Annotated in this window: 210 protein-coding genes, 1 tRNA gene, 1 other RNA gene, 1 pseudogene and 1 riboswitch (2 of these 214 running past the window's edge); of the genes and pseudogenes, 113 read left to right on the top strand and 100 right to left on the bottom strand. The window is 34.5% G+C overall.

The annotated features are described in order from the left end of the window. From ABVM53_RS14820 to ABVM53_RS14810, 3 genes are all read right to left on the bottom strand, one after another. On the bottom strand, positions 1-2,232 hold the 5' portion of the coding sequence (locus ABVM53_RS14820; RefSeq protein ID WP_405327608.1) for a PEP/pyruvate-binding domain-containing protein. Its footprint begins 675 nt before the window's first position; only the first 2,232 of its 2,907 coding nucleotides appear in the window; it begins with the start codon at positions 2,230-2,232; its stop codon lies off the left edge, out of view. 169 nt (positions 2,233-2,401) lie between these two features. Beyond that, complete coding sequence (locus ABVM53_RS14815) at positions 2,402-3,043, bottom strand: hypothetical protein (RefSeq protein ID WP_405327605.1); 642 nt, start codon at positions 3,041-3,043, stop codon at positions 2,402-2,404. 6 nt (positions 3,044-3,049) lie between these two features. Continuing rightward, positions 3,050-3,544 (bottom strand): RNA polymerase sigma factor, encoded by a 495-nt coding sequence (locus ABVM53_RS14810; protein WP_128756902.1) that lies wholly within the window; start codon positions 3,542-3,544, stop codon positions 3,050-3,052. A gap of 123 nt (positions 3,545-3,667) precedes the next feature. Between ABVM53_RS14810 and ABVM53_RS14805 the strand changes: the two genes are divergently transcribed. Next, positions 3,668-4,963 (top strand): NAD(P)/FAD-dependent oxidoreductase, encoded by a 1,296-nt coding sequence (locus ABVM53_RS14805; RefSeq protein WP_371456647.1) that lies wholly within the window; start codon positions 3,668-3,670, stop codon positions 4,961-4,963. Here ABVM53_RS14805 and ABVM53_RS14800 read toward each other — a convergent pair. The 5 genes from ABVM53_RS14800 to ABVM53_RS14780 form a co-directional block, all read right to left on the bottom strand. Then, on the bottom strand, positions 4,960-5,790 hold the full coding sequence (locus ABVM53_RS14800; RefSeq protein WP_405327602.1) for an alpha/beta hydrolase: 831 nt from the start codon (positions 5,788-5,790) through the stop codon (positions 4,960-4,962). The two genes, ABVM53_RS14805 and ABVM53_RS14800, sit on opposite strands and share 4 nt — an antisense overlap. Before the next feature lie 35 nt (positions 5,791-5,825). Further along, positions 5,826-6,248: a DUF1801 domain-containing protein gene (locus ABVM53_RS14795; protein WP_405327599.1), complete on the bottom strand. Its 423-nt coding sequence runs from the start codon at positions 6,246-6,248 to the stop codon at positions 5,826-5,828. Positions 6,249-6,250: 2 nt separating this feature from the next. Then, positions 6,251-6,841: a YdeI family protein gene (locus ABVM53_RS14790; protein ID WP_405327596.1), complete on the bottom strand. Its 591-nt coding sequence runs from the start codon at positions 6,839-6,841 to the stop codon at positions 6,251-6,253. A 31-nt stretch (positions 6,842-6,872) separates the two neighbouring features. Further along, the gene (locus ABVM53_RS14785) at positions 6,873-8,186 is read right to left on the bottom strand and encodes an MFS transporter (RefSeq protein ID WP_405327593.1); all 1,314 of its coding nucleotides are present in this window, start codon (positions 8,184-8,186) and stop codon (positions 6,873-6,875) included. A gap of 186 nt (positions 8,187-8,372) precedes the next feature. After that, on the bottom strand, positions 8,373-9,077 hold the full coding sequence (locus ABVM53_RS14780) for an arylesterase (RefSeq protein WP_405327591.1): 705 nt from the start codon (positions 9,075-9,077) through the stop codon (positions 8,373-8,375). 136 nt (positions 9,078-9,213) lie between these two features. Here ABVM53_RS14780 and ABVM53_RS14775 point away from each other — a divergent pair, with 136 nt between their 5' ends. Together ABVM53_RS14775 and ABVM53_RS14770 are read left to right on the top strand one after the other, a co-directional pair. Next, positions 9,214-9,903 (top strand): ABC transporter ATP-binding protein, encoded by a 690-nt coding sequence (locus ABVM53_RS14775; protein WP_405327588.1) that lies wholly within the window; start codon positions 9,214-9,216, stop codon positions 9,901-9,903. Continuing rightward, positions 9,896-12,439 carry an ABC transporter permease gene (locus tag ABVM53_RS14770; protein ID WP_405327585.1) on the top strand — a complete coding sequence of 848 codons (2,544 nt, stop codon included), beginning with the start codon at positions 9,896-9,898 and terminating at the stop codon, positions 12,437-12,439. Before ABVM53_RS14775 ends, ABVM53_RS14770 begins: the two co-directional genes overlap by 8 nt. 73 nt (positions 12,440-12,512) lie before the next feature. Here ABVM53_RS14770 and ABVM53_RS14765 read toward each other — a convergent pair whose 3' ends face one another. The 5 genes from ABVM53_RS14765 to ABVM53_RS14745 form a co-directional block, all read right to left on the bottom strand. After that, positions 12,513-13,058: a hypothetical protein gene (locus ABVM53_RS14765; RefSeq protein WP_405327582.1), complete on the bottom strand. Its 546-nt coding sequence runs from the start codon at positions 13,056-13,058 to the stop codon at positions 12,513-12,515. Between the two features lie 4 nt (positions 13,059-13,062). Beyond that, on the bottom strand, positions 13,063-13,320 hold the full coding sequence (locus ABVM53_RS14760) for a SemiSWEET family sugar transporter (RefSeq protein WP_405327580.1): 258 nt from the start codon (positions 13,318-13,320) through the stop codon (positions 13,063-13,065). A gap of 39 nt (positions 13,321-13,359) precedes the next feature. Beyond that, positions 13,360-13,947 (bottom strand): DUF1989 domain-containing protein, encoded by a 588-nt coding sequence (locus tag ABVM53_RS14755; RefSeq protein WP_405327577.1) that lies wholly within the window; start codon positions 13,945-13,947, stop codon positions 13,360-13,362. Positions 13,948-13,950: 3 nt separating this feature from the next. Beyond that, on the bottom strand, positions 13,951-14,619 hold the full coding sequence (gene gntA, locus ABVM53_RS14750; RefSeq protein WP_405327574.1) for a guanitoxin biosynthesis heme-dependent pre-guanitoxin N-hydroxylase GntA: 669 nt from the start codon (positions 14,617-14,619) through the stop codon (positions 13,951-13,953). A 150-nt stretch (positions 14,620-14,769) separates the two neighbouring features. Beyond that, the gene (locus tag ABVM53_RS14745; protein WP_405327571.1) at positions 14,770-16,833 is read right to left on the bottom strand and encodes an ATP-dependent helicase; all 2,064 of its coding nucleotides are present in this window, start codon (positions 16,831-16,833) and stop codon (positions 14,770-14,772) included. Positions 16,834-16,888: 55 nt separating this feature from the next. On the opposite strand from ABVM53_RS14745, the gene ABVM53_RS14740 reads away from it, so the two are divergent. Further along, positions 16,889-18,214, top strand: a complete 1,326-nt coding sequence (locus ABVM53_RS14740) for a GIY-YIG nuclease family protein (protein WP_405327568.1) — start codon at positions 16,889-16,891, stop codon at positions 18,212-18,214. Between the two features lie 64 nt (positions 18,215-18,278). Then, positions 18,279-18,476 (top strand): FAD-binding domain-containing protein, encoded by a 198-nt coding sequence (locus tag ABVM53_RS14735; protein WP_405327566.1) that lies wholly within the window; start codon positions 18,279-18,281, stop codon positions 18,474-18,476. Between the two features lie 135 nt (positions 18,477-18,611). Here the strand turns inward: ABVM53_RS14735 and ABVM53_RS14730 are convergent. Next, a tRNA-Pro gene (locus ABVM53_RS14730) sits at positions 18,612-18,686 on the bottom strand. A 221-nt stretch (positions 18,687-18,907) separates the two neighbouring features. Here ABVM53_RS14730 and ABVM53_RS14725 point away from each other — a divergent pair. Continuing rightward, positions 18,908-19,354 (top strand): hypothetical protein, encoded by a 447-nt coding sequence (locus ABVM53_RS14725; protein ID WP_405327563.1) that lies wholly within the window; start codon positions 18,908-18,910, stop codon positions 19,352-19,354. Positions 19,355-19,356: 2 nt separating this feature from the next. Here ABVM53_RS14725 and ABVM53_RS14720 read toward each other — a convergent pair whose 3' ends face one another. Then, positions 19,357-19,803 (bottom strand): c-type cytochrome, encoded by a 447-nt coding sequence (locus tag ABVM53_RS14720; RefSeq protein ID WP_405327560.1) that lies wholly within the window; start codon positions 19,801-19,803, stop codon positions 19,357-19,359. Next, a complete protein-coding gene (locus ABVM53_RS14715; protein WP_405327557.1) occupies positions 19,800-20,927 on the bottom strand; it encodes a PQQ-dependent sugar dehydrogenase in 1,128 nt (375 codons plus the stop codon). The genes ABVM53_RS14720 and ABVM53_RS14715 overlap by 4 nt, the downstream gene beginning before the upstream one ends. A gap of 163 nt (positions 20,928-21,090) precedes the next feature. Here ABVM53_RS14715 and trxB point away from each other — a divergent pair, with 163 nt between their 5' ends. Further along, positions 21,091-22,047, top strand: coding sequence for a thioredoxin-disulfide reductase (gene trxB, locus ABVM53_RS14710; protein ID WP_405327554.1), 957 nt, complete (start codon positions 21,091-21,093; stop codon positions 22,045-22,047). An 86-nt stretch (positions 22,048-22,133) separates the two neighbouring features. Here the strand turns inward: trxB and ABVM53_RS14705 are convergent, their stop codons facing one another. Beyond that, the gene (locus ABVM53_RS14705; protein ID WP_405327551.1) at positions 22,134-22,478 is read right to left on the bottom strand and encodes a hypothetical protein; all 345 of its coding nucleotides are present in this window, start codon (positions 22,476-22,478) and stop codon (positions 22,134-22,136) included. A 75-nt stretch (positions 22,479-22,553) separates the two neighbouring features. Then, a complete protein-coding gene (gene aroB, locus ABVM53_RS14700) occupies positions 22,554-23,633 on the bottom strand; it encodes a 3-dehydroquinate synthase (RefSeq protein ID WP_371456591.1) in 1,080 nt (359 codons plus the stop codon). Positions 23,634-23,722: 89 nt separating this feature from the next. On the opposite strand from aroB, the gene ABVM53_RS14695 reads away from it, so the two are divergent. Then, positions 23,723-24,895 carry a proline dehydrogenase family protein gene (locus ABVM53_RS14695; RefSeq protein WP_405327548.1) on the top strand — a complete coding sequence of 391 codons (1,173 nt, stop codon included), beginning with the start codon at positions 23,723-23,725 and terminating at the stop codon, positions 24,893-24,895. Positions 24,896-24,922: 27 nt separating this feature from the next. Here ABVM53_RS14695 and ABVM53_RS14690 read toward each other — a convergent pair whose 3' ends face one another. From ABVM53_RS14690 to ABVM53_RS14665, 6 genes are all read right to left on the bottom strand, one after another. Further along, positions 24,923-25,306, bottom strand: coding sequence for a hypothetical protein (locus tag ABVM53_RS14690; RefSeq protein WP_405327546.1), 384 nt, complete (start codon positions 25,304-25,306; stop codon positions 24,923-24,925). Between the two features lie 17 nt (positions 25,307-25,323). Further along, positions 25,324-26,520, bottom strand: a complete 1,197-nt coding sequence (locus ABVM53_RS14685; RefSeq protein WP_405327543.1) for an alanine dehydrogenase — start codon at positions 26,518-26,520, stop codon at positions 25,324-25,326. Between the two features lie 85 nt (positions 26,521-26,605). Beyond that, positions 26,606-27,151: a hypothetical protein gene (locus tag ABVM53_RS14680; protein ID WP_371456587.1), complete on the bottom strand. Its 546-nt coding sequence runs from the start codon at positions 27,149-27,151 to the stop codon at positions 26,606-26,608. Continuing rightward, positions 27,114-27,251: a hypothetical protein gene (locus ABVM53_RS14675; RefSeq protein ID WP_371456586.1), complete on the bottom strand. Its 138-nt coding sequence runs from the start codon at positions 27,249-27,251 to the stop codon at positions 27,114-27,116. Before ABVM53_RS14675 ends, ABVM53_RS14680 begins: the two co-directional genes overlap by 38 nt. Positions 27,252-27,506: 255 nt before the next feature. After that, the gene (gene tsaE / locus ABVM53_RS14670) at positions 27,507-27,914 is read right to left on the bottom strand and encodes a tRNA (adenosine(37)-N6)-threonylcarbamoyltransferase complex ATPase subunit type 1 TsaE (protein WP_405327539.1); all 408 of its coding nucleotides are present in this window, start codon (positions 27,912-27,914) and stop codon (positions 27,507-27,509) included. A gap of 26 nt (positions 27,915-27,940) precedes the next feature. After that, positions 27,941-29,491, bottom strand: a complete 1,551-nt coding sequence (locus ABVM53_RS14665) for a PglZ domain-containing protein (protein ID WP_371456584.1) — start codon at positions 29,489-29,491, stop codon at positions 27,941-27,943. A 78-nt stretch (positions 29,492-29,569) separates the two neighbouring features. Between ABVM53_RS14665 and ABVM53_RS14660 the strand changes: the two genes are divergently transcribed. The 11 genes from ABVM53_RS14660 to ABVM53_RS14610 all read left to right on the top strand — a co-directional run bounded on the left by ABVM53_RS14660 (position 29,570) and on the right by ABVM53_RS14610 (position 40,682). Continuing rightward, entirely contained in the window at positions 29,570-30,799 is a 1,230-nt protein-coding gene (locus ABVM53_RS14660) for an HD domain-containing protein (protein WP_405327535.1), read from the top strand. A gap of 24 nt (positions 30,800-30,823) precedes the next feature. Further along, the gene (gene lpxD / locus ABVM53_RS14655) at positions 30,824-31,852 is read left to right on the top strand and encodes a UDP-3-O-(3-hydroxymyristoyl)glucosamine N-acyltransferase (RefSeq protein ID WP_405327532.1); all 1,029 of its coding nucleotides are present in this window, start codon (positions 30,824-30,826) and stop codon (positions 31,850-31,852) included. Then, positions 31,842-33,245 (top strand): bifunctional UDP-3-O-[3-hydroxymyristoyl] N-acetylglucosamine deacetylase/3-hydroxyacyl-ACP dehydratase, encoded by a 1,404-nt coding sequence (locus ABVM53_RS14650; RefSeq protein WP_371456581.1) that lies wholly within the window; start codon positions 31,842-31,844, stop codon positions 33,243-33,245. Before lpxD (ABVM53_RS14655) ends, ABVM53_RS14650 begins: the two co-directional genes overlap by 11 nt. Positions 33,246-33,260: 15 nt before the next feature. After that, positions 33,261-34,046, top strand: a complete 786-nt coding sequence (gene lpxA, locus ABVM53_RS14645; protein ID WP_128756929.1) for an acyl-ACP--UDP-N-acetylglucosamine O-acyltransferase — start codon at positions 33,261-33,263, stop codon at positions 34,044-34,046. 35 nt (positions 34,047-34,081) lie between these two features. Next, positions 34,082-34,648, top strand: a complete 567-nt coding sequence (gene efp, locus ABVM53_RS14640) for an elongation factor P (RefSeq protein ID WP_371456580.1) — start codon at positions 34,082-34,084, stop codon at positions 34,646-34,648. A 1-nt stretch (position 34,649) separates the two neighbouring features. Further along, positions 34,650-35,582 carry a UDP-3-O-(3-hydroxymyristoyl)glucosamine N-acyltransferase gene (locus tag ABVM53_RS14635; protein ID WP_405327527.1) on the top strand — a complete coding sequence of 311 codons (933 nt, stop codon included), beginning with the start codon at positions 34,650-34,652 and terminating at the stop codon, positions 35,580-35,582. Position 35,583: 1 nt separating this feature from the next. Continuing rightward, on the top strand, positions 35,584-35,997 hold the full coding sequence (locus ABVM53_RS14630; RefSeq protein ID WP_128756932.1) for a nuclear transport factor 2 family protein: 414 nt from the start codon (positions 35,584-35,586) through the stop codon (positions 35,995-35,997). Positions 35,998-36,056: 59 nt separating this feature from the next. Next, entirely contained in the window at positions 36,057-36,929 is an 873-nt protein-coding gene (gene sucD, locus ABVM53_RS14625) for a succinate--CoA ligase subunit alpha (protein ID WP_405327523.1), read from the top strand. Between the two features lie 119 nt (positions 36,930-37,048). Next, positions 37,049-37,795 carry a 3-oxoacyl-[acyl-carrier-protein] reductase gene (gene fabG, locus ABVM53_RS14620; protein WP_405327520.1) on the top strand — a complete coding sequence of 249 codons (747 nt, stop codon included), beginning with the start codon at positions 37,049-37,051 and terminating at the stop codon, positions 37,793-37,795. A 22-nt stretch (positions 37,796-37,817) separates the two neighbouring features. Continuing rightward, positions 37,818-39,851, top strand: a complete 2,034-nt coding sequence (locus ABVM53_RS14615) for a vWA domain-containing protein (RefSeq protein WP_405327517.1) — start codon at positions 37,818-37,820, stop codon at positions 39,849-39,851. A 15-nt stretch (positions 39,852-39,866) separates the two neighbouring features. After that, complete coding sequence (locus ABVM53_RS14610; RefSeq protein ID WP_128756936.1) at positions 39,867-40,682, top strand: prohibitin family protein; 816 nt, start codon at positions 39,867-39,869, stop codon at positions 40,680-40,682. Positions 40,683-40,730: 48 nt separating this feature from the next. Here the strand turns inward: ABVM53_RS14610 and ABVM53_RS14605 are convergent, their stop codons facing one another. Both ABVM53_RS14605 and ABVM53_RS14600 read right to left on the bottom strand, forming a co-directional pair. After that, complete coding sequence (locus tag ABVM53_RS14605; RefSeq protein ID WP_371456577.1) at positions 40,731-41,306, bottom strand: hypothetical protein; 576 nt, start codon at positions 41,304-41,306, stop codon at positions 40,731-40,733. A gap of 35 nt (positions 41,307-41,341) precedes the next feature. Then, a complete protein-coding gene (locus tag ABVM53_RS14600) occupies positions 41,342-42,052 on the bottom strand; it encodes an OmpA family protein (protein ID WP_405327513.1) in 711 nt (236 codons plus the stop codon). A gap of 268 nt (positions 42,053-42,320) precedes the next feature. Between ABVM53_RS14600 and hisG the strand changes: the two genes are divergently transcribed. The 8 genes from hisG (at position 42,321) to hisIE (ending at position 49,749) form a co-directional block, all read left to right on the top strand. Further along, complete coding sequence (hisG, locus tag ABVM53_RS14595) at positions 42,321-43,181, top strand: ATP phosphoribosyltransferase (protein ID WP_405327510.1); 861 nt, start codon at positions 42,321-42,323, stop codon at positions 43,179-43,181. Between the two features lie 24 nt (positions 43,182-43,205). After that, complete coding sequence (gene hisD, locus ABVM53_RS14590) at positions 43,206-44,504, top strand: histidinol dehydrogenase (RefSeq protein WP_405327507.1); 1,299 nt, start codon at positions 43,206-43,208, stop codon at positions 44,502-44,504. Further along, a complete protein-coding gene (gene hisC, locus ABVM53_RS14585; RefSeq protein ID WP_405327504.1) occupies positions 44,497-45,549 on the top strand; it encodes a histidinol-phosphate transaminase in 1,053 nt (350 codons plus the stop codon). The genes hisD and hisC overlap by 8 nt, the downstream gene beginning before the upstream one ends. A 9-nt stretch (positions 45,550-45,558) precedes the next feature. Further along, positions 45,559-46,716, top strand: a complete 1,158-nt coding sequence (hisB, locus tag ABVM53_RS14580) for a bifunctional histidinol-phosphatase/imidazoleglycerol-phosphate dehydratase HisB (protein WP_405327501.1) — start codon at positions 45,559-45,561, stop codon at positions 46,714-46,716. Between the two features lie 35 nt (positions 46,717-46,751). Next, entirely contained in the window at positions 46,752-47,333 is a 582-nt protein-coding gene (hisH, locus tag ABVM53_RS14575; protein ID WP_405327498.1) for an imidazole glycerol phosphate synthase subunit HisH, read from the top strand. 222 nt (positions 47,334-47,555) lie between these two features. Next, positions 47,556-48,299, top strand: coding sequence for a 1-(5-phosphoribosyl)-5-[(5-phosphoribosylamino)methylideneamino]imidazole-4-carboxamide isomerase (gene hisA / locus ABVM53_RS14570; protein ID WP_405327496.1), 744 nt, complete (start codon positions 47,556-47,558; stop codon positions 48,297-48,299). Positions 48,300-48,353: 54 nt separating this feature from the next. After that, positions 48,354-49,109: an imidazole glycerol phosphate synthase subunit HisF gene (gene hisF / locus ABVM53_RS14565; protein ID WP_405327493.1), complete on the top strand. Its 756-nt coding sequence runs from the start codon at positions 48,354-48,356 to the stop codon at positions 49,107-49,109. 46 nt (positions 49,110-49,155) lie between these two features. Further along, entirely contained in the window at positions 49,156-49,749 is a 594-nt protein-coding gene (hisIE, locus tag ABVM53_RS14560; RefSeq protein ID WP_405327490.1) for a bifunctional phosphoribosyl-AMP cyclohydrolase/phosphoribosyl-ATP diphosphatase HisIE, read from the top strand. Between the two features lie 45 nt (positions 49,750-49,794). Here hisIE and ABVM53_RS14555 read toward each other — a convergent pair whose 3' ends face one another. Beyond that, the gene (locus tag ABVM53_RS14555; RefSeq protein WP_405327488.1) at positions 49,795-50,304 is read right to left on the bottom strand and encodes a peroxiredoxin-like family protein; all 510 of its coding nucleotides are present in this window, start codon (positions 50,302-50,304) and stop codon (positions 49,795-49,797) included. A gap of 439 nt (positions 50,305-50,743) precedes the next feature. Between ABVM53_RS14555 and ABVM53_RS14550 the strand changes: the two genes are divergently transcribed. After that, entirely contained in the window at positions 50,744-51,415 is a 672-nt protein-coding gene (locus tag ABVM53_RS14550; protein WP_405327486.1) for a C1q-like domain-containing protein, read from the top strand. Here the strand turns inward: ABVM53_RS14550 and recQ are convergent. Then, positions 51,412-53,529, bottom strand: coding sequence for a DNA helicase RecQ (recQ, locus tag ABVM53_RS14545; RefSeq protein WP_405330876.1), 2,118 nt, complete (start codon positions 53,527-53,529; stop codon positions 51,412-51,414). The genes ABVM53_RS14550 and recQ overlap by 4 nt on opposite strands. 321 nt (positions 53,530-53,850) lie before the next feature. Here recQ and ABVM53_RS14540 point away from each other — a divergent pair, with 321 nt between their 5' ends. Further along, entirely contained in the window at positions 53,851-55,197 is a 1,347-nt protein-coding gene (locus ABVM53_RS14540) for a DEAD/DEAH box helicase (RefSeq protein ID WP_405327483.1), read from the top strand. A 73-nt stretch (positions 55,198-55,270) separates the two neighbouring features. Here the strand turns inward: ABVM53_RS14540 and ABVM53_RS14535 are convergent, their stop codons facing one another. Both ABVM53_RS14535 and ABVM53_RS14530 read right to left on the bottom strand, forming a co-directional pair. Next, positions 55,271-55,624, bottom strand: coding sequence for a DoxX family protein (locus ABVM53_RS14535; protein ID WP_405327480.1), 354 nt, complete (start codon positions 55,622-55,624; stop codon positions 55,271-55,273). Positions 55,625-55,629: 5 nt separating this feature from the next. After that, positions 55,630-55,977, bottom strand: a complete 348-nt coding sequence (locus ABVM53_RS14530; RefSeq protein WP_405327478.1) for a DoxX family protein — start codon at positions 55,975-55,977, stop codon at positions 55,630-55,632. Positions 55,978-56,172: 195 nt separating this feature from the next. Between ABVM53_RS14530 and ABVM53_RS14525 the strand changes: the two genes are divergently transcribed. Further along, entirely contained in the window at positions 56,173-57,432 is a 1,260-nt protein-coding gene (locus ABVM53_RS14525) for an NAD(P)/FAD-dependent oxidoreductase (RefSeq protein WP_405327475.1), read from the top strand. A 5-nt stretch (positions 57,433-57,437) separates the two neighbouring features. Here the strand turns inward: ABVM53_RS14525 and ABVM53_RS14520 are convergent, their stop codons facing one another. Then, positions 57,438-58,016 carry a pseudouridine synthase gene (locus ABVM53_RS14520; protein WP_371456564.1) on the bottom strand — a complete coding sequence of 193 codons (579 nt, stop codon included), beginning with the start codon at positions 58,014-58,016 and terminating at the stop codon, positions 57,438-57,440. A 135-nt stretch (positions 58,017-58,151) separates the two neighbouring features. On the opposite strand from ABVM53_RS14520, the gene ABVM53_RS14515 reads away from it, so the two are divergent. The 5 genes from ABVM53_RS14515 (at position 58,152) to ABVM53_RS14495 (ending at position 62,432) form a co-directional block, all read left to right on the top strand. Then, complete coding sequence (locus ABVM53_RS14515) at positions 58,152-58,721, top strand: PepSY domain-containing protein (protein ID WP_405327471.1); 570 nt, start codon at positions 58,152-58,154, stop codon at positions 58,719-58,721. A gap of 19 nt (positions 58,722-58,740) precedes the next feature. Next, the gene (locus tag ABVM53_RS14510) at positions 58,741-59,781 is read left to right on the top strand and encodes an MBL fold metallo-hydrolase (RefSeq protein WP_405327468.1); all 1,041 of its coding nucleotides are present in this window, start codon (positions 58,741-58,743) and stop codon (positions 59,779-59,781) included. A gap of 153 nt (positions 59,782-59,934) precedes the next feature. After that, the gene (locus ABVM53_RS14505; RefSeq protein ID WP_405327466.1) at positions 59,935-60,384 is read left to right on the top strand and encodes a KTSC domain-containing protein; all 450 of its coding nucleotides are present in this window, start codon (positions 59,935-59,937) and stop codon (positions 60,382-60,384) included. A gap of 20 nt (positions 60,385-60,404) precedes the next feature. After that, the gene (locus tag ABVM53_RS14500; protein WP_405327463.1) at positions 60,405-61,256 is read left to right on the top strand and encodes a DMT family transporter; all 852 of its coding nucleotides are present in this window, start codon (positions 60,405-60,407) and stop codon (positions 61,254-61,256) included. Between the two features lie 123 nt (positions 61,257-61,379). After that, positions 61,380-62,432, top strand: a complete 1,053-nt coding sequence (locus ABVM53_RS14495; protein ID WP_405327459.1) for an NAD(P)-dependent alcohol dehydrogenase — start codon at positions 61,380-61,382, stop codon at positions 62,430-62,432. A 72-nt stretch (positions 62,433-62,504) separates the two neighbouring features. Here the strand turns inward: ABVM53_RS14495 and treS are convergent, their stop codons facing one another. Next, complete coding sequence (treS, locus tag ABVM53_RS14490) at positions 62,505-65,807, bottom strand: maltose alpha-D-glucosyltransferase (RefSeq protein WP_405327456.1); 3,303 nt, start codon at positions 65,805-65,807, stop codon at positions 62,505-62,507. A gap of 507 nt (positions 65,808-66,314) precedes the next feature. Here treS and ABVM53_RS14485 point away from each other — a divergent pair. From ABVM53_RS14485 to lpxD (ABVM53_RS14470), 4 genes are all read left to right on the top strand, one after another. Continuing rightward, positions 66,315-66,509 (top strand): cold-shock protein, encoded by a 195-nt coding sequence (locus tag ABVM53_RS14485; RefSeq protein ID WP_028375283.1) that lies wholly within the window; start codon positions 66,315-66,317, stop codon positions 66,507-66,509. 120 nt (positions 66,510-66,629) lie between these two features. Then, positions 66,630-68,180 carry an SDR family NAD(P)-dependent oxidoreductase gene (locus ABVM53_RS14480; protein ID WP_371456558.1) on the top strand — a complete coding sequence of 517 codons (1,551 nt, stop codon included), beginning with the start codon at positions 66,630-66,632 and terminating at the stop codon, positions 68,178-68,180. A 2-nt stretch (positions 68,181-68,182) separates the two neighbouring features. Next, complete coding sequence (locus ABVM53_RS14475) at positions 68,183-68,407, top strand: VF530 family DNA-binding protein (RefSeq protein WP_405327452.1); 225 nt, start codon at positions 68,183-68,185, stop codon at positions 68,405-68,407. A gap of 219 nt (positions 68,408-68,626) precedes the next feature. Then, positions 68,627-69,616 (top strand): UDP-3-O-(3-hydroxymyristoyl)glucosamine N-acyltransferase, encoded by a 990-nt coding sequence (gene lpxD, locus ABVM53_RS14470; protein WP_405327450.1) that lies wholly within the window; start codon positions 68,627-68,629, stop codon positions 69,614-69,616. Here lpxD (ABVM53_RS14470) and ABVM53_RS14465 read toward each other — a convergent pair. Continuing rightward, positions 69,613-70,512 carry a DUF6268 family outer membrane beta-barrel protein gene (locus ABVM53_RS14465; protein WP_405327447.1) on the bottom strand — a complete coding sequence of 300 codons (900 nt, stop codon included), beginning with the start codon at positions 70,510-70,512 and terminating at the stop codon, positions 69,613-69,615. The genes lpxD (ABVM53_RS14470) and ABVM53_RS14465 overlap by 4 nt on opposite strands. A 124-nt stretch (positions 70,513-70,636) precedes the next feature. Beyond that, positions 70,637-70,909, bottom strand: a complete 273-nt coding sequence (locus tag ABVM53_RS14460; RefSeq protein WP_371456554.1) for a YtxH domain-containing protein — start codon at positions 70,907-70,909, stop codon at positions 70,637-70,639. Between the two features lie 262 nt (positions 70,910-71,171). On the opposite strand from ABVM53_RS14460, the gene ABVM53_RS14455 reads away from it, so the two are divergent. The 8 genes from ABVM53_RS14455 to ABVM53_RS14420 all read left to right on the top strand — a co-directional run bounded on the left by ABVM53_RS14455 (position 71,172) and on the right by ABVM53_RS14420 (position 79,353). After that, a complete protein-coding gene (locus ABVM53_RS14455; RefSeq protein WP_405327445.1) occupies positions 71,172-73,238 on the top strand; it encodes a hypothetical protein in 2,067 nt (688 codons plus the stop codon). 106 nt (positions 73,239-73,344) lie between these two features. Further along, positions 73,345-74,907, top strand: coding sequence for a protein adenylyltransferase SelO (locus ABVM53_RS14450; protein ID WP_405327442.1), 1,563 nt, complete (start codon positions 73,345-73,347; stop codon positions 74,905-74,907). Beyond that, positions 74,907-75,173, top strand: coding sequence for a peptide methionine sulfoxide reductase (locus ABVM53_RS14445; RefSeq protein WP_405327440.1), 267 nt, complete (start codon positions 74,907-74,909; stop codon positions 75,171-75,173). Before ABVM53_RS14450 ends, ABVM53_RS14445 begins: the two co-directional genes overlap by 1 nt. Before the next feature lie 2 nt (positions 75,174-75,175). Further along, complete coding sequence (locus tag ABVM53_RS14440) at positions 75,176-75,664, top strand: peptide-methionine (S)-S-oxide reductase (protein WP_405327437.1); 489 nt, start codon at positions 75,176-75,178, stop codon at positions 75,662-75,664. Positions 75,665-75,758: 94 nt separating this feature from the next. Continuing rightward, a complete protein-coding gene (locus ABVM53_RS14435; protein ID WP_405327435.1) occupies positions 75,759-76,655 on the top strand; it encodes a LysR substrate-binding domain-containing protein in 897 nt (298 codons plus the stop codon). Positions 76,656-76,739: 84 nt separating this feature from the next. Next, positions 76,740-77,684, top strand: a complete 945-nt coding sequence (locus tag ABVM53_RS14430; protein ID WP_405327433.1) for a YeiH family protein — start codon at positions 76,740-76,742, stop codon at positions 77,682-77,684. A 111-nt stretch (positions 77,685-77,795) separates the two neighbouring features. Beyond that, on the top strand, positions 77,796-78,332 hold the full coding sequence (locus ABVM53_RS14425) for a hypothetical protein (protein ID WP_405327430.1): 537 nt from the start codon (positions 77,796-77,798) through the stop codon (positions 78,330-78,332). A 94-nt stretch (positions 78,333-78,426) separates the two neighbouring features. Continuing rightward, a complete protein-coding gene (locus tag ABVM53_RS14420) occupies positions 78,427-79,353 on the top strand; it encodes an EamA family transporter (protein WP_405327428.1) in 927 nt (308 codons plus the stop codon). A 21-nt stretch (positions 79,354-79,374) separates the two neighbouring features. On the opposite strand, the pseudogene ABVM53_RS14415 reads toward ABVM53_RS14420, so the two are convergent. Next, a pseudogene (locus ABVM53_RS14415) lies at positions 79,375-80,270 on the bottom strand (EamA family transporter). Between the two features lie 165 nt (positions 80,271-80,435). On the opposite strand from ABVM53_RS14415, the gene ABVM53_RS14410 reads away from it, so the two are divergent. After that, complete coding sequence (locus ABVM53_RS14410; protein ID WP_128756973.1) at positions 80,436-80,627, top strand: cold-shock protein; 192 nt, start codon at positions 80,436-80,438, stop codon at positions 80,625-80,627. Between the two features lie 64 nt (positions 80,628-80,691). On the opposite strand, the gene ABVM53_RS14405 is transcribed toward ABVM53_RS14410, so the two are convergent. Next, on the bottom strand, positions 80,692-81,333 hold the full coding sequence (locus ABVM53_RS14405) for a thiamine phosphate synthase (RefSeq protein WP_405327426.1): 642 nt from the start codon (positions 81,331-81,333) through the stop codon (positions 80,692-80,694). Positions 81,334-81,506: 173 nt separating this feature from the next. Beyond that, a complete protein-coding gene (locus ABVM53_RS14400; RefSeq protein WP_405327423.1) occupies positions 81,507-82,067 on the bottom strand; it encodes a DUF4494 domain-containing protein in 561 nt (186 codons plus the stop codon). A gap of 266 nt (positions 82,068-82,333) precedes the next feature. On the opposite strand from ABVM53_RS14400, the gene ABVM53_RS14395 reads away from it, so the two are divergent. Continuing rightward, positions 82,334-82,933: a DUF6642 family protein gene (locus tag ABVM53_RS14395; protein WP_405327421.1), complete on the top strand. Its 600-nt coding sequence runs from the start codon at positions 82,334-82,336 to the stop codon at positions 82,931-82,933. A gap of 26 nt (positions 82,934-82,959) precedes the next feature. On the opposite strand, the gene ABVM53_RS14390 is transcribed toward ABVM53_RS14395, so the two are convergent. Then, positions 82,960-84,273 (bottom strand): Na+/H+ antiporter NhaC family protein, encoded by a 1,314-nt coding sequence (locus ABVM53_RS14390; RefSeq protein ID WP_405327419.1) that lies wholly within the window; start codon positions 84,271-84,273, stop codon positions 82,960-82,962. A gap of 49 nt (positions 84,274-84,322) precedes the next feature. Beyond that, positions 84,323-84,420: riboswitch (SAM-I-IV-variant riboswitch) on the bottom strand. 157 nt (positions 84,421-84,577) lie between these two features. Between ABVM53_RS14390 and ABVM53_RS14385 the strand changes: the two genes are divergently transcribed. From ABVM53_RS14385 to ABVM53_RS14370, 4 genes are all read left to right on the top strand, one after another. Continuing rightward, positions 84,578-85,048: a nucleoside deaminase gene (locus ABVM53_RS14385; protein ID WP_405327417.1), complete on the top strand. Its 471-nt coding sequence runs from the start codon at positions 84,578-84,580 to the stop codon at positions 85,046-85,048. A gap of 1,012 nt (positions 85,049-86,060) precedes the next feature. Further along, complete coding sequence (locus ABVM53_RS14380; protein WP_405327414.1) at positions 86,061-88,142, top strand: ATP-dependent nuclease; 2,082 nt, start codon at positions 86,061-86,063, stop codon at positions 88,140-88,142. Then, positions 88,130-90,031: a UvrD-helicase domain-containing protein gene (locus ABVM53_RS14375; protein WP_405327412.1), complete on the top strand. Its 1,902-nt coding sequence runs from the start codon at positions 88,130-88,132 to the stop codon at positions 90,029-90,031. The genes ABVM53_RS14380 and ABVM53_RS14375 overlap by 13 nt, the downstream gene beginning before the upstream one ends. A gap of 13 nt (positions 90,032-90,044) precedes the next feature. Further along, positions 90,045-90,263 carry a hypothetical protein gene (locus ABVM53_RS14370; protein ID WP_405327409.1) on the top strand — a complete coding sequence of 73 codons (219 nt, stop codon included), beginning with the start codon at positions 90,045-90,047 and terminating at the stop codon, positions 90,261-90,263. Positions 90,264-91,320: 1,057 nt separating this feature from the next. On the opposite strand, the gene ABVM53_RS14365 is transcribed toward ABVM53_RS14370, so the two are convergent. From ABVM53_RS14365 to ABVM53_RS14355, 3 genes are read right to left on the bottom strand one after another with little or no spacing between them, the layout of a single operon-like run. Further along, a complete protein-coding gene (locus ABVM53_RS14365) occupies positions 91,321-91,869 on the bottom strand; it encodes a DUF4251 domain-containing protein (protein WP_405327406.1) in 549 nt (182 codons plus the stop codon). A 29-nt stretch (positions 91,870-91,898) separates the two neighbouring features. Then, on the bottom strand, positions 91,899-92,762 hold the full coding sequence (locus tag ABVM53_RS14360; protein ID WP_405327403.1) for a formate/nitrite transporter family protein: 864 nt from the start codon (positions 92,760-92,762) through the stop codon (positions 91,899-91,901). Next, complete coding sequence (locus tag ABVM53_RS14355) at positions 92,744-93,199, bottom strand: nucleoside deaminase (RefSeq protein ID WP_405327400.1); 456 nt, start codon at positions 93,197-93,199, stop codon at positions 92,744-92,746. The genes ABVM53_RS14360 and ABVM53_RS14355 overlap by 19 nt, the downstream gene beginning before the upstream one ends. 320 nt (positions 93,200-93,519) lie before the next feature. On the opposite strand from ABVM53_RS14355, the gene ABVM53_RS14350 reads away from it, so the two are divergent. From ABVM53_RS14350 to ABVM53_RS14340, 3 genes are all read left to right on the top strand, one after another. After that, positions 93,520-94,479 (top strand): TerC family protein, encoded by a 960-nt coding sequence (locus ABVM53_RS14350; protein ID WP_405327398.1) that lies wholly within the window; start codon positions 93,520-93,522, stop codon positions 94,477-94,479. A gap of 115 nt (positions 94,480-94,594) precedes the next feature. Next, the gene (hpf, locus tag ABVM53_RS14345) at positions 94,595-94,897 is read left to right on the top strand and encodes a ribosome hibernation-promoting factor, HPF/YfiA family (protein ID WP_405327395.1); all 303 of its coding nucleotides are present in this window, start codon (positions 94,595-94,597) and stop codon (positions 94,895-94,897) included. 11 nt (positions 94,898-94,908) lie between these two features. Then, the gene (locus ABVM53_RS14340; RefSeq protein WP_405327392.1) at positions 94,909-95,391 is read left to right on the top strand and encodes an arsenate reductase family protein; all 483 of its coding nucleotides are present in this window, start codon (positions 94,909-94,911) and stop codon (positions 95,389-95,391) included. Positions 95,392-95,443: 52 nt separating this feature from the next. On the opposite strand, the gene ABVM53_RS14335 is transcribed toward ABVM53_RS14340, so the two are convergent. From ABVM53_RS14335 to ABVM53_RS14315, 5 genes are all read right to left on the bottom strand, one after another. Then, positions 95,444-96,049: a nitroreductase family protein gene (locus tag ABVM53_RS14335; protein WP_405327390.1), complete on the bottom strand. Its 606-nt coding sequence runs from the start codon at positions 96,047-96,049 to the stop codon at positions 95,444-95,446. An 80-nt stretch (positions 96,050-96,129) separates the two neighbouring features. Continuing rightward, complete coding sequence (locus ABVM53_RS14330; RefSeq protein WP_371456535.1) at positions 96,130-96,381, bottom strand: acyl carrier protein; 252 nt, start codon at positions 96,379-96,381, stop codon at positions 96,130-96,132. 28 nt (positions 96,382-96,409) lie between these two features. Continuing rightward, positions 96,410-97,678, bottom strand: a complete 1,269-nt coding sequence (locus ABVM53_RS14325; RefSeq protein ID WP_405327387.1) for a beta-ketoacyl-[acyl-carrier-protein] synthase family protein — start codon at positions 97,676-97,678, stop codon at positions 96,410-96,412. Next, positions 97,678-98,121 carry a 3-hydroxyacyl-ACP dehydratase FabZ family protein gene (locus ABVM53_RS14320; RefSeq protein ID WP_405327384.1) on the bottom strand — a complete coding sequence of 148 codons (444 nt, stop codon included), beginning with the start codon at positions 98,119-98,121 and terminating at the stop codon, positions 97,678-97,680. The genes ABVM53_RS14325 and ABVM53_RS14320 overlap by 1 nt, the downstream gene beginning before the upstream one ends. 4 nt (positions 98,122-98,125) lie before the next feature. Beyond that, complete coding sequence (locus ABVM53_RS14315) at positions 98,126-100,528, bottom strand: zinc-dependent metalloprotease (RefSeq protein ID WP_405327381.1); 2,403 nt, start codon at positions 100,526-100,528, stop codon at positions 98,126-98,128. 192 nt (positions 100,529-100,720) lie between these two features. Here ABVM53_RS14315 and ABVM53_RS14310 point away from each other — a divergent pair, with 192 nt between their 5' ends. The 10 genes from ABVM53_RS14310 to ABVM53_RS14265 all read left to right on the top strand — a co-directional run bounded on the left by ABVM53_RS14310 (position 100,721) and on the right by ABVM53_RS14265 (position 113,499). Continuing rightward, a complete protein-coding gene (locus ABVM53_RS14310) occupies positions 100,721-102,184 on the top strand; it encodes a circularly permuted type 2 ATP-grasp protein (RefSeq protein WP_405327378.1) in 1,464 nt (487 codons plus the stop codon). A 34-nt stretch (positions 102,185-102,218) separates the two neighbouring features. Next, positions 102,219-103,163, top strand: a complete 945-nt coding sequence (locus ABVM53_RS14305) for an alpha-E domain-containing protein (protein WP_371456530.1) — start codon at positions 102,219-102,221, stop codon at positions 103,161-103,163. Positions 103,164-103,220: 57 nt separating this feature from the next. Beyond that, entirely contained in the window at positions 103,221-104,210 is a 990-nt protein-coding gene (locus tag ABVM53_RS14300; RefSeq protein WP_405327375.1) for a transglutaminase family protein, read from the top strand. Positions 104,211-104,266: 56 nt separating this feature from the next. Further along, a complete protein-coding gene (gene prfB, locus ABVM53_RS14295; protein ID WP_405327373.1) occupies positions 104,267-105,373 on the top strand; it encodes a peptide chain release factor 2 in 1,107 nt (368 codons plus the stop codon). Position 105,374: 1 nt separating this feature from the next. Beyond that, positions 105,375-105,719 carry an arsenate reductase (glutaredoxin) gene (arsC, locus tag ABVM53_RS14290; protein ID WP_405327370.1) on the top strand — a complete coding sequence of 115 codons (345 nt, stop codon included), beginning with the start codon at positions 105,375-105,377 and terminating at the stop codon, positions 105,717-105,719. Positions 105,720-105,806: 87 nt separating this feature from the next. Then, the gene (locus ABVM53_RS14285) at positions 105,807-108,314 is read left to right on the top strand and encodes an outer membrane beta-barrel protein (protein ID WP_405327368.1); all 2,508 of its coding nucleotides are present in this window, start codon (positions 105,807-105,809) and stop codon (positions 108,312-108,314) included. 242 nt (positions 108,315-108,556) lie between these two features. Beyond that, positions 108,557-110,278: a purine-cytosine permease family protein gene (locus ABVM53_RS14280; protein WP_405327367.1), complete on the top strand. Its 1,722-nt coding sequence runs from the start codon at positions 108,557-108,559 to the stop codon at positions 110,276-110,278. After that, on the top strand, positions 110,278-111,762 hold the full coding sequence (locus ABVM53_RS14275; protein WP_405327364.1) for a mannitol dehydrogenase family protein: 1,485 nt from the start codon (positions 110,278-110,280) through the stop codon (positions 111,760-111,762). Before ABVM53_RS14280 ends, ABVM53_RS14275 begins: the two co-directional genes overlap by 1 nt. 152 nt (positions 111,763-111,914) lie before the next feature. Then, positions 111,915-112,640 (top strand): flavodoxin family protein, encoded by a 726-nt coding sequence (locus ABVM53_RS14270; RefSeq protein ID WP_371456524.1) that lies wholly within the window; start codon positions 111,915-111,917, stop codon positions 112,638-112,640. Next, the gene (locus tag ABVM53_RS14265) at positions 112,573-113,499 is read left to right on the top strand and encodes a hypothetical protein (protein WP_405327361.1); all 927 of its coding nucleotides are present in this window, start codon (positions 112,573-112,575) and stop codon (positions 113,497-113,499) included. The genes ABVM53_RS14270 and ABVM53_RS14265 overlap by 68 nt, the downstream gene beginning before the upstream one ends. Positions 113,500-113,577: 78 nt before the next feature. On the opposite strand, the gene ABVM53_RS14260 is transcribed toward ABVM53_RS14265, so the two are convergent. Beyond that, the gene (locus tag ABVM53_RS14260) at positions 113,578-113,751 is read right to left on the bottom strand and encodes a hypothetical protein (protein ID WP_164916300.1); all 174 of its coding nucleotides are present in this window, start codon (positions 113,749-113,751) and stop codon (positions 113,578-113,580) included. A 148-nt stretch (positions 113,752-113,899) separates the two neighbouring features. On the opposite strand from ABVM53_RS14260, the gene fumC reads away from it, so the two are divergent. Continuing rightward, positions 113,900-115,294 (top strand): class II fumarate hydratase, encoded by a 1,395-nt coding sequence (gene fumC / locus ABVM53_RS14255; protein WP_405327358.1) that lies wholly within the window; start codon positions 113,900-113,902, stop codon positions 115,292-115,294. 81 nt (positions 115,295-115,375) lie between these two features. On the opposite strand, the gene ccsA is transcribed toward fumC, so the two are convergent. Next, positions 115,376-118,618, bottom strand: a complete 3,243-nt coding sequence (gene ccsA, locus ABVM53_RS14250; RefSeq protein ID WP_405330875.1) for a cytochrome c biogenesis protein CcsA — start codon at positions 118,616-118,618, stop codon at positions 115,376-115,378. Between the two features lie 113 nt (positions 118,619-118,731). Here ccsA and ABVM53_RS14245 point away from each other — a divergent pair, with 113 nt between their 5' ends. Next, positions 118,732-119,487 carry a Rossmann-like and DUF2520 domain-containing protein gene (locus tag ABVM53_RS14245; protein ID WP_405327355.1) on the top strand — a complete coding sequence of 252 codons (756 nt, stop codon included), beginning with the start codon at positions 118,732-118,734 and terminating at the stop codon, positions 119,485-119,487. Continuing rightward, entirely contained in the window at positions 119,477-120,010 is a 534-nt protein-coding gene (locus ABVM53_RS14240; protein WP_405327353.1) for a KdsC family phosphatase, read from the top strand. The genes ABVM53_RS14245 and ABVM53_RS14240 overlap by 11 nt, the downstream gene beginning before the upstream one ends. Positions 120,011-120,026: 16 nt before the next feature. Here the strand turns inward: ABVM53_RS14240 and ABVM53_RS14235 are convergent, their stop codons facing one another. From ABVM53_RS14235 to ABVM53_RS14210, 6 genes are all read right to left on the bottom strand, one after another. Next, positions 120,027-120,695, bottom strand: a complete 669-nt coding sequence (locus ABVM53_RS14235) for an inorganic diphosphatase (protein WP_405327350.1) — start codon at positions 120,693-120,695, stop codon at positions 120,027-120,029. After that, positions 120,692-121,327, bottom strand: coding sequence for a YdeI/OmpD-associated family protein (locus tag ABVM53_RS14230; RefSeq protein WP_405327347.1), 636 nt, complete (start codon positions 121,325-121,327; stop codon positions 120,692-120,694). Before ABVM53_RS14230 ends, ABVM53_RS14235 begins: the two co-directional genes overlap by 4 nt. Before the next feature lie 175 nt (positions 121,328-121,502). After that, positions 121,503-122,024: a DinB family protein gene (locus ABVM53_RS14225; protein ID WP_405327344.1), complete on the bottom strand. Its 522-nt coding sequence runs from the start codon at positions 122,022-122,024 to the stop codon at positions 121,503-121,505. 2 nt (positions 122,025-122,026) lie between these two features. Then, positions 122,027-124,612, bottom strand: coding sequence for a phosphoenolpyruvate carboxylase (locus ABVM53_RS14220; protein ID WP_405327341.1), 2,586 nt, complete (start codon positions 124,610-124,612; stop codon positions 122,027-122,029). A gap of 79 nt (positions 124,613-124,691) precedes the next feature. Beyond that, on the bottom strand, positions 124,692-125,171 hold the full coding sequence (locus ABVM53_RS14215) for an Lrp/AsnC family transcriptional regulator (RefSeq protein ID WP_028375239.1): 480 nt from the start codon (positions 125,169-125,171) through the stop codon (positions 124,692-124,694). Positions 125,172-125,226: 55 nt separating this feature from the next. Next, positions 125,227-126,402: a M14 family zinc carboxypeptidase gene (locus ABVM53_RS14210; RefSeq protein ID WP_405327339.1), complete on the bottom strand. Its 1,176-nt coding sequence runs from the start codon at positions 126,400-126,402 to the stop codon at positions 125,227-125,229. Positions 126,403-126,693: 291 nt separating this feature from the next. On the opposite strand from ABVM53_RS14210, the gene ABVM53_RS14205 reads away from it, so the two are divergent. The 3 genes from ABVM53_RS14205 to ABVM53_RS14195 all read left to right on the top strand — a co-directional run bounded on the left by ABVM53_RS14205 (position 126,694) and on the right by ABVM53_RS14195 (position 129,580). Continuing rightward, complete coding sequence (locus ABVM53_RS14205) at positions 126,694-127,119, top strand: helix-turn-helix domain-containing protein (RefSeq protein WP_405327336.1); 426 nt, start codon at positions 126,694-126,696, stop codon at positions 127,117-127,119. 41 nt (positions 127,120-127,160) lie between these two features. Further along, a complete protein-coding gene (locus tag ABVM53_RS14200) occupies positions 127,161-127,535 on the top strand; it encodes a DNA topoisomerase IV (RefSeq protein ID WP_371456511.1) in 375 nt (124 codons plus the stop codon). 110 nt (positions 127,536-127,645) lie between these two features. Continuing rightward, a complete protein-coding gene (locus ABVM53_RS14195; RefSeq protein WP_405327332.1) occupies positions 127,646-129,580 on the top strand; it encodes a tetratricopeptide repeat protein in 1,935 nt (644 codons plus the stop codon). Here ABVM53_RS14195 and ABVM53_RS14190 read toward each other — a convergent pair. The 8 genes from ABVM53_RS14190 to ABVM53_RS14155 all read right to left on the bottom strand — a co-directional run bounded on the left by ABVM53_RS14190 (position 129,577) and on the right by ABVM53_RS14155 (position 138,697). Continuing rightward, positions 129,577-129,975, bottom strand: coding sequence for a response regulator (locus tag ABVM53_RS14190; protein ID WP_405327329.1), 399 nt, complete (start codon positions 129,973-129,975; stop codon positions 129,577-129,579). The genes ABVM53_RS14195 and ABVM53_RS14190 overlap by 4 nt on opposite strands. A 176-nt stretch (positions 129,976-130,151) precedes the next feature. Then, on the bottom strand, positions 130,152-130,604 hold the full coding sequence (gene mscL, locus ABVM53_RS14185; protein WP_405327326.1) for a large conductance mechanosensitive channel protein MscL: 453 nt from the start codon (positions 130,602-130,604) through the stop codon (positions 130,152-130,154). 2 nt (positions 130,605-130,606) lie between these two features. Continuing rightward, positions 130,607-133,234: a DNA gyrase/topoisomerase IV subunit A gene (locus tag ABVM53_RS14180; RefSeq protein WP_405327323.1), complete on the bottom strand. Its 2,628-nt coding sequence runs from the start codon at positions 133,232-133,234 to the stop codon at positions 130,607-130,609. A gap of 48 nt (positions 133,235-133,282) precedes the next feature. Beyond that, positions 133,283-135,139 carry a DNA topoisomerase IV subunit B gene (locus ABVM53_RS14175; RefSeq protein ID WP_405327320.1) on the bottom strand — a complete coding sequence of 619 codons (1,857 nt, stop codon included), beginning with the start codon at positions 135,137-135,139 and terminating at the stop codon, positions 133,283-133,285. A gap of 115 nt (positions 135,140-135,254) precedes the next feature. Then, on the bottom strand, positions 135,255-135,932 hold the full coding sequence (locus tag ABVM53_RS14170; protein ID WP_405327317.1) for a DUF2461 domain-containing protein: 678 nt from the start codon (positions 135,930-135,932) through the stop codon (positions 135,255-135,257). 105 nt (positions 135,933-136,037) lie between these two features. Beyond that, entirely contained in the window at positions 136,038-137,144 is a 1,107-nt protein-coding gene (gene corA / locus ABVM53_RS14165) for a magnesium/cobalt transporter CorA (protein WP_371456505.1), read from the bottom strand. Between the two features lie 78 nt (positions 137,145-137,222). Next, positions 137,223-137,768, bottom strand: coding sequence for a type 1 glutamine amidotransferase domain-containing protein (locus ABVM53_RS14160; RefSeq protein WP_405327313.1), 546 nt, complete (start codon positions 137,766-137,768; stop codon positions 137,223-137,225). Between the two features lie 146 nt (positions 137,769-137,914). Next, complete coding sequence (locus tag ABVM53_RS14155; protein WP_405327310.1) at positions 137,915-138,697, bottom strand: tRNA pseudouridine(38-40) synthase TruA; 783 nt, start codon at positions 138,695-138,697, stop codon at positions 137,915-137,917. Between the two features lie 119 nt (positions 138,698-138,816). On the opposite strand from ABVM53_RS14155, the gene epsC reads away from it, so the two are divergent. From epsC to ABVM53_RS14140, 3 genes are read left to right on the top strand one after another with little or no spacing between them, the layout of a single operon-like run. After that, the gene (gene epsC / locus ABVM53_RS14150; protein WP_405327307.1) at positions 138,817-139,611 is read left to right on the top strand and encodes a serine O-acetyltransferase EpsC; all 795 of its coding nucleotides are present in this window, start codon (positions 138,817-138,819) and stop codon (positions 139,609-139,611) included. 24 nt (positions 139,612-139,635) lie between these two features. After that, the gene (cysM, locus tag ABVM53_RS14145) at positions 139,636-140,520 is read left to right on the top strand and encodes a cysteine synthase CysM (protein WP_128757019.1); all 885 of its coding nucleotides are present in this window, start codon (positions 139,636-139,638) and stop codon (positions 140,518-140,520) included. Then, a complete protein-coding gene (locus tag ABVM53_RS14140) occupies positions 140,517-141,347 on the top strand; it encodes a DUF1853 family protein (protein ID WP_405327304.1) in 831 nt (276 codons plus the stop codon). The genes cysM and ABVM53_RS14140 overlap by 4 nt, the downstream gene beginning before the upstream one ends. On the opposite strand, the gene ABVM53_RS14135 is transcribed toward ABVM53_RS14140, so the two are convergent. Beyond that, positions 141,348-141,812, bottom strand: a complete 465-nt coding sequence (locus tag ABVM53_RS14135; RefSeq protein ID WP_128757021.1) for a cold-shock protein — start codon at positions 141,810-141,812, stop codon at positions 141,348-141,350. Between the two features lie 376 nt (positions 141,813-142,188). Here ABVM53_RS14135 and ABVM53_RS14130 point away from each other — a divergent pair, with 376 nt between their 5' ends. From ABVM53_RS14130 to ABVM53_RS14120, 3 genes are read left to right on the top strand one after another with little or no spacing between them, the layout of a single operon-like run. Then, the gene (locus ABVM53_RS14130) at positions 142,189-142,806 is read left to right on the top strand and encodes a hypothetical protein (protein ID WP_405327300.1); all 618 of its coding nucleotides are present in this window, start codon (positions 142,189-142,191) and stop codon (positions 142,804-142,806) included. A 2-nt stretch (positions 142,807-142,808) separates the two neighbouring features. Then, positions 142,809-143,444 carry a hypothetical protein gene (locus ABVM53_RS14125; protein ID WP_405327298.1) on the top strand — a complete coding sequence of 212 codons (636 nt, stop codon included), beginning with the start codon at positions 142,809-142,811 and terminating at the stop codon, positions 143,442-143,444. Then, positions 143,445-144,104 (top strand): hypothetical protein, encoded by a 660-nt coding sequence (locus tag ABVM53_RS14120; RefSeq protein WP_405327295.1) that lies wholly within the window; start codon positions 143,445-143,447, stop codon positions 144,102-144,104. Here the strand turns inward: ABVM53_RS14120 and ABVM53_RS14115 are convergent. Both ABVM53_RS14115 and ABVM53_RS14110 read right to left on the bottom strand, forming a co-directional pair. Next, positions 144,101-145,372 (bottom strand): MFS transporter, encoded by a 1,272-nt coding sequence (locus tag ABVM53_RS14115; RefSeq protein WP_405327292.1) that lies wholly within the window; start codon positions 145,370-145,372, stop codon positions 144,101-144,103. The two genes, ABVM53_RS14120 and ABVM53_RS14115, sit on opposite strands and share 4 nt — an antisense overlap. 104 nt (positions 145,373-145,476) lie before the next feature. Then, positions 145,477-145,857, bottom strand: coding sequence for a DUF6428 family protein (locus ABVM53_RS14110; RefSeq protein WP_405330874.1), 381 nt, complete (start codon positions 145,855-145,857; stop codon positions 145,477-145,479). Between the two features lie 215 nt (positions 145,858-146,072). Between ABVM53_RS14110 and ABVM53_RS14105 the strand changes: the two genes are divergently transcribed. Further along, positions 146,073-146,543: a PA2169 family four-helix-bundle protein gene (locus tag ABVM53_RS14105; RefSeq protein WP_371456494.1), complete on the top strand. Its 471-nt coding sequence runs from the start codon at positions 146,073-146,075 to the stop codon at positions 146,541-146,543. Between the two features lie 65 nt (positions 146,544-146,608). Here ABVM53_RS14105 and ABVM53_RS14100 read toward each other — a convergent pair whose 3' ends face one another. Then, on the bottom strand, positions 146,609-149,071 hold the full coding sequence (locus tag ABVM53_RS14100; RefSeq protein WP_405327288.1) for a zinc-dependent metalloprotease: 2,463 nt from the start codon (positions 149,069-149,071) through the stop codon (positions 146,609-146,611). 188 nt (positions 149,072-149,259) lie between these two features. Next, positions 149,260-150,207 (bottom strand): aldo/keto reductase, encoded by a 948-nt coding sequence (locus tag ABVM53_RS14095; RefSeq protein WP_405327285.1) that lies wholly within the window; start codon positions 150,205-150,207, stop codon positions 149,260-149,262. A 578-nt stretch (positions 150,208-150,785) separates the two neighbouring features. Here ABVM53_RS14095 and ABVM53_RS14090 point away from each other — a divergent pair. Continuing rightward, positions 150,786-152,927 (top strand): cation:proton antiporter, encoded by a 2,142-nt coding sequence (locus ABVM53_RS14090; RefSeq protein WP_405327282.1) that lies wholly within the window; start codon positions 150,786-150,788, stop codon positions 152,925-152,927. A gap of 168 nt (positions 152,928-153,095) precedes the next feature. Next, positions 153,096-153,824: a phosphatase PAP2 family protein gene (locus ABVM53_RS14085; RefSeq protein ID WP_405327279.1), complete on the top strand. Its 729-nt coding sequence runs from the start codon at positions 153,096-153,098 to the stop codon at positions 153,822-153,824. A gap of 20 nt (positions 153,825-153,844) precedes the next feature. Here the strand turns inward: ABVM53_RS14085 and ABVM53_RS14080 are convergent, their stop codons facing one another. Both ABVM53_RS14080 and ABVM53_RS14075 read right to left on the bottom strand, forming a co-directional pair. Continuing rightward, positions 153,845-156,142 (bottom strand): BamA/TamA family outer membrane protein, encoded by a 2,298-nt coding sequence (locus ABVM53_RS14080; protein ID WP_405327276.1) that lies wholly within the window; start codon positions 156,140-156,142, stop codon positions 153,845-153,847. Beyond that, positions 156,135-161,117 carry a translocation/assembly module TamB domain-containing protein gene (locus ABVM53_RS14075; RefSeq protein ID WP_405327273.1) on the bottom strand — a complete coding sequence of 1,661 codons (4,983 nt, stop codon included), beginning with the start codon at positions 161,115-161,117 and terminating at the stop codon, positions 156,135-156,137. Before ABVM53_RS14075 ends, ABVM53_RS14080 begins: the two co-directional genes overlap by 8 nt. Positions 161,118-161,292: 175 nt before the next feature. On the opposite strand from ABVM53_RS14075, the gene ABVM53_RS14070 reads away from it, so the two are divergent. Continuing rightward, positions 161,293-161,571, top strand: coding sequence for a hypothetical protein (locus tag ABVM53_RS14070; protein WP_405327270.1), 279 nt, complete (start codon positions 161,293-161,295; stop codon positions 161,569-161,571). A gap of 48 nt (positions 161,572-161,619) precedes the next feature. Here the strand turns inward: ABVM53_RS14070 and ABVM53_RS14065 are convergent, their stop codons facing one another. After that, the gene (locus tag ABVM53_RS14065) at positions 161,620-162,333 is read right to left on the bottom strand and encodes a hypothetical protein (RefSeq protein ID WP_405327267.1); all 714 of its coding nucleotides are present in this window, start codon (positions 162,331-162,333) and stop codon (positions 161,620-161,622) included. A gap of 176 nt (positions 162,334-162,509) precedes the next feature. On the opposite strand from ABVM53_RS14065, the gene ABVM53_RS14060 reads away from it, so the two are divergent. After that, complete coding sequence (locus ABVM53_RS14060) at positions 162,510-163,793, top strand: carboxypeptidase-like regulatory domain-containing protein (protein ID WP_405327260.1); 1,284 nt, start codon at positions 162,510-162,512, stop codon at positions 163,791-163,793. Here ABVM53_RS14060 and ABVM53_RS14055 read toward each other — a convergent pair. Then, positions 163,790-165,997 (bottom strand): response regulator, encoded by a 2,208-nt coding sequence (locus tag ABVM53_RS14055; protein WP_405327252.1) that lies wholly within the window; start codon positions 165,995-165,997, stop codon positions 163,790-163,792. The two genes, ABVM53_RS14060 and ABVM53_RS14055, sit on opposite strands and share 4 nt — an antisense overlap. 296 nt (positions 165,998-166,293) lie before the next feature. Between ABVM53_RS14055 and ABVM53_RS14050 the strand changes: the two genes are divergently transcribed. Then, positions 166,294-166,917 (top strand): WbqC family protein, encoded by a 624-nt coding sequence (locus ABVM53_RS14050; protein ID WP_405327249.1) that lies wholly within the window; start codon positions 166,294-166,296, stop codon positions 166,915-166,917. A 3-nt stretch (positions 166,918-166,920) separates the two neighbouring features. On the opposite strand, the gene ABVM53_RS14045 is transcribed toward ABVM53_RS14050, so the two are convergent. The 7 genes from ABVM53_RS14045 to ABVM53_RS14015 form a co-directional block, all read right to left on the bottom strand. Continuing rightward, on the bottom strand, positions 166,921-167,952 hold the full coding sequence (locus ABVM53_RS14045; protein WP_405327246.1) for an endonuclease/exonuclease/phosphatase family protein: 1,032 nt from the start codon (positions 167,950-167,952) through the stop codon (positions 166,921-166,923). Further along, positions 167,952-168,845, bottom strand: a complete 894-nt coding sequence (locus ABVM53_RS14040; RefSeq protein WP_405327243.1) for a rhomboid family intramembrane serine protease — start codon at positions 168,843-168,845, stop codon at positions 167,952-167,954. The genes ABVM53_RS14045 and ABVM53_RS14040 overlap by 1 nt, the downstream gene beginning before the upstream one ends. A 2-nt stretch (positions 168,846-168,847) precedes the next feature. Next, positions 168,848-169,615 (bottom strand): rhomboid family intramembrane serine protease, encoded by a 768-nt coding sequence (locus ABVM53_RS14035; RefSeq protein ID WP_405327240.1) that lies wholly within the window; start codon positions 169,613-169,615, stop codon positions 168,848-168,850. 43 nt (positions 169,616-169,658) lie between these two features. After that, positions 169,659-171,539 (bottom strand): DNA mismatch repair endonuclease MutL, encoded by a 1,881-nt coding sequence (gene mutL / locus ABVM53_RS14030; protein ID WP_405327237.1) that lies wholly within the window; start codon positions 171,537-171,539, stop codon positions 169,659-169,661. A 3-nt stretch (positions 171,540-171,542) separates the two neighbouring features. Continuing rightward, positions 171,543-171,824, bottom strand: coding sequence for a riboflavin synthase subunit beta (locus ABVM53_RS14025; RefSeq protein ID WP_371456477.1), 282 nt, complete (start codon positions 171,822-171,824; stop codon positions 171,543-171,545). Between the two features lie 172 nt (positions 171,825-171,996). Beyond that, positions 171,997-172,488, bottom strand: coding sequence for a 6,7-dimethyl-8-ribityllumazine synthase (ribH, locus tag ABVM53_RS14020; RefSeq protein WP_371456476.1), 492 nt, complete (start codon positions 172,486-172,488; stop codon positions 171,997-171,999). A gap of 13 nt (positions 172,489-172,501) precedes the next feature. Next, positions 172,502-173,266: a tetratricopeptide repeat protein gene (locus ABVM53_RS14015; protein ID WP_405327232.1), complete on the bottom strand. Its 765-nt coding sequence runs from the start codon at positions 173,264-173,266 to the stop codon at positions 172,502-172,504. 151 nt (positions 173,267-173,417) lie between these two features. Between ABVM53_RS14015 and recF the strand changes: the two genes are divergently transcribed. Genes recF through ABVM53_RS14000 form a run of 3 tightly spaced genes read left to right on the top strand, consistent with a single transcriptional unit; the run spans position 173,418 to position 175,209 of the window. Beyond that, a complete protein-coding gene (recF, locus tag ABVM53_RS14010) occupies positions 173,418-174,497 on the top strand; it encodes a DNA replication/repair protein RecF (RefSeq protein ID WP_405327229.1) in 1,080 nt (359 codons plus the stop codon). Then, positions 174,494-174,913, top strand: coding sequence for a lipocalin family protein (locus tag ABVM53_RS14005; RefSeq protein WP_405327226.1), 420 nt, complete (start codon positions 174,494-174,496; stop codon positions 174,911-174,913). The genes recF and ABVM53_RS14005 overlap by 4 nt, the downstream gene beginning before the upstream one ends. Then, positions 174,913-175,209 (top strand): DUF721 domain-containing protein, encoded by a 297-nt coding sequence (locus ABVM53_RS14000; protein WP_405327223.1) that lies wholly within the window; start codon positions 174,913-174,915, stop codon positions 175,207-175,209. Before ABVM53_RS14005 ends, ABVM53_RS14000 begins: the two co-directional genes overlap by 1 nt. A gap of 57 nt (positions 175,210-175,266) precedes the next feature. On the opposite strand, the gene ABVM53_RS13995 is transcribed toward ABVM53_RS14000, so the two are convergent. After that, the gene (locus tag ABVM53_RS13995; RefSeq protein ID WP_128757049.1) at positions 175,267-175,686 is read right to left on the bottom strand and encodes a nucleoside-diphosphate kinase; all 420 of its coding nucleotides are present in this window, start codon (positions 175,684-175,686) and stop codon (positions 175,267-175,269) included. Positions 175,687-175,798: 112 nt separating this feature from the next. Then, positions 175,799-176,824 carry an alkaline phosphatase D family protein gene (locus ABVM53_RS13990; RefSeq protein WP_405327219.1) on the bottom strand — a complete coding sequence of 342 codons (1,026 nt, stop codon included), beginning with the start codon at positions 176,822-176,824 and terminating at the stop codon, positions 175,799-175,801. A 76-nt stretch (positions 176,825-176,900) separates the two neighbouring features. On the opposite strand from ABVM53_RS13990, the gene ABVM53_RS13985 reads away from it, so the two are divergent. The 4 genes from ABVM53_RS13985 (at position 176,901) to ABVM53_RS13970 (ending at position 180,291) form a co-directional block, all read left to right on the top strand. Beyond that, positions 176,901-177,917 carry a bifunctional oligoribonuclease/PAP phosphatase NrnA gene (locus ABVM53_RS13985; RefSeq protein WP_405327216.1) on the top strand — a complete coding sequence of 339 codons (1,017 nt, stop codon included), beginning with the start codon at positions 176,901-176,903 and terminating at the stop codon, positions 177,915-177,917. Further along, positions 177,910-178,464, top strand: a complete 555-nt coding sequence (gldI, locus tag ABVM53_RS13980) for a gliding motility-associated peptidyl-prolyl isomerase GldI (RefSeq protein ID WP_371456469.1) — start codon at positions 177,910-177,912, stop codon at positions 178,462-178,464. The genes ABVM53_RS13985 and gldI overlap by 8 nt, the downstream gene beginning before the upstream one ends. 2 nt (positions 178,465-178,466) lie before the next feature. After that, positions 178,467-179,639, top strand: coding sequence for a peptidylprolyl isomerase (locus ABVM53_RS13975; protein ID WP_405327213.1), 1,173 nt, complete (start codon positions 178,467-178,469; stop codon positions 179,637-179,639). Positions 179,640-179,790: 151 nt separating this feature from the next. After that, positions 179,791-180,291, top strand: a complete 501-nt coding sequence (locus ABVM53_RS13970) for a DUF4168 domain-containing protein (protein WP_405327211.1) — start codon at positions 179,791-179,793, stop codon at positions 180,289-180,291. Between the two features lie 72 nt (positions 180,292-180,363). Here ABVM53_RS13970 and ABVM53_RS13965 read toward each other — a convergent pair whose 3' ends face one another. After that, a complete protein-coding gene (locus tag ABVM53_RS13965; RefSeq protein ID WP_405327208.1) occupies positions 180,364-181,827 on the bottom strand; it encodes an aminoacyl-histidine dipeptidase in 1,464 nt (487 codons plus the stop codon). A 126-nt stretch (positions 181,828-181,953) separates the two neighbouring features. Here ABVM53_RS13965 and ABVM53_RS13960 point away from each other — a divergent pair, with 126 nt between their 5' ends. Together ABVM53_RS13960 and ABVM53_RS13955 are read left to right on the top strand one after the other, a co-directional pair. Beyond that, positions 181,954-182,238: a 4a-hydroxytetrahydrobiopterin dehydratase gene (locus ABVM53_RS13960; RefSeq protein ID WP_371456465.1), complete on the top strand. Its 285-nt coding sequence runs from the start codon at positions 181,954-181,956 to the stop codon at positions 182,236-182,238. A 100-nt stretch (positions 182,239-182,338) separates the two neighbouring features. After that, positions 182,339-183,070: a YebC/PmpR family DNA-binding transcriptional regulator gene (locus tag ABVM53_RS13955; protein ID WP_405327205.1), complete on the top strand. Its 732-nt coding sequence runs from the start codon at positions 182,339-182,341 to the stop codon at positions 183,068-183,070. A gap of 124 nt (positions 183,071-183,194) precedes the next feature. On the opposite strand, the gene rny is transcribed toward ABVM53_RS13955, so the two are convergent. The 4 genes from rny to ABVM53_RS13935 all read right to left on the bottom strand — a co-directional run bounded on the left by rny (position 183,195) and on the right by ABVM53_RS13935 (position 185,561). After that, on the bottom strand, positions 183,195-184,763 hold the full coding sequence (gene rny, locus ABVM53_RS13950; protein WP_128757058.1) for a ribonuclease Y: 1,569 nt from the start codon (positions 184,761-184,763) through the stop codon (positions 183,195-183,197). A 48-nt stretch (positions 184,764-184,811) separates the two neighbouring features. Beyond that, positions 184,812-184,919, bottom strand: a non-coding RNA gene (gene ssrS, locus ABVM53_RS13945) — 6S RNA. Positions 184,920-184,971: 52 nt separating this feature from the next. Beyond that, complete coding sequence (locus ABVM53_RS13940) at positions 184,972-185,262, bottom strand: cell division protein ZapA (RefSeq protein WP_128757059.1); 291 nt, start codon at positions 185,260-185,262, stop codon at positions 184,972-184,974. An 8-nt stretch (positions 185,263-185,270) separates the two neighbouring features. Beyond that, positions 185,271-185,561, bottom strand: coding sequence for a hypothetical protein (locus ABVM53_RS13935; protein ID WP_128757060.1), 291 nt, complete (start codon positions 185,559-185,561; stop codon positions 185,271-185,273). 277 nt (positions 185,562-185,838) lie between these two features. Here ABVM53_RS13935 and ABVM53_RS13930 point away from each other — a divergent pair, with 277 nt between their 5' ends. Together ABVM53_RS13930 and ABVM53_RS13925 are read left to right on the top strand one after the other, a co-directional pair. Then, positions 185,839-187,530, top strand: coding sequence for a M23 family metallopeptidase (locus ABVM53_RS13930; RefSeq protein WP_405327200.1), 1,692 nt, complete (start codon positions 185,839-185,841; stop codon positions 187,528-187,530). Positions 187,531-187,540: 10 nt separating this feature from the next. After that, complete coding sequence (locus tag ABVM53_RS13925) at positions 187,541-189,967, top strand: TonB-dependent receptor (RefSeq protein ID WP_405330873.1); 2,427 nt, start codon at positions 187,541-187,543, stop codon at positions 189,965-189,967. Here the strand turns inward: ABVM53_RS13925 and ABVM53_RS13920 are convergent, their stop codons facing one another. Continuing rightward, on the bottom strand, positions 189,968-191,113 hold the full coding sequence (locus ABVM53_RS13920) for a cysteine desulfurase family protein (protein ID WP_405327197.1): 1,146 nt from the start codon (positions 191,111-191,113) through the stop codon (positions 189,968-189,970). It abuts the gene before it with no gap. A gap of 105 nt (positions 191,114-191,218) precedes the next feature. Here ABVM53_RS13920 and ABVM53_RS13915 point away from each other — a divergent pair, with 105 nt between their 5' ends. Continuing rightward, positions 191,219-192,175 (top strand): hypothetical protein, encoded by a 957-nt coding sequence (locus ABVM53_RS13915; protein ID WP_405327194.1) that lies wholly within the window; start codon positions 191,219-191,221, stop codon positions 192,173-192,175. A 9-nt stretch (positions 192,176-192,184) separates the two neighbouring features. On the opposite strand, the gene ABVM53_RS13910 is transcribed toward ABVM53_RS13915, so the two are convergent. Next, complete coding sequence (locus ABVM53_RS13910) at positions 192,185-192,727, bottom strand: Smr/MutS family protein (RefSeq protein ID WP_405327191.1); 543 nt, start codon at positions 192,725-192,727, stop codon at positions 192,185-192,187. Positions 192,728-192,822: 95 nt separating this feature from the next. Here ABVM53_RS13910 and ABVM53_RS13905 point away from each other — a divergent pair, with 95 nt between their 5' ends. The 4 genes from ABVM53_RS13905 (at position 192,823) to ABVM53_RS13890 (ending at position 198,368) form a co-directional block, all read left to right on the top strand. After that, positions 192,823-194,808 carry a T9SS sorting signal type C domain-containing protein gene (locus ABVM53_RS13905; RefSeq protein WP_405327188.1) on the top strand — a complete coding sequence of 662 codons (1,986 nt, stop codon included), beginning with the start codon at positions 192,823-192,825 and terminating at the stop codon, positions 194,806-194,808. A gap of 172 nt (positions 194,809-194,980) precedes the next feature. Beyond that, the gene (locus ABVM53_RS13900) at positions 194,981-196,267 is read left to right on the top strand and encodes a mechanosensitive ion channel family protein (protein WP_128757067.1); all 1,287 of its coding nucleotides are present in this window, start codon (positions 194,981-194,983) and stop codon (positions 196,265-196,267) included. Positions 196,268-196,293: 26 nt separating this feature from the next. After that, positions 196,294-197,379 (top strand): endonuclease/exonuclease/phosphatase family protein, encoded by a 1,086-nt coding sequence (locus ABVM53_RS13895; RefSeq protein ID WP_405327184.1) that lies wholly within the window; start codon positions 196,294-196,296, stop codon positions 197,377-197,379. A gap of 20 nt (positions 197,380-197,399) precedes the next feature. Beyond that, on the top strand, positions 197,400-198,368 hold the full coding sequence (locus tag ABVM53_RS13890) for a mechanosensitive ion channel family protein (protein ID WP_405327182.1): 969 nt from the start codon (positions 197,400-197,402) through the stop codon (positions 198,366-198,368). Here ABVM53_RS13890 and ABVM53_RS13885 read toward each other — a convergent pair. Genes ABVM53_RS13885 through ABVM53_RS13875 form a run of 3 tightly spaced genes read right to left on the bottom strand, consistent with a single transcriptional unit; the run spans position 198,346 to position 201,068 of the window. After that, positions 198,346-199,692: a GntP family permease gene (locus ABVM53_RS13885; RefSeq protein WP_405327179.1), complete on the bottom strand. Its 1,347-nt coding sequence runs from the start codon at positions 199,690-199,692 to the stop codon at positions 198,346-198,348. The genes ABVM53_RS13890 and ABVM53_RS13885 overlap by 23 nt on opposite strands. After that, positions 199,693-200,178 (bottom strand): gluconokinase, encoded by a 486-nt coding sequence (locus tag ABVM53_RS13880; protein WP_371456454.1) that lies wholly within the window; start codon positions 200,176-200,178, stop codon positions 199,693-199,695. It lies immediately after the preceding gene. Next, positions 200,175-201,068 (bottom strand): DUF72 domain-containing protein, encoded by an 894-nt coding sequence (locus ABVM53_RS13875; RefSeq protein ID WP_405327176.1) that lies wholly within the window; start codon positions 201,066-201,068, stop codon positions 200,175-200,177. The genes ABVM53_RS13880 and ABVM53_RS13875 overlap by 4 nt, the downstream gene beginning before the upstream one ends. A gap of 194 nt (positions 201,069-201,262) precedes the next feature. Between ABVM53_RS13875 and ABVM53_RS13870 the strand changes: the two genes are divergently transcribed. From ABVM53_RS13870 to ABVM53_RS13860, 3 genes are all read left to right on the top strand, one after another. Beyond that, positions 201,263-201,982 (top strand): outer membrane lipoprotein-sorting protein, encoded by a 720-nt coding sequence (locus ABVM53_RS13870; protein ID WP_405327174.1) that lies wholly within the window; start codon positions 201,263-201,265, stop codon positions 201,980-201,982. A gap of 91 nt (positions 201,983-202,073) precedes the next feature. Beyond that, a complete protein-coding gene (locus tag ABVM53_RS13865) occupies positions 202,074-205,118 on the top strand; it encodes a WD40/YVTN/BNR-like repeat-containing protein (RefSeq protein WP_405327171.1) in 3,045 nt (1,014 codons plus the stop codon). Between the two features lie 132 nt (positions 205,119-205,250). Then, complete coding sequence (locus ABVM53_RS13860) at positions 205,251-205,484, top strand: hypothetical protein (RefSeq protein ID WP_405327168.1); 234 nt, start codon at positions 205,251-205,253, stop codon at positions 205,482-205,484. On the opposite strand, the gene ABVM53_RS13855 is transcribed toward ABVM53_RS13860, so the two are convergent. Further along, a complete protein-coding gene (locus ABVM53_RS13855; protein WP_371456449.1) occupies positions 205,481-206,122 on the bottom strand; it encodes a protein-L-isoaspartate(D-aspartate) O-methyltransferase in 642 nt (213 codons plus the stop codon). The genes ABVM53_RS13860 and ABVM53_RS13855 overlap by 4 nt on opposite strands. A 120-nt stretch (positions 206,123-206,242) precedes the next feature. Here ABVM53_RS13855 and ABVM53_RS13850 point away from each other — a divergent pair, with 120 nt between their 5' ends. The 4 genes from ABVM53_RS13850 (at position 206,243) to dnaN (ending at position 210,878) form a co-directional block, all read left to right on the top strand. Continuing rightward, complete coding sequence (locus ABVM53_RS13850) at positions 206,243-207,202, top strand: Gfo/Idh/MocA family oxidoreductase (protein WP_371456827.1); 960 nt, start codon at positions 206,243-206,245, stop codon at positions 207,200-207,202. Positions 207,203-207,229: 27 nt separating this feature from the next. After that, positions 207,230-207,946: a gliding motility-associated ABC transporter permease subunit GldF gene (gldF, locus tag ABVM53_RS13845; RefSeq protein WP_405327164.1), complete on the top strand. Its 717-nt coding sequence runs from the start codon at positions 207,230-207,232 to the stop codon at positions 207,944-207,946. A gap of 1 nt (position 207,947) precedes the next feature. Then, complete coding sequence (gene gldG, locus ABVM53_RS13840) at positions 207,948-209,618, top strand: gliding motility-associated ABC transporter substrate-binding protein GldG (RefSeq protein WP_405327162.1); 1,671 nt, start codon at positions 207,948-207,950, stop codon at positions 209,616-209,618. Between the two features lie 141 nt (positions 209,619-209,759). Then, entirely contained in the window at positions 209,760-210,878 is a 1,119-nt protein-coding gene (dnaN, locus tag ABVM53_RS13835) for a DNA polymerase III subunit beta (protein ID WP_128757078.1), read from the top strand. 105 nt (positions 210,879-210,983) lie between these two features. Here dnaN and ABVM53_RS13830 read toward each other — a convergent pair whose 3' ends face one another. The 3 genes from ABVM53_RS13830 to gltB form a co-directional block, all read right to left on the bottom strand. Next, positions 210,984-211,421, bottom strand: coding sequence for a hypothetical protein (locus ABVM53_RS13830; protein ID WP_405327158.1), 438 nt, complete (start codon positions 211,419-211,421; stop codon positions 210,984-210,986). A 107-nt stretch (positions 211,422-211,528) separates the two neighbouring features. Continuing rightward, a complete protein-coding gene (locus ABVM53_RS13825; protein WP_405327155.1) occupies positions 211,529-212,995 on the bottom strand; it encodes a glutamate synthase subunit beta in 1,467 nt (488 codons plus the stop codon). 7 nt (positions 212,996-213,002) lie between these two features. After that, on the bottom strand, positions 213,003-217,511 hold the full coding sequence (gltB, locus tag ABVM53_RS13820) for a glutamate synthase large subunit (protein ID WP_405327152.1): 4,509 nt from the start codon (positions 217,509-217,511) through the stop codon (positions 213,003-213,005). Positions 217,512-217,983: 472 nt separating this feature from the next. Between gltB and ABVM53_RS13815 the strand changes: the two genes are divergently transcribed. From ABVM53_RS13815 to ABVM53_RS13805, 3 genes are read left to right on the top strand one after another with little or no spacing between them, the layout of a single operon-like run. Then, complete coding sequence (locus ABVM53_RS13815; protein ID WP_405327149.1) at positions 217,984-219,108, top strand: porin; 1,125 nt, start codon at positions 217,984-217,986, stop codon at positions 219,106-219,108. A gap of 19 nt (positions 219,109-219,127) precedes the next feature. Next, positions 219,128-219,466, top strand: a complete 339-nt coding sequence (locus ABVM53_RS13810) for a P-II family nitrogen regulator (RefSeq protein WP_405327146.1) — start codon at positions 219,128-219,130, stop codon at positions 219,464-219,466. Between the two features lie 32 nt (positions 219,467-219,498). Further along, positions 219,499-220,737, top strand: a complete 1,239-nt coding sequence (locus ABVM53_RS13805) for an ammonium transporter (RefSeq protein WP_128757083.1) — start codon at positions 219,499-219,501, stop codon at positions 220,735-220,737. A gap of 63 nt (positions 220,738-220,800) precedes the next feature. On the opposite strand, the gene ABVM53_RS13800 is transcribed toward ABVM53_RS13805, so the two are convergent. Beyond that, the gene (locus ABVM53_RS13800) at positions 220,801-221,163 is read right to left on the bottom strand and encodes a DUF4870 domain-containing protein (protein ID WP_405327143.1); all 363 of its coding nucleotides are present in this window, start codon (positions 221,161-221,163) and stop codon (positions 220,801-220,803) included. A 136-nt stretch (positions 221,164-221,299) separates the two neighbouring features. Between ABVM53_RS13800 and ABVM53_RS13795 the strand changes: the two genes are divergently transcribed. Next, on the top strand, positions 221,300-222,526 hold the full coding sequence (locus tag ABVM53_RS13795) for a hypothetical protein (RefSeq protein ID WP_405327140.1): 1,227 nt from the start codon (positions 221,300-221,302) through the stop codon (positions 222,524-222,526). A 36-nt stretch (positions 222,527-222,562) separates the two neighbouring features. On the opposite strand, the gene ABVM53_RS13790 is transcribed toward ABVM53_RS13795, so the two are convergent. The 4 genes from ABVM53_RS13790 to ABVM53_RS13775 are packed head-to-tail and all read right to left on the bottom strand — an operon-like array spanning position 222,563 to position 228,088. Next, positions 222,563-224,032, bottom strand: coding sequence for a polysaccharide biosynthesis C-terminal domain-containing protein (locus tag ABVM53_RS13790; protein ID WP_405327137.1), 1,470 nt, complete (start codon positions 224,030-224,032; stop codon positions 222,563-222,565). Between the two features lie 9 nt (positions 224,033-224,041). Beyond that, positions 224,042-225,325, bottom strand: a complete 1,284-nt coding sequence (locus tag ABVM53_RS13785; protein ID WP_405327134.1) for a glycosyltransferase family 4 protein — start codon at positions 225,323-225,325, stop codon at positions 224,042-224,044. A gap of 28 nt (positions 225,326-225,353) precedes the next feature. Further along, positions 225,354-227,798, bottom strand: a complete 2,445-nt coding sequence (locus tag ABVM53_RS13780; protein WP_405327131.1) for a YfhO family protein — start codon at positions 227,796-227,798, stop codon at positions 225,354-225,356. Positions 227,799-227,827: 29 nt separating this feature from the next. Continuing rightward, entirely contained in the window at positions 227,828-228,088 is a 261-nt protein-coding gene (locus ABVM53_RS13775) for a DUF4834 family protein (RefSeq protein ID WP_371456436.1), read from the bottom strand. A 175-nt stretch (positions 228,089-228,263) separates the two neighbouring features. Between ABVM53_RS13775 and ABVM53_RS13770 the strand changes: the two genes are divergently transcribed. Together ABVM53_RS13770 and ABVM53_RS13765 are read left to right on the top strand one after the other, a co-directional pair. Further along, positions 228,264-229,154 (top strand): transporter, encoded by an 891-nt coding sequence (locus ABVM53_RS13770; protein WP_405327127.1) that lies wholly within the window; start codon positions 228,264-228,266, stop codon positions 229,152-229,154. 37 nt (positions 229,155-229,191) lie between these two features. Beyond that, positions 229,192-230,310 (top strand): GNAT family N-acetyltransferase, encoded by a 1,119-nt coding sequence (locus ABVM53_RS13765; protein WP_128757091.1) that lies wholly within the window; start codon positions 229,192-229,194, stop codon positions 230,308-230,310. Positions 230,311-230,348: 38 nt separating this feature from the next. Here ABVM53_RS13765 and ABVM53_RS13760 read toward each other — a convergent pair whose 3' ends face one another. Continuing rightward, positions 230,349-230,686 carry the 3' portion of an SIMPL domain-containing protein gene (locus tag ABVM53_RS13760; RefSeq protein ID WP_405327124.1) on the bottom strand. The gene runs 343 nt beyond the window's last position, so only the last 338 of its 681 coding nucleotides appear in the window; its start codon lies off the right edge, out of view; it ends in the stop codon at positions 230,349-230,351.

Genomic DNA, 230,686 nt, shown 5'->3' with positions numbered 1-230,686 from the left:
CTCCATGTTGGTATCACTTCTAAGAAATACTGGGGTTTGACCTATAGGTTTGTCAAAATTTGTGATAAAAGACGCACGCAATTCACTTACAAATGCAGGCTTTAATTTCATTTCTGCAATTGCAGCTCTTAATGTTGCAAGTTTATTTAATTGAAATGCTTCGATTTGCCCTGCAGAAGTCCCTGCTTTTCTCATCTTATCAGCACTAGCAAACATATCAGTCAAAAATTGCCAATAACTCACCGATTGACCCGGCATCGGTAAATCCATATGATCTCTAAATATCCCAAACGGAATAACTAAGCCTTCTACAACGTGCTCCGGAAACATTTTCTTTAACTGACCTAAATTTGCTGCTTTTGGTCCTGCTAATTTTCCGCTGGCTGAAGCATCAATATCTCTCATATTGAGAATATTTTTCAAATCAAGTCTTATTTTTTCAATAGGTACCGCTATTTTAGTTTGTTTCCGTTCCTCTTGTGAAAAAAGTTGCTTTTCTTCTTTCGACATATCTTCGGCTAGTTTTAATATAACCGTTCCCTTATTAGAGACTGCATAGAAAACTTCTTTCCCATTAAACTCTTGAAGCGCTTCAAGATTTGAATCGATTAAAGCAGCATTAGGAATTCCTAGATTGCGGGCTAGTAACTGCACGTGGGATACAAGGTTACCTTCGTCAACAGTAGCTATACCAGCCACCGGTTTTAAATCTGAAGGTGGTCTTTTAAAAACATATATTTTATTGCTAGAAACTTCAACCGCATCGGGATTACCAGGTACTACCACTAATTCTCCCATTGCGTATCCCGGATTCAAACCGTGAATTGCGCTTTGATTTGAAATACTCATTACCTTATTTTCGAGGTTGAGTTTTTCTGAAACAAGATCTCCTAATTCGCTCACCGCTTTTCCTAAAGGTAGTGCGGCAGATGATCTAACGCGATCATCAATAAAACCAGCTGACAGCGCCTCAAACTCAGTATATTTTTCAACATCTGCATCGTAAGTAGCTTTTACCATCGCAGCACTCCATTGTACTACATTGCGCGAGGTTGTAAGCATACTATTTAATTCATCTAAAGATACATTTGTATACTTTATAGGAGCTAGGGTAGCGGCGATTTGCTCCCATTCCCAAACTTCGGTAAGACCTGTGCCTGCTGTAGCATAAGATAGGTGATACACTTTATCTAGAAGCTCCCGCAAGTCTTTTGGCTCCCAGGAGGCTGCTTTTTTAAGTAACATTTCTTCTAGTTTTAGAGAAATATCTAAAATAGCCAGACGATCTGTAGGTTTTTGTAGTTGCGTAATTTGCGTACGTATATTACAGAGTAAATCACTTATAGCAGGAATTACTACACTAGCCGGAGTATCATTGTTAATTGTGGTTGTGAACTTTAATAATTGTTCTTTTACAGCTGCATCGCTCTTTAAACTTGCTACTTTATTTTTGAGACCTTGTAAGTTAATAGGAGCGTAGTACTCGTTTAGGGTTACAAGGAGGTTATCAAATTCTGTATTTAATTTCGGACTCAGCTGATCTTGATATTTCTGCTGAAATTGTTGTACTAAAGCGATGTCACTTACATCTGGCTGACCGTGAATTTTTACCCGGGCATCCATAAATTTTGGAAATAATTCTGCTATAACTTTAGACTCACTACGCATACGCTGTGCGATATTATCATCACCAGCATGCGGAATATCTTTTAGCGACTGTCTTATCAAATAATAATTAGCCTCTAGAATATTATCTTGTTTAAGTAAATCTTTATAAAAATCGATTCCCCAGGCTTCTTCGTCTTCAGATTGTATTGCACCTCGATAATATTGAGCGCGTTGCAAAATCCAACCATCATCAACACTTTGTAGATATTTGTTTATTTGATATTGCTTAATTCTACTATTGTTATTTGAAGCATCCCAGAATTTTTTAGGATTAGCTGCCGCCAGAATCTCTGCAAAATACAACTGATTTTTATCTGCAATGTTTTTTGTAATTTCTTTGTAGCTAGCGTGCTGTACACCGTCAACTCCTTCAGGACAAGGATCTTTAGGTTCTCGCATAGTACCATCTTCGCAAAACCATCTTATACGCAGATAAGGACCGCGAGCATCATTTTTAAATTCTTGAATTGTATTTTTAATAGTGGCTGTCGAATATTCTTGGGCTGTGGTTTGTAATCCTGTAAAAAGGAGTAAAGCAAGGCTATAGCGTATTATTACGGGCATATAATGTTGTTTGTCACAAAAATAGAAGATATAGTCAATTACCCCTTAAAATTAACTATGATTTATATAAATAGAGAATTTCTCGAGCTTACAAATTATGAGGGGAAGCTCTAAACAAATAAATCCCATCGTGAAGATGGGATTTATTTAAAAAGAAAATGGGTATGAATTAATTTCTTAACTCTAATTTATTAAGTTCTTTATAATTGCGCTGTAATCTACGCAGTAGAATACCATACAATAGTTTGTAGAATAACCAAAATATCCCTATCATAAATAAAAACATCGCTAGAAATGTTATTATAAAAGTTAGAGGTAAACTCGTAGAGCCGTCTTTACTTACAATATAAAGTTTCTGAATTTTTGGGCTATACAATGCTGAAGCTATGAACACAATCATTCCAATCACAAATGCCATTACCAAATTGTAAATCACATAATAATTTACCGTCTTGCGTACTTTTAAAATACGCTTCATAAGTATACTGGTATTCTCTGTCGTTTGTACTTCTTTATAGTTTTTATAGAAAATGTAGATAAAATAGATTAGCAGACAATAGTGAATAAATGTCGCAACTATTTCAAATTCATATAAGTGCAATTCTTTGAGAGAGTTTAAGCTTTTAGTATTAATAGTAAATGCATTTAGTATAGTCCAAAATAAAAATTCGATTATTGATATGTATAAAATCCACTTCATTATAGAAGATGATCTTTTATGAATCATTTTATATAGGGAGTCTATGCTCACCTTAGGGAGATCGGCTTCCTGCCGTTTCCAGTCTTTTTTTAAAAATTCGAGTTCATCCATCTGCTGCTACACATTTAATAAGTCTTTCAACTTTCCTTTAACACGATTCATCTTTACACGAGCATTAACCTCAGAGATACCTAATGTTTCAGAAATCTCACTATAAGGTTTATCTTCCAAATACAAAAAAACAAGTGCTTTATCTATATCACTAAGTTGGCGAATTGCCGAGTACATCAATTTTAGTTGTTCTTCAACCGTGTTATCATACTCTGTACTGGCAATTTTAAACATCACACTATCATAATCCTGTGTGCGTATACTGCGCTTTGATTTTCTATAAAGTGTTATTGAGGTATTAAGTCCCACCCGATACATCCAGGTACTAAATTTTGAGTCGCCTCTAAACTTAGGGTATGCCTTAAATAATTGAATTGTAATTTCCTGAAACAAATCGTTATGTGATTCTTGATCGTGAGTATATAACCTACAGATCTTATGCACAATATTCTGGTTCGCTTCAAGCTGGGTTACAAATTGTTTTTCAAGTTGCGGATCCAAGAGCTAATTGATTAGTTATCTATTTGTATCTCCTGCGGGAACTATGTTACAGATAAAGCTAAATTAATAATAAAGATTTATAGGTTTATCTTCTGTTGAGTAACTTTGTTAAAACTAGCAGCTATGAATATTCCTAAAACTCAAAAACCTCGTATTGTTATAATTGGTGGAGGTTTTGGAGGAATTAATTTGATTAAAAATTTAAAGAAAACAGATTATCAAATAGTACTTCTTGATAAGCGTAATTTTCACACATTCCAACCTTTATTATATCAGGTTTCTACATCTGGATTAGAACCCGAGTCTATAGCTTACCCGCTGCGAAAATTAATACGTAATCAAAAAAATATGCATTTCCGCCTTGCGGAAGTAGATCATATAGATACTAATCTCAAAAAAGTACGTACAGATATAGGTGATCTTTCTTATGATTATCTCGTAATTGCTACAGGAACCCGCACAAATTTCTTCGGAAATAAAACAATAGAAGATAATGCAGTATGGATGAAAAGTCTTCCCCAGGCTTTAAACATTCGTAGTTTAATGTTTGAAAATCTTGAGCGTGCAAATCGTACCGAAGATCCTGTAAAGCGAAAAGAATTATTACGTTTTGTCATTGCTGGAGCAGGTCCTACTGGCGTAGAACTTAGTGGAGCATTTGCAGAATTACGATCCAATGTATTACAAGCAGATTATCCTGATATGGATATAAGTGAGATTGAAATACACCTTGTCGAAGGAGCTGACCGCGTTTTGCCCCCATTTAGTGAATATTCATCCAAGAAAGCTCAGAAGTTTTTGGAAGATATGGGAGTCACCATACATCTAAAAACTTTCGTTGATAATTACGAAGATAACCGAATGACGACAAAGGGCGATCTTATTTTAGATACAGCAACTTTCATCTGGTCTGCAGGTGTTACTGGCGCTGCTATTTCTGGTTTTGAAGAAACTTCACTATTGCCTAAAATTAATAGGTATAAAGTTGATCGTTATAATAAGGTAGCCGGTTTTCAAGATATTTATGCAATAGGAGATATTGCTTTAATGCAAACCGAAGATTTTCCGAAAGGTCACCCTCAGGTTGCACAACCCGCTATTCAGCAAGGAAAAAATTTAGCCATAAATTTTAAAAATAAACTGAAAAATAAAGAATTGAAACCCTTTAGTTACTTCGATAAAGGTTCAATGGCAACCATAGGTAGAAATAAAGCGGTTGTTGATATAGGTAAAGTTCGTTTTGCAGGATTCTTTGCGTGGTTTATTTGGATGTTTATACATCTTTGGTTCTTAGTAGGTTTTAGAAACCGGGTGGTTACTTTCTTTAATTGGACGTATAGCTACATCAACTTTGACAAAGCTGCACGTTTAATAATTAGACCGTTTAAGCAAAATAAAATAATAGCAGAAGAAGATTAATTTATTCCTTCGGTAAATGCTTTAATTTCCTTGAAACGCGTACTTAATGGCCAGAAAAATTGAGTAATCATGGGTACGTGTTTTTTATTTAAAATAATCAATTCAGCATCAGGTTGTACTTCTATAAGTTTCTGATGAAACAAATCGTTGTAATAATATAATGATGGAATTGTTTTAGTACCTAAATAAGTTAAAATGGGTGGTGTGTTTTCATCTATAAAATAATAAGGTGATGCATCTCGCCAGGCTTCAGGATCCTTCGTCCAGGTAATATTATAATAGTCCTCTTCTGTAGGAGGATTTTCCTGTAGATATTTATATTGATCAAGTGCTGCAGCATCATCTAGGATTAGCCCTTTCACTAGTGTGGGATCATTTAAGTACTTAGGATTCATAGTAGCAAGCGCAATTAGGTGTCCGCCGGCGGAATGGCCCATTAAAAATATTCTATCAGGGTTCCCACCATATGATGCGATGTTTTCTTTTGTCCATAAGATAGCTTGCGTTATTTGCTGAGTCATCATATCATAATTAGCAAACGGACTTAAAGTATAACCAGGTATTACCGTTACAAAATCTTTTTTAGCAAAATTACGACCTAATATAGAGTAGGTTCCTTTAGAGCCACTATCCCAATTTCCTCCGTGAACAAAAATTAAAACATCGTGCTGTTGAGTAGAATCTTTAGGTTGAAAAATATTTAGCGTAGGCTTTGTCGCAGAAAGTTCGTAAGAGCTGTTTAAATAATCTAAATCTGCATGTTTGATTGATGAACAACTGGTAACTACAAATATGGCTATAGAACTTAATATAAATAGTAATCTCATAATTTAAGGAATAGTAATTTTAAATTGGTGTCTACTTATACAGCATTATATTTAGTCCTCATATAATCCGCCGACTCTTTGATAAGTTGTCTAAGAATAGTGATGTCAATATCTTCTATTTTATTGATATATAAGCATGATGCTCCTGCTTTATGCTTGCCTAGTTTAGTTAACAAATGGGTATACTTTCTAAAGCCGGGCATTATGTATATAGATAAATTTTGTTTGCGTGGAGAAAATCCTGTGAGAAAGAAATCCCCTTCTCGGCCACTTTCATATTTGTAATGATATTCTCCATAGCCTATAAGCGACTCACCCCATAAAACCGCTTTTTCAGACATAATATTGTCAAAGAGATCAAGCAATACAAAAGCATCTTCACGTCGTTTATTGTTGTCGACAGTATTAAGATAATCTATTACTGAATTTGACGTAGGTTGTGTTTTATTAGCAGCCATAATCAACAATTTTTATATTTATCATACAATCCCACTCCGTCTCGTATAAGCGGAAGTATTTTATTTAATCTTCTAAGACGCGTTTTTTCTTGCTTTGCTTCTAAAATATGTTTTGCAAACTCTTTTTGTCTTCCAGAAGTTAGATTTTCAAAGCATTTTTTCAATTTTTGATCTTTTTCTAATGCAGTCTCTAGTTCCTTTGGTATGTCTAGTTTAGATGTTGTTCTCTCGGATTTAATTTCTAATCCGTTTTTTTGATTCGCTATAGCCTCTTTCAGAAAACCTAATACTGTAGCCTCTACAATATCCTCTTCTTTATAAAACCGTAGTTGTCTCAAGGCTTTTGTTTTACCTTCCTGAGCATTGTGTAATTGAGATTTAGGATCATTAAGTAGCGCACCCTGAAAAAACCAAATACCAAAATGATTTTTAAATCGACCTAACCCAACGACATTTTTACCATTAATGGTGTAAACAGGAGCATTCCATTTATAAGTTTCTTTCAGCTCAGTTTTTAATAGGAGATCCCTTAACTTAGAAATAGCATCTTTAAACTGATCTGTAGTATTAAAATAATTTTCCAATGCATCCATAATTATTCTTATCTAATTATTCTGAAGAAATTTATTCTACTTCAGGAAGTGTGGTACTCTTAATAGCCCCAAAAATCCCTAAAATAGAGAGAACAGCAATTATACCTTCCACAGAAATTAAAGAAGCCAATGCGCTAACGCCACCTGTTATCAATAATATAATACCTATTACCGTGTTACTAACCGCGACATAATCTGTACGCTGGTTACCCTCAGCCATATCTACAATATAAGTCTTTCTTCCAAGTCGTACCCCTTGATGAGCGATTCCTAATATAAAAAATGCAACAGGATATAGCCAAATCTTATCCTTAAAAGCGGGTAAAAAAATAATGATAGCTATAACTAGAAGTCCAAGTCCAGATGTAATAAGGGCAGAATAAGTCATTACTTTTCTACTTGATTTATCTGCCATTTTACCCCAAACAGGAGCACTTATAATAGAAGCTATTCCATTAGCAATAACAAAAAAGCCTAATAAATAAGCCTCTTTGCCTACATAACGTTGAGCAAGCAGAACATAATAGGGAGCTGTAAGTGCAGAACATAATAAAAGTGATCTTGTAGTTACAAAGTTTCTAAATTGCTTATCGGTTTTTAAAATTCCTATTTTCTTCCAAGCTTCTGCCAGACCATTATTTCCACCTTCGGTTTCACCGGGAAATTCTTTAATATTAGCGTAAACAAGTGCAGCGATGAGCCATAAACTTGCTGCAAAAAAGATGAGATAGCTATAAAATTCTATACCTACATCGTCTTGGGATTTATAAAGAATATATAACCCCGCAAGTAAGACCAAAACACCACTTATTGAAGCTGTATACCCTTTTAACTTTCCTCGTTTTTGCTTGGGAATAGTTTTTCCTAATACATCTTTAAAAGCTATAGAACAGAGACCTCTTGCCAAACTAAATAGAATTAAACAGCCTATAATTAACCATCCTGCCGCCAGATCTTCAAAGAAAAGTGCCACCAATCCTATGCCTGCAACGGCTAAAAACTGAATCAGAGATCCCAACACCCATACATATTTACGCACTGGTTTTTTACGTATGTAATGCGCAATAAATAACTGGGGTAACATGGAGCCGGATTCTCTTATAGGCACTATAAAACTTATAAGCATGACAGGGGCATTAACAAAACTCATTATCCACGTTAGAACGGTTTTTGGATTACTTAATGTATCGCCCAATGAGGTAAGCATATTGCTTACTAGCAGTAAGAAATAATTATCAGGGGTTTCTTTGCAAGCTTCTTCGTCAATGGCTTTGCATGTTCTGGCATCTTCTTCATCATTAAGGTAATCATAAAGCTGCTCCAGATTTGTATTCTTTGAAGTCATTAAATTTATTTAACCTACTTTTTTTTTAGTTTTCTTAATGCAATATAGCTACTAATGCCTGTGCACAGAAAACTCGTTAAAATGAGCAGAAATGTTAAGTCATAACTTTCATAATACCCTAAAAAAATTGAAGCAATACTAAATAGCGTACATACAGCAATCATAAATTTAAAAAATCGTGGATCTTCAATCATTTGAATACATTAAAGGCTTTAAGATAGGGAAAATGTTTTTTGCAATAATCTTGTGGCCATCTGCAGTAGGATGAATTCCGTCAGATTGATTAAGTTTTGCAATTCCACCTACATCTTCTAATAAAAAGGGGATTAAAGTAAGATCATTTTTTTTGGCCAAATCGTAGAATGTTTGTTTAAAGTCCTGTGTATATTGAGTTCCTAGATTGGGCGGGAGTTGCATACCGGCAAGAACTATTTGTACATCAGGAATCTTAGATTGAACACGATCTATTATATCCTGAAGGTTGTTTTTTGTTTCTGAAACTGGCAATCCTCGCAATCCATCATTTGCTCCCAGCTCTAAAACAAAAATATCGATGTCTGTTTCTAAAATCCAATCTAATCTATTTTTTCCACCAGAAGTAGTTTCTCCACTAATTCCGGCATTTACAACCGTATAGTTTAACTGAATACTATCAATCATTTTCTGAATCAAACCCGGAAAAGCATTTTCAGGATTATCAAGGCCGTAACCAGCAGTAAGGCTATCCCCGAAAAAAAGAATTGTATTATTAATTGTGTCTGAAGGCTCAGTGATTTCAGAAGTTTCAGAATCTACTTGGGTAGATGTGGTTGTAGTTTTTGATGTTTTATTATTACAAGATCCAAGACTTATAGAAATTAAAAAACAGCATACTAGTAAAAAGGTTCTCAAGGTGATCTAATTTTAATTAATTGTAATTACTTATTTTTCCGCAGAACGGGTTAACAGTGAAATGATAATCACTATTTTCTGTAAGGTACTACCTCAATACTCCGTCAAATTAAACATTTGAACAAATATTCCCACAATGACTTCCATACTAAAGATTTCAAATTTAGAAAAAACCTATACTAGTGGATCTAAAAAGCTTACTGTACTTGAAGATATTAACTTTAGTATAACAAAAAACGAAACTTTTTCTATTGTAGGACCTTCGGGAAGTGGTAAAACTACATTGCTAGGAATTTGTGCAGGTTTAGACAAACCAGATTCTGGTACGGTTACCTTGAATGGTATTGTTATGAATTCGCTTTCTGAAGATGAGCGAGCTGCTTTACGTAACGAACACGTAGGATTTGTATTTCAGGATTTTCAGCTTTTAGCTACATTAACAGCTATTGAAAATGTAGCAATTCCTTTAGAATTAAGAGGCGCAAAAAATGCAATGGATCGTGCTAAAGGGCTTCTTGAAAAAGTAGGATTAGGAAATCGAGGCAATCACTATCCTTCTCAATTATCTGGAGGTGAACAACAACGCGTAGCATTAGCTCGGGCATTTGCTAACGAACCAAAAATATTATTTGCTGATGAACCAACTGGAAATCTAGATGCAGAAACAGGTGAGAGAGTTGTTGAATTGTTATTTGAATTGAATAAAGAGTTGGGAACAACACTTGTTCTAGTTACTCACGATATGGAACTGGCAAAAAAGACACAGAATATTCTTACTATAAAAGGCGGTAAAATCGCTAGCCTAACTCGTTCTACTCATGTCTAAGAATTTAAAAAACAGTGCAGGAATAAGTTGGTTGTTTAATATGGCCTGGAGAGATTTTAAAGCCAGTGCTGGTAAGCTAAGCTTATTTATGCTCTCCATAGTTTTAGGTATTGCAGCAATTGTTTCAATACAATCTTTTGGAGAAACGCTGAAAACAAACATAGCTCTACAATCAAAGAGTTTAATGGGAGCTGATTTTAAAATTGATAGCGACAATGAGTTAACACAAGATGCTCAACAAATAGTAGACTCTTTGGGTGGTGCAGATGCTCGGGAGATTGCTTTCTCATCGATGGCGCTATTCACAAAAAATCAAGCTACTAAACTGATGCAGGTACGTGGAATTTCTAACGGATTTCCATTTTACGGTAAAATTGAAACGACTCCAGCAGAGGCAGCCACCGTTTTTAATGTAAAAAAAGGAGCTCTCGTAGATGCAACTGTATTATTGCAGTTAAATATAACACCAGGAGACAGTATAAAAATTGGAGCGGTAACTCTCCCTGTTTTAGGTGCTTTAAATGCACTGCCAGGTAGTAATGCCGTTTTTAGTGCAATTGCTCCGCCTGTCATAATTCCTTATGAAGCCATAGAAGAAACGGGTCTTGTACAAGTAGGAAGTCGTATAAAATATGAATATTATTTTAATGCGCCGGGAACTGACTTAACAAAGCTTGAAGACGCAGTGTCTGATCGTTTAGATGCTGTTGAGGCAGATTTAGATACACATCTTGCTACCAGTGAGCGACTAGGGCGGCGTTATGAGAATTTTGGAAAGTTTCTAAACCTTGTGGGTTTTATTGCATTGCTTTTAGGATGTGTAGGAATAGCTAGTGCTACCACAATTTATATTCGTGAAAAATTAAAGTCTGTTGCTATACTTAAATGTTTAGGTGCGTCCAGCAATCAGGCTTTTCAAATTTATTTAATTCAAATAGGTAGTCTAGGTTTAGTAGGTGGAATAATTGGAACATTTGCCGGTTTAATTCTTCAACAGCTTTTTCCATTATTACTTAAAGATTTATTGCCCGTAGATGTTACGATAACAATTTCTTGGACTGTAGTTTTAATGGGAATTGTAACAGGTATATTTATGTCTGTACTGTTTGCGTTATATCCATTATTAAATACCTTAAAAATATCACCACTTCAGGCGCTTCGTACTATAGAATCTGAAATGCAATCACGTAGAATAGCGGTTGCAGTGACACTTGCGATACTATCCTTTATATTTTTATATGCATTCTGGCTATTACAAGATTATAGATATGCTCTAGGTTTTTTAGCAGGTATTCTGGTTACATTCAGTATTCTGGCTGGTATCGCTCGAGGTTTTATGCGACTGATACGGCATTACTTTCCATCTACCTGGAGTTTTACATCACGGCAAAGTTTACGCAATCTCTTTAGACCAAAGAATCAAACTGTTGTTCTTATTTTGGCCATTGGAGTAGGGACATTTCTTATAAGTACACTTTATTTCACTAAAGATATCCTATTATCACAAGCAGCTTTGGATGGCAAAACGGAGAATGCAAATATGATTCTTCTAGATGTACAAAAAGATGAAATGCAACATATCGTCGCTACATTAGAAGAAAATAACTTAAACGCACTTGAGCAAATTCCTATTGTTACAATGCGTGTTCACAGTATTAATGGTCGTACAAATACAGATTTAAAAATTGACAGTACTAGCCAGATTAATAGGTGGATTCTTAATCACGAATTTAGAACTACCTATAGAGATTCGTTAATTGCTTCAGAGACATTGCAAGCTGGTTCATTTACAAAATCGGTGGAATCTAATGCTGGAATAATACCTATTTCAGTAAGTGATAATTTTGCAACTGATGCGCAGGTAGAATTAGGAGACGAAGTAGTTTTTAATGTGCAGGGCAAATTAATTACCACGCAAATAGGGAGTATACGCCTGGTGGACTGGAGCAGAATGCAATTAAACTTTTCCATTGTATTTCCAAAAGGGGTTTTAGAAACAGCACCTCAGTTTGGAATTGTAACTACCAAGGTTATAGATGATCAAACATCTGCAGATATACAACGTATTCTTGTAACTCAATATCCTACACTTTCAATTCTAGATTTGCGTCAGGTACTTACAGTTATTGAAAAGCTTCTTACAAAAATTAGCTATATCATAAACTTCATGGCATTCTTTAGTATTTTAATTGGTGTAATAGTATTGCTTGGCGCTGTGCGTACCAGCAAATATCAGCGTATTAGAGAAAGTGTTTTGCTAAGGACAATGGGAGCTAAGAGCAAGGACATTTTAAAGATTCAAGGCCTGGAATATTTATATTTAGGACTTTTAGGTGCATTATCGGGGATATTACTTTCTTTAATAGGAAGTCTGGCACTTGCTTATTTCGTTTTTGAAACAACATTTATTCCATCCATAATACCATTTGCAGTTTTATTACCAGGTATTACATTATTAGTACTTATAATAGGTCTGAGTAATAGTAGAAGTGTTATCAAAAGTACACCGCTCGAAGTTTTGAGAACTACCAGATAATTGGTTTACTTTTATAAAAGTATTTGCGGTGTAATAACGAGGTGGTAAAGTGGAGTTATAATAACAAATAGGATTAGTCCTTTTCTTCTTCCTCTTCAATTTCATCTTCAGAAATTAAGTAATGATCTTTTTCTAAACCTACAATGGTTATAATATTGGTGACCGTTGTATATAATAATAGTATCACGGTTACCATCATACCACTTATCAAGGATGAAAAAAATAAGGTTATCCAGTATAAATACTTGAACCATTCCGTATGCATATCTTCAGACTCTGTAAGTGGAATATTGAACATCTGAAACATAATAAGCGCCGAGATAAAAAGGATTGTATCTAATTTAGCGATATTTAATACCTGGATGTAATGTGCCTTTTTAAGCTTAGAGTTTGATCCCGTACTTATACCCAATAGCGTAAGTAATAAAGCTAAAATCGTTGCAGATCCTAGTACAATTGTGTTGCAGAGCATATTGAGGCCAGAAAGAGAAACTTCTATTAATTCTTTTGCCTTGTAGCCACTAATATCACCTAAAAAGAAGACTGCGATACCTAAAAAGACAAACGTAATTAAGCCTCCATATATTGAAAGCTTATTCTTAGTAAAGAAATTATCCATAGAATTAGTTTTTAGAATACTTCAATTTCACATAAACCATTGTTCCATTAAATATAAACGAAAGTCCATTAGTAATAATAATAGGCCAATCTTCTTTTGCTATACCATAAAGCGTCCACGATCCAACACCAACTAGTAAACAGACAAACATCCACATCGAAATATCTTCGGCAGATTTTGTTTTAATAACTTTAAAAACCTGAGGAAGCACAGCAATTGTTGTGAAAACACCGGCAATAATCCCTAGTATGGTTATGAGCATATTATCTATAGCGCGTAAACGAATTAAGTAATAAGATAGTTAAAGTGAATCTAAAACTTCAAAATGAATAGGTTTAAAAGATCCTCCATTGCTATCACTTGCCGAACAAGCAGTGAGTGCTCCAACCAAATCACGCTCAGCTTGAAAAATAACATAATCTCCAGCCTTAGAAGTAGGAGGTAAGACCGATAGTTTTCCGTTCTGATCAAATTGTACATTCATAAATACATTAAATGCAGTAGGAATGTCGTAATGCGGAATATCAAAACGTTTTAAGGCATTTTGAAGATTGTTGAAACAACTTGGGTGAAAATCCTTTATGCCATACATAATTTCAAACGTCTCCTGAGAACAAGGTGCTAATAAAAAATCATTTCTACCATTTGTATCTTCTATTATTTTAAGTAATTTATTTCCTAAATTACTCCAAAGATAATTTCCTGTAGTAAGTAAAATAGACTCCTCGAAATCCATACTTTTTCCTGCGGAAAGTTTCTCGTGATGGTTTTCTGCATCAAAGACAACAAGATCACTTACTTGTTCTCCTTTAATATCTATTACTTTTAAATATTGACCTTTTTTAAGGGTAAATGAATCTCCAGATTGTTTTGGAATTGTTTTTAGCATAGTTTAATGTTTAAATGGGCATTCCCATTTTTCAGTAATATTACGACCACTGTACTGAAGGGCTTCAGAACTTTTTCCAAAATCTGCAAGCATTGGATTTATTGAACCGTTTTTTTCCTCGTCTCTTTTACGTATGCGATCACGTACATTTGTATAAACCCCCATTTGTCTAAGAATTTCAAACTGGTGGTGTAGATTAAATACTAATGTTACATTTTCTGTACTTCGTGCATTGCGAGAGCTGTTAGGGTGCATTCCTATTATATAGAAAGCATTTCCTAAAAGGCTATAACTATAATTAGTATCATACACATCTGAACTCACCGAAGGATCCCATTCACATTTATCGTGTTTTTTTAAACGCTCTAAAAATGCCCAAAGGTCTTTTTCAAATTCAAGCTCAGATTTTGAATAAGAGTCTGTAAACTCTACTATAAAAGTCTGAAATTTTTTAGAATTGAAATCATATGATTCTATATAGTTCTTAAGTCTATGAATTATAGCGAGGTCATTTGAAGGATTTTCAATAGTATCAAATTTATAATGACTAACTGCTTTTGTTTTAAAAACGGTTTGAGCCATCACGCATGGATGATCATTTTCAACAATAAAATCGTTTAAATTTTCGCCCTCAGATAAACTATTATGACTTGAATTCTTAAGTGATTTCATGGATTCTTGATTTTATAAATCTTAGAGAATTTGAATACTCAATAAGATTTTATAAAAGTAGAATTATGATTCCGCTGTATGTGATAAGGAAATACTAAATAGTTTTAAATAATACTTAATATTCAGCTTATGAAAAAATCATTTGACTTTTTAGCTAAAATCCATTCCTAAATCAAGATCTATAGTGTTTGCCTTCTTTGCATCTGTAACAGGGGCAGTAAAGCTTTTTGGAGAAGTTTGCAGCGCTAAATGTTCGGGTAAACCCTCTAAAAAATAAGCACTATCTGATGTATCATCTTCATCCTTGTCTGTTTGATGATGGTAAGCATTAATAGATTCTTTTGAGCGGGTTATGATCAAATCATTTTTTGCTCTGGTAAGAGCCACATATAACACTCTTCGATCTTCTTCAACTTCATCTATATTTCCTAAACTATATGCAGAGGGGTAAGTTTTAGGGGAAACATTTAATACAAAACATACATCTGCTTCTAATCCTTTTGCAGAATGTACGGTAGAGATTGTGACGTGGTCTTTTAATTCTGCGGTGTTAATTTTAGAACCGCCTAAGGTATTACTTCCGGCTACATTTGCAGAATTATCTAATATACCTTCAGATATAAATTCACCTAGGGTTGCATAATTTTCAGACAAAATCTCAAGCACAGGAAAATCTCCCTTTCGTTTTTCGTACCAATCTTTACTGTATTTCATCGCCAGATCAAACTCCATCGTTTTGTATAAATCTTTGATAGCCATCTTGACGTTTCCACGGTTTTGGTAAGCGGCATCATAATAACTTTTAGCTTTAATGCCTTCTTTGCCGGGAATTATTGATGTAAGATCCAGACCGTGCACATTTTCTGGTTCTATTCGCATAACTTCAGACATATAATTGGTGGCTCGCACGGCTCCAATTCCGTGAATAAACGTAAAAAACCGAATCCAGGCAATCTCATCCATAGGATTATTTATCACCCTTAAAACTGAAACTAAATCTTTTATATGCGCGGCCTCCAGAAATTTTCTACCGCCAAAGGTCTGATACGGTATTTTCTTTTGTAAAAAAACCGCTTGCAAAGGGCGTGTATAATATTGAGATCTGCTGAGTATTAGAAAATCTGTAAAAGAATTGCCTCCTTCAGAAAAACTTTCTAAAATATGATTCGCAATATAATTTGCCTCCTCAAATTGATTGGCCACATTTACAATTGTAGGTTGTTTTCCCGCACCTCGACTAGCCGTTAATCGTTTATTATAATTAATAGGTGAAGTCTCCAGCAGCCAGTTTGAAAGGTCTAAAATTTCTTGAGTAGATCTGTAATTTTTATCTAGTACTTTAATTTCAGAATTAGCAACTCGTTCTTGAAACAGATGAACGTTCTTAAAATCGGCGCCTCTAAAACTATATATTGATTGTGCATCATCACCTACGCAAAATAGGTGACATATATTTTCAAATGGTTTCAACAAATACCATTGTAAGGGATTTGTATCCTGCATTTCATCAATTAAAATATGATCATATGCCTTAGCTAGTATTTCTCGAGCTTCCGCATCTTTATTTAATCGGTTTGCAACAACTAACAATAAATCATCATAATCAAGATACTGTTGTCGCAATTTTTGGCTTTGATATTCCTTTATTAATAACTCAACTTGAGGTTTTAAAGCATTGATATCTTCGGTAGTTTGTAAATCATCTTTGCCCTTAAATAGTAGTTTGCGTAAAGTTTCAGTTAGATTTATACGGGTATTTCTAGCAAAAGAGAAAAGATCTAAAAGTTGTTGCGGCTTAAGACGTGTTTTGCCATAATCTTCACTGGCCGCTCCACAAGCCATTTTCATTATGCTTAATTGATCATCAGGATCAATAACGGTATAATTTGCAGCTCCAAAAAGATTAGGAAATTTTATAATAAGTTGATTGCACCAGCTGTGAAATGTAGATCCATTAAGCGATCGAACATCTTGATCTGAAATACCTGCTTTAACACGCTCGACAATCTCACTGGCAGCACGTTTTGTAAAAGTGAGAATTTGAATTTTTTCTGGTCTGTATCCTTGATTAATTAGATACTCTGCTCTACCAACAATTGTTTTTGTTTTACCGGTGCCGGCTCCTGCTAATAACAACAAATGTTTTCCCGAAAAAGCAATAGCCTCTCGCTGTTTCTCATTATAACTCTCTGAAATAGTATTTTTATCAATCACATCGCAAATGTAGGAATAAATTCATAATTTTGGAATTTTTCCAACAATCCCTTTGATGATTGCTTTTTTAGATATTCAAACTACTTCTAATAATTATAAGTTAGCATCCATTGTAGCTTTTTCAGTGGTCGTAATAGATGATGAACGTATTATTCATAGCATAGAGCGAACGGTAAAACCTCTTAACGTATTATCGTCTAAGGAGGAACGCTATTCGGGATATTCAAATAGCGAATTAAGATCACAAAATTGTTTTGCCGATTATTTTGCGGAGCTTGTAGAAATTTTAGGAGATGCCGTGGTAATCTTTTTTGATAAATTTTCTGAGATGATATGGAGAAAATCCTTACGAGAAATAGGTTTTCCTGTAAACAAATCTCAACAGATTATTCAAGAACTGTTAATACGCAAAGGCATTTTAGATCAAAAGACAAGTCTTGATTCTTTATGTAATTTATTGAAAAAAGATACGAGTCTTAACCGTTTAGGATTGAATGCAAATGTGCTGGCTGCTATTTACACAGAATATGTTTTAGCTGACAACGGGAGTGAAGCTATTAATCAACCGGTTGCTGATTATAAAGTGGTTACCGACTTTGATAATTTACCTAAAAACCCTGGAGTATATTATTTTTTTGATAGTGAGAAGGCGGTAATATATGTTGGAAAGGCAATTAATCTGAAAGAGCGTATAAAAGCGCACTTTTCAAGTAAAATACCATTTGAATTAACTCTTACTGAGTCAACTTTCTCTATTGAATATAAAGAGACTGGAAATGAACTAATATCATTGCTTCTGGAATCTGCCGAAATAGCGCGGTTAAAACCAATTTATAATACGCAGCAAATAGAAGATATTCTACCATGGACTATAGAATCCAGAATCGATAAAAAAGGAATATTTAGAATTTTTCCGAAGGAAAAAAGCTATTCAGACAACCACCATAGTATTTCATTCAATCGTGATTCTGTTATTACAAAACTTAAAAATCTCGCTTTGCAATTTTCCTTGTGTTATCGATTTTTAGGTATAGAAAGAACTTCAGGTTCTTGCTCTAGTCCGCTATGTAAAGGAGTATGTAAAGGTATAGAATCACGTGAAGCATATAATCAAAGAGCACAAAAAGCATTTGATTCCCTACAATCTAAAAAAGAATCTTATTTTTTAAAATTACCGGGAAGAGTCAAGTCCGAAGAAGCGTTTGTACTTGTAAAGGATGGTGTTTATGAAGGCTTTGGATTCATTCCTTTAGAATATCCGGTGCGATCTATAGCAGATTTTGAAGCCTTTATTGAACCTTATGATAATACTTATTTTACAAATAGAAGTATTCATCAATACATGAATAAGAAAGGAATCGTCAAATACAATCTTCCCTAACAAAGTGTTTCTATTTTGAAGGTGCTAACATCTTGAAGCTTATGAAACTTGGTATACCAACCCGGTGAATCAATCTATAAAATATGATGCTACAGATTTTTTGAAAAAATGGATTCCAGAGCTTAGGAAGGTTAAAGATGAACTTATACATATTCCCTGGAAAATTAAATCAACGAAAATCGAATACATAAAACCAATAGAAGTTTACGATAAATGGAATAGGGCAGAGAATAAAATTTTGAAACTCGTAAATGGAAAATAGATTTTGAAACTTCTACAGTCTTAAGCAGTAGAATAGCATTTTGTCACATCTTAACCATTCATTTAAATTACTTCAATAAATAAAAAAATCCTGACAATTTCAAATTGTCAGGATTTTCAAGTAATAAAAGAAGTGTCGGGATGAGAGGATTCGAACCTCCGCTCTCGCGCCCCCCAGACGCGCACTTTAACCGGACTAAGCTACATCCCGTGTTGCAAGCGGTTTTTTTGCAAGATTGCAAATATAAATAAATGCGTCAGACTGCAAACTGAAATTCTTAAAGAATAAAGTGTATTACAAAAACTTATATTGATTGTTATATTATTACTGAATTATACTTGATGTTATCAAATAAATTTATATGCTATAATTTTATTATTGAATGTTTAATTTTTGTAACTTAATAGTGCTAATAATTAAATAGTTATATCATGAAATTACAAATACTAAGTATTGCAACATTTATAGCATTTATGGCGCTTCCATTTGTTCAGGTAAATGAGACTCCAGTCGAAACTTCCATTCAAGGCACCTGGGAGCTTAAAGATTTTTATTATTATGATGATAATAAAATTATTGATACCGTAGGAGCTACAGATGGTTATCGACAAATTAAAATGTATACAAATGATCGTGTGATGTGGACACGTTATGTGCCTAAGGATTCTGTGGAATGGTTCGGATATGGAAAATATTCAGTAAGTAAGGATCAATTAATAGAAACTCTCGAATATGGATCGGAGAGCATGATGGAAGTTATAGATACCTTACGTATTTTCACCTTTGAACTGGAATATACTGATAATTCATACAGCCAAATAAGCACAGATGCAGAAGGAAACCGTATTTTTTCTGAAAACTATATACGTATTGAGTGAAGTTAGTTGTTAATCAATTGTACATCCTTTTCTGTAACTAGTTTACTCGTATTTCCCCAGCTGTTAGATATGTAATTCATAACATCTGCTACTTCGTCATCATAGAGACCTAGTGGTGGCATTATACTATTATATATTGCACCATTTACTGTGATTTTACCTTTAAGACCATATTTAATTGCTCTTATGGATTCCTGCTTATTAGTTAACAAAAAATCTGCCTTGGCAAGTGGAGGATATGTGTTTCTAACTCCATCTCCATTTTCCATATGACATTGTACACAAAAATCTGCGTATATAATAGCACCTCTTTTTATACTTTTTGTCAAAGTGGTATCAGTAATTGTTCTTCCTGCCGATAGATAGTTTTTACTATCTCTTGTTGAATATGGGTTTTGCGAGAATGAAAAGTATTCAACAATAAGTAATACAATTAAATATAGTCTCATTTTTTTACAAGCTTTATAACTCCTACACCTTCAACACCTGCATAGATATACCCATCTGGTCCCTGAACTATACTTCGTACCCGACCAATACCGTCTAACAATTTTTCCCGCTTTACTACTTGGTTATTATCTAAGTGAAGAGCTTCAAGATAAACGAACTTCAGAGAGCCTACTAATAAACTTCCTTTGAGATCAGGATAACGAGAGCTTGTAACCAGAGCCATGCCGCTTGGTGCAATTGATGGAATCCAATAATAAAGAGGTTGTTCCATTCCTTCTTGTTCTGTTTTATCGGTTATATCTGTGCCGCTGTAATTCACACCATACGTAATTACCGGCCATCCATAATTTGCACCTTTTTTGATAATATTAATTTCATCGCCACCCTGTGGACCGTGTTCGTGAACCCAAATTTCATTAGTGGTTGAATTAAAGATCATTCCTTGAGGATTGCGATGACCGTAAGACCATATAGCTGGTTTAGCACTTGGTTGATTAATAAACGGGTTATCTTTTGGAATGCTTCCATCTAAATTTAAACGATAAATCTTACCATTATCTCGAGTGAGATCCTGCGGATTTATGTCACGCTCTCCACGCTCACCTGCACTAAAGAATACGTGACCTTCTGTATCAAAAGCAATTCTACTCCCAAAATGTTGTCCCTTTGTAGTGTTTGGTGATGCTTTATACAGCACCTTCTGAGAAATTAACTGATTACCTTCTAATTGTGCGCTCATTAACGCTGTGTTACCACCCTTGCCTTCACCTTCACTAGAAGAGTAGGTAATATATAGAAAGCGATCTTCAGAATAATTGGGGCTTAACTGAATATCTAATAATCCGCCTTGACCTCGGTTATAAACCTCAGGCACTCCAGAGACTTCAATTTTTTCACCTTTGCTGAAATGAATGAGTTTTCCTTCTTTTTCGGTTATGAGCATACTACCATCTGGGAGAAAAACCATTCCCCAAGGATTTATTAGATCAGGAACGATAACTTCGTGGTCGTAAGAATTAGAAGTTGTAATAGGTATATCATTATCTTTTTGCTCATTAGGACTCTGTCCACACGCAGAAATGGCAAGAAAAAAAGGTAGGACTAAGATACTTATACGTTTCATCTATATATTTTTAATAAATATAATTAAGTAAAATTCTTTATAAAGTCTAATTAGCAATTAATTGTAAATTTTTACTGTTGATAACGACTTATAAATGGAGTGACTTACCTTTTTCCTAAGTCTTTTTAAAAAGGTATTTTTGTCTAAGATTAAAAAACAAAAAATGGCAGTAGAACGAATTAAATGTTTAATTATAGGCTCTGGCCCCGCTGGATATACAGCGGCAATATATGCCTCAAGAGCAGATTTAAAACCTATAATGTACACAGGTATGGAGCCTGGCGGACAATTAACTACAACTACTGAAGTTGATAATTTTCCGGGATATCCAGATGGTATTGATGGTCCTACAATGATGATGCAGCTGCAGAAGCAGGCAGAACGTTTTGGTACTGAAGTACGTATAGGAATGATCACAAAAATAGATTTAGCTCAAGATGCAGGCGGTATTCATAAAGCTGTTGTAGATAATACAACTGAAATTGAAGCAGAAACTGTGATTATTTCTACAGGTGCTACTGCACGCTATTTAGGGTTACCTAGTGAACAACGTCTACGTGGTGGTGGTGTTTCTGCTTGTGCTGTTTGTGATGGTTTCTTTTATAAAAATCAACGTGTAGCAATCGTAGGTGGTGGTGATACAGCAGCAGAAGAAGCAACTTACCTTGCAAATATTTGTGAGCATGTAACGATGCTTGTGCGTAAAGATGAAATGCGAGCTTCAAAAGCTATGCAACATCGCGTTACTTCTCGTAAAAATATTACTGTTTTATATAATACTGAAGTTGAAGAAGTATTAGGTGAGCAGGTAGTAGAAGGTCTTAAAATGATAAATAATGAGACTAAAGAGGTTACAGAAATTGATATTACCGGTCTTTTCATTGCAATAGGGCATAAGCCAAATACTGATATTTTTAAAGGTCAGTTAGAAATGGATGATACAGGTTATATTATTACAGAACCAAAATCTACAAAAACTGGAAAACCTGGTGTTTTTGCTAGTGGCGATGTTCAAGACAAAGATTATAGACAAGCAATAACTGCTGCAGGAAGTGGTTGTATGGCAGCTTTAGATGCAGAACGTTACTTATCTGAAATAGAAAAGCCGGTTGAAGCTTAGTCTTCAAAGTATAGAAAAAATATTTTTCAAAATAAAAAAAGCTCCTAATAAGTATTAGGAGCTTTTTTTATTTATAACTTAAAGATTTAGTCAATATCATCTTCCTCATCGACATCGTCGATAGGTTCATCTACAATATCATCATCATCTTCATTGATAATTTTTTCTGGTAAGTCAACGATAGGTTCATTAAGATCATCAACATCATAATCATCTACGTCATAATTTTCCATAGATGTTTCTAGTTTTTTACTAACCTTAACGAGATAAATTGTATCTGCCGTACGAACTTCAACACATTCGATCAATTCGTTCTTAGCATTTTTAAATGAAATGATTTGATCATCATCATATCCATATGGATACTTATCAACTAAGAGAGCAAGTATTTCTGGTGTAAGTTTTTTATAATCAACGATAACGCGTCGCATATATAGTTTTTAAGAGTTATTCCTATTTGAGGTTAAATGTAAAAAAAAACGTTTTGCATAGACAACACAAATGTCTTATTTATTCCATAAATTTTTATAAAAATCAAAAGCGCTAAAAATCAACTCGTTAGAAACGGTTTGATTTAATTTTACTTTGCCTATATCTTCTAGAAGAACAAAATAAATAGATCCGTGGCTATTCTTTTTGTCATATTTAAGTAAAGTTATGATGGCTTCAATATCAGAATCGTCAAACTGCACAAAGGGGTATATCTTAGTAATTGCTTTAGCGCTATCTAAAGCTTCTTGAGCATTTAAACCTGTAAGTTGTGTTGAAATAAAATTTGCTAAGATCATACCTATAGCAATTGCTTCTCCGTGTAAAAGACGCGTTTTAGATGGAGACTCCATAAAATAGGATTCTATAGCGTGTCCTAAAGTATGTCCATAATTGAGGCTTTTACGAATTCCCTTTTCAAAAGGATCTTCTAAAACCACTTCATTTTTTATAAGAATAGATTTATGAATCAAATCTCCCAATTCTTTTAATGCGGAATACGAAGAGGAGGTAACATCATCCCAGTAACTCTTAGAATGAATTAAACCGTGTTTGAGCATTTCTGCATAACCACTACGTAATTCTTCTTCAGGTAGGGTTTCTAAAAATACAGGATCTACAAGTACTAATTGTGGATTGCTAATTACACCTATTTGATTTTTTAAGGGTCCTAAATCTACACCTGTTTTACCACCTACAGATGCATCTACCATTGCAAGTAATGTTGTGGGAATATTAATGAAATCTATTCCTCTTTTAAAACAACAAGCGACAAAGCCTCCGAGGTCTGTTACTACACCGCCCCCCAAATTAATAAGTAAGCTTTGACGATCTGCGTTTAGCTCAGATAATGCAGACCACACACCCTCACAAGTTTCTAAATTTTTAAATTCTTCTCCGGGTTCTATTTCAATTATTTCGATTGTTTGTGTAGTAACGACATTCTGTAAAAACTGCGCTAAGCAATTTTCATGAGTATTACTATCTACAAGTACAAAGAGAATACTGTAGTCCTTTTGTTTTAAAATAGAGTTGAGTTTTTCGTATCCAGTTTCAGTAAAAACTATATCGTAGTTTTTTGCGTGTATGGCTTGCATGTTAAAGTGCTTTAAGAAGTGTGAAATTAGTATCTTTTTGTAAAACTACCTTTGCGATTGTGATTATATTTGGCGCCTAAAGTTGAATTATGTTAGAACAAAAGATATTTGATAATACAAAAAATGCATTTTCTTTAAAAACAGACAGTGAACTCGAGCGTGCGTATTTTCTATTCAAGATGATTTCAAAACAACCTCTAGTAAAAATCGGAACTACGGTAACCCGTTTTGCATTAAATGCCAATCTTCCGGTTGAGGGTCTTATCAGAGCTACAGTATTTGACCACTTTTGTGGAGGTATTAGCGAAAAGGATTGCGTATCTACGATCGAGAAGATGTATGAGAAAGGAGTGCATTCTGTATTGGATTTTTCAGTAGAAGGTAAAGAAACTGAAAATCTTTTTGATGAAGCTTTAGAACGTGTTATAAGTCTTGTTCAGTTTGCAAAGGATAAACCGGGTATGCCTTTTTCAGTATTTAAACCTACTGGCTTTGGAAGATTTGAATTATTCAGAAAGGTGACTGAAAAGGAAACACTTACTCCAGCTGAAGAAGATGAGTGGGATCGCATAGTTCAAAGATTTGATAAAGTTTGTAAGATAGCCAAGGAATGCGATATTAAATTATTAGTTGATTCTGAAGAAAGTTGGATGCAAGGAGCTGCAGATGATCTGGTGCTGAGTATGATGCGTAAGTATAATACTGAAAAACCTATTGTGTTTAATACATTACAATGTTATCGTTGGGATAGGTTAGCTTATTTAAAAGAATTGCATCAGGATTCTATGGAAAAAGGCTACAAGCTGGGAATGAAAATCGTTCGTGGAGCTTATATGGAAAAAGAAAGAGCTCGAGCAAAAGAAAAGGGATATGATTCACCAATTTGTAAAGATAAACCAGAAACAGATGCGCATTTTAATGCAATGCTTGTATATGTTCTAGACAATTTAAGTGATATCTGGGCTTTTGTAGGTTCTCATAACGAAGAAAGCAATTATTTAGCTATCGAAATTATGGAACAAAAAGAAATTCCTCGTAATGATCCACGTATTTGGTTTGGACAGCTTTACGGGATGAGCGATCATATAAGCTTTAATCTTGCTGAAAATGGCTATAATGTTGCAAAGTATGTTCCCTTTGGTCCTGTTAAGGATGTAATGCCTTACTTAATACGTAGAGCAGAAGAAAATACTTCGGTTGCCGGTCAAACAAATAGAGAATTGACGCTTTTAAAACAAGAAAGAGAACGAAGAGATATTTAAATAGAAAAAATAGGCAGTTTTAACTGCCTATTTTTTTTCAATATTTAGAACTGTAAATTTTTCATCACAATTCTCTAAGCTAGCAATGATAGGTAATTCTACTGATTCTTGAGAATATATACTGTAAAAACCACAGGGCTCTCTACGCGTATCACTTTTATTAAAATCAACCTCACCTTCTAGGAAAAGAATATTTAAATCTGTTGTGTCTAGTTGAAGAGCTTTTAATTGTTGTTCTGCATTTTCAGAAAGGGTATAGCCATTGTTACGTATGGTTTTTAAAACTCGTGCATTTGGCATATAATCGCAGGAAGGCAGTTCAACACCACTTCCCTTAACAAAAAAGGCTAATAAAACGAGGCCTATAGAAAAACCTCCTAGGTAATAGCCGGTTCTGTGTAATACTCTCATAAGTAGTTATATAAAGATTAAAAAAACAAGAGATTTATATCTCTAAAAGGTAGGTCAAACCAATCTGCAACAGATTTACTGGTAAGAATTCCGCGGTAAAAATACAATCCATTTTTTAAACCTTTATTCATACGTAAGCTATTTTCCAATCCGCCGTGTTCGCCTATTTCTAAAAGGTAAGGAGTGAAAATGTTACTAATTGATATTGAGGAGGTACGTGCATATCTGGAAGGAATATTAGGCACACAATAATGAATAACTCCGTGTTTCACGAATGTAGGTTTATCGTGAGTGGTTACTTCGCTGGTTTCAAAACAGCCACCCATATCAATACTTACATCTATGATAATAGAACCCGGCTTCATAAACTCGATCATAGCCTCGGTGACAATAACCGGTGAACGATCTTTACCACGTACGGCTCCTATAGCAACGTCACAACGTCTAAGTGCTTTCAATAAATTTTTTGGCTGAATGGTAGAAGTATAAATGGGTCGACCCACATTTACTTGTAGTGTACGTAATTTTGTAAGCGAGTTATCAAAAACTTTGACGTTTGCTCCAAGACCTAAAGCAGATCGTGTAGCAAATTCACCAACGGTTCCTGCACCTACAATTACAACTTCTGTAGGAGGAACACCGCTAATATTTCCAAACATCAGTCCGTTGCCTTGATTTTGTCTGGACATTAATTCTGACGCTAATAAAATAGAGGCGGTACCGGCAATTTCACTTAAAGCACGAACAGCAGGGTAGGTGCCATCTGCATCTTTTATAAATTCAAAAGCAAGTGCAGTAATACGTTTTGTAGCTAAAACTTTAAAATATTCCTTTTTTTGGGTTTTAAGTTGAAGTGCAGATATTATTACGGTTTGCGGATTTATTAAATCTAATTCTTCCAGGGATGGGGGTTCTACTTTAAGAACCATAGGACATCCAAAAACTTTAGCCTTATCGGCTGTGATTTCTGCACCAGCTTCAGAATAATCGTGATCAGAAAACCGAGCATCTTCGCCGGCATTTGTTTCCATAAGCACGCGATGACCGTGAGCTACTAAAGCTCCTACAGCATCTGGAGTAAGACAAACCCGCTTTTCTTGAAAATGATTTTCTTTAGGAATACCTATAAACAACGAACCTTTTCGCTGTTCAATTTCCAGTTTTTCTTCTTGAGGAAGTAGTTCTTCCCGGGTAAACGGACTATTTGAAATCATCTGAATGTTTATCGTATTCTAGTTATCAAAATACGTAAAATATAATAAGGAAAAAAGATGTAGAATTTTGATTGTCGAAATTGGATTAACCCATAAATAATGGCTCATCATCTTCATCATCATCTTCATATTGATTAGATAATCCATCTTCATCTTTAATATCACCTTTTAAAGAAACACGTTCTAACTCAGTAAGATCTATATTATGAATACGATCAAAAATTTTCATTCTTATAGTATAAAGAAATATTAGTGAGAATAAAACAATAGGAGCTAAATAAAATATTTCTTTACTATCCATAAAAGTTAAATCATCTTCTAAAGTCCCATATATCTGAAAAACATACATTATAATTGGAACAAGTATAGAGTGATACCACCAATGCTTACAAGTGAAAAACCAAATTATTAAAAAAGATAATGGTATAAATTTTCCAAAAAGTATCCAGCCCACAACATTGACATTCTCATAATAAGAGCTTTCATATTTAAAATCTATACCAAAAAAAGAGGTTTCCCATACTTTAACAGCAGGGAAACCTTCATATAAGTAAAAAAAATAGGGTGAAGCTGCAATAAACGCAGCAATAAGACTACCCGCGAGTAGGGACTTTGATTGCCGCTTTTTCAACCATTTTTGTTGCATAATCTGCATTGTCATTTTGTACTGAATAAGTAATTGCTGTTGCGCCTGCAATTAAAAGACCTAGGAGTAAAGCTTTGATTTTCATAATGTAATGTGTTTGAGTGTTAATGATTTGTTGATACAAAGATGCTCAACACAGAACACAATACATAATTCAAAATAATACCTACTTTCGCAGGCCGTTAAATCCTATGAAGAAATTAAATTCTTCTATTAATTTAGAACTAAGTTAACAATTATAACTTTATCTGAAAATAAAATCATTCTATCATTGTGGAATGAAAGCTAGTAAGAAAAAACTTACTTATAGTATTTTTCAGAAATTTATAATTTTAACATTTCAATTAAATTTTAATCTGCGCAAATTTTCATTCACCGAAATAATTGTCGCCGAATGAACGGCAAATGTATTAAAAATGTTAATTCTTTCTGGCCATTCAATAAATTTCCAGCAGTCACGTTCCAAATACTCTTCAATTCCAATATCGTAAGCCTCTTCTTCACTATTTAATCTGTACAAATCAAAATGAAGAATTACGTTATTATCTGTTGTTGCATATTCATTAACGATAGAAAATGTAGGACTTGATACAGTATCTTCAGATCCTAACTTAGATACTAAGCTTTTTATTAAGGTAGTCTTACCCGCACCAAGATCTCCATGAAAGAGAATGATCTTATGTTCTACATACTTTAGTATTGAATCTGCAACATCATCAACTTGGGTTAAATCATACGTTAGTTCCATTCTTACAAATATTTGTGCAGTTTTAGCTATCTCGGATTTAATACAACAAAAGGGATTACCATTTCTTCGAGAGAAACACCTCCGTGTTGGTATGAATTTCTATAATAGCTCACATAATGATTATAGTTATTAGGATATGCAAAAAACAGATCTCCCTTTGCAAATATGAATGAGCTACTCATATTAATAGATGGAAGATGAATAGCTTTAGGATCTTTAGCAGCTAAAACGTCTTTATCTTCATAAGTAAGACTACGACCTGTTTTGTACCTTAGGTTAAGGCTTGTGTTTTTATCTCCTATTACTTTTGAAGGATTTTTTACATTAATAGTTCCGTGGTCTGTAGTAAGTATAATCTTAAATCCTAATTGTTGAGATTTTTGAATCATCTCTAAAAGGGGAGAGTTTTTAAACCAACTTTCAGTAAGTGATCTATAAGACTTATCATTTGATGCAAGTTCTTTTATAACCTCCATTTCAGTTTTACTGTGACTTAACATGTCTACAAAATTGTAAACCAGAACGGTGAGATCATTATTTTTTAGTGAATTGAAGTTTTCAACTAACTTCTTACCACTTTTTAAGTTCGTGATTTTATGGTATTCCCATTTTAAGTTTAAACCGAGACGTTTTAGCTGTGCTTCTAAAAACTTATCCTCATTCATATTTTTACCACCATCTTCGGTATCATTCAACCAGAGATCTGGATGTCTCTTTTCCATATCACTTGGCATCAAACCTGAGAAAATAGCATTACGTGCATACTGCGTAGCTGTAGGTAGAATGCTGTAATACGTGCTTTCACTCTCCTTTTTGTAATAATTATTTATGATAGGCTCAAATGATTTCCATTGATCGTATCTAAGGTTGTCTATTACAATAAGTAAGACTGGAGCGTCGCTATCTGTTAGATGAGGCGCAATTCTTTCTTTAAATAAGGTATGAGACATTGTCGGTTTTTCTTCTTCTGAAAACCAATCCTCATAATTACGCTCTATAAATTTAAAAAACTGATTATTAGCTTCAGTCTTTTGAGATTCAAGTATTTCTTGCATACTTTGATCCTCTATACTTTCTAACTCTAATTCCCAATAAATCAATTTTTGATACAGCTCTGCCCAAGACTCAAATGAGTTAACTTGTGCCATATCCATCGCAATTTTTCTAAACTCTTGTTGGTAGTTGAGAGTTGTCTTTTCAGAAACTAATCTACTTGTATCTAGATTTTTCTTTAAACTCAATAAAATCTGGTTAGGATTAACCGGTTTAATAAGGTAATCAGCAATTTTTGATCCTATTGCTTCTTCCATTATATATTCTTCCTCACTTTTGGTTATCATAATAACCGGTAAGGTGTCTCGCTTGGCTTTAATTTCGCTAAGCGTCTCTAAACCTGTTAATCCCGGCATGTTTTCATCGAGAAAAACAATATCAAAATTTTCTTCTTCTACAAGTTCAATAGCTTCAGTACCACTTTGACAGGTAGAAACGTGGTAATTTTTCTTTTCTAAAAAAAGTATATGTGGTTTGAGTAAATCGATTTCATCATCTACCCAAAGTATCTTTATAGTATTCATAATAGTATATTTGTTATATAATTGGTTTAAACTCCAATTGCAACACGCGAAGTTTTATTCAACTAAAAGGATTTCTGTTTGAAGACCAGCCACAAACTTACGATAATTAACGACCCTATATATGGGTTTATTACTATACCCAAAGGACTCATATTTGACCTAATACAGCATAAATATTTTCAGCGATTGAGGCGCATCTCACAAATGGGTTTATCATATCTAGTTTATCCAGGTGCACATCACACACGTTTTCATCATGCGATAGGATGTTTGCACATTATGCAAAAAGCTCTTGAAAAGCTTGTTGAGAAAGGTGTTATGATTTCTGCTGAGGAAAAAGAAGCAACTATGATCGCTATATTATTACATGATATAGGTCACGGTCCTTTTTCTCATGCTATGGAAAATAGTATCGTAGAAGAGGTACATCATGAGCAAATATCCCTTCAGTTTATGGAAACTCTGAATGCGGAGTTTAACGGAAGTTTAACCCTTGCCTTAACGATCTTCAAAGGAGATTATCACAGACCATTTTTGCATCAGCTTGTTTCAGGACAATTAGATATGGACCGTACCGACTATTTAAAAAGAGATAGCTTCTATACTGGTATGGCAGAAGGTAACATTAACACAGATCGCATTCTAGCTATGCTGAATGTAAAAGATGATGTGTTGATGATTGAGGAAAAAGGAATTTATACTATCGAAAAATTTCTAGTAGCCCGTAGATTAATGTACTGGCAGGTTTATTTGCATAAAACAAGCCTGGTTGCAGAGCAAGTATTAGTTCGTGTTTTAAAACGTGCAAAAGAGCTTACCAGTAAGGGTGTAGCATTAGAAGCTAGTAAACCTTTATCCTTTTTTTTAAAGAAAAAAAATGCAGAAGGTGTTTTTGATACCCAAGCGCTTGATATATTTTCAGCTCTTGATGATTATGACATTATTTCTGCAATGAAAACGTGGTGCGATCATGAGGACTACGTTTTAAGCAGGTTGTCTCAAATAATTATATACAGAAACCTTCCTAGAATTAAAATTAAAAAGAAACCTTTTGCAAAAGATTTCATAGAAGCAGAAAGACTGCGTGCAAAAAAAATGTTTAAACTAAGTGACCACGAAGTAGACTTTTTTGTTTTTACGGGTACAATCTCAAATCAAGCTTATACTCTTAAAAAAGAAGCAATAAACATATTAACCAGAAAAGGAAAGGTCATAGATGTTGTAGCTGCAAGCGATCAACTTAGTCTCAAAGCCTTGTCCAAGGTAATTACAAAAAACTATATATGCTACCCTAAGCAATTAAATTAAGGCTTTTTTTCTATTTTTGTCAAGATGAAATTTACCGCCGAACAGATTGCAGGGATTTTAGAAGGCTCAGTTGATGGAGACCCAAATGCAGAAGTTTCTAAACTTTCTAAGATAGAGGAAGGAACTGAAGGGTCGCTAACATTTTTAGCCAATCTTAAATACACGCCTTATATATATAAGACTAAAGCAACTATAGCTATAGTCGATCACGATTTTCACCCGGAACACGATATTTCAATAACATTAATTCGTGTAGAGAATGCCTATAAAGCATTTTCTAAATTACTAGAATATTACAATCAGGTTAAATTAAATAAAACAGGAATTGAAAGTCCGGTTTATATTTCTGAGAGTGCTCAATACGGGGCTAATATTTACCTTGGTGCTTTCAGTCATATTGGAGATAACGTTAAAATAGGAGACAACGTTAAAATTTACCCTAATGTCTATATTGGGGACAATTGTGTAATAGGAGATAATTGCGTTCTATTTTCTGGTGTAAAAATTTATTCAGATTGCATCCTTGGGGATACGGTTTATGCACATAGTGGTGTGGTTATAGGAGCAGATGGTTTTGGATTTTCTCCTGATGAATCTGGAGTATTTAGCCGAGTTCCGCAGATAGGAAACGTTATTATTGAAGACCATGTGGATATAGGAGCAGGAACATCAATTGACAGGGCTACATTAGGTTCTACGATAATAAGAAAAGGTGTAAAACTCGATAATCAAATACAAATTGCCCATAACGTAGAAATAGGAGAGCATACAGCAATTGCTGCTCAAACAGGAATTGCAGGTTCAACTAAAATTGGCAAGTTTTGCCGAATAGGCGGTCAGGTAGGAATAGTGGGTCATCTTACTATAGGAGATCGTGTAAAAATTCAAGCGCAATCAGGAATAGGCCGTAATTTAAAAGATGATGAGACCGTACAAGGTTCTCCAGCTTTAGCCTATAGTGATTACAATAAATCATACGTTCATTTTAAAAATTTACCAAGTCTGGTTCAACAAATAAATAATTTGGAAAAACAAAAGTCCAATGATAAGTAAAGCTGAAGGAAAGCAGAAAACAATCGCCGGTGAGGTTTCCCTGACCGGCGTTGGTTTACATACAGGTAAAAATGTTACACTAACATTTAAGCCATCAGAAGAAAATACAGGAATGTATTTTAAGCGTATAGATATTGAAGGTCAACCTATAATTGAGGCAAACGCAGATTACGTTGTAAATACCCAACGTGGTACTAACCTAGAAAAGCTTGGTGTTCATATTCAAACAAGTGAACACGTTCTTGCTGCTTGTGTAGGGTTAGGAATAGACAATATTTGCTTAGAAATGGATTCTCCTGAGCCACCTATTATGGATGGTTCTTCTAAGTTTTTTGTAGAAGCTCTTGAGAAAGTAGGGCTTGTGGAGCAAGAAGCTTGTAGAGAAGAATTTGTTGTAACAGAGGTTATAAGCTATCTTGATGAGAAGACAGGAAGCGAAATTATCTTGATGCCTGCAGATGAATACCAACTTACAACAATGGTTGATTTTGGTACAAAAATTCTTGGTACTCAAAATGCCAGTATTAAGAGTATAACCGAATTTAAAGATCAAATTTCAGATTCAAGAACTTTCAGTTTTTTACATGAAATTGAAATGTTATTGGAGCATGGGTTGATAAAAGGAGGAGATCTTAATAATGCCATAGTTTATGTAGATAAAGAATTGTCTGAGGAAACGATGGCAAAACTTAGAAAGGCTTTTAATAAAGATTCTATTTCGGTTAAGTCTAATGGTATTTTAGATAATCTCACTCTTAATCATCCTAATGAAGCAGCACGACATAAATTGCTGGATGTTATTGGAGATTTAGCTTTAGTTGGTATGCCTATTAAAGGCAAAGTTATTGCCAATAAACCAGGACATCACGTTAATACACAGTTTGCAAAAAAACTGAAGAAAATAATAAAGACAGAAAAACGAAATAATATACCCGTTTTTGATTTAACAAAACCACCGGTTAAAGATGTGAATGACATCATGGCGATGTTACCCCATAGGCCTCCTTTCTTGCTGGTTGACAAAATTTTAGAGATTTCTGATAACCATGTTATCGGATTGAAAAATGTGACTATGAACGAACCATTCTTTGTAGGTCACTTTCCGGGAGCCCCAGTTATGCCTGGTGTACTGCAAGTAGAAGCAATGGCTCAAACAGGTGGGATTTTGGTACTTAGTACGGTTCCTGATCCTGAAAATTACCTTACTTATTTTATGAAAATAGATAATGTGAGGTTTAAACAGCAAGTTCTACCGGGAGATACACTTATTTTTAAATTAGTTTTACTATCTCCAATACGTCGTGGTATCTGTCATATGCAGGGTAATGCCTATGTTAATGGAAAATTAGTATCTGAAGCAGAACTAATGGCTCAGATTGTTAAAGTCAAGTAAAGAAAGAAAAGATTTATGAATCAACCCTTAGCATACGTACATCCTGGAGCTAAAATCGCTAAAAATGTAGTGATTGAGCCGTTTACAACAATTAACAACAATGTTGTAATCGGTGAAGGTAGCTGGATAGGATCTAATGTTACCATAATGGAAGGTGCCAGAATAGGCAAAAATGTAAATATATTTCCAGGAGCGGTTATATCTGCTGTTCCTCAAGATAAGAAGTTTGAAGATGAAGATACTGTTACAATAATTGGTGATAACACAACAATTAGAGAGTGTGTTACAATCAACAGAGGTACTTCAGACAGAATGAAAACGCAGATTGGGAATAACTGCTGGATTATGGCTTATTGTCATATAGCCCACGATTGTATTGTAGGTGATAATTGCATATTTTCAAATAACAGTACGTTAGCCGGTCATATTACAGTAGGTGATCACGTAGTTTTAGCAGGAATGGCAGCAGTTCAACAATTTTGTACTATAGGTAACCATGCTTTTGTAACAGGTGGTTCATTAGTGCGTAAAGATGTTCCTCCTTATGTAAAAGCGGGTAGAGAGCCGTTATCATATGTAGGTATCAACTCTATAGGATTGCGAAGAAGAGGATTTACAACCGAAAAAATAAGAGAGATACAAGATATTTACAGAATCTTATATCAAAAAAATTATAATAATACTCAAGCTGTTAATATTATTGAAGTAGAAATGGAAGCAACTCCTGAGCGTGATGAGATACTTCAGTTTATACGTAATTCACAGCGAGGTATTATGAAAGGTTATTTTACAACTAATTAAAAGTTCCTTATTAAAAGGAATAAGAACTAAAATTTATGGCAAATACATCAGATATACGTAATGGAATGTGTATTCATTACAATCACGATATTTATAAAATAATTGAATTTTTACACGTTAAACCTGGAAAAGGACCTGCGTTTGTAAGAACGAAATTAAAAAGTGTTACGAACGGAAAAGTACTAGATAACACATTTTCTGCAGGTCACAAGATTGACGAAGTACGTGTAGAAACTAAAGGTTTTCAATTTTTATATCACGATGGTGAGTGGTATCACTTCATGAATACCGAAGATTTCACACAAATCCGTTTATTAGAAGCTTCTCTTGATCAGCCTGGTTTACTTAAAGAAGGTGAGATTGTATCTATAGCTATAAATACGGAAGACAACTTACCACTTTCAGTAGATATGCCAGCTCACGTAATTCTAACTGTTGTTTCTACAGAACCAGGATTAAAAGGTAATACGGCTACTAATGCGACAAAACCTGCAACTGTTGAAACAGGAGCAGAAGTTTCTGTACCTTTATTTATAAATGAAGGAGATAAAATTAAAGTAGAGACCGAAAAAGGTACTTATAAAGAGCGAATCAAAGAATAACGTGAAATTTCCTCAGAAACATACTTTGGAGCAAATTGCTACTATTCTCAATGTAGAATATGTAGGAGCTGCTGATTTTCCTGTAACTGGCATCAATGAAATTCATGTTGTTGAACCGGGTGATATTGTTTTTGTAGATCATCCTAAATATTATGATAAGGCTCTTGAATCTGCAGCTACAATTGTATTAATAAATAAAAAAGTTGAGTGCCCGGCAGGTAAAGCATTGCTAATTTCTGATGATCCTTTTAGAGATTTTAATAAATTAACTAAATACTTTAAGCCGTTTCAGAAAGCGACTAGTGCAATTTCAGATTCAGCTAGAATCGGTGTCAATACTGTAATTCAGCCTAATTGTTTCATTGGTAATAATGTGGAGATAGGAGATAATTGTATGCTTCACGCAGGGGTCACTATCTATGACAATACAATTATTGGGAATAATGTGACTATACACTCGGGAACTATATTGGGAGCTGATGCTTTTTATTATAAAAAGAGAGATACAGGTTTTGATAAATTACTTTCCGGAGGTCGTGTAATTATTAAAGATTTTGTTGATGTTGGTGCCGCATGTACTATAGACAAAGGTGTATCTGGAGATACAATTATAGGTCGAGGATCTAAATTAGATAATCAGGTACATATAGGTCACGATACACAAATAGGAGAGCAGGTGCTTATCGCTGCTCAAACCGGGATAGCAGGTTGTGTTGTGGTTGAAAATGATGTCGTAATCTGGGGTCAGGTAGGTATAGCTAGTGGTGTGACAATTAAAGAAAAAGCCGTTATATTTGGGCAGAGTGGAGTAGGCAGAACTTTAGATGGAGGTAAATCTTATTTGGGCTCACCTGCAGAGGATAGCAAGAAAAAATTCAGGGAATTGGCTTCTATTCGTCAAATACCCTATATTCTAGAACAAATAAAAAAGTAAAATGAGTAAATCAGCTAAAGATCTCGTAAGAGGTTTATATGAGTCAGACTTTTTTAATGATTCAAGTGTTTTAAAAAAATATTTACATAAGGATGCAGAATTATACTGGAATGCATCTACTGGTTTTTCAAAGATGACCTATAAGGACATTTCTGATATGTCATCAGAAATGGGCAAATCATTTGTGTCTTTACGATCTTCTATTACCCATTTAATGGCAGAAGACAATCAGGTATCTATACGATTAACCTACTACATTAGAACTGTAGAAAATCCTGAAGAAGAGGTGGGGATTATTCATTTTATGGCAATCTGGGAACTTAAAGATGGTTTGCTTTATAAGGGATATCAAATAAGTCAACCTAGTGATCAGGATCCTCAAAATTTAGATGCACACATACGTATAAAGTCTTAAAATTCCTTTAGGGTTCTCCCATAAAAAATTACTTTTGTACCACAAAATTCAAACAACTCATGAGCGTTTTAGTAAATAAAGATTCCAAAATTATTGTACAAGGTTTTACCGGTAGTGAAGGTACATTTCACGCAGGTCAGATGATAGATTACGGCACTAATGTAGTTGGTGGTGTAACACCTGGGAAAGGTGGTCAAATGCACCTTGACAAGCCTGTATTTAATACAGTTTCTGAAGCTGTAAAAGAAACAGGAGCAGATGTGTCTATTATCTTTGTACCACCTGCATTTGCTGCAGATGCAATTATGGAGTCTGCTGACGCTGGGATTAAGGTAATTATTACAATTACTGAAGGTATTCCTGTATCAGATATGATAAAGGCTTCAAACTATATTAAAAATATTGACTGTAGGTTAATAGGTCCTAACTGTCCTGGTGTGATTACTCCGGGTGAAGCTAAAGTGGGAATTATGCCTGGTTTTGTATTTAAAAAAGGAAAAGTAGGTATTGTTTCAAAATCAGGAACGCTTACATACGAAGCTGCTGATCAGGTAGTGAAGCAAGGTTTAGGTATTACAACCGCAATAGGTATTGGTGGAGATCCGATAATAGGAACGACAACTAAAGAAGCAGTTGAGTTATTAATTAATGACCCTGATACGGATGCAGTGGTTATGATTGGTGAAATAGGTGGACAATTAGAGGCAGAGGCTGCACGCTGGATAAAGGCTAGTGGTACAACAAAGCCAGTAATTGGTTTTATAGCAGGTGAAACTGCTCCTGCTGGAAGAACAATGGGTCACGCAGGTGCAATTGTTTCGGGTGAAGGTGAGTCTGCTGCAGACAAGAAAAAAATATTAAGAGAATGTGGAGTTCACGTTGTAGATTCTCCAGCTGAAATAGGAAAAAAGGTTGCTGAACTTTTAGCTTAATCTAATTTTCAAGATACTTGAAAACCGACACGCAATGTGTCGGTTTTTTTATGTGCAAACACCTCAAGTTTGCTATATTTACTAACATTCGTAGAAAATAACCATTCAATAAAATTAGAATGAAACTTTTAGAAGGAAAAAATACAATTATAACAGGTGCCAGCCGTGGAATAGGAAATGGTATCGCTAAAGTTTTTGCTCAAAATGGAGCTAATGTTGCTTTTACTTACAGCTCATCTGCCGGTCCTGCAGAAGACCTAGAAAAAGAACTTATCGCATTAGGAGTAAAGGCGAAGGCTTATAAATCAAATGCGGCTTCATTTGAAGATTGTCAAGAGTTAATCAAGCTAATAAGTGAAGATTTTGAAAGTATTGACATACTCGTAAATAATGCTGGTATTACAAAAGATAATTTGCTTATGCGTATGAGTGAAGCAGATTTTGATCAGGTTATTGAGGTTAACCTAAAGTCTATTTTTAATATGACCAAAGCAGTACAACGTACCATGCTTAAACAACGCTATGGTAGTATTATTAATATGAGTTCTGTAGTAGGTGTTAAAGGCAATGCAGGACAAGCTAATTATGCGGCTTCTAAAGCCGGTATAATAGGTTTCTCAAAGTCTATGGCTTTAGAGTTAGGTTCTCGTAACATACGAACAAATGTTGTAGCTCCTGGTTTTATAGAAACTGAAATGACTGCAAAACTGGATGAGAAAACAGTTGCTGGATGGCGAGATGCTATTCCTCTTAAAAGAGGTGGATCTACAGAAGACATTGCAAATGCTTGCGTTTTCTTAGGAAGCGATATGAGTGCTTATATTACCGGCCAGGTTTTACAAGTAGATGGAGGTATGCTTACCTAAATTTTAGATAGATATTATATATATGGCAGTATCAACAATTTTATATATTATCCTCATTGGGATAATAGCGTTGATTACTGCCATTTTTTTTTATTTCTATAAACCTGAACGTTCCAGAAATTTAAGATATATCTTAAGTGGTCTTAGATTTTTATCAATTTTTACAATTCTACTTCTTCTATTAAATCCTGAAATTAAACAGATAACGTACACGACAATAAAACCAAAACTTGCTCTTGCTGTAGATAATTCAGAATCTATAGAATACTTAAGAGCTAAAAGTGGAGTTAAGTCGTTGGTCAACAAACTTATTAATGACAAGCGTTTAAATAAGCGTTTTGATATTGATACGTACAAATTTGGTGGCGAGTTACAAGTTCTTGATAGTTTAGATTTTTTAGAGAATACAACAGATGTAGCTAATGCTATTTCGGGATTATCAAAAATCTACAAAGATGATTCCTATATTCCTATTTTAATTACAGATGGCAATTCAAATTTGGGTGCTAACTACCGTTATAGCAATACTTCCTTAAAAAAGAAACCTCTCAATTTTGTCGTTGTTGGCGATACAACTCAATATGAAGATTTAAGTATTCTACGTACAAACGTAAATAAGTACGCCTATCTCAAAAATGAATTTCCAGTCGAAATTACAACCAGTTATCAAGGTGTGCAACAGGTAAATGCGATTTTGACTGTAAAGCATAAAGGCTCTGTGGTTTATAAAGAAAGGTACTTATATTCTGAAAGTTCAAACTCGAAAAAATTTAATTTTCATTTAAGAGCATCAGAAATAGGTGTTCAAAATTATACAGCTACTATTACTGGTCTGAGTAACGAAAAAAATACAGTTAATAACACTATGAATTTTGCTGTTGAAGTTATAGATCAGCGCTCTAAGATTTTAATTACTTATTCTGTATTACATCCTGACCTGGGTACTTTGAAAAAAAGTATTGAGCAAAATCAGTTGAGATCAGCAGATATAAAAAATATTAACTCCGTTAAATCTACAGACATAAACGCCTACGATTTAATTATCTTATTTGAACCTGATTCGCAATTTGAAAATATATATAACGAATTAAATAAGCTTAATAAAAACAGATTTATAATAGCTGGCAAAGCAACTAATCGGCGCTTCTTTAATACCATTCAAAAGGTTGTTTCTTTACCATTAAATAATCAAACTGAAGAGGTTCATCCGCTAATCAATAAAGATTTCTCAACATTTCAACTTGAGGATTTAGACCTTAAAAATTATCCACCTATTCAAGCTCAGTTCGGAACTGTAAAAATTTCGGGTCAAAGCGATATATTAGCGTATCAAAGAATAAATGGCGTAGCGACTAAAAATCCGTTATTAGGAGTAACAACTCTAGCGGGTAGAAAAGAGGTCTATTTATTTGGAACAGGTATTCATCAATGGAGAATGCAGAACTTTATCGCTGAAGCTAATTTTAAAGAATTTGATAAGCTATTTGATAAATTAGTTCAATTTGCAGCTTCAGACGATCGTAAAGATCGCTTACTGGTAGATTTTGAACGTTTTTATTATGGCGGTAATTCAATTAAATTGAGTGCCAGATTTTTTGATCAAAATTATATTTTTGATCCTAATGCGCAATTAACTATAAAAATTAGTGGTAGCGACTCAACTTATGAATCCCCGCTAGCTTTTAAGGGAACAGCATTTGAAGCTACATTATCCAATTTAACTCCAGATACGTATACATTTTCAGTGATAGAGAAGAGAAGTGGCTTATCCTATTCTGGAGGATTTACTATTATTCCTTATAATCTGGAACATCAGAATATAAATGCAGATTATAATAAAATGAAACTTGTGGCTAAAGAATCTGAAGGTATCATTGTTACCTCTACGCATTTAGACGATCTAATTAATCAACTTTTAAACGATGATAGATATACTCCCGTGCAGCGAGCCACCGAAAGAAATGTCTCTGCAATAAATTACATTATATTATTAATTATTATCGCTTCGAGTTTATCTTGTGAGTGGTTTATTAGAAAATACAACGGACTTATATAAATTGAATATTACATTATGGATAAATTACCGAAGTTAGGAATACCGATAATTATCGGAGCAATCGTTATTATCATTTTGATAGCAAAATCTGCTGTTACAATCGACTCTGGTGAAGCCGGAGTGCTTTATCAACCATTTAATGGGGGAGTTGTTACAGATAAACCACCGCTGGGAGAAGGATTTCATATTGTCGCTCCTTGGAATAAAGTTTTCATTTATGAAGTTAGAAGACAAGAACTTAAAGAAATAATGAATGTTTTATCTTCTAATGGTTTAGATATTAAATTAGAAGCCTCTGTATGGTATCAACCGGAAGCTAAAAATCTGGGGAAATTACATCAGGAGATAGGAGGTGATTATCTCAATAGAATTTTACTTCCTACCATACGATCTGCAGCTCGATCTGTCGTAGGGCGTTATACACCAGAACAGTTATATTCATCAAAACGAGATGCTATTCAAGCTGAGATTTTTGACGAAACTAAGAAAATAATCAAAAATCAGTATATACAACTTGATGAAGTTCTTGTGCGTGATGTGACACTTCCTGCGACTATTAAAGAAGCTATAGAGCGAAAGCTTAAGCAGGAACAAGAGTCTTTAGAATATGAGTTTAGGTTAATCTCTGCACAAAAAGAAGCAGAGCGTCAAGTAATTGAAGCGCAAGGTAAATCTGACGCAAACCGAATTTTAAGTCAGTCCCTTAATGATCAAATCTTAAAAGATAAAGGTATTGAAGCAACCTTAATGTTAGCCAAATCGACTAATGCGAAAGTAGTTGTAATTGGGTCGGGGAAAGATGGAATGCCTCTAATACTTGGAAATAATTAATCTTCACAGTACAACACAAAAAAGCTCCGATGAAAATCGGAGCTTTTTTTATGCTTTTTTCATTCGTATAGGATGCGCTTTAAACGCTTTGCGTTTACTTTCGGCAAGCATTTTGGCTTTAGAAACCCAGTGATCATTAAGAATTCGATCTGGAAAAAATTGAATAAGTTCTGTAACGATTTCGATATCCCTTGAATTGAATTTGCTTATTTGATCAAAAGTAAAAATGCCAATATCATTTAATTTTTCTTCAGTATAAGGTCCTATACCTGTAATTTTTTGAAGATTATCAGCATCGCTTTCATCTGCATGACCCAGTCGGTCAAAATCAAGTTCACCATCCTTAACTGCCGATTGTGGATATGATTTAGCTCTTTTTCTTGGAGGTTTAGCTAGATTCTTAAGAGTAGCTACTTTCTTGTAAGGCTCGTCATTTACTTCTTCAACGAGTTCGTTATGTATTTGATCTTCTTCCGTACCGGTTAAGTCTAATAATTTCTGAAGCTTATTCATCTTCTTCAAGTACTTTGATTTCTGATAATAGAAAGCAAAAAAGTAACCTATCAAAAATGACGCTAGCATTAAAAAGAAAACCTCAATGTAAATCAAAGGAATTGATATCATATCTGAATTTTTCTGTATGTAAATTAAATAAGGTATCATTCGATTACAACTTCTATTCTGTTATTCTTCTTTCTTTCAGATTCATTTGTATTTAAAACAATAGGATCGCTTTCACCCTTAGAATATGCAAAAATTTGATTTTCAGGCAATTTTAAGCGTACTAAGATATAATTTCTTACTTGAACGGCCTCTTTATAGGCCATTTTATAGTTATCAATTTCACTTCCCACATAATCTGTGTATCCTATGACTTTTACTTTTGCCTTAGGTTTTTTCTCTAATCTTAACTTTATATAATCTAAAAAATCCTGAGACGATAAATTATCTACGACTCTTCCGCCTATAGAAAATTCTGGATAAAATGTATAATCCACTCTACGCGAATTTATAGATTTATTATTGATCCCAGAATGAAGCTGAGCTTCTCTCAAACGTTCCTTATCTTTTTCTAAAGCTTGTGTATTAGATTCAATATTTTTAGTTAGTGTTTCAATTAACTGTTCATTACTGCGACTCAAATTATTATCAACAAACGAATTTATATTTGAATCTTCTAAACCTTTATTGGAAAGGGTGTTTAAGGAATCATCATCATTAAGATTAATTCCCGTACCGGCCAATTCGGTTACAGGCGCATAGGAGCTAAAAATACTTTTTCTATTTAAAGCATCGCTTGCATTTAAAAAATAGAGACCAATGGCACTCCATCCTAAAAACACTAAAAAAGCTATCGAAAAATTTTTCATACCCTACTTTTAATCAAAAATAACACTTTAACTTAAATAATATACTTTACATCTAAAAAGTATATTAATAGAAGCTCACATTCTATTATTTTTTTATAAATTCGCTTTCACATATGAAAAGAACAGCTTTGCATCATCATCATTTTTATTCACGCACTCAAGCGAGGTAAAAATGTTGTGTATAGCTAAATTATAAATAACAGTAACCCGTTTGAGTCATTCAAACGGGTTTTCTGTTTTTGAATGGCTCAAGCCTAACAATCAAAAAATGACAAAAAAAATTCGAATTGCTATTCAAAAATCTGGAAGACTGAATGAGGAATCGCTCCAAATTCTAAAAGACTGTGGTGTTTCTATTGATAATGGTCGTGACCAATTAAAAGCTAGTGCTGCAAACTTCCCACTTGAAGTATTTTATTTACGTAATGGGGATATTCCTCAGTATTTACGGGATGGTGTAGTTGACATTGCTATTCTGGGTGAGAATGTGCTTGTTGAAAAAGGTGAAGACATTTCTATTGCTCAGAAATTAGGATTCTCAAGATGTCGCGTTTCGCTTGCAGTGCCAAAGGGAACAAAATATGAATCTGTAAAAGATTTTGAAGGAAAGAAAATTGCAACTTCATATCCCAATACTGTAATAAATTATCTGGAACAGTACGGAGTAAAGGCAGATTTACACATTATTAACGGTTCCGTTGAAATAGCTCCAAACATTGGTCTTGCTGATGCGATTTGTGATATCGTTTCCAGCGGAAGTACCCTTTTTAAAAATAACTTAAAAGAAGTTGAAGTAATGCTGAAGTCTGAAGCGGTACTTGCAGTTTCTTCAAAAATAGACTTGGAACGTCAGGAAATTTTAGATAAACTCCTTTTTAGATTTAAAGCAGTATTAAAAGGAAGAGATTATAAATATGTTCTTTTAAATGCTCCTAACGATCGTCTTGATGATATTATTAAGATGTTGCCGGGTATGAAAAGTCCTACGGTTCTTCCGCTTGCAGAAGAAGGCTGGAGCAGTGTACACTCTGTAATAGATAAGCAAGCATTTTGGGAAGTTATAGATAACCTTAAAGATGCCGGTGCACAAGGGATATTAGTTAGTGATATTGAAAAAATGGTGCTATAGCCTGTCGCATTTAATTGAGGTATTATGATCAAAATAGACAACCCAGATCGTTCTTCGTGGGATGAACTTTTAAAAAGACCTACACAGACTTATGAGCAAATCGAAGGCACCGTACTTGAAGTTTTTAAAGAAATACAAGCTAAAGGTGATGATGCTGTAAATTTTTATACTCAGAAGTTCGACGGAATTCAGTTAAAAACAATACAAGTCTCAGATTCTGAAATTAACTTAGCAAATGATCAAGTAAATCAGGATCTTAAAAACGCTATAAAGCTTGCTAAGCAGAATATAGAAAAATTTCACAAAGCTCAAGTAACATCACCTGTTCGTGTTGAGACTAGTGAAGGTGTGAATTGCTGGCAAGAAAAGAGACCTATTCAAAAAGTAGGTTTATATATTCCCGGAGGTACAGCACCGTTATTTTCTACTATTTTAATGCTTGCAATTCCTGCAAAAATTGCGGGATGCAAAGAAATTATATTATGCACTCCTCCAGATAAAAATGGAAATATAAATCCGGCAATTTTATTTACAGCTGCCTTATGCGGTATAGATAAAATTTTTAAAGTAGGAGGTATTCAAGCTATAGGTGCAATGACTTTTGGGACAGAAACTATCTCTAAAGTTTATAAAATATTTGGTCCCGGAAATCAATTTGTAACGGTCGCTAAACAAATGGCTACAAAATACAATGTAAGTATAGATATGCCTGCAGGACCATCAGAATTATTAGTTGTAGCAGATGATACCGCAGAACCCCCTTTTGTTGCCTCAGATCTTTTGAGTCAGGCAGAGCACGGCGCAGATAGCCAGGTAATTCTGGTTTCTACTTCAAAAGAATTAATTTATGCGGTAGAACGTGAAATTGAATCCCAATTAGCCGTGCTACCTCGGAAAGAATTAGCAGAACAAGCAATTGTCAATAGCAAACTCATTTTTGTTGAAGATCACAAAACTGCATTGGAATTAATTGATGAATATGGTCCAGAGCATTTTATTGTTGCCACAAATGACAATAATTATTATGTAGAAAATATAGCTAATGCAGGTTCTGTTTTTATTGGGAATTATACTCCTGAATCTGCTGGAGACTACGCCTCCGGAACAAATCATACCTTACCTACTAATGGATATGCGAAGCAGTATAGTGGAGTGAACCTCGACAGTTTTATGAAAAGTATGACTTTTCAAGAATTAACTCCTCAAGGTATCCAAAATATAGGTATCCAAATTGAACTTATGGCTGCGGCAGAAGGATTACAAGCACACAAAAATGCAGTAACCTTACGTCTTAACAAATTAAAACAAAATCCGAATGCCTAATCAAACATTCTACTTAGAAAAATTGGTTCGTGATAACGTGGCTAAGCTTAAGCCTTATTCCTCTGCACGAGATGAATTTAAAGATTTTCACGAGGATATGGTATTTTTAGATGCTAACGAAAATCCCTATAATACCGGTGTTAATAGATATCCAGATCCACAGCAAGTTACTTTAAAACAACATTTATCATCTGTAAAACGCGTTCCTGTAGATCAGATTTTATTAGGTAATGGTAGTGATGAAGTTCTTGATTTGTTGTTTAGAGCCTTCTGCGAACCTAATGTAGATAATGTGATTACACTTCCGCCTACGTATGGGATGTATGCTGTTCTTGCTGCTACTAATGCTATTGCTAATAGAGAAGTTTTATTATCTAAAGATTTTCAGCCAGATGTAAATTCTATTCTGGATCAGGTAGATCATCAAACTAAAATGATCTTTTTATGCTCTCCAAATAATCCAACTGCGAATAGTTTTGAAGCAGCGTCTATAACCTATTTGTTGGAAAACTTTAAAGGTTTAGTGGTTGTTGATGAAGCTTACATTGATTTTTCGGCTGCGGAAAGTTGGTCTACTCAATTACATAATTATCCTAATCTTGTAATTATTCAAACCTTGTCTAAAGCATATGGTTTAGCAGGAATACGATTGGGAATTTGTTATGCTTCTGCAGAAATAATAGGTGTACTTAATAAAATTAAGCCTCCTTATAATGTAAATGAATTAACACAGAAACGAGCTCTTGAACGTATTCTTAATTACGAATCAGTAGCAAGTGAAATTAATTCAATATTAAAGCAAAGAGATGCTTTATCTAAAGTTTTACTTGAAGTGAATTATGTAAATAAAGTGTATCCTTCAGAAGCCAACTTTATTTTGGCTCGGGTTGATGATGCTAATAAAAGATATAATCAATTACTTGAGAAAGGAATAGTAGTGCGTAATAGAAGTAATCAAGCTTTATGTGAGAATACATTGCGATTTACTGTAGGGACAACTGAGGAAAATGAAAAACTAATTGCAGTTTTAAAAGAGCTGGCATAAACGTGTTTAATGAAATCTAATCAAAATAATATAGGTCAAAAAGTGCTTTTTATCGATCGGGACGGTACCTTGATTAAAGAAACTGTCGACGAGCAAATAGATGCCTTTGAGAAAATGATATTTTATCCTAAAGCATTTACGTATATGAGTAAAATTGCACAGGAACTTGATTATGAATTGGTAATGATTACAAATCAAGATGGTTTGGGTACAGAATCATTTCCAGAAGATACCTTCTGGCCAGTGCATAATTTTATAATGAAATCTTTTGAGAATGAAGGTGTTGTTTTTGATGCTGTTTATCTAGATCGCACATTTCCTCATGAAAATGCAGTTACTCGTAAACCAGGGACCGGTCTACTTACCAGTTACTTCTCTGATAAATATGATCTTAAAAACAGCTATGTAATAGGAGATCGCCTTACCGACATTGAATTGGCTAAAAATTTAGGTGCTAAGGGAATTTTTATAAATGACAATACCGAGTTAGGGACTGGTGAAACTACAGTAGATCGAAGCGAGCTAGAGTCTATAATTGCTTTAGAAAGCAATGACTGGCAAAAAATATATGAATTTTTAAAGTTGGAGGCACGCACAGCATCTATAGTAAGGAAAACTAATGAAACCGACATTAAAATTGAACTTAATCTAGATGGGACCGGTAAAAGTGATATAAAAACTGGTTTAGCTTTTTTTGATCATATGCTCGATCAATTAGCAAGGCATGGTTCTATGGATCTCAATATATATGTCAACGGGGATCTTGAGGTAGATGAACATCACACGATAGAAGATACGGCTATTGCGTTAGGTGAAGTATTTGCAACGGCTTTAGGCAATAAATTAGGAATAGAGCGCTATGGTTTTTGCTTGCCTATGGATGACTGTCTGGCGCAGGTTGCTATAGATTTTGGAGGTCGTAATTGGTTAGTATGGGAAGCAGATTTTAAACGTGAGAAAATAGGAGAAATGCCTACAGAAATGTTTTACCATTTCTTTAAATCATTTACAGACGGTGCTCGTGCAAATCTTAATATCAAAGCTGAAGGTGTAAATGAGCATCACAAAATAGAAGCTATTTTTAAGGCTTTTGCTAAAGCGATAAAGGTAGCAGTGAAGCAAGATTCAGAAAAAATGATACTGCCTAGTACAAAGGGGATGCTATAAAATTTTAGCTATACCGAGATTATAAAAAGAATACAATGAAATTAGTTATTATTAATTACGGAGCAGGTAATATACAGAGTATAAAATTTGCTTTTAAACGGCTGGGCGTTAATGCAGTTTTATCTGATGATGCTGAAGAAATTAAAGCTGCTGATAAAGTAATATTTCCGGGAGTAGGAGAGGCTAGTAGCGCTATGGCAAAATTGCGAGATACCGGTCTAGATAAACTTATTCCGACTTTAACGCAACCGGTTTTAGGTATTTGTCTGGGTATGCAGTTAATGTGTAAGCATTCAACTGAAGGGGATACCACAGGCTTAGGAATATTTGATGTATCTGTAGTGAAATTTTCTAACAGCGTTAAAGTTCCGCAAATAGGATGGAATGAAGTATCAAATTTAGATAGTCCGTTATTTGAGGGAATTCCTGAGAATTCGCATATGTATCTGGTACATAGTTTTTATGCTCCTAAATGTGAGGAGTTGATAGCAGAAACAATGTATGATGTTGAGTATGCTTCGGCTTTACAAAAAGACAATTTTTATGGCGTTCAATTTCACCCAGAAAAATCAGGATTAGTCGGTGAAAAGGTTTTGAAGAATTACCTACAAATGTAAATCGGGAAATACGCTTTACAATTGACAATTGGCAACTCTGTTCCAAAACCAGAAAGTATAATATGTGGTGTTTTGTTTTGATGAATCTTACTTTTGGTTAGAATTTTACAAGAAGCTTCAGAATTATTTATAATTACTGTAGCCTCAATCAATACAATGATGAAAACTAAATAGGAAAACTAATAAAATCGAATTTCGTTTTTTTAATTTTTACTTTATAAAATGAGAATAATTCCGGCAATTGATATTATAGATGGTAAGTGTGTACGACTATCTAAAGGCGATTACAATACCAAAAAAATCTATAATGAAAATCCGTTAGAGGTGGCTAAGCAGTTTGAAGCACACGGTATTCAATATTTGCATCTCGTAGACCTTGACGGGGCAAAAAGCAAACATATTGTAAATCACCACATACTTGAACAAATTGCGACCCATACAAAGTTAAAAATTGATTTTGGAGGCGGTTTAAAAACCGATGATGACTTACGTATTGCATTTGAGAGTGGCGCACAACAGATTACAGGTGGTAGTATAGCTGTAAAAGATCGGGAGACTTTTATTAATTGGCTCTCAAAATTTGGTAGTGATAAGATTATTCTTGGTGCAGATGCGATGGATGAAAAAGTTGCAGTAAGCGGATGGTTAGAAGAGTCTAAAGAGGAATTGATACCATTTATAAAGGGGTATCAAAAAGAAGGAATTTCCTATGTTATTTGCACAGATATAAGCAAAGATGGTATGCTGGAAGGACCTTCATTTGACTTGTATAAGAAAATTCTAAAAGCTTGCGAAAATAATTCTGTAACAGGAGGTAATTTAAAACTTATTGCTTCCGGTGGGATTTCTGAATTTGACGAATTGCCGAAACTTGCCGAAATGGGTTGTGAAGGAACCATCATAGGTAAAGCTATATATGAGGGTAGAATATCTATGAAACAACTGGAATCATTTATTCTCGGTTAATAGTAAATGGTGAAAAATTAAAATTTCGCTTTCGCGGAATACTAAAAAAGAAGAATGCTTACAAAACGTATAATACCTTGTTTAGATATTAAAAACGGAAGAACTGTTAAAGGTGTAAATTTTATTGATTTACGCGACGCAGGGGATCCGGTGGAACTTGCAGCAAAATATGCTGAAACCGGTGCAGACGAATTGGTTTTTCTTGATATTTCGGCAACGGAAGAACGTCGTAAAACTTTAGCAGATTTGGTTTTGCGTGTTGCTGAGAAAATTAATATTCCGTTTACAGTAGGTGGTGGTATATCTTCTGTAGAGGATGTAGATATTCTACTTCAAAATGGGGCAGATAAAGTTTCTATTAACTCTTCCGCAGTTAAAAATCCGCAGTTAATCAATGAGCTTGCTGCCAAATTTGGTTCGCAATGTGTTGTTGTTGCAATTGATGCAAAGCAGATAAATGGTAAGTGGACAGTACATCTGGTAGGTGGTAAAGTACCCACAGATTTAGATCTTTTTGAGTGGGCACAAGAAGTCGAATCTCGCGGTGCCGGGGAAATTTTATTCACCTCAATGGATCATGATGGCACGAAAGCAGGTTTCGCAGATGAGGCACTTGCACGATTGAGTGAATTATTAAATATACCGGTTATTGCATCTGGCGGAGCGGGAACTATGCAGCATTTTACAGATACTTTTACCAGCGGTAAGGCTGATGCAGCATTAGCAGCGAGTGTATTTCATTTTCACGAAATTGATATTCCACTATTAAAATTAGAATTGAAAAGTAAAAATATACCTATTCGATTGTAAGTTCTTGGGAAATACAATGCGATTAATAGGACAAAAATAAAAGAGAATGAAAATTACATATGACGAGAAAGGTCTCGTTCCTGCTATAATTCAAGATGCTAAAACGAAAACCGTTTTAATGTTAGGTTATATGACCGAAGAGGCATATCTCAAAACTAATGAGACAAAAAAAGTTACATTTTACAGTCGTAGTAAACAACGCTTATGGACAAAAGGAGAGGAGAGTGGAAACTTTTTAAACCTTGTATCCATAAAAAATGATTGTGACAGTGATTCCTTACTTATAGCAGTAAATCCTCAAGGACCAACGTGCCATAAAGGGACAGATAATTGCTGGGGAGATACTAATACACAAGATTTTGGTTTTTTTAGCGACTTAGAAACTACAATAGCCGATAGACAAGCTAATCAAGAAAATGAGAAGAGTTATGTGGCAGATTTGTTCCGAAAAGGAATAAATAAAATTGCACAAAAAGTAGGAGAGGAAGCTGTTGAAGTCGTAATTGAAGCTAAGGATGAAAACAATGACCTGTTCTTAAATGAAAGTGCAGATTTGCTTTTTCATTATTTAATACTTCTTAAGGCAAAAGGTTTTGGTCTTCAAGATATTGAGCAAGTTTTAATAAACCGGAAAAAATAAAAAAAAGCCCCATAATCAAATTATGGGGCTTTTTTAAATTTAGATTTATTTTCCGCCACGTGCGGGGTAATCTTCTTTTTCAACAAAATCTATAGCTTTAAGAACAGCATCTAATTCTGGTCTTGCAAATGGCATAGTTTGAATGGAAGAAAAATATAATGTTCCATCGGCTCGTACCAAGAACATACCAGGTTCAGAAAATACTTCTGGTTCTGGATCTTTTACTGAATGTGATATGTATAATCCCCATTCTCTCGCTTTATCTTCAGATAACCCGTATGCAATAGGTAAATCACCTGTTTCCCACTTCTCTGCAGATAGTTTGGCTCTCTTTTCGGTGTCCATACTTACGGCAATTACATTTACGCCTCTAGATTTAAAATCTTCAGTTTTTGAAGCTAAATCCTGTAATTGTTTTTTGCAAACAGGGCAATGCAGACCTCTGTAAAATACAATTAATGTATATTTTTCTGGCTTTTGATTCTCAAGAATCCATTTAGTATCATTGATTAAAGCTAATTGTAATTCCGGGACTTTATTTTTTGGTTTGATCATAATTTATATCTTTTCTTTAAAAGTACTCATAGCATTCTTGCTTGTAAGTCAAAGCTTTATTAAAACTGCGTTAAGTAATCTTAAAAGATTTTAAATAGTCTACTAGCCAAGTGGAATTTTCGAAAATTTCAGTGTATTTGATAAGCCAGTTTTAAAATAGTTCAAAATAGAATATTTGTACAAGTATATTTTAATCTATTTCATATCCGGGATAAATTTTACATAAAAGCTTCAATATCTTGTAATATAAAACTTACAATTGATGGTTATTACTAGTAAAATATATCAATTGATAGAATCTAAAAAAACAGAATTACTGGAAAATGAAAAAAATTAGGTTCGAAAATGCTTCCAAAACTTGAAATATAAACACTTAAACCTGTTTAATTGTATTTCATCGTATTTATTTAGAACTTTATAAGATAGTAATTACGTAGAGATGCATAAATTTTTAATAGTCCTGTATCTATTTTCAAGTGCTGCCTATTCTCAAATAGGCATAGGTACTGTTACTCCACATCCAGATGTGATTTTAGATGTTAATGGCGCCTTACGCGTGCGTAATTATTCAGAAGGTAATGATAGTGCTGCTAAAGATTCCTTAGTAGTTTTTGATGGTAGAGGCGTTCTACAAAGAATTTCTACTAAAAAATTATTATCAAATATTGATAAATCTTTGGTTAAGGCTAAACTTACCACCAATCAAAGTATTTCTGTAGCTTCATATATTACGATAGTATTTAATTCTGAGGATTTTGATTTAAAAAATGAGTTCAATACGGCTACTGGCGTATTCAGCGCAAAGGATCCTGGAATCTACAGAGTTTCTGCACAAATCAAAACAGCCGGATTAAGTGCCGGTGATTTGGGACTTGCTGTATATAAAAGTGATGCAGGAGGTAGTAATTTGATTAAAATTGCTGAAGAGCGATTTGTCAATTTTTCTGTTTTAGGAATTAATGTTTCTCCACCTACACGTTCGGTTTCTACCTTAATTGAACTTTCGGCAGGTGAAGAAATATCTTTTAAATTATACACGCTTGTTGGTATAAGCCTGGCAGGATCTCCATCAGGTTTTGACTCTTTCTGCGCTATAGAACAAGTTCATTAAGCTTTATTGAGTTCTAAGATCGTTAAGCCTAAACGTATTTTGTGGTAGTCCATTTTTTCTTTAAAATGCTCAAAATATGCTTTTAGTGTTTCCGGGTTATCCAAGGTTACTTTTGCTTTTTCGACCTGAGATACTTCTTTTTGAGAAACATATTGAAAAAGATCTATTTGTTCACCATCTAGAGCCAGTTTGGCTATATGCGAATAAATAGTTGTGTCTTTAAGGTCTCTTTTCTTGGCAATTTCTTCGATTGATAAACCGTCTTTAATTAAGGAGTAGGTTACTTGATGTGTTGCGGTTTTGCTGCCTTTTTTCTTTAATTTTTCAGATTGAAATTCCTGAATGGCTTGTATAAAATCATCACCGTACACCTCTAATTTACGCTGTCCTACACCGCTTATTTCTAACAATTCCATCTCGCTCAGAGGTCGTACACGCTCCATTTCTTGAAGTGTTTTATCACTAAAAACTAAATAGGCAGGAATTCCTTCTTCTTTTGCAATATCGGCACGTAGCAAACGTAATTTTTCAAATAAAGCATTGGTTTTTTTAGATTTCTTTTTCTCAACCGTTACCGTCTCTTGTTCCGGTAAATCTACAGGGATCGTTAAGCTTACCTTTTTTCCTTCAAATAAAACCGCTTTGCTTGATGCTGTAAGGTGTAAACTATTACGTAAATGAAAGGCTATTTCACAATACCCTTGATTAATTAATTGTAAAAAGTAATGCTGCCAATCTTTCCAAGATAGATCAGATCCAATCCCGTACGTACTAAGTTGGTCAAGTTCTTTGTCTAATATGGCTGCATTTTTAGCACCTCTTAAAATATCAATTAGAATACCTATAGGCTGACTCTCTTTTGCGCGAGCAATAGTACTAAGAGCTTTCTGTGCGATTATAGTACCGTCAAAAAATTGAGGCGGATTTTTACATACATCGCAATTGCCGCAATCTTCTTCTAAAAACTGACCAAAGTAACTGAGTAGTATTTTTCTTCGGCACGTAGTTGCTTCGGCATATTGTTTCATGCGATCCAACTTGGCATTTTGCACATCTTCGTTAGCCGCACCTTGAGTAAAGCGTTTAAGTTGTAGTACATCTGCATAACTATGGAATAATAATGCATTTGATTTTAAACCATCACGGCCGGCCCTTCCAATTTCTTGATAATATCCCTCCAGATTTTTAGGCATATTATAATGTATTACCCATCTCACATTAGACTTATCAATTCCCATCCCAAAAGCTACAGTCGCACAAACCACCTGAGTTTTGTCATAAATAAAATCTTCTTGTACTCGGGTACGTTCTTCAAAGTCTAGACCTGCATGGTACGAGGTAGATTTGATTCCAATCGCATTTAAGGCATCTGAGACACTTTCTGTAGTTTTTCTACTCAGGCAATAGATGATCCCGCTTGTTCCAGATCGCTTTTTTAAAAATTCTTTAATCTGGTCTAATCTTTTATCTGCAGCACGAACTTCTAATTCAATATTAGGTCGATCAAACGAACTTAAGAATTGTTGTGCATTTGAAATTGCAAGTTGGTCTGCAATATCTTTTCGTGTAGCCTTATCTGCTGTGGCAGTTAAGGCTATTACCGGTGTATTAGGCAGCGACTTTTTTAAGAAGCCTAATTGCTGGTAGGAAGGCCTAAAGTCGTGTCCCCAAGATGAGATACAATGCGCCTCATCTATAGCTATCATACTTATATACGTCTCACTCAATAAGGGAGTAAGGCCAGATAAACTTTCTGGGGCAACATAGAGTAATTTAAGTTTTCCCTCTGCAGCTCTAGCGATTATATCTTGTTGTTCCTGTGTTGTTTGACTACTATTGTAGAAATCTGCCTCAATACCGTTTGCTTTAAGACCATCTACCTGATCTTTCATCAAAGCGATTAATGGGGAAATTACAAGTGTAAATCCCTTAAATAACAATGCCGGTAATTGAAAACAAATAGATTTACCGCCACCGGTAGGCATAATCACGATTGCATCATTACCTTCAAGGACTGTCTTAATTATGGCGCCTTGTTGATTTCTAAAACTATCATAACCAAAATAGGTTTTGAGCGTGGTTAAAAGGGTGGCATTATCTGTTTCAGGATGCATAAAATAATTTTGTGCAAAAAAACGGAATTTTGAAGCCAATTACACCCCTTTTGAGATTTAAATGATAGGGTCGTGAGAGTAGAAATGCTAAGATACTGAAAGTATTGAGAGTAAGGTTTTATACTGAAAACGTACTGATTAAATGCAGTAAAAGACATTGACAGTTGCAGGATTTATCAAGAAAGATCAAATAGTAGTATTTGTAAATTTAGAATTAGAGTAAATGCATCTAACGGTTTTTACTGAATAAAATTAAATGCTGTTAAATTGAATAAAAACCTACACGTTTAAAAACGTACCTTTGCACCAAATTTACTTCACATGCAGTCATTTGACGATTTTAAAATAAACAAACAACTTCGATACGCAATAGAAGATCTGGGCTTTACCCATCCTACGCCTATTCAACAAGAGGCATTTTCTGTGGTACGTTCTGGCCGCGATGTTGTAGGAATTGCGCAAACCGGTACCGGTAAAACTTTTGCTTATACTTTACCTATACTTGAAGGTTTAAAATTTTCAAAACAAGTAAATCCACGTGTTTTAATTATGGTTCCTACTCGGGAGCTGGTTATACAAGTTGTGGATCAAGTTAAAAGTTACGGTAAGTATAGTTCTATACGTGTGCTTGGTATTTATGGTGGTGCAAATATAAATGTTCAAAGACAAGAGGTTGCCCAGGGATGTGATATCCTCGTTGCTACTCCAGGACGTTTATACGACCTCGCTGTAAGTCGTAATCTTGAATTAAAATCTGTCAAGCAACTTATTATTGATGAAGTAGATGTAATGCTTGACTTAGGCTTTAGATATCAACTTGTAAATATTTTTGATTTAATGCCGCCGCGCAGGCAAAATATTATGTTTTCTGCGACAATGACTGATGAAGTTGATGAATTGATGGACACCTTTTTTACGGCTCCAGAACGTATTCAAGTCGCTTTAAGTGGTACGCCTCTAGAATCAATTGAACAATCGTACTACGAGCTACCTAATTTTTATACTAAAGCCAACTTACTTATTAAGCTATTAAAAGATAAAAAGGAGTATACGAAGAACTTAGTATTTGTTTCAAATAAAAAACACGCTGATCGTTTATACACGGTTCTGGAAGAAGTTTATGGTAACGAGGTAGGAGTGATACACGCTAATAAAACTCAGAATTACCGTATTAATGCTATAGGCCAATTTGATGCTGGTAGCTACCGTATTTTAGTAACAACCGATGTTATGGCTCGCGGACTCGATCTCGATCAAGTTACGCATGTTTTTAATATGGATGTTCCTCGTTTTCCTGAAAACTATATGCATCGTATAGGACGTACGGGTAGAGCCGGTACTACAGGTAAAAGTATTCTTATGGGAACTCCTGACGAACTAGAAAAAAGACAGGAGATCGAAGCATTAATGGAAAAGTCCATTAGTCAAAAGGAACTACCAGAAGATCTTGAAGTGTCTACCCGATTATTACCTGAAGAGGAACCAGAATATGTAGAAATTAATAATCCGAATAAGCGTAATGAGTCTAAAGGAGCTAGTTTCCACGAAAAAAGTGAGAAAAATCAAAAAGTGAACTTAGGAGGTAGTTATCGCAGAGAAATAGCTAAAAAATATAAAAAACCTAAAACCCGCGGGGATAAAAACTACAACCGCCGTAACAAAAAATAAATTTAGGTTTTTAAGATTTTGAATTGATAAAAAATAAGCTCTTGGATTTCCAAGGGCTTATTTTTTTTTATAATTAAATTCCGACTTTTATGTCACAGAATCCGAATAAAATAATGGCATTAACAATCATAAATATAAATGCAGGCGATGATTTTATAAAACCATCTTTAATATAAAGTCTGGTTATAAATCCCATAAACATAAGAAGTGATAAACCACCTGCACTAAATATAACTAAGGTAGTATTTAGAAAAAGACCTATAAGTAAGCCCGCGCCACCTATTATCTGCAAATAACCAACGAGTATGCGCCATTTTGAAAGATTAAAACGATCAAATTCGTTTATCATTTGCTGTGTAGTCAGGCAACTCATACCATATAGAATAAAGCTTAATCCGGTAATAAGCGCTAAACCTTGATAGACCATCAGCACTAGTTAATAAGTTTAAGATCTACCGCTGCAACAAATAAACTTAAAACTAATAACAGCAAGGATGGAATATATTTATGAAAAGGATTTTTAACTTTTATATGCGCAAGTTGAGCACAAATCATTAAAAAAGCCATTATAAGTGCAGGAACTGCAACTAGCTTATCATACCATATACCTGCAACTAGTAATGTAGAAAGCGCAATTTTAGTAGCACCTACACAGTTTCGGGTTAGATCTGATAAACCATACTCTTTAAATTCATTTACAATATTTTCCCATCTAAAAACCCAGACAATTACAATAGATAAGGCAATTATAAGTTGTGCAATTGTAGCTATTAATTCCATATACATTTTTTGATGAAATTATAGATATGTTGGCTACAAATCGGTTTATGTGAATTAATCTTTAGTTAAAAGACTTTCAATAAATATGAACACGTTATTTTGATAGCAATATTGATAATGAAATCGGAATATGATTGTTAAATTGGCCTCTTATAAAAGACGGTATTTTATAAAGTATACCAGTTGAGAATATTTATGAAACGCAAAGACGAGGTTAATTTATATATAGTAGGTGCTGGAGTTAGTGGTTTAATTGCTGCACAAATTTTAGAAAGTAAAGGATATAGTCCTACGATTATCGAAGCCACAGATCGGGTAGGAGGAAGAATTAAAACAGATCTAGTTGAAGGTTATCAACTAGATCACGGTTTTCAAGTAATGCTTGAGGCGTATCCCAAATCGCAAGAATATTTAGATTATGAATCTCTGGAATTGCAACCTCTTTTACCGGGAGCGATACTGCTTAAAGACGGAAGCACTCAAACGCTGGGCGATCCATTGCGTACATTAAGTCTGGCTATACCTACCGTACTAGCTTCTGCAGGAAGTATTAGAGATAAAATTAAAATTCTAAAACTTAACAATGCGCTATCAGATAAAAGTCTTGAAGCTATTTTTAATTCTGAAGAGCTTACAACCTTAAAGTATTTGAAGAACTATGGTTTTTCAGATCGTATTATAAATTCTTTTTTTAAACCTTTCTTTAGCGGTATTTTCTTAGAGGGAGAGCTACAGACATCAAGCAGAATGTTTGAGTTCATTTATAAGATGTTTGGTGAAGGATTAGCTGTTATTCCCAAAGCGGGAATAGGCGCAATTGCAGATCAATTAAAAGGTAAATTAAAGAAAACAAAATTTTTATTTAATACAAGAGTTCAGCAAATTACAAGTGAGAAAATTATTCTTGAAGATAATACGGAATTAATTTCTGACAGTACACTAATTGCAACTGAAGCGAGTACTTTAGTAAGTAACCTAAAAAATCAAGGCGTAGACTGGAAATCAGTTGATAATCTTTACTTTGAGGTAGATTCATTGCGCATTGATAAGGCTATAATAGGTTTGTTTCATAAAAAATCAAGTTTGATAAATAATATATTTTATCCCAGCATTTTGGAAACAGAATCTTGTGGTAAAAATCATATATTATCGGTATCAATTGTTCGAGAACATAATTTTTCAGAAATTGAACTTATCGAAGCCATAAAACTAGAACTTAAGGAACAAGCTAATATTTTGAATTGTAGGTTTCTCAAACGATATCATATTGCTAAGGCACTACCTAAACTTGAAAATGTACGCTACAGTATTCCTCCCACCGAAACTCAACTTATGACAGGCATATTTCTTGCAGGTGATCAGCAACTCAACGGTTCGCTTAACGCAGCAATTTTAAGTGGTGAACAGGCAGCTCTAGGATTATTACAAGTACTTGAAGGTGGTTTGATTAAATAACCAATTTAAATAGCACCATCCCAAGCTAAAACATCACCGGGTTGCATAGTACTTAAATTTAAATTCCCCACCCGTACACGAACTAATCGTAAAGTAGGACAGTTTATTGCAGAGGTCATTTTACGCACTTGTCTAAACTTTCCTTCTTTAATAATTATACTTAGCCACGTAGTAGGACCGTGGCGCGCGTCGCGTATTTTTTTACCACGTTCTGGAAAATTAGGCAGGTGCTCTATACGCTTTACTGTACAGGGTTTTGTTATATACTTTTTACCGTCAAATCCTATTTCAATACCAGCTCGCAATTGATCGAGTTCAGATTCATTAGGATCGCCATCAACCAGAGCATAATATTCTTTCTCAATACCACTTCGATTTATGAGATCACTCAATTTACCATCTGTAGTCATAAGTAATAGACCTTCAGACTTTTCATCTAGCCTACCGATGGGCATACTACCAGAAGGCCAATCATACAATTCTGCCAGAAATTTTTTCTTACGCGCTTGATGTAAATCATTAGATCCTAACTGACTAATCACTCCATAGGGTTTAAAAAGAAGGTAATGCTTAGGTTGACTCAATGCTTAAATATTTGGTACAGCAAAAATAAGATAAATGGGCACATCTGGTAGCTGCTTCAGGTTTAACAAGATCTCACGCTGTCGTTTGAGGTAATGATTTATTTTTGATTTTTATATTCAATTGCCAAATCCTATATGTCTTTAAAAAAGAAGCGGAAAAATCAAGCAAAAATCTTAAGAAATTTTAGAGCGCTTCACCGCTCCATGGGTGCATTATTATTTGTGTTCTTCTTTATGATTTCAATCTCAGGTCTACTTTTAGGTATTAAAAAAAATAGCGGTTCTTTAATGCTTCCGAAGACACAAACGGGAACAACTTCAGAGTTAAAAAACTGGCTTCCCTTGTCTGATTTAAAAGAAAAAGCCATACGTGTTTTAGAAGATTCTGTTTCGTCAGAATTGTCTACAGAATTAGATAGAATAGATGTCCGCGATGAAAAAGGCATCGTCAAATTCATTTTTGCAAAACATTATTATGGAATTCAATTAGATGGGGCAACGGGAGCAGTTTTGAGTATAGGTAAGCGAAGATCTGATGTAGTAGAAAACATACACGACGGCTCAATTATAGACAATTATTTGGGAACTAATGGGTATGTGAAACTTATTTATACCATTGTAATGAGTGTCGCATTACTTGTATTTACCATAACCGGTTTCTGGTTGTGGTATGGCCCAAAATATATGCGTAAAACCAATAGATAATAATTTTTAAGTGTAAAATATGTTTAAACAATTTGGCGGTAAAATCACTCCAGAATTAGTCAGACGCTATCAGAAATCACCAAATTGGAGAGATGGTAAATTTCATAATCTGGAAGAAACATCTATGGATGTGCGTCTTTCAGAAATGCCCGGATTGTTATATAAATTATTCTTCGGAAAAGGATCGGGTTTTACTCCAGATGAAAATTTAGCCATTGAAGAATTTAATACGGAAGCATTTTTAGCTCCGTCTAATTCTATAAAATATATTTGGTATGGACACGGTGTATATCTCTTACGAATAAATAACAAAACGCTTCTCATCGACCCTATGTTGGGGCCCGATTCTGCTCCTATATCTCCAGCAACAACTCTGCGTTTTTCAAAGAATACATTAGCCTTAATTGATGATTTTCCTCCTATAGATTTAATGCTTTTAACTCACGATCATTATGACCACCTTGATTACGCGAGTATGAAAAAATTAATTCCTAAAATAAAGAACTTTTATGTGGCTTTGGGATGCGGAAGGCATTTAGAATCTTGGGGAGTAAATGCTAGAAGTATTCAAGAGTTTGACTGGTGGGATTCTGCAATTTTTGAAGGTATTAAAGTAACGTTTACTCCAAGTCGTCATTTCTCAGGTCGTGGTTTGTTAGACCGTGCAAAATCGCTTTGGGGTGGCTGGGTATTTGATACCTCTTCCGAAAAATTATATCATTCTGGTGATGGTGGTTATGGCAAACATTTTAAAGAGATAGGTGAAAAGCTGGGGCCGTTTGATCTTGGTTTTATGGAGTGTGGTCAATATGGTGAAAAATGGCATCAAATACATATGTTTCCAGAGGAAAGTATCCAGGCTGCGCTAGATGCAAAGGTAAATTTAGCAACTCCTTATCATTGGGCTGGGTTTAAACTTGCATTGCATAGCTGGACAGAACCGGCAACAGATTTTGTGCATCAAGCTAAATTAAAATCTGTAAAATACACACTTCCAAAATTGGGTGAATTGATGTCACTTAACGATGTAAAAACAAAGGAGTGGTGGACAAACCAATAGAGGGGATTAAAAGAATCTCAGTAAATCAAGCAATAAGTTCTGTGATTAATAAGCTGTTTATTATTAAAAGATTAAGTCTTTAGCAATAATTGTAGTTTGTATGATTTACAACCATTAAATAGCTTAGCTTTGCGCCTTCAAAAAAAAGACGCTATGAAACGTATCACTGCTTACCGTAAGTTATTTAACACAGACAAAACTTCTGATCTTAAGCAACTTAAAACTGCATACAGAAATCTTGTTAAAGAATGGCATCCAGATAAATTTCAGGATGGAGATGCTTTAAAAGAAGAAGCAGAACTTAAAAGCAGGGAGATTATTGATGGTTACCACTTTCTTGTGAGTATCGCTCCAGAAACTGTAGCAGCTAACTTAGAAATATATACAGCTACAATTAATACTGAAGGTATTGCAGACTATCAACATAAAGGGCTTTTATTAGAAATTACATTTACAGATGGTAGCACGTTTGAATACTTTGGTGTTCCGCGTAATGTATTTTTAAAATTCCATAATGCAGGTAATCAAGTTCGTTTTGCAAAGCGAAATATTTACACTAGCTACACCTATCGCAAATCTAAGCGTGAATTACAGGAAGCATAATTTAAAAATATCACTTATAGGTGACTAAGAAAGCTATATATGCTGTAATACTAGCAGCCTGCATTGCAGGGTTCAATGGTGTTCTCATAAAAGCTATGCCTAGTCTTACAACGGGTACCATCGGCTGGTTTAGAGTAGGTGTACCCGTTCTCTTTTTATTACCATCCCTACTTTATAATAGAGAGATTAGGATTAAAGGGGATAGGAAGATGCTCTTACTAGCAACCGTAATAAATGCAATTAGATTGTATTTTTATCTAGTTGCTTTTATGTATACTTCTATAGGTAATGCTGTAGTTTTATTCTACGTGTATCCTTTATTTGTAACACTCATAGAAACTCTAGTTTATAAATCTCCCATTAGTAAAATTCAAGTTTATCTAATGATATTGGCATTTATAGGTATTGGTATTACCTACTTAAACAAACCATTTTCTTTTGAATCAAATGATTTTATAGGTATGATGGCGTCATTATTATCTGCTGTAGGTTACGCTTCTTTTGTTTGTATTTTTAAGAGACAAACTACTAATTATAATAAAAAGCAATTACTATTTTTTCAGAATATTGGGGGAGCGGTATTATTTGCACCCTTTCTTTTTACGATGGAAAATGTAGCCCTATCAGAGCTTGGTATTGCAGTATTCTATGCTGCTCTAATTGGTCTAGGGGTTTTTAGCTTATTCTTCTTCGGCTTAAAGTATTTAAATCCTACGACTGCTACTTCTTTAATGTATCTAGAAGTAATAAGTGCTGTTTTGCTAAGTTATTTTGTTTTAGGAGAGCAGCTTACCTGGAATACGTATTTGGGAGGTAGTTTTATACTGGTGAGTAGCTTTCTTATCTCTCGTCTCAACCGAAAGCTTTCTTAGCAACCCTATTTACGTGTTAATCTTAACCTAGGTTAGGTACTTCCGTTAAAGTTGCTTTAAATAGGTTCTTCCCTTTTTTTATTAGTACAGAATTGACGTTATTTTACTAAATAAAATTAAACTATGAGCCAAGTAAAAGCATACGGAGCAGCAGATGCTCAAGCAGAATTAAAACAATTAACTATTGAGCGCAGAGAAGTAAAACCGCGTGACGTAAAAATTAAAATTACATATTGCGGTGTATGTCATAGTGATATTCATACGGTGCGTAACGATTGGGGTGGATCTCAGTATCCTGTAGTTCCTGGTCACGAGATTATAGGTAAAGTTCTTGAAGTAGGAAATGAAGTAACAAACTTTAAAGTAGGAGATACGGTAGGTGTAGGTTGTATGGTAGATTCTTGTCGGGAATGTGAACCATGCAAAAGTGACCTAGAGCAGTTTTGCGATAAGGGTATGGTAGGAACTTACAACGGAAAAGACAAGCACCTGGGTGGTCACACTTTTGGTGGGTATTCTGAAGAAATTATTGTAGACAACTATTATGTTCTAAATGTTCCTGAAAATCTAGATGAAAAAGCGGTAGCTCCCTTGCTATGTGCAGGTATTACAACATTTTCACCTCTTAATCACTGGAAGATAAAAAAAGGAGATAAAGTAGGTGTAATAGGTTTAGGAGGCCTAGGTCATATGGGTATTAAGTTTGCTCACGCTATGGGAGCTCACGTAGTTATGATTACAACTAGTCCCGAAAAAGGAAAAGATGCAAAACGTCTTGGAGCAGATGAAGTTCTGGTTTCTAAGGATGCTGAAGCAATGAAAAAACATAACGGTAGTTTTGATTTCTTATTAAATACTGTTCCAGTAGGACATGATACCAATCCATATTTGAATTTATTGAAAATTGATGCGACTATGTGCATGGTAGGAGCGGTAGAACCCTTAGAACCTATGCACGGTGGTAATCTTATTATGGGGCGCAAGCGAATTGCCGGTTCATTAATTGGCGGAATTAAAGAGACTCAAGAAATGTTAGATTTCTGTGGAGAAAATAATATCGTTAGTGATATTGAAATGATCGATATGAATACTATCAATGACGCTTATGAACGCGTAATTAATGGTGATGTTAAATATCGTTTTGTTATAGACATGGAATCTCTACGAAAAGAATAATTCTCATATAATATTTAAAAAAAAGAGTCCAACTTATTGTTGGACTCTTTTTTTTTAAATCAATCTTTGAAATTAACTATCCAGAATTGTCTTAATACCACGAAGTGCTACCAGCGATCTGTTGGATTTCATTTTAAGTTCGTTGATAAGTTCTAGTAAGGCTTTCTCAAGCAGAAAAGTCTCTAAAACAACTCTGTAATCATCTTTATTTTGAGGGATTAGCGAGGTATTTTTTATAGTATCTATATACCCATTAAGATAAAATCGGGTTGCATAATAATACCAGGCATCTGCCCATTTTTCCTGATCTTCATCATCAAATTCTTCTCTAAAATTTTTCTTTAATAAAGGTTCATAAGCTGCATAATGAAAAGAACGAATCATCGAGGCAATATCACGTAAGCCCGACCTTAAAATACGGCGCTCACTAAATGCTTTAGATGGATCACCTTCAAAATTTATAAATATAAAATCCTTACCAGTCCACAGTAAATTTTTCAATTGAAAATCTCCGTGTGTACGTATTTTTAAAGTATCTATTTTGTGTTTAAATACGCGCTTAAAACAATGCAAAATTTCGTCTTTCCGCTTTAAAATTTGACTCGCCTCTTCACCGATGTGATCGGGTAGTGATGGTAATTCTTTTTTAAGGGTCGTAAAAGCTTCGCGTGTTAAACTCTGCAAGGAGGAATATAATGAGCGCTGATAATGTAACGAAAAAGGTTCTTGCTCTAACCCAGAAAATCCTTTGAGATTAGATAGAGCAATATGCATTTCTGCACTGCGCTTTCCTAATAGACTCAAACGCTCCGGAATAATATTTTCAATTAGTTCTTGCTCACGATTAGTTAAATTCTCAAACAATAGCGGTACCGTACGTAGAGCAGCGTGTAATTGAAATTGATGTGGGTGTTCTTGTGTTTCAACACGCTCAATGTAACGCTCTGCCTCATCAGTGGTATTTTCCCAACCAGTGCCGGCATTAATTACCACATCTTGCATCATTCCTAATACAACATTATTTTTATTCTGAGTTGCATACATAATGCTTCCCATGTAATCTGGTGTATTTTTAAACTCTACCGTTTCGGTAAGATATTGTGAAATTTCTGCATCTGGGTTTATCGTACTATCTAACCTGCGGTATAATTTTAGAAAATAACGATGCTCATAAATTATTGAGGTATTACTTTGTTTAGTCTCTAACAAGCGTGAATTAACGTGTTTTAATTCAGCATCAGGAGAAACTGTTCCTTTTTTAAAGTTTAGGCTTTCTTTACTAAGACGTAACGATTTGTTTTCTTGAAGTGCATTAAATAAGAAGGTTCTAAAAGGTTCTACATAAACGGCATCTACCAGCAGGCCTTCCTGTTTTTCTAACTTCAGCTTTGCTATAATTCCTGTATTCGGAATATTTTCAACCAGGTGTTCCTTTGAATTCTCTACGAAACAAACTGGTAATTGATAAATTTCTGGAAGCCCCTCATTAAATACAACCTCGATAATAAGATTTTTTATCGGCAATTCTGGTAAGGAAAGATCTAGTTTATTGGTTATAGACATTCTCTGAACAATGCGATCTTGGGCTCCAAACCAGTATTTATCATTAAAATAAAGTGGCAGTACTTTTTCCTCGAGATATTTGCTGTTCTTCGTATTGAATAAATTTTCCCAGCTTTTAGTAGTTAGTTCTTTAACCGGGTTCTCTTGCTCAAAAATGTCTGGAGCTGTAAGTGAAAACCAATAATAACCGTGCGGAGCTAACGTAAATAAATAGGGCTGATTTGTGATTTTAGGAAATTTATTTCGGCTGAAGACTTCAACTGGGGTATAGTCTTTGTAATCGTCTAATTCAAGTTCAACAGCTTGTGAAAAACGAGAGAGGTTTGCTAATACAAGTATAGTTTCCCCTTGATACGATCTGGTAAACGTTAGAATTTTAGCGTTTGAAGGAGAAAGGAAATGTATATCCCCACGGCCAAATGCTTTATAATTTTTACGCATATTTAATATACGCTTCATCCACCATAGAAGCGATGAAGGATTCATTTGCTGGGCTTCGACATTTACAGATTCTGCACGATACTGCGGATCAATTATAGTAGGCAAGTATAACCTCTGTGGATTAGCCATAGAAAAACCCGCATTACGATCTGCTGTCCATTGCATCGGTGTACGCACTCCATCGCGATCCCCTAGATAAAAGTTATCTCCCATACCTATCTCATCTCCATAATAAAGAACCGGTGTTCCAGGTAATGAGAAAAGAAGAACATTCATAAGTTCGATCTTGCTTCTGTTATTATCCAGTAACGGCGCCAGACGTCTGCGAATTCCAACATTTATCTTAGCTTTTGGATCTTGAGAATATACTTTATACATATAATCCCGCTCCTCATCAGTAACCATTTCTAAGGTTAATTCATCGTGATTCCGTAAAAAAATTGCCCACTGGCAGGCTTCGGGAATATCTGGAGTTTGATCTATAATATCTATAATAGGATATCGGTCTTCCATCTTTACAGCCATAAACATGCGAGGCATAATAGGAAAATGATAATTCATATGACACTCATCGCCATCTCCAAAATAGGCTGCAGAATCTTCTGGCCACATATTTGCTTCGGCGAGTAGGAGTTTATTATCATATTTGGCATCTATACGTGCTCTAAGTTTTTTAAGGAATACGTGAGTTTCAGGTAGGTTTTCACAATTTGTACCGTCACGTTCAAATAAATAGGGTACGGCATCAAGTCTAAAACCATCTACACCAAGCTCACACCAGAAATCCATAATATTAAAGACCTCTTCCTGTACTTCGGGATTATCAAAATTAAGATCTGGTTGATGTGAAAAAAATCGATGCCAGTAATAGGCATTAGCCTCTGCATCCCAGGTCCAGTTTGAAGGTTCTGTATCTGTAAAAATGATACGAGCATCTTCATATTTCTCAACTGTATCACTCCACACATAATAATCTCTGTATTTAGAATCTATTTCAGCTTTTCTTGAACGTTGAAACCACTCATGCTGATCTGAAGTGTGATTTATAACAAGCTCAGTAATTACTTGTAAACCCCGGTTATGTGCCTCTTCAATAAATCTCTTAAAGTCTTCAATTTCTCCATAGGACTTATTAATAGTATAATAATCTGCAATATCATAACCATCATCGCGTAATGGAGAAGGATAAAAGGGGAGGAGCCAGATTGCCGTAACTCCCAAGTCTTCTAGATAATCTAGCTTTTGTAATAAGCCTTCAAAATCTCCAATGCCATCACCATTACTGTCAAAAAAAGCTTTGATATGTAATTCATAAATGATGGCATCTTTATACCAGTTTTTTTGATCGTCTTCTGTGAGTATGTTGGCCATATGCTTTTCTAGATTGAAGATTAATATGTGTGAGCTATAAAAGTAAAGAAGCCATTAAAAACAACCCGTTAAATAATATTTAAAGGTCAAATAAATTAAGAGCTCTCACTTAAGTTAGTGTAGTATTAAATTTCTTTTGAGTATTAAAAAACAGATAAATAGAAATTAATGCATTGTATACATAAATTAGTCTATATTTGTATCGTTAAATTATTTAAATGACAACGTAACAACTGCAAATAAATCTTTTAATAGCAATAGTGCAGTACACATTTTATAAGTAAAAAGCTCTCGAGGCAAGTTTCAATTTAAATACGGGTGAAGTCTTCTTCACTTATGAGATTCAAATACTACTTCTTCTATAGTTCTAAAACATCAGAACCTTTTAAAATCCCTGTAATTTAAAAATTAAAACCAGAAAGCATATATAGGTTTTAGTTGTAATTTTAAAGTATGAATGCAATACAACGATTTGTAAATAAATTAATTAATAATAGAGTAAACGTAATGAAAGAAGGAACAGTAAAATTTTTTAATAACGCTAAAGGTTTTGGATTTATTAAACCTGAAGGATCTGACGAGGATGTTTTTGTACACGCAAGTGGTCTTATTGACGAAGTACGCGAAAACGACCGTGTAGAATTTGAAACCGAAAGAGGTAAAAAAGGAATCAACGCGATTAATGTACGTGTGATTGACTAATCATATAGACAGTTAAAAAGCTAAAAAGCCTTCTTTATGAGGGCTTTTTTTATGTCTTAAAATTTAAGTTTGCCCATTAATTTCAATTAATTTTGAAGATTATTAGTACCTATTACAAGAATGTTAGAACAAGAATCAGAATTTACCAATTCGTTTAGCGAAGAGGATATTGCTAATTGCATTGCGGTATTAGAACACCTTAATACCAATACTAACCTTATTTTTGAGTTACCCAAAGAGCAACGCATAGCGCTGTTAAAATCTTCAGGAAAATTATCCCGACCTAATAGAGATGAATTTTCACGAAGAAAAAAAGATGCTAAGAAAGCTCAAAAACGAAAACAAGCAGCTAGAGACAAAGCTGCACGTAAAGAAACCGGAATTCGCAGTGCCCGGGAGGCATCAATATTTACTGCACCTAAACTTCTTGCAGCAGCAGATCTAAGTGCAATTGAAACTCAAGAATTACAGACGCCACGTAACTGTTATGTTTGTAAAACTGAATTTACAAAGCTTCATCACTTTTACGACACCATGTGTACCGAATGTGGTGATTTTAATTACGCAAAACGTTTTCAAAATGCAGATTTAACTGGGCAGGTTGCTATAATCACCGGTTCGCGTTTAAAAATAGGTTATCATATAACTTTAATGTTATTGCGGGCGGGAGCAACGGTGGTGGCTACAACACGTTTTCCGGTAGATTCTGCAATACGATTTTCTAAGGAAGATGATTACCATAAATGGGCAGATCGTCTTAAAATTCACGGTCTTGATCTCAGACATATTCCTAGTGTTGAAATATTCTGTAATTATATCGAACAACGCTATGAGCGTCTGGATATATTGATAAATAACGCAGCCCAAACGGTGCGAAGACCTTCCGGATTTTACCAGCATTTAATGGCGAATGAGGAAAAACCACTTAGCGAATTACCAAAATACGTGAGTCAGACACTTCAGGATCATATTGAATGTTTAGACGAACTTAAATCATTAGGCACTACGGCTAGTGCAAATCGCAATATGCCGGTTACCTGGCACGGCCCCGAACCTGGAATTGGAATACGTGCTTCAGCAAAATTATCGCAAATTCCATATAGTTTTGACAATTCATTGCAGGCTTCAGAAGTGTTTCCGGAAGGTAAACTGGATGCCGACTTGCAACAAGTAGATTTGCGTAAAACCAATAGCTGGCGACTTAAATTAGGTGAAATTGAAACTACTGAGATGATCGAGGTTCAGCTCGTAAATTCTGTAGCACCATTTGTATTATGTAACCGTCTTTCAGAAATAATGAAGAAAGATCATACGGGTAAAAAACATATCATAAATGTTTCAGCTATGGAAGGTAAATTCCATAGATTCTTTAAAGAAGACAGGCATCCACATACTAATATGGCTAAAGCTGCGCTAAATATGTTAACACATACTGCGGCGGGAAGTCTTGCAAAAGAAGGTATTTATATAAATGCTGTAGATACGGGTTGGGTGACCGATGAAGATCCTGCCGAACTAGCAAAACGTAAAATTGAAGAGCACGATTTTCAACCTCCCTTAGATATAGTAGATGGGGCGGCACGCGTTATAGATCCTTTATTTGATGGAATTAATACAGGCAAACACTGGAGCGGTAAATTTTTAAAAGATTATTTCCCTATAGACTGGTAATTATGGAACAACCAAACAATCCTTTACACGGTATTACTTTAAAAGTTATTCTTGAGCGCCTGGTTGCACATTATGGCTGGGAGGAACTATCGAATCGTATAAAAATCAACAGCTTTAAATCAAATCCGTCGATCAACTCAAGTTTAAAGTTTTTGAGAAAAACGGACTGGGCGAGAGAAAAGGTAGAAAATCTATATTTACGCACAAAGAATATTAGTGACAATTAATTGGTTATCTATTTATTCATCAACTAGTTATTCTAGTGTAGTTTTAATAAAAAAAATGGCTTGACGACTTCGTCAAGCCATTTTTTATGTTTTTATTTTCAGATTCATTTTTTGGATTACAAAGAGATGAAATATTATAAGTATCTTCGGAAGCTTTTAATAGGAGAATTCCTCTTAATGGTGTGAAATTTGATTACAAATTTGTCTAAAACTATTACGATGAACTTTTCTATAGAACAGATTACAACCTTACTTGATGCAAAACAAATAGGGGAAACCAATGTACAATTTACTGGTCTCAACCATTTAGAAAAAGCTACAGATAAACAGGTAAGCTTTATAGGCACTTCAAAACATGCTAAATTATATAGCTCCTCAAATGCTGGAGCGATTGTAATAAGTGAAAATCTACAACATCTAGTTTCGGGAGATAAACCACTGCTCGTGGTATCTAATGCAGATTTAGCGATGGCAAAACTCCTTGCACTTTTTGAACCTGAAGCACCTTATATTGAGGCTGATATTCATCCACTTGCTACCGTGCATCATTCTGCTCAAATAGGAAAGGATGTTTCAATAGGAGCGGGATGCTACATTGGAGCAAATGTTATTATTGAAGACGAAGTAGTTATTTATCCTAATGTTACTATCCTCGACGATTCAAAAATAGGTCTTAAAACAGTTATATGGCCGGGAACCGTTATTAGAGAGCGCTCACAAATAGGTGCGTATTGCATTTTTCACAATAATGTAAGTATTGGTGCAGATGGTTTTGGCTATCGCCCTAGCGAAGATGGTCGCGGTCTAATTAAAATTATTCATATTGGAAATGTTGTAATAGGTAATGCTGTTGAAATTGGAGCAAATTCCTGTGTTGACCGAGCCAAATTTGATTCTACTATCATTGGTGACGGATGCAAAATCGATAACCTTGTACAAATAGGTCACAACTGTATCTTAGGAAGATGTTGTATAATGGCAGGTCATAGTGGGTTAGCCGGTTCGGTAACTTTAGGTGATGGTGTTATCATAGGCGGTAGCGCTTCTATTAAAGATCATACTACAATACACGCAGGCGCCGTCATAGCTGCAGGTTCTGGGGTTATGGGTGATGTTGCTGCTGGTAAAATAATGCTTGGTTACCCTGCAAGCGAATCCAGAGACAAACTAAGAGAATGGGCTGCAGTACGTAAACTCGGGAAAAATTAAAGCTGAAACCTGTACAGCAATTCTAATTTAAATAATGCACCTTTTGCTAAAGGTGTATTTAATTGCGTACGATCATCACCTAGATAAAATAGACTCAAACCCAGATTAACCTTATCATTTTCTTCAAAAACTTTATAGGTGCGTGTAATTGAATAACCCGCTTTAGCTTTTAAGAACAATCCTTTGTAAAGCGGGTAACGTACGTAGGCAAAAAATTCAGTTGTATTTTTTGCGAAGTATTCTTTATTGGTTCCAAAATATGGATCAGCAAGTGCATAACTTGATGTGAGTCCGTTTACATCCCCGCCTATATTAATTTTATCGGTGATCATGTAATTTAGATCTCCATTTATAGTAGTGATATACGCTTCAAATCGCTCATTTGTACTGGTATAGTAAAACCCTGCATAAGGAACTAAAAACAATCCAAATTTTTCAGAATTAGCATACATTCCAAATTTCCAGCTAAAATTCTCATTCTTTTTTAGAGTTGCTAATGCCAATCCTCCTAATTGAAAAGCATCTGTGGTAATAAAATCAAAATCTGATGCGATTTTTGGAATAATCAAATATGTTATTGCCAGGCGATCTGAATACTTGTGATTAACACCCAAAGCTATACTTAATGAAGCCAAAGTCGTTTTGTCATTGAATGTAGGATCGAGTCTCAAATTATTTGACTCCAGTATTAAACTGGAAATCAACGTGTTTTTATCATCAAGAACTTTAGGAAATGTTATTTGAAATTCTAATTCATTGACGCTGGTTTGCTGTTTTGAGTTTTCAAAATCTGCGTTTGATGTGGTAGAGTAGGAGAGATTTGCAAGATCAATATAATTTTGAGCGTGTGTGATGGAAGACACTAGGAGCGCCAGCAGGAATATTTTAGAATTCATCAAACGAATATAACTTATTTTAGAGTAGGTTTTTGATGCTTTTTTAAAAGCCCTCATTAAACCAGAAGGCATAAAAAAAGCGCAATCAATTAAGATTACGCTTAGCAATTAAATCTTTTAAAAACTATCCTGAAATTTTTTCAGATTCATTTTTAACGTTATTCTTTAATTTGGCATAGTTGTCAGCTACTGTATCTTCAACCTCGGTATAGGTGTCTTTAAGTCTTGCTTCAGCATCGTGATACGATTCTTTAAGTTTTGCACCAGCCTCGTTCAATTTGCTTTTGATCTTCTCTTTCTCTTCAGGAGTAGAGTTTTTGTATTTATACCATGCGAATAGACCACCGGCTAATCCTAAAAGCGCTACTAATCCAGTTTTCTTGTTAGATGATTTCATATTGTAAAAATTTTAGTTGTTCAAATTTATAAGTACAAAGTACATTCCATTATTCTGATTGTCAGTAGACTTTAATATAAGTTTAATACAATAGCTAAAACTGTCTTATTTCTATTCAATGTTATTTTAGAATTTAGTATAACTTAAGTTGTATTTCAGAAGTAGTAATTTTCAAGAAGAGAGAAGGTTGAAAATGAGATAATTTATTATTTACACTATTTTTTGATTTATACTTGTTATTATTTAATAGCCTATAGCTCTAATGACAAAATTATCACTACTGTTTAGATTATTGATAGTGTGTACACTAGTAACACTCTTCTCATGCTCAAAAGATGATGAACTTTCTACTGAAGAATCCTTTTATGATGATGCGATAACTGATGCTTCCGCAGAGTTATTAATTGGAACTTGGGCATTTTACAGTGGTACTTATAAAGGCCAAAATGTACAATTACCAGTAAATTATTTAAAATGTGGAAGGGATTATTTTCAATTTAATGAAAATGGGAAATATGTAGATATTCTGTACCAAGATAGCGCTTGCAATACATTGCGTAGCGAAGCAAATTGGTCATTAAGACAAGGTGTCGTGACATTATCAGATGTACAGTCTACGGAAGAATTTGTAATTACAAAATTAAATGAGACTGTTCTGGAACTTAAAATAGAGGTAGATGTGGATGAAGATGGCAGTTTAGATACTGTTTATCTACAGGCAAGACGGTATGAGCCTAAGGAAATAGACAAATGGTCGACTAGTTTTAAAGCAAATCAAGATGCTCTTAATAGCGGAGAGATTATGCTGGAATGGTCTGGTTATGATGGACTAGCAGACTTTAAAAATTATGAGGTATATAGAAGTACATCGTGTTCAAAGACAAATGCTGAACTGATTTTATCAAGCCATCTAAAAACAGAGACTACTTTTTCTGATACCACGCTAAATGAACCTGTAGAGTCTGTATGCTATTATTTAAAAATTTATACATCAAATGGAATTTTAGGAGAAAGCGAACTCGTGAGTATATATACTAATCAGTTAGGTATTGCAGCGATTAATCAATTGGCTCCCTCTGTAGGCACTAATTCCATTACACTCAATTGGGAACCGTATAAAGGAAGTTTTTTTGATTATTATGAAATAAGCGTAAGCAATATGGATCCCGGAATAACCGGGTATGGAGAACATCATTTTGTGATAGGTAGAGTTGATGATATAAATACAAAAACATTTACTGATAATAATCCACCCTATTTTTCTAATCCAGTTTACACTGTTAAAGCATACACTATTTTTAACACAACAACCCAATATAGAAGTATCGCAAGTGAGGTGAAAGTTAATTTTAAAAGAGAAAATATTTTGGATGTGGAGCGGGTATTTAAATACTCGGTAGACACAAATAATGATTTTATCTATATCTACGGTGTAGATTCTGGAAGCTACGATTATAATTTAATGATATATGATTTGCAATCCGGAACTCCTTTAGCAATTGCCAGCAAACAGATTAATTCTAGTAATTCTAGCTTATTACGCATTGTAAAATCTGATAATGGTAATGAAGTTCTTGCGGTTTCTGGAGGGGAAATATTAGTTTATGATTCTAATGATTTACATTATAAATACAGTTTAAGCACAGGTGTAAATTTTTTGATAGAAGATGTTATCCACTTTAAGGAAGACGTATGGATGGTTTTAAGCAATTCTAAAATCTATAGCTTTAAACGTGACAATCAAAAATTCACTTTGATAGATTCTAAAAACCATTTTACAACTTCACAAAGTTTTAATGGGTACAGAATGGTTGCTGTAAATGAATGGGATATTCTAATTGGTCACTCAAAAGAAGCTCAAAGTGTATTACTCAACGTGAACTCTTTAGGACAATTCATATCGCAACCACAGCTAAAGCCTATTGCGTTTGTAGCTAATATTACCAGTACTCCCATATACAACTCGATAACAAACGAACTACTTAATACTGCCACAAAACGTATATATTCGACAAAAACGTATACACAAATAGAATCTTATAACAAACCTTACACCGCTACGGGATTGAGCAACAATGCGAATTTAATTTTAGGATTTAATACCGAAATTACAAGCAGTTATCAAGATGAAGCTGAGTTTACTAAGCAAGCAGTTATATTTAATAGAAATTCTAAGACTGTTACTCTTAAAGAACTCAATGGGTTTCCTGTTCATCTTTTTATGAGTAAGTCTGGAGATATCTATTCAATTTCAAGTGGTTTGAGACATACAAATCTTCAGGATAGTTACGGAAGAAAAAGTTTTTTTGTTGAGAAAATCCGTCTCTAGTTTATTGCGAACTCCACGGTTTATATGATAGGTTTATAAAAATTACTCGACAAATTGTACATAGCGCTTTATGTCTAATTTTCTGACACTTTCTAAAACTGATCCTATGAATTTTACTATAAATAATTTATTTACAGATAATCTTGAAGCAGACCCTATTCTTGAAAATTCACGTAGACAGGTTACACAAGGGTACTATTCTTTTGTAACTCCAAAAAAAACTAAGCAGCCGCAACTGCTGCACGTTTCTGATGAAATGTTAGAGGAGCTTGGCATTTCGAGAGAGGAAGCTCAATCTGAAAAATTTTTAAGATTATTTAGCGGAAATTCAGTTTTAGAAAATACAGCTCCCTATGCAATGGTCTATGGCGGACATCAGTTTGGAAATTGGGCTGGTCAATTAGGTGATGGTAGAGCGATCAATTTATTTGAAATAGATCACAACGACAAGCATTGGGCTCTACAGCTTAAAGGAGCCGGGGAAACTCCATATTCTCGTACAGCAGACGGTCTTGCTGTATTACGCTCTTCGATACGGGAGTATTTAATGAGTGAAGCTATGTATCACTTAGGTGTGCCTACAACTCGTGCATTATCGCTTTTGTTAACAGGCGATCAGGTGCTTAGAGATGTTATGTATGATGGAAATGCGGAGTATGAACAAGGAGCGGTTGTTTGCCGCGTAGCAGAATCTTTTTTGCGCTTTGGAAATTTTCAAATTCTAACTGCTCGTGATGATAAAGCGGGCTTAAAAAAGTTAGTAGATTTTACACTAAAGAATTTCTACAAAGAGTTGGGGTCTCCATCAAAGGAAACCTATTTAGCATTTTTCAAAGAGGTAACAGATCGCACATTAGATATGATAATTCATTGGCAGCGTGTGGGCTTTGTTCACGGCGTGATGAATACAGATAATATGTCGATTTTAGGACTTACAATCGATTATGGACCTTATGGATGGTTAGAAGGCTTTGAGTGGGGATGGACGCCCAATACCACCGATAGACAACACAAACGGTATCGTTTCGGAAATCAACCTAATATAGGATTATGGAATTTGTATCAACTCGCAAATGCGCTATTTCCGCTTATTGAAGAGGCAGATGGTCTGGAAGAAATTTTAGATAGCTATAAAACTAATTATGCCGTGAAATCCCTTAATATGATGGCATCAAAACTAGGGTTAGATCATGCTACCGATGCTGATTTAAAATTAATAGCCGATTTTGAAAATTGCCTTCAGCTTTCAGAAACAGATATGACTATTATTTTCAGAAAATTATCCAATTTCAAAAAGGACAATTCTATAGATGGAATAAATCTTATACGGGATGCGTTTTATATTCCTGAAGAAATTAATGCCGAAAAACAAGCTCAATGGGAGCAATGGTTTAGAGATTACTCACATCGCTTACAAGCAGATTCTCGCAGTGATGAAGCCCGACAGCAAGCAATGAATTCTGTTAACCCAAAATATGTCTTACGCAATTATATGGCGCAATTAGCTATAGATGATGCAGAAAAGGGTAATTATAAGCTTATCGACACATTTTACAATATGCTTAAAAAACCCTATGAAGATCAGCCTGAATACGAGGAGTGGTTTGCTAAACGTCCAGACTGGGCACGGGATAAGGTAGGTTGCTCTATGCTTTCTTGTAGTTCTTAATGAATCTGCTCAACTACATAAATTTGATAAAGCAAGGTTTTTCAGAAGTTGTATATGAGGGTAAGCGTTACAGTGTTACTCGAACCGATTTTAACCAAGGGAAGAGTATTAAGATTTATGCTGAAGAACTAGGCGGAAACGACTTTATCAGTTTAAATTATTACCTCACATCAACGGCAGAACTTCTCAAACCTTGTGAAATGCCTGAAGATAAAGTGATTCATTTTTTGCAGAATTTTAAACTATTAGCCCATAAATCAGTTTAAATATGCTTACTAAAATTGCATTTGGAGGAGGTTGTCACTGGTGTACAGAAGCCGTTTTTCAAGCACTTAAGGGCGTTATAAAAGTAGAGCAGGGGTATGTTGCATCAACCGGAATCAATTCAGATCTATCTGAAGCTGTAATCGTACACTATAATACCGAAATTATTCCATTAAGCGTTCTTATAGAAATTCACTTATTAACCCATAAGAGCACATCAAATCATAGTTTTAGATCAAAGTACAGATCTGCAGTGTATTTCATCAATTCGAGTGATGAAAGATTGGCGCTGGAAATACTAGAAAACCTGCAAAATGATTTTGATAAACCTATAATCACTCAGGTATTAGCATTCAAATTATTTGTTGCCTCTCGGGAATCTTTACATAATTACTATGCTAAAAACCCCGACAGGCCTTTCTGTAAACGCTATATAAACCCCAAATTAAATCTTCTAAGAAACCGCTACGCTCATTGTATTGAGGAAGTTTAAAAATATACTTCACAATATTTCTCTTAACTTAATTATACAAATACATCTTAGAATCTGTACATCAAGTTGATATTCTGTATTACTTTTGTTTATAATGTTAGACTATAAACTTCACGTATTTTTAATAGTTGCTACCAGACTTAGTTTTTCTAAGGCTGCAGACGAATTGCATATTACACAGCCAGCAATTACCAGACATATAAAGCATCTTGAAGACCACTTTAATCAGCGTTTATTTGATCGTAAAGGAAATAGTATTTCTCTCACGACAGCTGGTGAACTACTCTTAAAACATGTAAAGGAGCTCTTTCATTTTCATAAAGAAATGCAGTTTAATATGAATGCATTAATAGATAAAACAGAAGGCGTTTTGTCTATCGCTGCAAGCACAACAATTGCACAGTATATCTTACCAGAAATTCTAGCCAAATTTCATAAACAATTTCCCGGGGTAAAGGTTGAATTGTTTAGTGCAAACACCGAAGTTATTGAACATCAAATTTTAAACGAAGAGGCACAAATAGGTTTTATCGAAGGTCAAGCTAAAAACCGCGAACTTTCTTATCATCCTTTTATGAATGATGAGATTGTGCTGGTAATTGCAAAAGGCCATCCTTTATATGAAGAGGTATCGATAACATTAGAGCATCTTAAAAAGCTTACGCTTGTGCTGCGTGAAAAAGGATCAGGTACGTTAGAGTTTATTATAAATGCGCTGAAGAAAACTCAGATTGATGTTAATGACCTACAAGTTGACATGCACTTAGGAAGCTCAGAGAGTATAAAGTCCTATTTAAAAGCCAAAGAGAGTGTTGCATTTTTAAGTATAAACACAGTAAGTAACGAGCTAAAATCTGGTGACTTGCGTATTCTTGATATAGAAAACTTCACCATAAAAAGAACCTTTAACTATATAGCCAAGCAAGGCTACAAAAATGAATTAGCGCAAGTATTTTTTAATTTCATAACGCATCATTATAACATTATGTAATAATAGATGCCAATTTATCATTTGACTTAGCGTGCTTTGCCCTGTACTTTTGTTCTATAATAAAATAGAATAAATACAGTTTAAATGAATTACGCAGACCGCATTATTGAAAATAGATATTTCAGCTATATTATATATGGTCTTTTAATAATAGTTTGTTTAACCACCAGGGTCAATGCTCCCTTAGCCTTGTTATTAGGATTAGTCATTGCCCAACTTGTTAAAAATCCACTTGAAGAGCTTAGTCAAAAAATAATACAAGTCTTGTTGAAATGTGCTGTGGTGGGTTTAGGCTTTGGAATGAATTTACAAAATGCTCTTGAAGTCGGAAAACAAGGTTTTAATTTGACCATTTTCTCTATCACATCCACGCTATTTCTAGGTATTGTAGCCGGCAAGTATTTAGAAATTGATAAAAAAATATCCCAACTCATCGCCAGTGGTACAGCAATCTGTGGTGGAAGTGCAATAGCTACTATCTCTCCAATCATACGGGCAAATCCTAAACAAATTTCGGTAGGTCTTGGTATTGTATTTATGCTTAATTCGATAGCCTTATTTGTATTTCCTGCATTGGGACATTTATTTCAGATGACGCAACATCAATTTGGTATGTGGTGCGCAATAGCCATTCACGATACGAGTTCGGTTATAGGTGCTGCAAATGTGTACGGTAATGAAGCTTTACAAGTTGCGACAACAGTAAAACTAGCTCGTGCATTGTGGATTATCCCGGTTTCTATATTTTTTGTACTCTTTTCTAAGGGAAGTTCGCGTAGTATAAACATTCCTTATTTTATCCTGTTTTTTATCCTTGCAATAGTGGCAAGTACCTATTTAAATCCGGTGCAAGTTGCAGCTCCGTATATAGTTTCCGCATCAAAAATTTCGCTCACGTTAGTATTATTTCTAATAGGAAGTACTCTAAATTTTAAGTTACTCAAAGATGTAGGGATGAAGCCTATACTGTTAGGCATAGGTCTATGGATATTTATTGCTATGAGTTCGTTACTGGTAATAATGAATTAAATGTAACTCGTCACACGTCTTATTTGATGTTAAATTAAAGCCTATTAACAAGCTATAAAAACTGAAATTCATAATTATGCGTAGATAATATAAACCCTTATTTATTCAGTAATGAAAATTTTTAAACCTCTAATAGTTCTTACAATAGCTGCGCTCTTTCTACAATGTGATGCGCTTGATGATCTTACAAAATTTGATCTGGATTATGAAAGCAGCGTAACAATACCATCAAACTCGTTAGTGAATTTGCCGTTTACCATTGAAACTCCGGCAATGCAGACTAATTCAGAATCTGTATTTGAATCAAACAATACCAATAAAGATTTGATTGAAGACATCAGCTTAAAGAGCATGCGTCTTACAATTACAACCCCGGCAGATAAGACGTTTAGCTTTTTAGAGTCAATTGAAATATTTATTTCAGCAGAAGGAGTTGATGAGATATCACTGGCGGTATTAAACCCTGTGGCGGCAAATGCCACCGGTGTTATTAATCTCGATACAACCAATGCAGATCTAAAAGAATACATTAAAAAAGACAGTTTTAATTTGCGTATTCAAAGTGTAACTGACGAAGTTATCGATGAAGATGTTCAAATAGATATTTTAAGTGTATTTGCCGTAGATGCTAAGATTTTAGGTATTTAATAGTGGCTTATTTATACTAATAATTTAATTATTTAGGCAATAGTCTAATATTGTCGGTTTTTTAGCTATTACAACCTAAATCTAATTTGCTCTGATGTTACAAAAAAAACCTACTCTTATCCTTCTCGCTTTTTTTGCAATTTATGTGTTTTGGGGTTCTACCTATTTATGGAATAAAATGGCGGTTACCGAGTTGCCTCCCTTTATGTTAGGTGGTTTTCGATTTTGTACTGCCGGACTTATAATATTTGGTATTGCAGCCTCTTTAGGTCATTCCTTACGCATTTCAAAAAAGCAGTTGGGTAATTCTATATTGGCCGGTATTTTATTTTTATCTGTAGGTAATGGTGTTTTTGTGTGGGCATTAAAATATATAGATAGTGGTTTTGGTGCTTTAATTGCCTCGATGTATCCGCTATTTATCATTTTAATAATGATGGTAATTCAGAAGAGAAAATTAAAAAAAATGACCATTGCTGGAGTCGTTTTAGGATTAATAGGTATGTTATTACTTATAACCCAACGTCGCTTGAGTATAGAGCCTAATTTCTGGTTGGGTGTGGGACTGGCTTTAACTGCAATTCTGAGCTGGAGCTCAGGGAGTTTGTTTGTGGCAAAAGTGGAAACTCCAAAGAATCATTTTGTTTCCACAGCGTATCAAATGACTGCAGCGGGGTTAGTTCTTATCATTGCAAGCGCTTCACTAGGCGAGGAGTGGAGTAGCCCGTTAAACTGGACGAGTCGTACTCAAATTGCACTTGCTTGTCTTATTCTCTTCGGAAGTATTGCAGCATTTTCAGCTTTCAATTATTTACTTAAAAATGTGGATACAGAAAAAGTGTCAACATCTGCTTACGTAAATCCCATTATAGCTATGTTTTTAGGTTGGTATTTTTTACAGGAGACCGTCACAACCCAATCTGTGGTTGCTGCCGCAATACTATTAACAGGTGTCTATTTTATAAATGCCGGAAAAAGTAAAGGTGACAAGGAAGCAGAAATGCTGGTAGCTGAAGAGTAATCTTAAATACTTTTCTGGTTTCTACGAATATAATATTAAGAACACACCAATAAGAATTCCTGTTAGCGGAACCAGTTTTTTACGTTTGTTTTTCTCTTTAAATAGAATTCCTCCCAGTACGACAGCAATGATAAGCTGACTTCGTTTAATTGCTGAAAGCAGCATAATCAAGGCTTCAGGATCCTGTAGCGCTTTAAAATAAAAGTAATCTGCAGTTTGAAGTAATACACCCACGGCAATAATTGACCACCTAAATGTAAAAGTCGTTTTTCAGCTTTCGGAAACCAGGTAATTAAAAGAATTGTTAGTAGAATCAATATGGTGTACCAGCAAAACCAAAATTGCAAAGTCTGTGGATTTAAGACTAGGCTTTGCACAAGAAATTTATCATATAAACCGCTAGATGCTCCCAAGAAAGTTGCAATCACTATGGCTAAAATCCATTTGTTTCTTTTAAATATAATTCCTTCGCGTTTTCCAATTTTCGAATATAGTATCACCGAAAAAATGATAACAAAAAATCCCAGCCACTGTAATAAATTGGGCTGCTCCTGATAAATTAATAAAGCACCTATAAATGTAAAAAACGGACCAGCAGAGCGTATGGGCGTGACAATTGTTATGGGCAAATGCTTTAGGGCTTCATAGGCCAGAATCCACGAGGTGGCCATTATCGCAGCTTTAATAATTATAAACCCGTGTACGCTCCAGGGAATTTCAGTTATATAAAAACCCAACTCTTTAGTTGATTCTGGCCAATATACAGAACCTATATAGAAAGGGAGTAAAAGTGTAAATCCAGAACATAAAGTACCTAATAAAACAGGAAGAACTGCATTTTCTCGTACAGCATGTTTTTTACATAAGTTGTGCAAACCAAGAAAGAGGGCCGCTAGTAGGCCTAAATACATCCACATTTCGCGAATATAGGTTTTTACAATCTGTGTTTAAAACCCCCAAAAGCAGTTAATAAATAAAAAAACTAATTAAAAGGCTAATTCTTAGTGATTGGCATCTTTTAAACGTAATTTTGGCACCATAGTTGAATACTATAGAGTAATTATTAAACATTAAATATTATTATGAATAACGGAACAGTAAAATTTTTCAACGAGACCAAAGGATTTGGATTTATTACAGAAGAAGGTGTTGAAAAAGACCACTTTGTTCACATTTCTGGATTAGTTGACGAAGTTCGTGAAGGCGACAAAGTTGAATTCGATCTTAAAGAAGGTAACAAAGGATTAAATGCAGTAAACGTACGCGTGATCTAATACATACATTTAAGTAAGAAATAAACGCCCATCAATTTTTTGATGGGCGTTTTTGTTTTTATAACTAGAAAGTGTGTCGCTGCTCGTCTGTAGCAGATGCTCCCAGTAATTGATTGTAAATTTTAATTCGGTTGAAATCTGCTGTAATCTCATCTGAAAGAATAACTCCCGAAACTCCAGCCTTCAAAATATCTTTAACAACTGTCTCTTGAATTCCTACCGATCCCAATACCGGTGTCTGTGTATCTAAAGCTTCAGTAATTAATTGATAGCCCATTTTACCGAGACTCTTTGGCTCTTCAGTTTTATCTGCTGTTTCAAAAGGAGTAAGATTTATATAATCGATGTTTGCTTCAATTAACTGTTCACACTCTAGCAAATTTGTGGCTTTAGCACCGATAATCTGCCAGGTGTAGATATGATTTCTAGCAGTTTGCAATACATCTTTTTCTATAAATTCAAAAAACACGCCGTCTGCTTTAACTTCTCTGGCAACTTCATAATTATCAGTTAGAATTAGCCGGGTTTGATAATGTGCCGTAAGTGCTCTCACGTCTTGCACCAATTTTAAATATTGCTTTTCCGAAGAACTATCAAAATCTAACTGTACTAGCTCAATACCCGATGTGCACGCTTTCTGAATATGTTCCAGTTGTTCTTCAGGCGTATTTCCTTGTGATTTATAATGGAGTTTAGGTATGATCATCTTATAAATATTAAAGCTTTAGTATTTGTAAATATACAGTTGTGTTTTATAGAAAGAACGAGAAGTAAACAAAGAATATTTTAACTTCATATAAGTCCTAAAAAACAAAGTCCCGGAAAACCGGGACTTTGTTTTAAAATATAAATCAACTCATGACTTGACCGTGTTTTACGTTATTCGGCTTCTACGGTAAGCGAATCAGCCATTGCCAACTCTTCATTTTCATCGTTGTACGTAGGAATAGATTCCTTTAAGCGCGTAAACTCTTCAAGACGTTCAGATTCATCTTCATCACCTGAGAAATATGGAAATACATCTACAATAGGAGATTCAGAAACAGCAGGAATTGTAAATTCTCCCATAGTATCCTTCATAGTAGTCAGCGTATTTTCATAAGCCTCTTTTACATCATTTGCCTGTACCAGCAAATACATATTCGTTTTACGCTCTTTACCACTTTCTTCGTCAAATGCGATTAATGATATTTTTGATTTAAACCAGCGATCACTATTTTCAAAAGGATGAATCTCTGCGAAGTTTGCTACTTTAATATTAGTGATTTTAATTTCTTCACCTTCCATTAGATACGCAGCCATTTCTTCAGTAATACGGCTTTCTGCTTCGGTATAAGAAATTGCATCTACAAGAAAAGGTTCTGTTTTCACCTTTTGCGTGCCTGACGCTTCATCAAATTTTCTATATTTTACCTTACATTCATACCAAGTTGCACTCATAATTTTCAATTTTAGAAATTCAAAAATAGGATTTAGCCTATAGCAAATACTTCAAAAAAAGAGATAGATATTCACAATCTGAAAAGCCATTTTTTATTCAGCTAGGTGGTAGCGAATTACCACGGATTCTGATTTTAATTTACCACCTGTAACAATCAAAAAGCTTCACCACCGCCTAGAAGTATTTTAAGATACCTATTTGTAATGCTTGGGTGAAAAAGACGGCTTATTTATATATTTGCGAGCAATCGCATAAAATTATAAATGTGTTAGAAAACCGACGGCAATTACCCCAAGAACACGACTTAGATCCTGATAAATTTATTTATTGTTTAGAAGGCGTCTCTGATGTAGAATCAAATCAAGTTACACAAGCACAGAAAAGCCTTAAAGAGCTTGCACTGCAATTCGGTATAGCAAGTATCTATCAAACTTGCGATACCATTGAAGGTTTGGAGGCGAGTTTAAACACACTGGTTTTAGACGATCATTATTTTAAAGAATACGAAATTATTTACCTGGTGATGACCGGGGAAGCTAATAGTATTTGTTTAAATAATTATTACTACAGTTTTCAAGAAATAGCAGAGCTATTTGAAGGAAAGTTGCGTGGAAAAATTGTTCATTTTTCTAATGCTAAGGTGCTGGATCTGGATGAAGAAGAAGCACAATATTTTCTGGATATAACTAACGCAAGAGCAGTTTCCGGCTATGGAAATAGTGTTGATGGGTTAAGCAGCTCCAACCTAGATAAACTATTTTTTAACCTGTTTAACGAGGATGATGATATTTTTGAAGTAGTAGAAAAATTACATCAAAAACAGTATGCCGCTTGCAAAATGTTGGATTTTAGAATGTATTACTAAAGCTTCGACTAATATAGGATATCAATTTAACTGCGTTGTGATTTTGCGCTACGGAATGGTTTCAGTAAAATAAAAAGTAACGTATATAGCAGTAATAAAAGTAAATACCAGGTATTTGCCATTAAATCCAGATAATTAAGCGTTCCTTTTGCAAAACTCAATATCATTAATACCTGCGCTCCGTAGGGCAAGAGACCTTGTATAATACAGGCAAAAATATCGAGAATAGAAGCTGTTTTTTTGTTATCTAAGTGGTACTCGTCATTAATAGTTTTTGCGATAGGACCGGCAATAATGATAGACACCGTATTGTTTGCAATCGCCATATTTATCGAACTCACCAAAGCAGCAATCCCCAGTTGTGCCGTTTTTTTGTTTTTAATAAGCTTCTTAATAGTTACCAGAATAAATTCGATGCCGCCATTACTTGCTACTAAAGCAGCAAGACCTCCAGTAAGAAGTGAAAGCAAGAATATTTCGGTCATATTAGTAAAACCTTCGTAAGCGATTTTAGTAGACTCTATAAGTGTAAAATCTCCATAACCTATACCTAGAACTCCTGCGGCAATAACGCCTAGAAATAGGGTTATAAAGACATTAAGACCTACTATCGAAAGCGCAATTACTAGAATATAAGGTAGAATTTTAATCACGTCATAATTATAATCGGTAGTGTTTGCTGCTGCTCCGGTAAGATCAATTCCCTGATAGATTAAAATTGCAAGCGTCCCTACAGCAGCCGGAACCGCAATTTTTATATTCTGCTTAAATTTATCACTCATTTTAGTTCCCAGAGATTGTGTGGCTGCTATAGTAGTGTCTGATATAACCGATAAGTTATCCCCAAACATACTACCACCCAGCAATGCGCCCGAAAGTATAGCGAGCTCCGCATCACTGCTGGCTGCAAAACCTACCACAATAGGAGCGAGGGCAACAATAGCGCCTACAGAAGTTCCTGTAGAAACCGAAAGAAAGCCGGCAATCACAAAAATACCTACGTAGATATACTCAATCGCAATATAATCGAGTCCCATATTTACAATAGCATCTACACTACCCGTAGCATTTGTAATTGCAGCAAAAGCACCAGCGAGTAAATAAATTAAACACATCGTCAAAATTTTATCGTCTCCGCAGCCTTTTAGTAAGATGTCAATCTTTTCATTTATAGATTGTCTAAATAGTATAAATGCCACAACAATGCCTACAATAACGGCGATAGGAGCGGGAAGTGCATAGAAATCATTTTGATAAATACCTACACCAAGAAAGGTAAATACAAATACAAATAGAGGAATTAGTGCTGAGAATTTTGGGATAATCTTGAGTTCTGCCATTTTACAATTTTGTACTCAAAAAGGAAATAGCAAAAATTACATAGACTTATGCGTTAACATTTTTTCCAAGTAATTGGCTTATCTATTTTAGCACCTTGCTTGTTATTGCAGGTTGCTATCTCCCTTATGAGATTCTGGATAATTAATTTAAGGCGGCAAAAGTAATACGGGAAAATTGAATAAAAGTATATTAAAAGTTAAAATTTAGTTTTCTACAGTAAACGTGAAATATTGGGAAGACTAGGAGGGAAGTGATTAGATCTAAAAATACAATTGCGCGTATATTTGCCTAAAACGAGATTAAATGAGCAATGAAGATTTTATGCTAGAAGCTGTGAATGCAGCTCTACGCGGAATGCAAAATAATGAAGGTGGTCCCTTTGGTTGTGTGATTGTTAAAGACGGAAAAATTATAGGTAAAGGAAATAATAAAGTAACTTCTACAAATGATCCTACCGCACATGCAGAAGTTACTGCTATACGTGACGCATGTAAAAATTTGAATTCGTTCCAACTGGATGGCTGTACAATTTATACTTCCTGCGAACCTTGTCCAATGTGCCTGGGTGCGATCTACTGGGCGAGACCTGAAAAAGTGTACTACGGAAGCAGCCAAAAAGACGCAGCTAACATAGGTTTTGACGATGCCTTTATTTACGAGGAAATACCATTACCTTACGAAAAACGCAGCATCCCATTTGAACAATTAGCTCCGGAGGTTGCTATAAAACCATTTCAGGAATGGACGAAGAAAGAAGATAAAACGGAGTATTGATATTTGGGGTTAGTTATTAATCCTGAAAAGACTTAGTTCAAATAACTAAAAAATTAGTTTTAATAGAAGTTTAATTTTCAATATTAATTTCAAGTCTTAATCCTTTTAAAATATTGCGCTGGCAAAACGGCCTCAGAAAATTTTGGTCAAGACAATAGGTAAATGAGCGTGCATATTTTAGAGGGTTAGCAATTTATTTTTTAAGAACAGGATTTTAAAGTATGTTTAAAGGAGCCTTAGAACGTAACAATTTTTCTAAAATATAGCGATTAAGCCGTAATTGTTTCCAAAAGTTAATGTAGTCTTGATTTTTAATTTTTTTACTCTTGTGGGAACCTTCACGAGAATGTCGTAGAAAAGAATATTTCAGGATTATTATCAAATACGCGAATTTTGAAGCAATCTAGTAGATCAGCTTTTTTGGCGGTGACTATGTAATTGGAAAATTAAGTATAGTAAAAACCAAAGAGTCGAAATGCTTAATGACCCAAACACTCAATTTATAGTGTGATTAAGATTTAAATGACGTTTTTTTCAATAAAGAATTACAGTTATAATATAACTCTAAATGCCGTAAATTGGCTTTTACATAATTGCTGAATATATAGAACACCTGGCGGTATAGCTATATCTGCATTTATGTAAAATACTACGTATACACCAATTTACTATAATATAATTTGAACTATAATGTTCTGCGTTATGTCATTTTGGTTTGGTGAAAAAGCAAAGTTCTAACCAAGCTTCATTATTTTTTTTCTTCTCAAATGTTTTTTTAAAAATGTAATGGAATACTCTTTGCCCGAAGCGACGATAGAAGTGAAGTGGGAATGTGTATGGAATGGGAATATTCTTTCTGGTTTTTAATTAATTACGGAATGCCGTAAATAGTTAATTGTTAATTTTTTCTATATTTGAGAGACAGCTTTTTGAGTTATAAATTATCCCTAAACACTATCTTAAACTAATACTGTTTTATAGTTCTTGTACTATAAGACACAACTATTTATATATGAAAATTAAGAAGATTAAAATTGAAAATTACAGACTTTTAAAACGGTTTTCGATTGATTTAGAAGAAATAATGTCTTTAGTGATTGGAAAAAACAATACAGGAAAGACTTCACTATTAACGGTTATAAATAGCTTTTTAAATGGTTCCGATAAGAGCAGGTTTTCATTTGATGATTTCAATATCGATTTTAAAAATGAATTAAGAGCCTTAATTGAAGGCGATATACCCCAACAAGAGGATTATAAATCAGTCGGTATAAAGCTTAAACTACTTATCGAATATAATGAAGATGATAACTTAGCTAACCTTAGTAGAGTTATGATGGACTTAGACCCTGAAAACAAGTTTATTGTTTTAGGTTTTGAATATCATTTAGCATATGAGTCATTGGAGAGAATTAAGCAAAAGTATGCTGAATTTCAAGCTAATGAAATTGCTAAACTTGGTAAGGACGAAAACTATAGACAGAGAGATATATTTTATTTTTTAAAGGTATATCAAGGAGAGTTCTTTAAATCTAGTCGAAAATCCATAGAGTACAATAGAATTGATGAAATTGAAAATGATGATAATTTTATTGATTTAGACCTAGAGAAAATATCTACTAAAGATATTATAAGCTTTAAATTTATTAGTGCTAAGAGAAGTGTTACGAATAAGGAGAATGATAAAACACTTTCAGGTCAAACATCAGAAATTTATAATGAAACGGAGAAAACAGATGAGCAAAATGAGAAAATAGAGCAATTTAAAGAAGAATTAATATCTACGGATTATGCTCTATCAGAAATTTATGAAACTCTATTTGAAGATGTTGTTGAAAAAGTTCGATTATTTGGAGGAATAAAAAGTGATGATTCTACAATTAAAATAGAATCATCTTTACAGCACAGGGAATTGTTATCGGGAAATACAACCGTTATGTACAAACATAATGACACAACTTTACCTGAATATAATAATGGTTTGGGATATATGAACCTGATTAGTATGATATTTCAAATTGAAATATTAATACAAGAATTTAAAAAGAGTAAAGATGAAAAGCCTGCTGATATAAACTTGTTATTTATTGAAGAGCCTGAAGCACATACGCATCCTCAAATGCAGTACGTTTTTATTAAAAATATTAAGTCTTTACTTGACCAAGGAATAGTTAGAGAAGATGGCGATAATAGAAAATTGCAAACAGTAATAACAACTCATTCCTCACACATAGTTTCTGAAAGTAATTTTGATGATGTAAAGTATCTTAAAAAAGAGGATGAAAATAATGTAATTGCAAAAAACCTAATTGACCTTAAAAATGAGTACGAAATTGATTCACCACAGTATCAATTTTTGAAACAATATTTAACAATAAGCAGAGCTGAAATATTCTTCGCTGACAAAGCGATTTTAATTGAAGGAGATACGGAAAGAATATTGATTCCTACATTAATGAAAAAACTAGATAAAGATGAAGAAAGGCGTTTTATAGCTTTGGGACAGAAAGACCCAGAACTTCCTTTATCGTCTCAAAACATATCTATAATAGAGGTTGGAGCATACTCACAGATTTTTGAAAAATTCATTGAATTCATTGGGATTAAATCTTTAATAATAACTGATTTAGATACAGTTGGTGATGATGCAAAAAAGTGTAGAGTTGCTGTAGGAACTAACTATTCTAATGATGCGTTAAAACTATTTTTTAATAACGCTACTCTAAATCAGTTAAAAGGATTTACGATTGATGATAAAAAAATATCAAAAAATGAAGAAACTTGGCAATCTGATAGTCACGGTAATCTTTGTGTGGTTTATCAAACAGAAGAAAATGATGTAACAGCGAGAAGCTTTGAAGATGCATTTATTCAAATCAATAGAGAATTTATTACAGGAAAGAAAGATGATTTTAGAGGATTAAAGAATAGAGATTTTTTTGATGTTGAAGCTAATGATTCTTACAAATTAGCAGAGGAATGTGTTAGAAAGAAAACACATTTTGCGTTAGATATTTTATTCCATACAGACGAAGAATTTACTAATTGGGTAATTCCTCTATATATTAAAGAAGGATTGTTATGGTTGAAGTAGTAGAAATAAATATGGAAGAGCTAGATGAGTTTCAACAGATTATGAGCCATATTGGAAATGGCAATAACTTCTTATTGAGCGGTGGAGCTGGTAGTGGGAAAACATATACTTTAGTTCAAGTTATCAAAAAATGTATTGAAGACTTTCCTACTTCAAAAGTTGCTTGTATGACATATACGAATGCAGCCGTAAAAGAAATTGAAGAAAGAGTAAATCATAAAAACTTAAATGTTACTACAATACACGATTTCTTATGGGATAATATAAAACATTTTCAAAAAGAACTAAAACAAAGTCTGATTGTTTTGGCTAATGATGATTTAATTACCAAAATTAATATTTCAAGTATTAATCCAGTTCCTAATGACTTTTTTGATGATTTAGAAAAAGGAATTCAATATAAAGAGTATTTACGTTTACAAGAAGGTATAATATCACACGATGAATTATTGATATTGGCTAATCACTTATTTAAAACATACCCAAAACTAAATGACATACTTAAAGATAGATTTAAGTTCATTTTTGTAGATGAATATCAGGATACTAGCAAATTGGTTATAGAGATTTTTTTAGAGTATTTTGAGTTAAGTGATAAGAAAAATATCGTTGGTTTTTTTGGAGATGCGATGCAATGTATTTACGATAACACAGTTGGAAATTTGGATGAATATAAAGGAGAAAATGATAATAAAGTTCGAGAAGTTCAAAAACAGCAAAATAGAAGAAATCCAAAACTAGTTATTGATTTGGCTAATAGACTAAGAACAGATGGCTTGGTGCAAACTGAATCAAATGATAAAAATGCTCCAAATATGAATGAAGAAGGTGCCTTAAAGGCTGGAGAAATTCGATTTTTATACTCTGATAATGAAAACATTCAAGCGGTAAAAGAACATCTTGGTTGGGATTTTAGTGATTCAAAAAATACAAAAGAACTTAATTTAACTCATAATCTAATAGCAGATAAAGCTGGAATTAGAAAGTTAATGAATATCTATAATAGTGATGGTGTATTAAAATACAAAAATCGAGTTCGCAAATACATTAAAGATAATGGAATTGATGAAGATTTCTCTGCTATGACTTTTGGAGAAGTTTCAGATTTTTTAGTAGATGTAAACCCTACAAATAGTATGCAGCGGTTTATTGATGATAATCCAGAATTATATAATTTCGCTAGGAATCAAAATTGGGATATTTTCTCAAAGATATATATAGATAAAGACCAATTACTTGATGATAAGAAACAAAGTGAAGATGATGAAAACAAAAAAGGTTCAAAAAGAGATGCTTTAATTAGACATTTGTTTAAAATAGAAACTAATATTTTTCTCTATTCTAACAAACGCTATAATGAATTTTTAAGAGCTACAGATTATAGATTTAGCATTCAAAGAATAGAAGACAAAAGAGTTTTAAAAGCAAGTATCGAATCATTAATTAATGTTGGTCAAAAAACTATTGAAGAAGTAATAAATGAAGCTAATGAAAATGGTGTTTGTTTAATTGATGATAAATTAGAAAGGTTTAAAATTGATAAGGAGTATCTATTTAACAGAGTTAAAAATGTAAAATATGAGGAGTTCCAAAAATTATTTATTTACTTAGAAGGTTTTACTCCTTTTTCAACTCAACATAAAACTAAAGGAGCGGAGTTTGATAATGTATTAGTGATACTAGATAATGGAGGATGGAATAATTATAATTTTAAAAACCTCTTTTTAGTTGCAGGTTCTGAATCTGTACTAGAAAGAACTCAAAAACTATTCTACGTTTGTTGTACAAGGTCTAAAGAAAAATTAGCTATCTATTTCAACTCTCCAAACGATACCGTAATAACGAAAGCTAAAGAATGGTTTGGAGAAGAAAATGTAATTCCAGTATAGAAAATCCTATAATATGAATGAGAAAAATAGAATAGAGATTTTTATTAAAGCAGAACTCAAAAATTTTGATTTAGAATTAATAAAAAAACCTGATGGGAGGGAAGGAGTTGATTTTTTAATTGGAGATAATCTAATATATCTACAGCCTATGAATTTGGATACTACACAAAGGAGTATTAAAATATCTAAAGAAGCTCTAGGTGAATTAAAAGATGATTTATTTGTTGTCTGAGTATTGGTTATAGATAATGAGCCAAGAGGCTTTCATATTATTCCATCAACGGATTTAACAAAGTCAGAAAATAATATTTTTATAGAAAATGAAGTAAGTTTAATACCCAGCTTATCTAAATGGGAGATTAAAGTATCTAGTCATACAATTCCAGAATTAGCCAAGTACTCAATTGAAAATATGTTTGACAAACTAAAACCTTAGTTTTATAATATTATGTAAAATAGAACTAGTGCGTTTTTACCCAGATGAAGCGTCGGCAAAATGGCCTCAGAAAACTTTGGTCAAAACAATAGGTGAATGAGCGTACATATTTTAGAGGTCTAGTAATACATATTATTGATAGTTTCTATGTTTAAGGCTAGTTCAAAGCAATCTTAATCTGTTCCAATGTTTTCTAAAATATAGCGATTGAGCCGTACATTGTTTCCAAAGTTTTGTGCAGCCTTGATTATTTTGTTTCTTTTTTCATCAAGGAAAAAAGATAATAATAAACTATTAATAATCACGATTTGAAATTTTAGTTCTAAATGTTCTTAAACAGCTCAAATCAAAAAAGGTTAAATAATAGCACAATTAGAGCAAGTGTACAGAAATTATCTCGCAGAGTAATTTTGTACTCTTGCGGAAAGCTTTACGAGAATGTCGTAGAAAAGAATATTTCAGGATTATAATCAAATACGCGAATTTTGAAGCAATCTAAAAGTTTTTTTTTTTTTGGCGGTGACTAATGTAATTGGAAAATTAAGTATAGCAAAAATCAAATAGTCGAAATGCTTAATGACCCAAACACTCATTTTATTATTTGTTTAAGAATTTTGAAACATTCTTCACAATAAAAAGTTATAATCTATGAATTATAAGGTCGTAAAACGGCTGTTACATAAATGCTGACGATATAGACCTAAAGGCACTATATCTGCATTTATGTAAAATAGAACAGAAAAAGTTCTATTCCCCGTTCTACTCATATATTATATTTGTACTATAATTTACATTATGTAAAATAGCAATTATAGAAGCACTCTGGCTTCTTCATTTATTACCTAATAAAAACTTATTCTTGATTTTCTAAATCCAACTTCTCTATGCGGCCACGGTAATGAATATTTGAGCGTTGTGAACTCTGTACAGAATAATCTGCGTGTAAACTCGGACTAATATTTAGTATGAAGTCATAATTTTCATTTCCCTGAGTATCTCTCGCGGAAAATGTAATTACATACATTCCTTTTTTTGTATCGATTTTATAATCTTTATAGAGTCCGTTTACCGTAATACCGGTTTCTCTCGAATTGTAACTGCCACCCATACGACGCTCTCCAAAATATGGTAAACTGGCGTGAATGCTATCACCTTTAATTCGTAAGAAATTAGAATTGCCTATAAGATTAATTTGGGACGCACTGTTTCCGGGACCCAAAATATTACTGTTTAAAACTGCACTTACAGCAACGGTATTCATAGGCATTGCCGTAGTTGCTTCAAGTGAATATTGCTTAGCGTCAATCCATTGATTGAGTGATTCATTAGACATAACATCAACTCTAGAGCTTGCGCAACTCAGGATTAAAAGACTTGTTATAAGTGTATAAATTGTTTTCATACTATAAAATTTTAGTAGCGCTCTTGCGCTTATCCAACATTATTTACAAAGGCTCTGTATTTTAGTAACGCCACAAAAAACGCACCACCTATTGCATTACCAGCTAAAGCCACAGCTTCTACACTTAAAAAGGTACCTAAACTCACCTCGGGTCCGCTAATAAATGCTGCAAAAACTTCGATGTTACCTATAATGCTATGATGCAAACCGGCAAATGCCATTGTCGCTGTAATTAAAAATATAATAATAATTCGGCTTACCGTATCTTTTGAAGAAGTTACTAACCAGGATAGTAAACCCATCATCCATCCTGCTAATATTGCACTCACCAGAATTACCGGAAGACTAAAACCAGCAACATGCTCTCCTATTTTTACGATTGTTTTGGTATCAAATATTCCCAGTTGAGGACCTATCCACACAAGTACAAATGCAATTAAACATCCTCCCAGAAGATTACCAAAAATAACCAGACCCCATAAACGCAATAAGCTAAAAATACTGTGTTGTCTGTTTAATACCGGTAAGGTTAATAAGGAGGTTTGCTCTGTAAATAAAATAGATTGTCCCAGTACAACCAGAATGAATCCTAAAGGATAGACTAGCGCTATAATTTTAAAAAGACTCTCTACTGCTAGACTATCTGAATAGTAAAAAAATACGCTACATAATAACATGTAACTAAAGCCTATTTCTAAACCAGCAGTCAACGAGCTCATAATTATACTGCTAGTACTCAGTGTATAAATCTTTTGCCCTTCACAGATCTGCTCTTTTAGAATTTCGCCGTGGCTTTTTGCCTGTGAATCTTCCGATTTTTCAGACTTTTCCAGTTCTTCGTCTATATTTTTTTGTTTGTCCTCTTCTTCTTCAATCATAATGTTCTTTTCCATACTGCAACTGCTTCGGCTTGCAATAATTGTTTTAGGTTAAATTCGTTGTATCGTTTTTCAGTAGTACTTGAATAAAATAAATCACTATAAATATATCCTGCCTTCTTAGCATCTTCCGCAGACGCACCAAAATAAATTACAGATAGCGATGCCCATCGTGTTGCTCCTAAACACATTAAACATGGTTCGCAGCTTGTATACAAAATACAATCTTCAAGCGATTTACTACCTAGCTTTTTGCAGGCTTCTAGAATTACAGCTATTTCAGCGTGCTGCGTACAATCTTGGGTTAAACCCACTTGATTATAACCTTCAGCGATTACTTCGCCATCTTTTACTACAACTGCTCCAAAGGCTCCGCCTCCATCGATTTCTTGTCCTTTCTGTGCCCACTGTATCGCTTTGCGCATAAAGTGCTTGTGAGAAGTGTCGTTCATAAAACTGCGAACTCATTAATTAGTAAATCGATTTGGAATTTGGAAATATAAGTCATATCCCAGAAATAGAATTTGGCTATAAGAAAACCTTAGCGTTATATACGCTTATTATCTAAAAATGGATCATAAAATGACAGCGCGTGTTTTACGATAATTAATTTTCAATCGCATTTTATTTAACAGCAATTTAGAAGATGCATATTCTTAAGGCTTATAATCTATAGTATATTTGCGCTATTGGTGTGTATTACACTTGATAAACTAATCGACATCTATAAAGGTTTGAATCTGTTAGTCTTGATCATTTTAATCTATTAACTATGCTTATCTGGGGTATTTTTATCGTCTTTATTCTTATCTGTTTAGCACTTGACCTGGGTGTCTTTAATAAAGAAGATCATGTTATAAAAAGTAAAGAAGCGGGAATCTGGACAGCTGTTTGGTTTAGTATTGCAATGGCCTTTAGCGGAATTATTTATTGGCTCTTTAATGCGGAATTAATAGAAAACCCAACAAATATTTCTGCAAATACAGCAGTTTTAAAATACATAACCGGTTATCTAATCGAGTTATCGCTGAGTATAGATAATGTATTTGTAATCGCGGTAATCTTTTCCTCTTTTGCTATACCTGCAAAGTTTCAGCATCGCGTATTATTCTGGGGAATTTTAGGTGCGATAATTTTTAGAGCGTTAATGATCGTTTTTGGTGTAGCGCTTATCAATAAATTTGAATGGATTATTTATGTTTTTGGTGCTTTCTTATTATTTACAGCATATAAAATGCTTAAGTCTGAAGATGACTATATTCCGCAGGAATCAACCGTATATAAATTTGTAAAAAAGTTATTTCCTATTACGAATACTATAGAAGGACACGCTTTTTTTCTTGTAGAAAATGGAAGAAAAGCAGCCACTCCCCTTTTTCTTGCACTTATCGTAATTGAATTAACAGATATTCTATTTGCTTTAGATAGTATACCTGCTATCCTGGCAATTACAGCAGATCCTTTTATTGTGTTTAGTTCTAATATTCTCGCTATACTGGGTTTACGATCTATGTATTTTCTAATTTCCAGAATGCTTCAGAAATTTAGATATATAAATTATAGCCTTGTGGTTATATTAGCGTTTGTGGGTCTAAAGATGATCTTCTCGCATATGATTGAAGTTCCCGAGTGGCTATCACTTGCGGTTATTATTCTAGCTCTGGCAGGAGGTATTATTGCTTCGGTTTATATAAAAGATTCTTCAACTTCAGATATTGATCCTCAGCCCTAAAAATTGAACATAAACTTTAAGTTTAATTAACGCTATGATGTCAAAGAAAGCCTAAAGTATGTGGTATGCTGTTTTGCTTTACGTAATTTTAGGAAACAATTAAAATAAGAAGATTATGAATTATAACTTTGAGTATCACGATGTAGCTGCCAGTGAGGCATTAGAAGATTTTACAAAAGAACAATTAGACAAATTAGTTCATAAATACGATTTTATCGTACGTGCAGATATTTTCTTCAAAACTGAAAATACATCTAGTGACGAAACCGGTAAAAGTGCAGGAATACGTTTGAGTGCACCGGGTCCTCGTTTGTACGCAAATCATAGTTCAAAGAGTTTTCACGAGTCTGTTAAGGAAGTAGTGCGCGAACTTAACATTCAACTGAAGAAACGTAAGGAAAAGATGAAGTCTCATTAATAAAAGATACTATGAAATCTATTGCAAGAAATGATAACCAGATAACCTTGATTTATAGTAGTACGAGCCGCGTTGGTGAGCGTACCTATGCTCATATATCTGCAGTTAAAGATAAAGAGTTACATACTATTGATGTGGCTAAAAACCCGTTGACGGGTACTCAATGGGCTGAGCTTGCTGAAGAACTTAATAAGCCAATGCGCGAATTATTGAGTTTTGATGAAGTGAGTGATGATGACGAAATTAAAAATGGCGACTTTGATGAGAATGATTATGTAAATATTCTCAAGAACAGACCAGAGTTATTTGCTCATCCGGTAATTATTCATCAAGATGTGATGAAGCAAATTACTAACCCAACGCAGGCACAAGAATTTCTAGGTGTTGATAGCGCCGGACTGGATAAGAAGATGATGCACGAAGAGCCTACGATATCAAGTACTACTAAAAATGAACGTTTTATTGACAAACCGGAAACGGGTGATCATAACTAAAAAGAAAGGCTAGTTTTTACTAGCCTTTTTTTATTTCTATTTCTAACGTAGATTAATCTTCAGTCTTATTCTCAAAATTTCCATTAAAAGCAAATTGATCTACTTTATAGCGGATACGTTTTTCTTCGAGTTCGTCCGCTCTCAAATCTTCAGGAAGAGTATTGGGATCGCCGCCATATCTACCTAAAGCCACAGCGGTAGCCACATCAAATTCTGATGTAAAACCAAATTCTGTATGTGCTTTTTCAGGATCTAGACCACCCATTTGATGCGCTCCTATTCCCTTATGATTGGCTTGGATTACCACATTCCCCATAAACAACCCTAAGTCGTGCATGGCGTGTCTGTAATGCTCGCCCTCATTATTTGTATTCTTATAGGCCGTTAATAATAAAGCCTGAGCATTTTTTGCCCAGTCTTGATTAAATTCTACAAGACATGAAAGAATTCTATCAAAGACAGGATCTCCTTTTATTCCATAAATAATACGCCAAGGTTGCTGATTAAAAGAGCTCGATGCCCAGCGACCTGCTTCTAGAAGTTGTTTAACTTCAGAAACGCTAAGCGGGACATCATCAAATGCACGCGGACTCCAGCGTGATTTGATTTCATCCATAATTTCATAATCGGTAGGTGTAATTTTTGTAATCTCTTTCATAGCTTATTTTTTTTGAAAGAAGTTAATGGTAAAGTACCATATAGGCTAAGTTTAACGCTTCTTAACGCAGATGAAATCGCCTATTTATTTTCAGATTTTTGCTCGATTAGCGCTATAGACGCGGCTACCGTTTCCATTTTATCAAGCTCATCATCTTCTATAGTAATATCAAAAGCATCTTCTACATCAAGCACGATATCGACTAGATGGGTGGAGTTAATATTTAAGTCATTTACAAGATGACTATCTTTTGCAATGCTTGCAGCATCGACATCTTCGGGTAAGTAAGGTTTTATTATTTCTGTAAGTTTTGCGTAAATCTCTTGATTCATATGGGTTATTTTTTTCGCCTTTGCGAAATTATATTTTTTTAAAAATAAGACAACAGTTAACATCCCCAAAACCAAAACTTGCTTTTGCCAGAATATTAAATTCCAGATTCATTCGGCTTCTTGGAATACGATTTTCTGAAACTACTTTAAGTATTTCAGGGTTAATCTGTTGTAAATTAATATTCGGAAATAAAAACTGATGTTTTAACTGCAATACCGAAGCAACACATTCTATACTTCCCGATGCAGCCAGGCAATGACCCGTCATCCCCTTTAACGAATTTATATAAGGAAACTCTTGACCACTTCTGTCTAGTGCCTCACTCCAATTTTTAATTTCAAGATCATCTTTTGATGTTGCTGTAAGGTGGCCATTAATTACATCTACTTCTTCCGCGGTGATTTGGGCGTCTTTTACGGCGTCAGTTATACAGCGCTTGACAGCAATAGGATTAGGTGCAGTCATCGAACCTTCTTGACGTTGGCCGCCACTATTACTCGTACCACCTATAATTTCTGCATATATTTTTGCTCCTCGTTTTTGAGCACTTTCTAATGTTTCTAAAACTAACGCTCCTGCTCCACTTCCCGGTACAAAGCCGCTGGCATCTGCAGCCATTGGGCGTGATGCTTGTGTAGGGTTTGCATTGTATTTTGAAGGTAATATGCGTAGCGCATCAAAACCACACCAAACATATGGACCGCCGTCACTTGTACTTCCGGCGAGCATACGGGTTGCTTTTCCATTTTTTATACGCTCGTAGGCAAGCAAAATTGCTTCGGTACCGGTTGAGCAGGCAGACGAGTTTGAAGTTACTAAGTTGCCTAAGCCCAGCATACCACCCAGATAGGCACTTACACCGCTACTCATCGTTTGTTGTACGCTTGTGCTGCCTAAACGTCTCGTATTGCCCTCATCAACTTTATATATACTCTCCCGATATTTATCTACGCCGAGAGTACCTACGCCAAAAATGGTCCCACTATCAAAATCACAGTTCTCTTCGTCGATTTTTAAACCTGCATCTGTCCAGGCTTCCATACCTGCTGCAACACCATATAAAATACCTGCTGCATTAAAATTGCGTAATTGTAATGGGGTAAAATATTTTGCTTTTACAGCTTCAGAAATCAAAGGCATCCCTCCTATTTGACAAGAAAAATTCAGTTTCTCCAGTTCACTATAAAAACGAATTCCACTTTTTCCACTTTCGATAGCCTCTTTAAAGGCAGGAACACCTACACCATTAGGAGAACATACTCCCAATCCTGTGACTACAACTCTTGTATTTTGCATTAACTGGGTTTTAATATTCCTGAAAATATTCCGCTACAAACTAACTCTCCGGCTTGATTAAACATCTTAACTTTTGCCTTTAACTTATGAAACCTAAAGTACTCTAATTCAGACTGAACACTTACTTTTTCATTTGGAAATACAGGCTTAAAAAACTGCGCATTATTTTCTGTCATTGCTACGGAAGCATTGTTTTTAAGATCGATATTTTTTTCTCTAAGAAGATATATTCCCAGACTTACCAGACCTATTTGCATCATACATTCTAGTAAAATCACACCGGGTGTTACCGGGAAATTTTCAAAATGTCCTCGGTAAAAATCTGCCGTATCTACAAAGGTGTAATCTCCTTTAATATGTTTATCTGAAACTTCGTTAATCGTATCTACAAATAGAAACGGCTGGGTATATGGCAGCTTATCAAATATTTCTTGATGTGTCACAATTCTAAATATTAGTACATTGATAACTTCCTATAGGAGAACCATCAGGAATTTTAGGCGATGAAACCGGTTTAAATTCGTCTGGATCCTTAAGAAAGTTTGTGATTTCTTGTGCAATATACTGCTCGTTAGATTCTTTTGAGGATTGATATTCAGATTTAACTGAACTTAAAATAGCAAGTACTTCTGCTTTTACCTGAGGGATTGCTTTTGGGTTTACATACAATTGCTTTAAATGACTCAACACACGATAATTAATTGTTTGTTGCACTTGCTGTTCATAGGCTCTTCGATGTTTTGCATAAAGTGTGGCATCAAGTAATTGATTAAAAACTTCTGAAATAGATATTATATTTGGATCCCAGGCGTGTTGTGCTACAATGCGATTAGCACGTTCGGCGTTTAAGAGAAAATCTAATGTCATATCGGCGGCAGTTTCTGGAGCACCTAAAGGGTCAAAAGTAATACCGGTGTTTCCTTTAAAACTCTCCCGATCCCTCCCGTATCCAAAAGCTCTGGGAGGAAATAACTTTAATTTATCTTGAGGAATACTTAAATATTCTGCATCAAGCGTTTTGAGTACAGCATCTAATGCAGCTTGTTGTTCATCATTAGAAACCATATTTAAAATCTCTTGCTTTGAATCTCCTTTGACGGCGTAATTGTAGCGAAGTCCACCAATACTTTTTATAGCTGCTTCAGTCTGATATCTATGATAGAAATAAAGCGGAACAAATACATCTTCCAACGTACTCAAAGGTTCGCCGGTACGTATATTGTCTATGCTAAAATTACTAATTGCAAAATTCCGTAGCTTCAAAACATCATTTAGCTCTGTAGCTGCATTACCTCCATTATCCCATAAATGCGCATCAGGATGTGCTCCTGTAGCAGATCTGGAATCACTATCTGTGATAAATCGCAATCCGTCACGCTCTGCATTTTCTAATAGAGAATTTAGATACCAGGACTCTGTCATTCCGCTTTCTACATCACTATAACTATACGCTACCGTTACTTTGTCCCAGCGACCTATACCTACTGCATAAGCATCACTAAAATCAATTTTATTTTCTTTTAATCGTATTGTAGGATGCGGATAATCCATTACAGACGATCTATCGCTTACACTTGCTGCAAAATTGTGAGCAAATCCCAAGGTATGTCCCACTTCGTGTGCTGCAAGTTGACGTATGCGGGCCAACGCCATTTCCAGCATAGGTTCATAATTAGCATCAGAAGTAGCAAAAGGTTTATTCATAAGCGCTTGAGCAATCATAAAGTCTTGTCGTATACGTAAACTTCCCAGGCTCACGTGACCTTTTAAGATTTCTCCTGTACGCGGATCAACAACACTCGCTCCATAACTCCATCCGCGAGTACTGCGGTGCACCCACTGTATCACATTATAGCGTAAATCTAAAGGATCTGCACCTTCAGGAAGCATTTCTACCCTAAAAGCATTTTTATAACCTATTGAAGAAAAAGCTTGATCCCACCAGCGAGCTCCTTCTAACAATGCACTACGTACCGGTTCTGGTGTACCCGGATCTAAGTAATAAATAATAGGTGCTACAGGCTCACTAATAGCCAGTTCTGGATTCTTTTTTGCTAAGCGATGTCTTATAATTAATTTCTTATCAATAGATTCTTGTACGGGCGCAGCATAATCTTTATAACTTATATGAATTGCTCCAGAGCGCGGGTCAAACTTTCGAGTTTGGTAACCAGCTTCAGGAAGTTCAACAAAAGAATGATGTTGAACCACAGATATTGTGGATGCATCTGGAGCTACAGACCGTAGATTTCTTCCCTGAGGATCTCCTTTAAAGGTGAGCAATGCTTCAAACTCTACATTCTTTGGAAACGCTTTAGTATTTTTTAAGGCCAAAGCGCTTCGGTCTTTATCTAATTTATATACACCCTCGTTATTCGATTTTAAACGCCGAGCAACCCCATGGGCATCTTCCATTAGAAAAGGAGTCAAATCTATAATATAGGTTTCAGCCTTAGTTTCTTTAATTTCAAAACCGTACAAAACAGATTTTGCAAATGCTTCTTCTACAGATTCACGTTCGGCAGCATTATCTGTGATTGCTCTGTAATCCTGATTAGGTTGTACCAGCAATAATTTATTACCTGCTTTAATAAATTTTACAATTGCTGTGCCTCCCAGCTGACCCCGATCAAGACCTATATCATTAGATCCTATTCCACTTTTTAACGCGTGGACATATATAAATTCCTGATTGAGGTTTGTAACTTCCAGATAGATATTGTCTGTCTTTTCAGTATAATGAAATTTGAAAAAACCGTCTTGAGTATCCACTTTGCCTAATTTCTCTAGAAACTGTGCTTGAAGTGTTGAAACCAGTAAGAGAAAAGAGAGCGTAACTATTTTTTTCATAGATAAGATTAAGCTTTAAAATTAGCTAAATAATTCAAAAATAGTTCGTAGTCCAGAAAATAAAGCTTATTGAAAGATTCTCAATATTTTAATAAAATTATTTTTTAATCTGAATTAGAAGCGGAATAATTAAGATTTAATTATTAACAAATTACTGGATTATTGGTATTTTAACATCAAACAAAACCATGTATGTCAGAAACCCAAAACTCTATTTTTGCGTCTTATGAAAAAGATTCAAAATTTTATGACGAGATTTTTGATGAGAAGGGAAATGTAAAGAAAGTGTATCAAACACTTTTTGATCTTTACAGCGGACACTCAAGTCAGGACTTTGCAAAATTGAATGAAAAAGCAAAGGCATCATTTTTTAACCAGGGAATAACTTTTCAGGTTTACAATGATAAAGAGGCTAAAGAAAAAATATTTCCTTTTGATCTTTTTCCCCGTATCATAGGGCAAAAAGAATGGGATGTAATTGAACGTGGAGTTTTGCAACGCAGTAAAGCGCTGAATCATTTTATCTGGGATATTTATCACGACAAAAAAATTATAAAGCAAGGAATTGTACCACTCGATTTAATTAGTTCGTCTGAGAATTACTTACATCAAATGATAGGTATAGATCCTCCAGGGGGTATTTATAATCACGTTTCTGGCACAGATTTAATCAAACATTCTGATGGGAAATACTATGTACTTGAAGATAATATACGTTGCCCTTCTGGCGTAAGTTATGTAGTATGTAATCGTACTGCTTTAAAACGGGCACTTTTTGGGGTGTTTAATCATTATAACGCGCATTCTGTTACAGATTATGCTCAGAATTTATTAGAGATGATGGAGTCTGTTAAACCGCGTGGTGTGGACGAACCTAATTGTGTGGTGATCACTCCCGGAGTTTATAATTCAGCTTATTATGAGCATTCGTATCTAGCCAAGGCTATGGGAGTAGAACTGGTAGAAGGTCGTGATCTGTTTGTAGAAAATGATTTTGTTTATATGCAAACCATTCGGGGTCCGCAGCGGGTAGATGTAATATATCGCCGTGTTGATGATCAATTTTTGGATCCGTTAGAGTTTAAACCAGAATCAATGCTTGGAGTTCCTGGTTTATTTTCGGCTTATAAAAATGGTAATGTTTGCTTAGTAAATGCGCCCGGTACCGGTGTGGCAGATGATAAAGCGGTATATACATATATGCCTCAAATTATAAAATATTATCTGGGAGAAGAACCCATTCTAAACAATGTACAAACCTATCACTGTAGTAGACCCGAGGATATGAAATTTGTATTAGAAAATATTGATAAATTGGTGATAAAGCCGGTAGATGAAGCTGGTGGCTACGGTATTTCAATAGGAAATACACTTACTAAAGATGAAATTCAAAAAGTAAAGAAAACCATAATGGCTAGCCCACGTAAATATATTGCCCAGCCTATTATGAGTCTTTCTGTTCACGCTACGTACATCGAGGAAAGTGAATCTTTTGAATCGCGACACGTAGATTTAAGAACCTACTGCCTTTTAGGTGCAAATAAAGATTTTGTTCTCAAAGGCGGACTCACCCGCGTTGCTTTGAAGAAAGGAAATCTAATTGTGAATTCGTCTCAAGGAGGAGGATCTAAAGACACCTGGGTTCTTAAAAGTTAAATAAACAACCACTATTAGTTAGAAAATAAAATCTATGCTTGCACGAGTAGCAAATAATTTATTCTGGATGGGCCGTTACATTGAGCGTGCCGAACACTTAGCGCGCTATTTAAATGTGAACTATTTTTCGTCATTAGATGCTCCTAATGAAAAATCACAATCTCGCGAACTGGTATTGCATTCGTTGCTTTTTATGGCAAATGGTCCGGTTCCTAAAGATTATGAATTAACCGAGCAAAATGTATTTTTTGATATCGGTCTAAATAAAGATGTCCCCTACTCGATTATAAATTGCGTTAAATATGCTCGTGAAAATGCCAATGGTGCACGCGATTTAATTTCAACAGAATTATATGAATCCCTCAATAAATTTTATCATTTTGTACTTAATTATGATGCTGATTTCTTTGTAAAAAAGGGACTATATGATTTTTCGACTCAAGTAGCAGAATCTACCGCAGTATTACGAGGAAAAATACGTGGGACTTTATTGCACGATGAAGTCTATGCAATTATAATGCTGGGAGTAAATATAGAACGGGCTACACAGGTAGTACGTATTATACAGTCTAAATATTACGATGCATTAAAATCTCAAGGAAGTTATGGAGATAAATTTAGTAAAAGCTACGAGTGGGTAACCCTTCTTAAATGTATCGAATCGTATGATATGATGCGTCGTTACTATAAAAAAACACCTACAAGTATAAGCACTCTCGAATTTTTAATTTTAAACAGAGACTGTCCCCGCTCTGTTATGAATAGTCTTGTGCAGGTAAACAACCATATAAATCTAATAAGTAGAGATAAGCATCCTGAGCACAACTCAGCAGCATTTTTAATAGGTAGAACACACGCAGAATATTGCTATAAAACGGTAGATAAAATCGAGGAAGATGTGGAACTATTTATTGAAGAAATTCAGGATACACTTATTGAAATCGCAAAAAAGATAGAAAACGAGTACTTCAAATATTAACTGGAATAATCTGCGTTTTATTGGCTATTTTTGTCTGTTCCTAAACCCAGAAAAATTGTGGATTATATAATTAAATATAGAGCCGAAAATAAATACGAAGCTCAAGTAAATGAGGCGTTGTGGCAATTTCTCATTAAGCCTGAAGAGTCTGCAGACCAAACCATACGTGCGTCAGAATTCACAAATTCGTTAGGTGCTGCGGTAGAGGAATCGACTAATACCTACGGTTTTGAAATTGTACGTATTCATCCTAAAAAACCTTTTTCTGAAATTCTATTTGAAGCAAATTATTTGGTTCGGAAAGATCAGACAAATCCATTTTCTGCTTTAGACGGTGTTGTAAATACAGAACACTACGCAGCTGTAGAAAGTTTAGATTTTAAAATTCGCTATGAACGTTTTTTAGGCTCTACAGAACTTACAATTCTTCCTTCAGGCAAAATCCCATTTGTCTTTGATAAGCAACAGTCGATATTTGACAATCTTCAAGCTCTAAACACTTATATTTTTAAAAATTTTCAGTTTAAGCAGCAGGTTACTACCGTAACTACTACTCTCGAAGAATTTATAAACCAGGGAAAAGGAGTTTGTCAAGACTTCACGCATTTATTTGTAGCCATTGCACGAGCAAATAATATCCCCGCCCGTTATACTTCAGGCTATTTGCATCAGGGAAATGGTTACTTTGGAGATTCACAAATGCACGCATGGGCAGAATGCTATATACCTGAAAAGGGCTGGCTTGGTTTTGACCCTGCAAATGATTTAATTGCTTTACAAAATCATATTAAAGTGGCACACGGTAAAGATTATAATGACTGTGCACCCATAAAAGGAGTGATTTTTAGCAACTCTGCAAAAAATGAGACAAATTATACCGTAGAAGTTATTGCTCGTAAAGAAAGTGAACCTGATGTATTTCATCCTTTACAAGAGTTTGAACCTCTTCCATTTAAGCAACAATTAGATATGCAATTGCAGTGGCAGCAACAGCAACAACAGCAGCAAGAACAACAGAAACAGCAACAAACTTATACACCTTCTTAAGTTGCAGGCCTTATACTTTTGATATAAAATAGTAACTTTCCACAAACAGGTTAACTATGGTAACTAGCGATCAGATCAAAGATCTTGTGCAGCGCACTGATGCATTGAAATTGCATTTGGGTATTGATCAGAAACGAATAGAGATACAAAACGAAGAGGAAAAAACCTTTGATCCTAACTTTTGGAATGATCCAAAAGAAGCCGAATTATTTATGCGTGCTCTACGCGAAAAAAAGAAATGGGTTGAAGATTTTGAGAAAGCGATAAATCTTATTGAAGACGTACAAGTATTACTTGAATTTTATAAAGAAGGAGATGCCACTGAAGCTGAAGTTGTGAAGCAATATGATAGCGTGGTAAATCTTATTGAAGGCATGGAATTTAAAAATATGCTCTCTGAAGAAGGTGATGATTTAAGTGCTGTACTTCAAATTACAGCCGGTGCAGGCGGAACAGAGAGTTGTGACTGGGCAGCAATGCTCATGCGCATGTATTTAATGTGGAGTGAAAAAAATGGATTTAAGATAAAAGAACTAAACTATCAAGAAGGTGATGTTGCCGGTGTAAAGACAGTTACATTAGAAATCGATGGTCCATTTGCCTTTGGATGGTTAAAAGGAGATAACGGAGTACACAGACTGGTACGAATTTCCCCCTTTGATAGCAATGGAAAACGACACACTTCATTTGCATCTGTCTATATCTATCCACTGGTAGACGATACGATACAAATAGATATTAATCCGGCAGATATAAATTGGGATTTTGCTAGATCTTCTGGAGCCGGAGGACAAAATGTAAATAAGGTAGAAACCAAAGCGATTTTGACCCACCACCCTACCGGAATTATCATTCACAATAGTGAAACTCGCTCCCAGTTAGAGAATAGGGAAAAAGCTATGCAAATGCTTAAATCTCAATTGTACGAGATTGAATTGAAAAAAAGACAAGCAGCGCGTGATGAAATAGAATCTGAGAAGAAAAGTATAGAATGGGGTTCTCAAATACGTAATTATGTATTGCATCCTTATAAATTAGTGAAGGATGTGCGTACAGGTGCAGAAACCGGAAATACAGATGCTGTTCTTGATGGGGATATTGATTTATTTCTCAAGGCATTCCTAATGATGAGCGGTCAAAAAGAAACAAGTAACGAATTGTAAGATGTTAAAAATATACCACAACCCACGTTGTTCAAAAAGCAGACAAGGTCTTGCTCTCATAGAAGAATCAGGAAAAGAGTTTGATGTAGTTAAATACCTTGATAATACACCCTCTTATTTAGAGCTTGCCGCCATAATTGGAAAATTAGGCATTAAACCTATAGAACTCGTTAGAAAAGGGGAAACCATCTGGAAAGAAAAATATAAAAACGAGAATTTTTCTGATAAAGAATTAATCGAATTGATGGTTCAAAATCCAAAGTTAATAGAGCGACCCATTGTCGTGCTTGACAATGAGGCTGTTATAGGCAGACCCCCCGAAAACATTAAGAAGTTGTTAAGATAGAGGTCTTTTCTTTTAACAGTATTTTAACCATTTCCACTTTAAACCTATTGCTATTTCATAGTCTAAGTTGCGAAACCAAAATTGACTATGAAAAACAAGCTTACTTTTTGCATGCTGTTTCTTTTTACAGCATTTGCATTTGCACAATCTAATGCATCAAAATTTGAAATTACAGGTACTGTTGTAGATAAGGATGCCGGCATCCCTTTAGAGTATGCCACGATTACCATTACAAATCCTAATAATGCCACAGATGTAGAAGGTGGTATAACAGATATGTCTGGTAATTTTAATGTTGCCGTTGCACCGGGCAAATACACCATCAAAATTGAATATATTTCTTTTGAGCCTATTATTCTTAACAGAACCGTTACCGGAGATCTAAGTTTAGGTACTATTCAATTAGAATTTGCCGCTTCTAGCCTTGATGAAGTTACTGTTGTTGCAGAAACTACTACGGTTGATGTACGTTTAGATAAAAAAATCTATAACATAGGTAAAGATCTTACCACAGCCGGCGGTACTGTAGGTGATGCACTTAATAATGTACCATCTGTTGCAGTAGATGTTGAAGGTGGAATAAGCCTAAGAGGTAATGAAAATGTACGTATATTAATAAATGGAAAGCCATCTGCAATTGCAGGATTTGGTTCTACAGATGTTTTACGTCAATTACCTGCAGATGCTATTGAGCGTGTAGAAGTAATCACATCTCCATCTGCGCGATACGATGCTGAAGGTACAGCGGGTATTTTAAATATCATTTTACGTAAAGAAAAAACTCTAGGTTTTAATGGATCTATAAATACAAGTGTTGGAAATCCAGACCTTGCAAGTATTTCAGCAAACTTGAATTTACGTACAGAAAAATTCAACATTTTTAATACAACAGGTTACCGCTATACAAGTTCTCCTGGTAATGGATTTTTTGACACCAATTATTTGTCTTCTGAAACTACAGATCCTACCTACGACCGTATTATTGAAGATCGAGATATTCAACGCCTTAACAGGGGTTTTAATACAAACTTAGGTATTGAATATTACCTAACAGATATGTCATCGGTTACAGCTTCGGTATTTTATCGAAACGGTAATGATACAGATGAAACCACAAACCTTACTCAAAGTTTTAGAGATGCTTCTAGAGTTTTAGAAACAGAACGCGTTGAACGTTTAAAAGAAAAAGATGACAGCTACCAGTTATCTTTAAACTACATCAACAAGTTTAATGAAAATGGGCACCAACTTACTGCAGATTTTCAATATGAAAATAGTGAGGAAACACAAAATACACGTATCAATGAAGATATAACTTTTGATACTGAAGACACTACTCCAATTATCGGAGAGCGTTTATTTACTACGGAAAAACAAAAAGAATATTTAGTTCAGGCAGATTACGTTCTTCCTTTTTCTGAAAATTGGCAATTTGAAGCAGGATACCGCGGAAGCTTTGAAAATGAGATTACAGATTTTAGCGTAAATCAAGAGCAAATCGCTAATTCAGGAAACTTTGTATTGAATGATACACTTACAAATATTTTTGACTATACCGAGAATGTAAATGCTGTTTACACGCAGATAGGAAGCAAATTTGGAAAACTATCGTTTCTTGCAGGTCTTCGATTAGAAAACACGCAATTAAAAGGTAAAATAGATTCTAGACTTACTGAAGCAGAATTGCAAGACATCTTCGGATTTGCAATCGATACTGATTTTGATAATGATTATTTAGGTTTATTCCCAACGTTAAACCTTACGTACGAATTAAACGAACGTGAAAATATAACACTTGGATATAACCGTCGTATCAACCGTCCACGTGGTTGGTTCTTAAATCCGTTTCCAGACAGAGACAGTAGAAATAACGTATTCCAAGGAAATCCTAACTTAGCTCCTGCCTATGCAAATGCATATGATCTTGGTTACTTAAAAAGATGGGATAAATTAACTCTTACTTCTTCTATCTACTTTCAAAGAGAAACCGAATCATTTGAAGTAATTGAAGAGATCGTAGAATTACAAGGACAAGGAACAAACACAAATGGTAATACTGTTATACGTAGTATTCCTTTTAATTTATCTAGTAATGAGCGTATAGGTGCAGAAATAGGTGTTTTGTATAACCCTATTAAATGGCTACGCTTAAATGGTAGTTTTAACTTCTTCCAGTTTAATACAGAAGGTTTCTTTAATGATGTAGATTATAGTGCAAAAAACACCAGCTACTTCGCTCGTTTTAGCTCTAAAGTGACCTTACCGTTTCAAATTGACTGGCAAACAAATGCTAATTACAGAGGTGCTGCTCAAAATGCACAATCTGATACAGACGGAATTCTTTCTGTTGACTTAGCACTTAGTAAAGATGTTTTTGGAGATAATGCAACTGTCTCTATGAATGTAAGCGACTTGTTTAATGGTAGAAAAAGAAGCCAGTTCACAACAAATGATTTATTTACTAGAGATAGTGAATTTCAGTGGAGACAGCGCCAAATAAATTTATCCTTTGTATATCGTTTTAACCAACGTAAAAATGATGCAAAGAGAAATCAACCGGTGAATACCGATGACGAAGGTGATTTCCAGGGATAATTAATTCGATTCCTTTCATTCCTAACTTTAAGAAACCATTCAATTTATTGAATGGTTTTTTTTGTTTTGTAAATCACCCAAAACTAATAAATAAGGCTCTAGAGCCCCAAAATCTTATGAAAACTACTAAACCCTTTATTTCCGCTAAAATCGCTTAAACGATTAACTAAATCGATTAAATTAGTGTATTTAAATTTTTAGCTGTAAATTTCCAACGATATAGTACCCATAAAAAGATAAGTATGCAAACCGGAAAGGACTATCAGCAATTTGAAGATATAGATGTCGAGCAATTACCCGTATCTAAACATAAATTACATAACTGGACCCATTTTGCAGGATTGTATGCTGCTGAACACGTAGCAGCTACAGAATTTGTTATAGGAGCAACCTTTGTAGCGCTTGGAGCGAAAACGATAGATATTATTATAGGTTTGCTTATAGGTAATATTCTGGCTGTGTTAAGTTGGACATTCATCACCTCTCCTATTGCCGTAGATACCAGATTAAGTCTTTATAATTACCTGAATAAAATTGCAGGTGATTCTATGACCAAACTATACAACTGGGCAAATGTTATTATTTTCTCAGTAATCTCTGCAGCAATGATTACGGTATCCTCTACTGCGGTACGATTTGTATTTGATATTCCACAACAGCTGGATTGGTATCCTAATAATTTTTGGTTTGTATTAATTGTAATGTGCGTAGGTATTGTAGTTGTGTTAATAGCAATGTTTGGTTTTAAAGCCGTTACTGAATTTGCAGGAGTTTGTGCTCCTTGGTTATTTGTAATGTTTATAAGTGGTGCGATGGTTCTTTTACCCGCATTATCACTAGATGTATTAGATAGTACGTTGCCCGGGAGTTGGCACGAACTAATCGCGTTAGGAAACCAGTCAATCTGGACAGGGATAGATAGTAATGGAGAACCGGGTATAGGTCTTGTTGAAGTTATAGGTTTTGCGTGGGCTGCCAATACTATCACACACTTTGGACTTATTGATATGGCCCTTTTGCGTTATGCTAAAAAGAAGGTTTACGGACTTACAACCAGTAGCGGTATGATGTTCGGTCATTTTGTAGCCTGGATTTCAGCAGGAATAATGGGAGCCGGTGCTGCGGTAATTTTGGGTAAATCTATTGTAGAATTAGACCCAGGAGATGTGGCTTATTATGCATTAGGTTGGTCTGGTTTTGTTATTGTCATTATAGCTGGATGGTCGACAGCGATTACAAATCTATATCGTGCCGGTCTGGCTGCTCAAGCTATTTTTAAAAGTCATTCAAGAAAGAAGACCACGTTAACCGTTGGTTTATTCACGGTTGTTATAGCCTGCTTCCCGTTTGTTTTTTCACAAATATTACCATTGCTAACTTATGCGGGATTACTAGTAGTTCCTGTAGGAGCCATTGTTTTTGCTGAACATCAAATCTTTCCGAGGATAGGTTATACGCGTTATTGGTCTTCTTTCAAGCAATTAAAATTTAATACTCCTGCAATAGCATCATGGGGAATAGGTTTAGTATTTGGCTTCGGTCTAAATGCGCTTAATGTGATGTCATTCTTTTATTTATTCGTACCCACTTGGATTTTTACGATAATTATATATACCCTTTTAGCTGCACGTTACGGAGCTAAAGAATCTTATCCTGAAGAAGAGCAAAAAGAGCAAGAGTACCAAGAAAGTATATCTAAATTTCAGGATGATAAAGCCGAATTAGAACCAGATCCAATTATTGACCGAAGTATATTTACAAAAATTCTAAAAGTGGTGTCTGTGGTAGCATTAATTATCACATTAGTTCTTGCAAGTCTGGTTTTATTTGGCAGTGCTAATGAGAATATTTATATAACAAATAGAGCCCTATTTTATAAATACGCTTTTATATGTACCCTACTCTATTTTATAACAGCTTACTGGGCAACAAGACGAGGAAAAATTAAAAAAGAAAAGCATTAATGAAAAATTCAGTAACTCTAAATTTAAATAATATTGATCTTCTTCGTGAACATCTATCTGTTCCAGAATATGATCCTAAATCTTTAAAAACAGGAATCGTTCACGTAGGCGTGGGTGGTTTTCACCGTGCTCATCAAGCTTATTATTTAAATAAATTACACGAAGCCGATCTCAATCCAGAATGGGGAATTTGTGGTATTGGTTTACGAGAAAATGATAAGAACATAGAGGATGTTTTTAAAAAGCAGGATAATTTATACACGTTGCTTGTAAAACACCCTGATGGTAAAAATGAAGCTCAAGTAATAGGATCGATTATAGATTTTAAACTGGGTTATGGTAATCCTCAGGTAGCCATAGACAAGATGGCTCACCCAGATACAAAAATAGTATCTCTAACAATTACGGAGGGTGGTTATAATTTTAATTCATCAACAGGTGAATTTAATTTTGATAATCAAGATGTTATTTACGAATTGCAAAACCCGGAGGATCCGCGTACCATATATGGCTATTTAACCGCAGCTCTTAAAAAACGTCGGGAGAATTCGTTACCACCATTTACTATTATGTCTTGTGATAATATCGAGCACAATGGCGATGTAACACGCGAAATGTTACTAACATTTGCTAAGCGACAAGATAGTGAACTGGCTGAATGGATTGAGAATTCAGTAAGCTTTCCTAATAGTATGGTAGATCGAATTACTCCGGTGACAACTGCCGCAGATATCGAATTTTTAGAAAATGAATACGGCATTAAAGATGAATGGCCGGTTACTTGTGAACCTTTTATACAATGGGTTATCGAGGATAATTTTTCTAACGGCAGACCTCAATTAGAAAATGTAGGTGTGCAGTTTGTTCCAGATGTTAAGCCTTATGAAAAGATGAAATTGCGTTTGCTAAATGCCGGACATTCTGTATTGGGAATTTTAGGAGCTGTACATGGATATAAGACGATCAATGAATGTATGGAAGACAAAGTCTTTGTAACTTATCTGAGATCGTTTATGGATCAAGAAGCTACACCGGTCTTAGACGAATTAGAAGGCATAAATTTAAATGATTATAAAGATAGCCTTGAAGAGCGATTTGCAAATCCTAATATTAAAGACAGTGTGAGCCGCATTTGTTCTGAAAGTGCTGCAAAACTTCCGAAGTTTCTAATTCCAACTATACAGGATAATTTGAAATCTGGGGGTAATATAGATTTTGGCACTCTTGTTTTAGCAACTTGGTGTTATTATAGTGATCTGCAACAAGATCAAAATGGTGCTCCATTAGAGATTTTAGACACGATGAAAAATGAACTTCACGAAGCGGCTCAAAAAACAAAAGAGGATGCTTTATCCTTTCTAAGACAAACTTCAATTTTTGGTGATTTAGTTAATAATGATCGCTTTACATCAAGTTATATTAATGCTTTAGATAAAGTGTATAAAAAGCAAAATATCAGAAATATAATGTCTGATATGATATAGCTTACTATTTATATAAAATTTTAAACGCCAGATTATTTTCATAATCTGGCGTTTCTTTTTTTACGTTATTTTAGTAATGGTATTTGATTTTTAAAAATGCGGAGTATCATTTTGTATTCGTAAATTACAGTGGAATACAAAATTATAGTCATATGGATTTTAGTAATCTCAACGCAATTTATATCAATTGTACTTTAAAAAAATCACCACAAGAAAGTCACACTTCCACATTGATGAATGTCTCAAAAGAGATTCTCAAGAAAGAAAATGTCTCATTTGAAGAAATACGCTTTATCGATCATGATGTTGCAAGTGGTGTTTATCCAGACATGACAGAATATGGCTGGGAAACCGATGAATGGCCTCAACTTTACAAAAAAATTATAGCAGCAGATATTTTAATAATTGGTACTCCTATTTGGTTAGGCGAGAAATCATCTGAAACTCAAAAACTAATTGAGCGCCTTTATGCGATGAGCGGAAAAGTCAATGACAAAGGACAGTATGTTTTTTACGGAAAAGTTGGTGGTTGTATTATAACAGGAAATGAAGATGGAATAAAACACTGTGCAATGGGCATACTTTATTCTCTGCAGCATGTAGGATACTCTATACCACCACAAGCAGATTGTGGTTGGATTGGCAAGGTAGGACCGGGCCCTAGTTATGGAGACCAGGTTTGGAATGATGAAAAACTGAACACGCCAGTAGGTTTTGATAGTGATTTTACTAATAGAAATACAACATTTATGACTTATAACCTACTTCATCTCGCTTCTATGTTAAAGCGAAATGATGGTTACTCAAATTATGGAAATTCACGTGAACAATGGAATAATGGGGAACGCTGGAATTTTGAAAACCCGGAATATCGTTAATATGCTAAGAAGTTTATTCTTTTTTGTTTTTCTATTGAGTATTGAAATATCGTACAGTCAGAAAACAGTTATTTTACCAGAAAATAATATTGACAGTCTTTTTTTAAAAAAATTACCTGAAAAACTTAAACAGTTTCAATTAGAGGATCTGGAAACCTCAAAAGACTCTTTAAATATTAGAATCTGGGAACAGCATACTATCTTCACTTTGAATTATGATTCTGAAGATGAAGTCTCCGCTAACTATAAAATTTACGCGGGAGGTAAATCGCCAGTAATCGCAACTAATACAATCACCAACACCCAATCGCGTAAAATTTTTAATCAATTTAGAACTATAAGTTTTGAAGAACTCTCTGGAGATTCATTTCGCGGTTTAGACGGATTTTATATTTATATAGAAATTGCTACTAAAGATGATTACAAGGTCATTAGTTATTGGTCACCCTTTCACAGGTCTTGTAAAGATTGTAATACGATACGTGAACTACATGATATTTTATCTGAAAATATAGATACAGATAAATTCACAAGTAATTTTATCAATAGTTTAGAACCCGGTGGTTATACCTGGGGAATGTCTAGTTTTCAAATTGATCACTTCTTAAATGAAGATGTCGATAAAACAGATTTTTATATAAAAGCTGAAAAGAAAATTAGGGATGAATTAAATATTACTGAAGAAACAAAGCATCAAAACTATCCACTTATTATAATAAATAAAAAGCACGCTAAAATTGCTGATTTAAATTCCTACACATTAGAAGATATCAAATCATACGCTATAGTTGGAAAAGGGGCGATTGCTCTTTACGGGACTTCAGGCCGAAATGGAGTTTTATTAGTTGAAACCAATTAAATCTATACACGACAAGTTTATTCATAAAAAAAGCCGCTCTAATGAGCGGCTTTTTTTTTATTATATATAATGTAATACTTAAGAATTCACATTATTAGCTTTCTTTTTTTCACGTATTTCTTTCATACGTTCTACAAAAGCACCACCAATCCAATATGGAAGAATGGAAACTAAAAATATCATTAACCAGAAACCTATCGTTAAAATGGTTAAAAATGCTAAGAAGCCTAAGTATTGATCAAATTCGAACATAATATGGTTTTTGTCTTGTGGCAAATTTAGCGATAATCTTCCTTAATATGCAATACAATTTTCAATTAAAACAGAGATTTATAACTACCCTAAACTGCAGTTATTAAAGACAAACTATTATTTTTGTTCAACCACTAAAAAAATCATAATGGAATATAGAATAGAGAAAGACACGCTGGGTGATGTTAATGTACCGGCAGACAAATTATGGGGAGCACAGACTGAACGTTCCCGTAATAATTTTAAAATAGGTGCCGCAGCATCTATGCCTATTGAAATTATTTATGGTTTCGCCTATTTAAAAAAGGCCGCTGCTTACACTAATGCAGAATTGGGAGTTTTGTCTGATGAAAAAAGAGATCAGATTGCAGCTGTTTGTGATGAGATTTTAGAAGGGAAACACGACGACCAATTTCCGCTTGTTATCTGGCAAACCGGTTCTGGAACGCAAAGCAATATGAACGTTAATGAGGTAATTGCAAACCGTGCTCATGTTTTAGCGGGAAATACTTTAGGCGACGGAGGCAAAACATTACAAGCGAATGACGATGTGAATAAATCACAATCTTCAAACGATACGTTCCCTACAGGAATGCATATTGCTGCCTATAAGAAAGTGATGGAAGTGACACTGCCGGGTGTAATTAAGCTCCGTAATACGCTGAAACAAAAATCAGATGAGTTCCGTGAGGTAGTGAAAATAGGACGTACACATTTAATGGATGCCACTCCCCTAACCTTAGGTCAGGAATTTTCAGGTTATGTTTCACAACTAGATCATGGTATAAAAGCATTAGAACATACACTAGATCATTTATCTGAGTTAGCTCTGGGCGGTACTGCTGTAGGTACAGGATTAAATACTCCTAAAGGTTATGATAAACTTGTAGCAGATTATATTGCAAAATTTACTGAACAACCCTTTAAAACTGCAGATAATAAATTTGAAGCGCTTGCTGCTCACGATGCGATTGTAGAATCACACGGTGCTCTAAAGCAATTAGCTGTTTCTTTAAACAAAATTGCAAACGACATACGTATGCTAGCTAGTGGACCGCGCTCTGGAATTGGTGAAATTATTATACCTGCAAATGAACCAGGATCTTCAATTATGCCAGGTAAAGTAAATCCTACGCAATGTGAGGCAATGACTATGGTTTGTGCTCAGGTTATAGGTAATGATATGGCTATTGCTGTGGGCGGAATGCAGGGACAATATGAATTAAATGTCTTTAAACCGGTAATGGCAGCAAACTTTCTACAGAGTGCACAACTTATAGGTGACGCTTGTGTTTCTTTTGAAGAACATTGTGCTGCTGGTATAGAGCCTAATCACGTACGTATTAAGACAATGCTAGACAATTCATTGATGCTTGTAACAGCTTTAAATACAAAAATAGGCTATTATAAAGCTGCTGAAATAGCTAATACCGCACATGATAACGGGACCACCCTCAAAGAAGAGGCTGTAAATTTAGGATATGTAACCGCTGAAGAATTTGATGAGTGGGTTAAGCCAGAAGATATGGTAGGTGAGTTATAATCTAACCTATTATTTAAGATTAAAAAAAGGGAGATAGCTCAAGCTATCTCCCTTTTTTAATAATATGATTTGAGTAAGATTTTACTTCTTGTAAAACTTCTTGTATTTAGGATATGCAAGTAGTGCAAAGAGTATAACACCGCCCATAATACTTAAGGCTCTATTTAAATTCAAAATATTATCTCCGCTTGCGTAACTATGTAATCCTGAAAGCCAGAAGTTAACTCCAAAATAAGTCATTAAAATACTACCGTAAGCTAATATAGACATCAGGTTGAAAAACCATCTTCCCCGTAAACCAGGAACTAATCGCATGTGAATTACAAAGGCATAGACCATAATGCTAATTAATGCCCAGGTCTCTTTAGGATCCCATCCCCAGTAACGTCCCCAACTTTCATTTGCCCATTGCCCTCCTAAAAAGTTACCAATGGTAAGCATTACTAAACCAACAGTTAGAGCCATCTCATTAATAATGGTAAGCTCTTTTATGTTAAGCTCCATTTTTAATTTATTCTTTTCAGTGGTAAGAAGCATTAGTAATAAAGAAACTAATCCCAATATCATTGCTAGCGTAAATGGACCGTAACTAGCAACAATAACTGCCACGTGAATCATTAACCAATAACTATCCAGAACCGGTTGCAAGTTTGCAATTTCTGGGTTAAGCCAGTTCATACTAGCCCCCCAAAGAATAAACCCGGCAACAAACGCTGTACTGGCAATGGTAAGCGAACTCTTTCTTCCGAAAGCTAAACCAAAAAACATGGTAGCCCAACCTACATAAAGAACAGATTCATAGGCATCACTCCAAGGAGCATGACCAGAAATATACCAGCGCCAGATTAATCCCAATGTGTGAAGAGCAAACAAGACTATAATTGCTCCTCCACCTATATTAACCATTAACTTAATAAAGCGATTTTCTTTAAAGATGCGCACAATCACAAATACAAACATGAAGACACTTGCGAGCAAGTACATCCAATATAGTTTAGTGAAAATATCATGTTTATTGTAATATACCTCTGCATCAATTTTCTCTTGAGAAGGCATAATCTCTGCCCCGTGCTTCTCTTGAAAGCTTCGTATACTTTTTAGAAACGTATCTGCCTTCTCAAAGTTGCCCGTTTCTTTACCCTCGCGTAATGCAGAAAAATATAGAGGTAAAATTTGCTTGGTGTATAAAGAATCCATTCCCTTATAACCGGCTTCATTTAATTCTGGATAAGAAACCCACTTATTATTATCGTCATTTATAAGTGGAAATATTTTGAGTATTTCACCACTTACCGCCCTACTCAACAATCCTAGACGCTCTGCGATATCTATAAAATCTTTATCAAAACTGTTTTTAACTTCTGCCTGATAAGCATTGGTTATGTATGCATCTAATTTATTACGACCTTGATTATCTAAAAAGTCAAGGGCATTTGCATATTCTTGATCTTTAGGAATACCTATGATAGTACGAATACTATCATTAGATGGCTTAAGATAAATAAGATCTACATTATACCAGAAAAACGGAGATTCTACCATAGAGAGAAAAACCTGATCTGCAGTCATTCCTTGGTATTTGTCACTTCGACTCAATTTACGCAGTAATTTACTGGCAAATGAATTTACAGGCATCATACGACCCTTATCATCTTGAATAACAATTTTTCCAAACTTCGCAGCTTGCTCGGCAGGAATTGTATTTACTTTTAAGATAGAATCAATTTCAGATTGTGTTGGCAGCATGTGATTTTCTTCTTCTACCACTGCTGTACCGGGAATGAAATCCTGAGGCTGTTCTTCTACGACTTCAGTATTCCCGTTTTCAACAACCACTTTTTCTTCCTGAGCATTAAGAAGATTTCCGCTAAGTGCAAAAAATATAATAATTGCTGAAAGTTTAGCTTTTCTAGCCTTCACCTTATCCAGTCTAATTTTTAAATCCCCAAAGCGACTTCCCTTGTCAAATAATATAATCATAAGTCCTAGATATAATAAGAAGTAACCTATGTATGTAATCCAGGTTCCTACGGCATCGTGATTAACTGAAAGAACCGTACCCAACTCATCTGGACTAAAACTGGCCTGAAAGAATCGATATCCTTTATAATCCAGAACGTGGTTCATGAAGATATCATAATCAAATGCAGAATCGTCCCCTTCTACTACAGTTATTTTACTTTTATATGAGGAATATACATTTGTAGTACCCGGATAACGCTCTGCAATAAAGTCATTTAATGTAATTGCAAATGGCAGTTCTATAGCTAAACTTCCAAAGTTGAGATGAAAAGTAAGGTCTCCTACTTCTACAGTTTCCATCTCATTGTTAAAACCTTTACCACCCAATAGACCTACAGTTTCTTCTCCCTGATCTGTTTTTACGGTAACAAATAAGGCATCAGACTGTCCTTTTTGCTTTGGAAACGATTCCACAATACCATTACGGCCTTTCATTACGGGTTCTGGAATTACAAACTGCATTCCACCTAATTGGTATAACGCTCTTAGTTTTAAGTCCTGAATTGTATCTTTTTCAACATCAAAGTCGGCTTGTGTTGCCATAACTCGCGTGCTACCTTCAAAAGGTGTTTTTATCGTATAGTTTTCTCCATCAAAACCAATATTAATAGCACCTTCCGTCGGAGTATTTAAGGTGAAAAGTACATTGTGTATACTTGCTACTGTACCCTCTTCTATATAGTGCTCGTGCCGTTGACCATCTCCCGCTTCAACTATTTTTAATTGATTAAGTCCATCTGTTGATTCTACAAGACCTTCTTCGGCTCCATCTATAAATTTTGAGAAAGAAATAGTAACTGGTTTACCGGCAAAATCGGTTTCCCAGGTAAAATCATTATTAAGTCTGCTAGAAAGATTTAAATGTTTAGGATCTAGCTTACGACGCATAGGCTCCCCATCTTTCTCTCCGTCAATGAAAACACTTAAATACGTTTTATCACTTAAAAACGTATTCTCAGTTTCTCCCTCACGTATAGGCATTACACCTTCAAAACCAACGTAACGCGTCCAGGCTGCTCCAAAAATTATTAGGATAAAAGCTAAATGCAGGGTTAGTGTTGACCATTTCTCTTTGCGCCATAATTTAAAGCGCCAAATATTACCAACAAAGTTGATTATAAAAAGTAAATGAATGAGCTCAAACCACCAAGCCTCGTAAACTAATTCGCGGGTGTATGGAGTTGGAGAAGTTTCTTGACCTGCATCAAGTATTGTTCCGGTGGCCATAGCCACAGCATAAACAATAAATAAAAGAGCCATTAATCGGGTGGAAAACAGGAAATCTGCAATACGTTTCTGCATGGTAAAAGTGCCATTTTTTTGATGGCGCAAAGTTACAAAACAAAAGATCATTAATAAAGCTTTAACGCTTGTGATTACTTATACTTTCGGTAGTTTTTGTTTACTTTTGATGCGTGATATCTCTTTCAATAATCGGTACCGGTAATGTAGCCTTTCATCTTGCGAATGCATTTAGCTCAGTACAAGGTGTTCAGCTTAATTATATAGTAGGACGTTCTACAAATGCTTTGACTGATTTTAAACAATTAGCAAAAACAACAACTGATTTTTCTAAGATATATTCTTCTGAAATTATTTTAATTGCGGTTAGTGATTCAAGTATTGCTGAAGTCTCAAAACAAATTAAAAGTACCAATTCGTTAATTGTTCATACCTCCGGTAGTACACCTCTCGATATCTTAAATTTGCATAAACGCAGTGGAGTATTTTATCCACTTCAAACTTTTTCTAAAGACAAGAAACTTATATACAGAGAAATACCATTCTGTATTGAAGCTTTACTTCAAGAAGATGTTTTGGTATTAGCTCAATTAGCAGAGAAGATTAATGCACAAACTTTCTCAATTAATTCAACCGAAAGAGCATCTTTACATTTAGCAGCCGTTTTCAGTAATAATTTTTGCAATCATATTTTGACCGAAGCTAAAATGCTTTGTGAGGATAATAATGTTTCATTTGACTTGCTAAAGCCGTTAATGACCGAAACAATTTCAAAAGCCTTTTTATTAGGTCCTGAAAATTCCCAAACTGGTCCTGCTAAACGCGGGGATTTATCAACATTAGAAAAACAAAAAAATAGTCTGTCTAGCAGACAACTTGAATTATACAATACCCTAACCCATTCTATATTAAAATTTTATGAGCGATAAAAGTTACAAAGAGCATCTTAAAGAGATTACCACCTTTATTTTTGATGTAGATGGTGTTATGACTGATGGCAGCTTGTTGATTAATACACAAGGTGAGATGCTAAGAAGTATGAATGTAAAAGATGGGTATGCCATCAAAACAGCACTAAACCATAATTTTAATATTTGCATTATTAGCGGCGGTACAAATGAAGGTGTTAGAAGTAGATTACAAGCTTTAGGCGTTACCGATATTCATTTAGGCGCTCATTCTAAAATTGATTTTTTAAATGACTATACGCAGAAGTACGACGTAAAACCAGAGAATATTCTTTACATGGGAGATGATATTCCAGATTATCCAGTTATGAAACTCGTAGGTTTACCTTGTTGTCCTCAGGATGCAGTTAAAGAAATTAAAGAAATATCAAAATATGTATCTCATAAAAAAGGAGGTAAAGGTTGTGTGCGAGACGTAATTGAACAAGTTCTTAAAGTTCACGGAAAATGGATGCAAGACTTTGATGCCGCATTAAAGGACTAGTTATTACATTATAAGCTTAGTCGGTTTTGATTTTGTAATCGATCATAGCAGATTTTAAAATAGTTAGCGCTTCATCTCTATCTCCAAAACCGGAGCTACTCATTGCATTTGGACCTTTATAATTTGCAAACCAAGTTTTAATAATACTGCTTACGCCATTAAATTGTGCGTTCAATTCATTTATACTATTTAAATTAACAAATGGTGAATCGTTTGCAACAGCTATGAGTTTGTCATCTTGCTCACCATTGTCTTTTAAATATAAAACCCCAATAAGTTTACATTTTATAACGCTCCCTCGCTCAACCGGTGCACCCAAAACTAAAATATCTAAAGGATCACCGTCACCACCGTTTTCTTTAGATAGTAATGTTTGTGGTATCATACCATAATTACCGGGATAGCCTATGTACTGAACTATTCTAGGAATACTATCTTGTTGCTGCCATTCTAAGGCTCCCGTTTCTTTATTGAGTTCCCATTTATCTAGAGATCCAGAAGGGATTTCGATCACAGCGTTAACAAAGGTGCTATCGTGCATCGCGGGGAAATCTTTGAGTAAATTTACTCCGGTACGAGGTTCCGTTTTTCTTACGACCTCTTCTATAGGTTTTGTATCTAGATTCTGTTTGCAACCAGAAAAACTGCAAATAAGTAAAATTAGAAGTAAAGAAATAATTTTCATCTGTTTAATAATTTATGGGAGCCATCGCAACGGGGTGATATTTTTGAAAATCCGCAAATACAATCATTAAAACCAAATCCGTTGACTATCCGTGATTTGTAAAATTCAATACGCGATAATCTGGTTTTTGCTCGCTTAGCACCTGAGAAATAATTTAAATAAGCCTTTTGTTGATCCAATGATAACTTATAATAAGCTTTTTCAAAAAGATAATCTAAACTAAATACCTGTTTCAGTTCAGTTGGAACAATTTCTGAAATACTATTTATTTTAGCGTTAACTCCTACTCTCGCAATCTCAATCGATTCCAAAACATAGTATCTTATTATTTCACTTGAAATCAAAACTTCTTGATCTGTACTAAACTTCATAACCCTTGATCGCTGACTATTTTTGCGTGGCGGCAATAGTAAACCTGGAGCATTTGGAGATAACCAACCGTTTAAAATATGAACGGTACACTTATAGTTTGTAGCACTTAGAAGAATAAGATTTTTTGAATTATAGGTAAAACAAGGAAGTTTCCACTTATAACTTTCGACCAAACCACAATCTAATAGCAAAGTTCTCAACAACATTAATGCGGAACGAAAATGACTATCATCTATGTAACTACTCACCTTTGGATTCATAGCCTGCTCTATATAACTTCAACTAAAGTTATAATTTATAATCATTGATAACACAGGTTATTAGTTTACATTATGTTATAAAAACTATAAATAATTTAGGCCCTTGAGGTAATTATGAAAATAAAAAAAGCTGCAATCTCAGATTGCAGCTTTTACTTTTTTAAATAAATAGCAGTTAATTTAAATATCTCGTTTTTATGATATTCCCGTGATGAATCTCATGACCACATATGATAAATCCTGCAGCTCTTGCAGATAGCGCACTGTCGCTAGCACTTCCTATGTGCAGCAACGCCTCGTTGCTAAAGCTCTTAAACAATAGGATAGAAGATTCTCTAACAATTTTATATTCCTCAAGAAGACTTTCCATCGATCGCTCGTTTGCTGCAGATGGTTTTATATAATCATCTTGTTCAAAACCAGTAAGAGGTGTTTTATCACCACGTGCAATACGCAAGGCTCGGTACGCAAAAATACGTTCTGTATCGATCACGTGAAGCAAGGATTCTAAAATCGTCCATTTACCGGAATCATACGAATAAGTCCATTTTTCCTTTTCAATACTTCTATAGAAAGAAAGACATATATCCTTACCTTCTTCTAAAGCATCTATTAAATCAATTTCAGGACTTACAAGTGAAATGTAATTACTGTAATAGGGATTATACTCACTATGATTGAGATCTGTAAATTTCATAATTAAGCCGAATTACGACTAGCATTAATGTTTCCAAATAAAGAACGAGTTACCATTTTTTCAAACATTTCTAATTTTGCCTGATCTGGGTTTTCTTGTCTTTGCATTTCTTGAATTTTCTTAAGTGCAAATTGCTGTATTGTCAAGAGAGGCAACACGATACGCTCCCGCTCTTGAATAGAAGCTTTACCTGCCTGTTCTTCTTCCATTAGCTCAGAATATCCACTCACTTTTAATAATAAGCGCTTAGTTCGCTCATATTCATCGTGAATAATATCCCAAAACGGACCAAATTCTGGATCATCATGCATATAAGCTGTAAGACCAAAAAAGGACTTGGTCAAACTCATCATACTGTTTTCAAGCAATGTTCTAAAGAAGAGACTATTTTGATAAAGTTCTTGTACTTTATCAAAATCACCACGTTTCTCAAATGCTTCAATAGCCGTTCCCACACCATAAAACCCGGGAACATTTTGCTTAAGCTGTGACCACGAACCAACAAAAGGGATAGCTCTTAAATCTGAAAAATTAAGCTTTTCACTCTTTCCTCGTTTGCTAGGTCTACTTCCAATATTTGTTTTTGCATAGTATTTTAAGGTACTCATGCGTTCTAGATACCCTAAGAAACTCGGATGTTCTTTAAAGTCGGAATAGGCTTTGTAACTTAATTCTGCAAGTTCTTCCATTGTAGAACGGTCTTCTTCAGGAAACGCTTTTCCTTTTTTAGAAAATACGCCATTGAATATACCAGAACTTAGTAACTGCTCTAAGTTGTACTGACAAGAATCTGGAGTACCAAAGTTTGAACTTATAGTTTGACCTTGTACCGTAAGTTGTATCTCTTCGTCTTCAATCGTTTCACCTAAAGAAGCATAAAATTGATGTGTTTTACCACCACCACGTGCCGGAGGTCCTCCTCTACCATCAAAGAAAATTACCTTTATTCCAAATTCACGAGAAACTTTTGTGAGCTCTTCTTTAGCCTTGAAAATACTCCAATTTGCCATTAGGTACCCACCATCTTTAGTACCATCACTAAAGCCTAACATAATCGTTTGCTTCATATGTCGCTGCTTTAAATGTTTTGCGTAGGCCTCATTAGAGTAAAGTTTGCGCATCACTTCGTGAGCGATCTTCAAATCAGGAACAGTCTCAAATAATGGAACAATATCTACTGAAGGATTTTCCCAACCTGTAAGGTGAAACATAGAAAATGCATGCATCACATTTAAACCGGTCTGGTTATTACTTATAATATATCTGTTGCAACTACGCTCCCCATTATGTTCTTGTATTTCACGCATTGCGTAAATACTTTCTAATGTCTTGCGAGCAATCTCGTCTTCTAGTGTGGACGGATCAATTTTACCTTTTACATTTTGTAAAATTTCAATCTGCTCTGTTTCAGATAGATTTTCAAAATTCTCTGGAAAAATCCCAAGGTTGTCAGTTGCACATTGCTTTACGATTTCCTCCATTACGTGCATATGCACACGGCTATCCTGGCGAATATCTAATACCGCAAAATGGAATCCGAACATCTTGATTTTGTTTAACAAATCATCTATCTGCTCAACAAATAAACCTTCATGACGATCAATTACTAAATTGCGAATTCGGGTTAATGTGCTTGTTAATTCTTCTATAGAAATCTTTAATTGATCTCCCGGAAGGAAAATACTATCATAAAGTCTTCTTTCAATATCTGCAAGAGGAGCTTCAGTACCATTAAATGTTATTCTACGTCTAAGATTACGTACATCTCTGTAGTAATTTTTAATAATTGTGTTACGTAAGCGCGCAGCGACCTTCAATGTAATTTCGGTAGTTACAAAAGGATTACCATCGCGGTCACCTCCAGGCCAAAACCCAAGATCGATTACCTGATTGTCAAAGAACTCTCCTTTAAATACATTCTGCTGTAAATAATTGTATATGTGACTAGAAGCTTTATAAAATACATTTTCTAAATACCAAATGAGACTTACAGCCTCATCATAAGGAGTAGGTTTTTCTTTCTTGAAAAACGGAGTTTTACCTAATTGTGAAAGTAGGTTTTTGATCATTTCCAGATCATTATTGTTGATCGATTTACTCAAATCATTAATAATCCCCAAGACAGCTCCTGGATAAAACTGAGTAGGATGTGCAGTTAAAACAGGACGAATTTTAAAATCCTGTAAGTATTCTTTTAAATCGCCGGTTTTAGATTGAGCTTCTGCCTCCTCTTTTATATTGCGTAAAGTTCCGCGACCGTCCATATTATTTACGGTACGATAAGCAGCATCCTCAATAGCATCAAATAATACTACTTGACGTTCTATATATTGTATAAATCGAAATAATAAATCGTAACGTTCTTCTTCTGAAACATCACGCTGGTATTTGTCGAAAAAATAATTTACGATTTTCTCCGGGTTGTATTTGCTATCATAACCTCGCGTACAAATTCTATCAAAAAGGGGTAACAGTACACCGGTATCTGTAATGCCGTGAAACGGCAATGTCATAAATAGACTATTATAAACCTGATACTTTGATTTTACAAGATTGTTAAAACGTTCGAGTTTGGGTTGTCTGGACATAAAGTTAATTTGATTAGAAATAAAAATACCCTTTGCCAAATGAGCCAAAGGGTATATAAAATACATGCTTTGGTTTAAATTACAAGTCTTGGAAAATACTATGCATTAAACGCTTTTTGTCATTTATACTCTCATCTAAAGAGATCATTGTTTCGGTACGGTAAACACCTTCAATATCATCTAATTGAAAGATGATATTTTTTGCATGCTCCGTATTCTTAGCTCTTACCTTGCAAAAGATATTAAATTTTCCGGTGGTAACGTGAGCAACGGTAACATAAGGTATTTGGTTAATACGCTCCAATACAAAAGTAGTTTGACTCGTCTTATTTATATATATACCTACATAAGCTATAAAAGAATATCCTAGCTTAGCGTAGTCTAGAGTTAGTGAAGATCCTACGATAATACCGGCCTCCTCCATCTTTTTAACTCGTACGTGAACCGTACCAGCTGATATAAGTAATTTCTTCGCTATATCTGTAAATGGAGTCCGTGTATTCTCAATCAGCATATCTAAAATCTGATGATCTACTTCGTCTAATTTGAATTTTGCCATTATTAGTTAATTAAATTATATATAAATCAAAAATAACACAAAATCACTGAATAATTCACAACAAATTATTCCTTTTTAGCGAAAACGTTGTAGGTAATTCCTTATTTGTTTGGATTTCTTCAATAATCGCTCCTATATCCCAACTTATTTGATCTGCATTTAAGATGTCTAAATCTTCAAAATCATATTCAACATGACCTGTAAATCCTTTTAAATCACCAATTTGATTAATTTTGGGAATGAAATTTAGAATGCCATTTATCAAGGTTTCTTCAAATTGAATGGCAACATCAGTAGTTCCTAATTTTGGGAGCTTTATTGAACGAATTATGTAGTCAAAAAAGCATTTTTGGTTCTCCGGGATGGAAAAATAACTATTACTAGATAGGTTTTTATGCATTTTAAGCATTGTAACCGACTCAAGAATGCGAATTAGTGATAAAAATATTAATGTTCTCGACTCTTCTCGATCATAATCTCCAGGGAAATGACCGGCCTCAAATAAAACCGTCGGAATATTTTTTTGCTGCAACGTATCCCCTACACAATTTATATTAAAACCATCATCATATCTCCCCACACAACCTGGTATGAATTCCTGAAGCATCTCATTCATATCAGCAATTAAATGCATCCCAATTTTTCGGGATTGTGTAACCGTACGCAATTCGTCTTGAGAAGGCGACAAAAAGGAGATAATTGCACTTTTAGCAGGCTTGCCTACTCCAAATATGGTACGCTGTCCGTGTAAATTCAGGCAATAGTCAGGTTTTATGTTCGTATATAATTCTTTTAAAATAAGACTTTCCGGCTGTGATAAATCCTGAGCATCCCTATTTAAATCGACTTTATTAGCATTTATACGAGTGTAGGCCTCTGCACCATCTGGATTGAGCATAGGTACAAACGTAAATGTACACATCTCTAACAGAGTACTTACAAATTCGGTTTCCTTGTGGTCCTCTATGTATTTAAATAGGTCAAACAAAGCTTTTGTAGTTGTACTCTCATTACCATGCATCTGAGACCATCCTAAAACTTGAATTGGCCCACTACCAAAAGTAACCTTAGCAATAGGTCTATTCTCTACGGAGTATCCTAAAAGTGCTACTTTAAATAGTGAAGGAAGATTATCTATTAGGGGTTGAATCTTATTTATGGTAATATATCGCCCATATAGCGCATCAACTTTGTGACTATTATGCCACGTTTTAAGAGAAGAATAATTCATTGTGAAAATTGAATTACAAATGTAAACATTAGATAGTTTACAGATGTAAACACATTAATTATATTTAATTGTTTACAAGTGTAAATTGATTAATTGAGTTGTTTACAGACGTATTAGGAAACATTCCGAAGCAATATCTATTTATAGTTAAATATCTATTTATAAGAATTTTACATTGTATCATTTAAAGCTTTGATTTGTGTGTTCATTTACTTGTTTACAATTGTAACGTTAATGATACGTATTAATTATTTACATTTGTAACTTGATTAATTAGATAAGGATGTTACAATGGTAAACAGCGATCAATTTAGTAAACGACTACAAAAAGTAATGGATGAGTATGATCTTAACGCTACTTCTTTTGCTGATGAAATTGATGTAGGTAGATCTTCTATATCTCATATTCTATCTGGTAGAAATAAGCCAAGCTTAGAATTTGTTATGAAAATTATTGCTGCCTTTCCTGAAGTAGAATTATACTGGCTATTAAATGGCAAAGGAAGTTTTCCGAAGAAATCTGCTGAAACTACAAGTGCACCAATAAAGAATACTACCCAACTTCGGGCTGACTTCGATCCTATTACTCACGATGACGTAAAATCAAAAAATAATATACCACATGACGACTCTTATCGCGAGACCGAAAAGAATGATCAAATAGAACGTATCGTAATATTTTATAAAGATGGAACCTTCAAGAATTTCGTCCCTTAAGCTTTGTGATGTAAATTTGTATACTCATACACGACCTCCTTATGTTCTATAAATTCCTAATTTTTTCACTTCTTTTAATAGCTGTAAGTTGCTACACTCCTGAACGCAATTGCAAAGATTTTAAGACCGGCGAATTTGAATTTGAAACTTACCTTAATGGAGAAGTTGTAAAAACTACTTTTGTACGTAACGACACGTTAGAAATTGATTTTTATGAAGGGAAAGCAGATTCATCAAGTATAAGATGGATCAATGATTGTGAATACATCGCCGAAAAAATTAATCCTACCTCAATGCGCGATCGTAAGGCATTACACTTCAAAATTCTTACTACAAAAGATGATGTCTATACCTTTGAATACGCGCTGGTAGGAGAAAACAACAAGCAGAAAGGAACAGCTCGTAAAACCAACTAATTATTAATACTTCTTTACTATTTTTTAAGTTTATTTATTAGAATCACTTTTACAATAAATTGTATCTAATCACTTTAAGTTGAGTATATTTAAAACTTAATGATAGGTTTATGCCGCAATTTTATCGCTTAACGTATTTCAGTTGCATCCTATTACTGTTAGGAAATATTCTTATTGGTAATGCTCAAAAATCTTCAAATGAGAATCTAAAGCTTATTTTAAAAGAAAAATATAAGGCCTACGATTCATTACAAAAGTATACTGCACTATTTAAGAAAGACTCTGCTTCTATCAATTCCTTAATCCGAGAGAGTAAAAAAATATCCTACAAGCTTGGTGAATCCTATGGTGAGAATATGCTCGGTATTTACTTGAGAGACAACTCAAAATATAAACAAGCGTTACATCATCATAATAAAAGTCTCAGTATTGCATTAAACATTAAAAATGTAGAAATGCAGGTTTCTGCGTTAAATATGACGGGTGTAGTGTACCGTCGTATTGATGCAGTTCGGTCTGCACTGGATAAACATAATTCTGCATTAAAACTCGCTGAGAGTCAGCCAGTGCAAACCCAAGCTCTAACCAAAGGGATTTCTATATCCTTAAATAGTATTGGCAATATATATTTACTCTTACGTGATTATAAAGCGGCTGAAAATTATTTTAAAAGAGCACTTATTTATGAACGAGCTTCAGGTAGTAATTTAGGACTTGCTATAAATTATGCTAATCTGGGAATAGCCTATGAAGAACGTGGTAAATTTGACGAAGCAATTTACAACTACGAGAAATCACTCTATCACAACAATTTAATGGATAGTGATTTAGGTAGGGTTATATGCAATAATAGTTTAGGTCAAGTATATCTTAAACAAGGTAATCCTACACTAGCTCTTAAGCTAATTGAGTCTACTATTGAGACTGCGAAATCTATAGGAGATAAATTTTACATCTCACTTGCTTATATAAATCTGGGATGGGCAAACAGCGAATTAGGTAGACATACAGAAGGTGAAAAATATCTAATTACCGGTATGAATATGGCCAAAGAAAATGATTTTAAACAGTTTCTAAGTATGGCTTACCTCCATCTTTCCGATTTAAATGCTGCTATAGATAATTACAAAAAAGCTCTGGAGTTTCAACGTCTTTCTCAGAAAGTACAAGAGGAGTATCTTAATGAAGCAAATCACAAATATGTTTCTGATTTGATAATGAAATATGATAGTGAGCAAAAAAAGAATACTATTAATTTACTGGAGCAGCAGAATATATTTGCCGCTAAAGAACTTGATCAAAGCAGAAAAAGTTTTATTCTGGTTTTGGCTGTATTCTTTCTCTTTCTAATTCTATTATTTATACTCTATCGACATTATCACTTAAAAAGTCAAAAACGTACATTGAGTGCCGAGCAGAAATTAATGCGCTCACAAATGAATCCGCATTTTATATTTAATGCGTTATTATCAATACGTATCTATTTACAGAATCACAATGTTACTGAGGCAATGGAATACCTCAATCAATTTTCTAAATTAATAAGATCAATATTGTCGAGTTCGTTAGAGAAAGAAATTTCATTAGACGAAGAATTAGAAACGATGCGCCTGTATATCAATATTGAAAACATTAGATTCTGTAACGAGATTGATTATCATTTAAATATTGATCCAGAAATAAATTTAAAAGCAATTAAAATACCTTCATTAATCTTACAGCCGTTTGTAGAAAATGCCATTTGGCACGGTCTGCAATCAAAAGAGGGATATAAAAAGTTGGATATAAGTATAACCAAAAAGAATTCCAACTTTGTTAATATTACAATTGCCGATAATGGTATTGGCCGTAAGGAAACCACGAAGATTGATGTCGAAAAATTAAATACTCAAAAAAAATCAATTGGTATAAGCCTTACTTTAAAACGATTAGAGAATTTTTCTAAAAATATGAAGTATACTTATAAATTGAATATTATTGATTTGTATAATGATTATTACGACTCGTTAGGGACTCAAGTAGAATTAGATTTACCCTTAAATTAAGCGCTTAAAGAAATTATAGCGTCACCAAAGTATTCTTGTAAAATGGCTACAAGACGTTCTTTAGTTATAGGTTTACTTAAATATGCATTCATCCCAGATTTTAATCCCTTTTGAATAGCCGGCTTAGTCGTATCTGCAGACAATGCAAAAATAAGCACTTCCTGGTTATGCTTCCTAATTTCCTGGGTAGCCATAAAGCCATCAATCTCGGGCATATGGATATCCATAAATATAACCTGATAATCATTACATTTTGCCTTCTCAATAGCTTCTGCACCACTGTAGGCTAAATCTGACGACAAGCCCAAAAGTTTCAAAAGTTGTGAAAGTAAAATGAGATTTAATTTATTATCATCAACTGCTAGTACAGATAGCGTTGTAGGGGTTTCTGGCATTTGTAAAAAGTTAAACAGAAAAATTTTCCTGTTCTATATGGGGTTAAAATTAACTACAAAAAACACACTCTTAATAGTTTTAGCAAAGAAAAATACCAAAAAATATTAATAAACTTTAAGATATCAATATTTTTTGACAATTCACAAGTATATAACTTTGAGGCTTCCTTTGAAAATTATGAGTTTTTCGAATTATTCTTCATTAAAATATTGTTTTGTTCCTCTAACAGTTCGTTCATTCTAGCTAACAATTGAATATTTTTAGGTGTTTCTACTGTAGGGTTTTTCTCATCTTCACTTTTCGCTCTAAGGCTATTCATAAGCTTTACTACAATAAAGACAACAATAGCTATGATTAAAAAATCGATCATAACTGTTATTAAATCCCCATAACCTATTGCAACTTCCTCAACAGGTGTACCATCTGGCTTTGTGTAAGCATCTTTTAAAAGGATTTTTCTATTTGAAAAATTAACCCCATCAGTGAGTAAAGATAAGGGTGGCAACATTATTTTTTTTACAATAACATCAATTACGTCTTGAAAAGCCGCACCTATAATGACACCAATCGCGATGTCTACCATATTACCTTTTACAGCAAAGTTTTTAAATTCTTGTAATAAACCCATTTTTAAAATAAACTACCTTGTGAAAAATCCCCATCAATATCTTCTGTGCCGTCGTCATCAATTTTAGTATTAGATTCTTCTAATTTTTTGGTTACTAAAACTTCTTCTTCTGGAATTTTAAAGGGTAATGGCTCCAATAAATTCAACTGTTTCAATTTCTCAGAATACAATTGATTACCTAACGCATTAATACCTTTTACAGCTATAAATTCTTCAATATTGATGGTTTCATTAGGCTTTTGATCTTTATTCCGTTCTTTATAGAATCCTATTTCCAGCACAGGTCTATAATCTGTAGATACAAGCTCCAACTGCGTATTAGGATGATCTGAAACAAACTGTTCTTCTTTTTCAGGATGATCAATTAGAAATCGTTTTAAATAATAACGCTCTCTATTTCCATCCCAATAAACCGCAGAAATCGGTTTCTCCGGAATCCATTTTTCCAGTACAATTATTTTTTCATCAAAACGCGTGGTAAGTTCAGGAATTATAGTCTTTGCAAAACCATCTTGGGTGATTATCAATAATCGATCTTCCCCTTTAAATTCGCCAAGCAATTCTCCACGATCATCTACATTAATACGGTTCACACTATCATCAAACCAAATTTTACGCGGTCTTAATGTGGAAATACCTTTTTCTTTGAGATCAATTATGCGCACCGAATGTTTTGTAACAAGATTACCATTCGCATTTCGGCCTTTAATTAGAACATCAGAAAAATCAAGATCAAATTTCAGCTTCTTAACATTGCCAATAGATCTTAGATAAACCGTAACTAGTTCTGCTTCACCATTTGGATTTGCCGAGAAATAGAGCACTTGTGAACCTTTTTTCCCTTTAGACATCGGATAAATTTTGTCACGTGTAATGCTAGTCACATTAAAGCGTTTTACATAGGTGGCTCCACCGGGACCATCCTTGTATATCATATTATAAATAGTGCGCTTATCTTTTTTCTTATAGACTGCAACGTGAATAATATCTTTACCTACAAAGGTTTTTGAATCTACCTTCGTCACCATCATATTACCTTCTCGTGTAAATACAATTATGTCGTCTATATCTGAGCAATCTGTAACATACTCATCTTTCTTTAATGAGGTACCTACAAACCCTTCTTTGCGATTAACATAAAGTTTTGTGTTACGTATAATCACTTTTGAAGCTTCGATATCATCAAAGAGTTTTATTTCTGTTTGACGTTCTTTGCCAGCACCATATTCCTTCTTTAGACGCTTAAAATAAGCGATTGCAAAATCATTTAAGTTTGCAAGATCATATTGTACTTGTGCGATGTCTCCTTCTAAAGCTTCTATTTTTTGTTGAGCCTTATCTATATCAAATTTTGAAATACGCTTAATTCGTATTTCGGTAAGACGTACAAGATCTTCTTCAATAACCGGTCTTTTGAGATGTGCTATATGTGGTTTTAGTCCGTCATCAATAGCCTGTAAAACTCCTTCCCAGGTTTCTTGTTCTTCAATATCCCGATAAATTCGGTTTTCAATGAATATGCGTTCTAACGAAGCGTAATGCCATTGATTTTCTAACTCCTGAAGTTGAATTTCTAATTCTTGACGTAATAAATCTTTTGTACGTTCTGTAGAAATTCTTAGCATTTGGGAAACCCCAACAAATAGCGGTTTATTGTCTTCAATAACACAACCCAAGGGTGATATCGAAACTTCACAATTTGTGAAAGCAAATAAGGCTCCTATTGTTTTGTCTGGTGATAATCCCGGCGGAAGATGAACCAGAATTTCTACTTCAGAAGAGGTATTATCTTCAATCTTTTTTACTTTAATCTTCCCTTTATCATTCGCTTTTAAAATACTATCAATCAGTGAAGTAGTAGTAGTTGAATAAGGAATTTCAGTAATTACAAGCGTGTTTTTATCGAGTTGGTTAATTTTTGCTCGTACTCGTATTCTTCCTCCTCTTTTTCCGTCTTTATAATCACTAAAATCTGCTTCTCCCGCAGATGGAAAATCGGGTAATAATGTAAATTTCTTGCCCTGTAAATGTCTTATCGAACCATCTATAAGTTCAATAAAATTATGAGGTAAAACTTTAGTACTTAATCCTACGGCTATACCTTCTGCTCCCTGAGCTAATAATAACGGAAATTTTACAGGAAGATTTATAGGTTCTTTGCGTCTGCCATCATAAGAGGCTTGCCAGTCTGTAATTTTTGGACTAAATAGTACTTCTAGTGCAAATTTAGATAATCGTGCTTCAATATATCTTGAGGCTGCAGCGCGATCACCGGTAAGCGTGTTACCCCAGTTACCTTGCGTATCTATCAATAAATCTTTCTGGCCCATTTGTACCATTGCATCAGCAATACTAGCATCTCCGTGAGGGTGATATTGCATTGTATGACCTACAATGTTGGCTACTTTATTATAGCGACCATCATCCAGATCTTTCATCGAGTGCATGATACGACGCTGAACCGGTTTAAAACCATCTTCAATAGCTGGTACAGCACGTTCCAGTATTACGTAGGACGCATAATCTAAAAACCAATCTTTAAACATCCCAGTTACCCGGGTGATGGTTTCGCCTGAATTTGTTTCTTCCGGTTGCTCTTCTAAATTAGGATCTTCGTAGTTTTCGCTCATTGTTGCCTTCGGAAAGGTTAAATATTTATTTCAATTTAGATCGTAGTTTTAATTTTCTAAAACGGGATCTAATTCTACTTTTAAGTTATTGATGATAAATTTTTGACGATCTGGAGTATTCTTACCCATATAGAATTCTAACAGCTGTTCTATACTTACCGCCTCATCCAGCATTACGGGTGCAAGACGAATATTCTCACCTATAAAATGTTTAAATTCATCTGGTGAAATCTCACCCAGACCTTTAAATCGGGTAATTTCAGGTTTTCCGGTAAGTTCTTCGATAGCATCTCTACGCTCTTGTTCACTATAGCAGTAGAATGTCTTCTTTTTATTACGAACTCTAAATAAAGGGGTCTCTAAAATATATAAATGACCTTCTTTAATAAGTTCTGGAAAAAACTGAAGGAAAAATGTAATTAACAGTAAGCGTATGTGCATTCCATCTACATCGGCATCTGTAGCGATCACGATATTGTTATATCGCAAATCTTCCATAGATTCCTCAATATTGAGCGCAGATTGAAGCAAATTAAATTCTTCATTTTCATAAACAATCTTTTTGCTCATGTTGTAAGAATTTAAAGGCTTACCCCTTAAACTAAAAACCGCCTGCGTATTTACATCACGCGATTTTGTTATAGAACCAGAAGCAGAATCCCCTTCGGTGATAAACAAAGTACTTTCAAGATTACGTTCCTTTTTACTATCGGTTAGGTGCACGCGACAATCCCGTAATTTCTTATTATGTAAACTCGCTTTTTTAGCCCGATCTTTCGCTAGTTTACGAATACCACTGAGTTCTGTACGTTCCCGCTCAGCCTGTAAAATTTTACGTTGAATCTTATCAGCAGTTTCAGGATGCTTATGCAGATAATTATCCAACTTTGTCTTGAGAAAATCATTTATATAAGTACGTACAGTAGGCAATTCACCACCCATATCTGTAGAACCTAACTTTGTTTTTGTTTGAGATTCAAAGACAGGCTCCATTACTTTTATACTTACCGCAGAAACGATAGACTTACGTATATCTGAAGCGTCGTAATTCTTATTGTAAAATTCTCTAAGTGTTTTTACAACTGCCTCTCTAAATGCGGAAAGATGGGTACCACCCTGAGTAGTATTTTGACCGTTTACAAAGGAATGATATTCTTCAGAATACTGAGTGCGACTATGTGTTATTGCTACCTCAATATCATCTCCTCTTAGGTGAATTATAGGGTAAAGTGTATCACTTTCTGCAATACGATCTCCTAATAAATCTTTTAATCCATTTTCTGAATAAAATTTCTCACCATTAAAAACAATTGTTAATCCGGGATTTAGATAAACATAGTTTTTAAGCATTCTCGAGACATACTCATTTCTAAACTTGTAGTTTTTAAAAATAGTCTCATCAGGTACAAATGTCATTTTTGTACCACGTCTACGAGAAGTTTCTTCCAGAAACTCTTCGTTAACCAGATTTCCCTGAGAAAATTCTGCTGCTGCAGATTTACCGTCTCGCGAAGATTCTACTCTAAAAAACTCAGATAAAGCATTAACGGCTTTAGTACCTACACCATTTAATCCTACCGATTTTTTAAATGCACGCGAGTCATATTTACCACCAGTATTCATCTTAGACACAACATCTACAACCTTACCTAGTGGTATACCTCTACCATAATCCCGTATGATCACTCGATTATTTTGAATACTCACTTCGATAGTTTTACCGGAGCCCATAACAAATTCATCGATAGAGTTATCCAGTACTTCCTTAAGGAGAATGTAAATACCATCATCTGCGCTAGAACCATCACCTAATTTACCAATATACATTCCCGGACGCATACGTATATGCTCTTTCCAGTCTAATGATCTAATGTTATCCTCGGTGTATTTAGTTTCTTCTGCCATAAAATGAAGGGATGTTTGCTAATATAGGATTTCAAAAACGGTTTTAAAAGGGCGCAAAGTCAAAGTAATTAACAAAGTTTTTAAAAATCGAATACTCGGTTGATTATCAATTTTTTTAAATTAAACTTTCACCATTAAGATCGGTGGTTAATACTTCACTCATGTATTCAAAAAACGGAACTACCAGTTTAAAATGTTCGATTAAATTTTCCTGAAAATTAGGAGCTAGGACTTCTTCATCAGTAAAATAATGATTTACAAAAAAGTTCTTATTCCGTATTAAATCAATATTAGGATCTTCTTTGCTGAATCCTTTTGGAGCAGTTTTGACTTGATCTCCAGTATTAAATCCGTTGAAAGCCTTTTTAAATTTTTGGGCACTTAAAATAGATCTTATTGGTGCTGCATCAAGTTTAAACTCCTTACGTATGCGCAATAAATCTGCAGGTGCCGGATTGAAAAAACCTCCACCCATAAAACTATTGCCGGGAGCCAGTTGAAAATAATAGCTTCCTCTTCTATGCACTCCTTCCCTACTAAAAATGACACTTCGCGTCGTTTTGTAAGGCATTTTATTTTTACTGAAACGAATATCTCTGTTAATCCTAAAAACTTTTGCCCGCTCTATCTGGTCAAATGTATTTAGTTGATCTTTTGTTGAAGTGCAAAATAATTTAAATTCATTTTCAAGATTTTGGTAGGTGCTTTTATTGGCATCCATCCATTCCTTAACATTGTTTTCTTTAAGTTCTGAAAGAAAATCTAAATAGGCTTTTGAAATGGTAGTTGACATGAAACTGATCTGGGTTTACTCTGAATTGCGAACCCCAAAATTACGTTTTTTCAGAAGCTTTACATAGTAATAAAACAGGATAATACTTCAAAAACTAGATCACGATTATAACCATTTTTTTCTCTTGAAGTAGTAGAGTAATCCCAGAAATACAAGAATCATTGCTCCCCATAAATAGAAGTAGCCATATTGCATCTGTAATTCTGGTATATAGTCAAAATTCATCCCATAGATACCGGCCATAAATGTAAGCGGAATGAAGATACTTGCCATTATAGTAAGTACCTTCATAACCTCATTCATCTTATTGCTTATTGTAGTCATATACATATCCATAAGTCCCCAGGTCATCTCTCGGTAGATGTCGATACTATCTGTAACTTGCGTTACGTGATCATATAAATCTCGTATATAGCTAATGGTTTTTTCATCGATAAGATTACTATCTATTTTCTCTAACCTATTTACTACTTCTCTAAACGGAAAAACTGCTTTACGCAACCTTAAAACTTCACGTTTTAATTCTTGTATGTCCTGCGTGATATCTTGATCTGCAGAATTTGAGAATAAAACATCTTCCAGATCTTCGATACGATCACTCATTGCCTCAATTAGGGTGAAATAATGATCCACAACTGCGTCCATTATTGCAAACATCAAATAATCTGAACCGGCATTACGCACGCGACCTTTTGCATTTGCTATACGTTGTCTTAACGAGTCAAATACATCCCCATCTGCTTCCTGAAAGGTGATTAAATAATTTTCCCCCACAACAAGACTTATGTGTTCATTCATAAAAACACCCTCCTCATTGTAGTAAAGCATTTTAAAAACAATAAATAGATAGTCTGGATATTCATCAATTTTAGGTCGTTGATTAGTATCTACAATATCTTCAAGAATAAGTGGATGCAAATTATAATGCTGCCCTAACTTTTCTATTTGTTCAATATCACTTAATCCATTTACATTTATCCAAGATATATCACCGGGAATTTGCTTATTAAAAGCATTAGATACATCTTGAAACACTTCATACTTATGATTTTCTGGTGAATAATCTATAAGTTCTACTGTGACGTGCTTTTGATCTTTATAACCGGTATAAGTTAAGGTACCCGGGATGTCATTTAATATCTTTTTATGGGCTCTCTTGAGTTTTGGTAACTTAGGTAATCTTGGCTTTTTTAACTTAACACGTTTTGACATACAATAGATTTGAACAATTAAAAATAGAAAAAGTCCGTCAAAAGACGGACTTTTTTAAAATTCTATATATCCACTAATTTACGCGTGTTGTAAATCGTGCTTACCTTCGTTAATTTCTTCAATTACTTTAGCATTAAATGCCGGTAAGTCACCAGGATTACGACTAGTTACTAAAGCTTCATCAACTACAACTTCTTTATCTACCCAAAGAGCTCCTGCATTTTCCAGATCCTTTTTAATAGAACTGAATGAGGTCATAGTACGACCCTCAACAACATCTGCACTAATTAGTAATTGCGGAGCGTGGCAAATTGCACCTACTGGCTTTTTCTGCTTGAAAAAATCTCTTATAAATACGAGCGCATCTTCATTTCTTCTCAAAGTATCTGGATTTAGAACTCCTCCTGGAAGAACCAGTGCATTATAATCTTTTGCTGTTACCTCTGATAATGTTTTATCTACTTTATAGTCTTCAGACCAGTGATCTTCATCCCAAGCTTTAATTGACCCAGATTTCTCACTTACGATATGAACTTCAAATCCTTCCTTCTTCATTGCTTCTAAAGGAGATTTTAATTCACTTTCTTCAAATCCGTTAGTTGCTAATATTGCTACCTTTTTCATATCTAGTTTTTTTTAATTTGTATTATTTGATAACAAATTTAATAAGCAATAAAAGTACTGGTGGTTAATGCCAGGTTAAAGCAATCAAGGTAAGGGTTAAGCTTTGTTAAGAATACACCCGATTTAGTTAAATTAAGTAAAGTTCTCTAGTCTAGCGTTACCCGCTGTAATATTAGACCAGATGCTTGTGCTATATGAGTTAGCGTAAACGGAATTTTCCCATCTAGGCTTTTTTCAAAATCCAATAAACTCATTTTTCCACTTCCTAAATCAAATAAGGCTCCCATCATCAAACGCACCTGATGCCTTTTAAAACCCGCTCCCGTTACTCTAAATATATAAGAAGTTTCCGGAAAGAAATTGGCAGTATATAATGTGTTTTTTTCAATAGAAGCAGATTCAATAGTCATTACAGTTTGCGTCTCTGGAGTAGATTTATAGGCATAATTTCTGTAATCGTGTTCACCTTCCATCAGTGCTACCCCTTGCTGCATAAGGGAAATATCTAATGTTCCTTTTAGATTAATCATAAACGGAGCACAAAAGGGATGATTTTTTGAACCAAATGAAAATAGATAAATATATTCTTTCAGTTTTGGAGCTTGTATAATGTTTACGCCCTGATCTTTTTTCTCAATATCCAGTAACTTAATGTCCTGCGGAAGATTCTCATTAAACTCAGTCATAAAGGTTTCTAAGTTTAATGGCGCTTCTTTTAAAATAAGCTCTACATAGGTTTCATTTACAGAAACCTTAGAATCGGTACGACCGGCTGCAATGAATTTAAAATTGTTGCGACTCAATACATATCGTAAGGTGCGTTGCATCATACGTTGTATAGTTAACAGATCTGGCTGCTTTTGCCATCCGTGATATCTAAACCCTAAATATTGAATTTTGAGTAAGTAGTAGTATTCTTTATTAAACATGTTGCAAAAATAATACTTTATACAGAAAGCTATTTTTCTTTAATGAGTTTGTGAAATTCTAGGCGGCTATTGCATATGTGCCCGTTCTATTCTTTAAATTTGGCTGTAATACAGAAGTAATGATAAATAAGAAAGAAATTGTAAATCAAATACGCTCGCACAAGCAAAATGCAAACCTTAATTTTAAATTAAAGGATGATGCACAGTGCTTTACGAGAGAATTATTTGCAACCCTTTTTAATTTCCCTAATGATCTAGATGAAGATTTAGACCGTTTGGAGCGACTTTTTGAGGACCTGGTAGAATTAGCCTGCTGGGAACTTGATAAAAAATGCAGTAAGGTATGGGATGAATACGTTAGTGACCTTCCTGAAATATTGCGCAAACTTAATTTAGATGCAAAAGCTATTTATGAAAATGACCCGGCAGCAGAAACAATCGAGGAGGTTTATTTAGCTTATCCAGGTTTTTATGCCATTGCAATTTACAGACTAAGTAATGCACTTTATAAAAAAGGATTTCCTATTGTGCCGCGTCTTATGACAGAATATGCACACCACGTCACCGGAGTAGATATTAATCCGGGAGCAACAATTGGGGAACATTTTTTTATGGATCATGCTACTGGTATTGTTATAGGTGAAACCGCTTTAATTAAGGATCACGTAAAACTTTATCAGGGTGTTACTCTAGGTGCACTTAGTGTATCTAAAGAATTACAAGCCACAAAGCGACATCCTACAATTGAAAATCACGTGACAATCTATGCCAATGCAACGATTTTAGGTGGTGATACGGTTATAGGTGAACACAGTTTAATAGGAGGAAATGTTTGGTTAACAAAATCTGTACCTCCCTTTTCTCTGGTTTCTCACAAGCCAGAAATTCTAATTCGCGAACTTGAAAAAAAATAGAATTTTATATTCTAATTAAAGATTATGAATTATTCCATAGAACGTCTTATAGGCAATACTCCTCTTGTAGAATCTCGTGTTTTACAAACTAATCCTAAAGTAAAACTACTATTTAAATTAGAGGGTCAAAATCCCGGCGGTAGTGTAAAAGATAGAGCTGCATATAATATGATTACCAGTGCTCTTGAACGTGGGGAGATATCCAAAGACTCAAAATTAATAGAAGCTACCAGTGGAAATACTGGTATTGCACTGGCAATGATTGCATCTATATATGGCTTAAATCTTGAAATAGTTATGCCTGAAAATGCAACAGCAGAGCGGGTACAAACTATGCGTGCATATGGGGCTACTGTAATATTAACACCCAAAGAAATAGGAATAGAAGGTGCACGAGATTTAGCTGAAGATAAGGTTAAAAATGAAGGGTATTATATGTTTAATCAGTTTTCAAATGACGATAATTGGAAAGCACATTATAAAACTACGGGCCCCGAAATATACCACGATACAAATGGTCAAGTAACTCATTTTGTCTCCTCTATGGGAACTACAGGGACTATAATGGGAACATCTACCTACCTAAAAGAACAAAACGCTGCTATTCAAATTATAGGTGTACAACCTACCGATGAATCTAGCATCCCCGGAATACGCAAATGGCCTAAAGAATATCTTCCAAAAATATTTGACGCCTCAAAAGTTGATCAGGTTTTAGAAGTAAGTGAAACCGATGCGCGTCTAATGGCAAAACGTCTGGCAAAAGAGGAAGGGATCTTTAGTGGTATGAGTAGCGGCGGAGCTACTGTAGCTGCTTTACGCCTATGTGAGCAACTAGAAGAAGGTATTGTCGTATCAATAATATGTGACCGTGGAGACCGTTATCTTTCATCAGACCTATTTGATTGATTAAAGAAACTAAGATACTTCAAGAGCAATTTACCGGTTTTTTAAAAACAGGACAACTTCATTTTAATGAGGCACTTCTACCCTATTCCAGTTTCAGTCTAGAACCTGTTAACGAAACTCTTTCTCAAGATTTTGTAATGCCTGAAAATATTAGGTTAGGTCAGCGAATGGAAGTGTTTATGGAAGACGTCTTAATACACAGTAGCTATAACATACTAGCAAAGAATCTGCAACTCATAAAAGATAAAACAACGCTGGGTGAGTTAGATTTTATTTTAAAAGAAAAAGAATCTCTGGCTATCGTACATCTAGAAATGGTTTATAAATTTTATTTATATAGACCGGAAATTTCAGGATTCTGGTGGGATAAACTTATTGGTCCCAATGCAAAAGATCAACTAACCTATAAACTTGATAAGTTAAAACAACAACAATTTCCAATTGCTCTAAAAAGCTATTCAAAATTAATTTTAGAAGAAGTTATTGGAGAATTTAAGGAAATCAAACAGCAACTCTGCTTTAAAGCTCAGATTTATCTACCTATTAATTTTACTAACACTCCAGAGACTGAAAGTTTTAGAGAATGTATTGCGGGCACCTATTATTTAATAGATGAACTCAACCTACTGGACATTGAATCTTTAAGATTCTATATTCCTGTCAAAAACGATTGGGTACGAATGCCTGATGAAAATGAAATAACACTTTATTACAAAGATTTTTACAAAAAAATGAGCGCTGCTCTAGAAGAACAGCGCTCATATATGTTTTGGGTTAAAGATTACAATAGTACTTTAGTAACTCGTCACTTTGTAACCTGGTGGTAATTAAATCTTAGTAACTCTTACAGCATTCATACCTTTTTGACCACGTTCTAATTCATAAGCAACTTTGTCATTTTCATTAAGCTCTCCTTCTAGGATACCGCTAACGTGAACAAAGTATTTCTCTTGATTTTCTGTGTCAATAATAAAACCGAAACCTTTTGAGTGATCAAAAAAGGATACTTTACCTTTTCTAAATTTAGCCTCTTCAGCTGCAATTTTGTCTTCTTCAGTAGTTTTAGGTACACTAATTTGTATATCTTCTATATCTACTTCTACACGTAATGAAGGATCTGGAGGAGTATCTGTTAGATTACCGTTATGATCTACATAAGCAATCATATCTTCAAAATTTCCGCCTACAGAATTTGCTTTACGCTCTTCTTTACGTTTTAATTTTTCTTCACGCTTTTTAATACGTTTCTTTTCTCTTTCTGTCTTGCTATAAGTCTGTTGTGATTTAGCCATTATCTGTTTTAGGTGAATAAATACTCGTTTAGATAAATTTGTGAGGTAATGACACGTACGATATGAAGAACGGTAACTCAAATTACCCGGATTATATCTGTCGTAGTCACGATCTTCTTAGCAGAGTGCTAATAAATCTAAACTTCGGTAAAGATACAAAATATTACTCATTTATTATAATATATAAGACACGGAAAGTAATAACAGAACTAATTTATTTTAGATATAATGAGAGCTTCACAAAGAATTAGGATTAAAATTTTTTAGGCATTAACAAGTAAGTAATACTTTTCTTACTTGTACTTAATTTTTAACTTACTATTAGCAGATTAAAGTATATTTACATACTTTTAACTTATTAATACTTCTCCGTATCATGAATCTTAAAATTTATTGTTGTTTCCTTGTTGTATTCTTAACTACATCTTCTTCATTATTTTCACAAAATACTGCTGTAGGTATAGGAACTACAGATCCAAGAATGAAGCTAGAAGTTGCTGGTGATGCTCTTCTTCGCTCTGGAGTAAGCATTGGAGTGATAGATAATTTAAAAGATGATGATACTTCTACTTTCCTTGTTCAGGAAGGTAACGCAAGAATTAAATCACTAGATGTAAGTAATCCTACTGGTGCAGCATTGGGATATATTCAAGTATACGAAATATACAATCCCAACGAAGATTGGGTTCTTGATTTTGATACTAAAGTAAATGCTACAGATTTTGTTTTAAATGCGATCTCTGCCTCCTATGACCGTGAACTTGACCTTAATAGAGATTCAACAATTCCGTATTATTCGGCATTTATACAAAATGATACTTGGCACATCAAAGCAGATTTTCCAGCTGCTAATAATAGAAATTCTGCAGAAAAAGGAACGTGGACGGTTACAACTCTAATTTACTCTAATGATCTTTCAAAACAATTTGGCAAAATAGACATTTCTATGGATGGTGGAACTGCACAAACCGCTGCTAATCCTTTTATAAATTAAATATGAAAAAGTGGATCTTATATATACTGCTTTTTACATTTAGCAATGCGTTTGCACAAGTGGGTATTGGCACAACAAATCCGCTTGCTGATTTGCATGTTGCTGGTTCTGTAGCGGTTCAAGAAAATTTTAAAACTAACGTATTACCAACGGTAACAAATAAAGATGAAGATTTTAAGCTACTTACTCGTAAAACTAATTCAACTCCCATAACAGGTGAAATAACGCGATTAAATGTGGACGAACTTACGGTAGCTCCTATTAATGTTTTTAAATATCAATTTAAAAATTTGAGCTACGATAATTTAGTAGATTTTGACTTAAGTTTTGAGACAGATAAGTATATAGTAGGTATTGCAGATTTTAGATATATAGGAGCTCCGGTTATTAAAACTGCAATAAATGATAACCTCTCCTCAATAGGTGCTTTCGTTGTACGTGTTTTTGAAAGTAACAACACCTGGCATCTTGAAATTCAGAATAGATATCTAAATACAACTTTAGAATCTAATGCTGTTTCTTATGAATTTACTTTAATTGTTTATGACACTTCTTTCTATCGTAAGTTACCTATAATCCGTACAGATCTTAACGGTAAAAATACCGGCACAGCTTCAATAATTCCAGACTTATACTAGATGTACAAATTTTCCTTATTCCTCCTATTTATAGTGCTTGCAAATCCGTTTAAAGTAATAGCACAAATAGGTATTAATATTAAAGATCCAACGGCAATGCTCGATGTTAATGGCACCACCATAATCGATGAAAAATTATTTTTAGAAAATCCTGGAAATTCTAACCAAATACGCGGCTCTAAGTTAATTATTGAAAAAACCGATGAGTCAATTGTGCAGTATGATATCGCAATAAGTAAATATGGACCTATTAATTATGCTGAATTAGTTTTTAATAATACTTCACGATTTGGGATATCAGATTATAATACTAAAATAAGTACAGACGACTATATTGTTACCGTTCAAGGCTATTATTTCGTGGAACACGGTACTGGATCTACTAGTGTGATTACAGCTAGTAATGGGGCTACAAATACAGTAGAGGGTTATCAGGTGTATGCGTATAAAAATACCACCGACAAGAAGTGGTATATAAAATGTTTCATAAACAATAAAGGAATTTTTAGAACTTCGGCAAACGCTGTAACTACTATCGACTTACATATGAATCTCATAATATTTAGAAAAGGATTTCTAGCTAAAGAAGTTGCGGGTTATAGCTCTTTCGATGTAAAGAAAAAAACCACTGGAATTTTAGCTAAACCACCAGGATTCTAAGAATTATCTGCATTATGCTCTTCCAAATCTTTACGCAAATCCAATTTTCTGAATTTTGGAGAAATAATTCCTGTAAGAACTACTGTGATAAGCGTCATACTTCCTCCAAAAACCACCGCAGTAACCGTTCCCATCAACTTGGCTGTAAGTCCGCTTTCAAAAGCTCCTAATTCATTAGAACTACCTACAAACATTGAGTTTACAGATGCTACTCGACCGCGCATAGAATCTGGTGTTCTCAATTGAAGAATGGTTTGTCTTATTACCATCGAAATTCCATCGGTTACTCCACTTAAGAACAAAGCCGCTACAGATAGCCAGAAGGTTGTTGATAATCCAAATACAATTATACAAATCCCAAAGCCGAAGATTGCAGCTAATAATTTGAGCCCCGCCTTTCTATAAAGCGGAAAATATGCTGATGTGAACATGGTAATAAGTGCTCCTACAGCCGGCGCGGCGCGTAAAATCCCAAAACCTTCTGGACCAACCTTTAGAATGTCTTGAGCATAAATAGGTAACAAAGCAACAGCTCCACCAAATAATACAGCAATCATATCTAAACTTAATGCGCCTAGAACGGCCTTGCTGTTCCGCACAAAATGAATACCTTCTTTTAAACTCGTTAAAATAGGCTCTCCTATTTTGGGATTTAAAATAGGTTTTCTTTCTATTTGAGATAAGCTAATTATGGCAAAAAGTGAAAAACCAAAAATTAGACACATCGACCAGTGAACTCCAATCCAGTTGATTGCAAAACCTGCGAGTGCTGGTCCTAATACTGCACCCATTTGCCAGACAGAACTACTCCAGGTAGCCGCATTAGGATACACTTTTTTAGGAACCACTAAAGAAAAAAGTGAAAATATCGTAGGACCTAAAAAAGCACGTACAATTCCGCCAAGAAATACCAGAAAGTATATACTATATAGTGTAACTTTTGTAGAGATGTTAGTAGTAACCTCCGGCCAGGTAAGCAGAAATAGTCCAATACTTATAACAGAGAAACCAAATAAACATTTAAATAATAAATTTCTTTTTTCGTTTTGATCTACAATGTGACCAGCAAAAAGGGCAAGTGAAACTGCAGGTATAACTTCCATTAAGCCTATAATTCCTAATGACAACGGATTTTTGGTTATACTATAAACTTCCCACTCAATTACTACAAATTGCATTGACCAAGCAAAAACCATTGCAAAACGAACGAGTAGAAAAATATTAAATTCTTTGTAGCGTAGCGCCGCGTAAGGATCGTTCTTTGTCATATACTATTTTAAATAGCAAATATACCATCACCTCTATTCTAAAAAAGTTGTTGAAATTATAATTTATTCAGAAAATAATAATATGCACTAAAGTCGCAGCATTTTCAGCAACATCCACTTCCAGGCAAGCTAGGATCTGCTGCAGCATCAATTAATGGGGTATTAATTTTATATTGATTAGTAGTTTGTATTTGGTAATCAAGAACTGTATTTATCAAATTTAAATACTTGGCGCCAATTTCTAAATGATACATTTTAACACATTCCTCAAAATAAGCGACTTCTATATCAAATTCAGAAATTGGTAGTATCTCTTCGTATTTTTCCATCAACTCCAAAATTTTATTAGGATTTAACCGGTGGTTATACCTGTCTAAATTTTTAAAATTAAGAATCACATATTCCCGATTATTTAATTTTCTGTCCTTGTCAATATAGGTGTCTTTTCGAATTAGAAGCTTTGCTATATTATAATGAGCTGGTATGAGTTTTCCATTAGGTAGTTCAAAACCTATTTTAATTGCTTTAATAAATACTCCTAAATTCTGAAACCTTCATATAGATATGTAATTTATTAGCTCAAAAAATTGTTAACCTATTGTAAAACTGGCAGTAGATACTTGGGTGTTGGGTAACTTTGTAAATACTACATACTATAATATTTGTAATCATACAGATTACACCTTTAAAATTAAATAAAATGAATTCAGACAAGCAGCAAATTCATGAGGAACTCACAGAAAGTTTGCAGAGTTTACTAATAAAAAATTATGATGCCGAAAAGGGATTTATAAGAGCAATGCAAGAAATCGAACACCCGGCATTAAAGGGGTTTATGCAGCGCCAAGCGGCAAAACGTAGTAATTTTGCTACTGAACTTCATACTGAGTTACATAATCTAAATGAAACTCCTAAAGAACACGGTAGTCCAGCTGCTCAAGTTCATCGTATCTGGATCGATTTTAAAAGCTCGTTACATAAAGAAGATGCCACCTCCATATTAGAAGAATGTCTTAGAGGTGAAAAAAATAGTGCAAATGAGTATGAAACGGTTTTAAAAGAACACGATTTTCCTCAGCATTTGCGAACAGTAATCAACAATCAGCTATCTAAAATTTACAGAACTATTGAAGATCTACAGCAATTAGAAGATATTACACGACTACAATAAAAAAATATTTTAAATAAAAAAAGACCGGCATTTGCCGGTCTTTTTAGTTGTTAATTCGGTTGTTATTAAGATCTTGGATCTAGAATTAAATCGATACGCTCCTTTAAATCTTGTAAGTGGTAACGACTAAGTGTATCTCCTGTACGTGTCGCAGCAGTTGCAACAAGACGCTTTAGAGTATTTAATTCTGCTCTGGAAATAGCTCTAATATCTGACTGACTTACTTTTACATCAGTTGCATTACGCCCAGTTTGATCTTTTGTCAATAAGTAATCTAAACGTTCAATATAAGCTCGCTGTAAATTACGACGATACGTATCAATTTTCTTTCCATTGGTAAGTTCGCTAAAGATCCCCGTTCTTAAGTCTGTCATAAGCTGCGTCAAGGTATACGCATCTTTTCCATTAAGCGTTTCGTTTTCAATCATACGACCCATACGTCCAAAATCAAGAACATTTTCTAATGTACGCACTTGTGTAGCACGTATACGCTCAAGGCTTCCGTCATGCTCAATTCGGTTTAAAATTTCTGCATCAATCATCCATTCTGGAGTTGTAAATAATTGCTCTTGTAAAAAAGCAACGCTTTCTGCTTGGCGCTCTTTAGGAACCGGCATATATACAGCACCTTCCTGATCGTAGGTTTTGTAATACTCATAAACCCCACCTATATTATTAGAAACGTGACCCATATATCTATTATATTGTCCCAATACCTGACCATATAGTGTACTTAAATCCTCATAAGTTTTACCATCTTCTGCAGTCCATTCTATAAGATTAGGAACAATACGTTTTAAGTTAGCAATCCCATAATTACTAGCTTTAACAGCATCATCGCCTAGATCTTCAGTTTGTGAACTAGGATCTACTACTTCTCGCTGTTGTGATCCAAAACGATACATAGGATCTCCTGCGTGTTCAAGAATCCATTGATCCAGAATAGGCTTCTCTGCATTTTCTTTTTTATCTAGAATAGGTCTGTAACCCCATTTAATTGCATATTTATCATAGATACCAATATTAGGCATCATAGAAACACCTTCATCACCTGGTTGTGCGATATAGTTAAAACGTGCATAATCCATGATTGAAGGAGCTGTACTATATTTTTCAGTAAAACTTTTAGATCTTAATGAGTCTACAGGGTAAGCAACACTACTACCCATATTGTGAGGCAATCCTAAAGTATGTCCCACTTCATGAGAAGATACAAATCTAATTAGACGCCCCATGATCTCATTCTTAAACGCTACACCTCTAGCATCAGGATTTATAGCAGCTGTTTGTACAAAATACCAGTTACGTAATAAAGTCATTACATTGTGATACCAGTTAATATCAGATTCTAAAATCTCACCACTACGCGGATCACTTACGTGAGGACCATTTGCATTAGGAATTGGTGAAGCAAGGTAACGTACTACAGAATATCTAACATCTTCTGGAGACCACTCTGGATCTTCTTCTACAGTAGGAGCATCTTTTGCAATAATTGCATTTTTAAAGCCGGCAGCTTCAAAGGCTACTTGCCAATCTTCAATACCTTGCTTAATGTAAGGCACCCATTGTTTAGGAGTTGCTCTATCTACATAATAAACAATTTGTTTTTTAGGCTCAACTAATTCACCTGCATTAAATTTCGCTACATCTTCTGGTTTAACCTCAAGTCTCCAGCGATCTAAATAACGTACAGTTTTACTTTCCTGAGCATCTAGACCGTAATCTACTTGACCCCGTGCAAACCATCCCACACGCTCATCAAAATAGCGTCTTTCCATAGGCACCTTAGGAAGAAGAACCATACTATTGTTCATTTCTACCGTTATAGATCCTAAGCTTCCATTGCTAGGCGCATTTTTAGCATTGTATGTCTTTACGTGTCTGGCTTCAATGTTAAGAGGATAACTTTTAAGGCTTTCAATATAGCTTCGGTCTTTATCTACATTAGAAACTTTATATTCCTCTCTATAATATCCTGGCATACCTAATGCCTGAACATCTGTGTTATAAAGATCATTAACTTGAATAACCGTTTTAGTAGAATCTTTACTAATAGCTTTAATATCGAAAGAGAAAAGAACCGGCTCAAAATTTGAGTTAGTTACCGCTTCATGAATAGGAAGTGAATCTGCTGCAAATATCTGGTGAGATACCACACGAACTAATACTTTTTTATCTCTCTTTTCCCAACGCAGAACTTCAGTATTGGCTTTACCTCCACCAAAACCAATTCCAGTGGCCGTTTTTGCTATACGGCTAACCATAAGCATTTCGCGATCAAAAAGCGAGTCTGCAATTTCATAAAAGTAATCATCATCTACTTTATGAACTGTAAATAGTCCTTCATCTGAGATTGCATCTTTAGTAATTACTTTATCATAAGGTTTTAAACCTCCTTTAGATTTTTCAGACTTTTCAGAATCAGCAGATGCCGCTCCTTTTTTAGTCTGTTTCGTACTTGCGCACGAGACTACCGTCATCATTGCAAACGTAAAGGCTGCAATAGGGTAAAGTTTTAATTTCATATTATAATATTTAGTTGCGACAATTTAAGACACGTAAAATAAAAACCCTGTTAAGAACTTCTTAACAGGGTTTGTTAAATTTTAATAAAATATTAGATAATATGATAATTCTGAATATATATTATTTAATAAGTTAGAATAATCTCTTTAATATCAGCTTTTTATTGATTATATGTCACTAAGTTTAATTATCTACTTGCTTCATCGAGAATCTTAAGATCTTCAGAGTCAAAATCAATATTTAATGCATCGATAAATGCTTTTAACTGACTTTCTTTAGTAGCACTGGCTATTGGGGAGGTTATTCCAGGTTGTGCAATTGTCCAACCCAGAGTTACTGCTGCTTCAGAGGTATTGTACTTAGCCGCAACTTCTTTTAATGCTTTAAGTACGCGTTCTCCTTTCTCATTGAAATATTTTTTAAGAAACGGAGCACGATCTTTACCCTCAATATCCTCTTTACCTGTATATTTTCCGGTAAGAAAACCACTCGCCAGAGTAAAATAACTCGTAACGCTGAGGTTATTTTCAATACAGAAACGTTCATATGCTCCTTCAAAAGCCGCCCGATCCATTAGGTTATATTCCGGTTGAATAACCTGATACCGCGGTAAATCTTCCTGACTTGATAAGTCTATTGCTTCTCTCAAAATCGCCAACGGAAAGTTTGATGCTCCTATAGTCCTAACTTTCCCAGCATTGATGTGATTTTTATATGCCGCTAAAGTTTCTCGCTGAGCAGTACTATCATCATATTTATGACTAAAGTAAATATCTATGTAATCTGTTTTTAATCTTTTTAAGCTCAGTTCTATTTGTTCATTAATATATTCAACTGAAAGATTTGGAGCACCTGTTCCCATAGGACTCCCCACCTTGGTGGCTATAATAACTTTATCTCTGTTTTTGCGGGTATCGAGCCACTCCCCTATAATCGCCTCACTCTCTCCACCAGAATTTCCTGGTGCCCAATATGAATACACATTCGCTGTATCTATAAAATTAAAACCCTTATCAAAAAGAGCATCTAAAAGATAAAGGGAGTGTTTTTTATCTGCAGTCCAGCCAAAAACATTTCCACCAAAAGTTATAGGTGGTATTTTAATATCTGTATTTCCTATTTGTATATATTCCATAATATTTTTTATTTATTTTTATTTGTGTAAGCTCCGCAACAATGAAATATAGAATCAACTTTGTTGCTTATCACTCTAAACTAAAATTACAAAAGTGTCTCATCAGATAATTAGCGTAGACGTTTAAAGTATTGTTAATCTGTATTAAAAGCTATTTGAAAAGAAAGAAAAAACTAATTTAGCAAGACAACTAATTAAGCAATACAATGAAAAATTTACTAAGAGCATTAATCGCCGGATACGGAGCAAAAAAAATAGGTGGCGGTCGCTGTGGCTGTATTGGAACTATAGTAGTATTTGCAATTCTATATTGGCTATTGGGATTTGTATTTAACGTTATCTAATACATTTTTATCAAATAATATTAAAGGCTTTGTCACAATTGGGACAAAGCCTTTTTTTATTCACTTCTAAAAATTAAGGATTCTTAAACCCTATAAACTCATACTATTTAATCGCTTAATTGCTATAAAAGTGACTCTATTTTTAGGAATTATGCATTGATTATAAGTCTAGATTTGCGGCATTATTGTGTAATTACAGAGATGACTTAAATCGTCTTAAAATCTAAATTTTGTATGCTGATTTTACTCGAGTTTACCCTGCCGCTTACAAATCCAGTATTGAAATTTCTTTTAATATTGGTGATTATATTAATTGCTCCTATTCTATTAAATAAGATTAAAATTCCGCACCTATTAGGATTAATAATTGCCGGAGCCATTGTAGGACCCAAAGGAATTAATTTAATTGAACGGGACAGTAGCATCATATTGTCGGGTACGGCGGGTTTACTATATATCATGTTTCTTGCAGGCCTCGAAATTGACTTAGCAGATTTTAAGAAAAACAGCAAAAAAAGTGCTGTGTTTGGCATGTACACTTTTCTGATCCCTATGATTTTAGGCACGCTCGCGGGCTTGTACCTTCTTAACATGTCTGTACCTACGTCGATCTTATTAGCAAGTATGTTTGCTTCCCATACACTCATTGCATATCCCCTAGTTTCAAAAATGGGAGTTGCAAAAAACAAGGCTGTAAATATTACTGTGGGAGGAACTTTAATTACAGACACATTGGCTTTGCTTGTACTGGCAATTATTGTGGGGATGACCACAGGAGAAGTAAATGCAGAATTCTGGATTAAACTTGGCGTTTATATCATACTGTTTGGTCTTACTGTTATGTTTATTTTTCCCATAATAGGACGCTGGTTTTTTAAGAAATTTGACGATAGTGTATCCCAATACATCTTTGTTTTAGTCATGGTATTTCTAGCTGCTGTTCTAGCAGAGCTTGCCGGTATTGAAGCTATTATAGGAGCATTTCTTTCTGGTCTTGCCTTAAACCGGTTAATACCTCACACGTCTCCTTTAATGAACCGTATTGAGTTTGTAGGGAATGCTATTTTTATACCATTCTTTCTTATAGGTGTCGGTATGCTTATAGATTATCGGGTCTTTTTTAATGATATTGAAACCATTAAAGTAGCTGCGGTAATGATAATCGTAGCCACTTCTGCCAAATTTTTAGCTGCCTGGATTACTCAGAAAACATTTAAATTCTCTGCAGATGAGCGCCGACTTATTTTTGGCTTAAGTAATGCGCAAGCTGCGGCAACGCTTGCAGCTGTTCTTGTAGGATACAATATAATTACTGGAGAGGATGCATCGGGAGAGCCTATACGCTTGTTAAATGAGAGTGTTCTTAATGGAACAATTCTTATGATTTTATTTACCTGTACAATAGCATCTTTTGTAGCTCAAAAAGGGGCTAAAAATATTGCATTACTTGAAAGTTCTGATGCCGATTCTGAAGAGCTCATTAATACTGAAAGAGTCCTGATTCCTATAAGTAATTCTGAAACTATAGACGAACTAATAAATCTGGGTATTACTGTAAAGTCTAAAAAAAATAAAGAAGGCTTATTTGCGCTGAGCATTGTAGATAACTCTACAACTGATGCATCAGCAGGTAAAAACGCACAAAAAATACTTAACAAAGCTACTGTTACTGCTTCTGCTACAGATAATAAATTACAAGAAATATTACGTTACGACTCTAGCATCGTTAATGGAATAACGAGTGTGGTAAAAGAACAGAAAATTACAGATCTCATTTTAGGTCTACACATTAGCAAAGGCATTTCAGAATCTTTTCTAGGAAATTTAACCGAGGGTATTTTAACCAAATGTAATACGACAACCCTCATTTACAAACCGGCACAACCTTTTAATACGATAAAAAGACATCTAATAATTGTCCCTGAAAATTCTGAAAAAGATATGGGTTTCCCATTCTGGATTATCAAAATTTGGAATATTGCCAGAAACTCCGGTGCTAAACTGGTTTTCTACGCCAATAAAGAAACCTTGCTGTTTATTAAACAATTACAAGCAAAGCAATCTATGGAATGTGAGTTTGAAGAATTTAGCGACTGGGATGAGTTTTTAATATTGGCTAAAAACTTTTATCAGGATGACAACCTAATCATCGTCTTGAGCAGGAAAGATGAACCTTCATATAACAAGAATATGTCTAAAATACCTTCCTACTTGAACAGGTATTTTAAAGACAACAGCTACATACTAATTTATCCAATGCAAGCCGGTTATCAAAATGCCTCTAAGATTGATTATAAAAATCCAACATTATTAGCTCCTCTTGAGAAACTCGACGAACTAAGAAAGTCTATTGCTAAGAAATTTAAGTGGTGGTAAGATGAGTTAATTTCGATTGATAATGTAGTAACGCTAGTTTGCAAATAGGCTTCGGTTTAAGGTAAATTCAATAATTTAAGGAAAAAGAAAGATTATAGTAGTTTCAAAAACTTTAATTTGAGCCCTTAAATGTAACCACACGCAACTGCCCAGGGATTATAATGTACTATGAGACAATCTTTAATTGAATTTATACGGAATTTAAAAGTCTTTTTAAGAACAAAATTTAAGCAGTACGACAGCAAACTTCCTTATTTTATAACTGTATTGCTAGCTTTGATAATTGTTGTTTTCTGTATAAATACATTTATAGAACTTACAGATACTCTCAAGTCTGAAATTCTTGCGACATACGATACGCAGATTACAGATTATATACTTACATATAGAAATCCCTTACTCACAAAATATTTTGTATTTGTTACAAACGTAGGTGATTTATATGGCTATCTAATTGTTGTAGGCCTTGCCTCTGCAGTATCTTATTATTTCTTTAAAAGCTGGAAATACGTTGCACAAACTGTTCTTGTACTTTTAGTTGCATCTATATCTAATGTGATGCTCAAACGCTTTATCGATAGAGCACGCCCAGGTATTGAGCATTTGGTTTCAGTAGAAACTCTAAGTTATCCTAGCGGTCACGCCATGAGCGCAATGGCTTTTTATGGTTTCCTTATTTATTTAGTAACTCAATTCAATTTAAGTAAACTAGCAAAATCAAGTATTATTGCCGGCTTATCATTCTTAATACTAAGCATAGGTATAAGCCGTATTTATCTGGGAGTTCACTATCCTTCAGACATTGCCGGTGGATTTATAGCAGGATTTATTTGGGTTGTTTTTTGTATTCTAATATTTAATATCATCGAACTATTTAGGAGAGATCCTAAAACGTAGATGGTAAATATTTAGATTATTTAAAATGGATATCCTATTGCAAAATTCAGAATAGGATTAGAAAAATCATAAGTCCATCGTTTTCCTTCTTCAAGACTTGGATCGTGAAATGGTGCTGCAAGATCTAAGCGTATAACAAAACTTTGTATGTCAACACGCATCCCAAAACCACCACCAATTCCCAATTGGTTTATAAAATCACTTCCAAAAGTATCTCCTTCAAGCGCCTCGTTATCTGTAGTATTCCAGATGTTCCCGGCATCTACAAATACTGCTCCTTGAAGAATATTTATTAACGGAAAACGGTATTCCAGATTGGCTTCTAGTCTTAAATTGCCTGTTTGATCATAATAATTAGCTGCATTATCTTCACCTGCAACATACGTTCCTGGACCCAGAGACCGCGTTCTAAATGCGCGCACACTATATGGACCGCCAGAGAAATACTGCTTTGTATACGGTACAACTTCAGAATTACCATAAGGTACACCTACACCGGCAAATAAACGAGCTGCTATAGTTTGATTTTCAGCAAAATTAAAGTGATATCTAAAGTCTCCATCTATACGGGCAAACTGTGCATATTCTAATCCAAAAATACTCTGCGGTTGCTCGCCTCCAGAAAATAAACTAAGACTATTACCGGCAGTTTCAAAATTAGCATTTAAAAATATTTGATGTGTTTTACCGGCATCAACCATACCGTTGTAGGTAAATGAATACGTCAAACCAGATATAAACTGCTGGTCAAAACTGGTTTGTAAATAGGGGTTTGCATCCAATATAGCATCAAACTCTGGCGTTGTATTTGCTAAAGAGACATAATTGATAGCTATAGGATTTATTTCGTGCGTAATGTATTTATTTGCCTGCCATACGTATCCAAAATTCGCTTCTACAGATCCTAAAGTGAATAATTGCGATCTGTTGAGGTATGCTAAACCTAATTTGATACGTGTCTTCGGAATATCATATTTGAAATAATCTTTAGAGAATTTATACGGAAACAACATTCGTGGAAAAATGAGTTCTCCACTCAATCCCAATTGCACGCTTGATGAACCGGAAGAACTGCCGGTATTACCTCCCGCCTGAATTTCATAACTTCCATCTAGTGAAATATTTAATGTTTCACCACCATTAAATAGATTACGGTTAGCAAATGTTAATCCCAATCCTGGTCCAGAAAATCCATTTGACTTGGTAACAGCCTTAACTTCGGCTCGAATAGCGCGTTTATTTAACGGAGATAAAAAGATATTCGCTTCAAGCAAACCTAAGCTATCTCCTTTTGCACTATTATCTATTTCATTGTAGCGAATATTCACAAATTTGTAAGCACCTATAGAACCTAATCTTCTACTTGTAGCCTTAGATTTATCTGGACTATACAAATCACCTTCCTCTAATAAAATAAAGGGGTCCAAGCGTTTTGGTAAAAAGTAAAGTTCATCTTGTAAGAAGTTCTTGTTTGCATAAGACACCGTATCTATTACAGTACTATCCAGAGCTACAGAATAATTAGGATAAACATTCACCTGGGCAACTTTATACGGAATAATCGATTTTACTGGTACATCCTTTTTTAATCGTAAATACAGATCAAATTTTTTATTTGTGTACTGATTTGTATCTGATTCAAAAATCAAGAAACCCGAATTAAAATTATAAAATCCTTCATCTTTAAGCTGAAGATTTATACGTTCACGTTCAGCCTTCATTGCGCTCAAGTCAAAGCGCATTCCAGGCTTCATAATAGATTTATCTATTTCGTTTTTGATGCTTTTATAAACCAGCAAACTATCAGTATCTAATTGATAATTTTGCAGACGATAAGGCTTTGACAATCCGAGCTTGTAAATAGCTTCAGCCTCTTTATTTATAGTGTCTTCTACGATTTCTGAAGCAACAGTACTATAGAAAAAACCTTTGTTTTCTAGTCTGTTGAGCAAAATTTGCTCCATCTCATAACTTCGAATATCTGAAGCATAAACGGGCTCTTTTCCAAATTTCTTATTCAAGAACTTATTGATAAATCCCGGTTTCTCTCGCGTACCTTTATAATGAAAATACAAACCCGGATATCCTCCTAGAAATGAAGAAACAGGTTCTGGTCTTAAAGCAGCTTTTAAATCCAGTTCAATATTATCAATATCATTAACGATAGAATCTGGTGTGAGCTCAACCGTTTCTTTAGTATATAAATATTCTCCTTCTGGAATAAACTTTTCCACCGAGCAGCTATAGGTTACAAACCCTATTACAACAGCGAGAGTTGTCCATTTTATATTTCCTTTAATTTTTATAGCGCTATTCATCAGACTCTTCTTCTTCTAATTTAGCCGGAAACAATGATTTCCAAAGCTCTGTAAACTTGTTAAACTCACGTGTAAATAATAAGGAAATACCATTTACCACAATTTGACCGTCAATAATATTTTCATATTGGCTACGTCTGTATCCTCTCAATCTGTATCTACCGTCTTCAGTAAGTAGATATTCGATACTTACATTCCCTACAACTGGCGCAGTACCGTTTTCTGTATTACCGCTTCCCTGAAGATCTACAGCACTACCCACACTTACCACTACCCGATCATCAAATAACTTTTTCTGTGCAGCTATATCTAACGTAGTTCTATCTGTAGGTGCACTACCTTGATAGTCTGTATAACTATCTAACCCAAAGTTCAAATCAAACCCTGTATTGCCCAGCAGTTTATCTGAGAATACATTTAATTGATCTGAAATAGCGTCATTTAAGTTATCTCTGGCTATTGTTGCTGTTCCTCCACTACTACCATCGCTACTTGAAGAAGGGAAGAATCTATTTAAAACTAGTAATGAAAAAACCTGTTTATTGAGTTCGTTTTCCTGCTGATTTAATTGCTGAACCTGGCTATATACTTGCCCTCCTACGGCACCGCGACTAGCTTCAGGTATATCTAGATTAAAACTAATTATAGGCTTCATCAATTCGCCGTCGATATTTATATAAACTAGAAATGGAACTTCTTGTCTAAATTGAGATTGCGTACTTATATCTGTTCCACTGGTTGCAGAAGCCATTAATCCGCTTGCTGAAGTTTCAACCTCATAAGCAGCCTTAATATCTAATTGAGCATCGAATGGATCACCAGACCACGTGATACGACTTTCTGGAGCCAGGTCAAATCGACGTTTTACAAGATTATAGAGACTCATCTCATAATGACCGTCATTCACGTTGTAACGACCACTTAATGTCATCCTTCCATTAGGATACATATTGTATTTAAAATCACCCGTCCCGGTAACCTGAAAGTTATCTCCCGTTTGCTCATCAATAACAAGATTGAAAATAGCTCCTTTAGCGATACTTAAATCTGCATCTATTTCAAAACCAGAAACAGTGTATGAATCTTCTTTGTTATTGGTTAGAATAGCATCCGGATTTTCTTTATTCACAAAGATTACCACTCCCTCTTTTGATTCTATTTGCACTTCTGAAGGAGGCAAAACATAGGTCACATCGGTCGCCGAGTTAACCGTTAAATTAAGCTTGACAATGGGTAAGTTTAAGTCTCCGGTAATGCTGGCATCAGCATCAAAAACAACCGTACCATAAACTAAATCAAAGTCATCTTTTGTTGAATTTAAAGCTTTGAAGTTTTTAGCTTTCAACTTAAGATCAAACGTAGGATTAATAAAGCTTTCAGTCCCAACATTTCCACTTACTGAAATTGCATTGGAGCTTGCATCCTGAATTTTGAAGTTATCGAAATAAATGCCTTTGTTATCAAGTCGCAGTTCTTCATTTGCCAATAAAAACGGAGCATTTAGCTTAGTAATTTCGAAGTTGGCATTTTCAAAATTTATTGTTCCATTATAATTGGGCTCTAGCGTAGTACCGGTAACTGTAATATTTCCTTTTAAAATTCCACTAGCATTAGATAGTTCTCCTTGAGAGAAATTTTCAAAAGCTTTAAAATTTATGCGATTAATGTCTAAGTTAAGATCTATGATTGCTGCTTCAGGGCTATCAATATAACCCCCTATAACATCCAGATCTGCGACACCTTCTTTAAGACTCAGATTAAAATCATAACCGCCGGCACCTTTAGATTTTCCTGAAACTTTCAGGGTTCCCATATCGGTTTGCAACACTTCAAATTGCTTAATGTTTAAATCTGCTAACATTCCCGGAGATGTAAAGGGATCTTCAACAATAAAATCTCCATTGAGAATACCTTTTACCAAGGATTCATCGGGATTTAAAAGATTGAGTATACTTGATAATCTAAAGTTCTTAAAATTCACCCCTAAATGTTCCTTAGAAATACCCGGTAGATTGTTACTAACTTCTACAATTTGATCCTCAAAGGATAATTTGAAATCTTCAAATACAGTATTCACATCGGTAAATAGTATACTGTTATTGGGATTTACACGCCATTTATTACGATTAAGTATGAGATCTTTATCGTCTATATGAATTTTAAGATTATCATCTTCTTGAGTGATTAATGCGAGTATATGCATCAACTTCTCATCTTCATCTAAAGAAAGGAAGTCCAGATACATCATATTATTAGTTACGCGACCGCCTATTCGTGTATTTTTAATATTTACAGGTCCTGCAACTAAATCTTTAAGACCAAATCCGAAATCCATGTTCTTATCATTCGATATAAGTTTAAAGGCCAGACTATCTATAGTGTAGCCATTATAATTTACATAGGGTAAATTTATATCTGCATTAAGGGCTCTTTTATATTCATCAAAATCTACAGCAATTTGTACCGTATCTAATTCTCTTAAATTAGGAACAAATACCTCACTTAAAATTGGAGATTCGTGAACAGTACCCCGTATTTTCATTAAAACGGGTTTTGAGAGCGTATCTAGTTTAGGATCCTTTGTAAGGTAGGATTGAACGTGTCTTTGTAATGCTGCTATAAAATCTTGCGGACTCGCATTAGATTCTAAATCCAATTGTAATACCCGATTTCTTATGTCTAACGAAGTTGTATCTGGTTTTACAAATGCTTCTATACTTAAATCCCCTAATTGATAGGCTTTGTCATCATAAACAGCCACACCCCGCTTTATATCGCTATTGATTATATAATCTTCAGGAGTACCTTTGAAAAATCCGGTTAAGGTGAATGCTGCTTTTACATTTCTATTCACAAGACCTAAAGCCTGCAAATCTGCTCCTATCAAATCAAGATTCACAGTTGCTGATGAGGCCACTGAATCAAGTGTTACATCTGCATCAAACTTCATATTAAGATTTTCATCCTTATAGGCTGAAACTAAATTTCCTTTTCCTTTATTAAAGTTTCCTTCTAGTGCTAGATCCTTAAATGTATACTCATTAAAATCCAGACTATTAACCGTAGCATTCACTTGTGCATCAAGATCATTAATAGTCGAACCACTACCCATTGCAGTTAAATTAAGATCCAGAACGCCTAGCATTTCATTCTGAAGTATTTTCCCCAATCTAATTTCAGTAGCCGTTACGGTACCATCAAAAGCAATAGATTCACCAAATGCAGCATTACCGTCTAGTACCACAATGCCGTCTGTAGTTTCTAATTTTGATTTTGTAATTGCTCGAGTTGTACTTCCCTTTAAAGATCCACTGAGGCGAACTAACTCAGGGAATTGAATACCCAATTCTTTTTCATCTAAAAATCTATTCAGATCAGAACGTATACTTTGAATACGGTAATTAGGAAAATTATAAGATAACTTATCAGGGTGTGTAGCATTATAAACTGTTCCTTGTAAACTTAGAAACGTAGTATTACCCCAATTAAAACGAGTTGGTTTTATGGTGAGATCATCTAATTTCCCGGTTGCAACCAGACTACCCGTTAGTTTGCGATTGCTTAGTTTATTAATATAAATATTTTCTTTTAGCGCTGGTTGAAATAAAAAGGCGGTCTTTAAATCTGCAATTATATTGGGAATATTGAGGTTCATTGTCGCACTCCCGGGAGTCTCAATAAAACTAGCTAAACTTGCATATCCTACTTCTAAGTCTCCTTCTAAATAGTTTTCGTTTAGTTTGAATTTAAGATCGTTAACATCAATCAATTCATCGGTTACTTTAAGGGTAAAATTAAGATCTTCAAGGTTCAAACCAGAAGCTTCAATTGCTGATGCGTTCAATAAATCAGCAGTTATTGACTTATCTTGAAGTTTTATGTCTCGTAAACCTAAAGACATTTTTTCAAGGGCAATCGCATTAGGATTGAGCGTGCCATTAGTGGGACTAGCACCATCTAATGTATATTTAATCGAATTATCTACAAGAGTAATCTCACGTACATTTACCAGGTAAGGAGGCCACTCAAAAGAGTTAGTTTCTACCGTGTTTTTTTCTGTTTTTTCAGAGCTAGTAACTGTACTAAGAGCCAGTTCAATTTTCGAATTATGGAGTACTAATTTATCAACATCAAATATGTTATTCTTAAGGTCTATCTGTGGTACTTTTGTTTCAAAATCACCAATGCTTGCATATGCCTGTATACCATCGGGTATAGAATTATAATCAACAACTACTTTATTTAATTTAAGCTGCTTAATCTTTATATAAGGCATTGGTACCTCGGTTGTATCTTCAGATACAGGTAATGGCTTGGTCTGCTTGTAGGAGATTCTTGTATCGGTTAAAAAAACGTTTCCTACTTCAAACCGCATGGTTTCAATATCTGTTTTACGCATATCAAGCTCGAGTTCAGATAAAGCCAAATTTGCTTCCATGCCCGAAACATCATCAATATAATTTACCTTAAAATCTTTAAAGTTAAAATCTCCCAGATTTAGCTGAAATGCAGTTGTATCCTGAGGTGTGGAAACCGTAGTAGTATCTGCTGTTACAAAGGCATCTACTAAAAATTGATAGTTAAAACCCGCAATAGAATCTCTTCTAATTACATTTGCTCTAACGCCTTCCCAATCGACATCATCAATACTTAGTGGACCACCAGTAATTAATGACCATAATGGCACAGCGGCTTCTAAGTGCTTACTATAAACCAGAGTGTCTCCTTTTTTATCGGCAAGATAAAGACCGTCTAAAGCAATATCACCATCAAAAGTTATAAAGAGGCGTTCAATTTGGACTTCAGTTCCTGTTTTATCCTCCACATAATTAATAGCCTTTTCAACTAATATGCCTTGACCCCAAGGACTGCGTATAAATAATATAATAAGTAATAGTAAAACCAAGATTGCCACTAGTACTTTACCAAAAATTTTTAAGCCTTTTAAAATCTTTTGTTTAGGAGTCTTCTTCATAATTCATTATCTCAAAATAGCAATAGAATTACACTATTTTGAAGTGGTTAAAAGTACTATTTATACAATAGCAGTTGGCAATCAAATTATTAAAAACTTGTTATAGTTTTCTTTAAAAGCAGTTAAAAAGGGCACGAAGGTTTCTGAAATTAAATAAATTCAAAAAAAGTAAATTATGAAAACAGACAACAAAAAAAATACAGATTACAATTCTGACGTAACCAAGGAAGATTTAGACATATTAAACCAGAAAAATATTCATAAGGATGGTGGCGCAGATGAACAGCTTAGGGATCGCCAAAAGGATGTAGATTTTACAGGGAAAGATCTGGATGTACCTACAGGTGAAAAAACCAATGAACAAACTACGGGTCTTAAAGACGAAGAAAATAAATTATACAGTCAAGGAGGACCACGTAACAATAATCTCGATGAGCAGAACGGTGAATTATAAAAATTTTACCGCACAGAAAAAGCCATCAATTGATGGCTTTTTTTATGCTTAATTTTCTTTAACTATCATAATATTAGCCTTTACGCCAGTTAATAAGTTCCATTCATTAGAACTAATTACGTTCCCAGTATCATCATAAACTACAAAAGCTGCAGTATTAGGTCCACTAGAACCTTGGTTTAAAGCCTTAAACGATATCTTATTAAATCCTTTTTTTAATGGAAGATAAAAGCTGGTATAGGCTTCAGTCAACCATATACTTGGTACCACAATTTCATCATTGACTAATACAGCAACCCGATCGCCATCTACATAAGCATAATCTCTACAAACAATTTTAACCTGCTGCCCTCCATTTTTAAATGTACCTAAATCTTGATCTGATTGATGTGCGGGTTTTTCAGATTTATCAGAATCCCGATTAGCTTCACGCTGATTCATCATTTCTGTATATCGCTGTCCGGCATCTGCATATTTTTCGTGCTTAAGCATATAAAAGGTAGGTGTTTCCGGGGCTCTAAGTACTGGACGTTCCATTAATTTACCATTTGCATCTAATTGCAAACCGCCTATAGATTTTTTAGATTCTGGTAAATCTGAAGTCGGATCTGGAACTGGCGTAGGTGTACCTTTAGGATTTTCAGTTGCCGGAATTTTAAAAGATCCTGACCGGTTATCAATTTGAGATAAGACTGTAAAAGGCATAAAAAATATACAAATCACAAATAGTAATTTGTGGTCATATAGCCGTTTGATATACATAGTATTCAATTTCAATCCTCTTAATTCTTAACGTTATCAAATAAATTGTATTGCCATATTTAAAAAACAAATATAGTTAATAGGGAGTAAACAGTAATCGTGCCAATTCTCGTGATACTTGAATCCCAAATTGCTAAATCTTCAAAAAAATCGTAGATTTATTATAAAATCTACATATGAAAAAGAATTATTTTAATATCAACGTTCAATTTAATTCGCTTTTGTTTTTATGTACGGCGTTATTAGTATTTTTTACAAGTTCTGTCAAATCTCAAGAATCTGATAAATTTATAGAGTACAAAGGACTCGTAATTTCAAAAGGCTCTAACAATCCACTGCCATTTGTAAACCTTGTAGTAGAAGGAACAAATATTGCTACAGTAACAAACTCTGAAGGCAATTTTTCTTTAAAAATTGATGAAGCGTTACCTAATGCAAAGGTCACATTTACATACCCTGGTTATCAGAAATTGATAATTATAATGGCTGATTTAAGCGATGAGAATTCTGTAATTAGTCTCTCCCCCCAAACATACGAACTTGATGAAATAAATATTTCCAGACCTAAAAATGCGCTTTATTTAGTTCAGCAAGTGTTTGATAACATTGATAAAAATTATGCTGATCAGGATAATTTTATGACCGCATTTTATAGAGAAACCATTAATAAACGTAATCGAAGTGCTTCTTTGGCAGAGGCTGTAGTAACCATACAGAAAAAACCTTATGCCAGTTATGAAACAGATTTAATTTCTATATATAAAGCTCGTAAAAGCACAAATTATGACCGTCTAGATACAGTTGCGATAAAGTTACAAGGTGGTCCCCTAAATGCCTTGTATGCCGATCTGGTAAAATATCCTAAATATTTTATTACACCCCAATCCCTTTCTAATTATGACTTTTCGTTTGGAGAACCTTTAATTAATGATGGTTCGATGGTTTATGTAGTGAACTTTAAGCAAAAGAGTACGATCAACGAACCATTATACTACGGAAAATTATTTATTGACGCTCAATCTAATGCTTTAACAAATGCTATTTATAATTTAAATGTAGAAGATCGTAATGCAGCTGCTGCTTTATTCGTTAAGAAAAAACCGAATCGCGTAAAAGTTTATCCTACCGAAATAAGTTATCGTATAGATTATCGCAATAAAGACGGTAAGTGGTATTATAGTTATAGCAACGTTCAGCTTGAGTTTGTAGTAAACTGGAAACGCAAACTATTTAATAGTAAATATAGAATTAGCAGTGAAATGCTTATTACAGATTGGGAAACCGAATTAATGTCTGATGGTATAGATAGAAAATCAAAGTTTAAGCAAAATGCTGTTTTAGCTGATGAAGTCTCCGGATTTGCCGATCCTGAGTTTTGGGGAGCTTATAACGTCATAGAACCTGAAAAATCAATTCAACAAGCCATCGACAAAATTCAAAAGCAAATTAAAAGAGATTAACAGCTCGTTATCAAATTACGTATTTGCACGTGTTTTGAAATTACTGAAGACAGATCGTCTACATTGTATGGTTTTGTGACAATATCATTCATACCACTGTGCTGTGCTGCTTTTTTGATAAAGGTAGCTTCAGCAGCGGTAAGAGCTATAATAGGTATTAATTTATCAAATATTCTAATGGCTTGGGTAGTCTCATAGCCATTCATTCCTGGCATATTAATATCCATTAAAATAAAATCAAAATAATGTTTTTTGGCGCGTTCTAAGGCTTCTTCTCCATTCTGAGCCTCAAAAGTAATGACGCCAAGATTTTCTAGAACTCGTTTTGTAACCAGCCTGTTAATCTTATTATCATCTACTATAAGACAACGTAAACCTTTAAGGTTAGAAATACCCAAAGAATTAGGTTTAGTCGTACGTTCTTGTTGAGTAGTAGGGTTTAAATCTTTTTCAAAGTCAATATCAAATAAAAAGGTAGATCCTTTTCCTACACTACTTTTTAAGGTGATTTTAGAATCCATCTTCTGTAATAATTTCTTTACAATAGGCAGTCCCAAACCAGTACCTTTAGATTCAGATCCGGATTCTGTCTTTTGTAATTCTTCCAACTGACTGAACTCATCAAAAATACTTTCCTGAAGTTCTCTTGGAATTCCTATTCCATCATCCTGAACCTCAAAATAGATTTTAAATTTATTTTCCTCTAACTCTTCTCCTCGCATTCTAAGAACAATTTTACCCTTAGGAGTAAATTTAATAGCATTCCCTAAAATATTTAGTAACACTTGAGAAACGCGACGCGCATCTCCTATTACAAACTCGGGAACCGAAGAATCAATCTCGCAAACTAGTTCGCACTCAGAGCTCTTTAGGCTATTTTGATCAAAGCTGGAAACCAGATCTTCAGCTAATAACTGAATATTAAATCTCTTATTTATCAAGCTAAAAGACTCATCTTCTAGTTTTGATAAATCCAGTAAATCATTAATGATATCTAATAAATGATCGGCACTAAACTTTAAAGAACCTATTTCTTCTTTAAAAGCTTCAAATTCTGATCTTTTTTCAAGTAAAGAGATAATACCGGTTACTCCATAAAGTGGTGTGCGCATCTCGTGACTTAAAGTAGAGAAGAATTTTGATTTTGCTCGTTCACTTTTTTCAGCCAGATTTTTTGCTTTTAATAAATTCTTATTGTTTCTCTTAAGATTATTAATTAAACCCAATCTCAGTTTTTCACTATAAAATAAATAAGCAAGAAAAAGACTTAATAAAGCCAAGATAGAGCCTAGCAAAATAAATTGAATCTTTTTGCGCCTTAAATCTTGATCCAGTAACTGTTGTTGCATTTCAGCTTCATTACGCTGGCGCCTTAATTCTTCTGTTTCCGCACGTGCAAGAGCTAATTTTACAGTTTCTTTCTCTAATGTTTTTTCCCGTATTTTATAATGCTTTAAATACTGCTGCTGAACATTAAAAGCTTTATCACTATAATTATTTTCATTTAAATATGCAGCGTAACGCTCATAAAACTCTAATGCAAGCGGAGTCATATTATCACGCTCAATGAGTTCAAAAGCCTCTGCATAATATTCTAGTGCTTTAGCTTTTATATCTAACGCTTTGTAATAATCGCCCCAACTTATATTTAAATAAATTAACGGATCATTGTGATAATTAAATGAGTGATCATAACTTTCCGTCGCTTTTTTAAGATACGGATACATCATTACAAAATTCTCTTCTTTACCGTATAATTCGGCTATATTAAGAGCCGCATCTAAGAAAACTCCGCTATTCAATTCTTGTTGAATTTCTAAAGAATTTTTATAATACTCTAAAGCTTGTTTTCTGGTATTAGGATTTGTAGAAAGGCTGGCAGCAAGATTGTTATACCCCCACGAGATCAATGTATCATTTTTAGATAGCTTTGCAAATTCTAAAGCAGATTTTGCATATGCTAAGGATGGTATGGTATCATTGATTTCATGATATATTACACTAAGCATATTATAGCCATGAAAGGTATAATCATATTCATTTAAGCGTTTTGATTCTATAATTAAATCAGATAAACGTTCAATGGCAACATCATATTTCTTTTCGTCTCGATATTTATAAATAGCATCAAGATCTTGTTGTAAAGAGTTTTCTTGAAAAATTGGATAAAGGCTTTCTGAAGGAGAATCAACGTTGGAAAACACAGTAAAAATGTTACCTACAAGCAGACAAATGCATACACAAAGGGGTAGATAATTGATTTTCACGTTATGACAAGGGGTTTTTGACAGGACAATATTACATAAATAATCGATTAAATGCTAAAGTTAAGTTCTTAAATATCAATAATAAACGATTTATTTAGCTGAAATAGGCTTAAATAAAGAGATGTAATAAATACGCTTAATTTACTAAGTAAGATTTTTCTTATAAAAAAATCTATGGTATTACCCAATGTTATAAAATGCTAATTAAAGTATCTTTGTCGATTTATAAGAATATGAATATAATTATAAGCCCTACCTATTTTCCAGACATACTATCATTTGCTGCAATGGTACAAGCAGACACTATCATGCTTGAAGTTTCAGAAAATTATCAAAAACAAAGTTACAGGACTAGGATGTACATTGCTACTTCAAACGGCAGGTTACTTCTTAATATACCTGTATTACATTCAAAAAAGAAAGAGCGAAAAAAAATAGAGGATACTTATATTGAAAATAGTTTTTTGTGGCAACGACAACACTGGAGATCACTCGTAATTGCCTACAGAACATCTCCTTTTTTTGAATTTTATGAAGATGATATTTATCCTCTTTTTCATAAAGAATACAATTCTCTTCTCGAATTTAATATAGATACGATCAAATGCCTTCAAGAGCTATTAGATATAGATCTTACAATAAGTTACACCTCCAGTTATCAAGAGAATTACGCAGATAAAATAGACCTACGCCATTTTGCAGATGGCAAAAGGAAAAATAAAACGGAAATTGAACCCTATAGACAGGTGTTTGAAGAAAAAAACGGTTTTATTCCCTATCTCTCTGTTTTAGATTTACTGTTTAATCACGGTCCTGAAGCAATTACTTACCTACAGAACGTAGATTTGAAACTGTAGCGACTACTTCATAGTAATAATAGCCATTATAGGAAAATGATCTGAGTAGCCCACATCAAAATTCTCAAAGGCCTTAACGTCGTAACTTTCATCGGGTAGAATAAAATCGATGCGTAATGGAATTATGTCAAATATAAATGTTCGTCCAAATCCACTCCCCTTTTCTTCAAAAGCATCTCTTCGGGAACCTCGAATTTTATTATAGGTATAAGAAAAGGCAGTATTATTAAAATCCCCGGCAACTATAGTTTTATAAGGGCTATTTTTCTGATGTTCTAAAAATATATTGGTTTGTTCTTGTTGCTTTTTAAAAGCTCTTCCCAATCTACCTACAAGAGATTTAGTATCTTCTTTTTCAAGTGCATTAAGCTCTGGAGTAAGCGTAAGCGTTTGCATATGCATATTGTAAATACGAATGGTATCCTGAGCCTTAACGATATCAACAAAAATACCATTGTTAAATGTCGCTTTAAAATCTAGAGAGCCCTGGTTAATAATAGGATACTTAGAGTAAATTGCCTGTCCAAAATTACGCGCAACTGTCTCATTACCTAAATAGTAATATTTATAGTTCTTGAAATTAGGCGAATTGTGCTTTGAAAACTCCTGAAATGTTAATATATCAGGTGCATTTGTGTTTATCAATTCGAGAACTCCCTCGCGTATTTGCTCCTTATCAAATTTATCGCTTGTAAAAACGTGAACGTTATAGCTGAAAATACTCAAATCTTCTGATGCTTGTTCAACGTTTTGAACAGGATTTCCTGAGCTAAAATTATATAATGTTGTACCTATAAACAGCCATAAAACTAAAATTAAACCAGATAGCAAGAACTGTTTTTTAAAAAGCAGTAGCCAGTATATTACAAATATGACATTTGTGGCTAACAGCGCCGGTATTATAAGAGTAAGTACAGATATAGGTGGAAAAACCTTAGGTGGAAAATAGGGTAACGTGTAACCTATTAATAATGCTATTGCAAAAAGACTGTTTAAAAAAAAAGCAATCTTATTCCAGAGTCCGAGATTCTTCATTAATTATCTTTTCCGGCTTTAAATAAAAAATCTTTATCCTCTTTTGAAAGGCTATCATAACCACTCTTGCTTATTTTATCTAAAATAGTATCCACACGTATTTGCTTTTCAGACTTTGATAAAGAATTAGATCCAGATCTATTAACTGAATTACTTGTTTGTTTATTGCGGTATACGGTTTTCATTTTAGCTTTTTTCTCACTTCTAGGGCGAGGCTTTAAGAGAGCTACTACCTTATCTGCTAAACGCTCCCACCAGATACCGATATCATTTCCTTTTTGAAGTTGTTGTGCATATACAAATCCAAAAATCGCCCCGCCCACGTGCGCTAGTAATCCGCCTGCATTATCAGATGAAGGAATTTGTATAAGATCTGTAAGAATTACAAAAACACCGATGTGCCATAACTTCACATTGAAAAATATAACGCGTACCTCGGTATTAGGAGTATATGTGGCTATAAAGATCATAATAGCTCTCACAGCTGCGCTTGCACCTACTAAATAAGCTGTTGATTCAATAAGAACCGGAAATAAATTATAAGAAACCACAAAAAAGACACCACCGGCTAATGCACCTAAGAGGTATATAGTTAGGAAACGTTTTTCAGTAAAAAGATTTAAAACTATCTGACCAAACCAATACAGGATTAACATATTCCAGAAAATATGCCAGAATCCTCCGTGAAGAAATGCATAAGTAAGCAGTGACCACGGCTGAATTACTAATCTTCCTAAATCTGTAGGAAGACTCAACCATTGTGTTATAATATTTCCTGAATTTAAAATCCATTCAAGAAGCATAAAACCTATCCAGATTAATACATTAACCACGATAAGTTTTACGACAATAGAAGCCGTTTTAAATTGGTAACTCAAATTTGTTCCAGACATAGCTAATACCAGCGTTTATCATTAAAACTGTTCTTTTTCCAATACCACATCATTATGAACCCAAACAAGGCCCCACCAATGTGAGCGAAATTGGCAATATTCTGACCGAAAAGAGAAAAGCCGGTTACACCAGAAAATAAATCGATTAGAATTAAAACCGGAATAAAAAACTTTGCTTTGATAGGAATAGGCAAAAATATTAAGAAAAGCTCTGCATTAGGAAACAACATCCCAAAGGCTACAAGAACTCCATAAATGGCTCCTGACGCTCCTACCGCTGAGGTTGAAAAAGCTTCAATCATTCCTCTAATTTTATCTGCTTCACCAATATCTGGATACGAGTATTGTCCCGTCTGTTGAATACTCGTAAACGCTTTTTCTAATATTTGAGAAATGTCTGCCGGACTAATACCAGCATCAATAAGTGCCGTATAGCCTACCTGATAATGATAATATCCTACTAAGGTATGAATCAATGCCGCTCCCAAACCAGCTGAAAAGTAAAAGAAAATAAATTTATTTTTCCCTAACATCTGCTCTACCGGTCCACCAAAAGCATACAGCGCATACATGTTAAAAAGTATATGAAAAATACTGCTTTGATCGTGCATAAACATATGCGTAAGCGGCTGCCAATATTCAAAATTTGAATTTGCAGGAAACCACAATGCAAAAAGATCTAAAGCCTGAGGAAACAAAAATTTTGTCCCTAAGAAAAAGATTACGTTTATAATTAAGAGAACCTTTACAGTTTCGGTGATTTTGCCCATCTAATAAGATTTGGAATTTAGAAACGTAATAAAACGTTTTTAATTATGCGTTAAATTTACGATCGAGTTCATCGACTGTAAGTGTAATAAATGTTTTTTTATAAAATGGGGACAAAGTAGGTTCGGTACAAGCAAATAACTTATTTACTAAGTGCTCCCGCGACAAATCATCCAATTTTTCTCCAGTTTTTACAGCCATACTTTTGGCCATACTTTTTGCAAGAACATCTGTCTGACTAAATCCGGCATTAGGCACTTCTTGCTCAACATCACTTAATAACTGCTCCAGTACAATAGATACTTCACTTTCTTGAATACTAGCAGGTATACCAGAAACTTCTAAAATACCATCTTCAGGAAAGTCAAGCACAAAACCAGTGTTTTCAAGTGATTCTTTTAAGGAACTAAAAAGTGCTAATTCAGAACTAGAATAATCTAATCTAAGCGGAAACAGCAGTTGCTGACTTACAGATTCCTTAACAGTAATATTCCGAAGAAATTCTTCATACAGTACCCGTTGATGTGCTCTGTTTTGGTCTATTACAAGCATACCACTTTTAATGGCACTTACTACGTACTTATTGTGAATTTGATACGTATTGGCTGCATCTCTGTCTGTCTGTTTGTTTTCAGTAAAGCCTTTGCTTTCATGTTCTACAAAAAGAGATTCTCCTTCTGGCTCATCTTCAATTTGCAAAGAGCTAAAAGATGACTCTGTAGTACGTCTGTCAAGTCCCTCATACATAGTTTCCCAACCAGCACTACTTTTCTTTTCATAGTTAGCAACATGGGAAGATCTGCCATTGCTGGTAACAGTTTCAAAAGGATTAAAATTACGATCTACCTCTACGCGTGGTACTTCTACCGCTTTATCCTTATAAGAATACGGTGTATCCATATTAGACTCTCTGTTAAAGTCTAAAATTGGAGCAATATTAAATTGACCAAGACTATGCTTTACTGCAGCACGCAGTAAATTATAAATAGCATGCTCATCCTCAAATTTCACCTCTGTTTTAGTAGGGTGAATATTAATATCTATAGTCTTAGGATCTACTTTGAGATAGATAAAATAACTAGCTCTTGAACGATCTGGTAACAAACCATCAAAAGCTGCATTAACCGAATGATTTAAATAAGGATGTTTTATAAATCGATCGTTAACAAAAAAGAACTGTTCTCCTTTTGTTTTCTTTGAAAATTCGGGCTTTATAATAAAACCATCAATTTCTACGATTTCTGTTTCTTCAACAACAGGAACCAATTTCTCATTGGTTTTTGTGCCAAATATTGAAACGATACGCTGCCTTTTATTTGCCCGCTGAAGGTTGAATAGTTCGTTATCATTATGGTACATAACAAATCCAATACCCTCGTGTGCTAATGCTACACGCTGAAATTCGTCAATAACATGACGCAGTTCAACATTATCAGATTTTAGAAAATTACGCCTAGCCGGAATATTATAAAATAAATTTTTTACAGCTATAGAAGTTCCTTTAATAGTAGCACAAACCTCTTGTTCTTTAATGGTACTACCTTCAATTTCTATGCGAGTACCTACTTCCTCATTTTCTGTTTTGGTTTTTAACTCTACGTGAGCAACTGCGGCGATTGAAGCAAGAGCTTCTCCCCTAAAACCTTTTGTACAAAGCGCAAAAAGATCGTCTGCAGATTTTATTTTTGATGTAGCATGGCGTTCAAAACTAAGCCGAGCATCTGTAGTGCTCATCCCCTTACCATCGTCGATCACCTGAACAAGCGTTCTACCTGCGTCCTTTACTAATAACTTGATCTGAGAAGCACCAGCGTCAATAGCATTTTCTAAAAGCTCTTTAACTACAGATGCAGGTCGTTGAACAACCTCGCCCGCAGCAATTTGATTGGCCACGTGATCTGGTAAAAGCTCTATAATATCAGACATAGATTAAAATTGGGTAAAGATGCTTAGATCAAAATCTATAATAAAGAGAAACAACAAAACTAAAAGTGCTAAAATAAACAGCGTAGTTCTATTAGCTCTTTTGTCATTATTATACCTAAAGTCATCCCAAGCAGTAGTGAATTTTCCTTTTAGACCTTTTGTCTCTAAAGTTGCTTTACGGTATTTGTCAAATTTTGATTCGAGCTTAAACGGTGTTGAACTACCCTCGTAATATCGAGGGCTATAACCATATTTCTTATTCTTACGTGCTTTTAAAATTCCCATAATTTCTAAAATTCAAATTTACAATAAATGAAGTAAAGGCAGCAATAAGCCACAGGCTAATTAGATCAAAAAGCATTCCACAACAAGTTACTTTAGGTCAATCAAAAAACCTCAAGCTATACCTATTGAATCGCTAAATGCTAAAAACTGAAAATTTAGAAATTACAGGGTGCTAGAATTTAGCATCCTTGCGCAATTGAGCCATCTTAATAGCAGCGACTGCGGCTTCTACTCCTTTGTTACCGTGCTGTCCTCCACTACGATCTATAGCTTGTTGCATGGTATTATCGGTAAGCACACAGAATATAACCGGGATATCACTTTGCACATTAAGATCCTTGATTCCTTGAGTTACTCCCTCACAAACAAAGTCAAAATGTTTTGTCTGCCCTTGAATAACACTACCTACAGCTATAACAGCATCAAGCATATCATAGCTTTGTTGCATTTTTTTACAACCATAGATAAGTTCAAAACTACCAGGAACATCCCAACGAACGATATTTTCTTTAAGAACACCACAGTCAATAAAAGTGTCAAATGCACCTTGAAAAAGACCTTGTGTTATATCATGATTCCATTCTGAAACAACAATCCCAAACCGAAAATTTTTCGCGTTTGGGATTGAAGATTTATCATAAACAGACAAGTCTGTTGTTGCCATATATTTTATTTTTTTATTCTGCTTTTGCCATTCCTAAATAAAGTGGAACTTCTTGAGCTGCAGCAGATGCACTATAATCTTCTTGAATTCTTGTCAAATACTTTACCGCATCATCATTTTTCCCTAAAGAAATTGCTACAGTAGCGGCTTTTAATAGAAAACGTGGAGTTGTAAAGTCATTCGCCTTTGCTTCAGCAGCTTTAACATAAAATGAAAGAGCTTCTTCTGGCTGATCTAATTGCATAAATGCATCACCTATAGAACCTTTAGCTAAAGGACCTAACATCATATCATCACTATCAAAATCTTCTAATTCATCTATAGCTTCTTGATATTTATTAGTATTTAAATATGCCATACCTGCATAGTAATGCGCAAGATTCCCAGCTTTTGTACCAGAATAGTTATCTATAATATCTAAGAAACCATATTTACCTTCACCTCCATTAAGAGAAAGATTAAAAAGAGAATCTTTTGCAACGTTCCCTGCAACAGCCTCATTAAAATAAGTTTGCGCCTGATACATTTCATTAGAGGCTTCTAACTCTTTAGGCTCTTGTATAAACTTCTTATAACCTAAATAACCTAATACAGCAATAACAACTATTGCAATACCTATAAAAATAGGTTTTTGATTTTTTTCAACCCAGGCTTCGGTACGAGATGCTCCCTCATCTAACGATGAGAATACTTCAGCTGTTGTGCTTTCTTCTTGCACAACTTCCTCTACTTCTTCTTTGGTCTTAGGTTTGTAACCCCTTTTTTGATATGTGGCCATTCTTAAACTTTTGTTGGGCGCAAAAATAAAATTTTTATTCAATATTAACAGACTATTGTTTTGTTATTTTTCAATAATTTGCATATGAAAACACATTAATTCAACTACTTGTTTTTGAGTGTTTTAATGTATTAAAATCCGTTTTAACTCTATGATTCTAAAAGCACTTTCGCTTATTAACTATAAAAATTTTGAAACTGCATCATTTATACTTGATAAAAAAATTAACTGTTTTGTAGGTAATAATGGTGTAGGGAAAACTAATGTCCTTGACGCAATTTATCATTTATCATTTGGTAAAAGTTACTTTAATCCCATAACCGTTCAAAACATCAATCACGATGCAGATTTTTTTGTCATCGATGGGAGTTATGAGAAACAAGACCGGGAAGAAAAAGTGATAATAAGTGCAAAGCGTGGCCAGAAAAAAGTGATTAAACGAAATGGAAAAGTTTATGAACGCTTTTCTGATCATATAGGTTTTTTACCACTGGTCATAATATCACCGGCAGACAGAGATCTAATCATTGAAGGTAGCGAGACGCGTCGTAAATTTATGGATGGCGTAATTGCACAGAGTGATCACCAATATTTAGACACACTTATTAAATACAATAAAACTGTTGCCCAGCGTAATGCCCTGCTTAAGTACTTTAATGCAAATCATACGTTTAATAAAGAAACATTAAGTATTTATAATGAGCAAATGAATAGCTTAGGGCAAATTCTTTTTGAAAAACGCAACGCATTTGTTGATGCATTTACACCCGTTTTTAAAGCTCGATATGAATCTATAAGTGGCGCAAAAGAAACAGTTAAACTCAAATATAAAAGTCAGCTACACGACACTACGCTTGATAAACTTCTTGAAGAAAACCTATCTAAAGATAGAGCCTTAAACTATACAAGTGTGGGCACACATAGAGATGATTTAAGTTTTAAAATTGAAGGACATCCTATAAAAAAATTTGGCAGTCAAGGACAGCAAAAATCTTATCTTATAGCTTTAAAGTTAGCTCAATTTGATTTTATAAAATCTCAAAGTAATACTACCCCTCTCTTATTATTAGACGATATTTTTGATAAATTAGACGAAAATCGCGTGACACAAATCATAGATCTGGTAAATGATGATAACTTTGGTCAGCTGTTTATAAGTGACACCCACGCAGATCGAACTGAAGCTATAATTAAAGAAATTCATCAAACCTATAAATTATTTAAACTTTGAAAAAAATCATTATACCTTTTCTATTAGTTGTCTTGTATGGCTGCGCCGAAAATAATCCGCAGGAACAGCTTAAAGATTTAAATGGATATTGGGAAATCAAGCAAGTCGAAAATCCCAACGGAAAAAAAACAGATTTTAAGTTTAGCGAGCAGGTAGATTATATTGAAATTGAAGATAGTTTAGGATTTAGAACTAAGGTTTTACCTCGTATTGATGGTACTTTTGTTACCACAAATTCAAAGGAAACTATTACCATTCTAATTAAAAATGATTCCTTGTATTTACAATATAAAACGCCATTTGATTCTTGGACAGAGACCGTTTTGAAAGCTGATGGTGAAGAATTACAACTTAAAAATGAGCGTGGATTGATTTACACGTATCATAAATTTGAAAAAATAGATATTACAAACTAATGGCAAAAAGAGATGCAGATCCTAAATCACTCCGTGATGTGCTAGGATCATTTGTAGAAAAAAATAAATTACAAACCGGTATTGATAAAGTGAATGTTGCAGATGCCTGGAGAGATATTATGGGGCCTGCTATTACTAAATATACTACTCAAATAAAACTTGATAAAGATAAATTATTTGTCCAGTTGAGTTCTTCGGTTTTACGGGAAGAATTGGGTTATGGTAAAGAGAAAATCGTACGTAATCTTAATGAAGAACTAGGTAAAGAAGTAATTAAAACTATTGTTCTTAGATAAAAATAAAGCAAAAAAAATAGCGGCTAAAAGCCGCTATTTTTTTGCAAGTTCTAACAATTAGAATTGCTCTCTTCCTGAAAAATGAAATGCACTTTCAATAGCTGCATTTTCATCGCTATCACTACCGTGAACAGCATTTTCTCCCATAGAAGTAGCATATAATTTTCTTATAGTACCTTCTGCAGCATCAGCAGGATTAGTAGCACCTATAAGTGTTCTAAAGTCTTCAACAGCATTATCTTTTTCTAAAATTGCTGCAACGATAGGACCTCTTGTCATAAATTCTACAAGTTCACCAAAAAACGGACGCTCATTATGAACAGCATAAAAAGCCTCTGCATCAGCAGTAGTCATTTGAGTCATTTTAAGCGCTACAATGCGAAAACCTGAAGCTGAAATTTTTTCTAATATTGCGCCAATGTGTCCATTTTCAACACCGTCTGGCTTAATCATGGTAAACGTTCTGTTTGTTGCCATTTTGTTTTGTTTTGTATCGACCTCCTTAAAAATTTAAAGACCGAATTTTTGTTTTTAAAATCGCTGCAAAAGTAATTCTTTTAATTAGAATTAGCCATTTGCGTACTTACAATTAATATTCTTGATTTAACTCGTTTAAAATCTGATCATTAACACCCATAATTTTGAAATTAACTAAATTGTTTTCAAGATCTAGCGTTAATAAACCATAACTACGGTCACTTGTAACTTCGCCTATTCTATATTTATTTGGCTCTCCCTTATACGAGGTATATGAGTGTGTTAAACCGCTTGAAGTAAAATCAATTAATGGATATTCTAATCCTGAAATCTCTTTCTTTGAGAATTCTGAAATATGACGATCGCCACTTAGCAGGATAACATTGGATGCATTTCCGCTTTTTAAAAGATTTTCAAATCGCGTCACTTCCGCAGGAAAATTTCCCCACGTTTCAAAACCGTGCTCTGCACTCAAAAACTGAATACTACTCATGACAATACAATAGTCTGATTGTTGATTTAGTTGTTCAGTAAGCCATTGCCATTGCTCTGCTCCTAAAACGGTTCCTTCTCCATTCGCATTAGGTACATAACGCTTACCAGATTTTCTATCATCTGTCAATTCTGTTCTAAAATAACGGGTATCTAGAACTATAATCTTAATCAACTTATCACCCAGCTGATAATCTTTAGCCATATATACGCCTTCTTTATTTCTAATTTCTGAATCTTCAGGGACATTTAGAAAATCTAGAAATAGCTTTTGGCTCGATTGCTTTTTACTATATTCTGCTCCACCATCATTTATACCGTAGTCGTGATCATCCCAAGTTCCTAAAATTTCAGTTTGGGCAGCAAAAGACTTATAGGCATCGTTATTTTTTTGTTTAGAATACATCGCTTCCATCTTCTTCATATTATCGGTATCTGCATAAATAACATCTCCTCCCCATATAAAAACATCCGGATCTTTAGAGGCAATATCCTCCCAGAACGGATTAGGTAAATCTACCCGATTGCAAGAACCGAATGCAATTGTAAATTTTGAATTGGTATCATTTTCCTGAGCAGTTAATGAACAAATTGAAAAAAGTAAAAAAAATGCGACAAATAAGGAGTTTTGAAATTTTGATATCATTCTATTGTAGTTTAAACAATCAAAATTACATTTTCCCATATTAACCCTATATCATGAAATCGTATATTCGCCTTCTATGAAAAAATCAGAATTACTACTACTTCAAGATTTATTATCTACTCCAAAAAATATAGTAATTGTACCTCATAAAAATCCCGATGGCGATGCAATGGGATCTACTTTAGGTCTTTTACAGTATTTAAATAAAAAAGGTCACAGAGCAACAGTCGTAAGTCCTAATGATTATCCAAAATTTTTAAAGTGGCTTCCATTTGAAGATTCTGTAATTAAATATGATCTTCAAAATCAACAAGCCCTAAGACTTATCAAGGAAGCTGATTTAATATTTACTCTTGATTTTAATTCACTTTCTCGTGTAGGAGACATGTCGGTGATCTTAGAAAAATCATCCGCCCAATTTGTGATGATTGACCATCACCAGCAGCCAGATGATTATGCCGTTGTTACTTATAGTGATGTTACTATATGCGCAACTTGCCAAATGGTTTATCATACAATAGAAATGCTGGGTGATAAAGACCTCATAGATGCTGATATAGCTACGTGCCTATATACCGGTATAATGACAGACACAGGTTCTTTTAGATTTAGATCTACATCGTCTCTTACGCATACGGTTATTGCCAGCCTTATAGAAAAAGGAGCTGATAATGCATTTATACACGAGCAAATTTATGATGCAAATAGCTTCTCCAGAATGCAGCTTTTGGGGACTGCTCTCACAAATTTAAAAGTACTTCCAGAATATAGAGCCGCATTTATAACTCTATCTCAAGACGAACTTGATGAACATTCTTATCAAAAAGGCGATACAGAAGGATTTGTAAATTATGGCCTATCGTTAGACAATATCAAAATAGCACTCATATTTATAGAAAATAAACAAGAAGGAATAATTAAGATTTCTTTACGTTCTAAAGGTGACTTTTCGGTAAATGAGATGTCACGCTCTCATTTTCACGGAGGCGGTCATACAAATGCCGCAGGCGGCAAAAGCGACCTCTCCCTTGAAGATACCGTTGCTTATTTTATTAGTATATTACCTCAATATAAAGATGCACTTAATGAATAAATATAATTTGCTCGTTGTACTCTTTGTCTTAGTTGCTGCTTGTAAAACCCCAGAAGCACGAAGACCCGTCAGTCAATCCTCTGGTTCCTATGTTGACCTTTCCATAGAACGAAATAAAAAAATGAATAAGGCTCAGGAAGATGCTATAAAACGCATTATGGAAAATCATCCGGAAAATGAATACTTCACTTCAGATAAAGGGTTCTGGTATTACTATAATATTAAAGACACATTAGACTTAATTAAACCTCGTACCGGCGATCTGGTGACATTTAGTTATGAAATAAATTCGCTCGATGGTGAGCCTATAGTTTCTAAAGAAGAATTAGGAGAACAAACCTACCAGATTGAGCAAAGCAATCAAGACTTAATATCAGGTCTTAAAGACGGTCTAAAATTAATGCAGGAGGGTGAAGTGGTAACCTTTCTTTTTCCGTCTCATAAAGCATTTGGATATTATGGTTTTGAAGATATTATTGGCTCTAACCTGCCAATTCAGACAAAAGTTTATTTAACCCAAGTTCAAAGAAATAATACTGAAAACTAATTATGAAAAAAGCATTCTTTTTTGCATTCATGATTTTATTAGCATTTGTATCCTGTTCTGATGATAAATACCCAGATCTGGATAATGGCCTTTATGCTGAAGTAGTGACTAATAAAGGTACCATGCTTATTACTTTATTTTATAAAGAAGCACCGGCTACTGTAGCAAATTTTGTTTCTCTTGCTGAAGGTAATAATCCGCTGGCTGACTCGATTTATAAAGGAAAACCTTTTTATGATAATTTGACATTTCATAGAATTATAAAGGGGTTTATGATACAAGGTGGAGATCCTAGCGGAAATGGTAGCGGCGGGCCAGGTTACAAATTTCACGACGAATTTAGCCCTCTATTAAAACACGATACTATTGGTGTTCTTTCTATGGCTAATTCTGGTTATGGTACAAATGGTAGTCAGTTTTTTATAACAGATGCCCCTACTCCACATCTTGACGGTTATGACACAGATGACAAATTGAAAAATTGTGAAAATCCACAAATAGGCTGCCATACCGTCTTCGGAAAATTAATTTCAGGATTTGATGTTTTAAAGAAAATTACTGAAACCGAAATGGCAGATGCTCGTTCTGGCAAGCCAAAATCAAAAGTTACTATTCAGTCTCTAAAAATTATTAGAAAAGGTACAGAAGCCAGACACTTTGAAGCTCCTGAAGTTTTTACCGAAGAAATTGAAAAAAAGGCTAAAGAAAAAGAAGAGGCGCTTGCAGCAAAAGAAAAGATTAAGGAATACAAAAAATTAGCTTTTGAAGAGCAACGAAAGCAAGCAGATACTCTTGAAAGTGGTTTAGCTATTCTAATTACGGAAAAAGGCTCTGATGATAAACCAAAGCGTTCACAACTTGTGAAGGTGAATTATGCAGGTTATTTTTCTGACGGTGAGTTATTTGACAGCAATATTCAAGAACGTGCAAATGAGTGGAATATGCAAACCAGGCCTAAAGAGACTATGTATACTCCTATTGAAATTCCATATGGTCCCGAAGCGCAAATGATAGCAGGGTTTAAGGAAGGTATTCAACAATTAAATTACGGCGACAAAGCAACTTTATTTATTCCTTATCATTTAGGTTATGGAGAGCGTGGATATAGAATAATAAAACCCAGAACTAATCTTGTATTTGAAGTCGAACTTATCGATGATCGAGAATCAAATTAATTGGTTGATTTTAGTATTTCTATAGGGATAATATTAACATTGAATGAATACGGTGTTAAGCTCTTCTAAAATATCTTAGTTTGTTTCTTAAAATAATTATTATGGTACGTTTCTTTCTTAACATTAAACTTCATTAAAAAAAGAAACCATAATGATTACATTTAAGAAAGATATAATTGCTTTAGCACTTACAGGTGCATTGATAGGTGGTGTAACTATGACAGCTAATGCTCAAGTAGCTCCAACACAGACCACAACGCAAACACAAACAAATATTACAACTGCCGAGCTAACTAAATTTGCCGGTGCTTTTGTAGATGTTCAAGAAGAGAATAAAGTTGCTCAACAACAACTAATGGGTATTATTCAAGATCAGGGACTTAAACTTGAACGCTTTAATGAGATTCAAAAATCTAAAATGAATCCAGAAGCTACTGTAGATGCTTCAAGTGAAGAATTAGAAAAGCATAAGGCAGTGGTGACAGCGTTAGAAAGTATGCAACCTGAGTTTGAATCTAAGATGATGGCTATTATCGAAGATCACGGGTTAACTATGGATAAATACAAAGAGGTAGCACTTGCGCTTCAAAAAGATAAAGCGTTACAACAAAAATTTCAGCAAATAATGATTAAGAGCCAAACTCAAGGCTAATTAGCAATTTGTAATTTATTAAAAAAAGGAGATGCTAGCGCATCTCCTTTTTTTTTCATATAAGATCTACACCTATTTCACAGGTATATCTTTTAGTATCTCCTGAACATATTTCCAGAATTTTTGTACCGAAGTAATACTTACACGCTCATCTGGAGAATGTGCTCCACGTATTGTTGGTCCGAACGATATCATATCCATATCTGGGTAATTTTGACCTAGAATTCCACATTCAAGACCTGCGTGACATGCTGCTACATGCGGATCTGTATTATTAATTTGTTTGTATTTATCAACGAGCACTTGTAAAATAGGACTTTCCATATTGGGTTTCCATCCCGGGTATTCTCCAGACAATACCACATCACAGCCTATTAATTCAAAAACACTTCGCAGGGTGTTAGCAAGATCGGTTCGTGATGATTCAACCGAAGATCTAGTGAGGCATAGTACCTCAAGATTACCCTCTTTAACAGATACCCGAGCTACGTTATTTGATGTTTCAACCAGATTCTCAATATCCGGACTCATTCGATATACTCCATTCCAGGCAGCTTGTATTGCTTTTAGAAATCCCTCTTGAACACCTAAATTCATCACTCGCTCTGGCAAATCTATTTTTTCAAGGGTAATTTTTAAATTAGGCTCAAGCGTTTTATATTCTTCTTTAAGAACAGCAGAAAATTCCTCTATATCAGCCTTAAAAGCCTCTTCATGTATAGTATCTATACAAAATTTAGATACACTCTCTCTCGGAATAGCATTGCGTAATCCACCGCCAGATATTTCTTCGATACGAAGACCATAATTTTCAAAACCATCAAGTAACAACCGATTCATAAATTTATTAGCGTTACCTAAACCTTTTATGATTTCCATTCCCGAATGACCTCCTTGTAAACCATTCACGATAAGTTGGTATCCAGTTTTACCCTCTTCTACTTCCTCAAGACTATAAGAACGGGTTGCAGTTATATCAACACCACCAGCACATCCTACTCCTATCTCATCATCTTCTTCAGTATCAAGATTGAGCAATATATCTCCCTTGAGAATACCGCCCTTCAGACCCATTGCACCTGTCATTCCAGTTTCTTCATCTATTGTGAAAAGAGCTTCAATTGCAGGATGAGGTAAATCAGTACTTTCTAGTATAGCCATTATTGTAGCCACCCCTAACCCATTATCGGCACCCAGAGTTGTTCCTTCAGCCTTAACCCAATCGCCCTCAATTTTCATCTTGATTCCTTCTGAATCAAAATCAAAATCAGTTGCATTATTCTTTTGATGTACCATATCTAGATGGGATTGCAGTACTACCGCTTTTCTATCTTCGAGACCAGGAGTCGCAGGTTTTCTAACAATAACATTACCCACTTCATCTACAAAAGTTTCCAGACCTAGTCCTTCGCCAAATGCTTTCATAAATGCGATAACCCGTGCTTCATCTTTTGATGGTCTCGGCACCTCATTTAGATTAGCGAAATTGCGCCAAATAGCTTGTGGTTGAAGTTCTCGTATTTCAATATTTGTCATAAAAATCTGTTTTTGTAAAGGTACAGGATATCACTAATTAAAATGGTAATCTTGTAAACGTTAATCTTCGGTTAAGCGCTTTATCATTGTAAAAGCCTTAGCTATATTATATTTAAAATTTATATTATGAAAAAACTAGATGAAACTACAATAGAAAAAAATCTTGAAAATTTAAATGGTTGGGAGTATAAAGATGATGCCATACATACTTCTTTAGAATTTGAGAATTTTAAAGAGGCATTTGCAACGATGACACGTATAGCATTTGAGGCAGAATTACAACAACATCATCCAGACTGGACAAATGTTTACAACACTTTAAACATAAGTCTATCTACACATGACGCTGGCGGAATTACTGAAAAGGACTTTAAATTAGCTCATACAATTGAAGATATTATAGGCGGGTAAAATTTTATTAATTCAAGTTTAAGGGAATGTATATTTCTGTTGAAATAACGCATTCTTAATACTGAATTTTGTTAAATTTACCCCCGTTAAAAATCAAATTATGGGAAGAGCATTTGAGTTTAGGAAGGCACGAAAAATGAAGCGCTGGAGCGCGATGTCTAAAGCTTTTACACGTATAGGCAAAGACATTGTAATGGCGGTTAAAGAAGGTGGTCCTGATCCTGATTCTAACTCACGTCTAAGAGCAGTTATACAGAACGCGAAAAGCGTAAATATGCCTAAAGACAATGTTGAACGCGCTATTAAACGTGCAAGTGACAAAAGTTTAGGTGATTTTAAAGAAGTGCTATTTGAAGGATATGCGCCTCACGGTATCGCTATTCTAATAGAAACTGCAACAGATAATAACAATCGAACAGTAGCAAATATAAGATCCTATTTTAATAAATGTAATGGGAATTTAGGTACTTCAGGTTCTGTAGAGTTTATGTTTGATCATACGTGTAACTTTAGAATACCAGCAGAAGGATTAGATCCTGAAGAATTAGAATTAGAATTAATCGATTTTGGTGCAGAAGAAGTATTTGAAGATGAAGATGGAATTTTAATTTATGGTCCTTTTGAAAGTTTTGGTGCTATTCAAAGTTACCTAGAAGAGGCCGGCCACGAGATTTTATCAAGTGGGTTTGAGCGTATTCCTCAAGTCACAAAACAACTAACTCCTGAAGAAGCAGAGGATGTTGAGAAGCTCCTAGAAAAAATTGAAGAAGATGAAGATGTACAGAATGTATATCATTCGATGGATGAATCATCTTCTGATTCTGAAGAATAATAAGCAAATAAGAGCATAAAAAAATCAGGAGCATAGCTCCTGATTTTTTTATATTATATAGAGTTCATTATAAAAGACAAAAGCTGGTATTAAACCGGCTTTTGTCTTTTATAATAGTTATTATTTACTTGGCAATGTTTACAGCCCGTGTCTCACGAATGACAGTAATTTTTACTTGACCTGGATATGTCATATCCGTTTGAATTTTTTGAGAAATTTCAAATGATAACGATGAAGCTTTCTCGTCATTAACTTTATCACTCTCAACAATTACGCGTAGCTCTCTACCCGCTTGTATTGCGTAAGCCTTTTTAACACCTTGAAATCCAAAAGCAATATCTTCAAGATCTTTAAGACGCTGTATATAAGAATCTAGAACTTGTCGTCTAGCTCCTGGACGTGCACCGCTAATTGCATCACAAACCTGTACGATAGGTGCTAGAAGTGTTTTCATTTCTATCTCGTCGTGGTGAGCACCTATTGCATTACATACATCTGGTTTTTCTCCATATTTTTCTGCCCACTCCATTCCTAAAAGTGCGTGAGGAAGTTCACTCTCTGTATCTGGTACCTTACCTATGTCATGTAACAGACCTGCACGTTTAGCAAGTTTAGGGTTCACACCTAATTCTGCAGCCATTGTTGCACAAAGTTTTGCTACTTCTCTACTGTGCTGCAATAAATTTTGACCGTAAGATGAACGATATTTCATACGTCCTACAGCTTTAATAAGTTCTGGATGGAGTCCGTGAATACCTAAATCTATCACCGTACGTTTTCCTATATCTACAATTTCCTGTTCTATTTGCTTCGTAGTTTTTTGAACTACTTCTTCAATTCGAGCGGGGTGTATACGGCCATCAGTAACTAATTTATGTAAAGAAAGACGTGCTATTTCTCTTCTCACACTATCGAAGCACGATAAAATTATTGCTTCCGGAGTATCATCTACAATTATTTCAACACCGGTAGCTGCCTCTATTGCTCTAATATTACGACCCTCACGACCTATAATACGTCCCTTAACATCATCACTTTCTAAGTTAAATACAGAAACACAGTTTTCTACTGCCTCTTCTGTACCTATACGTTGTATCGTATTAATAATAACTTTTTTAGCATCCTGCTCTGCAGTAAGCTTAGCTTCTTCCATAGCATTTTGAATGTATGCCATTGCATCACTCTTTGCTTGATCTTTTAAAGACTCTACAAGCTGTTGACGCGCTTCATCTGCAGATAAACCAGAAATTACTTCTAATTGCTGCACCTTGCTAAAATGCATTTTATCTATTTCTACCTGACGCTTTTCTACATATTCTAGACGTTCCTCGTAATCTTTTACTTTTTCTTCGATCTCCTTATTTAACTTTTTATTTTTGGCGATCTCACTGCTCACTTGAGACTCTTTGTCCCTTGTGCGCTTTTCTGCATCATTAATTTTCTTATCTCGGGAAAGTATTACTTTCTCATGTTCAGATTTTAATTCAATAAATTTCTCTTTAGCCTGTAAGATTTTGTCTTTTTTTATAGACTCTCCTTCACTTTTAGCTTCCTTGAGGATATTAGAGGCTTCTTTTTTTGCATTGCTCACAATTTGCGATGCGTTATTCTTTTCCAGCAGTTTTGCCAGTAAAAATCCTAGTGTGCCAGCGATTAAGATGACGCCTACGATTATAAGTACAGTATTTCCCATTTAGTTAGTGTATATATAAAAAAAGCCTACATTGGTCGGGTTTTGTGTAAACTCCTTAAATAAATCATAGGACTAACGAGCTGATCAAGAATCCGTTCAAAGACGGCGCGCTTTTACAACTCAGACTCATCCTTTTTAAAGAATATAGTGTTGAGTTTACCAAAAAATAATAACCAATGTAGGCAGTAAATTTCTATTTTAAAGAACGTTAGGATAATTGGCTTTTAACCAATAATTCAAGGTTTTTTAATTGTTGAATGGCTTCGGTATTTTCACCACTTCCCTCGATATCCCTTTGTATTGTTTTAGATGCAAACTGTAAAGCACACATGGCTAGTACATCTTGTTTATCTCTAACGGCATAACTTTGCTCAAACTTTTTAATCATTTCCTCAATCTCTTTCGCTGCTTTACGCAATCCTTCTTCCTGCTGAGGGTTTATGGTTAAAGGATATACCCGATCTGCAATAGATAATTTTATTTTTAGATGATCAGACATATTCTTAACTAATCTGCTAATTGAGCTATACAAGCATCAATCTCACGCATCATAGTATTTATTTTTAGCTTGGTTTCCCGTTTATATTCATTACTGCCCAGCATTGCATTTGCCGTTTTAAGAGTGCTGTATTTAGCTTCCCAATTAGATACTAAAGTTAACAGCTCCTCCTGCTCTTGCTTCAAATTATGATTGGCGGTTTGTAAGACCTCATTCTCACGTTGAAGTTTCTGATAACGATGCACTAATTTGCTAATTACATTTTGCAACGCATCTACACGCTCCAACAGTTCACTCATAACCTTATTTTAACAATGCTTAGTCACACAAAGTTAACATTCGATGGCTAATATTACAATACATTCTATTTTATTTTTAAACATGTTAGTATAAAGAGTCAATAATTTAAGCCTTACCCTATTAACTATCAAATACTTTAAGCTTTAAGTTATTTTAAAAATTTTAAGTGTTCTAATGCTATAATATTCTGATGAAAACTAGTTGTGATTATTTTAATAACACATAATAATATCCCGTTTAGAAAATCTAAATCCAATTAATTATCTTAGCCGATCTATGAAAAAAGCGCTATTCACAATTTTCTCCTTTTGTACGCTACTAGTACACGGGCAAGCAGATATTCCTAAAAATGATTTTATACCACCTCTAAAAATAACAACGGTTTTAGCCGGGAGTTTTGGTGAGCTTCGTAGTAATCATTTTCATAGCGGACTAGATATAAAAACTCAGCAGCGCACCGGTCTTGAAGTTATCGCAAGTGCTTCGGGATATGTGAGCCGTATAAAAGTTTCTCATTATGGCTACGGAAAAGCTTTATATATAAATCATCCTAATGGGTATACAACAGTATATGGTCATCTCGATAAATTCTCTCCAGAACTTGAGGCTTTTGTCAAAAGCAAACAATATGAGGCTGAAAGCTATGAAATTGAGCTTTTTCCTAATCCCGATGAATTAGTTGTCTCACAAGGTGAACTGGTGGCTTATAGCGGAAATACTGGAGGAAGCGGCGGACCTCACGTTCATTTTGAAATAAGAGACAAAAACGAACGCCCTATGAATGCGCAACTATTCGGTATCGAGGTGCCAGATCATCGGGACCCAATAGTTAATGATCTTTATGCCTACAGCCATTCAGATAGCAGCACGGTAAATCAGACCCAACAGCGACAAAAAATAAGTTTCTCTAAGCAACCTGATGGTACTTTCTTAAGTGAAAAAGTGAAAGCTTTTGGCGAAATAGGCTTTGCCATAGGAACCGTAGATATGCAAGATGGAGCTAATAATAATAACGGGATATATAAAATTGAAACAAATCTAAATGGTGAAACGCTTTTAGATTTGGAAATGGATAAATTTTCTTTTGCTGAAACCCGCTATATCAATAGAATGATTGATTATGCCTTATATGAAGATAATAGAGTGCGGGTTCAAAAACTTTTTATTGAACGCAATAACCCGTTAAGTATTTTTAAATATGAAAAGAATAAAGGGATTCTTAATCTAGCTCAGGAGAACACAACTGCCATTTACACAATAAAAATTTCTGATTTTAAAGGAAACGCATCCGTTCTTGTAATTCCTATTGAAATAATCAAAGAACCTATACTATCTCCTTTAGATAAAAGAACAACACCATTTTTTGTTCAGGCTGACGCAAATCAAAATTTTAATGTGGGGGATTGGAAACTTTTTATACCTGATGGAGCATTTTATGATGATTATTATCTGGACATCACAGCAAATACAGACGCGCTTCATCTGGATAAGGATGTAATTCCTGTACAGAAGTATATTAAACTCAGCTATAATGTGTCTGCATTTCAACCAGCTGATAGAGAGCGTCTCTATATAGGCAGAGTTAATTATAGAGGATTATTACGTTATGAGGGAGCCACTCTTGAAGGAGATTATATTTCTGCAAGCGTTAATGCACTTGGTGATTTTAAGTTAGGTCTTGACACAAAACCGCCAAGAATTGAAGCTGTTGATCTTAAAGAGGGTAAATGGATTTCTGATTATAAAACCTTACAATTTAAAATTTCAGATCAAGATACCGGAATTAAAAGCTATCGGGGAACCTTGAATGGTAAGTTTATTTTATTTGAATATGAATACAAGAAAAACTTGCTTACATACAATTTTGATGATGGCATAAGTGTTTCCGGAGAAAACACCTTACAACTCATTGTAACCGATAATGTAGGAAATAGTAGTACTTTTAAAACCACTTTCTTTAGAAAATAGCTTCTTGAAAATACTATATTTTATAGCTTTTCTGGTTTATTCTGGTAGTTTGCTGAACCTTAATGCTCAGCAGGCTACAGTAAATGGAATTGTATTTAACGAAGATAATACCCCATTAGCGGGTGTAACCATTAGATATGAAGGTGGCGGTACGCTCGCAGATGAGTCCGGCTATTACCAATTAACACTTCCGGCAGATAAAGAGGTAACACTTATTTTCTCATTTGTTGGCTTTAGAAGAATAAGCATCCCTATTTTATTAAATCCCGGTGAGCGCTTAGAATTTAACCCAATTTTGAGCCAGAATCGAGAGCAAATAAGTACAGTTACTATTTCTTCAGAAAATCAAAACAACTCAATTTTAAGTTTAAGTCCGCAACTCGTACGTAAAATTCCAGCGGCAAATGCTGGTGTAGAAAGTATTTTAAAGACGTTGCCGGGTGTAAACAGTAATAATGAGCTAAGTACGCAATATGCAGTTCGTGGCGGAAATTACGATGAGAATTTGGTTTACATCAACGGAATAGAAGTTTATCGACCCTTCTTAGTACGCTCTGGACAGCAAGAAGGACTTAGCATTGTAAATAGTGATTTAATTCAAAAAATAGATTTTAGTGCTGGGGGGTTTCAGGCAAAATATGGTGATAAGTTATCTTCTGTTTTAGATATTACGTATCGAAGGCCTGTAGATTTTGCAGCAACAGCAGATTTTAGTTTACTGGGAGTTCAATTATCAGCTGAAGGTATTAGTAAAAATAAAAGATTCACTAATCTAACTGGAATTAGATACAGAAACAACAGCCTTCTTGTTGATGCTAAACAAACTGAAACCAACTACAAGCCTCAATTTACCGATATACAAACCTACCTTACTTATCAAATTAACCCGAAACTACAAGTAGACTTTTTAGGAAATGTTGCGGTTAATACCTATGATTACAAACCGCTCACAAGACAAACAAATTTTGGAACGCTCGACAATCCCATTGCGCTAGTAGTTAATTATCAAGGACAAGAATCTGATAAGTATGAGACCTACTTTAGCGCATTATCAGCTTCTTATAAACCTTCTGAAAAATTAAATTTTAAAATAACGGGCTCTGCATATCATACACTTGAACAGGAACACTTTGATATTTATGCGCAATATGCTCTAGGTACACCTGATTCTAATATAGGAGATATAAATGCCGGAAACGTAGAATTTACAGAGGCAATAGGATCACAACTTACCCACGCACGAAATAATCTCGACGCTCTTTTTTTAAACTTTCAAATTAAAGGGCAATATGTAAATAATTCAAAATTGCTCGAATGGGGGCTGAAATATACAAATGAGTCTGTAAGAGACCGCCTTCAGGAATACGAAATTATTGATTCAGCTGGATTTTCTGTACGACCTCCACTGGATCAATTTAAAAATGAACAACCTTATACACCGTATGAAGCGCCTTTAGAAGCTTTTAATACTATTGAGGCATACAACGATATCAATATTGACCGATTTTCGGCCTATTTACAATACAGCCAACGTTTTCAATTTAGAAATGTGAAAGCTTGGTATAATATAGGATTACGTTCGCAATTTTGGCAAGTTCACACCATTGACGAGACTGCTACGCAACATATAATAAGTCCAAGAGCTCAAGTAAGTCTCAAACCAGATTGGAAAAATGATATGGTATTTAGAGTCGCCACAGGAATGTATCAACAACCACCATCATATCGAGAATTACGCGATAATTCTGGTGCTGTAATTCCTGATGTCAAAGCACAAAAAAGTTTTCATTTTATAGTATCAAATGAGTGGAGTTTTGACATTTGGGACAGACCATTCAAACTTACAAGTGACGCTTATTATAAAGATTTATTTGATGTGAACGCATATACATTAGAAAATGTAAGGATTCGCTATCGTGCGTCTAATGATTCTGAAGCCTATGCATATGGAGCAGATTTAAGGCTTACAGGAGAGTTTGTGCCAGGTACCAATAGTTGGATAAGTATCGGAATATTAAAAACAGAAGAAAATATTAATAACCGCGGATACAAATCAAGACCTACAGACCAGCTGTTTAAGTTTGGTCTTTTATTTCAAGATTATGTACCTAGCATTCCTGCATTGAAGTTATATATCAATTTGCTTTATCAAAGCGGCTTGCCTGGTGGTTCTCCCAGCTATGTTGATACTTATGATTATCAATCACAATTACCTTTTTATTTTAGAGCAGATACCGGTTTTTCCTATTCACTATTAAAAAGTGAGGCAAGTTTATTTAAAGAACTCAATGTAGGTCTTGAAATCTATAATCTTTTTGATCGTCAAAATAGTATTACAAATACTTTTGTTAGAGATGCAGCAACACAGCAACAATATGCAGTGCCTAATTATTTAACTCCGCGGGTATTTAATATTAGCTTAAAAACAAAATTTTAATTAAGACATAAATTGTTTCAAAGTGTCTACAACATAATCCACTTCTTCCTTAGTGTTTTCGTGAGAAAAAGAAAATCGTACAGAAGGCTTATCTAATTTATCTTTTGCTAAAAAGGCATTAAGTACATGACTTCCTTGATCACTTCCACTCTGGCACGCGCTTCCTTTTGAACAAGCAATACCTTTTAAATCGAGTTGAAATAAAAGCATAAGTGCCTTATCTGATGAAACCGGTAAACACACATTTAATAACGTATAGGTACTTTTGGTCCCATCGTGGCAATTTCCATTAAAATGAACACCGGGAATTTTATTTTCTAGCTGTTCTTTAAAATACCATTTAATTTCCTCGATATGCTTTCGCTCTGCTATCATATTTTCTTGAGCAAGAGTAAGTGCAGTTTCCATACCAGCTATATTATGTACGGGTTCTGTACCAGCTCTACTACCACGCTCTTGACCACCGCCAAATATAAGTGGGCGAATTTTACTATTCTTACGAATAAATGCAAAACCTATTCCTTTAGGACCGTGAAATTTATGTGCTGCAGCAGCAATAAAATCAATCGGAAGCTCAGAAAGATTGATATCAAAATGACCTACAGATTGCACCATATCACTATGAAATAATGCATTGTGATTTTTAGCAAGGGTACAAACAACTTCGAGATCGAGCATATTTCCAATCTCATTGTTAATATGCATTAAACTTATAAGTGTTTTTTCTGAAGACGATTCAAGCAAAGTCTGCAGATTATCTAAATCTACGCTGCCACATTCTTTTATAGCAACCATAGAAATTTGAACATCATAATTGCTTTGCAAATGCTCTACGACATGAAGAACTGCGTGATGTTCAATAGGACTTGTTATGATATGACGAACTCCCAGATCTCTAACAGCACTATTTATAATTAAATTATCTGCCTCTGTACCGCCAGATGTAAATATGATTTCTGCAGGTGTAGCATTTAGATAGGAAGCTATTGTCTTACGAGCCTGCTCAATGACAGTTTTTGCCTTGCGCCCCACCGCATGAGTCGATGATGGGTTTCCCGGTATATCCTGCATTACCTCCATCATTCTGGTAATTACTTCTGGGCGTATCGCTGTTGTAGCAGCATTGTCAAAATAAACTTGAGTCATACTTAGTATTTAAAGTTTGCAAAATTAACTACAATAAAATTATTTACAACCTTCAACCGTTAGTAATGTGCAATTCTCCTATTTTTGCGCTAAAGTTATTGTGCTATGAAGAAGTTTCTATATTTATTTTTTACTGTGATAGTTATGGAGTCCTGTGATGATGGAGACTTAATTATAACATCTTTTGATTTTACAGATTTAGATATAAATTATTGTAGTACAGTAAATATTGATAGTGATGATACCACAATCACAAATTATATATTTTACAAAATAAATAGTGAAACAAATGAATCGCTAGCCTTTACTTTAAGTACAAGCGATCCTATTTTAGAAGCTCCAAGTACTACTGGAGCATATACCTACAATTTAGGAAATAGTGCAGATTCATTTATTTCATACCGAATATATAATGAAACTGTGGACTCAGATTATTTTTGTTCAAAAATTCCTCCTGCCTCTCCTGCTGTAAATCAAGAATATATTAGTGATGAAGGAAGCCTTACCATTGTTACTGAAGGTGATTATAATGACAGAGACGGTATTGATTCGGAGTATGAAATCCTACTAGAAGATGCTGATGGGAATTTAACTGAAGACCTTGATGGAGACGGAATTCCTAATATCTATGATTTTGATGACGACGGGGATAATGTGCCTACAAATCAAGAGGGAATTGTTTTAAATACAGATGGCTCTATAAATTATGAAGAATCTTTAGATACAGATGGTGATGGTAGACCTAACTTTATAGATAATGATGATGATGGAGATGGTGTACTCACCATTAATGAGGATGCAGACAAAGATCTAAACCCGAATAATGATACTACAGATATTTCAGTGGGGCAGGATTATTTAAATAATAATGTAAGTATTGATTATGGAGTAACTACATATCGTATTCACACGTATTATTTAGAAGATATTACACTAACAATAAATATTTCAAATGCTGTTTTTGTTAGTGATAATGGAGAAGAAACAATACGACAACAAACGCTATTTTTTGGCGAGTACACTGCTCCAGATCAAACTATAACGACAACTCCTGCGTTCTAAAAGATAGAATTAATTCTGAAAAATAAAAACTTCAGTTGCTCCTAAACCATATTTCTGATAATCTGCATCATAATATTTTAAATTCTCATATCTAGAAAAAAGATATTCTAATTCCGCACGTAATACTCCCTCTCCTACTCCATGAATAAAAACGATGCGTTGTATCCTTTTTCTAATTGCAAATTCTAACTTATGTCTAGCTGTATCTAGTTGAAGATTAAGTTTATCATGAGCATTCATCCCACGTTCTGAAGAAGTTAAATGATGAATATGCAGATCAACCTCCATTGGTGGTACAACTCCTTTGACTTTTTTAGTAGGAATTTTCCTTTTGCTATAAGCTTTTTCTTTTTCGTCTAAAAGGTCATTTAAATCTTCAGGAATTTGCACCTCAAAATCGCGATCTAAAATAACTTGATTTGTTGTTGTCCAGATTTCAAAACCTTCATTTGTCTGAAAGTAAATCCTTTCTTCTTCAATTTTCGTAATTACTCCAGATAAATTATCATCAATAAGTGAAATACGTTGTCCAATTTTTAAAATTAATTTCATAATATCATAAAAAACAATCGTTTAAAAGCTTCAAAATATCTTTTAAGTGTATTGCAAATCTCTTAAATTTTATATCTTTACAAAAATATTCTATTATGGGAAAATTTTACTCTTATTTTTTCTTTTTACTACTTCCATTTTTCGCCTCGGCTCAATTGTATATAAAATCTTTTACAGGTGGCGCAGATGCTTATCTGTATAATAAAGGTGAGATTGTATATGTAACTAAAGATATTGGAATGGATGGGAATCCTAATCAAACCGGAGGTAATTTATATTTACGCAACGAAGGTCAACTTATTCAAGGTTCTGATACATCAGAAAACTCAGGTACAGGAGTTGTTTCTGTATTTCAAGAAAACACTAGAGATGCTTGGGATTATCATATGTGGGCTTCGCCTGTGGGCGATCCGAGCTTGACCGAAAATGGTAATGCAAGTTTCTATCTCGATGCTAATGGAGGAGGTGGGGTTTATGAAAGACAAAATAATCTGGAAAGTAGTATTGCAGGTTTTACCAATTCTTATGATGGAGTTATATCTCCTTTAACTATATCTAATACTTGGCTATATAAATATGTAGCCACTAGTGGCTACTTAGGAGCTAATTTTGGTTGGGTAAAAATCAATAATTCTAATCCTTTAAAAGTTGGAGAAGGTTTTTCAATGAAAGGATTTGGTGCTGCGACCGATTCAGGTCCCACAGGTGGTACACCTTTAGATTTTAGAGGTCGTCCAAATAATGGACTCATTCAAGTAGACGTGAAACCAGAACAGCGAACACTTGTAGGGAACCCTTACCCATCAGCAATGAATTTAAGCTTTTTTCTGCTTTACAATTCAGGTCAGAAAATCGATAATTGTTATGGCACCTATACAACCCCATTATCTACTGGCACACATACAATTACCGGAGAAGCCTATTTCTGGGAATCTGATTCGAATGTGCAATCACATTATTTAGCAGACTATTTAGGAGGTTATGGGACATTTACACCAGCAATGGACTGTACATCAGAAGGAATATATACAGCACCAACTTATATTATGTATAATGAAGATGGAACTGAACGTGAAGGTGGTCCATCAATAAATACAGATACAATTGGCAATGAAATAGAAAGAAAGATAAGTCCTATAGGACAAGGATTCTTTATATTGGGTAGAAATTTAACAGATGAAGAAATCAAAAATGGTATAACAGATACGTTATTCAAAGCTTCTTTTATTAATGAATTCAGAGTTTTTGAAAAAGAATCAGATACCACTTATAAACCTCTCTTTAAATCAAAGAATGAAAAATCAAAAACTAGCATATCTGTAAGTAAATCACCGACAAATTTAAGAGCGGGAGGTTTAACGTATAACGAAAATGGTTTTTTAGTAATGCCAAAATTCACACTTTCAACCGTTGTCAATAAAAAATATGTAAGAACTCTAACAGGACTTATGTACGAAAATGCAACTTTGGGTTTTGATCCTGCTGGTGATGGTAAAAATCGTTCTGCACTTAGTAGTGATATTAATTTCAAATTAGAAAACGAAACATTTCCGTATTTAATAAATATTTTCCCATATAATTTAGAAAATAGATTAGGGCTATCTGTAGAAGGAGAAAAAGAAAATAACACATTTGCAATAAAAGTTACAGATCTCAACTTTATAACTGATGATGGGATTTGGTTACACGATAAAGTGACAGATGAATATCACGACATATTAGATAATTCTTATGAATTTACATTACCTAAGGGTGTTTATCCAGATAGATATGAAATCACTTTTAAAGATTTTAATGCTGCTACACTAGAAGTCGTAGAAGAAGTAAAAAAATCATTTGCCGTTTATCAAAATAATAGCAGAGCAGAATTAACAGTTTTAAATCCATTAGAAACAGAGCTGAAAGAAATATCTGTATTTGATATTACCGGTAGATTATTGGCTTCTAAGATTAATGAAGGAACCAATAATAAAGTTGTAATCTCTTCTAGTAACTGGAGTGACGGAATTTATATTGTAAAAGTTATAACAAGAGATAATGTAGAATTTTCAAAAAAAGTTTCAGTTATCAATATGAAATAGTTTACAATACTCCATATACATTTAATTAGCCCTGTTTTGTCAGGGCTATTTTATTTTAAGAATAGAGTATTTGTAAATTGAAATATACACTGTTTATATATTTTTAAAAGTTGATGAATTGATAAACATAAACCAAAGAGTTAATGTTACTTTTGCTCTTTAAAATTAGATTATGGCTTATAAGTTAGATAAGTATTTAAGTGACTTTTCAAAAAATATCATAGACTTTGGTATATCCCCTGTTTATGCCGAATTGGTCACGATTTTCGTAAATGCTTTTGTCTTTATACTTGTACTCACATTACTTGATAAAATATTAAAACGCTTTATAATTGAAGTATTCAAGATCTTCAGCAATAAAACTAAGAGTTCTTTTGATGATTTCTTAATACTCACCAACTTCCCAAGATATATTGGCCATATTATTCCGTTAGTTATATTTAAGTGGTTTTTTTTAGAATTATTAGAAGACTATCCAGAAACTACTTACTGGCTTTTAAAAGCCTTTAATACCTATGTAATCCTTTTAATTTTAAAAATTATACGTAGTCTCTTACGGACTGCACGTAATTACTTTCAAACTAAAGAACAGTATTTTGACAAGCCTTTACAAAGCTACCTACAAGTAACAATGCTCTTCTTATGGGGAATAGGAATATTCTTCTTTATTCTGGAATTGTTTGATAAAAATGCTATGAACTTTGTACTGCAGTTAGGAGCAGCTTCAGCAGTTCTTTTATTAATTTTTAAGGACACAATACTAGGATTTGTAGCCTCCATTCAGGTATCTATAAACGATATTGTGCGCATAGGCGACTGGATTACGTTTAGTAAATATGGTGCAGATGGTAATGTAACCGAGATAAACCTGGCGACAGTACGTGTTCAAAATTGGGATATGACGTATACGACTATACCAACATATAGTCTTATTTCAGATTCTTTTCAGAACTGGAGAGGGATGCAAGAAAGTGGTGGTAGACGTATAAAACGTTCGGTTTATATTAAACAAAATTCAGTACGCTTTCTTACTTCCGAAGATTTAATAGAATTGAAAAAGATTCAGCTCGTAGCGCCTTATATCGAACATATGGAACGCGAAGTAATCCGCACAAATCGTAAACATGAAGTTGATGACAGTTTACCAATTAACGGTCTTAATCAGACTAACCTAGGTGTATTTAGAAAGTATATTGACGCATATCTATATGAAAACCCTGCAATAAATAAAGATTTATTCTTAATGGTTCGGCATCTAGCTCCTACCTCTCAAGGTATACCTTTAGAAATTTTTTGCTTTAGTCACGACAAACGTTGGGAGAATTATGAGCATATCCAAGCAGATATTTTTGACCATATAATTGCCGCTGTTCGTTATTTTGATCTTGAAATATTTGAAGAACCTTCGTCTCGAGATATTACCAATTATTTAACGCATTTAAACCAGCAAATTAGGTAGGTTGCCTGTCAACTAACCTATTACAAATGAGATTTAAAAATATCCTCCACATCTTTGGGGCAATTGCTATCTTACTAACCTTAATACCTCTTATTGCTGCAGATTTTTGGTGGATTCGAATCTTCGACTTTCCGCATACTCAGTTAACCATTCTAACTGCTACGGCTATTTTAGCTTACTTATTGAAATTTGATATAAAATGGCTTAAAGATTATGTCTTTATGAGCGCAATGCTTGCATGTTTTTTATATCAGCTTTCAAAAATTTATCCATATACTCCCATAGCATCTTATGAAGTTTTGGATAGTGTAGAACTGGATACATCAAAAAATATAAGTGTTTTAGTAAGCAATGTGTTGCAGGATAACAAAGAGAAAAATGATTTACTAGAAGAAGTATCTCGTACAAATCCTGATGTTTTATTGTTACTGGAAGCAGATTCAAAATGGAAAACAACTGTTGACCCGGTATTAGCTAAAAATTATCCTTACTATAAAGGTGTAGCTTTAAATAACACCTATGGAATGCTATTGTATTCAAAACTTCCGCTAATAAAGCCGGAAGTACATTATTTAATAGATGATAGCATCCCCTCTATCGACAGTAAGTTGGTATTAAAATCTAAAGATACTATTCAGATATTTGCTATTCATCCTACTCCTCCAATGCCACAACACAACCCAATGTCTACCGATAGGGACGCAGAAATGATGAAAACTGCATTTAAAAGTAGAGATTCAAAATTACCTGTACTGGTAATAGGTGATTTTAACGATGTTGCTTGGTCTGAAACTACGCGATTATTTAAAGCGGTAAGTGAATTACTTGATCTTCGTATAGGAAGGGGTTTATTTAATACATTTAGTGCTAAGAGTGAAATTATGAGATGGCCGCTAGATCATATATTTGTTTCTGAACATTTTAGAGTATTGAATGTAGAACGTGGACAAGATGTAAATTCTGACCACTTTCCATCTTATGCAAAACTCAACTTAGAAATGAATGGGGCTTCAGAACAAATGCCCAAACCGCCATCAGAGGACCAATTAAAACGAGCTTTAGATATTATTCAAAAAGAAGCTAAACAAAAGGATACTAGAAAAACGCATTAATAATCAAAACACACATCACTATGTATTTACCGTTACTTCAGGATGCAAAAACAATTTCTGATGTGTTTACCAACTATTATATCAATTTTCTGGATAAGCTTCCAGGTATTGTTTGGGGAGTTTTAATCATCGTTTTGGGTCTATTATTAGGTGCCTCAATTGGAAATTTTGCCCGATTGCGCATTTTTGCAAGAACCGCAGACCCATTGATGAGTAAATTTCTCGGAAAAGCTATAAAAATTACTTTTTTTATAATCTCGGTAATGCTGGCACTACAAGCTGCCGGTTTAGGTGGAATCGCAACAGGAATTTTGACAGCTGCCGGAGCAAGTGCAGTCATACTTGGATTTGCATTTAAAGATATCGGAGAAAATTTTATAGCGGGAATTATCTTAGCATTTAACAGGCCTTTTAATGTTGAAGATACTGTTGAAATAGGTAATAATTTTGGGAAAGTGAAAGCGCTTGAATTTAGATATACTAAACTGAAAACCTTTGATGGTAAAGATGTTTATATTCCTAATAGCGATGTTTTAACTACACCGGTAACAAATTATACCGAAGATGGATTCTTCAGGTGGAGTTTTATAATCGGCATTGCCTATGAAGATAACATAGATGGTGCAAAACAAGTGATTTTAGAAACACTACGTAAAGAACCGAATGTAATTGAAGACTTAAATCACGAGAATTTTGTGATTGAAGATGAACTTGCAACAAGTACAGTAAATCTTAAAGTTTTTTTCTGGGTTGATACTAAAGATTTTAGACGTATGGCACTTATTACAAAGGGTAACGTAGTGCGCAATGTAAAAGAAGCATTAGAGCAAAATGGTTATTATATGCCCGCAGATATTCAGGAAATTAAACTCTATGGAGCTGCAAAAGATTCGCCGCTGCGTATAGAAAATTCACACCTCGATACTTCAGTTTTAAGACAAAAAGATACTCCTTCAGATTCCGATTCTAAACCAAATACCACAATATAGTTGAAACGATAAGTCCCGTAAATGCTATTAATGTAGTTAAAATAGACCAGGTTTTAAAAGTCTGTTTTTCTGTAAGACCGAGGTATTGTTTAACTAACCAAAAGCCACTGTCATTTACATGAGAGAATACAGATGCCCCAGCTGCAATGGCAATCACCAATACCGCCAATTGCATTTCACTATAATCTGAAACTCCTAAAAGCGGAGCAGTTATACCTGCAGCAGTAATCATTGCTACTGTAGACGAACCTTGCATTATGCGAACTATAGCCGCTATTATAAACCCAAAAACAACCGGTGGAAAGTAATCACTTGTTAGCGACTCGGCGATCATAAGTCCGGCACCGGTATCAATTAATATTTGTTTAAATGCACCACCAGCACCTGTTAATAAAATAATCACTCCTGCCGGATAAAGTGCTTTTGTGGAAATCGACAACAGCTCTTCTTTACTTACATTTCTACGGATGCCTAAGAAATACCAGGCAATTAAGTTAGCAAGAATTAATGCGGTAAATGGATGCCCCAACAATTCAGTTACATAAATTAAATTTGATGGAAGATTCCAATTGTCAGCTAACGGACTATTGAGTATTGTATTAATTACAATTAATGCTATAGGAAGGAATATAATTGATAAGATAAGTCCTGTGGGTGGCAAATTTAATTGTGCTTCATCATCTTCTAAAGATTCATATGGAGCATCTATATGAATTCTCTTAGAAATAAATTTTGCAAAGAAAGGACCTGCAACAGCTGCTGTAGGTATCCCAGTAATAAATCCGAAAACAATAACCCAACCTAAATTAGCATTCAATATGTCTGCTACGGCTATAGGCCCCGGAGTAGGCGGAATAAATGCATGTGTTACAGCCAGACCACTTAATAATGGTAATGCGTACAGAAGAAGAGAACGTTTCGTTTTTCGCTGAAGTGCATATATAAGCGGTATTAAAATAATAAACGCGACATCAAAAAAGACAGGTATGGCTACTAGAAATCCAGTAAGCATAATTGACCAAGGCGCCTTCTTTATACCAAATTTATTGATTAAATAATGAGCAATTTGTTTTGCTCCCCCAGAATGTTCTAAAACCGCACCGAATAAAGATCCTAAGCCCACAACCGTAGCTACAAAACCTAGCGTACCTCCCATTCCCTTTGTGATTGCGTCCAAAATAATTCCTGGAGCAAGACCGCTGAAGGCACCTACAAAAACACAAACAATGAGTAAGGCGAGAAAGGCTTGAAGCTTCAATCTCAAAATAAGAATGAGCAATAAAACCACACCTGTAATTACCGCAAATAATAACTGATAATCCATTTACGAATTAATTTTAGAACTAATTTCCTCAACAATAGCTTCAATAGTTTGATTTACAGAAACGTGAATACCATAATCTGGTATTTCTAATGTATCTAATTGAGATTGCAACAGTTTAGAACTAAAATAATGTCCCTTTCTATTATCTAAACGTGACTTTAGAAGCTCAAAACTGCCATCGAGAAACACCCATATAATATCTTCATGCTGTTCTAAAATTTCTCTATAAGATTCTTTCAGTGCAGAACAAGCGAGTACCACACCCTTATCTTTATTCCATTCTTGTAGTTTTTTTTCCAGATTTTGTAACCACGGCTTACGGTCATTATCATTGAGAGGGCTTCCGTTTTGCATTTTTTCTACATTGGCCTGTGGGTGATAATCATCTGCATCTTCAAATGGTATATCTAGTTTTTTACTCAGTTGCATACCTATGGTTGTTTTACCAGAACCAGATACACCCGCAACTATAATTAATTTATTCATAAATCTAGAGTTGGATTATTAGAGTCTTTACCCGGTATATGTAGATCAAAACCTAATCTATCATTCATTTTCTTTATAAAGTGAGTAGCAAGAAGTGGCGATTCTTCTTCAATATTTTGATGTATGAAAAAGTCTATCTTTTTTATTCCCTGAGAAATCCATAGTTCTAAGCGATCAACCCAATCGTCCAATCTATCATAATCACTAGGATGATTTGCTCCTACAAATCGAATAAAAGCTTCAGAGTTTGTCATGCGCATATGCATAATGTCTCTTCTCCCCGCTGTGTCTACAAGTACATTTGCAATAGTATTATCTTCTAAAAATTTATAGAGTTTTTCTGAGTTGGTTTTGTCAGAAAACCAATCTGTATGTCTAAATTCTATAGCTAATGGAACCTCAGAAGGCCAAACATCTACAAATTCAACAACACGATCCCAGTTTTTAGGCTGAAAAGAATTATGCATCTGTAAAAATATACACCCCAGTTTTTCTTTTAATAACAATGCGTGATCGAGATATTCAGGGATCAACGAGGCAGAATCGATAAGTCGTTTACTATGACTTATATTCCGAGTAATTTTAGGAAAAAAACGAAATGAATCTGGTACTTTCTCATACCACTTGTCAAATTGTTCTTTAGGAAATAATCTGTAATAAGTAGCATTTAATTCTATGGAATTGAACTGACTGGAATAGTATTTAAGTTCGTCTTTAGTTCCTTTGGGATAAAAATTCTTCAGATCCTGTTTATTCCATTTTGCACAACCTACATAAAGCTCAGGTTTATCCGAAGTAGAATTCTTGTTTAAAACTCTCTTTGTATCCTTATGATCTGGTGGCAAGGTGAAATCAATTTTTTCCGGATCGTCTACTTTTCCAAATTGCATAATTCTATCAGTTTAGGTCTAGAGTCATTAAATTTATTTAATTGAATAGTTATATTCAGCAGAACCTGAGCCATTTTAAAATCAAGTTCATTGCACAATATATTACAATTATATTTCTAAAATAATTAGTAATAATGTAACTAATTACTCTAATTTGTGTCTTATGAACAAGCAAAAAAACTAAAGATCATATTATGAAAGTATTAAAATCATTATTTGCACTAGCTCTAATGCTAGTCGTAAGCTCAGTTTCTGCTCAAAATGCAGAAAAAATTATTGCAACGTATATAGAAAATACCGGTGGTGCAGAAGCATGGTCAAAGGTTAATGCCACAAAAATGTCTGCTACTGTAAATCAAGGTGGAATGTCTATACCAGTAACAGTTTACAATACCAAGGACGGTAAACAAGCTGTAATAATAGAATTTAATGGTCAAAAAATTACCCAAATGGCCTACGACGGTACTCATTTATGGACTACAAATTTTATGTCTATGAAGCCCGAAAAATCTTCTGAAGAAATGACACAGAATATGGCTTTGAATAAAAATGACTTTCCTTCTCCACTTCTAAATTATAAAGAAAATGGCTACGAAGTAGAATATGTAGGCACTGAAACTAAAGATGGAGCTGAAACTTATAAAGTTAAAATTACTCAAGAACCCATAATGGCTAATGGTGTAGAGTCACCTAGTATTAGCTATTACTATTTTGATACTGAAAATTTTGTGCCTATCGTTATTGAAACTACTCAAATGGGACAAAATGTAAATATTGTAATGAGCGACTATCAGGAAGTAGATGGTTTGTATTTTCCATTTGCAATGAGTCAAGCCGGTCAACCTTTTGAAATGAGTGAAATCGTTATTAACCCTGAAGTTGATGACACATTATTTACTTATCCAGGTGAATAATTAATACTACATAATCCCGCTAAGGGAATTCACAAAAGGATGTCAATTTTATACTCGACATCCTTTTTTATTTTAAACTAATACTGAAATTATGAATAAAATTTTACTCACGACTTGTGCTTTATTTTGTTGTATTTCAAACTATGCACAAGAAAACACAATAGACGGGAAAGAACTCTTCGGAGATATGCAAGCTAGACATATTGGCCCCGCAATTATGAGCGGCCGTTTTATAGATCTGGAAGCTCATCCTACAAATAACAGAATTTTATTTGGAGGTGCCGCAGGTGGCGGCGTGTGGAAAACTATAAATGGAGGTGCAACTTTTGATCCGGTATTTGATGAGCACGCGCAAAGTATTGGTGCGATTAAAATAGATCCTACAGATCCTGATAAAACGGTTTGGGTAGGTACAGGGGAAATCTGGACACGTAATTCGGTGAGTATAGGTGATGGTCTTTATAAGTCTACCGATGGCGGTAATAGCTGGAAAAAGAAAGGCTTTGAAAAATCGGAACGGATTAGTGCAATTGTCATAAATCCGCAGAATAATAAAGAAATGTATGTTGCGGTTATGGGTGCGCTTTGGGGAGATAGCGAAGACCGTGGAATTTATAAAAGTAATGATGGTGGAGAAACCTGGGAAAATATTTTATATACCGATAAATCTACAGGCGCCGCAGAATTAATTATTGATCCCGTTAATCCAAATATTTTATATGCTTCAATGTGGAAATTCCGCAGAACTCCATGGGGTTTTGAATCTGGAGGAGACACCAGCGCTATTTATAAAAGTACAGATTCTGGAAAATCCTGGTCTAAGATTCATAATGGATTTCCGAATGGAAAATTGGGACGTATTGCACTAGCAATTGCACCTTCAAAGCCAGAGATACTTTATGCGGCAGTTGAAACAGAATCTGCTAAAACAAATGGTCTTTATAAAAGTGAAGACTCCGGTTCTAGCTGGACACAGCTTAATAATGATTTCGGTCTCACTGTTAGACCATTCTATTTTGCAAGACTCGTAGTCGACCCTAAAAATCCAGATATTCTTGTAAAGGGCGGATTGTATGGTTCAATATCTCGAGATGGCGGTAAAACCTTTCAAGATTTAGGAGCACAACATTCAGATATACATGATGTTGTATTTGATCTTGAAGATAGCAACAGATTATACACAGCAACAGATGGTGGTATTTATAGAAGCTGGGATGCCGGCACACATTTTGAAATTGTAGAAAATATACCAGTATCTCAATTTTATCACGTTTCAGTAGATGATGCGACTCCCTACAATATTTATGGAGGTCTTCAGGATAACCAATCTTGGTATGGTCCTTCTTCATCTCCTGGAGGTATTGAAGCTCGAGACTGGAATCTTATAGGTGCTGGTGATGGTTTTAGAGTACTTAAACACGCCTCAAAGCCTATTATATATTCAGAAATGCAAGGCGCTCAATACGTATGGCGTTATAATACAGTGCTTAATCAATCAAAAAATGTTGCTCCTCCAGCAGAAAATGATGAGAAATTAAGATTTAACTGGAATGCTCCAATGGCTTTGAGTATACATGCAGAGGATCGATTTTATATGGGTAGCCAATATTTACACAAGTCTGAAGATATGGGTGATACCTGGATTAAAATATCACCAGATTTAACTACCAATGATCCTAAAAAACAAGACTTAGAATCGGGAGGTTTGTCAGCAGACAAGTCTGGTGCAGAAACGCATACTACTATTTTTACAATTGCTGAATCCCCGCTTGATGAAAAAGTAATTTGGGTGGGAACAGATGATGGCAACGTACAAATAACAAAAGACGGTGGTAAATCCTGGAAAAATGTGGTTAAAAACATTCCTGATTTACCGGCATTTACTTGGGTATATCATATAGAAGCTAGTGTGCACAACCCGGGTACAGCCTATGTTGTTTTTGATGGTCACGCTACCGGAGATATGAATACATATGTTTACAAAACCACAGATTTTGGAGCAAACTGGATGTCTATTGCAACTGAAAATATCAAAGGATTTGCTCGTAATATTCAAGAAGATTATGAACAGCCAGATTTATTATTTTTAGGAACAGAGTTTGGGTTATTTATTACCACAAATGGTGGAAAGCAATGGTCACACTTTACAAATAATCTTCCAGAAGTTGCTGTTCACTATATTGAATTGCAGAAAAGAACTTCAGATTTAGTTTTAGGAACCCACGGAAGGGGAATAATTATAGTAGATGATATTTCCCCATTGAGACAGATTAACGACTCTATTTTAAATAAAGACCTTCATTTTTTTGAAACCAATTCCGGAATTATTGATGAGTCAAGTGGTTTTGGTTCTACAAGTAGAGAAACAGAATTTGTGGGTGCTAATCCCAGCAGCCTTGCAAAAATCATGTATTACATGAAGAAGCGCCATACATTTGGTAAAATGAGTATGCAGATTTTAGATTTAGAAGGTAACATTATTGCCGAACCTGTTCCCGGAAAGTCAAAGGGTCTAAATATTGTTTCTTGGGATTATTATAGAAAAGCCCCCAAAGTTGCAGTCGGAAAAATACCTTCTTTCGTTGTTGCTCCTAAAGCTGATGCAGATACCTATAAAGTAATTATCACTAAAGGAAAAGATACTTATGAGCATATGATCACAATTAAAAATGATCCTAAATCTCCAATTAGTGTGGATGATCGCGCTCAGAATAAAGCATTAACGATGCAATTATTTAACAGTATTGAAGATCTCGCCTATTTAGGGTATCGCATCGATGCAACTATTGATTTTCTAAAGGATGATACTTCTAAAAACGCTGTGAAATTCAAAGAGGAATTATCAAATCTAAAATCAAAACTGGTTATTACAACAGGAGATCGATATGTTCAAGAGGCTGAACCGGAATTAAGAGAAAAATTAAGCGAACTTTATAATGAAGTTGCAGGATCTTTTGATAAACCTGCTCCGGTGAGATATTCAAATGCAGCAACTTACCAGGATCAAATTGATAATAATTGGAAAGTTTACAACGCTATTGAAAAGAAATACTTACCAAAGCTAAATCAGGAGTTAATTAAAGCGAATAAACAGGAATTAACTTTAGACTCAAAGGAACAATTTTTAGCGAAATAGTTTACGTTACAGTTCCGTTTAAAAAGCAGGATTTAAAACCTTAAATCCTGCTTTTCTATTTGAGAAAAACTGATTTTTTGGAATTACGCTATGTTTTGATTAAATTATAGGTGAATTTTTTAAAAATAGATTATGAATTCTTCAAAATCCTATAAAAGAAATCCAGTACTTATAAAACAAATACGTGCCGCAAGTATCGTCTGGCTAATAGGAATAACACTAATTATCTGGTCGTTTTCAGATTTTACATCTTTAAAACAATTAGTTCAAATTAAATATATTCCGATTTATATTATTTCCTTATTATCAGCTGCAGGTTTAGGATGGTTTTATTACTCGTATTGGCAAAAAAATATATCTGCTTAATTTTTATCCTCAAGTAGTGGTACAAATCTAAATTCCCCGTATTCTTTCTTTTCAAATTCGGTTTCACTTTTGCGTATTATACGTGTCATGGTTTGTACTTCATCACCCACAGGAATAATGAGTTTACCTCCTATTTTAAGTTGGGCTAACAAAGGTTTTGGAATAAATGGAGCTCCCGCCGTAACGATAATACCATCAAAAGGGGCAAATTCTGGCATACCTAAGTAGCCATCTCCAAATGTTAAACGTTTAGGACGGTAGCCCAACTTAGATAAGAAATTTTTAGTTTTTCTAAAAAGTTCTTGTTGGCGTTCTATACTATAAACTTTAGCACCTACTTCGCAAAGCACTGCAGTTTGATATCCACTACCTGTACCTATCTCAAGTATAACTGCTCCTTTCTTTATTTCTAATAATTCAGTCTGAAAAGCAACCGTAAAAGGTTGAGATATAGTCTGATCTGCCGCTATAGGAAAAGCCTTATCTTGATACGCATGATCTTCAAAGCTACTATCCATAAAGAAGTGTCTGGGTATTTTACGTACCGCATCAAGAACCTCTTTATTTGTAATTCCTTTCTTTTCAAGAATCTGGGCAAGTAAACGTCTTTTGCCCTGATGACGCGTAGTATCTTTCATACCGTAAAATTAGAAAAACTACTAGCTGCTACCCTAGAAAAACCTGTTCAACTTTTCAACAAAGAGCTTTATATAAATTATGATTTAGAAAGTCTATTTTTGTGTAAAACAAATAAAATTATGCTCAAAGCCGGCGTACTAGGTGCAGGTCACTTAGGAAAAATACATTTAAAACTTTTACAACAATCTGACGCCTATGAATTAATAGGTTTTTATGATGATTCTGATGCTGTAGCAGAGGCTGTAGCTAACGAATTTGGTTACAAACGTTTTCCGTCAATAGCAGCTCTTATAGATGCTTGCGATATGATAGATGTAGTTACTCCTACCACGCACCATTTTGATTGTGCAGAACAAGTTATCAAAGCCGGTAAACATTTATTTATAGAAAAACCTATTACCCAAACGGTAGAACAGGCGATAGCTATACGAGAACTTGCTAAGAAACACGGCGTACGTGGGCAGGTAGGTCAGGTAGAACGCTTTAATCCGGCATTTAGCGCTGTTAAAGATATGATAGACAATCCTATGTTTATTGAAGCGCATCGTCTAGCCGAATTTAATCCAAGAGGGACCGATGTTCCTGTAGTTTTGGATCTTATGATACACGATATTGACGCGGTATTAAGTGTGGTTAAAAGCAATGTAAAAAAGGTATCTGCTTCTGGGGTTTCAGTTATTAGCGATACTCCAGACATTGCCAACGCACGTATCGAATTTGAAAATGGATGTGTGGCTAATTTGACGGCGAGTCGTATCTCTATGAAAAAGATGAGAAAAGCTCGATTTTTTCAAAAAGATGCTTATATCTCGGTTGACTTTTTAGAGAAGAAATGTGAAATCGTACGTATGAAAGATGCTCCCGAAAAAGCAGACGACTTTGCTATGATTTTACAAAATGCTGAAGGCATTAAAAAACAAATATATTTTGATAATCCTGAAGTCTTAGATAATAATGCAATATTAGATGAGTTAGAAGCTTTTGCAGTATCTATAGAACAAAACACCACACCGGTTGTTAGTTTAGCACAGGGTACTGAAGCTTTGCGAATTGCCATGAAAATCATTGCAGATCTTTAATTTTAGCTCAAAATAGCTTCCTCTACTATGCTTGCCATTTTAAAAAAAGAATTTCATTCATTTTTTGCATCACCTGTTGGTTACCTGGTTATCGCTTTATTTCTCATTTTGAACTGGCTATTTCTCTGGGTTTTTGATAATGATTTTAATCAATTTAACTACGGTTTTGCAGATCTTACACCATTTTTTCAGCTGGCGCCCTGGATTATGATTTTTTTAATTCCGGCAGTAACAATGCGCAGTTTTAGTGATGAGTTAAGATTGGGTACTTTAGAACTATTAATCACCCAACCCATAACAACTTTTCAACTGGTATTGGGCAAGTTTCTCGGTGCGTTTTTGTTATTGGTAATTGCCTTAATACCTACATTAATCTACGTTTATGCCATTGACCAACTCGGGAATCCGCAGGGCAATTTTGATTCAGGAATTCTCATTGGTTCCTACTTAGGTCTTCTGTTTTTAGCTTTAGCATATACTGCTATTGGAGTTTTTGCTTCCACCCTAGCTGAAAATCAAATTGTAGCATTTATAATAGCAGTATTTCTATGTTTTCTGTTTTATTATGGATTTGATGGACTAGCAGATGTGGTTTCGATTGATTTTTTAAGAAAACTGAGTTTACAGAGACATTTTGAAAGTATTAGCCGAGGTGTCCTGGATAGTAGAGATCTTATTTACTTTATAAGTATTGCTGTTGTGTTTGTATTTGCAACTAAATTTAAACTAGATTATAAGAGATAATATGAAGACTTACTCAAAATATCTTGTTTTAATTGTAATCCTAATTGCGACACTTGCATTATCAGAAGTATATCATTTTAGAGCAGATCTTACAGCAGACAAACGCTACACGCTCTCTGAATCTTCAACCGAAATAATTGCTAAAGCTACAGAGCCTTTAATCATAGATGTTTTTTTAGAGGGAAACGTTCCAGACGCATTTAATAAATTACAATCTGAAACAAAACAGTTACTAGAAGAATACGCTTCTAAAAACTCAAATATAAAATTTGCCTTTGTCGATCCCATTCCCAAAGGTGCAGAAGTTGAATCAATTGCACAGGATTTTAATAATCGCGGTATGCGACCGGAGCAAGTTCAATTACGCAATAATGGAAAAGTAACACAGGAATTCATATTTCCTTGGGCAATCGCTTCTTATAAAGGGAAAACGGTACCTATTCCGCTACTTAAAAAAACATTAGGAGCTAGCCCAGACGAACTCGTTAATCGTTCTGTTCAAAATTTAGAATATGCTTTTTCTGATGGTCTTTTCAAACTTTTAAATCCAAAAAGTAAACGCATTGCAGTTCTTAAAGGTAATGGGGAACTGGATGACAAATACATTGCAGATTTTTTCAAAACGTTGAGAGAAAGTTATTTTATTGCGCCGTTTCCCTTAGACTCTGTGAATGGGAATCCTACAAAAGTTATGCAGGCTCTAAATAGCTTTGATCTTATAGTTGCTGCAAAACCTACCCAATCATTTACAGATGTTGAGAAATTTGCACTTGATCAATATACTATGAATGGTGGCAAATCTATTTACTTAATAGATGAAGTAGCTATGGATACAGATAGTTTATACGCTAATGATGGAATGGCTCTAGCAACTGCGCGCATGTTAAATCTAAATGATTTTCTATTCAAATATGGGGTACGTATAAATCCAGTTCTAGTTGAAGATTTATATGCTGCTCCCCTAGTGGTTGCAAGTGGTGAGTCGAGCAACTCACAATATACGCAGCTACCTTGGTTCTTTTATCCTTTAATTACTACAGCAGAAAATCATCCTATCAATACCAATATAGATAATCCTATCTTTTTGAGATATGCAAATCAAATAGATATTCTAGAAAATGAGGTTAGTAAAACGATCCTTCTTAAAAGCTCTGTACTTACAAAGCTTAATGGTGTTCCTCTACCCATAACTCTAGAAAGTATAACTACAGAACCCAGTCCAGAACGTTATGCTGCCGGTGAGCAAAATATAGCTGTTCTGCTTGAAGGTTCCTTTAAATCTGCATTCGAAAACCGAATAATTCCTATAGAGAACTCAATTAATTTTCTTGAAAAGTCTAAAAAAGGAGCTGCGGTGGTAGTAATTGCAGACGGCGATTTAATACGTAATGATCTCGATAAAAACGGCCGACCACTTGAGTTAGGTTTTGATAAATTCACATTTAAAGAATATGGGAATAAAGAATTTCTAATGAATACCGTGAATTATCTTTTAGACGATAATGGTCTTATTAACATCCGTAGTAAAAGTGTTCTACTTCCTGCGTTAGATATTGAGAAGACAACAAATAATAGAATCACTTGGCAAACCCTAATTCTACTGACTTCATTAGGGTTTTTAATTATTTTTGGAGTGCTATATATCTATCTTAGACGACGCGCTTTTCGTTAACAGATGTTAATAAGTTTGTTTCGACAAAAAAAGCTATTACAATATCTTTGTTAGGCTGAATTTTCAGTTGAATAAAGAAAATTACAACCAATCTTATTCTGGTTCAAATTATGAACCAAACCTTATAAATAGCACTTTCTTATGAAATTTATTGTATCAAGTTCTTATCTTTTAAAACAACTACAAGTTTTAGGTGGGGTAATTAACAACAGTAATACGCTTCCAATATTAGATAACTTTCTTTTTGAGTTAGAAGATAACGTACTTAAAGTTTCTGCTTCAGATCTTGAGACTACAATGATTGCAGTTCTGGATGTAGAATCTGAAGATACCGGAAACATCGCTGTGCCTGCACGCCTTTTATTAGATACGTTAAAGACATTCCCAGAGCAACCACTAACTTTTGTTGTTGGTGATAATCATACGATTGAAATTAGCTCAAATCACGGAAAATATGCTTTAGCATTTGCATCTGGAGAAGAGTTTCCTAATGCAGTTGAACTTGATGACCCGAGTAAAGTTACCATCCCGGCTGCAGTATTAGCTACCGCGGTAAGTAATACAATTTTTGCTACCGGAAATGACGATTTGCGTCCGGTAATGAGCGGTGTATTTTTTCAATTTGATACTGAAGGATTAACGTTTGTCGCTACAGATGCACACAAACTTGTAAAATATGGTCGTACTGATGTAAAAGCGACTCAAACGGCAGAATTTATAATGCCGAAGAAACCTCTTAATTTATTAAAAGGAATTTTAGCGTCAAGTGATGATGATATCACAGTAGAATATAATGATTCTAATGCAAAATTCAGTTTTGATAATGTTCAATTACTTTGCCGTCTAATTGATGGAAAATATCCAAATTACGAGGCTGTAATTCCTAAAGAAAACCCGAATAAACTGATTATAGATCGTAACCAATTTTTAAATTCGGTACGTCGTGTTTCTATTTTCTCAAATAAAACTACACATCAAATAAGACTGAAAATTGCTGGTGCAGAATTAAATATTTCTGCAGAAGATATAGATTATAGCAATAAAGCTGAAGAGCGTTTAACTTGTGATTATCAAGGAGATGATATGCAGATAGGTTTTAATAGTCGTTTTCTTGTAGAAATGCTTAATAATCTTAATGCTAATGACGTATCTCTTGAGATGTCTCTTCCTAACCGTGCCGGAATTTTAACTCCTGTAGATGGCTTAGATGAGGGCGAGAAAGTAACTATGCTCGTAATGCCAGTAATGCTAAATAATTAGAAAGATAAGTAAGTACCTTTCATTACCTGAAAAAGCCCCGTCGTAGTATCAACAGGGCTTTTTCTATTATAAGTAATATCATTATTGACCAATATATTCGTCTGTTTAGTTTTTAAATTGGTAGTATAGCGACGAACCCCTACAATCCTCCCAATTACTTTCTAAACTATTGGAGTCTGTATATTCTAAAAGCTCTTCAGTAGTTCCTGTGCAATTAGCGATTATTTCATGTTCAGAATCATGTGTGAATTTTAAATATTTATCGCTTTCTATCATCACGATATCAAAATTACCTTGAGATTGCAGTGTATCTCCTTCTCGAATCTGAACTTTAGTAAATCGCATTTCATTTTTCAGTTCATAATATTCTTGCCACGCCATATCAGAACCACTTTTTTCAGAATTTAAAGTATTGCCAGACATCTTAACAAGGTTAAGTCTAAGCGTTTGATTTTCTGATTCCTGAATGGCAGTATCAGAATTATCTGAGCAAGAGCCCAAAATTACTAAGCCTATTAAAAGATAGGTAGATCTAAACATCATATATAATATTTATATGTAGATGCCTTGCCTAAGCAATGGTTGCGTTAAAAATGCAAAAAAAAACGACTGAAGATTTTCAGTCGTTTCATAAATTGATCTATTAAAATTTAAACTCTTGGTAAATCACCATCACCTTTTAATGGTAAATCTGATTTACCCATGAGATATTTATCGATATGGTGAGCAGCTTGTCTACCTTCAGAAATAGCCCAAACTATTAGTGATTGTCCTCTTCGCGTATCGCCAGCTGCAAAAACGCCTGGGACATTAGTCATATAATCAGTAACCGAAGCTTGTATATTTGTACGCACATCTAAGTTAACACCTAACTGTTCTGCAACGGTGGGCTCACTTCCGGTAAATCCTAAAGCCAGAAAAACCATATCTGCCTTCCATTCTTTTTCAGTACCCGGAATTTCTTTAAGATTAGGACGTTCACCCGGTTTATGTATCCACTCTACTTCAGAGGTTATAAGACCTGTCAAATTTCCCTCTTTGTCGCCAACGAATTTCTTGGTTGAAATAGAGAAAAAACGTTCTGCTCCTTCCTTGTGTGAGCTACTCGTACGTAGACGCATTGGCCAATACGGCCAAGGTTGATTTTCGGGACGCTCTGGAGTACTCTTACTCATAATTTCAAAATTGTTAACGCTTGTCGCACCGTGTCTAATTGAAGTACCTATGCAATCACTACCTGTATCGCCTCCACCTATCACAATAACATCTTTTCCAGTAGCTTTTATTTCTTCACCTTGCCATTGTAACCCAGCAACACGACGATTATTTTGTGGTAAAAAATCCATAGCTTGATAGATCCCTTTTAAATCTGATCCTTCAATAGGAAGATTTCTTCGTACAGTTGCACCACTACATAAAACAACAGCGTCATATTCTTTTTTGAGTTCGCTGGCAGAAATATCGTGCCCTACGTGAACACCACACTTAAACTGAATTCCTTCTTCTTCAAGAACAACTAATCTACGGTCAATGACATGCTTTTCCATCTTGAAATCAGGAATACCATAGCGCAATAATCCGCCCGGCTTCTCATCACGTTCGTAAACAGTAACTAAGTGACCTGCTCTGTTAAGTTGTTGTGCTGCTGCAAGACCGGCAGGGCCAGAACCTATTATGGCAATTTTTTTACCGGTACGTTTAAGAGGTGGATTGGCTTTTATCCATCCATTCTTAAAAGCTTCTTCCGCTATATTTTTCTCAATATTTTCTATGGTTACAGGATCTTCGTTAATCCCTAAAACACAAGCCTCTTCGCAGGGAGCAGGACATAATCTACCCGTAAATTCTGGGAAATTATTTGTTCCATGAAGAATATGAGCAGCTTCTTCCCAGCGTTCTCTATATACAGCATCGTTAAAATCTGGAATTAAATTTCCTAAGGGACATCCACTATGGCAAAATGGAATTCCACAATCCATACAACGCGCCCCCTGATTTTTTAATTCAGACTTTTCAAGTGGTATTGTAAACTCTTCATATTTCTTCACCCGTTCTTCAACAGGCTTGTACGGTTCAATTTTTCTTTCGTATTCTAAAAATCCGGTTATTTTTCCCATGATTCTATTATTCCGTTAAATCTGTTAATTTTTCTTCTTCTTCCAGTCGTATAAGCGCTTTTCTATATTCTTCTGGCAGAACTCTTACAAATTTTGGCAAGTAAGAATCCCAATTTTCTAAAATACGCTGAGCTAAAGCACTTTGTGTATAATTGTAATGGTTTGTTACTAGTTCATGTAACTGGGTAACGTCATTAGATTCTGTCACTTCATCTAAATTTAAATCTGTTGCATTACATTTTGATCTAAACGTTTTGTCTTCATCTAATACATAGGCTACACCACCGCTCATACCAGCACCAAAATTTCTTCCAGTTTTACCTAGAATAACAGCGAGACCACCAGTCATATATTCACAACCATGATCACCTATGCCTTCGACTACTGCTACTGCCCCACTATTACGTACGCAAAAACGTTCTCCTGCTGTACCATTAAAATAGGCTTCACCACTGGTTGCACCATAAAGAGCTACATTACCAATTATTACATTCTCGCTAGCGTCAAAAGTTGCTTCTTCAGGAACTTTAACGATTAAACGCGCTCCTGAAAGTCCTTTCCCCACATAATCATTTGCATTACCATCTACTTTTAAAGTTAGACCGCGAGTCGCAAAAGCTCCAAAACTCTGCCCTGCTGATCCTTTGAAATTAACTTTCAACGTATTATCTGGTAAGCCCTGTTCTCCATAAATTTTAGAAATCTCATTACTTAAAATGGCTCCTACAGCACGATCTAAATTTGTTATATCAAGATCTAATGTTGTTTTCTCTTTTCGGAATAAAGCGGTATGGGCTAATTCTATAATTTCAAAATCAATTGATTTTTCTAAATGATGATTTTGAGTTTCTGTGCTATACACTTTTACACCTTCTGGCACAGCTATATCATGTAAAATAGGTGACAGATCTACACCTGCAGCTTTAAAGTGCTCTATGGCCTTATTACGATCTAATTTTTGTACTTGGCCCACCATCTCATCGATAGTTCTAAATCCTAGTTGAGCCATAATTTCACGTAATTCTTCTGCTACGAAATACATAAAGTTAACCACATGCTCTGGCTTACCTTTGAATTTCTTACGTAATTCTGGATTTTGAGTAGCAATACCTACAGGACATGTATTTAAATGACACACACGCATCATAATACAACCTGAGGCTACTAATGGTGCGGTTGCAAATCCAAACTCTTCTGCTCCTAATAAGCATGCCACCGCTACATCTCTACCGGTCTTTAATTGTCCATCGCATTCTAAGCGTATTCTACTTCTTAAATTATTAAGTACTAATGTCTGTTGTGCTTCGGCAATTCCTAATTCCCAAGGCAATCCACAATGTCTCAATGATGTTAATGGCGATGCTCCTGTACCTCCATCATAACCTGATATAAGTATAACATCTGCCATTGCTTTTGCTACCCCTGCAGCTACAGTACCTACTCCTACTTCTGAAACTAATTTTACGTTAATACGAGCTTCTCTATTTGCAGATTTCAGGTCATAAATTAATTGAGCTAAATCTTCAATGGAATAAATATCGTGATGTGGTGGTGGAGAAATTAAACCTACGTAAGGTGTACTCTTACGGGTTTTAGCAATAAACTTATTAACCTTTTCCCCTGGTAACTGACCGCCTTCACCAGGCTTTGCTCCTTGAGCCATTTTAATTTGAATCTCTGCTGCACTTGTTAAGTAGTTACTCGTAACTCCAAAACGTCCTGAAGCTACTTGCTTAATAGCAGAGTTGCGCCAGTCTCCATTAGGACTTTTATAAAATCGCTCTGCATCTTCGCCTCCCTCACCACTATTACTTTTACCACCTATACGGTTCATAGCAACCGCTAGATTCTCATGAGCTTCTTTACTAATAGAACCGTAAGACATTGCCCCGGTCTTGAATCGTTTAACTATTTCTGTCCAAGGTTCTACTTCCTCTAATGGAATAGGATCGTAATTAGAAAACTCAAACAATCCACGTATAGTCATTAATTGCTTTGACTGCTCATTTACCAGACTTGCGTATTCTTTGTATGTTTTTGGATTGTTTTGACGTACCGAATCTTGAAGTTTAGCTATGGTAAGCGGATTAAACATATGTTTTTCTCCGTTACGTCTCCAGCGATAATCACCACCAATCTCTAATTCAAGATTTCCTGAAATGTTCTGGCGTTTAAATGTACGACTATGGCGTTTTGCTACTTCTTGCTCCACTTCATATAAACCTATTCCTTCTATTCGGCTTGGAGTATTTGGAAAATATTTCTCAATTAATTTTGAATTAAGACCTAAAGCTTCAAAAAGTCTTGAACCTCGATACGAGTTTAAGGTAGAGATACCTATTTTGTTCATTACCTTAATTACACCTTTTCCTACCGCTTTGTTATAATTTTCTACAGCTTCTTGAAAATCAATATTATCAAGATTTTTCTCTTCAATCTCCTCTCGTATTATTTCATTTACCATATACGGGTTGATGGCACTTGCTCCATAACCAAATAATAGGGCAAAATGGTGCACTTCACGTGGTTCTGCAGATTCTATTATTATACTCATTTTTGAACGCTGTCCACTTCTAAAAAGTCCGCTATTCATATAAGAACATCCTAATAATGCCGGAATGGGAGCCATTTTTTCGTTAACCCCTCTATCTGATAGGATTAAGATTGTGTGACCATCATCGATGGCTTGTGATGCTTGAGCCACCATAGATTCTAAAGCATCTTCAAGACCATTAAGTCCTCTACTTGCTTCATACAGCATCGGTATTTCTGTTACCTGAAAGTCTGGATGATCAAAATTTTTGATCTTATCTAAATCCTCTTTAGAAATTACCGGATTTTGAATGCGTATTTTTTTACAGTAATCAGGAGTAATCTCCATCAAATTAGTATCTGGTCCTAGTGTGAGACTTAAATCTGTAATTAACTCTTCACGAATTCCATCTAATGGCGGATTAGTAACCTGAGCAAATAATTGCTTAAAATAGTTATATAAAAGTTGAGGTCTTTCAGAAAGAACTGCTAACGGAGTGTCTGATCCCATCGATCCTATAGGCTCTTTACCTTTGCCTGCCATAGGTAAAATAATGGTGCGTATATCTTCAGCTGTATAACCAAAAGCGTTTTTCCGAAGATCAAAAATTGTTTCTTCAACTTTAAGATCTGCATTGCGGTAAGGAATATCTTTTAAGTTGACGCGATTTTTTTTAAGCCACTCTCCATAGGGTTTCTGAGAAACTATACGCTCTTTTATTTCCTCATCATTTACAATACGGCCAGCCTTCATATCTACTAAGAACATTTTTCCAGGTTCTAATCTACCGTGGAAGGCTATATTTTTAGGTTCTAGATCAAGTACGCCAGTTTCTGAAGACATAATAACATATCCCGTTTTTGTAACTGAATATCTAGAAGGACGTAAACCGTTACGGTCTAAAACTGCTCCTATAAAGTCACCATCTGTAAAAGGAATTGATGCCGGACCATCCCAAGGCTCCATAATGCAGCTGTTAAACTCATAAAAGGCCTTTTTTGCTTCACTCATCTCCTGATGTTTTTCCCAAGCCTCAGGTACAAGCATCATCATTATTTCGGGAAGCGATCTACCAGACATTAATAGAAGTTCCACAACCATATCCATGGAGGCGGAATCAGATTTACCTTTTAATATAATAGGGAAAAGTTCTTTGAGGTCATCCCCAAACCAGTCGCTTTTAAGCAATTCTTCTCTACTTCGCATACGCGAAACATTTCCGCGCAGCGTATTTATTTCTCCGTTGTGGCACATATATCTAAATGGCTGCGCCAGATCCCAGGTTGGGAATGTATTTGTAGAAAAACGTTGATGTACAAGCGCTAATCTGGTAGTCAGTTTTGGATCTAATAAATCTGTATAGTAAAACTTAATATCTTCAGGCATTAGTAGACCTTTGAATATTAGAGTTTTATTAGATAAACTTGGTAAATAGAAATAAGATAGTTCAGAAAGTTTACTTCCCAGTATAGTATGCTCTGCTATTTTTCGGGCGGTATAGAGCTTAATCATAAACTCCTGCTCCTGCATTTCCTTATTAGGTTTACCAATAAATATTTGCTCAATATGTGGCTCAACGCTTGCTGCTATAGAACCTAGATAACCTGCATCTACAGGTACTTTTCTCCAGCCTAACAGAACAAGCCCCTTATCTTTAATTTGTTGTTCAAATACATTCTTACAATATGCCCGCTGATTTTCTTTTTTAGGTAAAAAGACATTACCCATTGCATATTCGCGCGGTGCAGGAAGATCAAAATCACAATTTTCTTCAAAAAAGTCATAAGGTATGTCTATAAGTATACCCGCACCATCTCCTGTTTTCCCATCACTACTTACTGCACCACGATGTTCTAGTTTTTCTAAAATTTCTAGAGCTTTATGTATAATATCATTTGACTGTTTTCCTTCAAGACTGCAAATGAATCCCGCTCCACAATTTTCGTGCTCCCATTCTGGTGAATATAAACCCTGTTTTTTCATAAAATTTCTCCTCTAATTTAACGTCTGAATCCTAAAGCTATTCAATAAAAATTTACGTTAATAATTTTAAAGACTAAGATTTTTATTATTTCATTATTAGCAATAAAAAGGATTTAAAATGATAACAAATCAAAATTAGTTAACAGATTTTATAAAATATGGAATGCTTTTTTTAAGAAATTCGAGTTTTTCGACATTAATTTAAATTTCATTAATTCTTAAGTCTATGTTAAGATTTGACGTTTTTGATACTTTTTTAACCAATAAATCTATAAAATCTCTTAAAAAATGGACATTATCCACAATCAATATGACAATTGAGAACTAAAAATTCACTTAAAATCTATTATACCCTAAATTTTATAGGGTGATTTTTATTTAAATAATAATTATTTATCACTTACCCCTATATTTTTAGGGGTACGCTTAATAATTAATTAGCTTAGCATCTCACCAAATAACCAAAATAGAGATGAAAAAATTTTTACTACCCTTAATGGTTTGCATAAGTGTTTCAGCATTTGCCCAAGAAGAAACTTCGTGGACAGATGGATTTTCGCTATCGGGATCTGTGGATGCTTATTTTAGACAAAACTTAAATGCTCCCAATAAACTTATAGATACCGATGTTGATGGTGAAGTTGACAGTTATATTGCTCCTGGCTCATCATTTGCTAATCAACCAGGATTTGCTTTGGGTATGGCCAATCTAATTATAGGCTACGAGAAAGGAAATGTGGGCGTTGTTGCAGATCTTGTATATGGCCCACGCGGTACAGATGCTGTGTTTGGCTCTACTACAGCCAGTTCAAGTATCGTTAATCAGTTATATGTATACTGGAATGTTAGCGAAAAAGTAAAACTAACTTTTGGTAATTGGAATACATACTTAGGATATGAAGTTATCTCGCCAGCGGCTAACTTTAACTACTCTACCTCGTATATGTTTTCTTATGGACCTTTTTCACATTCTGGTTTAAAGGCAGACTTTACCCTTGATGAAAATTGGAGTGCTATGGTTGCTTTGATGAACTCAACAGATTATACAGACTACAATCCGTTTGGAGGTTATACTGCAGGAGCTCAACTTGGATATTCAGCTGGATCAGGTAGTGCGTTTTTAAATTTTCTATATGGCGATCAGGACGGTGACTATACAGATATGGGTCTTGGAGAAGGTCTAGGCGCTACTTTTCAAGTAGATTTAACTACAGGCGTAGATTTATCTGATTCTTTTTACTTAGGACTTAACACTACTTACAATAGCACCGAAGCCGGAGATCTTGGAGGAGACTCTTTTGGTTTTTATGGTGTTGCATTATATGCACAACTCGCAGCCAGTGAAAACTTCTCTGTAGGCTTACGCCCAGAATATTTTAGCCAGTTCGGCGGCTTTGATGCCATAGGTGGAAACGATGCCGAAGGAGACGGAAATGTACTTGCCGTAACCTTATCTGGAAATGCAAAAGTTGGCCCTCTTACTTTTATTCCCGAATTTAGATTAGATTCTGCTAGTGAAGATGTATTCTTAGATGGTGATTTAACACCACAAGGAAGCTTAGGGTCCTTCCTTCTTGCAGCCGTATATTCATTTTAATCTAAAACAAAATTACACAATGAAAAAAATCGAAGCGATTATTAGAAAATCAAAATTTTCAGCCGTAAAACAGGCTTTACATGAAAAAGGAATCAATTTCTTTTCCTACTGGGATGTTACTGGTTTAGGAAATGAAAAACACGGTCACGTTTACCGCGGTGTTTCCTATAGTACCAGCGATATTCAGCGCAGATACCTTTCTATTGTGGTAAATGATGATTTTGAACAAATCACCATAGCTGCAATTCTGGAAGCTGGAGCAACCGGGGAGATCGGTGACGGAAAAATATTTGTATCTGATGTTAAAGAAGCATACCGAATACGAACAGGCAAAAAAGGTGGCGACACTTTAAATTAAAACTTAACAACCCTTACAAAACAAATTAATATATGGAAGCAGGATTATTTACAGCAAACAACGTATGGATGATGATCTGTACAGGGCTTGTGTTTTTTATGCACCTAGGATTTTCACTATTAGAAATAGGATTAACACGCGAGAAAAACACAATTAATATTTTATTTAAAAATGTGTTTATTATATGTGTTGGTCTTTTAGTTTATTACATAGGAGGCTTTAATCTAATGTATCCCGGTTTTGCAGAAGACTCTTCCGGTATCTTCAGCTTTGCTGGCTTTGGAATCGCTCCTCCAGAAAATGGGATGACTCCAGAATATGCCGATGGCGGTTATACATGGTGGACAGATTTTCTTTTTCAGGGAATGTTTGCAGCCACTGCAGCAACTATTGTGTCTGGTGCCGTAGCAGAGCGCATAAAGCTTGGAGCATTTATGATCTTTACAGTGATTTATGTAGGTCTCGTTTATCCTATTGTGGGTTCCTGGAAATGGGGCGGTGGATTTCTAGATGCTATGGGATTCTATGATTTTGCCGGTTCAACTCTCGTTCACTCTGTAGGTGGCTGGGCAGCTTTAATTGCTATTTATTTACTAGGAGCACGTATAGGTAAATTTGATGCAGATGGTAAGGCAAATGCAATACCAGGTCATAATATTCCATTTGCAGTAGCCGGTGTTCTTATCTTATGGTTAGGTTGGTTTGGATTTAATGGCGGTTCTGTTTTATCTGCAGATCCTGCACTTACCTCACTTACACTTGTAACAACTTCACTCGCAGCTGCTGCAGGTGGCGTAAGTGCTTTTGTGGTATCAACAGTAATGTATAAGAACTATGATTTAACGATGTTCTTAAATGGTATTTTAGGCGGACTGGTAGGAATAACAGCAGGTGCTGATCAAATGGGTCCTAATGATGCTATAATTATAGGTGTAATTGCCGGAGCGATTATCGTATTTGGTGTAGCGCTGGTTGATAAATTAAAACTTGATGATCCTGTAGGTGCTGTAGCTGTACACTTAATTTGTGGTATCTGGGGAACCCTAGCCGTTGGTATTTTTGGTGCGATGGCCAGTATCGAGCAGTTTTTAACGCAATTAACAGGAGTAGGAATTGTAGGTGCATTCTGCTGTATCTCTGCTTTTATAATCTTATTTATACTTAAAATAACGATCGGTTTACGCGTTTCAGAGCGTGAAGAACTTGAAGGTCTTGATGAGCACGAACACGGAATGAGTGCTTATCCAGATTTTGGTCTCAATGAACACTAAAAATTTTCGGTTTCTCTTATTTAGAAAAACCCGGCACCAATTGGTGCCGGGTTTTTTATTTCACTACTTTATAAATTGGTATGTTAACGGATAATAGGTATGTTCTCCATTAATCGTTTTGATTGCATTAATAATCGGAAATATAAATATTAATACACCTAAAACAATAAATCCTATTATGCCAAGACCAAAAAGCAAAATTGCGGGAACACAAAGTAATGCTAATATGAAAGTGCTTATTTGAAAATTTAAAATTTGCTTACCTTGATAATCCATACCTAAAACTTTATCCCGCTGCGTTAACCAAAGAATTAACGGTATTATAAAGCCACCACAGCCCGTAACAAAATTTACTAATTGACTTAAATGCGCAACCGCAACTAAATTTCTATCCTCTCGTAAATTCATGATTTTTTGATATTTCATTGATTACTATATATGTAGCAAGTTCATGCTATTTGTTACGTTGCTCAGAAACTTAATTTCTTATTTATGGCACGCTACTTGTTTAGTATAATGTGTACCATCCAAAAACTAGTACGAACAATTAAAATTAGAAATCATGAAAAATTTATTCTTTCTTATTATAGGCCTAGTGGTAGGTCTTTCTCCTACAAATGCGGAGACTTTGGATGCTACTTTAACACGATATGACGGATCCCGGTATATTTTTGTAGAAGGTGGCGTGGAGTTTTCGGTTTATCCAGATGGTGAATTCGATTTTGTATTACCACAGTTAGCTCGTAATGCTGTACAAGTAAATGTAAATACCGGACCATTAAATATTAGTTATAACTCTGGGTATAATTATGACCCTTATGTTCAATATGATGACTATGGAGCCGTATTACAAATAGAAAACGTACCTATCTATTATGATAATTGGGGAAGAATTATACAAGCAGGAGATGTTTATATAAATTACAACCATGGACGTATTGTAAATGTTGGAGGATTAAATGTGTTTTATTCTGGCACACGATTTTCACACGTTACAGGATACATAAATGTCTATAACAGATCTTATGTATATCATCCTTATCATAATTATTTCTATAGACCTTTTTATGACAGGGCTTTAGTTTACAACACACCTTATAGAAGATATTATCGTCCTACTAGATATGATTATGCTTATCATAGAAGTCACTATAATCAAGGTTATCGTAATGGATATGCTAATGCTTATCACGATTTTAAAAAACCAAAAGGTCGTATAGCACATAATAATGTGAGACGCGGTAGTTATTCAACAGCAAGAACTCAAGTTAACAATGATAGACGTTATACTGCAAGCTCAAGAACATCATCTGCAAGTAGATCAAATAATACTAGATCACAAACTGTAAATAGAAGTTATAGCTCGAGAAATTCTAAATCACCAGCAATTATTGATAATAGAAGCTCTAGATCAAGCACACCAAATGTTGTTCGTGCAACAACTACTAATTCTCGAAGTTCTAATGCAGCGAGATCATCACAATCTCAACGTGCTACTTCAAAAAATAGTAGAAACGATCGCCCTGTTGCAGCACAAAGAAATAGTTCTACCCAGCGAGCCACAACACAAAAAGCACCGCAAAGTAGAAGTGTAACTTCAAGAAGCAGCTCATCACCACGTCAAGTGACTCAGAGAGCAAGTTCGCAGCGTACAAGTACACCGCAACGTACAGTACAGCGCACACAAAACTCACGCACAAGCAATGCTGCAAGTTCAGCTAAAAGTAATAATAGACAGTCCTCTAGTTCACGTAGCTCTAATAGCCGCTCAAGAAGTGGAGATAATTAAAATTTTGGTTGGTTAGTTGTAAAGTCCCGTAATTGTTTATTCAATGCGGGATTTTCTTTTTAGAATATTATCATTTAACCAATTATAAATTTCTGGGGAGATTTTGAATATATAGACTACAGCTAAATATATACTTCCTAGAATAATTGATTTTAGTCCTATGGCTAAATAGGGATTTAATTTAAAATTCCAAAAGTAAAAACATACTCCTAAAACTAATAGCAAAGAAGTAACATACAAGGTTGCTCTGGTAAAAGGGTGCATACCGAATTTTTTGTAAACGACAATTATTTTTGCTAATGCATACCCTACTGATGCAATAAACGTTGCTATTGCAGCCCCATTTATCCCTAATTCTGGAATGAAAATCAAATTTAGAATAATTGCTAAAATCACTAGAAATACACCCAGCACAAGCACTAATCGATAGTAATCACTATTGTATAGAATAGCATTATTATTACCTAAAATGTTATCTACTAATTTTGCTAATGAAATTAGAAGCACCACATAAAGACCTTTGCTATATGCAGGGTCCAGAATGAGGTAGAGTGTATTGATATTACATACAATTAATAAGAGTAATAAACCGGAGATTATATAAAGCGTAAGCGAACTTTTTTTATATAAATCTTTAAGCTCAACAAAACGTCTCTCATTCAAATAATTTGCTGTGAGTGGATACATAATCTGATGCATTGCACGTGCAGGAACAGCTATTACAGCGGCTATATAAATCCCAACTGAATAATAAGCAATATTCTCAATGGCCACGAGCTTACCTAGCATAAACATGTCAATTTCCAAAATCATAACCGCCACAGAACCTGCAACAATAATTAAGGTGCTGTACTTTAAAATAGCCTTCCACTCTTCCGGAATAGCAAGTCTCAGTTTTGGTTTTTTTAGACTGAATGCATAAACTAACATAATAAACATGCGTAATACATAAACGATGGCCAATCCATATAAAAACTGATCCATATTAATAAGATTAATTGCAAACAAAAGCAGTAATATCATCACACCGAGCCGATGGAAAATCTCGTTCATAATATTTCCGAAGACACTATGTAGTTGCGCTTTTGCGTATGCGTAAGCTATTTCAAAATATGCCATTGAAAATGCTATAATACCTATAACAATTATATAGGGTCGCACTATCTCATTCTTTGAAGCCAGAAAATCTACTATATCAGAGTAGAAAACTGTAATTAAAATAGTGGTTGGGATTAGTATAATTAATGGAAGTCCCAACATAAAACTTAGAAAAACTTCTTGTTTTCGGCCGCTATATTTTGAGTAAAATTTTATTAACGTATTGTGAGTACCTACTGCTATAAACGGCATAGCTAATGTTGCACTGCTAAGCAAGAATCCTACAAGACCATAATATTCATCTTGAAAAAACTGAACATATAATACCAAAGTATTTAAAGCACCTATTCCAAAACCTAAATAAGTTGTTATTAAATTCTTGAATGACTGTGATGAAACAATTCCCATATGATTACTCTAAAATTGGTGAATTATTTCTGAAAGCTGTCTGGTAAGTTCTTTACGTGTAAATACAGTTAAGTCTCCGGTAGTATTTGATATTCCTGAACTTTTAAAAGCTCTATAATATTCAATAATAGTATTCTTCAATTTTTCTTTTTCAGTATATGTAAAATAGTTACCGCTTTGTGTTGTTTTGAGGATTTCTATAACATCAGATTCTCTAGGTCCTATCCCAATTATAGGTCTACCAGAGGCCATATATTCAAATAACTTTCCAGGAATGATTGCTTGTGTATCGTATGAATCAATTTCGATTAAAAGCAAGAGCTGAGCGCTATTTTGACGTTGTATAGCTTCATTATGTGTTACATAGCCGGGTAAACTTAGATTATTTTTAAGATTATAACTTTCGATATCACTTATAATAGATGCGCTTACTTTACCGGTTAATTCTATATTTAAATCTTTTATGAAATCGGGTAATTCATCACTAATCTCTTTTAAAGATTGCCATAGAATCTTTGGATTTCTATCTTCTAACAAAGAACCAATATGTGCTAGTGTGAATTTTTTATCTAGAACAGATTCACTTTTTTTATTAGCATCAAATCCATTTGTGATACACGAGATCGGTGTATTCGTAATTTTCTTAAAATCTTTCTTAGTGGTTTTACTGGTAACTAAAATATGATCTGCCGAACTTAAAACCTCTAATTCTAATTTTTTATGTTTCTCACTTGATCTTTTGGTCAGTTTTAATTTTTTGTGATAGCCTATTGTTGTCCACGGATCTCTAAAATCTGCTATCCACGGTAGGCCCGTTTTTTTTTTTAACTGCTGTCCTATTAAATGTAAACTATGCGGTGGTCCTGTAGTGATAAGTAGATCTATTCCATTAGACTTTATGTAAGGCAACAAATAATTAACCGATGGTTTTATCCACCATTTGCGAGCATCCGGAATAAATAGATTACCTCGTATAAATAAGAACAAACGCTGTAAAATACTTTGTTTTGAATTGTCCTTGATTATACCACTACTTATTTGTTGTGTTTGAGTTTTTGAAAATAAATCCGCTAGCGCATAGGGTTCATAAATCGGTTTTTTGAGAATAGTAATTCCTTCCGGTATTTCCTCAATAAGACTCGAATCTACTATCGGATAATGTGGATTTTCGGGAACATATACTATAGGTTCAATATTAAATTCTCGCAAGTATTTTACAAACTTCAACCAGCGTTGAACCCCGGGACCACCTGCAGGAGGCCAATAATAACAAATGATAAGGGCTTTCTTCACAAAACACGCTTCTTATAGTATTTATACACTAAGCTTTTTCCTCACTATTAGTTCTATTTCTAAAACTCATAAAAAGAGCACCCAAAATAATTAATAGAAGGATAATATTACTCGCAAGGCTTATAGTACCACCAGTTTCAACCACTTGAGGTTCAAACTTAAATTCGATAATATGCTTACCCTCCGGAACCATCATTGCCCTTAATATATAATCTGCTTTAAAATAAGAGGCTTTTTCACCATCTATATAAGCGTTCCATCCATCAGGATAATAAACTTCACTAAAAACAGCTAATCGCTCATTCTGTGAAGAAGATTCATATTTTAAATAATTTGGTTTGTGTTCTGTAAGTTTAATAGTTGCTGTGGTATCTTCTGTAAATAACTGCTTCTCAATTAAACTTTTATAGTTGTCTTGAATAACAGCAGTTTGTAAAGTATTAAGATTCTCTAACGCCATAATTTCGGCATTTGCATCAGGTACAAATTTTACATTCTGAATAAACCAAACATTTCCATTTGCTTGCGGATTAATCTGAACCTGCTCCGCTCCTTCTTCATCTTGAGTAATCACGTACTTAACATTTAATAAGTTCAGTGGCGCCATTTTACCTTGATACAGATAAAAATCTGCTAAATCTGCAAGTCGACCTGGTTTTGCTCCGTGATATCCACCTATTGAACTGTGAAAATAACTCGTGCGGGCACCGTTAAGGCCTATACTTTGTTCATACACTCTGTAACGGGTGGTATCCTGAAGGATTTGCATGTCTGCTGCAGACTTTTGAAATGGCTGCTCTACCATTCGGGCAGCCATAAAATTCTCGGCATTTACATATCTCCGATCTACTTGTACCAGATCAAATACTACTAGAATTGTAATAGCTACAATAACAAGATTTTCTGAAATTTTATTTTTGATATAAAACCAAATTAAATATGCAGCTAATAGTACTAAAATTAAAGTTTTGATGGTATCATTTACAAAAATCGCTTTACGGTCTGCTTTTACAGCATTCATAAATTCCATCCCAAAATTCTGAACGAAGTACGCGTCATTACCTCCGGCAAAAGAAAAAAGGCTTCCTTTAAAAATAAGTAGTATTAATGCTAGTCCGCCAGTTATTCCAGTAGACCATTTTAAAGCATTAAGACGTTCTTCAATAGGTAACGTAACTTGTAATACTTTATATAATCCGAAAATTGCTAGAACTGGCACACATAATTCTGTTATAACTTGTATAGATGTTACTGCTCTAAATTTGTTATATAAAGGGAAATAATCTATCCATAAGTTTGTAAACCAAGCTAGGTTGCTTCCGTAGCTTAATAGAAGTGATAATAAAGTACCTCCTAATAGCCACCATTTTAATCTACCTTTTACAAGAAATAAGCCTAAAACGAATAAGAATACTACAATAGCTCCCAGATATGCCGGTCCTGATACTCCAGGCTGACTTCCCCAGTAATACAATCCAAATTGACCATAAATAGATCCTATTTGTGCGGGCGGAACGCCTTGCTTAAGTAGAAAACTTGCAAACTCACTATCTGCTTTATAAGGTTCAGAATTTGAACCACCATAAAGACCAGCAATAAATAAATCTAATGTTTCAGAAATACCATAGCTATACTGATTTATATAAGCTTTATCTAGTCCGGCACTACGCTCTTTTGTAGTTCCATCAGGATTTATAGTCAATTCGCTTTTTCCTCTTGTACTAGTAGCACTATATTCTGATGTAGCCATTAAACTTGCTGCATTTGTACCTACAGCAAGAACAACTGCAAGACAAAGAATACCTACACTTTTAAAATAATGCGGAAGTTCTTTTTTACGTACGGCATCCACTAAGTATGCAATCCCTAAAATTAAAATTAGAAGCATTAAGTAGTAGGTCATCTGCACATGATTAGCAACTATCTCCAGCGCAAGAGCAAGAGCTGTAAGAATAAAACCCCATATATATTTACGCCTAAATACAAGCAATATTCCACTTAAAACCAAAGGCATATAAGCTATTGCGTGAGCTTTTGCATTATGGCCAACACCTAAAATTATTATAAGATAACTACTAAAACCAAACGCCAATGCACCCAGACCTGCATATCGCCAGTCTAGTTTAAGAACAAGCAGCAAAATATAAAAACCTATAAAATACAAAAAAAGATAATCTGCGGGGCGCGGCAAGAATCGAATACTTAAATCTAGACTCTTTATCCAGTTGTTAGGATACTTAGCTCCTAATTGATAAGTAGGCATTCCTCCAAAAGCTGCATCTGTCCAATAAGGTTCTGAGCCGGTTTGTTCCCTAAAATCCATCTGCTCCTTAGCCATACCTCTGTACTGCTGTATATCACTTTGAAACATTTTCTTACCCGAAAGAACCGGACTAAAATACAGGAGTGCAGTAACTACAAATACAAACACCACAGCAACGTGTGGTAATATTTTTTTAATCGAAAAATTCATAGATTGTAACTATAACTAAAGGGCTGAAATTACTCAATTTCTTCGTAATCGATATATTCGCCTACCTTTTTATTTGAAGATCGCTCTTTATGAGGAACATTTTCAATTACTACCTCACCTTCAGGTTTTTTCTGAGCATTTTGATTTTTAAAACCGCCTGCCATATTCTGAAAACGTTCTCCTGCTTTTTTTGCTATATAACGCATTAAGTAAGGCGCTGCTAATCTAAAAAGAATGCGCAACCCAAAAAATATAAGCAGTATTATAAGAATGGTTTGTATCAATTTCATCTCTCTGATATTTGCCGTAAAATTAACTATTCGATTTTTGTTTCCACTTAAAAAAACAATAAAACAAGCAGTGTCTGTTATCCATTGATCTTTAGGCTATCTCTTATATTTACATTATGTTTGTGAGGTTACAAAAGAAAATTTCTACTGTAAACCTCTAAAATTAGAACCCATTATGCTAAAGAGATTGATTTGTAGTAGCATTCTACTTCTAAGTCTCAGCACGTATACAGCTAACGCTCAATACACTGAAACTATAAACTCTAACAGACCAGGTCAATCTCAGGGTGCTTTTGCACCTGGAACAGGTGTATTGCAAGCAGAAATAGGAACCACTCTAGGCAGAGAATCACACAATCTTCGGTTTACAGAAACAGATAATATTGGAGTTGATTTTGCTTTAAGATATGGTGCAATTAAAGAACAACTAGAATTTATCGTAGATGGTAATTTTCTATATGAAGATATTACTCCTACGGCCGGCAATGCAGAACCCTATACACAAAGTGGATTCCCTATAATTACAGCGGGAGCAAAATATCTGGTGTATGATCCTTATAAAAATAGAGAAGACAAAATAAACTTATATAGCTACTGGGCTAATAGAAGATTTAAATGGAATACTCTAATTCCTGCAGTCTCTATTTATGCAGGTGCTAATTATGCATATGAAACAGACAATCCTTTTTTACCGGAAAGTCAACGCGGATTTACTCCTAAAGCAATATTAATTACACAGCACAACTGGGGTCGCTGGGTGTGGGTAAACAATTTTATATACGATCAATTTACTACAGATTTTCCTACTAAGGCGTGGATTACTACAATGACCCATTCATTTAATCCTAAAATTGCCGCTTTTGCAGAATTTCAGTTTATTTCTAGTGATGTGTATTCTGATGACCTTTTACGCTTTGGTGGCGCGTATTTGATAAGCAGAAATTTTCAGGTTGATATAAGTGCGCTTATTAATTTTAAAGAAACACCTGAGCGTCAGCAATTAGGACTGGGATTATCTTATAGATTAGATTTTCACAGTAAAGACGAGTTACTTTCGCAAGAATAAAAATACGGTTACCTTTACACGCTATTTAACAATTACAATGATTACGATTAAGGAAATGAAAACGAAAAAGGAATTGACACAATTTGTCAAATTCCCATTTTCGCTATATACAAAAGACAGCAACTGGGTTCCTCCATTAATTAATGATGAGCTTGAAAGTATGGATTCTGAAAAGAATCCTGTTTTTAAAAATGCTGAAGCCCATTTTTTTCTAGCCTTTAAAGATGGAAAAACAGTAGGCCGTATTGCTGCAATTATTAATCGTATAGAAATTGATGAACAAGGCAAACCTAAAATGCGTTTTGGCTGGTTTGATACTATTGATGATATAGAAGTTACTAAAGCTTTAATCGCCGAAGTTGAAAAAATAGGTATTGCAAATAATCTAAAATGGATAGAAGGTCCTGTAGGTTTTAGCAATATGGAAAAAGCCGGCTTACTTATAGAAGGCTTTGAATACCTAAATACCATGATTACATGGTATAATTACCCGTATTATAAGGAGCATTTTGAGAAACTGAATTTTGAAAAAGCTTCAGAATGGGTAGAGTTTAAAATTCAAATTCCAGAAAAATCGCCCGAAAAAGTAGAAAAATTTGCTCGTATCGTGCAGCAGCGCTACAAGCTTAAAATGATTCACTTCAAGAATACAAAAGAAATTATGCCCTACGTAGATGATATGTTTGGGCTACTAAATAAAACGTATAGCGAACTCAGTACTTTCGTTCCTATTCAGCAATATCAGATTGATCATTATAAGGAGAAATATATTAAATATATAAATCCCAATTACATTAAATGTATAGAGGATGCCAATGGTAAATTAATTTCATTTGCCATTACAATGCCTTCATTTAGTAATGCTCTTAAGAAGGCAAATGGTAGTTTGTGGCCATTTGGATTTATTCATATGCTACGCGCCAGATCAAAGAATGATACCGCAGCATTTTATTTAATTGGGATTGATCCAGAGTATCAAGGTAAAGGATTGACAGCCGTAATATTTCAGGCTATGCAAGATCTTTTTTCAGCAAATGGTATAACTGAAGTAGAAACTAACCCAGAGCTTGAAGAGAATAAAGCAATTCAGCAACTTTGGAAAAATTACGAGCACGTAATGCATAAAAAAAGAAGAACCTATAAAAGAGATTTATAGGTTCTTGATTTACTTGTGAATTATATTATGCGATTCAATTAATCTATTAATTGAAATGTGATTTGAATTTTTGAGCTTATGGTCATTTCTCCAGGTGCTAATGTGCGTTGAGAAGAATCCATAGATTCTGACATTGCCATTTTATACATTGGCTGTGGCTGAGGAGTATTTGTTCCTTGCTCTGCTATTTGTACCGCTTTTCCTATTTTCTGACCTAAAACGCCTGCATATTCCTGAGCTTTCATTTTTGCATTAGCTACCGCTTTCTTACGTGCTTCTGCTTCATAAGTATCCATTTTAGAAGATCCAAAATTAACGCCATTAATAGAATTAATTCCAGAAGCCACTAAGCCTGACATTATTTCGTCATATTTTG

It is taken from the genome of Leeuwenhoekiella sp. LLG6367-2.1, assembly GCF_045055775.1.
Classification (GTDB): Bacteria; Bacteroidota; Bacteroidia; order Flavobacteriales; family Flavobacteriaceae; genus Leeuwenhoekiella; species Leeuwenhoekiella aequorea.
The sequence above is the reverse complement of the archived record's forward strand: the minus strand, read 5'-3'. Positions and strand labels throughout refer to the sequence as shown.

Excerpts from the sequence above, each read along its gene's own strand:
- cysM (WP_128757019.1), top strand. The coding sequence starts at position 139,636 with ATGAATTATTCCATAGAACGTCTTATAGGCAATACTCCTCTTGTAGAA.
- ABVM53_RS14160 (WP_405327313.1), bottom strand. The coding sequence starts at position 137,768 with ATGAAAAAGGTAGCAATATTAGCAACTAACGGATTTGAAGAAAGTGAA.
- ABVM53_RS14170 (WP_405327317.1), bottom strand. The coding sequence starts at position 135,932 with ATGTCAACTACCATTTCAAAAGCCTATTTAGATTTTCTTTCAGAACTT.
- gltB (WP_405327152.1), bottom strand. The coding sequence starts at position 217,511 with ATGAAAAAACAGGGTTTATATTCACCAGAATGGGAGCACGAAAATTGT.
- ABVM53_RS14155 (WP_405327310.1), bottom strand. The coding sequence starts at position 138,697 with ATGTTTAATAAAGAATACTACTACTTACTCAAAATTCAATATTTAGGG.
- ABVM53_RS13930 (WP_405327200.1), top strand. The coding sequence starts at position 185,839 with ATGAAAAAAGCGCTATTCACAATTTTCTCCTTTTGTACGCTACTAGTA.
- ABVM53_RS14600 (WP_405327513.1), bottom strand. The coding sequence starts at position 42,052 with ATGAAAAATTTTTCGATAGCTTTTTTAGTGTTTTTAGGATGGAGTGCC.
- ABVM53_RS14210 (WP_405327339.1), bottom strand. The coding sequence starts at position 126,402 with ATGAATTATTCTTCTCTTAAAACGTGGCATAATAGTCACAAAGTTGAT.
- ABVM53_RS13885 (WP_405327179.1), bottom strand. The coding sequence starts at position 199,692 with ATGGATTATCAGTTATTATTTGCGGTAATTACAGGTGTGGTTTTATTG.
- sucD (WP_405327523.1), top strand. The coding sequence starts at position 36,057 with ATGAGCGTTTTAGTAAATAAAGATTCCAAAATTATTGTACAAGGTTTT.
- ABVM53_RS14720 (WP_405327560.1), bottom strand. The coding sequence starts at position 19,803 with ATGAGACTATATTTAATTGTATTACTTATTGTTGAATACTTTTCATTC.
- ABVM53_RS14135 (WP_128757021.1), bottom strand. The coding sequence starts at position 141,812 with ATGGCTAAATCACAACAGACTTATAGCAAGACAGAAAGAGAAAAGAAA.
- ABVM53_RS14675 (WP_371456586.1), bottom strand. The coding sequence starts at position 27,251 with ATGAAAATCAAAGCTTTACTCCTAGGTCTTTTAATTGCAGGCGCAACA.
- ABVM53_RS14805 (WP_371456647.1), top strand. The coding sequence starts at position 3,668 with ATGAATATTCCTAAAACTCAAAAACCTCGTATTGTTATAATTGGTGGA.
- ABVM53_RS13965 (WP_405327208.1), bottom strand. The coding sequence starts at position 181,827 with ATGACAAATATTGAAATACGAGAACTTCAACCACAAGCTATTTGGCGC.
- ABVM53_RS14505 (WP_405327466.1), top strand. The coding sequence starts at position 59,935 with ATGAAACGTATCACTGCTTACCGTAAGTTATTTAACACAGACAAAACT.
- lpxD (WP_405327450.1), top strand. The coding sequence starts at position 68,627 with ATGAACTTTTCTATAGAACAGATTACAACCTTACTTGATGCAAAACAA.
- ABVM53_RS14120 (WP_405327295.1), top strand. The coding sequence starts at position 143,445 with ATGTACAAATTTTCCTTATTCCTCCTATTTATAGTGCTTGCAAATCCG.
- ABVM53_RS14190 (WP_405327329.1), bottom strand. The coding sequence starts at position 129,975 with ATGCCAGAAACCCCTACAACGCTATCTGTACTAGCAGTTGATGATAAT.
- ABVM53_RS14050 (WP_405327249.1), top strand. The coding sequence starts at position 166,294 with ATGAATATAATTATAAGCCCTACCTATTTTCCAGACATACTATCATTT.
- ABVM53_RS14630 (WP_128756932.1), top strand. The coding sequence starts at position 35,584 with ATGAGTAAATCAGCTAAAGATCTCGTAAGAGGTTTATATGAGTCAGAC.
- hisD (WP_405327507.1), top strand. The coding sequence starts at position 43,206 with ATGATCAAAATAGACAACCCAGATCGTTCTTCGTGGGATGAACTTTTA.
- ABVM53_RS14285 (WP_405327368.1), top strand. The coding sequence starts at position 105,807 with ATGAAAAACAAGCTTACTTTTTGCATGCTGTTTCTTTTTACAGCATTT.
- ABVM53_RS13915 (WP_405327194.1), top strand. The coding sequence starts at position 191,219 with ATGAAGAAGTTTCTATATTTATTTTTTACTGTGATAGTTATGGAGTCC.
- ABVM53_RS13800 (WP_405327143.1), bottom strand. The coding sequence starts at position 221,163 with ATGAAATATCAAAAAATCATGAATTTACGAGAGGATAGAAATTTAGTT.
- ABVM53_RS14765 (WP_405327582.1), bottom strand. The coding sequence starts at position 13,058 with ATGGATAATTTCTTTACTAAGAATAAGCTTTCAATATATGGAGGCTTA.
- ABVM53_RS14090 (WP_405327282.1), top strand. The coding sequence starts at position 150,786 with ATGCTGATTTTACTCGAGTTTACCCTGCCGCTTACAAATCCAGTATTG.
- ABVM53_RS14685 (WP_405327543.1), bottom strand. The coding sequence starts at position 26,520 with ATGATTTCAAATAGTCCGTTTACCCGGGAAGAACTACTTCCTCAAGAA.
- ABVM53_RS14525 (WP_405327475.1), top strand. The coding sequence starts at position 56,173 with ATGAAACGCAAAGACGAGGTTAATTTATATATAGTAGGTGCTGGAGTT.
- ABVM53_RS13865 (WP_405327171.1), top strand. The coding sequence starts at position 202,074 with ATGAATAAAATTTTACTCACGACTTGTGCTTTATTTTGTTGTATTTCA.
- ABVM53_RS14725 (WP_405327563.1), top strand. The coding sequence starts at position 18,908 with ATGAAATTACAAATACTAAGTATTGCAACATTTATAGCATTTATGGCG.
- ABVM53_RS14465 (WP_405327447.1), bottom strand. The coding sequence starts at position 70,512 with ATGAATTCTAAAATATTCCTGCTGGCGCTCCTAGTGTCTTCCATCACA.
- ABVM53_RS14310 (WP_405327378.1), top strand. The coding sequence starts at position 100,721 with ATGTCAGAAACCCAAAACTCTATTTTTGCGTCTTATGAAAAAGATTCA.
- hisH (WP_405327498.1), top strand. The coding sequence starts at position 46,752 with ATGAAATTAGTTATTATTAATTACGGAGCAGGTAATATACAGAGTATA.
- ABVM53_RS14360 (WP_405327403.1), bottom strand. The coding sequence starts at position 92,762 with ATGGAAAAGAACATTATGATTGAAGAAGAAGAGGACAAACAAAAAAAT.
- ABVM53_RS14715 (WP_405327557.1), bottom strand. The coding sequence starts at position 20,927 with ATGAAACGTATAAGTATCTTAGTCCTACCTTTTTTTCTTGCCATTTCT.
- ABVM53_RS14045 (WP_405327246.1), bottom strand. The coding sequence starts at position 167,952 with ATGAAGAATCTCGGACTCTGGAATAAGATTGCTTTTTTTTTAAACAGT.
- ABVM53_RS14370 (WP_405327409.1), top strand. The coding sequence starts at position 90,045 with ATGAATGAGAAAAATAGAATAGAGATTTTTATTAAAGCAGAACTCAAA.
- ABVM53_RS13940 (WP_128757059.1), bottom strand. The coding sequence starts at position 185,262 with ATGTCTGATCATCTAAAAATAAAATTATCTATTGCAGATCGGGTATAT.
- ABVM53_RS14550 (WP_405327486.1), top strand. The coding sequence starts at position 50,744 with ATGCATAAATTTTTAATAGTCCTGTATCTATTTTCAAGTGCTGCCTAT.
- ABVM53_RS14405 (WP_405327426.1), bottom strand. The coding sequence starts at position 81,333 with ATGATCATACCTAAACTCCATTATAAATCACAAGGAAATACGCCTGAA.
- corA (WP_371456505.1), bottom strand. The coding sequence starts at position 137,144 with ATGTCAAAACGTGTTAAGTTAAAAAAGCCAAGATTACCTAAGTTACCA.
- ABVM53_RS14650 (WP_371456581.1), top strand. The coding sequence starts at position 31,842 with ATGATAAGTAAAGCTGAAGGAAAGCAGAAAACAATCGCCGGTGAGGTT.
- fabG (WP_405327520.1), top strand. The coding sequence starts at position 37,049 with ATGAAACTTTTAGAAGGAAAAAATACAATTATAACAGGTGCCAGCCGT.
- ABVM53_RS13960 (WP_371456465.1), top strand. The coding sequence starts at position 181,954 with ATGAAAAAACTAGATGAAACTACAATAGAAAAAAATCTTGAAAATTTA.
- dnaN (WP_128757078.1), top strand. The coding sequence starts at position 209,760 with ATGAAATTTATTGTATCAAGTTCTTATCTTTTAAAACAACTACAAGTT.
- ABVM53_RS13770 (WP_405327127.1), top strand. The coding sequence starts at position 228,264 with ATGCTAAAGAGATTGATTTGTAGTAGCATTCTACTTCTAAGTCTCAGC.
- ABVM53_RS14205 (WP_405327336.1), top strand. The coding sequence starts at position 126,694 with ATGGTAAACAGCGATCAATTTAGTAAACGACTACAAAAAGTAATGGAT.
- ABVM53_RS14455 (WP_405327445.1), top strand. The coding sequence starts at position 71,172 with ATGACAAAATTATCACTACTGTTTAGATTATTGATAGTGTGTACACTA.
- mutL (WP_405327237.1), bottom strand. The coding sequence starts at position 171,539 with ATGTCTGATATTATAGAGCTTTTACCAGATCACGTGGCCAATCAAATT.
- ABVM53_RS14450 (WP_405327442.1), top strand. The coding sequence starts at position 73,345 with ATGAATTTTACTATAAATAATTTATTTACAGATAATCTTGAAGCAGAC.
- ABVM53_RS14115 (WP_405327292.1), bottom strand. The coding sequence starts at position 145,372 with ATGACAAAGAACGATCCTTACGCGGCGCTACGCTACAAAGAATTTAAT.
- lpxD (WP_405327532.1), top strand. The coding sequence starts at position 30,824 with ATGAAATTTACCGCCGAACAGATTGCAGGGATTTTAGAAGGCTCAGTT.
- ABVM53_RS14485 (WP_028375283.1), top strand. The coding sequence starts at position 66,315 with ATGAAAGAAGGAACAGTAAAATTTTTTAATAACGCTAAAGGTTTTGGA.
- ABVM53_RS14530 (WP_405327478.1), bottom strand. The coding sequence starts at position 55,977 with ATGGAATTAATAGCTACAATTGCACAACTTATAATTGCCTTATCTATT.
- lpxA (WP_128756929.1), top strand. The coding sequence starts at position 33,261 with ATGAATCAACCCTTAGCATACGTACATCCTGGAGCTAAAATCGCTAAA.
- ABVM53_RS13900 (WP_128757067.1), top strand. The coding sequence starts at position 194,981 with ATGGCTTATAAGTTAGATAAGTATTTAAGTGACTTTTCAAAAAATATC.
- ABVM53_RS14080 (WP_405327276.1), bottom strand. The coding sequence starts at position 156,142 with ATGAATAGCGCTATAAAAATTAAAGGAAATATAAAATGGACAACTCTC.
- ccsA (WP_405330875.1), bottom strand. The coding sequence starts at position 118,618 with ATGCAGAAACGTATTGCAGATTTCCTGTTTTCCACCCGATTAATGGCT.
- ABVM53_RS13935 (WP_128757060.1), bottom strand. The coding sequence starts at position 185,561 with ATGAGTGAACTGTTGGAGCGTGTAGATGCGTTGCAAAATGTAATTAGC.
- ABVM53_RS13970 (WP_405327211.1), top strand. The coding sequence starts at position 179,791 with ATGATTACATTTAAGAAAGATATAATTGCTTTAGCACTTACAGGTGCA.
- mscL (WP_405327326.1), bottom strand. The coding sequence starts at position 130,604 with ATGGGTTTATTACAAGAATTTAAAAACTTTGCTGTAAAAGGTAATATG.
- ABVM53_RS13985 (WP_405327216.1), top strand. The coding sequence starts at position 176,901 with ATGAAAAAATCAGAATTACTACTACTTCAAGATTTATTATCTACTCCA.
- fumC (WP_405327358.1), top strand. The coding sequence starts at position 113,900 with ATGGAATATAGAATAGAGAAAGACACGCTGGGTGATGTTAATGTACCG.
- ABVM53_RS13780 (WP_405327131.1), bottom strand. The coding sequence starts at position 227,798 with ATGAATTTTTCGATTAAAAAAATATTACCACACGTTGCTGTGGTGTTT.
- ABVM53_RS14085 (WP_405327279.1), top strand. The coding sequence starts at position 153,096 with ATGAGACAATCTTTAATTGAATTTATACGGAATTTAAAAGTCTTTTTA.
- ABVM53_RS14790 (WP_405327596.1), bottom strand. The coding sequence starts at position 6,841 with ATGGATGCATTGGAAAATTATTTTAATACTACAGATCAGTTTAAAGAT.
- ABVM53_RS13775 (WP_371456436.1), bottom strand. The coding sequence starts at position 228,088 with ATGAAATTGATACAAACCATTCTTATAATACTGCTTATATTTTTTGGG.
- ABVM53_RS14095 (WP_405327285.1), bottom strand. The coding sequence starts at position 150,207 with ATGGAATATATACAAATAGGAAATACAGATATTAAAATACCACCTATA.
- ABVM53_RS14440 (WP_405327437.1), top strand. The coding sequence starts at position 75,176 with ATGCTTACTAAAATTGCATTTGGAGGAGGTTGTCACTGGTGTACAGAA.
- ABVM53_RS14475 (WP_405327452.1), top strand. The coding sequence starts at position 68,183 with ATGGAACAACCAAACAATCCTTTACACGGTATTACTTTAAAAGTTATT.
- ABVM53_RS14270 (WP_371456524.1), top strand. The coding sequence starts at position 111,915 with ATGGATTTTAGTAATCTCAACGCAATTTATATCAATTGTACTTTAAAA.
- ABVM53_RS14100 (WP_405327288.1), bottom strand. The coding sequence starts at position 149,071 with ATGAAATTAAAACTTTACCCTATTGCAGCCTTTACGTTTGCAATGATG.
- gldG (WP_405327162.1), top strand. The coding sequence starts at position 207,948 with ATGAAGACTTACTCAAAATATCTTGTTTTAATTGTAATCCTAATTGCG.
- ABVM53_RS13765 (WP_128757091.1), top strand. The coding sequence starts at position 229,192 with ATGATTACGATTAAGGAAATGAAAACGAAAAAGGAATTGACACAATTT.
- ABVM53_RS14195 (WP_405327332.1), top strand. The coding sequence starts at position 127,646 with ATGCCGCAATTTTATCGCTTAACGTATTTCAGTTGCATCCTATTACTG.
- ABVM53_RS13975 (WP_405327213.1), top strand. The coding sequence starts at position 178,467 with ATGAAAAAAGCATTCTTTTTTGCATTCATGATTTTATTAGCATTTGTA.
- ABVM53_RS14615 (WP_405327517.1), top strand. The coding sequence starts at position 37,818 with ATGGCAGTATCAACAATTTTATATATTATCCTCATTGGGATAATAGCG.
- ABVM53_RS14775 (WP_405327588.1), top strand. The coding sequence starts at position 9,214 with ATGACTTCCATACTAAAGATTTCAAATTTAGAAAAAACCTATACTAGT.
- ABVM53_RS14330 (WP_371456535.1), bottom strand. The coding sequence starts at position 96,381 with ATGAATCAAGAGATTTACGCAAAACTTACAGAAATAATAAAACCTTAC.
- ABVM53_RS14275 (WP_405327364.1), top strand. The coding sequence starts at position 110,278 with ATGAAAAATTCAGTAACTCTAAATTTAAATAATATTGATCTTCTTCGT.
- ABVM53_RS14365 (WP_405327406.1), bottom strand. The coding sequence starts at position 91,869 with ATGAAAACAATTTATACACTTATAACAAGTCTTTTAATCCTGAGTTGC.
- ABVM53_RS14065 (WP_405327267.1), bottom strand. The coding sequence starts at position 162,333 with ATGTATATCAAACGGCTATATGACCACAAATTACTATTTGTGATTTGT.
- ABVM53_RS13955 (WP_405327205.1), top strand. The coding sequence starts at position 182,339 with ATGGGAAGAGCATTTGAGTTTAGGAAGGCACGAAAAATGAAGCGCTGG.
- ABVM53_RS14785 (WP_405327593.1), bottom strand. The coding sequence starts at position 8,186 with ATGACTTCAAAGAATACAAATCTGGAGCAGCTTTATGATTACCTTAAT.
- ABVM53_RS14740 (WP_405327568.1), top strand. The coding sequence starts at position 16,889 with ATGATTGCTTTTTTAGATATTCAAACTACTTCTAATAATTATAAGTTA.
- ABVM53_RS14665 (WP_371456584.1), bottom strand. The coding sequence starts at position 29,491 with ATGAATACTATAAAGATACTTTGGGTAGATGATGAAATCGATTTACTC.
- prfB (WP_405327373.1), top strand. The coding sequence starts at position 104,267 with ATGGTAACTAGCGATCAGATCAAAGATCTTGTGCAGCGCACTGATGCA.
- ABVM53_RS14325 (WP_405327387.1), bottom strand. The coding sequence starts at position 97,678 with ATGCAAAATACAAGAGTTGTAGTCACAGGATTGGGAGTATGTTCTCCT.
- ABVM53_RS14340 (WP_405327392.1), top strand. The coding sequence starts at position 94,909 with ATGAAATCTATTGCAAGAAATGATAACCAGATAACCTTGATTTATAGT.
- hisIE (WP_405327490.1), top strand. The coding sequence starts at position 49,156 with ATGAAAATTACATATGACGAGAAAGGTCTCGTTCCTGCTATAATTCAA.
- ABVM53_RS14695 (WP_405327548.1), top strand. The coding sequence starts at position 23,723 with ATGTTAGAACAAAAGATATTTGATAATACAAAAAATGCATTTTCTTTA.
- ABVM53_RS13895 (WP_405327184.1), top strand. The coding sequence starts at position 196,294 with ATGAGATTTAAAAATATCCTCCACATCTTTGGGGCAATTGCTATCTTA.
- ABVM53_RS14125 (WP_405327298.1), top strand. The coding sequence starts at position 142,809 with ATGAAAAAGTGGATCTTATATATACTGCTTTTTACATTTAGCAATGCG.
- recQ (WP_405330876.1), bottom strand. The coding sequence starts at position 53,529 with ATGCATCCTGAAACAGATAATGCCACCCTTTTAACCACGCTCAAAACC.
- ABVM53_RS14480 (WP_371456558.1), top strand. The coding sequence starts at position 66,630 with ATGTTAGAACAAGAATCAGAATTTACCAATTCGTTTAGCGAAGAGGAT.
- ABVM53_RS14755 (WP_405327577.1), bottom strand. The coding sequence starts at position 13,947 with ATGCTAAAAACAATTCCAAAACAATCTGGAGATTCATTTACCCTTAAA.
- efp (WP_371456580.1), top strand. The coding sequence starts at position 34,082 with ATGGCAAATACATCAGATATACGTAATGGAATGTGTATTCATTACAAT.
- ABVM53_RS13855 (WP_371456449.1), bottom strand. The coding sequence starts at position 206,122 with ATGAAAGATACTACGCGTCATCAGGGCAAAAGACGTTTACTTGCCCAG.
- ABVM53_RS14350 (WP_405327398.1), top strand. The coding sequence starts at position 93,520 with ATGCTTATCTGGGGTATTTTTATCGTCTTTATTCTTATCTGTTTAGCA.
- ABVM53_RS14075 (WP_405327273.1), bottom strand. The coding sequence starts at position 161,117 with ATGAAGAAGACTCCTAAACAAAAGATTTTAAAAGGCTTAAAAATTTTT.
- ABVM53_RS13920 (WP_405327197.1), bottom strand. The coding sequence starts at position 191,113 with ATGACTCAAGTTTATTTTGACAATGCTGCTACAACAGCGATACGCCCA.
- ABVM53_RS14705 (WP_405327551.1), bottom strand. The coding sequence starts at position 22,478 with ATGCGACGCGTTATCGTTGATTATAAAAAACTTACACCAGAAATACTT.
- ABVM53_RS14375 (WP_405327412.1), top strand. The coding sequence starts at position 88,130 with ATGGTTGAAGTAGTAGAAATAAATATGGAAGAGCTAGATGAGTTTCAA.
- ABVM53_RS13880 (WP_371456454.1), bottom strand. The coding sequence starts at position 200,178 with ATGAATAAATTAATTATAGTTGCGGGTGTATCTGGTTCTGGTAAAACA.
- ABVM53_RS14540 (WP_405327483.1), top strand. The coding sequence starts at position 53,851 with ATGCAGTCATTTGACGATTTTAAAATAAACAAACAACTTCGATACGCA.
- recF (WP_405327229.1), top strand. The coding sequence starts at position 173,418 with ATGATTCTAAAAGCACTTTCGCTTATTAACTATAAAAATTTTGAAACT.
- ABVM53_RS14795 (WP_405327599.1), bottom strand. The coding sequence starts at position 6,248 with ATGGCTGCTAATAAAACACAACCTACGTCAAATTCAGTAATAGATTAT.
- ABVM53_RS14225 (WP_405327344.1), bottom strand. The coding sequence starts at position 122,024 with ATGAAATTTACAGATCTCAATCATAGTGAGTATAATCCCTATTACAGT.
- ABVM53_RS14355 (WP_405327400.1), bottom strand. The coding sequence starts at position 93,199 with ATGAACGACACTTCTCACAAGCACTTTATGCGCAAAGCGATACAGTGG.
- hisF (WP_405327493.1), top strand. The coding sequence starts at position 48,354 with ATGCTTACAAAACGTATAATACCTTGTTTAGATATTAAAAACGGAAGA.
- ABVM53_RS13890 (WP_405327182.1), top strand. The coding sequence starts at position 197,400 with ATGTATTTACCGTTACTTCAGGATGCAAAAACAATTTCTGATGTGTTT.
- arsC (WP_405327370.1), top strand. The coding sequence starts at position 105,375 with ATGTTAAAAATATACCACAACCCACGTTGTTCAAAAAGCAGACAAGGT.
- ABVM53_RS14445 (WP_405327440.1), top strand. The coding sequence starts at position 74,907 with ATGAATCTGCTCAACTACATAAATTTGATAAAGCAAGGTTTTTCAGAA.
- rny (WP_128757058.1), bottom strand. The coding sequence starts at position 184,763 with ATGGGAAATACTGTACTTATAATCGTAGGCGTCATCTTAATCGCTGGC.
- ABVM53_RS13790 (WP_405327137.1), bottom strand. The coding sequence starts at position 224,032 with ATGGGAATTGTTTCATCACAGTCATTCAAGAATTTAATAACAACTTAT.
- ABVM53_RS14130 (WP_405327300.1), top strand. The coding sequence starts at position 142,189 with ATGAATCTTAAAATTTATTGTTGTTTCCTTGTTGTATTCTTAACTACA.
- ABVM53_RS13995 (WP_128757049.1), bottom strand. The coding sequence starts at position 175,686 with ATGGCAACAAACAGAACGTTTACCATGATTAAGCCAGACGGTGTTGAA.
- ABVM53_RS14815 (WP_405327605.1), bottom strand. The coding sequence starts at position 3,043 with ATGGATGAACTCGAATTTTTAAAAAAAGACTGGAAACGGCAGGAAGCC.
- ABVM53_RS14410 (WP_128756973.1), top strand. The coding sequence starts at position 80,436 with ATGAATAACGGAACAGTAAAATTTTTCAACGAGACCAAAGGATTTGGA.
- ABVM53_RS14760 (WP_405327580.1), bottom strand. The coding sequence starts at position 13,320 with ATGCTCATAACCATACTAGGGATTATTGCCGGTGTTTTCACAACAATT.
- ABVM53_RS14390 (WP_405327419.1), bottom strand. The coding sequence starts at position 84,273 with ATGGCAGAACTCAAGATTATCCCAAAATTCTCAGCACTAATTCCTCTA.
- ABVM53_RS14770 (WP_405327585.1), top strand. The coding sequence starts at position 9,896 with ATGTCTAAGAATTTAAAAAACAGTGCAGGAATAAGTTGGTTGTTTAAT.
- gldF (WP_405327164.1), top strand. The coding sequence starts at position 207,230 with ATGCTTGCCATTTTAAAAAAAGAATTTCATTCATTTTTTGCATCACCT.
- ABVM53_RS13810 (WP_405327146.1), top strand. The coding sequence starts at position 219,128 with ATGAAAAAAATCGAAGCGATTATTAGAAAATCAAAATTTTCAGCCGTA.
- ABVM53_RS13860 (WP_405327168.1), top strand. The coding sequence starts at position 205,251 with ATGAATTCTTCAAAATCCTATAAAAGAAATCCAGTACTTATAAAACAA.
- ABVM53_RS14555 (WP_405327488.1), bottom strand. The coding sequence starts at position 50,304 with ATGATCAAACCAAAAAATAAAGTCCCGGAATTACAATTAGCTTTAATC.
- ABVM53_RS13830 (WP_405327158.1), bottom strand. The coding sequence starts at position 211,421 with ATGATGTTTAGATCTACCTATCTTTTAATAGGCTTAGTAATTTTGGGC.
- ABVM53_RS13825 (WP_405327155.1), bottom strand. The coding sequence starts at position 212,995 with ATGGGAAAAATAACCGGATTTTTAGAATACGAAAGAAAAATTGAACCG.
- ABVM53_RS14025 (WP_371456477.1), bottom strand. The coding sequence starts at position 171,824 with ATGGGAATTTTAAAAGCACGTAAGAATAAGAAATATGGTTATAGCCCT.
- ABVM53_RS14035 (WP_405327240.1), bottom strand. The coding sequence starts at position 169,615 with ATGGGCAAAATCACCGAAACTGTAAAGGTTCTCTTAATTATAAACGTA.
- ABVM53_RS14335 (WP_405327390.1), bottom strand. The coding sequence starts at position 96,049 with ATGAAAGAGATTACAAAAATTACACCTACCGATTATGAAATTATGGAT.
- ABVM53_RS14535 (WP_405327480.1), bottom strand. The coding sequence starts at position 55,624 with ATGGTCTATCAAGGTTTAGCGCTTATTACCGGATTAAGCTTTATTCTA.
- ABVM53_RS14105 (WP_371456494.1), top strand. The coding sequence starts at position 146,073 with ATGAATTCAGACAAGCAGCAAATTCATGAGGAACTCACAGAAAGTTTG.
- ABVM53_RS14265 (WP_405327361.1), top strand. The coding sequence starts at position 112,573 with ATGGAAATTCACGTGAACAATGGAATAATGGGGAACGCTGGAATTTTG.
- ABVM53_RS13815 (WP_405327149.1), top strand. The coding sequence starts at position 217,984 with ATGAAAAAATTTTTACTACCCTTAATGGTTTGCATAAGTGTTTCAGCA.
- ABVM53_RS14610 (WP_128756936.1), top strand. The coding sequence starts at position 39,867 with ATGGATAAATTACCGAAGTTAGGAATACCGATAATTATCGGAGCAATC.
- epsC (WP_405327307.1), top strand. The coding sequence starts at position 138,817 with ATGATAAATAAGAAAGAAATTGTAAATCAAATACGCTCGCACAAGCAA.
- hisG (WP_405327510.1), top strand. The coding sequence starts at position 42,321 with ATGACAAAAAAAATTCGAATTGCTATTCAAAAATCTGGAAGACTGAAT.
- ABVM53_RS14605 (WP_371456577.1), bottom strand. The coding sequence starts at position 41,306 with ATGATATCAATTCCTTTGATTTACATTGAGGTTTTCTTTTTAATGCTA.
- ABVM53_RS13850 (WP_371456827.1), top strand. The coding sequence starts at position 206,243 with ATGCTCAAAGCCGGCGTACTAGGTGCAGGTCACTTAGGAAAAATACAT.
- ABVM53_RS14460 (WP_371456554.1), bottom strand. The coding sequence starts at position 70,909 with ATGAAATCATCTAACAAGAAAACTGGATTAGTAGCGCTTTTAGGATTA.
- ABVM53_RS14260 (WP_164916300.1), bottom strand. The coding sequence starts at position 113,751 with ATGTTCGAATTTGATCAATACTTAGGCTTCTTAGCATTTTTAACCATT.
- ABVM53_RS13875 (WP_405327176.1), bottom strand. The coding sequence starts at position 201,068 with ATGCAATTTGGAAAAGTAGACGATCCGGAAAAAATTGATTTCACCTTG.
- ABVM53_RS13795 (WP_405327140.1), top strand. The coding sequence starts at position 221,300 with ATGAAAAATTTATTCTTTCTTATTATAGGCCTAGTGGTAGGTCTTTCT.
- gldI (WP_371456469.1), top strand. The coding sequence starts at position 177,910 with ATGAATAAATATAATTTGCTCGTTGTACTCTTTGTCTTAGTTGCTGCT.
- ABVM53_RS14400 (WP_405327423.1), bottom strand. The coding sequence starts at position 82,067 with ATGAGTGCAACTTGGTATGAATGTAAGGTAAAATATAGAAAATTTGAT.
- ABVM53_RS14420 (WP_405327428.1), top strand. The coding sequence starts at position 78,427 with ATGTTACAAAAAAAACCTACTCTTATCCTTCTCGCTTTTTTTGCAATT.
- hpf (WP_405327395.1), top strand. The coding sequence starts at position 94,595 with ATGAATTATAACTTTGAGTATCACGATGTAGCTGCCAGTGAGGCATTA.
- ABVM53_RS14690 (WP_405327546.1), bottom strand. The coding sequence starts at position 25,306 with ATGAGAGTATTACACAGAACCGGCTATTACCTAGGAGGTTTTTCTATA.
- ABVM53_RS13990 (WP_405327219.1), bottom strand. The coding sequence starts at position 176,824 with ATGATATCAAAATTTCAAAACTCCTTATTTGTCGCATTTTTTTTACTT.
- ABVM53_RS13905 (WP_405327188.1), top strand. The coding sequence starts at position 192,823 with ATGGGAAAATTTTACTCTTATTTTTTCTTTTTACTACTTCCATTTTTC.
- ABVM53_RS13910 (WP_405327191.1), bottom strand. The coding sequence starts at position 192,727 with ATGAAATTAATTTTAAAAATTGGACAACGTATTTCACTTATTGATGAT.
- ABVM53_RS14315 (WP_405327381.1), bottom strand. The coding sequence starts at position 100,528 with ATGAAAAAAATAGTTACGCTCTCTTTTCTCTTACTGGTTTCAACACTT.
- gntA (WP_405327574.1), bottom strand. The coding sequence starts at position 14,619 with ATGAAATCACTTAAGAATTCAAGTCATAATAGTTTATCTGAGGGCGAA.
- ABVM53_RS14430 (WP_405327433.1), top strand. The coding sequence starts at position 76,740 with ATGAATTACGCAGACCGCATTATTGAAAATAGATATTTCAGCTATATT.
- ABVM53_RS14000 (WP_405327223.1), top strand. The coding sequence starts at position 174,913 with ATGGCAAAAAGAGATGCAGATCCTAAATCACTCCGTGATGTGCTAGGA.
- ABVM53_RS14040 (WP_405327243.1), bottom strand. The coding sequence starts at position 168,845 with ATGTCTGGAACAAATTTGAGTTACCAATTTAAAACGGCTTCTATTGTC.
- ABVM53_RS14510 (WP_405327468.1), top strand. The coding sequence starts at position 58,741 with ATGTTTAAACAATTTGGCGGTAAAATCACTCCAGAATTAGTCAGACGC.
- ABVM53_RS14385 (WP_405327417.1), top strand. The coding sequence starts at position 84,578 with ATGAGCAATGAAGATTTTATGCTAGAAGCTGTGAATGCAGCTCTACGC.
- ABVM53_RS14425 (WP_405327430.1), top strand. The coding sequence starts at position 77,796 with ATGAAAATTTTTAAACCTCTAATAGTTCTTACAATAGCTGCGCTCTTT.
- tsaE (WP_405327539.1), bottom strand. The coding sequence starts at position 27,914 with ATGGAACTAACGTATGATTTAACCCAAGTTGATGATGTTGCAGATTCA.
- ABVM53_RS14305 (WP_371456530.1), top strand. The coding sequence starts at position 102,219 with ATGCTTGCACGAGTAGCAAATAATTTATTCTGGATGGGCCGTTACATT.
- ABVM53_RS14240 (WP_405327353.1), top strand. The coding sequence starts at position 119,477 with ATGAGCGATAAAAGTTACAAAGAGCATCTTAAAGAGATTACCACCTTT.
- ABVM53_RS14380 (WP_405327414.1), top strand. The coding sequence starts at position 86,061 with ATGAAAATTAAGAAGATTAAAATTGAAAATTACAGACTTTTAAAACGG.
- ABVM53_RS14200 (WP_371456511.1), top strand. The coding sequence starts at position 127,161 with ATGTTCTATAAATTCCTAATTTTTTCACTTCTTTTAATAGCTGTAAGT.
- ABVM53_RS14235 (WP_405327350.1), bottom strand. The coding sequence starts at position 120,695 with ATGAAAATTATTTCTTTACTTCTAATTTTACTTATTTGCAGTTTTTCT.
- ABVM53_RS14515 (WP_405327471.1), top strand. The coding sequence starts at position 58,152 with ATGTCTTTAAAAAAGAAGCGGAAAAATCAAGCAAAAATCTTAAGAAAT.
- ABVM53_RS13870 (WP_405327174.1), top strand. The coding sequence starts at position 201,263 with ATGAAAGTATTAAAATCATTATTTGCACTAGCTCTAATGCTAGTCGTA.
- treS (WP_405327456.1), bottom strand. The coding sequence starts at position 65,807 with ATGGCCAACATACTCACAGAAGACGATCAAAAAAACTGGTATAAAGAT.
- ABVM53_RS14175 (WP_405327320.1), bottom strand. The coding sequence starts at position 135,139 with ATGGCAGAAGAAACTAAATACACCGAGGATAACATTAGATCATTAGAC.
- hisA (WP_405327496.1), top strand. The coding sequence starts at position 47,556 with ATGAGAATAATTCCGGCAATTGATATTATAGATGGTAAGTGTGTACGA.
- aroB (WP_371456591.1), bottom strand. The coding sequence starts at position 23,633 with ATGCAAGCCATACACGCAAAAAACTACGATATAGTTTTTACTGAAACT.
- hisB (WP_405327501.1), top strand. The coding sequence starts at position 45,559 with ATGAAATCTAATCAAAATAATATAGGTCAAAAAGTGCTTTTTATCGAT.
- ABVM53_RS14435 (WP_405327435.1), top strand. The coding sequence starts at position 75,759 with ATGTTAGACTATAAACTTCACGTATTTTTAATAGTTGCTACCAGACTT.
- ABVM53_RS14070 (WP_405327270.1), top strand. The coding sequence starts at position 161,293 with ATGAAAACAGACAACAAAAAAAATACAGATTACAATTCTGACGTAACC.
- ribH (WP_371456476.1), bottom strand. The coding sequence starts at position 172,488 with ATGGCAACAACAGACTTGTCTGTTTATGATAAATCTTCAATCCCAAAC.
- ABVM53_RS14220 (WP_405327341.1), bottom strand. The coding sequence starts at position 124,612 with ATGTCCAGACAACCCAAACTCGAACGTTTTAACAATCTTGTAAAATCA.
- trxB (WP_405327554.1), top strand. The coding sequence starts at position 21,091 with ATGGCAGTAGAACGAATTAAATGTTTAATTATAGGCTCTGGCCCCGCT.
- ABVM53_RS14015 (WP_405327232.1), bottom strand. The coding sequence starts at position 173,266 with ATGGCCACATATCAAAAAAGGGGTTACAAACCTAAGACCAAAGAAGAA.
- ABVM53_RS14215 (WP_028375239.1), bottom strand. The coding sequence starts at position 125,171 with ATGGCAAAATTCAAATTAGACGAAGTAGATCATCAGATTTTAGATATG.
- ABVM53_RS14230 (WP_405327347.1), bottom strand. The coding sequence starts at position 121,327 with ATGAATCCAAAGGTGAGTAGTTACATAGATGATAGTCATTTTCGTTCC.
- ABVM53_RS14800 (WP_405327602.1), bottom strand. The coding sequence starts at position 5,790 with ATGAGATTACTATTTATATTAAGTTCTATAGCCATATTTGTAGTTACC.
- ABVM53_RS14280 (WP_405327367.1), top strand. The coding sequence starts at position 108,557 with ATGCAAACCGGAAAGGACTATCAGCAATTTGAAGATATAGATGTCGAG.
- ABVM53_RS14495 (WP_405327459.1), top strand. The coding sequence starts at position 61,380 with ATGAGCCAAGTAAAAGCATACGGAGCAGCAGATGCTCAAGCAGAATTA.
- hisC (WP_405327504.1), top strand. The coding sequence starts at position 44,497 with ATGCCTAATCAAACATTCTACTTAGAAAAATTGGTTCGTGATAACGTG.
- ABVM53_RS14060 (WP_405327260.1), top strand. The coding sequence starts at position 162,510 with ATGAAAAAGAATTATTTTAATATCAACGTTCAATTTAATTCGCTTTTG.
- ABVM53_RS13805 (WP_128757083.1), top strand. The coding sequence starts at position 219,499 with ATGGAAGCAGGATTATTTACAGCAAACAACGTATGGATGATGATCTGT.
- ABVM53_RS14180 (WP_405327323.1), bottom strand. The coding sequence starts at position 133,234 with ATGAGCGAAAACTACGAAGATCCTAATTTAGAAGAGCAACCGGAAGAA.